The 223,541-nt window shown below is 63.1% G+C and carries 235 protein-coding genes and 1 tRNA gene (1 of these 236 only partly in view); 118 read left to right on the top strand and 118 right to left on the bottom strand.

Features of this window, described 5'->3' with window-relative positions:
• Positions 1-515 carry the 3' portion of an o-succinylbenzoate--CoA ligase gene (gene menE / locus BM083_RS13740; RefSeq protein ID WP_089870023.1) on the top strand. Its footprint begins 1,108 nt before the window's first position, so 515 of the gene's 1,623 nt are visible here — the last part of the coding sequence; its start codon lies off the left edge, out of view; the stop codon is at positions 513-515.
• 34 nt (positions 516-549) lie between these two features.
• Entirely contained in the window at positions 550-2,232 is a 1,683-nt protein-coding gene (locus tag BM083_RS13735; RefSeq protein WP_089870022.1) for a long-chain fatty acid--CoA ligase, read from the top strand.
• Between the two features lie 103 nt (positions 2,233-2,335).
• Here the strand turns inward: BM083_RS13735 and BM083_RS13730 are convergent, their stop codons facing one another.
• Complete coding sequence (locus BM083_RS13730) at positions 2,336-3,829, bottom strand: TrkH family potassium uptake protein (protein WP_089870021.1); 1,494 nt, start codon at positions 3,827-3,829, stop codon at positions 2,336-2,338.
• A 182-nt stretch (positions 3,830-4,011) separates the two neighbouring features.
• On the opposite strand from BM083_RS13730, the gene BM083_RS13725 reads away from it, so the two are divergent.
• Positions 4,012-5,160 carry an acyl-CoA dehydrogenase family protein gene (locus BM083_RS13725; protein WP_089870020.1) on the top strand — a complete coding sequence of 383 codons (1,149 nt, stop codon included), beginning with the start codon at positions 4,012-4,014 and terminating at the stop codon, positions 5,158-5,160.
• A gap of 162 nt (positions 5,161-5,322) precedes the next feature.
• The gene (locus BM083_RS13720) at positions 5,323-6,138 is read left to right on the top strand and encodes an SDR family NAD(P)-dependent oxidoreductase (protein WP_089870019.1); all 816 of its coding nucleotides are present in this window, start codon (positions 5,323-5,325) and stop codon (positions 6,136-6,138) included.
• 80 nt (positions 6,139-6,218) lie between these two features.
• On the opposite strand, the gene BM083_RS13715 is transcribed toward BM083_RS13720, so the two are convergent.
• Complete coding sequence (locus tag BM083_RS13715) at positions 6,219-6,584, bottom strand: DUF7964 domain-containing protein (protein ID WP_218148963.1); 366 nt, start codon at positions 6,582-6,584, stop codon at positions 6,219-6,221.
• Positions 6,585-6,796: 212 nt separating this feature from the next.
• Between BM083_RS13715 and BM083_RS13710 the strand changes: the two genes are divergently transcribed.
• The 3 genes from BM083_RS13710 (at position 6,797) to BM083_RS24145 (ending at position 9,153) form a co-directional block, all read left to right on the top strand.
• Positions 6,797-7,027 (top strand): UPF0058 family protein, encoded by a 231-nt coding sequence (locus tag BM083_RS13710; RefSeq protein ID WP_177197635.1) that lies wholly within the window; start codon positions 6,797-6,799, stop codon positions 7,025-7,027.
• A gap of 75 nt (positions 7,028-7,102) precedes the next feature.
• On the top strand, positions 7,103-8,845 hold the full coding sequence (locus BM083_RS13705; RefSeq protein ID WP_089870016.1) for a DNA mismatch repair protein: 1,743 nt from the start codon (positions 7,103-7,105) through the stop codon (positions 8,843-8,845).
• A gap of 113 nt (positions 8,846-8,958) precedes the next feature.
• Positions 8,959-9,153 (top strand): DUF1059 domain-containing protein, encoded by a 195-nt coding sequence (locus BM083_RS24145; protein ID WP_089870015.1) that lies wholly within the window; start codon positions 8,959-8,961, stop codon positions 9,151-9,153.
• Here BM083_RS24145 and BM083_RS22830 read toward each other — a convergent pair.
• The gene (locus BM083_RS22830; protein WP_143085731.1) at positions 9,107-9,319 is read right to left on the bottom strand and encodes a DUF7511 domain-containing protein; all 213 of its coding nucleotides are present in this window, start codon (positions 9,317-9,319) and stop codon (positions 9,107-9,109) included. The two genes, BM083_RS24145 and BM083_RS22830, sit on opposite strands and share 47 nt — an antisense overlap.
• A 150-nt stretch (positions 9,320-9,469) precedes the next feature.
• On the opposite strand from BM083_RS22830, the gene BM083_RS13695 reads away from it, so the two are divergent.
• Together BM083_RS13695 and BM083_RS13690 are read left to right on the top strand one after the other, a co-directional pair.
• Positions 9,470-9,658, top strand: coding sequence for a DUF7576 family protein (locus BM083_RS13695; RefSeq protein ID WP_089870014.1), 189 nt, complete (start codon positions 9,470-9,472; stop codon positions 9,656-9,658).
• 204 nt (positions 9,659-9,862) lie between these two features.
• Positions 9,863-10,870: a calcium/sodium antiporter gene (locus BM083_RS13690; RefSeq protein ID WP_245756894.1), complete on the top strand. Its 1,008-nt coding sequence runs from the start codon at positions 9,863-9,865 to the stop codon at positions 10,868-10,870.
• 23 nt (positions 10,871-10,893) lie between these two features.
• On the opposite strand, the gene BM083_RS13685 is transcribed toward BM083_RS13690, so the two are convergent.
• The 6 genes from BM083_RS13685 to BM083_RS13660 all read right to left on the bottom strand — a co-directional run bounded on the left by BM083_RS13685 (position 10,894) and on the right by BM083_RS13660 (position 18,201).
• Positions 10,894-11,766 (bottom strand): sulfurtransferase, encoded by an 873-nt coding sequence (locus tag BM083_RS13685; RefSeq protein ID WP_089870013.1) that lies wholly within the window; start codon positions 11,764-11,766, stop codon positions 10,894-10,896.
• Positions 11,767-11,833: 67 nt separating this feature from the next.
• Positions 11,834-14,155, bottom strand: coding sequence for an ATP-dependent DNA helicase (locus tag BM083_RS13680; RefSeq protein ID WP_089870012.1), 2,322 nt, complete (start codon positions 14,153-14,155; stop codon positions 11,834-11,836).
• Positions 14,156-14,250: 95 nt separating this feature from the next.
• On the bottom strand, positions 14,251-14,664 hold the full coding sequence (locus tag BM083_RS13675; RefSeq protein ID WP_089870011.1) for a hypothetical protein: 414 nt from the start codon (positions 14,662-14,664) through the stop codon (positions 14,251-14,253).
• Between the two features lie 92 nt (positions 14,665-14,756).
• Positions 14,757-16,271: a S8 family serine peptidase gene (locus BM083_RS13670; RefSeq protein WP_089870010.1), complete on the bottom strand. Its 1,515-nt coding sequence runs from the start codon at positions 16,269-16,271 to the stop codon at positions 14,757-14,759.
• A gap of 36 nt (positions 16,272-16,307) precedes the next feature.
• Positions 16,308-16,910 (bottom strand): ArsR/SmtB family transcription factor, encoded by a 603-nt coding sequence (locus BM083_RS13665; protein ID WP_089870009.1) that lies wholly within the window; start codon positions 16,908-16,910, stop codon positions 16,308-16,310.
• Between the two features lie 106 nt (positions 16,911-17,016).
• A complete protein-coding gene (locus tag BM083_RS13660) occupies positions 17,017-18,201 on the bottom strand; it encodes an MFS transporter (RefSeq protein WP_009365718.1) in 1,185 nt (394 codons plus the stop codon).
• A 96-nt stretch (positions 18,202-18,297) separates the two neighbouring features.
• Between BM083_RS13660 and BM083_RS13655 the strand changes: the two genes are divergently transcribed.
• The 3 genes from BM083_RS13655 to moaC are packed head-to-tail and all read left to right on the top strand — an operon-like array spanning position 18,298 to position 20,746.
• Entirely contained in the window at positions 18,298-18,747 is a 450-nt protein-coding gene (locus BM083_RS13655) for a DUF5518 domain-containing protein (RefSeq protein ID WP_089870008.1), read from the top strand.
• Between the two features lie 51 nt (positions 18,748-18,798).
• Positions 18,799-20,238 carry an NAD(P)H-hydrate dehydratase gene (locus BM083_RS13650; RefSeq protein ID WP_089870007.1) on the top strand — a complete coding sequence of 480 codons (1,440 nt, stop codon included), beginning with the start codon at positions 18,799-18,801 and terminating at the stop codon, positions 20,236-20,238.
• Positions 20,231-20,746, top strand: coding sequence for a cyclic pyranopterin monophosphate synthase MoaC (gene moaC / locus BM083_RS13645; RefSeq protein WP_089870098.1), 516 nt, complete (start codon positions 20,231-20,233; stop codon positions 20,744-20,746). Before BM083_RS13650 ends, moaC begins: the two co-directional genes overlap by 8 nt.
• A gap of 10 nt (positions 20,747-20,756) precedes the next feature.
• Here moaC and hflX (BM083_RS13640) read toward each other — a convergent pair whose 3' ends face one another.
• Positions 20,757-22,058, bottom strand: a complete 1,302-nt coding sequence (gene hflX / locus BM083_RS13640) for a GTPase HflX (RefSeq protein ID WP_009365722.1) — start codon at positions 22,056-22,058, stop codon at positions 20,757-20,759.
• 4 nt (positions 22,059-22,062) lie between these two features.
• The gene (locus BM083_RS13635) at positions 22,063-22,413 is read right to left on the bottom strand and encodes a DUF2209 family protein (RefSeq protein ID WP_089870006.1); all 351 of its coding nucleotides are present in this window, start codon (positions 22,411-22,413) and stop codon (positions 22,063-22,065) included.
• A gap of 243 nt (positions 22,414-22,656) precedes the next feature.
• On the opposite strand from BM083_RS13635, the gene BM083_RS13630 reads away from it, so the two are divergent.
• Together BM083_RS13630 and eif1A are read left to right on the top strand one after the other, a co-directional pair.
• On the top strand, positions 22,657-22,992 hold the full coding sequence (locus tag BM083_RS13630) for an FUN14 domain-containing protein (RefSeq protein ID WP_009365724.1): 336 nt from the start codon (positions 22,657-22,659) through the stop codon (positions 22,990-22,992).
• 147 nt (positions 22,993-23,139) lie between these two features.
• On the top strand, positions 23,140-23,424 hold the full coding sequence (gene eif1A, locus BM083_RS13625) for a translation initiation factor eIF-1A (protein WP_083850995.1): 285 nt from the start codon (positions 23,140-23,142) through the stop codon (positions 23,422-23,424).
• 222 nt (positions 23,425-23,646) lie between these two features.
• Here the strand turns inward: eif1A and BM083_RS13620 are convergent, their stop codons facing one another.
• Positions 23,647-24,372, bottom strand: a complete 726-nt coding sequence (locus tag BM083_RS13620; RefSeq protein ID WP_009365727.1) for a ribosome assembly factor SBDS — start codon at positions 24,370-24,372, stop codon at positions 23,647-23,649.
• Between the two features lie 96 nt (positions 24,373-24,468).
• Positions 24,469-25,623, bottom strand: coding sequence for an acyl-CoA dehydrogenase family protein (locus BM083_RS13615; protein WP_089870005.1), 1,155 nt, complete (start codon positions 25,621-25,623; stop codon positions 24,469-24,471).
• Positions 25,624-25,745: 122 nt separating this feature from the next.
• Between BM083_RS13615 and BM083_RS13610 the strand changes: the two genes are divergently transcribed.
• Together BM083_RS13610 and BM083_RS23370 are read left to right on the top strand one after the other, a co-directional pair.
• Positions 25,746-26,057 carry a NifU family protein gene (locus tag BM083_RS13610; protein ID WP_009365729.1) on the top strand — a complete coding sequence of 104 codons (312 nt, stop codon included), beginning with the start codon at positions 25,746-25,748 and terminating at the stop codon, positions 26,055-26,057.
• 241 nt (positions 26,058-26,298) lie between these two features.
• Positions 26,299-26,445 (top strand): hypothetical protein, encoded by a 147-nt coding sequence (locus BM083_RS23370; protein ID WP_177197634.1) that lies wholly within the window; start codon positions 26,299-26,301, stop codon positions 26,443-26,445.
• A 126-nt stretch (positions 26,446-26,571) separates the two neighbouring features.
• Here BM083_RS23370 and trxA read toward each other — a convergent pair whose 3' ends face one another.
• The 3 genes from trxA to BM083_RS13595 form a co-directional block, all read right to left on the bottom strand.
• Positions 26,572-26,907: a thioredoxin gene (gene trxA / locus BM083_RS13605; RefSeq protein WP_089870004.1), complete on the bottom strand. Its 336-nt coding sequence runs from the start codon at positions 26,905-26,907 to the stop codon at positions 26,572-26,574.
• A gap of 96 nt (positions 26,908-27,003) precedes the next feature.
• The gene (locus BM083_RS13600; RefSeq protein ID WP_089870003.1) at positions 27,004-27,669 is read right to left on the bottom strand and encodes a 2,5-diamino-6-(ribosylamino)-4(3H)-pyrimidinone 5'-phosphate reductase; all 666 of its coding nucleotides are present in this window, start codon (positions 27,667-27,669) and stop codon (positions 27,004-27,006) included.
• A 95-nt stretch (positions 27,670-27,764) separates the two neighbouring features.
• Positions 27,765-28,856, bottom strand: a complete 1,092-nt coding sequence (locus BM083_RS13595) for a CNNM domain-containing protein (protein WP_089870002.1) — start codon at positions 28,854-28,856, stop codon at positions 27,765-27,767.
• A 287-nt stretch (positions 28,857-29,143) separates the two neighbouring features.
• Here BM083_RS13595 and BM083_RS13590 point away from each other — a divergent pair, with 287 nt between their 5' ends.
• Complete coding sequence (locus tag BM083_RS13590; protein WP_089870097.1) at positions 29,144-30,193, top strand: glycosyltransferase family 4 protein; 1,050 nt, start codon at positions 29,144-29,146, stop codon at positions 30,191-30,193.
• 24 nt (positions 30,194-30,217) lie between these two features.
• Here the strand turns inward: BM083_RS13590 and BM083_RS13585 are convergent, their stop codons facing one another.
• Positions 30,218-30,577, bottom strand: a complete 360-nt coding sequence (locus BM083_RS13585) for a DUF7510 family protein (protein WP_009365736.1) — start codon at positions 30,575-30,577, stop codon at positions 30,218-30,220.
• A gap of 103 nt (positions 30,578-30,680) precedes the next feature.
• Between BM083_RS13585 and BM083_RS13580 the strand changes: the two genes are divergently transcribed.
• The 3 genes from BM083_RS13580 to BM083_RS13570 are packed head-to-tail and all read left to right on the top strand — an operon-like array spanning position 30,681 to position 34,453.
• Positions 30,681-31,967, top strand: a complete 1,287-nt coding sequence (locus tag BM083_RS13580; protein ID WP_089870001.1) for a Single-stranded DNA binding protein — start codon at positions 30,681-30,683, stop codon at positions 31,965-31,967.
• Positions 31,964-33,673 carry a hypothetical protein gene (locus tag BM083_RS13575; protein ID WP_089870000.1) on the top strand — a complete coding sequence of 570 codons (1,710 nt, stop codon included), beginning with the start codon at positions 31,964-31,966 and terminating at the stop codon, positions 33,671-33,673. The genes BM083_RS13580 and BM083_RS13575 overlap by 4 nt, the downstream gene beginning before the upstream one ends.
• Positions 33,674-33,688: 15 nt before the next feature.
• Positions 33,689-34,453: a metallophosphoesterase gene (locus BM083_RS13570; protein ID WP_089869999.1), complete on the top strand. Its 765-nt coding sequence runs from the start codon at positions 33,689-33,691 to the stop codon at positions 34,451-34,453.
• Positions 34,454-34,467: 14 nt separating this feature from the next.
• Here the strand turns inward: BM083_RS13570 and BM083_RS13565 are convergent, their stop codons facing one another.
• Both BM083_RS13565 and BM083_RS13560 read right to left on the bottom strand, forming a co-directional pair.
• Entirely contained in the window at positions 34,468-34,740 is a 273-nt protein-coding gene (locus BM083_RS13565; protein ID WP_143085730.1) for a hypothetical protein, read from the bottom strand.
• A 36-nt stretch (positions 34,741-34,776) separates the two neighbouring features.
• Positions 34,777-35,088, bottom strand: a complete 312-nt coding sequence (locus BM083_RS13560; RefSeq protein ID WP_089869997.1) for a hypothetical protein — start codon at positions 35,086-35,088, stop codon at positions 34,777-34,779.
• A 127-nt stretch (positions 35,089-35,215) separates the two neighbouring features.
• Between BM083_RS13560 and BM083_RS23995 the strand changes: the two genes are divergently transcribed.
• The 3 genes from BM083_RS23995 (at position 35,216) to BM083_RS13545 (ending at position 38,908) form a co-directional block, all read left to right on the top strand.
• The gene (locus BM083_RS23995) at positions 35,216-35,350 is read left to right on the top strand and encodes a hypothetical protein (protein ID WP_281244190.1); all 135 of its coding nucleotides are present in this window, start codon (positions 35,216-35,218) and stop codon (positions 35,348-35,350) included.
• Positions 35,351-35,470: 120 nt separating this feature from the next.
• Positions 35,471-38,311 (top strand): DEAD/DEAH box helicase, encoded by a 2,841-nt coding sequence (locus BM083_RS13550; RefSeq protein WP_089869995.1) that lies wholly within the window; start codon positions 35,471-35,473, stop codon positions 38,309-38,311.
• 48 nt (positions 38,312-38,359) lie between these two features.
• Positions 38,360-38,908, top strand: coding sequence for a DUF8108 domain-containing protein (locus BM083_RS13545; RefSeq protein WP_089869994.1), 549 nt, complete (start codon positions 38,360-38,362; stop codon positions 38,906-38,908).
• A gap of 29 nt (positions 38,909-38,937) precedes the next feature.
• Here BM083_RS13545 and BM083_RS13540 read toward each other — a convergent pair whose 3' ends face one another.
• Both BM083_RS13540 and BM083_RS13535 read right to left on the bottom strand, forming a co-directional pair.
• Complete coding sequence (locus BM083_RS13540) at positions 38,938-39,945, bottom strand: PAS domain-containing protein (RefSeq protein WP_089869993.1); 1,008 nt, start codon at positions 39,943-39,945, stop codon at positions 38,938-38,940.
• 82 nt (positions 39,946-40,027) lie between these two features.
• Positions 40,028-40,420: a DUF7522 family protein gene (locus tag BM083_RS13535; protein WP_089869992.1), complete on the bottom strand. Its 393-nt coding sequence runs from the start codon at positions 40,418-40,420 to the stop codon at positions 40,028-40,030.
• Positions 40,421-40,545: 125 nt separating this feature from the next.
• Here BM083_RS13535 and BM083_RS13530 point away from each other — a divergent pair, with 125 nt between their 5' ends.
• On the top strand, positions 40,546-41,280 hold the full coding sequence (locus tag BM083_RS13530; RefSeq protein WP_089869991.1) for a class I SAM-dependent methyltransferase: 735 nt from the start codon (positions 40,546-40,548) through the stop codon (positions 41,278-41,280).
• Here the strand turns inward: BM083_RS13530 and BM083_RS13525 are convergent.
• The 3 genes from BM083_RS13525 to BM083_RS13515 all read right to left on the bottom strand — a co-directional run bounded on the left by BM083_RS13525 (position 41,277) and on the right by BM083_RS13515 (position 44,239).
• Positions 41,277-43,460, bottom strand: a complete 2,184-nt coding sequence (locus tag BM083_RS13525; protein ID WP_089869990.1) for a CDC48 family AAA ATPase — start codon at positions 43,458-43,460, stop codon at positions 41,277-41,279. The genes BM083_RS13530 and BM083_RS13525 overlap by 4 nt on opposite strands.
• A 108-nt stretch (positions 43,461-43,568) precedes the next feature.
• Positions 43,569-43,802 carry a DUF7508 domain-containing protein gene (locus BM083_RS13520; protein WP_089869989.1) on the bottom strand — a complete coding sequence of 78 codons (234 nt, stop codon included), beginning with the start codon at positions 43,800-43,802 and terminating at the stop codon, positions 43,569-43,571.
• A 2-nt stretch (positions 43,803-43,804) separates the two neighbouring features.
• On the bottom strand, positions 43,805-44,239 hold the full coding sequence (locus BM083_RS13515; RefSeq protein ID WP_089869988.1) for a DUF5796 family protein: 435 nt from the start codon (positions 44,237-44,239) through the stop codon (positions 43,805-43,807).
• A gap of 124 nt (positions 44,240-44,363) precedes the next feature.
• Here BM083_RS13515 and BM083_RS13510 point away from each other — a divergent pair, with 124 nt between their 5' ends.
• The 4 genes from BM083_RS13510 (at position 44,364) to BM083_RS23670 (ending at position 47,451) form a co-directional block, all read left to right on the top strand.
• Entirely contained in the window at positions 44,364-45,215 is an 852-nt protein-coding gene (locus BM083_RS13510; RefSeq protein WP_009365751.1) for a shikimate kinase, read from the top strand.
• Complete coding sequence (locus BM083_RS13505; RefSeq protein ID WP_009365752.1) at positions 45,212-45,526, top strand: chorismate mutase; 315 nt, start codon at positions 45,212-45,214, stop codon at positions 45,524-45,526. The genes BM083_RS13510 and BM083_RS13505 overlap by 4 nt, the downstream gene beginning before the upstream one ends.
• A gap of 373 nt (positions 45,527-45,899) precedes the next feature.
• Complete coding sequence (locus BM083_RS13500) at positions 45,900-46,685, top strand: alpha/beta fold hydrolase (protein ID WP_009365753.1); 786 nt, start codon at positions 45,900-45,902, stop codon at positions 46,683-46,685.
• Positions 46,686-46,908: 223 nt separating this feature from the next.
• Positions 46,909-47,451, top strand: a complete 543-nt coding sequence (locus BM083_RS23670; protein WP_089869987.1) for a hypothetical protein — start codon at positions 46,909-46,911, stop codon at positions 47,449-47,451.
• A 236-nt stretch (positions 47,452-47,687) separates the two neighbouring features.
• Here BM083_RS23670 and BM083_RS13490 read toward each other — a convergent pair whose 3' ends face one another.
• The 3 genes from BM083_RS13490 to BM083_RS13480 all read right to left on the bottom strand — a co-directional run bounded on the left by BM083_RS13490 (position 47,688) and on the right by BM083_RS13480 (position 51,476).
• On the bottom strand, positions 47,688-48,689 hold the full coding sequence (locus BM083_RS13490) for an arsenic resistance protein (protein WP_089869986.1): 1,002 nt from the start codon (positions 48,687-48,689) through the stop codon (positions 47,688-47,690).
• A gap of 311 nt (positions 48,690-49,000) precedes the next feature.
• Positions 49,001-49,984, bottom strand: coding sequence for a calcium/sodium antiporter (locus tag BM083_RS13485; protein ID WP_089869985.1), 984 nt, complete (start codon positions 49,982-49,984; stop codon positions 49,001-49,003).
• Between the two features lie 727 nt (positions 49,985-50,711).
• A complete protein-coding gene (locus tag BM083_RS13480; protein ID WP_089869984.1) occupies positions 50,712-51,476 on the bottom strand; it encodes an IclR family transcriptional regulator in 765 nt (254 codons plus the stop codon).
• A gap of 351 nt (positions 51,477-51,827) precedes the next feature.
• On the opposite strand from BM083_RS13480, the gene BM083_RS13475 reads away from it, so the two are divergent.
• On the top strand, positions 51,828-53,240 hold the full coding sequence (locus BM083_RS13475; protein ID WP_089869983.1) for an amidohydrolase: 1,413 nt from the start codon (positions 51,828-51,830) through the stop codon (positions 53,238-53,240).
• Positions 53,241-53,347: 107 nt separating this feature from the next.
• Here the strand turns inward: BM083_RS13475 and BM083_RS13470 are convergent, their stop codons facing one another.
• On the bottom strand, positions 53,348-54,052 hold the full coding sequence (locus BM083_RS13470) for a creatininase family protein (protein WP_089870096.1): 705 nt from the start codon (positions 54,050-54,052) through the stop codon (positions 53,348-53,350).
• A 213-nt stretch (positions 54,053-54,265) separates the two neighbouring features.
• On the opposite strand from BM083_RS13470, the gene BM083_RS13465 reads away from it, so the two are divergent.
• The 4 genes from BM083_RS13465 (at position 54,266) to BM083_RS13450 (ending at position 60,555) form a co-directional block, all read left to right on the top strand.
• Positions 54,266-55,861 carry an ABC transporter substrate-binding protein gene (locus tag BM083_RS13465; RefSeq protein ID WP_245756892.1) on the top strand — a complete coding sequence of 532 codons (1,596 nt, stop codon included), beginning with the start codon at positions 54,266-54,268 and terminating at the stop codon, positions 55,859-55,861.
• Positions 55,862-55,928: 67 nt separating this feature from the next.
• Positions 55,929-56,933 (top strand): ABC transporter permease, encoded by a 1,005-nt coding sequence (locus tag BM083_RS13460; RefSeq protein ID WP_089869981.1) that lies wholly within the window; start codon positions 55,929-55,931, stop codon positions 56,931-56,933.
• Positions 56,926-57,900: an ABC transporter permease gene (locus BM083_RS13455; RefSeq protein WP_089869980.1), complete on the top strand. Its 975-nt coding sequence runs from the start codon at positions 56,926-56,928 to the stop codon at positions 57,898-57,900. Before BM083_RS13460 ends, BM083_RS13455 begins: the two co-directional genes overlap by 8 nt.
• A 234-nt stretch (positions 57,901-58,134) precedes the next feature.
• Positions 58,135-60,555: a dipeptide ABC transporter ATP-binding protein gene (locus tag BM083_RS13450; protein ID WP_089869979.1), complete on the top strand. Its 2,421-nt coding sequence runs from the start codon at positions 58,135-58,137 to the stop codon at positions 60,553-60,555.
• 98 nt (positions 60,556-60,653) lie between these two features.
• On the opposite strand, the gene BM083_RS13445 is transcribed toward BM083_RS13450, so the two are convergent.
• Both BM083_RS13445 and BM083_RS13440 read right to left on the bottom strand, forming a co-directional pair.
• Entirely contained in the window at positions 60,654-61,472 is an 819-nt protein-coding gene (locus BM083_RS13445; RefSeq protein WP_089869978.1) for a polysaccharide deacetylase family protein, read from the bottom strand.
• Between the two features lie 93 nt (positions 61,473-61,565).
• Positions 61,566-62,519: an LLM class flavin-dependent oxidoreductase gene (locus tag BM083_RS13440; RefSeq protein ID WP_089869977.1), complete on the bottom strand. Its 954-nt coding sequence runs from the start codon at positions 62,517-62,519 to the stop codon at positions 61,566-61,568.
• A 111-nt stretch (positions 62,520-62,630) separates the two neighbouring features.
• Here BM083_RS13440 and BM083_RS13435 point away from each other — a divergent pair, with 111 nt between their 5' ends.
• On the top strand, positions 62,631-63,359 hold the full coding sequence (locus tag BM083_RS13435) for an SDR family NAD(P)-dependent oxidoreductase (RefSeq protein WP_089869976.1): 729 nt from the start codon (positions 62,631-62,633) through the stop codon (positions 63,357-63,359).
• A 387-nt stretch (positions 63,360-63,746) separates the two neighbouring features.
• Here the strand turns inward: BM083_RS13435 and BM083_RS13430 are convergent, their stop codons facing one another.
• Positions 63,747-64,427 carry a carbonic anhydrase gene (locus BM083_RS13430; protein WP_089869975.1) on the bottom strand — a complete coding sequence of 227 codons (681 nt, stop codon included), beginning with the start codon at positions 64,425-64,427 and terminating at the stop codon, positions 63,747-63,749.
• A 131-nt stretch (positions 64,428-64,558) separates the two neighbouring features.
• On the opposite strand from BM083_RS13430, the gene BM083_RS13425 reads away from it, so the two are divergent.
• The gene (locus BM083_RS13425) at positions 64,559-65,662 is read left to right on the top strand and encodes a CNNM domain-containing protein (protein WP_089869974.1); all 1,104 of its coding nucleotides are present in this window, start codon (positions 64,559-64,561) and stop codon (positions 65,660-65,662) included.
• 126 nt (positions 65,663-65,788) lie between these two features.
• On the opposite strand, the gene BM083_RS13420 is transcribed toward BM083_RS13425, so the two are convergent.
• The 3 genes from BM083_RS13420 to BM083_RS13410 are packed head-to-tail and all read right to left on the bottom strand — an operon-like array spanning position 65,789 to position 67,553.
• Positions 65,789-66,262, bottom strand: a complete 474-nt coding sequence (locus BM083_RS13420; RefSeq protein WP_089869973.1) for a VOC family protein — start codon at positions 66,260-66,262, stop codon at positions 65,789-65,791.
• Between the two features lie 44 nt (positions 66,263-66,306).
• Positions 66,307-67,092 carry a 5'/3'-nucleotidase SurE gene (surE, locus tag BM083_RS13415; RefSeq protein ID WP_089869972.1) on the bottom strand — a complete coding sequence of 262 codons (786 nt, stop codon included), beginning with the start codon at positions 67,090-67,092 and terminating at the stop codon, positions 66,307-66,309.
• Between the two features lie 56 nt (positions 67,093-67,148).
• Entirely contained in the window at positions 67,149-67,553 is a 405-nt protein-coding gene (locus BM083_RS13410; RefSeq protein ID WP_218148962.1) for a DUF7522 family protein, read from the bottom strand.
• A 329-nt stretch (positions 67,554-67,882) separates the two neighbouring features.
• Here BM083_RS13410 and BM083_RS13405 point away from each other — a divergent pair, with 329 nt between their 5' ends.
• The gene (locus tag BM083_RS13405) at positions 67,883-68,269 is read left to right on the top strand and encodes a DUF5798 family protein (protein ID WP_089869970.1); all 387 of its coding nucleotides are present in this window, start codon (positions 67,883-67,885) and stop codon (positions 68,267-68,269) included.
• Between the two features lie 53 nt (positions 68,270-68,322).
• Complete coding sequence (locus tag BM083_RS13400) at positions 68,323-69,303, top strand: PLP-dependent cysteine synthase family protein (RefSeq protein ID WP_089869969.1); 981 nt, start codon at positions 68,323-68,325, stop codon at positions 69,301-69,303.
• Between the two features lie 27 nt (positions 69,304-69,330).
• On the opposite strand, the gene BM083_RS13395 is transcribed toward BM083_RS13400, so the two are convergent.
• The 4 genes from BM083_RS13395 to BM083_RS13380 all read right to left on the bottom strand — a co-directional run bounded on the left by BM083_RS13395 (position 69,331) and on the right by BM083_RS13380 (position 73,212).
• Entirely contained in the window at positions 69,331-70,731 is a 1,401-nt protein-coding gene (locus BM083_RS13395; protein ID WP_089869968.1) for a bifunctional metallophosphatase/5'-nucleotidase, read from the bottom strand.
• Between the two features lie 39 nt (positions 70,732-70,770).
• Positions 70,771-71,190, bottom strand: a complete 420-nt coding sequence (locus BM083_RS13390) for a CoA-binding protein (RefSeq protein WP_089869967.1) — start codon at positions 71,188-71,190, stop codon at positions 70,771-70,773.
• Between the two features lie 51 nt (positions 71,191-71,241).
• Positions 71,242-71,853 carry an RAD55 family ATPase gene (locus BM083_RS13385; RefSeq protein ID WP_089869966.1) on the bottom strand — a complete coding sequence of 204 codons (612 nt, stop codon included), beginning with the start codon at positions 71,851-71,853 and terminating at the stop codon, positions 71,242-71,244.
• A 234-nt stretch (positions 71,854-72,087) separates the two neighbouring features.
• Positions 72,088-73,212 (bottom strand): hypothetical protein, encoded by a 1,125-nt coding sequence (locus tag BM083_RS13380; RefSeq protein ID WP_089869965.1) that lies wholly within the window; start codon positions 73,210-73,212, stop codon positions 72,088-72,090.
• Between the two features lie 124 nt (positions 73,213-73,336).
• Between BM083_RS13380 and BM083_RS13375 the strand changes: the two genes are divergently transcribed.
• From BM083_RS13375 to BM083_RS13355, 5 genes are all read left to right on the top strand, one after another.
• Positions 73,337-74,623 (top strand): geranylgeranylglyceryl/heptaprenylglyceryl phosphate synthase, encoded by a 1,287-nt coding sequence (locus BM083_RS13375; protein ID WP_245756891.1) that lies wholly within the window; start codon positions 73,337-73,339, stop codon positions 74,621-74,623.
• Positions 74,624-74,702: 79 nt separating this feature from the next.
• Positions 74,703-74,777 (top strand) — tRNA-Arg (locus BM083_RS13370).
• A gap of 651 nt (positions 74,778-75,428) precedes the next feature.
• Positions 75,429-77,609: a heavy metal translocating P-type ATPase gene (locus tag BM083_RS13365; protein WP_089869964.1), complete on the top strand. Its 2,181-nt coding sequence runs from the start codon at positions 75,429-75,431 to the stop codon at positions 77,607-77,609.
• Positions 77,610-77,803: 194 nt separating this feature from the next.
• A complete protein-coding gene (locus BM083_RS13360; protein ID WP_089869963.1) occupies positions 77,804-78,001 on the top strand; it encodes a DUF4177 domain-containing protein in 198 nt (65 codons plus the stop codon).
• Complete coding sequence (locus tag BM083_RS13355) at positions 77,994-79,007, top strand: DUF7972 family membrane protein (protein WP_089869962.1); 1,014 nt, start codon at positions 77,994-77,996, stop codon at positions 79,005-79,007. Before BM083_RS13360 ends, BM083_RS13355 begins: the two co-directional genes overlap by 8 nt.
• Positions 79,008-79,094: 87 nt before the next feature.
• On the opposite strand, the gene BM083_RS13350 is transcribed toward BM083_RS13355, so the two are convergent.
• Complete coding sequence (locus tag BM083_RS13350) at positions 79,095-79,490, bottom strand: hypothetical protein (protein WP_089869961.1); 396 nt, start codon at positions 79,488-79,490, stop codon at positions 79,095-79,097.
• Between the two features lie 275 nt (positions 79,491-79,765).
• On the opposite strand from BM083_RS13350, the gene BM083_RS13345 reads away from it, so the two are divergent.
• Complete coding sequence (locus BM083_RS13345; RefSeq protein WP_089870094.1) at positions 79,766-80,839, top strand: DUF7972 family membrane protein; 1,074 nt, start codon at positions 79,766-79,768, stop codon at positions 80,837-80,839.
• A 39-nt stretch (positions 80,840-80,878) separates the two neighbouring features.
• Here BM083_RS13345 and BM083_RS13340 read toward each other — a convergent pair whose 3' ends face one another.
• Positions 80,879-81,682: an aldo/keto reductase gene (locus BM083_RS13340; protein ID WP_089870093.1), complete on the bottom strand. Its 804-nt coding sequence runs from the start codon at positions 81,680-81,682 to the stop codon at positions 80,879-80,881.
• A 327-nt stretch (positions 81,683-82,009) separates the two neighbouring features.
• The gene (locus BM083_RS13335; RefSeq protein WP_089869960.1) at positions 82,010-82,249 is read right to left on the bottom strand and encodes a hypothetical protein; all 240 of its coding nucleotides are present in this window, start codon (positions 82,247-82,249) and stop codon (positions 82,010-82,012) included.
• 141 nt (positions 82,250-82,390) lie between these two features.
• Between BM083_RS13335 and BM083_RS13330 the strand changes: the two genes are divergently transcribed.
• From BM083_RS13330 to BM083_RS13315, 4 genes are all read left to right on the top strand, one after another.
• Entirely contained in the window at positions 82,391-83,869 is a 1,479-nt protein-coding gene (locus BM083_RS13330) for a lamin tail domain-containing protein (protein WP_089869959.1), read from the top strand.
• Complete coding sequence (locus tag BM083_RS13325; RefSeq protein WP_089869958.1) at positions 83,869-84,213, top strand: DUF3006 family protein; 345 nt, start codon at positions 83,869-83,871, stop codon at positions 84,211-84,213. The genes BM083_RS13330 and BM083_RS13325 overlap by 1 nt, the downstream gene beginning before the upstream one ends.
• 170 nt (positions 84,214-84,383) lie before the next feature.
• Positions 84,384-85,190 carry a succinylglutamate desuccinylase/aspartoacylase family protein gene (locus BM083_RS13320; RefSeq protein ID WP_089869957.1) on the top strand — a complete coding sequence of 269 codons (807 nt, stop codon included), beginning with the start codon at positions 84,384-84,386 and terminating at the stop codon, positions 85,188-85,190.
• Positions 85,187-85,465: a hypothetical protein gene (locus tag BM083_RS13315; RefSeq protein ID WP_089869956.1), complete on the top strand. Its 279-nt coding sequence runs from the start codon at positions 85,187-85,189 to the stop codon at positions 85,463-85,465. The genes BM083_RS13320 and BM083_RS13315 overlap by 4 nt, the downstream gene beginning before the upstream one ends.
• Before the next feature lie 190 nt (positions 85,466-85,655).
• On the opposite strand, the gene kynU is transcribed toward BM083_RS13315, so the two are convergent.
• Both kynU and BM083_RS13305 read right to left on the bottom strand, forming a co-directional pair.
• Positions 85,656-86,942, bottom strand: a complete 1,287-nt coding sequence (kynU, locus tag BM083_RS13310) for a kynureninase (RefSeq protein WP_089869955.1) — start codon at positions 86,940-86,942, stop codon at positions 85,656-85,658.
• A 47-nt stretch (positions 86,943-86,989) separates the two neighbouring features.
• Entirely contained in the window at positions 86,990-88,252 is a 1,263-nt protein-coding gene (locus BM083_RS13305) for an MFS transporter (protein ID WP_177197632.1), read from the bottom strand.
• A gap of 137 nt (positions 88,253-88,389) precedes the next feature.
• Here BM083_RS13305 and BM083_RS13300 point away from each other — a divergent pair, with 137 nt between their 5' ends.
• Positions 88,390-89,367, top strand: a complete 978-nt coding sequence (locus BM083_RS13300) for an alpha/beta hydrolase (RefSeq protein ID WP_089869953.1) — start codon at positions 88,390-88,392, stop codon at positions 89,365-89,367.
• Positions 89,368-89,378: 11 nt separating this feature from the next.
• On the opposite strand, the gene BM083_RS13295 is transcribed toward BM083_RS13300, so the two are convergent.
• The gene (locus tag BM083_RS13295) at positions 89,379-90,413 is read right to left on the bottom strand and encodes an AIR synthase family protein (protein WP_089869952.1); all 1,035 of its coding nucleotides are present in this window, start codon (positions 90,411-90,413) and stop codon (positions 89,379-89,381) included.
• Between the two features lie 90 nt (positions 90,414-90,503).
• On the opposite strand from BM083_RS13295, the gene BM083_RS13290 reads away from it, so the two are divergent.
• The 3 genes from BM083_RS13290 to BM083_RS13280 all read left to right on the top strand — a co-directional run bounded on the left by BM083_RS13290 (position 90,504) and on the right by BM083_RS13280 (position 92,267).
• Positions 90,504-90,947 (top strand): GNAT family N-acetyltransferase, encoded by a 444-nt coding sequence (locus BM083_RS13290; RefSeq protein ID WP_089870092.1) that lies wholly within the window; start codon positions 90,504-90,506, stop codon positions 90,945-90,947.
• Between the two features lie 54 nt (positions 90,948-91,001).
• On the top strand, positions 91,002-91,394 hold the full coding sequence (locus tag BM083_RS13285) for a VOC family protein (protein ID WP_089869951.1): 393 nt from the start codon (positions 91,002-91,004) through the stop codon (positions 91,392-91,394).
• A gap of 66 nt (positions 91,395-91,460) precedes the next feature.
• Positions 91,461-92,267 (top strand): BtpA family protein, encoded by an 807-nt coding sequence (locus tag BM083_RS13280; RefSeq protein WP_089869950.1) that lies wholly within the window; start codon positions 91,461-91,463, stop codon positions 92,265-92,267.
• Positions 92,268-92,275: 8 nt separating this feature from the next.
• On the opposite strand, the gene BM083_RS13275 is transcribed toward BM083_RS13280, so the two are convergent.
• From BM083_RS13275 to mvaD, 3 genes are all read right to left on the bottom strand, one after another.
• A complete protein-coding gene (locus BM083_RS13275) occupies positions 92,276-93,424 on the bottom strand; it encodes an NAD(P)/FAD-dependent oxidoreductase (RefSeq protein ID WP_089869949.1) in 1,149 nt (382 codons plus the stop codon).
• Positions 93,425-93,491: 67 nt separating this feature from the next.
• The gene (locus BM083_RS13270; protein ID WP_089869948.1) at positions 93,492-94,994 is read right to left on the bottom strand and encodes a hypothetical protein; all 1,503 of its coding nucleotides are present in this window, start codon (positions 94,992-94,994) and stop codon (positions 93,492-93,494) included.
• A gap of 192 nt (positions 94,995-95,186) precedes the next feature.
• Positions 95,187-96,164, bottom strand: coding sequence for a phosphomevalonate decarboxylase MvaD (gene mvaD, locus BM083_RS13265; RefSeq protein ID WP_089869947.1), 978 nt, complete (start codon positions 96,162-96,164; stop codon positions 95,187-95,189).
• A 150-nt stretch (positions 96,165-96,314) separates the two neighbouring features.
• Here mvaD and BM083_RS13260 point away from each other — a divergent pair, with 150 nt between their 5' ends.
• Positions 96,315-97,112 (top strand): hypothetical protein, encoded by a 798-nt coding sequence (locus tag BM083_RS13260; RefSeq protein ID WP_089869946.1) that lies wholly within the window; start codon positions 96,315-96,317, stop codon positions 97,110-97,112.
• A gap of 133 nt (positions 97,113-97,245) precedes the next feature.
• Here the strand turns inward: BM083_RS13260 and BM083_RS13255 are convergent, their stop codons facing one another.
• Positions 97,246-98,103, bottom strand: coding sequence for a 3-hydroxyacyl-CoA dehydrogenase family protein (locus BM083_RS13255; RefSeq protein ID WP_089869945.1), 858 nt, complete (start codon positions 98,101-98,103; stop codon positions 97,246-97,248).
• Positions 98,104-98,327: 224 nt separating this feature from the next.
• Here BM083_RS13255 and BM083_RS13250 point away from each other — a divergent pair, with 224 nt between their 5' ends.
• The 4 genes from BM083_RS13250 (at position 98,328) to BM083_RS13235 (ending at position 102,423) form a co-directional block, all read left to right on the top strand.
• A complete protein-coding gene (locus BM083_RS13250; protein WP_009374454.1) occupies positions 98,328-99,140 on the top strand; it encodes a class I fructose-bisphosphate aldolase in 813 nt (270 codons plus the stop codon).
• Positions 99,140-100,021 carry a class 1 fructose-bisphosphatase gene (locus tag BM083_RS13245; protein WP_089869944.1) on the top strand — a complete coding sequence of 294 codons (882 nt, stop codon included), beginning with the start codon at positions 99,140-99,142 and terminating at the stop codon, positions 100,019-100,021. The genes BM083_RS13250 and BM083_RS13245 overlap by 1 nt, the downstream gene beginning before the upstream one ends.
• Before the next feature lie 120 nt (positions 100,022-100,141).
• Positions 100,142-101,899 (top strand): acyl-CoA carboxylase subunit beta, encoded by a 1,758-nt coding sequence (locus tag BM083_RS13240; RefSeq protein ID WP_089869943.1) that lies wholly within the window; start codon positions 100,142-100,144, stop codon positions 101,897-101,899.
• A 134-nt stretch (positions 101,900-102,033) separates the two neighbouring features.
• A complete protein-coding gene (locus BM083_RS13235) occupies positions 102,034-102,423 on the top strand; it encodes a DUF5658 family protein (protein ID WP_143085728.1) in 390 nt (129 codons plus the stop codon).
• Here BM083_RS13235 and BM083_RS13230 read toward each other — a convergent pair.
• Entirely contained in the window at positions 102,420-102,929 is a 510-nt protein-coding gene (locus tag BM083_RS13230) for a MaoC family dehydratase (protein WP_342707944.1), read from the bottom strand. The genes BM083_RS13235 and BM083_RS13230 overlap by 4 nt on opposite strands.
• Positions 102,930-103,086: 157 nt before the next feature.
• Between BM083_RS13230 and gdhB (BM083_RS13225) the strand changes: the two genes are divergently transcribed.
• From gdhB (BM083_RS13225) to BM083_RS13205, 5 genes are all read left to right on the top strand, one after another.
• Positions 103,087-104,370, top strand: a complete 1,284-nt coding sequence (gdhB, locus tag BM083_RS13225; protein ID WP_009374459.1) for a glutamate dehydrogenase GdhB — start codon at positions 103,087-103,089, stop codon at positions 104,368-104,370.
• Between the two features lie 234 nt (positions 104,371-104,604).
• Positions 104,605-105,909: a glutamate dehydrogenase GdhB gene (gene gdhB, locus BM083_RS13220; RefSeq protein ID WP_089869940.1), complete on the top strand. Its 1,305-nt coding sequence runs from the start codon at positions 104,605-104,607 to the stop codon at positions 105,907-105,909.
• Between the two features lie 384 nt (positions 105,910-106,293).
• Positions 106,294-107,142 (top strand): HpcH/HpaI aldolase/citrate lyase family protein, encoded by an 849-nt coding sequence (locus tag BM083_RS13215; protein ID WP_089869939.1) that lies wholly within the window; start codon positions 106,294-106,296, stop codon positions 107,140-107,142.
• Between the two features lie 140 nt (positions 107,143-107,282).
• Complete coding sequence (locus tag BM083_RS13210) at positions 107,283-108,539, top strand: Glu/Leu/Phe/Val family dehydrogenase (protein WP_089869938.1); 1,257 nt, start codon at positions 107,283-107,285, stop codon at positions 108,537-108,539.
• A gap of 95 nt (positions 108,540-108,634) precedes the next feature.
• The gene (locus tag BM083_RS13205; protein WP_089869937.1) at positions 108,635-109,588 is read left to right on the top strand and encodes a dienelactone hydrolase family protein; all 954 of its coding nucleotides are present in this window, start codon (positions 108,635-108,637) and stop codon (positions 109,586-109,588) included.
• 21 nt (positions 109,589-109,609) lie between these two features.
• On the opposite strand, the gene BM083_RS13200 is transcribed toward BM083_RS13205, so the two are convergent.
• Positions 109,610-110,065 (bottom strand): hypothetical protein, encoded by a 456-nt coding sequence (locus BM083_RS13200; protein ID WP_089869936.1) that lies wholly within the window; start codon positions 110,063-110,065, stop codon positions 109,610-109,612.
• Between the two features lie 128 nt (positions 110,066-110,193).
• Between BM083_RS13200 and pyrB the strand changes: the two genes are divergently transcribed.
• The 5 genes from pyrB (at position 110,194) to BM083_RS13180 (ending at position 114,217) form a co-directional block, all read left to right on the top strand.
• Positions 110,194-111,105 (top strand): aspartate carbamoyltransferase, encoded by a 912-nt coding sequence (gene pyrB, locus BM083_RS13195; protein ID WP_009374467.1) that lies wholly within the window; start codon positions 110,194-110,196, stop codon positions 111,103-111,105.
• Positions 111,098-111,559: an aspartate carbamoyltransferase regulatory subunit gene (gene pyrI / locus BM083_RS13190; RefSeq protein ID WP_089869935.1), complete on the top strand. Its 462-nt coding sequence runs from the start codon at positions 111,098-111,100 to the stop codon at positions 111,557-111,559. Before pyrB ends, pyrI begins: the two co-directional genes overlap by 8 nt.
• 312 nt (positions 111,560-111,871) lie before the next feature.
• Complete coding sequence (locus BM083_RS13185; RefSeq protein WP_089869934.1) at positions 111,872-112,732, top strand: alpha-amylase family protein; 861 nt, start codon at positions 111,872-111,874, stop codon at positions 112,730-112,732.
• Positions 112,733-112,977: 245 nt separating this feature from the next.
• Positions 112,978-113,139: a hypothetical protein gene (locus tag BM083_RS23360; protein ID WP_169315610.1), complete on the top strand. Its 162-nt coding sequence runs from the start codon at positions 112,978-112,980 to the stop codon at positions 113,137-113,139.
• A gap of 115 nt (positions 113,140-113,254) precedes the next feature.
• On the top strand, positions 113,255-114,217 hold the full coding sequence (locus BM083_RS13180) for a nucleoside hydrolase (protein ID WP_089869933.1): 963 nt from the start codon (positions 113,255-113,257) through the stop codon (positions 114,215-114,217).
• A gap of 7 nt (positions 114,218-114,224) precedes the next feature.
• Here BM083_RS13180 and BM083_RS13175 read toward each other — a convergent pair whose 3' ends face one another.
• A complete protein-coding gene (locus BM083_RS13175; RefSeq protein ID WP_089869932.1) occupies positions 114,225-114,941 on the bottom strand; it encodes a ThuA domain-containing protein in 717 nt (238 codons plus the stop codon).
• 207 nt (positions 114,942-115,148) lie between these two features.
• Here BM083_RS13175 and BM083_RS13170 point away from each other — a divergent pair, with 207 nt between their 5' ends.
• Together BM083_RS13170 and BM083_RS13165 are read left to right on the top strand one after the other, a co-directional pair.
• Complete coding sequence (locus tag BM083_RS13170) at positions 115,149-115,394, top strand: hypothetical protein (protein WP_089869931.1); 246 nt, start codon at positions 115,149-115,151, stop codon at positions 115,392-115,394.
• Positions 115,395-115,402: 8 nt separating this feature from the next.
• Positions 115,403-115,612: a DUF1328 domain-containing protein gene (locus tag BM083_RS13165; RefSeq protein WP_089869930.1), complete on the top strand. Its 210-nt coding sequence runs from the start codon at positions 115,403-115,405 to the stop codon at positions 115,610-115,612.
• Between the two features lie 127 nt (positions 115,613-115,739).
• Here the strand turns inward: BM083_RS13165 and BM083_RS13160 are convergent, their stop codons facing one another.
• Together BM083_RS13160 and BM083_RS13155 are read right to left on the bottom strand one after the other, a co-directional pair.
• Positions 115,740-116,246, bottom strand: coding sequence for a universal stress protein (locus BM083_RS13160; protein ID WP_089869929.1), 507 nt, complete (start codon positions 116,244-116,246; stop codon positions 115,740-115,742).
• Positions 116,247-116,311: 65 nt separating this feature from the next.
• Entirely contained in the window at positions 116,312-116,587 is a 276-nt protein-coding gene (locus BM083_RS13155; RefSeq protein WP_089869928.1) for a DUF7964 domain-containing protein, read from the bottom strand.
• Between the two features lie 124 nt (positions 116,588-116,711).
• Here BM083_RS13155 and BM083_RS13150 point away from each other — a divergent pair, with 124 nt between their 5' ends.
• Entirely contained in the window at positions 116,712-118,346 is a 1,635-nt protein-coding gene (locus BM083_RS13150) for a flippase activity-associated protein Agl23 (RefSeq protein WP_089869927.1), read from the top strand.
• 60 nt (positions 118,347-118,406) lie between these two features.
• Here BM083_RS13150 and BM083_RS13145 read toward each other — a convergent pair whose 3' ends face one another.
• Positions 118,407-119,360: a transcription initiation factor IIB gene (locus tag BM083_RS13145; protein ID WP_009374481.1), complete on the bottom strand. Its 954-nt coding sequence runs from the start codon at positions 119,358-119,360 to the stop codon at positions 118,407-118,409.
• 159 nt (positions 119,361-119,519) lie between these two features.
• Here BM083_RS13145 and BM083_RS13140 point away from each other — a divergent pair, with 159 nt between their 5' ends.
• From BM083_RS13140 to BM083_RS13130, 3 genes are all read left to right on the top strand, one after another.
• Positions 119,520-120,536, top strand: coding sequence for a lamin tail domain-containing protein (locus tag BM083_RS13140; protein ID WP_089869926.1), 1,017 nt, complete (start codon positions 119,520-119,522; stop codon positions 120,534-120,536).
• A gap of 230 nt (positions 120,537-120,766) precedes the next feature.
• Positions 120,767-121,177, top strand: coding sequence for a DUF7961 family protein (locus BM083_RS13135; RefSeq protein WP_089869925.1), 411 nt, complete (start codon positions 120,767-120,769; stop codon positions 121,175-121,177).
• Positions 121,177-121,803 (top strand): METTL5 family protein, encoded by a 627-nt coding sequence (locus BM083_RS13130; RefSeq protein ID WP_089869924.1) that lies wholly within the window; start codon positions 121,177-121,179, stop codon positions 121,801-121,803. Before BM083_RS13135 ends, BM083_RS13130 begins: the two co-directional genes overlap by 1 nt.
• On the opposite strand, the gene BM083_RS13125 is transcribed toward BM083_RS13130, so the two are convergent.
• From BM083_RS13125 to BM083_RS13115, 3 genes are all read right to left on the bottom strand, one after another.
• Positions 121,800-123,488: a rhomboid family intramembrane serine protease gene (locus tag BM083_RS13125; protein WP_089869923.1), complete on the bottom strand. Its 1,689-nt coding sequence runs from the start codon at positions 123,486-123,488 to the stop codon at positions 121,800-121,802. The genes BM083_RS13130 and BM083_RS13125 overlap by 4 nt on opposite strands.
• Before the next feature lie 110 nt (positions 123,489-123,598).
• Positions 123,599-123,877 carry a UPF0058 family protein gene (locus tag BM083_RS13120; RefSeq protein WP_009374486.1) on the bottom strand — a complete coding sequence of 93 codons (279 nt, stop codon included), beginning with the start codon at positions 123,875-123,877 and terminating at the stop codon, positions 123,599-123,601.
• Between the two features lie 87 nt (positions 123,878-123,964).
• Entirely contained in the window at positions 123,965-124,177 is a 213-nt protein-coding gene (locus tag BM083_RS13115) for a DUF7120 family protein (RefSeq protein ID WP_009374487.1), read from the bottom strand.
• A gap of 190 nt (positions 124,178-124,367) precedes the next feature.
• On the opposite strand from BM083_RS13115, the gene BM083_RS13110 reads away from it, so the two are divergent.
• From BM083_RS13110 to BM083_RS13100, 3 genes are all read left to right on the top strand, one after another.
• On the top strand, positions 124,368-124,961 hold the full coding sequence (locus BM083_RS13110; RefSeq protein WP_009374488.1) for a sulfite oxidase-like oxidoreductase: 594 nt from the start codon (positions 124,368-124,370) through the stop codon (positions 124,959-124,961).
• Between the two features lie 32 nt (positions 124,962-124,993).
• Positions 124,994-126,334 (top strand): isochorismate synthase, encoded by a 1,341-nt coding sequence (locus tag BM083_RS13105; protein WP_089869922.1) that lies wholly within the window; start codon positions 124,994-124,996, stop codon positions 126,332-126,334.
• A gap of 71 nt (positions 126,335-126,405) precedes the next feature.
• Positions 126,406-127,431, top strand: a complete 1,026-nt coding sequence (locus BM083_RS13100) for a DUF8127 domain-containing protein (protein ID WP_089869921.1) — start codon at positions 126,406-126,408, stop codon at positions 127,429-127,431.
• Positions 127,432-127,450: 19 nt separating this feature from the next.
• Here the strand turns inward: BM083_RS13100 and BM083_RS13095 are convergent, their stop codons facing one another.
• Positions 127,451-129,127, bottom strand: coding sequence for an acyl-CoA mutase large subunit family protein (locus tag BM083_RS13095; RefSeq protein WP_089869920.1), 1,677 nt, complete (start codon positions 129,125-129,127; stop codon positions 127,451-127,453).
• A gap of 126 nt (positions 129,128-129,253) precedes the next feature.
• Between BM083_RS13095 and BM083_RS13090 the strand changes: the two genes are divergently transcribed.
• The 4 genes from BM083_RS13090 (at position 129,254) to BM083_RS13075 (ending at position 132,759) form a co-directional block, all read left to right on the top strand.
• Positions 129,254-129,784 carry a DsrE family protein gene (locus tag BM083_RS13090; protein ID WP_089869919.1) on the top strand — a complete coding sequence of 177 codons (531 nt, stop codon included), beginning with the start codon at positions 129,254-129,256 and terminating at the stop codon, positions 129,782-129,784.
• Between the two features lie 61 nt (positions 129,785-129,845).
• Positions 129,846-130,508: an O-methyltransferase gene (locus BM083_RS13085; protein WP_089869918.1), complete on the top strand. Its 663-nt coding sequence runs from the start codon at positions 129,846-129,848 to the stop codon at positions 130,506-130,508.
• Between the two features lie 164 nt (positions 130,509-130,672).
• Complete coding sequence (locus BM083_RS13080) at positions 130,673-131,953, top strand: Nramp family divalent metal transporter (protein WP_089869917.1); 1,281 nt, start codon at positions 130,673-130,675, stop codon at positions 131,951-131,953.
• 32 nt (positions 131,954-131,985) lie between these two features.
• Positions 131,986-132,759, top strand: a complete 774-nt coding sequence (locus tag BM083_RS13075) for a sulfite exporter TauE/SafE family protein (RefSeq protein ID WP_089869916.1) — start codon at positions 131,986-131,988, stop codon at positions 132,757-132,759.
• Positions 132,760-132,768: 9 nt separating this feature from the next.
• Here the strand turns inward: BM083_RS13075 and BM083_RS13070 are convergent, their stop codons facing one another.
• From BM083_RS13070 to BM083_RS13050, 5 genes are all read right to left on the bottom strand, one after another.
• A complete protein-coding gene (locus BM083_RS13070; RefSeq protein ID WP_089869915.1) occupies positions 132,769-133,023 on the bottom strand; it encodes a hypothetical protein in 255 nt (84 codons plus the stop codon).
• Positions 133,024-133,078: 55 nt separating this feature from the next.
• The gene (locus BM083_RS13065) at positions 133,079-133,324 is read right to left on the bottom strand and encodes a hypothetical protein (RefSeq protein WP_089869914.1); all 246 of its coding nucleotides are present in this window, start codon (positions 133,322-133,324) and stop codon (positions 133,079-133,081) included.
• A 78-nt stretch (positions 133,325-133,402) separates the two neighbouring features.
• Positions 133,403-134,494: an aminopeptidase gene (locus BM083_RS13060; RefSeq protein WP_089869913.1), complete on the bottom strand. Its 1,092-nt coding sequence runs from the start codon at positions 134,492-134,494 to the stop codon at positions 133,403-133,405.
• Positions 134,495-134,595: 101 nt separating this feature from the next.
• Positions 134,596-135,423: a DUF4397 domain-containing protein gene (locus tag BM083_RS13055; RefSeq protein WP_177197631.1), complete on the bottom strand. Its 828-nt coding sequence runs from the start codon at positions 135,421-135,423 to the stop codon at positions 134,596-134,598.
• Positions 135,424-135,536: 113 nt separating this feature from the next.
• On the bottom strand, positions 135,537-136,334 hold the full coding sequence (locus BM083_RS13050; protein ID WP_089869912.1) for a creatininase family protein: 798 nt from the start codon (positions 136,332-136,334) through the stop codon (positions 135,537-135,539).
• Between the two features lie 210 nt (positions 136,335-136,544).
• Between BM083_RS13050 and BM083_RS13045 the strand changes: the two genes are divergently transcribed.
• Together BM083_RS13045 and BM083_RS13040 are read left to right on the top strand one after the other, a co-directional pair.
• Positions 136,545-136,952: a nascent polypeptide-associated complex protein gene (locus tag BM083_RS13045; RefSeq protein ID WP_089869911.1), complete on the top strand. Its 408-nt coding sequence runs from the start codon at positions 136,545-136,547 to the stop codon at positions 136,950-136,952.
• Positions 136,949-137,668 carry a tRNA (adenine-N1)-methyltransferase gene (locus BM083_RS13040; RefSeq protein WP_089869910.1) on the top strand — a complete coding sequence of 240 codons (720 nt, stop codon included), beginning with the start codon at positions 136,949-136,951 and terminating at the stop codon, positions 137,666-137,668. The genes BM083_RS13045 and BM083_RS13040 overlap by 4 nt, the downstream gene beginning before the upstream one ends.
• 48 nt (positions 137,669-137,716) lie before the next feature.
• On the opposite strand, the gene BM083_RS13035 is transcribed toward BM083_RS13040, so the two are convergent.
• Together BM083_RS13035 and BM083_RS23355 are read right to left on the bottom strand one after the other, a co-directional pair.
• A complete protein-coding gene (locus BM083_RS13035) occupies positions 137,717-138,301 on the bottom strand; it encodes a Rieske (2Fe-2S) protein (RefSeq protein ID WP_089869909.1) in 585 nt (194 codons plus the stop codon).
• An 80-nt stretch (positions 138,302-138,381) separates the two neighbouring features.
• On the bottom strand, positions 138,382-138,540 hold the full coding sequence (locus BM083_RS23355) for a hypothetical protein (RefSeq protein ID WP_177197630.1): 159 nt from the start codon (positions 138,538-138,540) through the stop codon (positions 138,382-138,384).
• A gap of 244 nt (positions 138,541-138,784) precedes the next feature.
• On the opposite strand from BM083_RS23355, the gene dpsA reads away from it, so the two are divergent.
• Positions 138,785-139,333 (top strand): DNA starvation/stationary phase protection protein DpsA, encoded by a 549-nt coding sequence (dpsA, locus tag BM083_RS13030; protein WP_049893452.1) that lies wholly within the window; start codon positions 138,785-138,787, stop codon positions 139,331-139,333.
• Positions 139,334-139,342: 9 nt separating this feature from the next.
• Here dpsA and BM083_RS13025 read toward each other — a convergent pair whose 3' ends face one another.
• From BM083_RS13025 to BM083_RS13000, 8 genes are all read right to left on the bottom strand, one after another.
• Positions 139,343-139,696 (bottom strand): metal-dependent transcriptional regulator, encoded by a 354-nt coding sequence (locus BM083_RS13025; RefSeq protein ID WP_089869908.1) that lies wholly within the window; start codon positions 139,694-139,696, stop codon positions 139,343-139,345.
• A gap of 36 nt (positions 139,697-139,732) precedes the next feature.
• The gene (locus BM083_RS23350; RefSeq protein WP_009374509.1) at positions 139,733-139,900 is read right to left on the bottom strand and encodes a hypothetical protein; all 168 of its coding nucleotides are present in this window, start codon (positions 139,898-139,900) and stop codon (positions 139,733-139,735) included.
• A gap of 95 nt (positions 139,901-139,995) precedes the next feature.
• Positions 139,996-140,583: a DUF6517 family protein gene (locus BM083_RS13020; RefSeq protein ID WP_089869907.1), complete on the bottom strand. Its 588-nt coding sequence runs from the start codon at positions 140,581-140,583 to the stop codon at positions 139,996-139,998.
• Positions 140,584-140,904, bottom strand: coding sequence for a transcription factor S (locus tag BM083_RS13015; protein ID WP_089869906.1), 321 nt, complete (start codon positions 140,902-140,904; stop codon positions 140,584-140,586).
• Between the two features lie 80 nt (positions 140,905-140,984).
• Complete coding sequence (locus BM083_RS13010) at positions 140,985-141,239, bottom strand: DUF5789 family protein (protein ID WP_009374512.1); 255 nt, start codon at positions 141,237-141,239, stop codon at positions 140,985-140,987.
• 81 nt (positions 141,240-141,320) lie between these two features.
• Entirely contained in the window at positions 141,321-141,500 is a 180-nt protein-coding gene (locus BM083_RS22815; protein WP_143085727.1) for a hydrogenase maturation nickel metallochaperone HypA, read from the bottom strand.
• A gap of 100 nt (positions 141,501-141,600) precedes the next feature.
• Entirely contained in the window at positions 141,601-142,377 is a 777-nt protein-coding gene (locus BM083_RS13005; protein WP_089870090.1) for an enoyl-CoA hydratase/isomerase family protein, read from the bottom strand.
• Positions 142,378-142,426: 49 nt separating this feature from the next.
• A complete protein-coding gene (locus BM083_RS13000; RefSeq protein ID WP_143085726.1) occupies positions 142,427-143,281 on the bottom strand; it encodes a hypothetical protein in 855 nt (284 codons plus the stop codon).
• Between the two features lie 71 nt (positions 143,282-143,352).
• On the opposite strand from BM083_RS13000, the gene BM083_RS12995 reads away from it, so the two are divergent.
• Positions 143,353-143,859, top strand: coding sequence for a DUF5797 family protein (locus BM083_RS12995; protein WP_089869904.1), 507 nt, complete (start codon positions 143,353-143,355; stop codon positions 143,857-143,859).
• 1 nt (position 143,860) lies between these two features.
• Here the strand turns inward: BM083_RS12995 and BM083_RS12990 are convergent, their stop codons facing one another.
• Both BM083_RS12990 and BM083_RS12985 read right to left on the bottom strand, forming a co-directional pair.
• Entirely contained in the window at positions 143,861-144,856 is a 996-nt protein-coding gene (locus BM083_RS12990) for a DUF5787 family protein (protein ID WP_089869903.1), read from the bottom strand.
• Positions 144,857-144,937: 81 nt separating this feature from the next.
• Positions 144,938-145,399 (bottom strand): bis(5'-nucleosyl)-tetraphosphatase, encoded by a 462-nt coding sequence (locus BM083_RS12985; protein WP_009374519.1) that lies wholly within the window; start codon positions 145,397-145,399, stop codon positions 144,938-144,940.
• 248 nt (positions 145,400-145,647) lie between these two features.
• On the opposite strand from BM083_RS12985, the gene BM083_RS12980 reads away from it, so the two are divergent.
• The 3 genes from BM083_RS12980 (at position 145,648) to BM083_RS12970 (ending at position 148,329) form a co-directional block, all read left to right on the top strand.
• Positions 145,648-145,980, top strand: coding sequence for an uS10/mL48 family ribosomal protein (locus tag BM083_RS12980; RefSeq protein ID WP_009374520.1), 333 nt, complete (start codon positions 145,648-145,650; stop codon positions 145,978-145,980).
• A gap of 255 nt (positions 145,981-146,235) precedes the next feature.
• Positions 146,236-147,639, top strand: coding sequence for a S8 family peptidase (locus BM083_RS12975; protein ID WP_089869902.1), 1,404 nt, complete (start codon positions 146,236-146,238; stop codon positions 147,637-147,639).
• Between the two features lie 189 nt (positions 147,640-147,828).
• The gene (locus tag BM083_RS12970) at positions 147,829-148,329 is read left to right on the top strand and encodes a VOC family protein (RefSeq protein WP_089869901.1); all 501 of its coding nucleotides are present in this window, start codon (positions 147,829-147,831) and stop codon (positions 148,327-148,329) included.
• A 45-nt stretch (positions 148,330-148,374) separates the two neighbouring features.
• Here BM083_RS12970 and BM083_RS12965 read toward each other — a convergent pair whose 3' ends face one another.
• A complete protein-coding gene (locus BM083_RS12965; RefSeq protein ID WP_089869900.1) occupies positions 148,375-148,647 on the bottom strand; it encodes a DUF7513 family protein in 273 nt (90 codons plus the stop codon).
• On the bottom strand, positions 148,644-150,182 hold the full coding sequence (locus BM083_RS12960; RefSeq protein WP_009374527.1) for a Na+/H+ antiporter NhaC family protein: 1,539 nt from the start codon (positions 150,180-150,182) through the stop codon (positions 148,644-148,646). The genes BM083_RS12965 and BM083_RS12960 overlap by 4 nt, the downstream gene beginning before the upstream one ends.
• A gap of 180 nt (positions 150,183-150,362) precedes the next feature.
• On the opposite strand from BM083_RS12960, the gene BM083_RS12955 reads away from it, so the two are divergent.
• Positions 150,363-151,637, top strand: coding sequence for an amidohydrolase (locus tag BM083_RS12955; protein WP_089869899.1), 1,275 nt, complete (start codon positions 150,363-150,365; stop codon positions 151,635-151,637).
• Between the two features lie 81 nt (positions 151,638-151,718).
• Here the strand turns inward: BM083_RS12955 and BM083_RS12950 are convergent, their stop codons facing one another.
• The 8 genes from BM083_RS12950 to BM083_RS12915 form a co-directional block, all read right to left on the bottom strand.
• Positions 151,719-152,588 (bottom strand): DUF7282 domain-containing protein, encoded by an 870-nt coding sequence (locus BM083_RS12950; protein WP_143085725.1) that lies wholly within the window; start codon positions 152,586-152,588, stop codon positions 151,719-151,721.
• 279 nt (positions 152,589-152,867) lie between these two features.
• Positions 152,868-154,238 (bottom strand): geranylgeranyl reductase family protein, encoded by a 1,371-nt coding sequence (locus BM083_RS12945; protein ID WP_089869897.1) that lies wholly within the window; start codon positions 154,236-154,238, stop codon positions 152,868-152,870.
• Positions 154,239-154,321: 83 nt separating this feature from the next.
• Positions 154,322-155,005 (bottom strand): SDR family NAD(P)-dependent oxidoreductase, encoded by a 684-nt coding sequence (locus BM083_RS12940; RefSeq protein ID WP_177197629.1) that lies wholly within the window; start codon positions 155,003-155,005, stop codon positions 154,322-154,324.
• Positions 155,006-155,204: 199 nt separating this feature from the next.
• Positions 155,205-156,311 (bottom strand): ABC transporter permease, encoded by a 1,107-nt coding sequence (locus BM083_RS12935; RefSeq protein ID WP_089870089.1) that lies wholly within the window; start codon positions 156,309-156,311, stop codon positions 155,205-155,207.
• Positions 156,304-157,614, bottom strand: a complete 1,311-nt coding sequence (locus BM083_RS12930; RefSeq protein ID WP_089869895.1) for an ABC transporter permease — start codon at positions 157,612-157,614, stop codon at positions 156,304-156,306. The genes BM083_RS12935 and BM083_RS12930 overlap by 8 nt, the downstream gene beginning before the upstream one ends.
• The gene (locus BM083_RS12925) at positions 157,611-159,170 is read right to left on the bottom strand and encodes an ABC transporter ATP-binding protein (protein WP_089869894.1); all 1,560 of its coding nucleotides are present in this window, start codon (positions 159,168-159,170) and stop codon (positions 157,611-157,613) included. The genes BM083_RS12930 and BM083_RS12925 overlap by 4 nt, the downstream gene beginning before the upstream one ends.
• A 162-nt stretch (positions 159,171-159,332) precedes the next feature.
• Complete coding sequence (locus BM083_RS12920) at positions 159,333-160,478, bottom strand: BMP family lipoprotein (protein ID WP_089869893.1); 1,146 nt, start codon at positions 160,476-160,478, stop codon at positions 159,333-159,335.
• A gap of 231 nt (positions 160,479-160,709) precedes the next feature.
• Positions 160,710-162,056, bottom strand: a complete 1,347-nt coding sequence (locus tag BM083_RS12915) for a phosphopentomutase/phosphoglucosamine mutase (RefSeq protein WP_089869892.1) — start codon at positions 162,054-162,056, stop codon at positions 160,710-160,712.
• A 272-nt stretch (positions 162,057-162,328) separates the two neighbouring features.
• On the opposite strand from BM083_RS12915, the gene BM083_RS12910 reads away from it, so the two are divergent.
• Together BM083_RS12910 and BM083_RS12905 are read left to right on the top strand one after the other, a co-directional pair.
• Entirely contained in the window at positions 162,329-162,607 is a 279-nt protein-coding gene (locus BM083_RS12910) for an acylphosphatase (RefSeq protein ID WP_089869891.1), read from the top strand.
• A gap of 133 nt (positions 162,608-162,740) precedes the next feature.
• Positions 162,741-163,220 carry a peroxiredoxin family protein gene (locus tag BM083_RS12905; RefSeq protein WP_089869890.1) on the top strand — a complete coding sequence of 160 codons (480 nt, stop codon included), beginning with the start codon at positions 162,741-162,743 and terminating at the stop codon, positions 163,218-163,220.
• Between the two features lie 24 nt (positions 163,221-163,244).
• Here the strand turns inward: BM083_RS12905 and BM083_RS12900 are convergent, their stop codons facing one another.
• The 10 genes from BM083_RS12900 to BM083_RS12860 all read right to left on the bottom strand — a co-directional run bounded on the left by BM083_RS12900 (position 163,245) and on the right by BM083_RS12860 (position 174,353).
• Positions 163,245-163,967: an ABC transporter ATP-binding protein gene (locus tag BM083_RS12900; protein WP_089869889.1), complete on the bottom strand. Its 723-nt coding sequence runs from the start codon at positions 163,965-163,967 to the stop codon at positions 163,245-163,247.
• Entirely contained in the window at positions 163,964-164,803 is an 840-nt protein-coding gene (locus BM083_RS12895; protein ID WP_089869888.1) for an ABC transporter ATP-binding protein, read from the bottom strand. Before BM083_RS12895 ends, BM083_RS12900 begins: the two co-directional genes overlap by 4 nt.
• Positions 164,800-165,897 (bottom strand): branched-chain amino acid ABC transporter permease, encoded by a 1,098-nt coding sequence (locus tag BM083_RS12890; protein ID WP_089869887.1) that lies wholly within the window; start codon positions 165,895-165,897, stop codon positions 164,800-164,802. Before BM083_RS12890 ends, BM083_RS12895 begins: the two co-directional genes overlap by 4 nt.
• Before the next feature lies 1 nt (position 165,898).
• Positions 165,899-166,855, bottom strand: a complete 957-nt coding sequence (locus BM083_RS12885; protein WP_089869886.1) for a branched-chain amino acid ABC transporter permease — start codon at positions 166,853-166,855, stop codon at positions 165,899-165,901.
• 51 nt (positions 166,856-166,906) lie between these two features.
• Positions 166,907-168,223, bottom strand: coding sequence for an ABC transporter substrate-binding protein (locus BM083_RS12880; RefSeq protein WP_177197643.1), 1,317 nt, complete (start codon positions 168,221-168,223; stop codon positions 166,907-166,909).
• Between the two features lie 181 nt (positions 168,224-168,404).
• Positions 168,405-169,127, bottom strand: a complete 723-nt coding sequence (locus BM083_RS12875) for a helix-turn-helix domain-containing protein (RefSeq protein WP_089869884.1) — start codon at positions 169,125-169,127, stop codon at positions 168,405-168,407.
• Between the two features lie 92 nt (positions 169,128-169,219).
• A complete protein-coding gene (locus BM083_RS23990; protein ID WP_281244186.1) occupies positions 169,220-169,354 on the bottom strand; it encodes a hypothetical protein in 135 nt (44 codons plus the stop codon).
• 74 nt (positions 169,355-169,428) lie between these two features.
• Positions 169,429-170,211 carry a TrmB family transcriptional regulator gene (locus tag BM083_RS12870; RefSeq protein WP_089869883.1) on the bottom strand — a complete coding sequence of 261 codons (783 nt, stop codon included), beginning with the start codon at positions 170,209-170,211 and terminating at the stop codon, positions 169,429-169,431.
• Entirely contained in the window at positions 170,208-172,748 is a 2,541-nt protein-coding gene (locus BM083_RS12865) for an efflux RND transporter permease subunit (protein ID WP_089869882.1), read from the bottom strand. The genes BM083_RS12870 and BM083_RS12865 overlap by 4 nt, the downstream gene beginning before the upstream one ends.
• Positions 172,749-174,353 carry a COG1361 S-layer family protein gene (locus tag BM083_RS12860; protein ID WP_089869881.1) on the bottom strand — a complete coding sequence of 535 codons (1,605 nt, stop codon included), beginning with the start codon at positions 174,351-174,353 and terminating at the stop codon, positions 172,749-172,751. It abuts the gene before it with no gap.
• Positions 174,354-175,050: 697 nt separating this feature from the next.
• Here BM083_RS12860 and BM083_RS12855 point away from each other — a divergent pair.
• Positions 175,051-175,539 carry a VOC family protein gene (locus tag BM083_RS12855; protein ID WP_089869880.1) on the top strand — a complete coding sequence of 163 codons (489 nt, stop codon included), beginning with the start codon at positions 175,051-175,053 and terminating at the stop codon, positions 175,537-175,539.
• The gene (locus tag BM083_RS12850; protein WP_009374571.1) at positions 175,540-176,121 is read left to right on the top strand and encodes a flavin reductase family protein; all 582 of its coding nucleotides are present in this window, start codon (positions 175,540-175,542) and stop codon (positions 176,119-176,121) included.
• Positions 176,122-176,128: 7 nt separating this feature from the next.
• Here BM083_RS12850 and BM083_RS12845 read toward each other — a convergent pair whose 3' ends face one another.
• Entirely contained in the window at positions 176,129-176,545 is a 417-nt protein-coding gene (locus BM083_RS12845; RefSeq protein ID WP_089869879.1) for an SRPBCC family protein, read from the bottom strand.
• 36 nt (positions 176,546-176,581) lie between these two features.
• Positions 176,582-177,916: a response regulator gene (locus BM083_RS23345; protein ID WP_177197628.1), complete on the bottom strand. Its 1,335-nt coding sequence runs from the start codon at positions 177,914-177,916 to the stop codon at positions 176,582-176,584.
• 295 nt (positions 177,917-178,211) lie between these two features.
• Here BM083_RS23345 and BM083_RS23340 point away from each other — a divergent pair, with 295 nt between their 5' ends.
• From BM083_RS23340 to BM083_RS12820, 5 genes are all read left to right on the top strand, one after another.
• Complete coding sequence (locus BM083_RS23340) at positions 178,212-178,355, top strand: DUF7989 family protein (protein ID WP_009374579.1); 144 nt, start codon at positions 178,212-178,214, stop codon at positions 178,353-178,355.
• A gap of 143 nt (positions 178,356-178,498) precedes the next feature.
• A complete protein-coding gene (locus BM083_RS12835) occupies positions 178,499-179,539 on the top strand; it encodes an ABC transporter ATP-binding protein (protein ID WP_089869878.1) in 1,041 nt (346 codons plus the stop codon).
• Entirely contained in the window at positions 179,536-181,422 is a 1,887-nt protein-coding gene (locus tag BM083_RS12830) for an ABC transporter permease family protein (RefSeq protein WP_089869877.1), read from the top strand. The genes BM083_RS12835 and BM083_RS12830 overlap by 4 nt, the downstream gene beginning before the upstream one ends.
• Positions 181,415-182,464: an ABC transporter permease gene (locus BM083_RS12825; RefSeq protein ID WP_089869876.1), complete on the top strand. Its 1,050-nt coding sequence runs from the start codon at positions 181,415-181,417 to the stop codon at positions 182,462-182,464. The genes BM083_RS12830 and BM083_RS12825 overlap by 8 nt, the downstream gene beginning before the upstream one ends.
• A gap of 49 nt (positions 182,465-182,513) precedes the next feature.
• Positions 182,514-183,203, top strand: a complete 690-nt coding sequence (locus BM083_RS12820; protein WP_089869875.1) for a DUF8127 domain-containing protein — start codon at positions 182,514-182,516, stop codon at positions 183,201-183,203.
• On the opposite strand, the gene BM083_RS12815 is transcribed toward BM083_RS12820, so the two are convergent.
• Both BM083_RS12815 and BM083_RS12810 read right to left on the bottom strand, forming a co-directional pair.
• A complete protein-coding gene (locus BM083_RS12815) occupies positions 183,200-184,627 on the bottom strand; it encodes a small ribosomal subunit Rsm22 family protein (protein WP_089869874.1) in 1,428 nt (475 codons plus the stop codon). The genes BM083_RS12820 and BM083_RS12815 overlap by 4 nt on opposite strands.
• Complete coding sequence (locus tag BM083_RS12810; RefSeq protein ID WP_089869873.1) at positions 184,624-185,382, bottom strand: prephenate dehydrogenase/arogenate dehydrogenase family protein; 759 nt, start codon at positions 185,380-185,382, stop codon at positions 184,624-184,626. Before BM083_RS12810 ends, BM083_RS12815 begins: the two co-directional genes overlap by 4 nt.
• 141 nt (positions 185,383-185,523) lie before the next feature.
• On the opposite strand from BM083_RS12810, the gene BM083_RS12805 reads away from it, so the two are divergent.
• The gene (locus BM083_RS12805) at positions 185,524-186,333 is read left to right on the top strand and encodes a DUF7847 domain-containing protein (protein ID WP_089869872.1); all 810 of its coding nucleotides are present in this window, start codon (positions 185,524-185,526) and stop codon (positions 186,331-186,333) included.
• Between the two features lie 65 nt (positions 186,334-186,398).
• The gene (locus tag BM083_RS12800; RefSeq protein WP_009374591.1) at positions 186,399-187,253 is read left to right on the top strand and encodes an SDR family oxidoreductase; all 855 of its coding nucleotides are present in this window, start codon (positions 186,399-186,401) and stop codon (positions 187,251-187,253) included.
• Positions 187,254-187,354: 101 nt separating this feature from the next.
• Here the strand turns inward: BM083_RS12800 and BM083_RS12795 are convergent, their stop codons facing one another.
• On the bottom strand, positions 187,355-187,726 hold the full coding sequence (locus tag BM083_RS12795) for a hypothetical protein (protein ID WP_245756890.1): 372 nt from the start codon (positions 187,724-187,726) through the stop codon (positions 187,355-187,357).
• Between the two features lie 323 nt (positions 187,727-188,049).
• Between BM083_RS12795 and BM083_RS12790 the strand changes: the two genes are divergently transcribed.
• Positions 188,050-188,277: a hypothetical protein gene (locus BM083_RS12790; RefSeq protein WP_089869870.1), complete on the top strand. Its 228-nt coding sequence runs from the start codon at positions 188,050-188,052 to the stop codon at positions 188,275-188,277.
• A 188-nt stretch (positions 188,278-188,465) separates the two neighbouring features.
• On the opposite strand, the gene BM083_RS12785 is transcribed toward BM083_RS12790, so the two are convergent.
• Positions 188,466-189,641, bottom strand: a complete 1,176-nt coding sequence (locus tag BM083_RS12785; protein ID WP_089869869.1) for a M24 family metallopeptidase — start codon at positions 189,639-189,641, stop codon at positions 188,466-188,468.
• Positions 189,642-189,751: 110 nt separating this feature from the next.
• Here BM083_RS12785 and aroA point away from each other — a divergent pair, with 110 nt between their 5' ends.
• Together aroA and aroC are read left to right on the top strand one after the other, a co-directional pair.
• Positions 189,752-191,053: a 3-phosphoshikimate 1-carboxyvinyltransferase gene (gene aroA, locus BM083_RS12780; RefSeq protein ID WP_089869868.1), complete on the top strand. Its 1,302-nt coding sequence runs from the start codon at positions 189,752-189,754 to the stop codon at positions 191,051-191,053.
• A gap of 84 nt (positions 191,054-191,137) precedes the next feature.
• Positions 191,138-192,295, top strand: a complete 1,158-nt coding sequence (gene aroC / locus BM083_RS12775; RefSeq protein ID WP_089869867.1) for a chorismate synthase — start codon at positions 191,138-191,140, stop codon at positions 192,293-192,295.
• 9 nt (positions 192,296-192,304) lie between these two features.
• On the opposite strand, the gene BM083_RS22810 is transcribed toward aroC, so the two are convergent.
• Positions 192,305-193,318, bottom strand: a complete 1,014-nt coding sequence (locus tag BM083_RS22810) for a hypothetical protein (RefSeq protein WP_143085724.1) — start codon at positions 193,316-193,318, stop codon at positions 192,305-192,307.
• A 254-nt stretch (positions 193,319-193,572) separates the two neighbouring features.
• Here BM083_RS22810 and BM083_RS12765 point away from each other — a divergent pair, with 254 nt between their 5' ends.
• The 6 genes from BM083_RS12765 to BM083_RS12740 all read left to right on the top strand — a co-directional run bounded on the left by BM083_RS12765 (position 193,573) and on the right by BM083_RS12740 (position 200,910).
• Positions 193,573-195,477, top strand: coding sequence for a 2-oxoacid:acceptor oxidoreductase subunit alpha (locus tag BM083_RS12765; RefSeq protein WP_089869865.1), 1,905 nt, complete (start codon positions 193,573-193,575; stop codon positions 195,475-195,477).
• A 2-nt stretch (positions 195,478-195,479) separates the two neighbouring features.
• Positions 195,480-196,418 carry a thiamine pyrophosphate-dependent enzyme gene (locus BM083_RS12760; protein ID WP_009374606.1) on the top strand — a complete coding sequence of 313 codons (939 nt, stop codon included), beginning with the start codon at positions 195,480-195,482 and terminating at the stop codon, positions 196,416-196,418.
• 154 nt (positions 196,419-196,572) lie between these two features.
• A complete protein-coding gene (gene lrpA1 / locus BM083_RS12755) occupies positions 196,573-197,001 on the top strand; it encodes an HTH-type transcriptional regulator LrpA1 (protein ID WP_089869864.1) in 429 nt (142 codons plus the stop codon).
• Between the two features lie 70 nt (positions 197,002-197,071).
• On the top strand, positions 197,072-198,415 hold the full coding sequence (gene dinB, locus BM083_RS12750) for a DNA polymerase IV (RefSeq protein ID WP_089869863.1): 1,344 nt from the start codon (positions 197,072-197,074) through the stop codon (positions 198,413-198,415).
• A gap of 38 nt (positions 198,416-198,453) precedes the next feature.
• A complete protein-coding gene (locus BM083_RS12745) occupies positions 198,454-199,005 on the top strand; it encodes a hypothetical protein (protein WP_089869862.1) in 552 nt (183 codons plus the stop codon).
• A gap of 48 nt (positions 199,006-199,053) precedes the next feature.
• Complete coding sequence (locus tag BM083_RS12740) at positions 199,054-200,910, top strand: helicase HerA domain-containing protein (protein WP_089869861.1); 1,857 nt, start codon at positions 199,054-199,056, stop codon at positions 200,908-200,910.
• 97 nt (positions 200,911-201,007) lie between these two features.
• Here the strand turns inward: BM083_RS12740 and tpiA are convergent, their stop codons facing one another.
• From tpiA to hflX (BM083_RS12690), 10 genes are all read right to left on the bottom strand, one after another.
• Entirely contained in the window at positions 201,008-201,652 is a 645-nt protein-coding gene (gene tpiA / locus BM083_RS12735) for a triose-phosphate isomerase (protein ID WP_009374611.1), read from the bottom strand.
• Between the two features lie 248 nt (positions 201,653-201,900).
• Positions 201,901-202,344 carry a hypothetical protein gene (locus tag BM083_RS23805; protein ID WP_177197627.1) on the bottom strand — a complete coding sequence of 148 codons (444 nt, stop codon included), beginning with the start codon at positions 202,342-202,344 and terminating at the stop codon, positions 201,901-201,903.
• A gap of 132 nt (positions 202,345-202,476) precedes the next feature.
• Positions 202,477-203,190 carry a winged helix-turn-helix transcriptional regulator gene (locus BM083_RS12725; RefSeq protein WP_089869860.1) on the bottom strand — a complete coding sequence of 238 codons (714 nt, stop codon included), beginning with the start codon at positions 203,188-203,190 and terminating at the stop codon, positions 202,477-202,479.
• A gap of 253 nt (positions 203,191-203,443) precedes the next feature.
• Complete coding sequence (locus BM083_RS12720; RefSeq protein ID WP_089869859.1) at positions 203,444-203,971, bottom strand: multiprotein bridging factor aMBF1; 528 nt, start codon at positions 203,969-203,971, stop codon at positions 203,444-203,446.
• Between the two features lie 200 nt (positions 203,972-204,171).
• A complete protein-coding gene (locus tag BM083_RS12715) occupies positions 204,172-204,774 on the bottom strand; it encodes a CDP-alcohol phosphatidyltransferase family protein (RefSeq protein ID WP_089869858.1) in 603 nt (200 codons plus the stop codon).
• On the bottom strand, positions 204,771-205,319 hold the full coding sequence (locus BM083_RS12710; RefSeq protein ID WP_089869857.1) for an adenylate kinase family protein: 549 nt from the start codon (positions 205,317-205,319) through the stop codon (positions 204,771-204,773). Before BM083_RS12710 ends, BM083_RS12715 begins: the two co-directional genes overlap by 4 nt.
• On the bottom strand, positions 205,316-206,401 hold the full coding sequence (hisC, locus tag BM083_RS12705; RefSeq protein WP_049893460.1) for a histidinol-phosphate transaminase: 1,086 nt from the start codon (positions 206,399-206,401) through the stop codon (positions 205,316-205,318). Before hisC ends, BM083_RS12710 begins: the two co-directional genes overlap by 4 nt.
• A gap of 52 nt (positions 206,402-206,453) precedes the next feature.
• A complete protein-coding gene (locus BM083_RS12700) occupies positions 206,454-206,813 on the bottom strand; it encodes a VOC family protein (RefSeq protein ID WP_089869856.1) in 360 nt (119 codons plus the stop codon).
• Positions 206,814-206,871: 58 nt separating this feature from the next.
• The gene (locus BM083_RS12695) at positions 206,872-207,735 is read right to left on the bottom strand and encodes an alpha/beta fold hydrolase (protein ID WP_089869855.1); all 864 of its coding nucleotides are present in this window, start codon (positions 207,733-207,735) and stop codon (positions 206,872-206,874) included.
• 62 nt (positions 207,736-207,797) lie between these two features.
• Positions 207,798-209,108 carry a GTPase HflX gene (hflX, locus tag BM083_RS12690; protein WP_089869854.1) on the bottom strand — a complete coding sequence of 437 codons (1,311 nt, stop codon included), beginning with the start codon at positions 209,106-209,108 and terminating at the stop codon, positions 207,798-207,800.
• A gap of 291 nt (positions 209,109-209,399) precedes the next feature.
• Here hflX (BM083_RS12690) and BM083_RS23335 point away from each other — a divergent pair, with 291 nt between their 5' ends.
• Complete coding sequence (locus tag BM083_RS23335; RefSeq protein ID WP_177197626.1) at positions 209,400-209,537, top strand: hypothetical protein; 138 nt, start codon at positions 209,400-209,402, stop codon at positions 209,535-209,537.
• A 164-nt stretch (positions 209,538-209,701) separates the two neighbouring features.
• Positions 209,702-210,811, top strand: a complete 1,110-nt coding sequence (locus BM083_RS12685; RefSeq protein ID WP_177197625.1) for a glutamate-cysteine ligase family protein — start codon at positions 209,702-209,704, stop codon at positions 210,809-210,811.
• A gap of 45 nt (positions 210,812-210,856) precedes the next feature.
• On the opposite strand, the gene BM083_RS12680 is transcribed toward BM083_RS12685, so the two are convergent.
• Together BM083_RS12680 and BM083_RS12675 are read right to left on the bottom strand one after the other, a co-directional pair.
• Entirely contained in the window at positions 210,857-211,588 is a 732-nt protein-coding gene (locus BM083_RS12680; protein WP_089869853.1) for a fumarylacetoacetate hydrolase family protein, read from the bottom strand.
• A 74-nt stretch (positions 211,589-211,662) separates the two neighbouring features.
• Positions 211,663-212,787 (bottom strand): winged helix DNA-binding domain-containing protein, encoded by a 1,125-nt coding sequence (locus tag BM083_RS12675; RefSeq protein ID WP_089869852.1) that lies wholly within the window; start codon positions 212,785-212,787, stop codon positions 211,663-211,665.
• Between the two features lie 114 nt (positions 212,788-212,901).
• Here BM083_RS12675 and BM083_RS12670 point away from each other — a divergent pair, with 114 nt between their 5' ends.
• The 3 genes from BM083_RS12670 (at position 212,902) to BM083_RS12660 (ending at position 214,538) form a co-directional block, all read left to right on the top strand.
• Positions 212,902-213,225: a hypothetical protein gene (locus BM083_RS12670; RefSeq protein ID WP_089869851.1), complete on the top strand. Its 324-nt coding sequence runs from the start codon at positions 212,902-212,904 to the stop codon at positions 213,223-213,225.
• Positions 213,226-213,300: 75 nt separating this feature from the next.
• Positions 213,301-214,026 carry a metal-dependent hydrolase gene (locus BM083_RS12665; protein ID WP_049893463.1) on the top strand — a complete coding sequence of 242 codons (726 nt, stop codon included), beginning with the start codon at positions 213,301-213,303 and terminating at the stop codon, positions 214,024-214,026.
• A 113-nt stretch (positions 214,027-214,139) separates the two neighbouring features.
• Positions 214,140-214,538 carry an OsmC family protein gene (locus BM083_RS12660; protein WP_049893464.1) on the top strand — a complete coding sequence of 133 codons (399 nt, stop codon included), beginning with the start codon at positions 214,140-214,142 and terminating at the stop codon, positions 214,536-214,538.
• A gap of 62 nt (positions 214,539-214,600) precedes the next feature.
• Here BM083_RS12660 and BM083_RS23985 read toward each other — a convergent pair whose 3' ends face one another.
• Positions 214,601-214,729 carry a hypothetical protein gene (locus tag BM083_RS23985; RefSeq protein ID WP_009374629.1) on the bottom strand — a complete coding sequence of 43 codons (129 nt, stop codon included), beginning with the start codon at positions 214,727-214,729 and terminating at the stop codon, positions 214,601-214,603.
• 245 nt (positions 214,730-214,974) lie between these two features.
• Here BM083_RS23985 and BM083_RS12655 point away from each other — a divergent pair, with 245 nt between their 5' ends.
• The gene (locus BM083_RS12655) at positions 214,975-216,105 is read left to right on the top strand and encodes a baeRF10 domain-containing protein (RefSeq protein ID WP_089869850.1); all 1,131 of its coding nucleotides are present in this window, start codon (positions 214,975-214,977) and stop codon (positions 216,103-216,105) included.
• A gap of 29 nt (positions 216,106-216,134) precedes the next feature.
• Here the strand turns inward: BM083_RS12655 and BM083_RS12650 are convergent, their stop codons facing one another.
• Both BM083_RS12650 and BM083_RS12645 read right to left on the bottom strand, forming a co-directional pair.
• The gene (locus BM083_RS12650) at positions 216,135-216,728 is read right to left on the bottom strand and encodes a DJ-1/PfpI family protein (RefSeq protein WP_009374631.1); all 594 of its coding nucleotides are present in this window, start codon (positions 216,726-216,728) and stop codon (positions 216,135-216,137) included.
• Between the two features lie 39 nt (positions 216,729-216,767).
• Entirely contained in the window at positions 216,768-217,553 is a 786-nt protein-coding gene (locus tag BM083_RS12645) for an HAD-IIA family hydrolase (RefSeq protein ID WP_089869849.1), read from the bottom strand.
• 85 nt (positions 217,554-217,638) lie between these two features.
• On the opposite strand from BM083_RS12645, the gene BM083_RS12640 reads away from it, so the two are divergent.
• The 5 genes from BM083_RS12640 (at position 217,639) to BM083_RS12620 (ending at position 222,865) form a co-directional block, all read left to right on the top strand.
• Complete coding sequence (locus BM083_RS12640; RefSeq protein WP_009374633.1) at positions 217,639-218,424, top strand: GTP cyclohydrolase IIa; 786 nt, start codon at positions 217,639-217,641, stop codon at positions 218,422-218,424.
• A gap of 2 nt (positions 218,425-218,426) precedes the next feature.
• Positions 218,427-219,473, top strand: coding sequence for a zinc-dependent alcohol dehydrogenase (locus tag BM083_RS12635; protein WP_089869848.1), 1,047 nt, complete (start codon positions 218,427-218,429; stop codon positions 219,471-219,473).
• Positions 219,474-219,480: 7 nt separating this feature from the next.
• Entirely contained in the window at positions 219,481-219,858 is a 378-nt protein-coding gene (locus BM083_RS12630) for a 6-pyruvoyl trahydropterin synthase family protein (protein ID WP_089869847.1), read from the top strand.
• Positions 219,859-219,875: 17 nt separating this feature from the next.
• A complete protein-coding gene (locus BM083_RS12625) occupies positions 219,876-220,982 on the top strand; it encodes a glycosyltransferase family 4 protein (protein WP_089869846.1) in 1,107 nt (368 codons plus the stop codon).
• Positions 220,983-221,062: 80 nt separating this feature from the next.
• On the top strand, positions 221,063-222,865 hold the full coding sequence (locus tag BM083_RS12620) for a PAS domain-containing sensor histidine kinase (RefSeq protein ID WP_089869845.1): 1,803 nt from the start codon (positions 221,063-221,065) through the stop codon (positions 222,863-222,865).
• Between the two features lie 63 nt (positions 222,866-222,928).
• Here BM083_RS12620 and BM083_RS12615 read toward each other — a convergent pair whose 3' ends face one another.
• Positions 222,929-223,357: an arsenate-mycothiol transferase ArsC gene (locus BM083_RS12615; protein WP_089869844.1), complete on the bottom strand. Its 429-nt coding sequence runs from the start codon at positions 223,355-223,357 to the stop codon at positions 222,929-222,931.
• Between the last annotated feature and the right edge of the window lie 184 nt (positions 223,358-223,541).

Here is a 223,541-nt window from a genome sequence, read left to right as displayed (position 1 = left end):
CGGCGTTCGGTGAGCGTGGACTCCACACCGGCGACATGGGGTTCCGTGACGACGGCGGTCGGTTGTACGTCCTCAACCGAAAGGACGACCGAATCATCACCGGCGGCGAGAACGTCGACCCCGGCGAAGTCGTCGACGCCCTCCGCGAACATCCCGGTGTCGACGACGCCGCAGTCGTCGGATTACCGGACGAGGAGTGGGGCGAACGAGTCGCCGCACTCGTCGTCGCGACGGACACGAACCTGACCGCAGAGGACGTCGAGGCGTTCTGCCGAGAGCGACTGGCTGGGTACAAACTCCCTCGTCTCGTCCGCTTCGCCGACGAACTGCCACGGACGGCGTCGGGAACCGTCGAACGGATTGCCGTCCGGGAGGCGCTCACCGCGCCGGAGCAAGTCGCCGTCGCCGACGCCGAGGCGGAAGCGGAAGCAGAAGCAGAAGCGCGAGCGAATGTTTCCGACGAGATGCGTCCCAGTTCTGACGACGAAATCGACACCGGTACCGAGTCTCGGTAGGAAAAATCATTAGGGTTGCGTCACTTGGGAGCGTATGGCAGGCACGACTGACCAGACTTTACAGCCGTTTCTCTGGCGTGCGAGTCGACTCTTTCCGGAGCAAGAAGTCGTCTCGCGGACACACGAAGGCGTACAGCGCTACACCTACAGCGAGTACGAAGCGCGCGTCGGACGACTCGCGAACGCCCTCGCCGACGCCGGTATCGAGGAGGGCGACCGCGTCGCCACCTTCTCGTGGAACCACCACTGGCACTTCGAGACGTACTTCGCAGTACCGAACATGGGAGCGCAACTCCACACCATCAACCCGTTGCTTCCCGACCACCACATCCAGTACATCGTCGAGAACGCGAGCGACGCTGTAATCTTCGTCGACCCCTCGCTCTTGGAGAAATTGGAGGGTGCGCTCGCCGCCGACGGTGGTGAAGAAGCGTTCGCGTCCGTCGACCAGTTCGTCGTCGTCGGCAGTTCCGTCCCCGACACGTCGCTCTCGCCGGTGACGGACTACGAGTCGTTCGTAGAGGGCCACGACGCCGAGTACGACTGGCCCGAAGTGTCCGAGGAACAACCCGCGGGGATGTGCTACACGTCGGGGACGACGGGGGAACCGAAAGGTGTCGAGTACACCCAACAGATGCTCTGGGCGCACACGATGGCGTCGCTCCCGCAGTCGGGACTCGACATCGGCCCGGACGACGTGGTGATGCCCGTCGTGCCGATGTTCCACGTCAACGCGTGGGGGATGCCGTTCTCGACGACGGCCGCGGGTGCGAAACACGTCTACCCCGGGCCGGCACCGACGCCGGAGGACCTCGCGAAACTCATCGAAGAAGAGGGGGTGACGCTGACGGCGGGCGTGCCGACCGTCTGGCTCGGACTGCTCGACTACCTCGACGAACACGACGCGGACCTCTCGTCGCTCGAACGCATCGTCATTGGCGGCAGTGCGGCACCCGAGTCCGTCATCCGCCGGTTCGACGAGGAGTACGACGTCGACGTCCTCCACGCGTGGGGAATGAGCGAGATGTCGCCCATCGGCACCGTCTCGCACCTCAAACCCGAGATGCACGACTGGCCCAAGGAAGACCAGTACGCGAAGCGAGCCAAGCAGGGGCTGTTCGTCCCCGGTCTGGAGTACCGCGTCGTCGACGACGACGGGAACGAAGTGCCGCAGAACGGCGAGGACTTCGGCGAACTGTGGGTCCGCGGCCCGTGGGTCGTCACGGAGTACTTCAAGCGTCCCGACGCGAACGAAGAGGACTTCGAGGACGCGCCCGGCGGCAAGTGGCTGAAGACCGGTGACGTGGTGACCATCGACTCCGACGGGTACATGGAACTCGTCGACCGAGCGAAAGACGTCATCAAGAGCGGTGGCGAGTGGATCTCCTCCGTCGAACTGGAGAACGCGCTCATGTCGCACGACGACGTCGCGGAGGCGACAGTCATCGGCGTCCCGCACGAACGCTGGCAAGAGCGACCGGTCGCCTGCGTCGTCCCGAAAGAGGGCGTCGACCAAGAGGCACTGAAAGCCGACCTACAGAAACTCGTCGGCGACAAGTTCCCGAAGTGGTGGGCACCCGACGAAGTCGTCTTCATCGAGTCGGTGCCGAAGACGGCGACCGGCAAGTTCGACAAGAAGGTGCTGCGTGACCAGTACGACGACGAATCGCTGGTCGAGGGGAAGACGCCCGAAGACGCCGCGCCCGGACAGGACTGAACTTCCCGCTCTGATTTTTGGGTCGCTGCCAACAAGCGCACAGGACGGCAACAGACCGAGCGAGAGTGAGTAAACGAGGCGATGAACCTGTGTTCAGTTCCGTTCACGACCGCCAGTACGACGGCGTGAGAATCACGAGGACGGGGATAATCTCGATTCGACCGACCCACATGAGAAACGTCATGACGAGCGTCGTCGACCGCGAGAACGGTTCGTAACTCGCGAACGGCCCCGCGATACCGAACGCCGGGCCGACGTTGAAGAACGTCGACGCCGCCGCGCCCATGGCTTCGAACTCTGTCACCGGGACGCGACTCCGCGAGGCGTTGACGGCGACGAACACCGTCGCGACGATGAAGATGAGGAGACTCACCAGCGTGTACGCGTAGATGTCCCGAATCGTGTCCTCGGTGACGACCTTTCCGCTCAGACGAACCGGCCGGACCACGTTCGGGTTCGAGGCGACGAACAGGTCCCGACGGAAGGCTTTCAAGACGACCAGCCAGCGGAGCGTCTTGATAGAACACGTCGTGCTACCGGTCATGCCGCCGACGAACATACAGACGAAGAGCAGGTGTTTCGCTCCCGACGACCACAGGTTGAAGTCGACGCTCGCGTAGCCAGTCGTCGTCACGATGGAGACGACCTGAAACAGCGAGTGACGGGCGATAGCTTCGGGACTGGTGTACGTGTTCTCGACGGCGAGAATTCCACCGATTCCCACCGTGAACAGTCCGAGGAGCGTGAGATAGAACCGGAACTCGTCGCTGTTTCGGAGTCGCTCGATGTCTCCCCTGAGCACGGCGTAGATGAGGACGAAGTTGGTGGCGCCGACGACCATGAACGGGACGACGGCCCACTGGACGGCCGGAGAGAAGGCGGCGATGCTCTCCGCTCGTGGGGAGAACCCGCTTGTCGAAACCGTCGTGAAGGCGTGGGTGACGGCGTCGTACAGCGTCATCTCGGGGGCGTAGCCGGCGAAGTGCAGTCCCATCAACACTGCGACCTGCAGACCCGTCAACCCGAGGTACAACTGCCAGAGCAGGCTCGCCGTCTCCGAGATACGCGGGGTGAGTTTGTTGACGTCCCGCGTCTGTGACTCAGTCTCCATCAACTGCGCACCCCCGACGCCGAGTTGCGAGAGGACGGCCGTCGCCAGTACGAGGATGCCGAGTCCGCCGAGCCACTGGAGTACCGCTCGCCACATGAACACCGCCCGCGAGTGTGCATCGAAGTCCACGATGACCGTCGCACCCGTCGTCGTGATACCGCTCATGCTCTCGAAGAGCGCGTTCGTCGGCTGTGCGATGGTCCCGCCCCCGGCGAGAACGAAGGGGGCGGCCCCGACGAACGCGACGCTCAGCCACGTCAACGCAACCATCAAGAAGGCCTCTCGCTCGTACATCGTGGTCTCGTCGGTCAGTTGTTCCAGACCGACTCCGAGTCCGACGGTTCCGAGTATCGTCCCGAGAAACGGGAGGGTAGTCGTCCCGTCGTAGAGTGCGATACCGAGCGGGAGCAGTAGCGGCACCCACAGCCATTTGAGGACGGTTCCGACCAATCGAACACTCACTCGCCACTGTACTCGTGTCCTCATGTAACGGCTCTCACACCCAACGTTCGCTCACGTCGGTAAAAATACGTGGTACCTGTGGTTCGTCTAACCGCTCCAAAGACGGTGGATCGAGCCGGATGGGTCGCATTGCGAAAACAATAAACTCGTTTTCCTGGACACAGAATTTCACTTGGTATTAAATCGTGTGGAACCCATCCACAGATATGGACCTCATCGACGAGAGCATCGTCCCGGAGCACGCCCGAGACGTCAAACAGCAGGCCCGAGAGTTCGCCGAAGAGTACATCGAACCGAACGCCGAGGAGTACTACCGAACTGGCGAGTACCCGTGGGAGATTCTCGAAGCGGGGATGGACGCCGGACTCGTCGCCCAGGACATCGGCGAGGAGTACGGCGGGAAAGGCTACGACCTCCAGCAGATTCTCGCCATGGCCGAGGAGTTCTACAAGGCCGACGCCGGTATCGCGCTGACCCTCCAACTCGCCAGTTTCGGCTGTGAGATCGTCGAGCAGTACGGCAGCGAAGAGCAGAAAGAGGAGTATCTCCGTCCCGTCGCCGAGAACGACCAGATCTCGGGGCTCGCCGTCTCCGAACCCGAGACGGGGTCGGACCTCGCCGGGATGACGACGACCGCGGAGAAGACCGACGACGGGTGGGTACTCAACGGCGAGAAGTACTGGATCGGTAACGGCGTCGAGGCCGACTGGGTGACCGTCTACGCGAAGACCGGCGACAAGGAGGACCGCTACTCCAACTACTCGATGTTCATCGTCGAGACGGACACCGAGGGGTACGAGGCCGAACACATCCCCGAGAAGATGGGGATGCGCGCCTCCAAGCAGGCCCACATCGTCTTCGACGACTGCACGGTTCCGGAGGAGAACCTCATCGGGTCCGCCGGCGGCGGCTTCTACATGCTCGCGGACTTCTTCAACCACGGCCGCGTCGTCGTCGGCGGTCACGGCCTCGGGATGGCCGCCGCCGCCATCGAAGAGGCGTGGGCGTTCGTCCACGACCGCAGCGCCTTCGGCCGCGACATCTCGGAGTTCCAGGCCGTCCAACACGACCTCGCGGACATGCTCATCGAGTTCGAGTCCGCCCGCGCGCTCAACTGGCGAGCGGCGGAGAAAGTTGCGAACCACGACAACGCGGGCTACTGGGCGGCGCTCTGTAAGACCAAGTCGACGGAGACCTCTGTCTTCTGTGCAGAGCGCGGGATGCAACTCCACGGCGGCCGCTCGAACCTGACGGACCGACGCATCGCTCGCGTCTACCGCGACGTGCGCATCCCGGTCATCTACGAGGGTGCCAACGCCGTCCAGCGCAACCTCATCTACCGTCAGCGCCAGTAAGCGAGTCGCCCGACTTCGCAGGCGACCCCGCGTTCTCTCTTCCTTACTTTCTCTCTCCCTCTCACGTCGAGTGTACACTCGTCCTGACACAACCATCACGAAACACCACGATTAATCAGACAAATATGCTATGCCGTTTGTGAACATACCACTGTTCGGACTATGGTAGCCGAACGTTCACTCGACGGAGCAGTATCGATTGTCACTGGCGCGGGCGGCCAAATCGGTGAGGGAATCGCAGTCGAACTCGCCGCCGCAGGGAGCGACGTCGTCGTCGCCGACGTCGACGTTCTCGACAGCGAGTACAACCAACAGTCTTCACGTGAGGTCGGTGGGGCAACACGAGCACAGGAGGTCGCCAACAAGGTCGAAGGCGAAGGGCGACGCGCCCACATCGTCGAGTGCGACGTGACGAAAGCCGACCAGGTGCAGGCGCTCGTCGACGAGACGGTCGACGAGTTCGGGAAACTTGACGTCCTCGTCAACAACGCGGGTGTCATCACGGTCGACTCGGTCGAAGAGATGAAAGAAGCGGAGTGGGACGCCGTGATGGACGTCAACGTCAAAGGCGTGTTCCTCCTCTCGCGGGCCGCGATTCCGCACCTCCGCGAGTCCGGCGGAACCATCATCAACACTGCCTCCATCGCTGGCAGCATCGGCGCGGCCGGACTCGGCCACTACTGTGCCTCGAAGCACGCGGTACTCGGTCTCACGAAGTCGCTGTCGCTCGAACTCGCTCCCGACGACGTGACGGTCAACGCCATCTGTCCCGGCATCGTCGACACACCGATGTGGAACAAGGTGCTCACGCCGACGCTCGACGAGGACTACGCCGACACTATCGAGCGCGTCATTCCACTCGGACGCGACCAGACACCCGAGGATATGGGTCGACTCGCCGTCTTCTACGCGCAGAACCGCAACGTCACCGGACAGGCGCTCGCCGTCGACGGCGGCATCCTCCAGAACGTCATCTGAGGGTCTGAATTTCTTTTTGCTACCGATTCAACCTCCACAACCGTCTCATCTGCAAGAGGCTTCCGTCGGTCTGTCAGTCGTTACCGAACCGGGTCGCCGACGAGCACGTGATAGCTCTCCAGCGTGTCGAGCATCATCTCCGCACCGTCGGTTCCCTTTTCGGTCTCCCCGTAGTCCATCCACGCCGTCCCGTTGACGCCGTGGGTGTAACTGTACATTCGGAACGACGTCGGCGTCTCCAGAATCAACTCGATGACGGCGTCGTCCGGGTCGTTCTCGGAGAGAACCGTCGCGCGGGTGTCCTCGTCGTGGTCCATTACCCACACTGCGACGACGTCCTCGTCGTCGAGCAGGTCGCGGGCTTCGTCCGTGGTCAAGGGGGCGTCGGGCCATCCCTCGGCCGGGCGCGGTTCGTCCATGCTCGGCGCGGATTCGTCCGTGCTCATACCTCCATCGAGGCCCGGACGGGGTTTTTGTGTTTGGGCCAACGGGTCTACTGCCCCCGACACTAGCGGTCGGTGACGACTCGATGCACCCGACTCCGTCGAGCAAACTCCCCCTACAGGATTCATCTTCTTACATTCTCTCGGTTCGTAAACTCACTCTCGGTGCCGTGTACCGTACCGTTTAGGCCTGTTGAGCACATATGTGTATCACCGTGAAGAAGAACGAACTGGTTCACCTCCACACACTCCTCGCGCAAATCGCCGAAGAGTACATTACCAGTGGAGTCGCAACGCCGACAGACTTCGACCCGTACGCCGAACTCGGAATCAGTCCGATGGCGCTTCGTGAGTCGCGGGACCGCCACGAGGAGGCCGTTCGTCTCCTCGCTCGGATTCTCGCCGACTGCTCGAAACGAGCCACCGAGACGGTTCCCGTTCGGTAGGCGGTCTTTCTACGAGAGACGCTCCCTCGACGAGCGACAGGCAACCACTAAGCCGCGTGCGCTGTCACACACGGTATGAGACTGGAGGACTACTGGGGAGTCGGACCGAAGACGAGCGAACGCCTCCGCGAGACGCTCGGCACCGAGGCGGCCATCGGAGCCATCGAGTCCGCCGACATTCGCGCACTGGTGGACGCCGGTGTCTCCCGCGGACGAGCGACCCGCATCCTCCGTCGAGCGAACGGAGACGCCGGAATGGCGATGCTCGGCACGTCCGACGCCCGCGACGTCTACGACGAACTGCTGTCGCTGGCCGGTGAGTACGCCGTCACCGAACACGCTGCCGACCGTATCCGCGTGTTGACGCCGCTGACCGACCGCGAGGCCATCGAGTCCAGACTCGACGAGGTGCTCGACGCCACAGACGCCTGGAGAGAACTGGACGACACCGACCGCGAGGCCGTCCTCGATGCGTTCGCCCAGTACGACGAACGCGGGGGAACCGAGCGCGCCGCCGTCGAGGCCGCACTCGCACTCCGCGAGGCCGGACTCCGCGGCGGGGCGTTCGCCGCACTCGACGACGTCGACCCCGACGCACTCCGCGAAGCGGCGGGCGCACTCGGCTACGTCGAGGACGGCCGCGTCGTCGAGGGTGCCGACGACGAACTCGACCGCCTGCGGGCGAAACACGAGGAAGCGAGCGCGCTCAGCAACAGCGCCTTCGACGTGCTCGACACCGTCCGCGACTCGGGCGTCCGGAGCCTCGAAGACTTCGAGAGTGCGGTCGTCGAGTACGTCGCCCGCGAGACAGACCTCACGCGGGGCGAAGTCCAGAGCGCCGCTGCCGACGACCCGGTCGACGCCGCCGACTTCGTGAGTACGACGCTCCGAGCGCTCGCCACCGACCTCGAAACGCAGGTCGAGCGACGAGAGGAGACGGTCCGCGCCGAACTCGACGAAGCCGTGGAGACGGCCCGCACGGACGTCGATGCCGCCGTCGCCGCCGTCGACGACATCGCGTTCTTCCTCTCGCTTGCACGTTTCGCCGTCGCACACGACCTGCGACGGCCGACACTCACCGACGACGGACTCGCCGTCACGGAGGCGAGAAATCTCCTCTTGGACGGCGAGGTGCAACCGGTCACGTACGGCGTCGGAACCCATGGAGTGGCTGGCGGGACAGTCACGCCGCCATCTGGCGACCGAGTGACCGTCCTCACCGGAGCCAACTCCGGCGGGAAGACGACGCTCTTAGAGACGCTCTCGCAGGTGACGCTCCTCACTGCGATGGGGCTACCCGTCCCCGCAGCGTCGGCCGAAGTCGGGCAGTTCGACACGGTCGTCTTCCACCGACGTCACGCCAGTTTCAACGCCGGGGTGTTGGAGTCGACGTTGAAGTCCATCGTCCCGCCGCTCACCAACGACGGCCGCACGCTGATGCTCGTCGACGAGTTCGAAGCGATTACCGAACCGGGACGGGCGGCGGACCTCCTCAACGGACTGGTCCAACTGACCGTCGACCGCGGTGGTCTCGGCGTCTACGTCACCCATCTCGCCGACGAACTCAGTCCGCTCCCTCCGGAAGCCCGCATCGACGGTATCTTCGCCGAAGGGCTGACGCAGGACCTCGCGCTCAGAGTCGACTACCAACCCCGGTTCGGGACGGTGGGCAAGTCGACGCCGGAGTTCATCGTCTCTCGTCTCGTCGCCAACGCCACCGACCGGTCGGTTCGACAGGGGTTCGAAGCCCTCGCGGCCGCCGTCGGCGAGGAAGCCGTTCAACAGACGTTGTCCGACGTACAACTGTCGAGTGAGTAACTGACGAACGTCTGTAAAATACCCCGTCTTCAGCGACGGTTGTCCACCAATTTGTACGAAAGAGTTAGTAGAGGCCACTGAGCTAGTCGATGTATGCACAGTGAGGCCCCTCCGTGAGGTTGCCCTGCCGGCCCGACTGTTCGTTCGTCGTTGAGTCCGACGACGACGAGCAACTGGTCGCGGTGATGCTCGAACATATGTGGGACGCACATCGAATTGCCATCGACCCGGAAGACCTCCGTGAGATGATTTCGGGCGTACCTACCGGGCGTCGGCGAGGTCGACGAAACTCGCGGCGGGTGCCGTAAGCCACACGGACGTTCGGTCGTGATGACTGCGCTCTCGGGGGTAAATCGTGCACTCGTCAGGAGCGTCTTCGTAGCTCACGAGGACGCTATGGAGTTCGAAGTCCCGACCCGTTCGTGTCTCTATCTGGTGGTTCTCCCCCTCGAACTCCGTGTCGACTCCTGACATGGGACGTCTCGATATAGAGATTCGCTAGCGGTTACATAATCTCTGCTAAGAGGGCTCCATAGCCGAACGTAGCAGTGTGGATTCCCGCACTCGGCCGAAACTGCCGTCGAAGTCGGATTCAAGTACGCCCAGGTCCCAGTATTCCGAAGTATGGTTGACCCCACGTCAGACCTCGGTGAGGACGTCGACGAGAGCACCGCCCCAGAGTGTACTATCTGCGGGGAGAAAATCGTCCAATCACCGACGCATCGCATCGTAACCACCATCGAAGACGGTCTCGTGGCATATCGCCACTTCTGCTCCGACGAGTGCCGAGACGAGTGGCACGACGACGACTGATAACCCGTCTCCCTCACCGCTCGCGTCGATTTCGCCTTCTCGACACTCGGTTCGACTCCCGGTTTCCCTCGTTCGACGACGACGAGTTGTTTCGCCGTCTGTGGTGTGTTTTCGATTATCGTACCTGATAGCCGACTCGTCGGTTTTATCATGGCTTGTCGACTACCGCTGGTAATGTTCCGTTACGGTGACCTATTGGGCCATATGCTACCGCTGGGCACAGTTCCAGTGTTGCAAGCCGGTACGGGCGCTTCGCTGTCCGAGGTGTTGCTCTCGACGAACTCGCTCTACTTGCTCGCTGGAATTCTCCTGCTCTATCTCGGCGCCGAGTTCCTCGTCGACGGCGCCGCACGACTCGCACTCGGATTCGGTCTCAAGGCCGCCATCGTCGGCGTCACTATCGTCGCGTTCGCGACGACGACACCCGAACTGTTCGTCGCTATCCTCTCGGGTCTCGACCACTCGTCGAGTCTCGGACTCGGCGCTATCGTCGGGTCGAACATCGCCAACATCGGACTCGTCCTCGGTATCGCCGCGCTCATTCGACCGCTTTCGGTCGACGAGTCCGTCTTCAGAGAGCACGTCCCCTTCATGGTCGCCGCTGCCGTGGTGCTCGTCGGACTCGGCCTCGACGGGCGCCTCGGTCGGTTCGACGGCGGCGTCTTTCTGCTCCTCTTAGCGGCGTTCACCGCCTACCTCTTTCACCGGATGCGCCAATCAGACGACCCCGTCGAGTCCGACGAAGTCGACCTCGACGAAGACGTCGACCCCGAACTCGCGGACGTGCTGAAACTCGCGGGGGGTCTCGTGCTCTTGCTACTCGGGTCGCGGTGGCTCATCCAAGGTGGACAGGGCGCACTCGTCGAACTCGGGTTCGGTCCGCGCTTCGTCGGTCTAACCGTGCTCGCCTTCGGTACTTCGCTTCCGGAACTCGCGGCCTCCGTCGTCAGTGCGATGCGCGGCGAGTCGGAGTTCAGCATCGGTAACGTCGTCGGGTCGAACATCTACAACATCCTCGCCGTGTTGGGTGTGCTCGCACTGATGGTCCCGCTTGAGGTGCCGGTCGAGACGATTACCTTCGACTTCCCGGTGCTCATCGGCTTCACCTTCGGTGCTATCGCACTCATGTTCCGCAACAAAGACGTCTCTCGGTTCGACGGCGGCGTCCTCGTCAGTAGCTATCTCGTCTTCTTCTACTTCCTGCTCCCGTAACGGAATCTGCGACGGCGCGACGGTCAGTCGTCGTCTGCGTCGCTCTCGCCCGTCGCAATCGGCGACCGAATCAGGTTCCCCCACTCCGTCCACGACCCGTCGTAGTTGCGCACGTCGTCGAATCCCAGCAACTCGTGGAGTGCGACCCACGTGAGTGACGACCGTTCACCGATGCGACAGTAGGTGATGACTTCGCTCGTCCCGTCGATGCCGTACTCGTCGTACAACTCTCGCAACTCGTCGGCCGATTTGAACGTCCCGTCGTCGTCGTAGTTCTCCTTCCACGTGACGTTCGTCGCACCGGGGATGTGACCCGCCCGCTGTGCCGTCTCGTCGCTTCCCTCGGGAGCGATTATCTCACCGCGGAACTCCTCGCCGGAGCGAACGTCGACCATCGGCACTCGCTCGCGAGAGTCTTCGACTTCGCGTCGGTAGATTCGGATGTTGTCGTAGGGGCCTTCTGGCGTGTACTCACGCTCCGTGAACTGCGGTTCGTCCGTCGTCGTCGGGTAATCGTGCTCCAACCAGTAGGGTCGGCCACCGTCCATGAGGTAGACGTCGTCGTGACCGTAGTACTTGAACTGCCAGTAGGTGTACGCCGCCCACTGGTTCGATTCGTCGCCGTAGAGGACGACGGTCGTGCCCTCGGTAATGCCGTGTTCGCCCATCACGGCGGCGAACTCGTCTCGCTTCAGCAGGTCACGCTGTGTCTCGTCCTGTAGGTCTTCGTCCCACCGGAGGCCGACGGCGTTCGGGGCGTGCGACTCCGCGTAGGCGTCGTCGTACTCCTTGTCGGCTTCGACGAGTCGTAGGTCCGGGTCGTCGGTGCCGAACTCGTCGAGTCGTTCGTCGACCCACTCGGCCGTGACGAGGACGTCGTTCGCGTACTCGTTCATGTCTCCGCAGTCGACCGGCCGCCCGTAAGTCTCTCTGGCCGAATATACAAGCCTGCAGTCGCTCGGGTTATCTGCCGTCCCAGAACTGGTCGAGCGCGAACGAGAGCATGTCCGGACTCACCGGTCTGAACTCCTCACGTTCCGTCTCGGGGAAGTACTCGCGGACACTGTTCCAGGAGTCTCGTGCGTAGCGGGCGTCGACGAACACGCGGACGCCCACCTCGTCGGCCCCGCGAATCACGCGACCGATTGCCTGGCGCGCCTTCCGGACGGCGGGGACGGTCAGCGCCGTCTCGAACCCGGATGCAAATTCGCGGTCGTAGGCCGTCACGAGCGCCTTCGTCCGCGGACTCGACGTGTTGATGATGGGGACGCCGCAGACGACGGCCGCCGAGAGTCGGTCGCCGCGGTAGTCGACGCCCTCCGTGAGCGTTCCGCGGAGACTGGTGACGAGCACCTTGCCGTCGCCGCCGAAGAACTCCGCCTTCAGCGACTCGGTGGCGACGTCGTCGCTCGACTCGTCGACCAAGACGGGTTTGTCGAGTCGCTCGCGGAGCACCTCCGCAATCCACTCCGCCTCGCCGTAACTCGGCATCCCGACGAGGACGTTCCCCGGCCGACGCGCGACTTCGCAGACGGCGTCGGCGTACACCTGTCGCGTCTCGTTTGCCTCTCCCGGCGCACCGCGGTTACCGTAGGTGAACTTCGGTGCGTCGACGGCGAAACTCGCGCGGTTCTCCGCCGGGAAGCCGAGTCCGAACGTCCGCTCGACGACCGGTCTCCCCTCCTCTTCCAGATAGTCGAGTCCGGAGACTCGCCGAAAGACGTCGAGCGGTTCGAGCGTCGCGCTCATCAGCACGCCGCCGCCGAACTCGGCGAGACGGGTCCCGATGGCGTCGCTGGGCACGCAGTTGTGGAGCGCGAGACGGGCGTTGTAGGCCCGCCGCCACGAGTCGGGTGGGTGAGTCTCGTCCCACGTCCGCTCTAACTCTATCTCGCGGAAGTAGCGTTCGTGGTCCTGCCGGTACCACTCACCGAGGACGCGGCCGACGCCGGGCGTAGCGCGGTTCTTGTCCTCCTCCTCGGCGGAGTTGAGGATACGGGCGACGACAGAGCCGACAATTTCGGCACGCGCCCAGACACCGCCGTCGTAGCCTTCCTCCTGTGCCCACTCGGTTATCTCGTCGGGAGCGGGTTCTTCGGGGTCACGGAGGGGGAGTTCGTGGTCTTCCAGTCGCGTCAAGTCTGCGCGCCAATCCGGTTGCACGTGGTCGAGATGCGCCTTCACCCGGCGGTCCAACTCCTCGCGGAGGTCACGGACGAACTGTCGGAGTTCCTTCAACTCGGAGAGTGTGACGTCCGAATCTTCCAGTTCCGCTCGCACCAAGTCGGCGTCGGCCGTCGACTTCGCGCTCTCGTCGTCGAACTCGACGGGCTGGATGACGCGCGTCAACTCGGATTCGGCGTCGCGGAGGCTCACGTCGCCGACGGCGTCGCTGACGAGGTCACGGACTCGTGGTTCCAACATGTGCGCCTCGTCGCAGACGAGAAACGTCGAGTCGTCGAGGAGCGCGCCCGTGAACGTCGACGCCGTCGTCGGGTCGAACGCGTGGTAGTAGTTGCCGACGACGACTTCGACGTGTGGGAGAATCGCCCCCATCATCGAGTGTGGGCAGGTGCCGAACCCCGCCGACAACGACACGAGGTCGTCCGGTTCGATGAGACCCTGACTGTCGAACTCGAACGGCACCGCTTCGATAGGGTCACCATCCTCCGGTAAGTCGTCGAGGAACTGCGCGTAGAACGGACAGAACTCGGTGTCACCGTACTCCGGCATCTGCGGAAGATACGGCGTCGGGTCGCCCGCGGTTTCGAGGTAGTCGGGACCACCGCCCGCCCCCGAGTCGGCGAGGCCGGTCTGGGCTTGGCGTGCTTGCGAGACGAGCGCTCCGGCGGTGGTATCGCCGCCGTCGCCGACGAGGTTGCGCGTCCGCTCGCGGAGGCCCTCACAGCGGTCGTAGACGTTCTTTTCGTCGACGCCGGCGACGCGTTCGCGACTGTACGGACAGACGTCCGCCTTGCCGACGAGCGTCAGTCCGGAGACGGGTCGCCAGTCGTCGGGGAGGTTTCGATTTATCGTTCGCAGGTCGTCTTCGAACTGTCGCAGTTGCTGTTTGACGCTCGTGAGGACGACCACTCGTTCGTAGTCGGAGTCGGGGTCGCGCACGCGGTCGATGCCCGCGGTCAGCGCGAGCATGGTCTTGCCAGTCCCGCAGGCACCTTCGAGGACGGTGAATCCGCCGTCTGCTGCCGTCTGGATGGCAGTTTCGATACCCTCTGCCTGCTCTGGATACGGCGCTTCGTGGCCGAACACCGACTCCCAAGTCACGTGGGTTCCTCACTGACGGGCATGGTTAGCTGTGTCGGAGGGTGGTCACGGACTCGTACAAAAGGCTTCGTTCCGGGTTCTCGCCCGCCCCCAAATCAGACGAGACTCGCGCCGTACACGATGACAGAGAGGTTGTTCGCGAAGACGAACAGACCCACCGCGAGCAACGCGCCGAGCCAGAGTTCGATACCGAACGCGAAGTAGCGAGCGTAGGGGTCTGGCGTCCGTTGGAACATCCGCATCAGTCCCGCAAAGCAGACGACGACGGCCACCACTGCGAGGACGTTGACACCGACCAGTATCGCGAGATGTTGGCCCAGAAGCCACGCCACGAACGGGTTCCCCTCTGCTTCGACGCCGACGACGGCGGCCGCGTACAACGAGGTCAGAAGGTCGACCGTCACGAGTAAGAACAGCGAGACGGCGATCCAACTCCAGTACTCTTCGATGCGCCGGTTCCGACGCTGTTGTGCCGACGGTTGCCCGTCCGGTGAGTGTCGGTGGTTCACGTCACTACCGCTCCTGGCTTCTCCGGCCGTTTGCGTTCATCTACGGCTATCGACAGGCGCGAGGAGTATGAACGTCGCGGTGACTCGTCTCGTCAGGGTTCTTGTTCGACTCGTGCGGTGACGTTCGCGCCGGACGCGGCTTCGACGGCGGCGTAGGCGTCGATGTACCGACCGCTTCCCGTGTAGTGTGACGTCTCTTGGAGCAACTGCTCGACCTGTGCGGGCGAGAGCTCCCCCTGTCGGGACTTGATGAGTGCCGCAGAGCCCGCGACGTAGGGTGCGGCCGCCGACGTTCCGTAGAACGTGCCAGCCGCCGTCGTCGACACGCCGTCCGGTGCGCCGACGTCCGCGCGCGCTCCCGCGTAGCCGAGAGAGCTGTACTCGCGGATGAGACCGCTCTTGGCGTCGATGGCACCAACAGTGATGACTCGCTCGCTCGTCGCGGGCGCGACCATGCTTCCCGCGGCAGTCGTGTGAGTGAGCGTCTGGTGTGGTGAGAACAGTTGGAGGCCCGTCTCGCTCGTACTCCCTGTACGATTCGTCTCGTTGGTACTGTTAGTGCTACTTGTGCTGTTGGTGCTGGTACCGTTGGTGCTGTTCGTCTCGCTTCTGTTCGCTGTGTCCTCGTGTGCGTAGATGCTGACGTAGTACACGCCTCGCGGAACGACGACGTCTATCGTCTCGGCGGGCGATGCGTTCTCGCTCGTCTGTCGTACCGTCGACTTCGCGACGACGGGGTCCCGTCCGGTCGTCTTCCGGTACAGATAGAGGTCGTAGTCGGCCGACGTGTTCCAGTAGAGCTTCAGCGAGACGCGTCCCTCGGTGGCGTTGCCACCCTCGAGTGCGTTCGCTTCCGTGTCCGGGGCGAACTCGACCCACTGGTCACCGTCTGCAACGCCGGCCCAGTGGCGGTTCGCGTAGTTTCCGGCCGACGTGACGAAGACGACACCTTCCTCTGAGGCGTGGTCGGCGACAGCCGTAATCTGATCCATGTCACCGCTCATCGGTGCGAAGTAGCTCCCCGAGTCGACGATGACGTCGACGTCGTTCGCCAGTAACCACTCGACGGCGTCGGCGTACGACTCCGGCGTCGGCGTCGTTCCGACACTGGCGAGATAGAGGTCCGCATCCGGCGTCGTTCGAGTGACCACCTCGGCGACGGCGGTGTCGTGGGCCGTCTCCGTACGCTGTTGGTCGTGGCTGGCGTGGTGTCCGGCGACTTGCTCGGCGATAGCGGCGTTGTCGGTGTCGAAGGAGCTGCCGATGACGCCGACGCTGACTCCTTCGCCGGTGATGCCACGTTCGTGGAGTTCGTCGGCCCGGATGGCTTGTACGCCGTCGGTGGTCCGACTCCCTTCTCTGTGGAGTGACGCGACGTCACTGTCCGGTGTCGGTCCGCCCTCGACGTCTTCGACTGCGTTCGTCGATTCGAGAGACGCTTGCATCTCACCACGTTGCATGATGAGGTCGTTGTCGTACTGTGACGGGCCAGTGAGCGACGCACCGTACGGAACAGACGAGTCAGTGAGCGCAGGAGCAGCGAACGACGAGACGAACAAGAGTGCGAGAACGAAGTGGACGGCGAGTCGGCGGGGCTGTCGACTCACCGTCGCTCACTCCGGTACTCCTGCGTCGTCATCTCGTTACCTCCGTCGGTACTCCCACACGGCGACCACGGCGAGGACGAGCAGTCCCCCCGCGAGGAACGCCGCTCCCGGGGGGATGAGTCCGAGCAGTGGCCCCGCCGTCCCACCGAGGCTGTCTCCGACGCGTGGTGCGGTTCCCGGCCCACCGAGGTCCGTGACGGTCGAACCGAACGCGAACTGGACGAGAAGGCTGAAGACGCCGAGCACTGCGACCGTTCCGACCAGTCGCTTCAGCGAGTCCATGAACGTCGAGCGGTCGTCTTCGCGGCCGACACAGACGACGAGAGAGTCGTCCGTCGGTGCGTAGACGTTCATCTCGCGGCCTTTCACCGAGTATCGTGTGTCTGCGACCTGTACCAATCCGGCGTCCTGTAAGTTCGTCAGGTGGTGCCGGGCGTTCTGGAGGGACGTCTCGACCGTCTCCGAGAGTTCCGAAGCTGTCGCCGGTGCTTCGTGGAGCGCTGTGAGGAGAGACCGGGCTGTCTCCGACGAGAGCGAGTTGATGAGTTGTTCTGACTCTTCGTCGTCGAGCCAGAGCACGCGAAGGTCGCCATCTCGCGTCTGCGTCGGTTTCGTGTCAGACGGTAGCAGCCCTGACATATTCACTAATTATGCGGGGACGAAGTAAACTCTTCGGAATTAGTTAACACACCGGATACGTTCACAGAGAGACGACTGTCTGTCGAACGAGTGGACGGTCCTCGACTCACTGTGGGACTCCAGCGTCGTCGACGGCCGTGGGAAACGCACCGACGACGTAGAGACCAGTGAGGACGACGAGCACAGTAGTCAGCCCCCCAGCGAAGGTGAGAAAGACGGCGTCGAACTCGAAGCCGACCTCTATCAGATAGCCGAGAACACCGCTTCCGCCCGCTTCCAAGAGGAGCGCCGCTCCGCTGAAGACGGCGTAGGCGGCCGCACGGTTGTCGGCCGGGAGGACCCCGAGCACGTAGGTGTCGAGTGCGGGAAAGACGCTGTGGACGACGTACCCCATGACCGCCGTGACGACGAACAGCGCCGGCCGCGAGGAGACGACAGTCAGCGTCACGAGACAGACGACGAACGACAGATGAATCGCGAGGATGTACGGCACCTTGGGGAGTCGGTCGACGAGTCGCCCGCTGAACAGGAACGCCGGGACACCCGCCGCGAAGACGACGGTGAGCATCGTCCCGGCCGTCGCCGGCGAGAGGCCCTTCACCGTCGTCATGTACGGGACGTAGAAGTTGAACAACCCCTGCCAGACGAACCCCAGTGCGGCGACCATCACCACGCCGAGCACGATGGGTCGCCAGTGTGCGAGCGCGGCCAGAAAATCCCGGTCGGCGTCCGCACTCGCCGGAACCGTCGTCTCGTCGGCGACGAGTGCGAGGACGACGGTCACGAGGAGTGCCGCACCGGCGAGGAGCCAGAACACCGCCCGCCACGACGACTGTGCGAGAACCACCACGGCGAGCGTCGGCACGACGACGGCGGCGAGTTGACTCGACATACCGTGGATGCCGACGACGCGGCCGACCGCTTCGGGATATAGTTCGCCAAGCAATGGCACCGCCGAGACGAAGTAGGCGCCCGACGCGAGACCGACGCCGAATGCGCCCACTTGGAGCATGGGGAGCGACGTCGCCGACGCGGTGAACGCCGCGGCGACGGTGAGGAGCACGCCCGTTCCGAGGACGACTCGATGGCGAGGCACGCGCGTCAGGAGGATGCCGACGGGGATACGGGGGAGCGCCGACCCCCACCAGACGAGCGAGACGACGAGACCGATGGCGGCGGACCCGACGCCGAACGCGGCCTGTAGCGGTTCGACGAGTGGCGCGAACGCGACCCGACCGAAGTTGACGAGGAAGACGAACCCACAGAGCGTTCCGAAGAGTCGGGTTGTCACTGACTTCGCTTCGGAGAGGAATGGGTCAAACGTTGTGACTTCGTCGGCACCGACTCTGGCGGCACAATTATGTTGCTCAGTTGTGAACTATCGGACATGTCCCTCCATCCGATTCGTGCAGTTCGTAACTTCCTCGCCGACGACGTCTGGCGGTTCGCACTCGTTGCCGGAGGATTCTCCGCGTGGGTCGTTCTCTCCGAAGCGTTGCAGACTGGGTCGACGACGCTGGAAATCGAACCGGTCGTCGCCGCCGGGTTCCTCGGCGGCGTTCTGTTCGCCACTCGGTCGACCAAAGCGACGACTGTCGGCTTTCGAGTCGGTATCGTCGGAATGTCTGTCCCGGTACTCTGGCAGTCAATCGAACTCTTTCGCTACATCTTCGGGCTGTCTCAGCCAACGTGGTTCGGACTCCTGCAGGTCGTCTTCGCCGTCACCGCGATTGGAATCTTCGTCGGCGTCGGCGCGCTTGTGAGTGCGTTCGCTGCGTCCGTCGGTAACTGGGTCGCCGGCAAATTCGGTCGCAGACCCCACCCCGCCGGCCACTGAGACGCACCGACCCCCGTGTCGCTTAACACCCATCCGAGCGAACGCCGACGCATGATAACCGCCGAACGCATGGCCGCCGTCGACCGCAACGCGGCGGCGCTGGGCGTCTCGCAGAAGCAACTGATGGAGTCGAGCGGCAACGCCGTCGCCGCCGCCGTCCGCGACGCCGCCGACGCCGGGTCGCGAGTCGCTATCGTCGCGGGCCGCGGCAACAACGGCGGCGACGCCTTCGTCGCCGCGCGCTTCCTGAAAGACTACGACGTGACCGTCCACCTCCTCGGTCGTCCCGAGACCATCACGACGGACATCGCCCGCGAGAACTGGGACGCACTCGTGGAGGCCGACTGCGACACTCGCGTCGTCCGCGACTCACGTGACCTCGAACTCGACGACCCGGACGTCGTCGTCGACGCGATGCTCGGGACGGGCATCACCGGGTCGCTCCGAGAACCGGAGGCGTCGGCCGCACGACTCGTCAACGAGACGAACGCGACGGTCGTCGCCGTCGACGTGCCGTCCGGTGTCGACGCGAACACCGGCGACGCCGCCGATGGCGCAGTCGAAGCAGACCGAGTCGTCACGTTTCACGACGCGAAACCCGGATTAGAGGAGTTAGACACGCCCGTCACCGTTGCCGACATCGGCATCCCCGAGGCCGCAGAACTGTTCGTCGGGCCCGGCGACCGACGTATCGTGGACCGCGCCAGAGGCGCGCACAAAGGCGAGAACGGTCGCGTGTTCGTCATCGGCGGTGGACCGTACACCGGTGCACCGGCGATGAGTGCGCAGGCCGCACTTCGCGCGGGTGCGGACCTCTCGTTCGTCGCCTGTCCGGACCGCATCTTCGACGTCCTCGCGAGTTACACCGAGGACCTCATCGTCCAACCGTACGACGGCGACCATCTGACGCCCGATCAGGTCGACGAGTTGGTCGACACCGCCGAGAGTCACGACGACGTGGTCGTCCTCGGCCCCGGACTCGGCACGCACGACGAGACGCTGGAGGCCGTCGAGCAGTTTCTCTCGTCGTTCGCGGGGAAGGCCGTCGTCGACGCCGACGCGCTCTCGGTCGTCCCCGACGTCGACACCGACGCGACGCTCGTCTGCACGCCGAACAGCCACGAACTCGCCGAGATGGGCGGACCGGACGTGGACAGTCTGCGCGAACACACGGACGAAATCGAGTCGTTCGCCGCGGACCTCGGCCACGTCGTCCTCGCGAAGGGGAAAGACGACGTTATCAGCGACGGCGAGACGACGCGCGTCTGTCGAGCTGGAACACCAGGCATGACCGTCGGCGGAACGGGTGACACCCTCGCAGGCATCACGGCGGCGCTCCTCGCCACACAGGACGCCTTCGACGCGGCTTGCGTCGCTCCCTTCGTCAACGGGAGGGCCGCCGAACTGCTCGACGACCGGCACAACGGACTCCTCGCCTCCGACCTCTTGGACGCGCTTCCGCGAGCGCTGTGGGGTGACGACGATGAGTGACCCGAGCGACGACCCGAGTCCAGAGAACCCGACTGACGACTTGACGCACACCGACTCGGCCGGGAACGTCCAGATGGTCGACGTGGGCGCGAAACCCGACTCCGCCCGCCGGGCGGTCGCTCGCGGGACGATTCACCTCCAACCGTCGACTATCGAGGCGATTCGGGCCGACGAAATCGGGAAGGGTGACGTGCTCGCAACCGCCCGTATCGGCGCGATTCAGGCCGTCAAACACACGTGGGAGACGATTCCGATGTGTCACCAGATACCGATTACGAACGTCGAGACGACCTTCGACGTCCACGAGGACCACGTCGTCCTCGACGTCGCAGTAGAGACCACCGGGAAGACCGGTGTCGAGATGGAAGCCTTAGAGGGCGTGACGACGGGACTCAACGTCGTTTGGGACATGGTAAAAGCCGCCGAGAAGGATTCAGAGGGGCAGTATCCCGGAACGCGAATCTCGGATATCGAAGTGCTGTCGAAGGAGAAGCGGGCGGTGGAGTAGTCGAACCGGGTTAACTCGTCGCCACCGACAGGTCCGCCGCTTTCGCCCGCGCTTTCTCGATGATTTCGGGGCGGGCTTTGAACGCCAAGAGCACGTTGTCGTCGGTGTACTCCTCGTCGTCGACGTGGCCGTGGTCGTGAATCCACGAGACGACGCTCATCGTCTCGTCGGTCATCGGGAGCATCAGTCGCTCCTCGTGCCACTCCGGCAGCTCGGTCTCGATGCGCTCACAGAGTTCGTCGACGTTCTCACCAGTGAGGCCAGAGACGACGACGGGGTTCGGTGCGAGGGCGGTGAGCGCCTCTCGCTTCTCGGCCAACGCCGTCTCGTCGACTTTGTCGGCTTTGTTCAGCACTGTCACGATGGGCGCTTCGTTGCGCTCGTAGAGCGTGTCGTGACAGGTGACGAGTTTCTCGCGTATCTCTTGGACCGACTCGCTGGCGTCGACGACGAGGAGAACCAAATCGGCGCGGTAGACCGAGTCGAGCGTCGACTGGAACGACTCGACCAGCCAGTGCGGCAGGTCCGAGATGAACCCGACCGTGTCGGTGAGGAGGACGTTCCGCATCCCTGTGTCGGCCCGACGAGTGGTCGTCCCGAGCGTCGTAAAGAGCATATCTTGGGACTCGGCGGTCGTGTCGAGGTCCGGATGTAACTCTTCGTTCTCGTCGACGTCGAGGTCGGCGGCGAGTCGGCGCATGAGCGTGGACTTGCCCGCGTTGGTGTAGCCGGCGAGGGCCACGAGGTCGAAGCCGGACTCGCGGCGCTCCGCGCGGCGGGTCTCTTCTTTCTCGGCGATGGCGTCGAGTTCCCGCTTGATGTTCGCGATCTGTGACTTGATGTCGCGTTCGCGACTCTCGTCGTACTCACCGAGACCCATGAACCCGGGGCGTTCGTCGCGCTTGGCGAGGCTAGCCTTGGCGGCAGCGCGCGGGAGTTCGTAGCGCAGTTCGGCGAGTTCGACCTGCAACTGGGCTTTCCGGGTCTGTGCGCGCTGCCCGAAGATGTCGAGGATGAGTGTGAAGCGGTCGATGACCTCGACGTCGTCGGGTACCTTCTGTCCGATGTTGTACGTCTGGTAGGGGCCGAGGCGGTTGTCGACGATGACGGCGGCCGCGTCCGTCTCGACGACGAGTGCGGCCAGTTCGTCGACTTTCCCCTTCCCGAAGCCGTAGGCGGCGTCCTCCTCGCGGGTCTGCGTGAGCGACCCGACGACGTCGTAGCCCGCGGCGCGGGCGAGGTCAGAGATCTCTTCGAGGTCGGCGGTTCCGGCGTCGACGCGTTTCGCGACGACTGCTTTCGTCCCTGTCATAGTATCATAGTTGCAACTCTCGGGCGGCGTACGCGGCGTAGTGTGCGGCTTGCACTGTTTCTCGTTCGGCTATGCTCTCGATGTACTTGAACGCTGGCCGAAACTCTAACCCGACGCGTTCGCTCGGCTCTTCGTAGAACTCGCCGTGTTCAGCGACGATGGGGCCGTCCGGCACCGTCGGGAGTTCCGCGACGGCGTCGGCGACGACGGCCAACGTCGCGTCCAGCGTCGGCTGAGCGCGACTCGTGGCGAAGCCCATCCCTTCGATACTGCGAAGGCGCGTCGAGTCCACGACGGCGTGGACGGCGGCGGCGACCATCAGGTACTCGCCCGCCTCTTCGTGGCGACCGCTGATGTCGACGCCGACGACCTCAGGGGTGGGGGCTCTCCACCTCGCGTTCGGAACTGTGGTGCATAGTCGCGCGTAGGTCGTCGTCGGTCTTGAAGCTTCCCGGCGATGTAGTACGTCGAGATACCGACCGCTTCTGCAGACGGTCTCTCTCGGCTCACGTTCTCTCTTAAGGACCTGTCTCTCTGAAAGACGTGTGTCAGACGGAGCAGCACAAAGGTCTTAACAGAGAGTGACAGATAGGTGACTATGCTCCAAGCGGACCTCCCCCTGGTAATCGACTTCCGACAACTCGGCATCGAGGCCGGGTCCGGGGCGATTATCGGTGGTATCATCGGCTTCGCCGCGAAGAAGGTGGCAAAAGTCATCGCCGTCCTCGTCGGCCTCGAACTAGCGCTTTTCAAGTTCCTCGAATCACGCGAGATTCTGATCGTCGACTGGGACAAACTGACCGCCGGGTTCATCAAGACCAGTCAGGACGCCGCCAACGGTGCGCCGCCGGACTGGGTGATGACCATCCTCTCGACGCTCTCTATCTCCGGTGGATTCGCCGCTGGATTCTTCCTCGGCTTCAAGAAGGGATAGTCGCACTCGACTGTCGTCGTTCGATTTCTTCGGCTCTGTCCGGTTCCGCTCTCACTCGTTCTACCAGTCGCTGATACGCTCTCGGACTGTGAGACTCGGTACCTCTCGTCTCCAATGATTTAACCGTCTCCGTCTCCCAGTAAATGTGTGAGTGAAGAATCTGGGCGCCGAAACCTTCGGATGCCCAACAGTGACGAGATGTTCGCCGTCGTGACCGAGATGCTCGGTGGAAACCACGTCCGCCTCCGCTGTCAAGACGGGAAGGAACGACTGGGCCGAATCCCCGGTCGGATGAAGTACCGAACCTGGATCAACGAGGACGACGTGGTCCTCATCGAGCCGTGGGACTGGCAAGACGAGAAGGCCAACATCGAGTGGCGCTACACGGGGCAGGACGCAGACCAGCTCCGCCGCGAAGGCCACATCCAGTAACACCGCGTCTCGACCGGCACACTCAACGTCACTGCTGGCTGACGATAGCTGTCGTACTCTCTTACCGGCGTATCTCGCTCTCGATACGGCGAGCGCTGGGGCACAGTCACGACTGCTGTCGTAGTTCGCTCGAATCGACACAGAACCGTTTTCGTGACGCCGCATCCCTACGAGCGACGTCGTTACGCTGTCCCCGTTCTCGTACGTCGATTACGGTCCCCGTTAGCGCGTGTTGAGTTCGTCTTTGTCTTTGACGATTCGTGTCTCGGCTTCGCCGCTCGTCAGGTCGTTGACGAGGTCGTAGAATTCGTTTTGCATCCCTGCAGGGAAGGTCATCACACCGACCCAGCCGCCGTCGTTCGTCCACTCCTCGCGTTCGAGTTCGCCGAACGTCCGGACGCGGGCCTGTGCGCTCCCGGCGTACTGGGCGGGGAGGTTGACCGCGATGGTGACTTCGGCGAAGCGGATGGGGATGACAGGGCGGAGCGCGTCGAGTGCGTCGTCGACTTGCGAATCGACAGTCTCCATCGGGTCGATCTTGAACCCGGCTTGCTCCAGTGCGCGCTCGATGCGGTCCGGCGGGTGGGGCGCGTCGTCCATCTGCGGGTTGACCGCGTTTCGGGCGATCTTGTTGATGAGCTGTTTGCGCTTCTGTTCTTGCATCTCGCGGCGCTGCTCGGCTGTGATCTGAATCTCCCCGCGTTTGACGACTTCGGGGATAATCTCCATCGGGTCGGTCGTCCCGAACACTTTCTCCAGGTCGCTCTCGGCGGGGCGGTCACCACGAGAGGCGTCCTCGAAGACGTCTTCGGCGGCGATGACGTCCTCTAGTTCGCCGTCGAACTCGTCGCGCTTCATCGCCAACGCCGCGTCGGGGTCGATAAGGACCTCGAACCGTGCACCGTGTGATTCGAGTCGTGCCGTCACGGCCTCGTCGAGTGAAATCATACGACGGGATACTCCCTCCGACGTTAAAAGCTCTCCCCGATACTGACACGTATCCGCTACCGCGGCATTCCCTCTCGGCGGAGTCTCTGTCGCCCTTCAGTACCCTTTTCCGAGCAACTCGCGGGCGACGATGTTCTTCTGAATCTCCGAGGTCCCTTCGTAAATCTGCGTAATCTTCGAGTCGCGGTAGAGACGCTCGACGTCGTAGTCGTTGACGTAGCCCGACCCGCCGAAGATTTGGACCGCTTCGTCGGCGGCGTCGGTGGCGACGCGCGAGGCGAACTCCTTGGCCATCGACGCGAGTGCGGTCAACTGCCCCTCGTCGTTGTCGACGCTCCACGCCGACTTGTAGGTCAACTGCCGGGCCGCCTCCGTCCGGATGTGAATGTCGGCCAACTTGTGTTGAATCGCCTGGAACTGGCCGATGGAGCGCCCGAACTGCTCGCGTTCCTGTGCGTAGTCGAGGGCACGCTCGGAGGCACCCTTGGCGATACCGACGCCCTGTGCGGCGACGGCGGTTCGCGTCTCGTCGAAGAACTGCATCAGTTGGAGAAAGCCCATCCCCTCCGTCCCGACGAGGTTCTCCTCGGGGACGCGTACCCCATCGAATCGCAACTCCGCGGTGTCGCTGGCGCGGATGCCCAGCTTTCCGGTTATCTTGTCGGCCTCGAAGCCGTCGCGGTCCGATTCGACGATAATCTGCGAGAACCCGTCGTACCGGTCCTCGGCGTCGGGGTTCGTCTGGCACAGCACGACGAAGTAGTCGCCGACGGAACCGTTGGTAATCCACATCTTGTTGCCGTCGAGGACCCACTCGTCGCCGTCTTTCTCTGCCCGCGTTTGAACGGACGTGACGTCGGACCCGGCCTGCGGTTCGCTGATGGCCGCACCCATCACGGACTCGCCCGTGGTAATCGGTGGGAGATACTCCTCTTTCTGCTCGTCGGTGCCGAACTCGATGATGGCCTCGGCACCGAACCCCGCGCTGGTGACACACAGTCCGACGCCCGGGTCGACGGCGAACAGTTCCTCGGTGACGAGAGCGTTCTCCAGGGAGGAGTAGCCGACGCCGCCGTACTCGACCGGGAAGTGTGCGCCGGTCAGCCCCATTTCGGCGGCCTTCTCGACCACTTGATACGGATACTCCTCTGCTTGGTCGTACTCGCTCGCGACGGGGGCGATTTCGTTCTCGGCGAACCGCCGAACCTCCTCTTGGATGGCGCGATGTTCCTCGGAGAGTGCGTAGTCCATGTTTGTCACTAACAGACAATCGTGATATAGGTGTTTTGACACTCGAAACAACGCACGGCGCGTGGTCTCGGCCAGTTTGCTCGACGCGAAGTGCTATATCTCCCTCTCTCCTCTCTCGGGCTATGAGCACGACGTCACCGGAGACACCCGAGAAGAGCCTCGAAGAACGCATCGAACTCTTCATGATGCGAAACTTCCCGCAGATTCAGATGCACGGTGGCGACGCCGGTATCGACGCCCTCGACGAGGAGACGGGTGAGGTGTGGATTTCACTCACGGGTGCGTGTTCGGGGTGTGGCATCTCGCCGATGACGATTCAGGCACTCAAGAGTCGGATGGTGATGGAGTTCGACGAACTCACCGCCGTCCACGCGGGCACGGGGATGTGGGAACACGAGGGCGGCGACGACGAGTTCTCGGACGTGCCGTTCTGAGGGCTAGACACGCTTCGGCGGCGCGTTGCTTTTCGTACCGATTGCTGTGACTGTTTACCACTCTGACCGCACGGCGGTATGCGGTCGGACCGGCAACGACTCACAGCAATCGTCAGTAGCCGTTCGACGAAGCGCCTAGTCGATATTGACCCAAATCGTCGGTATGGTGTGCCTACGGCGCGATTCAGGTTCGAACAGGCAGTTCGTACTTAGGGCCCATCCGCTCGTAGCCTGTGTTGTCATGGTTGTCACAGAGTACGTCTTCTACGTTGTCTGCCGCGACTGCAACGTCGAGTCACTTGTCGAGACCGAAACCGCTGCGGCGGAACTCGCCGACGCCCACGCCGCGGAGTCGAACCACACCGTCGAGTTCGCTCGCGTCAGCTAAGCCACGCAGAACCGGATACGAATTCACTCGACACTTTTACCACACGCTGGTCCTCGTCTCGCTTCGGCGGACGACGACTCGGCGTACTCTGTTACAGAAAACCCGAAGACCGAACGGTCGCTGAGATTACGCGAGTTGCTCGATAGCGTCGACGAGGTCGGCTTTGTCCTGCACGCCGACGACGGTCTTTGCCTCTTCGCCGTGGGCGAAGAACTTCAGCGTCGGCACCGAACGAACGCCCTGCGCTTGGGCGAACTCCTGTAACTCCTCGATGTCGACTTTGGCGACGACGGCGTCCGTCTCTTCGGCAATCTCTTCGAGCGTCGGTTCGAGCATCTTACACGGTCCACACCAGTCGGCGTAGAAGTCGACGAGGACGACGTCGTTCTCGGCGACGAGTTCGTCGAGGTGACTCTCGCTTTCGACGTGTACCGGTGTCGCAGTCGTCTCAGTTTGGCTCATGGTCGCTTCTACTGGTGCGAGCGGCTTAACTATTGAGCAGGTATGTCGGTGTCGTGCACGACCGCTATCGGGCGAGTCGGAGCGAGTTAGACCGACTCAGACCGAATACCGCAGGACGATGCCGTCGTCGATGCGCTTGGCGTCCATCAGGTCGAGACGTGGGAACGCCTCGCTGTCGACGAAGCCGTCGCCGTCGGCGAGGGTAGGAGCGTCTCTCCCACCGATAATCATCGATCCGACGTAGAGCGAGAGTTCGTCCACCAACCCCGCAGCGAACAGCGAGAAGATGAGTTCGCCGCCGCCTTCGACCATCACGCGGTCGATGTCTCGCTCGCCGAGTGTTTCGAACCCCGCCGCGAGGTCCACGCGCTCTTCACCCGCCCGGAGGACGACCGCCCCGGCGTCTTCGAGCGCCGAGACGCGGTCGTCGGGGGCGACGTCGGCGACGAGCAGGTACGTCGTCGCCTCGTCGTCGAGAACTCTGGCGTCGGTCGGTGTTCGAGCGCGCGAGTCGGCGACGACGCGGGCCGGGTTGCCGGGGCGGCCGTTTCGGAGGCGTTGGACGCGCCGGTCTTCCACGTCGAGGGTGAGATGCGGGTCGTCGGCGAGCACGGTGCCGACGCCGACGACGATTGCGTCGGCGGCGGCGCGAATCCGGTCCATCCGGTCGAAGTCGTCCGGTCCGCTGATCTTGATCTGTTCGCGCCGTCGCGAGGAGAGCTTTCCGTCGGCGCTCATCGCGGCGTTGACGACGACGTGCATGGCTACGTGATTGCGTGGGGAGTGAAAACGGTTTTCGGTGTGTTGGGTTGGGTGCCGGGAAAAGCCGGAAACGTCCGAGGCGTCGGTACCGTCTCTCAGTCGGCACCCGACGCCGACGCAGTACCGGACCCGGACTCGCTGTCGAGCGGGTCTTCGACTTCGCCCATCACCGCTTCGAGTGCGTCGGTGGCGGTGAGGAGTCCGACTACCGTCCCTTCGGAGAGGACCAGCGCGAGCTCTTGACTCTCCGCTTGAAATCGGTCGATAGCGTCGCTGACTGACGTCTCGTCCGACATCGTCATCGGTGGTGCGGCAATCTCTGCGAAGGTCGTCTCGCCAGCTTTCAGTTCCTCGATTCGGTCGATGACGCTGGGGACGTAGACGGTTCCTTCGACGTCTTCGAGCGTCTCGCCGACGAGCGGATACCGCGTGTGTGGCGTCTCCGAGACGCGTTCGAGGTTCGTTTCGGCACTGTCCGTCGTCGACAGTGCGACGATGTGCTCCGCATCGACCATCACGTTCCGAACTTCGATGGTGCCGGCGTCGAGTGCCTGCAACACTTCGTCGTGACGCTCGCCGTCGATCTCTCCCTGTTCTAAGAGCGAACTCACCCGGGTACGGAGTTGCGCGCGAGTCTCGATAGCGTCTTCCTCGGTTTCGAGCCACGCACCGGTCATCTCGATGCCGAACAGTCGAAGTGTCCACTTCGCTACCCAATCACCGAGCGTGATGAGCGGCGAGATGACTCGGTAGAACCAGTAGAGCGGCGTAGCCCCGTATCGACAGACCATCCGTGAGCGTTCGACACCGAGGTAGGTCGGCGCCTGTTCACCGTGCGTGAGGTGGATGAGGTTGATGATGACGTACGAGATGATGGCACCCGCGCCGATCGTCGCGAGTGTCGTTCCGGCGAACAGCGGCTCGAACAGGGCCGCGAGCGCTGGTTCGGCGACGATACCGACGGCGATACTCGACGCCGTAATCCCGACCTGACAGGTCGTCAGATACAGTTCGAGACTCTGGGTCATCTCCCAGGCGCGTTCGAGTCGCTGTTTGCCGTCGACGAACTCCTCTTTCGTGAACTGCCGAGCACGCGTCAACGCGAACTCGATAGCGACGAAGAACCCGTTGGCGAGAATGAGTAGTACACCGGCGACGAGACGAATGCCGATTTCGGCTGGATTCATTGGGTGTCGGTGTCTCGAAGTTCACCTTCGAGCGGTTTCAAAGCGTCGGCCCGTCCGATACTTTATAAACATTTTTGCAAAATCGACAACTCTCTGCTGTCTCACGCTCGGACCGACAGTTGAGAGCGTAGGCTCCTTTGTGAGACAGGAACCGAGTAGTTGACTCGACACCGACCCGACGCCGACCCGACGACGACTCGATGCTTCGGCGACGGCGAATGCCACACCGAGCCGGGTCTTTAAATAACCCCGCAGGCAACGTAGGCATCATGGTTCCGCGAGTGTTGATGCTCGGGTGGGGGTACCCACCGAACGTGACAGGTGGTTTAGACACACACGTCGGTGAAGTGTTCGACCGTATGGAAGCACGTGACGACGTCGAAGCACAACTCGTGCTCCCGTCGGAGTACGCACCAGAGGGACGGGAGAACATCGAGGGCGTCGCCACGGGCGACGGCGACATCATCACTCGTATCGGTCGTCTCAGTAAGCGCTTCGCCGAGAAGGCCGCAGAGGAGGACTTCGACCTCGTCCACACACACGACTGGTTCGGATACGGCCCCGGGTCACGTGCCCAACAGAGCAACGCCGACATCGAGTGGATCACCTCGTTCCACTCGCTCTCGTCGGACCGGAACGTCGACCCGCCGCAGCGCGAAGTCGAGACCGAACAACGCGTCACCAACCGCTCGGACTACCTCATCTCGGTCAGTCACCTGCTCGCGGATAAACTGAACCGCGAGTACGGCGGCGAGTCCCACGTCGTCCACAACGGGTTCACCGAACCGGAGTTCGGCGGCCGCGACATGAAAGCGGAGTTGGGCATCGACGGCCAGATGCTCTTCTTCGTCGGCCGCCACACAGACCAGAAGGGTATCTCGCATCTGCTCTACGCGATGAAGCATCTCAGAGACCCCGACGTGACGCTCGTCGTGGGCGGGAAGGGCCACCTGACCGACCAGTTGAAGAAGTTCGTCGAACTGCTCGGCATCGAAGACCAGATAGAGTTCGTCGGCTACATCCCCGAAGAGGAACTCGGCGACTACTACGCTTCGGCGGACGTGTTCGTCTCGCCGTCGCTATCGGAACCGTTCGGCATCACCATCACGGAGGCGTTGGCAGCGGGGACGCACGTCGTCTCGACGCCCGCTGGTGTCATCGAGTGTCTCCCCGAAGGTTGCGTCGTCGAAGTCGAAATCGACTCCGTCTCTATCGCGGCCGGCATCGAAGAGGCACTCACGCGCGACGGCCCGCCCGAGTACGAACCACGGACGTGGGACGAGGTGGTCGACGAGACTATCGCCGTCTACGAACGAGTCGCTTCGGGCGACTACTGAGCCGAAGAACAGTCGCTTGGGTACTTACCGGTAGACGCTGTACTCGGTCACCGCTTCGCCGTGGACGATGCGGAAGCCGTTCTCTATCTTCGTGACGCCTGGACCGCGGCGAATCGACTGATACGGACTGTCGTCACGCGCTGACTGGTAGGGGCTATCGCTGTCGACGGACTGGTAGGGACTGTCGCTCCGTGCCGCTTGGTACGGACTGTCGAGGTCGGCGTCGGCGTCGAACCCTTCCGGTGGGAGATAGACTCGCTCGCCGCTCTCGGAGCGGACGACGACGGCAGCCTCCTGTGTGCCGGTGATCGTTATCTCCGTCTTGTCGTTGGCCACACGCATCGAACAGTCGAACGTCTCCGGCGACTCGCTGGCTTCGCTCATACAGGTCGATGGACGCGCGATTCACTTAGCAGTTCGTACCGATTGGTTCTCTCACCACCGGGTGTGCAACGGTTTTTATCGCAGGGGGACCAACCCTCGCTCGATGCAGTTAGACGACCATGCCGAGGAGCTTGCCTCCGCTCTCGGCGTTGACAAAGAGGAGGTCAAGCGCGATTTAGAGAACCTCGTCCAGTACAGCGTTCCACTGGACGAAGCAAAGCAGAGCATCCGCCGCAAACACGGCGGCGGTGGCGGGGGCGGCGGTGCTCCCTCGACGAAAGATGTCGCCGACATCACGCCCGACGACAGCAGTGTCAACGTGACGGCGACGGTGCTCACCGTCGGCACCCGAACGATTCGATATCAGGGTGACGACATCACCATCCGCGAGGGCGAACTCGCCGACGCGACGGGGAAAGTTTCGTACACCTCGTGGCAGGACTTCGGCTTCGAAGCCGGCGACTCGGTGACGATTGGAAACGCCAACATCCGCGAGTGGGACGGCAAACCCGAACTGAACCTCAACGACAGTTCGACCGTCGCGATGGCGTCCGAGGAGATCGCAGTCGACTACCCCGTCGGCGGCGACGCCGACCTGCTCGAACTCGAACCCGGTGACCGAGGCCGGAACGTCGAGGTCCGTGTGCTCGAAGTCGAAGAACGAACAATCGACGGCCGCGACGGCCAGACGGACATCCTCTCGGGCGTCCTCGGCGACGAGAGCGCGCGACTCCCCTTCACCGATTGGAACCCGCACGCGGAAATCGAGGAAGGGGCGAGTCTGCGTATCGAGGACGTCTACATCCGCGAGTTCCGCGGCGTTCCCTCGGTGAACCTCTCTGAGTTCACGACGGTCACCGAACTCGCGAGTCCGGTCGACGTGAACGACTCGGCACCCCGACTGGGCGTCCGCGACGCCGTCGACAGCGGCGGCATGTTCGACGTCGAAGTCGTCGGCAGTCTGCTCGCCGTTCGCGACGGGTCCGGCCTCATCGAACGCTGCCCCGAGTGCGCTCGCGTCATTCAGAACGGTCAGTGCCGGAGCCACGGGGCCGTCGAGGGCGAGGACGACCTACGCGTGAAAGGCATCCTCGACGACGGCAGCGACACCGTCACCGTCGTCCTCGACGCCGACCTCACCGAGGCGGTCTACGGCGGAGACGTGACCGACGCGAAGGAGGCGGCGCGCGACGCGATGGACAAGGAAGTCGTCGCCGACGCGATTCGAGAAGAGATAGTCGGCCGTGAGTTCCGCGTCCGCGGGAGCCTCTCGGTCGACGAGTACGGCGCGAACCTCGACGCCGACACCTTCGACGAGTCCGACGACGACCCGGCCGACCGTGCCCGTGAACTGCTTGCCGTCGTCTCGACGCAGGAGGTAGAGGCATGAGTTCGACAGATTCGAACTCCTCTGACAACGGTCCGGGGCGACGCGAAGTCGCTCACCGACTGTTCGCCGCCGAGTTCGACGACGCCTCGCTCTCGTACTCCGAGAGCGACGAGGAGCGTGCGCCGAACTACGTCGTCACCCCGACCGGCGCGCGCGTCAATCGCCTCTTCGCAGTTGGCGTGCTGACCGAGAAGGAGGACGTCAACGAGGACGTGCTCCGAGGACGTATCGCCGACCCGACGGGTGCGTTCGTCACCTACGCCGGACAGTACCAACCCGACGAGATGGCGTACCTCGACCGGACGAACCCGCCGGCGTTCCTCGCGCTGACGGGGAAGGCTCGGACGTTCGAACCGGAGGACTCCGACCGCGTGTTCACCTCCGTACGCCCGGAGAGCCTCAACGACGTCGACGGCGACACCCGTGACCGCTGGGTCGTCACGACGGCGGAAGCGACGCTGGAACGCATCGCCGTCTTCGACGAGGCACTCGACTCGGACGCCCGCGGCGAGGCACTCGCCCGCGAACTCGAAGCCCGTGGCGTCGCTCCGTCGCTGGCGTCCGGGATTCCGCTGGCGATAGAGCACTACGGGACGACCCGCGCCTACCTCGAAGCTGTCCGGCAACTCGCCGTCGACGCGCTCGAAGTCGTCACGGGCGACCGCGAAGAGGTTCGGTCGCTCGACGTCGCTCCCGGCGAAGGCGGCGACGTGACGCTCGGCCCGCTCCCAGAACTGGACCTCGCAGACGCACCCGAACTGGAGACGCCTGCGGAGGTTGCAGACTCCGAAGAAGCCGAAGCGACAGAAGCGACCGAGGAGACCGAGACGCCGACGGCGACGACCGGTGACGCTGCGGCGTCGACGGAGACGCTCGTCGACGACTCGGCTACCGAAGCCGAAACTGGCGAACCCGACGAAGCGGACGGAACTCCCGAGTCGAGCGACGTAGCGGCCGAACCGGCAGAGGCCGTGACGACCGATACCAGTCCATCGATGGACGACGCCGACGAGACCGACACGGCCGTCGCCGACGAGTCGTCGTCGGAGTCGACACCGACAGATTCGACCGACGCCGTCGCCGAGACGGGTGACGCTGCCGCCTCGACGGAGAGCGTCGTCGACACGAGTGACGACGGTGCCGCCGAACCGGCAGAAGCCGTCTCCCCGTCCGACGACGGGTTAGGTGACTTCGACGACGAGTCCGAGTCCGGACTCGACGACTTCGACGACGGCGACGCTGTGGACTCCGAAGAGTCGAGCGACGGGATGTACGAACTCCCCGAAGACGAACGACAGGAGGTCGAAGACGAGTTCGGAACCGAGTTCTCGACCGGCAGTGAAGTCGACGACCCCGGCGAGGCCGACATCGACGTGCCGGACGCCGACGACCTACAGGCCGAACTCGACGAAGAGGCCGAGGAGGCCGAAGACACGCATGTCGAGACGGAGACGGACGTGGCCGAGAAATCCGACGGCGCCGACGCCGCGGAGGCCCCATCGGCCGCAGACGTCGACCTCGAAGCCGCGGCCGTCGAGGCGATGGACGAACTCGACGACGGCGACGGCGCGGCCCACGACGCCGTCGTGGCGGCAGTCGTCGACGAGTACGGTGTCGACCCCGACGCCGTCGAAGCAGCCATCCAAGACGCGCTGATGGGTGGGCAGTGCTACGAACCCGACGAAGGGCAGTTGAAGGCCATCTGAGTGTGACTCGCTGAGATGCCTGCAGTCGAACCGCTGCCGGGCGAACCCGCCGCCATCGCCGACGTCGGAAGCGAACGTGCGCTCGTCGTCGCCGACGTCCACTGCGGTATCGAGCGTGCGCTCCGCTACGAGCGAGGCGTCGAACTCGAGAGCAACGCCGACGTGCGCCGCGAGCGTCTGTTGTCGCTGCTCGACCGCACGGGCGCAGAGCGACTCGTCGTCCTCGGTGACCTCGGCCACCGTATCGGCGACCCGAAGGGTGACGAGTTCGACGAACTGGAGACGCTCGTCGACGCCGTCACCGACCGGGTTCCGTTCACGCTCGCGAAGGGGAACCACGACGGCGGCATCGCCGAGATGTTCGGTGACCGAATCGAAGTGACACCCGCAGACGGCGCACGGTTCGGCGACGTCGGGGTCCTCCACGGCCACACGTGGCCGAGCGAAGATGTGCTCGCAGCGGACGTCGTCTGTATCGGTCACGAACACCCCGCAGTGAAACTCACCGACTCGGTCGGCGGAAGCCGCGTCGAACGGGCGTGGCTTCGCGGCCGACTGGACAGAGATACGTTCGCCGAGAGACTCGACGTCGACGCCGCCGAACTCGACTGGCACGACCCCGAACTCGTCGTCTTCCCGGCGTTCAACGGGCGGTCCGGCGGCACGTGGATAAACGTCGAGGGACAGGGCTTTCTCTCGCCGTTCCTTCCGGCGGGACTCGTCGATGGCGAAGCGTACCTGCTCGACGGCACGCGACTCGGCGACTATCGGCGGGTGTAGTCCGTCTCGGCGGCTTAGAGCACCGAAATCATTGGGGCGAATACACTCGCGGCCACGAGAATCGACCCGACGACGACGAGGTAGAACTGCAGGTTTCGTTCTGTCGGGTAACCGTGTCGCTCTGGGTCGCGAGCGACGAGCGTGAGCGCGGCGATTCCGCTTCCGACGAGAGCCACCCCGGCGTCGAGGACGGTGAATCCGTCGACTCGAATCGCATCGAGTGCGTTGAGCGCGAAGCTGAGACCGAAGAGGGTGATTGCGGCGCGGTAGAGGCGAGGAACGTTCACGTACACATATTCAGTCACGATGACAAAAACACACCGTCAGACGGACGCTGAACTATCCGGCCGCACGGAGACGCTCACTACGTTCCCCAGCGACTCCCACTTGAGAGCATCTGCATCTGCCTCGGTATCACATCGGCGAACGCGAACCGGACTCCAGCGAGACTCGCCGTGTTCGGCCGAGAGTTCGTAGCGGACACCGGAGTTACGCGGTCGGAGTTCGAGTCGAAGACGCTCTTCCGGGACGTAATCGATGGCCGTCGCTCGACCTTCGAGTTCCGTGTCGTCGCCGAGGAGGACCTGAACGTGGTCGAAGACGCCGAGTGAACCGAGTTTCGTGACCTTACTCATACGTAGAGGATGGCGCGCAACCAGCATGAACACGTGTTCTGCCCGCGTAGAGAGTCTGTTCGGAGCTGACTGGATACCCGGCTTCCGGCGGCCACAACCCATTCCCGTCGCGCGGGTGAATCGACCGATGATGAAGGCATCTACCATCGTCATGGCAATCGGCGCAGCGCTCACCATCTTCGGTCTCCCCATTCCGGGACTCTCCGTGATCGGCATCATCATCTTCGTCATCGGTGCAGTGGCTCGATTCCTCAACTTCTGAGCGGTTCGACGTCGGCGGAGTCGCCGACGCTGGTTCCGAAACCGAGGTGCCGACTTTTCCGTAGACTGCTCGTTGGCCGCGAACGGTGTGCTTAATCACACTCGTCCACTAGTCCAGCCAATGTCGGAACCGACAGTCAGCGACGGTGCTGACGCGTTCACACATCTCGGTTCGGCCGTTCGGTCGGCGCTCTCCGAACGGGGTTTCTCGACACCGACGGAGCCACAGCGGCGAGCGATTCCGCCGCTCGCAGCAGGGAAGAACGCGCTCGTCATCGCACCCACGGGGACGGGAAAGACGGAGACGGCGATGTTGCCGGTCTTCGACGCGATTGCCGAGTCCGAGGACCGATTCGGTATCTCGGCGCTCTACATCACGCCCCTCCGGGCGCTCAACCGTGACATGCGCGAGCGTCTCGACTGGTGGGGCGACTATCTCGACCTCGATATCGACGTCCGCCACGGCGACACCACGCAGTACCAGCGAGGGAAGCAGGCGAACGACCCGCCGGACGTGTTGGTGACGACACCCGAGACGGTGCAGGCGATGCTGACGGGCAAGAAGTTGCGAAAGGCGCTCTCGGACCTCCAGCACGTCGTCGTCGACGAGGTGCACGAACTCGCCTCCTCGAAGCGCGGCGCGCAGTTGACCATCGCCTTCGAGCGACTGTGCCAACTCGCGGGCGACTACCAGCGCATCGGTCTCTCGGCGACTGTTGGTTCTCCTGAAGAGGTCGGCAAGTTCCTCACCGGCGACCGACCCTTCGACATCGTCGAAGTCGACGTCGACAACCGCGTCGACTTCACGGTCACGCATCCGCGGATTACCGAAGAGGACGAACGACTCGCCGGGAAACTGGCGACCGACGCCGAAATCGCCAGTCACGTGCGAGCGATTCGCGACATCGTCGAGGGCCACACCTCGACGCTCGTGTTCGTCAACACCCGCCAGACTGCGGAGGCACTCGGGTCGCGGTTCAAGAATCTCGACACGCCAATCGGCGTCCACCACGGTTCCTTGTCGAAGGAGGCCCGTATCGAAGTCGAAGACGCGTTCAAGTCGGGAGAACTCGACGGACTCATCTGTACCTCGTCGATGGAACTCGGTATCGACGTGGGCCGCGTCGACCACGTCGTCCAATACGGCAGTCCCAGAGAGGTCGCTCGCCTGCTCCAGCGTGTCGGCCGCGCGGGTCACCGGATGGGCATTGTGAGTGAAGGGACGGTCATCACCAGCGACGCCGACGACACGTTCGAGGCGCTGGCAATCGCTCGCCGCGCGGAGGCTGGAGAAGTCGAACCCGCCCACATCCACCACGGGAGTCTCGACGTCGTCGCCAACCAAATCGTCGGCTGTGTGATGGACCACGGCGAGGTGAGCGCCCGCGAGACGTACGAACTGCTCACCGACGCCTACCCGTTTCGCGACTTGCGCGAAGCGCAGTTCCAGTCGGTCGTCCGCGAACTCCACGGGAATCGGTTGCTCTGGCTGAACGAGGAGAAGGATTTACTGGAGAAGTCCGGCGGGACGTGGCAGTACTTCTACGCGAACCTCTCGATGATTCCCGACGAGGAGACGTACGAGGTCCACGACATCTCCTCGCGCAAACAGATTGGGACCTTAGACGAGAAGTTCGTCGTCAACTTCGCGGAACCGGGCGAGGTGTTCATCCAGCGCGGTGAGATGTGGCGCATCAACGACATCGACGAGGATGAAGGGCGCGTCAACGTCGCGCCCATCGAGGACCCCGCAGGCGAGGTTCCCTCGTGGGTCGGGTCGGAGATTCCCGTCCCGAAAGCCGTCGCCCAAGAGGTGGGCGAGATGCGGGCCGTCGCCGGACCGCAGTTCGAACGCGGCGCACCGCGACAGTCCGTCGCCACGGAGTTCGTACGGCGGTATCCGACCGACGAGTACACCGTCAGCGAGGCGTTGGCGGTGCTCGAACGACAGGCCAACGCTGACAACCCCATGCCGACGCACGACCGGGTCGTCGTCGAGGGACAGGGCCGAACCGTCGTCGTCAACGCCTGCTTCGGCCACAAGGTCAACAAAACCTTTGGGAGACTGCTCTCGGCGCTCATCGCCCAGCGAACCGGGTCGTCGGTCGGGATGGACGTCGACCCCTACCGCATCGAGTTCGAGGTGCCGCCGAAAGTCGGGCCGAACGTCTTCGTCGAGGTTCTCGAATCGACCGACCCGAGACACGTCGAGGGACTGCTCGAACTCGCACTGAAGAACGCCGACTCGCTGAAGTTCACGCTCGCACAGGTCGCCGCGAAGTTCGGATCGCTGAAGCGGTATCAGGGTCGAAAGCGGTTCGGTGGCGACCGACTGCTCGCGGCGTTGAAAGACACACCCGTCTACGACGAGGCAGTCAGAGAAGTGTTCCACACGGACCTCGCCGTCGAGGAGACGGTCGAGGTACTCGAACGGATGCGGTCGGGCGACGTCGAACTCGTCGTCGCCCGCGAACGCACCCCGGTCGGGAGCGCCGGGTCGTCGAGCGGTCGGGATTTCCTTGTCCCCGAGAACGCCGACGCGAGCGTCATCGAGACGGTTCGCGAGCGCATTCAGAACGACCGCGTCATCCTCGTCTGTCTGCACTGTCGAGACTGGTCGCGCAAGACGAAGGTCCGTCGCGTTCGCGAGCAACCCGAGTGTCCCGAATGCGGGTCGACCCGAATCGCGGCGTTGAACCCCTGGGACGACGAGACGGTTCAAGCCGTCCAGTCGCAGGACCGAGACGACGAGCAGGAAGAACTGGCGCAGCGAGCCTACCGGTCGGCGAACCTCGTCCAGAGCCACGGTAAACAGGCCGTCGTCGCCCTCGCCGCTCGCGGCGTCGGCCCTCACAACGCGGCGCGCATCATCGCCAAGTTGCGAGAGAACGAGGACGACTTCTACCGCGACATTCTCTCGCAAGAACGACAGTTCGCGCGGACGAAATCGTTCTGGGACTGAGACTCTCTCCCTCGGTGTGCTTTTGTTCGCTCGCGTGAACGTCCGAGTATGTCCGACGAACCCTCCATCGTCGCACTCGCCGACTCGGTTTCGGAGTTGATGAACGGTGTCGCTGGCTGGATACTGATCGCGTCCGGGTCGGTCGGTCTCCTCGCCGCTGGCGGGTCGGTCGTCCAACTCTTCGACGCGACGGCTCCCTCTCCGAACCTCGCCGTCGTCGCACTGTTGACCCTGTTCTCACTGCTGTTAGTCACCTTCGGCGTGTTCGTCAACCCCCGATTCCGCCGCCGTCTGGACCGTCGGCACGCCGTGAGCCAGTTCGGTTCCGTCCGAAGCGTCGACGAGCGCGTCGTTCGCGCGGCGGAGCACTGTCGCGAACGCTGTGTCGTCTGTGAGTCCCGCGTCGACGAGGGACTCGACCGCCGGTTCCGCTCGGAGTACGTTGTCGCGGGTATCCCGGTCTACACGGTCTCCGAGGAGCACAACCACTACTGTCTGGCCTGCGCGACAGCGGAACTGTCCGGTATCGACTCCGAGAGAGCCGAGGATGTCGACGGACGCGAGGAGGCGGCGCCGTCGACGGCGTTCGAACGCTGAGTCGTCACACGGTCGTCCAGTGTCGAGACTCACGCCCGCCACTCGATACCGCTCACCTCGTATCTGACTCTGCCGTCGGTCTCCCTGGTCAGCGACCAACCGTGAACTTCCGCAATCCGTGCGGCGACGGCGACGTTGGACCCACTTCGGTTGGATTCGTTCTCTCCGTCGACCGTCTTCGAGACAGCCAGTTGTCTGTCGAACTCGACGTAGAGGCCGTCGTCGTTGAGTCCGACGGTGACCTCGACGTCCGTTCCGCCGAGGACGAGCGCACACTCGAACAGATGTTGAAACAGGCGGCCGAGCAGTCCGACGTCGGCGGCGAGCACTCCCGACCCGTCCACCGAGAGCGTCGCGTCGAGCGTATCGACCTTCCGCCACGCCGCTCTCGCACTCGCTTCGAGGTCGACCATCGACCTGTCGACGTCGTCGCCTCTGAGCAGGGTGAGCGCGTCGGTGACGAGTGCGTTCACGCGGTGGAGCGACGCTTCGAGTTCGAGACACGGGGCCGTGCCGACGTCTCGGGTGAGGAGGACCGCCCGCCCGAGCGCCGTCGTGAGTTCGTCGTGGAGATCCTCCGAGAGGAGCGTCGCGATACCCTCTAACTGTTCTGTCCGTGTCTGTACGGTGAGTTCGGCCTGCTTGCGCTCGGTGACGTTCTGGTGTGCGACGAGGAGATATCGCTCCTCGCCGACGTCGAACGGAGCCACCTGCATGACGAACCACCGCTGCTCGTCGGGGCTGTGACACGGATACTCGTAACTGAATCTGTCGCGCTCGCCGGCCGAGACAGCGCGGATCCCTGCTGCGGCTATCGTCGCACCCTCGTCGCTGGCGGCGTCGCAGACGGCGAGATAGTTCTCGCCGACCATCTCGATGTCGCCGCGGTAGCCGTTGGCTTCGCCGAACATTCGCCACGCGAGGTTCGTCAGAACGACGTTTCCGTCGATGTCGAGGATGGCTACTTCTTCTGGGAAGTGGTGGAGGGCAGCTTCGGCGAGCCGGCACTCGTCGTCGCCCGGGTGAACTGCGCTCATAGTACGCTATAGGTGCGCTACGTACTTGGAACAGACGCAAAAGGTTCCAGAACGTGGCGATGATTCGTCGACGACTCGGCGATTACTCGGCGACTGCCCACTCGTCGAGCACGCCCTCGACTGCCTGCGAGAGTGCCTCGAAATCCTGCATCGTGATGCCGTCCGTCGTGATGAACACGCCGGAGTCCTCGATGGTGATACGGACGAGATAGCCGTTCTCGAAGACGCGAATCGTGTACCGGTAGTCACCCAACTCCGACCCTCGGTAGGCGTCTTGGGTCATCTTGAAGTCGTGCCACTCGTTGCCGATGAAGGAGTTGAGGTCGGCGTCGCGTTCGAGGTCGTCGCGGAGATACACCTGCTCGTAGTCGAAGCGGTTGATGTACGTCAGCGACCGGAGGCTGTCGCCGACGGCGGTTCGGCAGGTTCGGGTGAGACGATCTTTCGCTTTCTCGGGGAGTAACTGATTCTCCATTGGCTGCCACACCGTGACGCACCCACATATATCCGGCGGCGTGCGACCGGGTCGACCCGACGCCGTGGTGTGCTATCGACTATCGTCGTGACAGATTTATGTAATGTGGCAGAGTACCCCACATCATGTCCGTAGATGCACTCGGACTGGCGATGTTCGACTACCAACGCGACGGTCTGCGAGGCGACTGCCGGTACGTCGACGGCGCGGAGACGGCCGACGCGCACATCCACGAGAACTACTTCGGCGACCCCACACAGTGGAACGCATCGACGAAGCGCCTCCTCGACTCGCTCGACGGACCAATCGTCGACGTCGGCTGTGGTGCTGGCAACCACGCGCTGTATCTGCAAGAGCGAGTCGACGACTGCGTCGCCTTCGACGTGAGTCCGGGGGCCGTCGCCGCCGCCCGCGCCCGCGGCGTCGACGACGCACTCGTCGCCGACATGTTCGAGTTGTCGTTCCCGCGTGACCGCTTTCGCTCGGTGTGGATGTGCGGGACGCAACTCGGTCTGGCCGGGTCGTTGGCGGGTGTCTCGGCACTCCTCTCTGACCTCGCGTTCGTCACCGACGCCGAGGCGACGGCCGTCGTCGACAACTACGACCCATGCGACCCCGACGCGACGAAGCTACTCGGCTACCGGTCGGACCCGCGGGAAAGCGTCGCTCGTCGTGCCTTTCACTTCGAGTACGACAGAGACGACGAGCGACTCGTCGAGCGGACGCTCTCGTTCGTCCTCTTCGGTCCCGAGCGACTCCGCGACGCGGCGGTGGGGACGCCGTGGTCGGTGAGCGAAGTTCACCAGAACCCAAGCGGTGGGCACTATCGGGCCGTACTGGAGAAGTCGTCTCGACGTTAAACCGCGCCGAGCGACGGCCGAACCGACTCGACGGCGGCGTCGAAGTGCTCCCGCCGAATCAGTATCTCCTTGTGGTGTTCGTTGGCCTCGTCGGGACTCTCGTACTGGTCGGCCACCTCGCGGATGGCGGACATCGCGGCGTCTCGGCAGACGGCCGTCAGGTCGGCCCCGGAGTAGCCCTCCAACTGCCCGGCGAGCGCGTCGAGGTCGACGTCGTCGTCGACGGGTTTGTCGCGGGTGTGAACGGCGAGGATGGCCCGGCGAGCGTCGTGGTCCGGTGCGGGGACTTCGACGTGAGACTCCAGTCGACCGGGTCGGAGGAGCGCCGGGTCGAGGGCGTCACGGCGATTCGTGGCCGCAAGAACGACGAGATTCGGGTTGTCCGTCAGGCGGTCGAGTTCGGTCAACAGTTGCGAGACGACGCGTTCACCGACACCCGAGTCGCTACCCATGCTGTCTCTGTTGGTCGCGACGGCGTCTATCTCGTCGAAGAAGACGATTGCCGGCGACGCCTGTCGAGCGCGCTCGAACACCTCTCGCACCGCTTTCTCGGACTCGCCGACGTATCGGTCGAGGAGTTCCGGTCCGGCGACGTGGATGAAGTTGACGCCGCTCTCGCCGGCGATGGCGCGGGCGAGGAGCGTCTTCCCGGTTCCGGGTGGGCCGTAGAGGAGGACACCAGACGGTGGTGACGTGTTGGCCGCCTCGAACAGCGGGCCGTAGGTCAGCGGCCACGTGACGGCGCGTTCGAGCGTGTCCTTCGCATCTTGGAGGCCGCCGACGTTCTCGAACGTCGTCGCCGGTGTCTCGGCGACGTACTCGCGCATCGCGCTCGGTTCGACGGAGGCCATCGCCGCCTCGAAATCAGAGCGTACGACTTCCAGTTCGTCGAGTGGGACACGCTCGCCGTCGCGACGCACCCGACGGAGTGCCGTCATCGCGGCTTCCTTCGCCAACGATTCGAGGTCGGCACCGACGAAGCCGTGCGTCCGACTGGCGATGCGGTCCACGTCGACGTCCTCGGCCAGCGGCATCCGGCGGGTGTGGACGTCCAGAATCTCGCGACGGCCTGCCTCGCCGGGGACGCCAATCTCTATCTCGCGGTCGAATCGACCGCCGCGACGGAGTGCGGGGTCGAGTGAATCGACTCGGTTCGTCGCGCCGATGACGATGACGTCGCCGCGGGCGTCGAGTCCGTCCATGAGCGTGAGCAACTGGCCGACGACGCGGTTCTCCACGTCGCCGCCGTCGTCACGTTTGCCCGCGATGGAGTCTATCTCGTCGAAGAAGACGATGGCCGGTGCGTTGGCTTCGGCCTCCTCGAACTTCTCGCGCAACTTCTCCTCGGACTCCCCCTTGTACTTCGACATTATCTCGGGCCCCGAGACGGTGATGAACGTCGCGTTCACTTCGTTGGCGACGGCCTTCGCGATGAGGGTCTTTCCCGTCCCCGGTGGGCCGTGGAGGAGTACGCCTTTCGGCGGTTCGATGCCGAGACGAGCGAACACCTCGGGTTCCGAGAGCGGGAGTTCGATCATCTCGCGGACGAGGTCGAGTTCCTCGTCCAACCCACCGATGTCTTCGTAGGTGACACCAGTTCGGTCGTCGGCTTTCGGCGTCGATGTCGACCCGTCGCCGGTGACGCTGTCGACGGTCTTGCTGACGCTCTCGCGCACGCTCGATTTCCGGGTAATCGTCACACTCGTGTCTTCGGTGACGCGGACGGTGCCGTCGGGAACCGTCTTCGTGACGACGAACGCGCTCCCGCCGAGACGTTCGATACGAACGCGTTCGCCTTGGTGGAGGGGTCGGTCGAGTAGGTCCCGTTTGGCGCTCTGCCGGACGAGGTCGCTGTCGTCGAACCCGAGGTCGTCGGGGGCGGCGAGGGTGACGGCGACGGCCTCTTCGACGGCCTGTCGTCGGACGCGAACCGACTCGCCGATCTTGACGCCGGCGTTCGTGCGGGTGTCGGCGTCGACTTGAATACTCTGACCGGTCGCACCGCCACGGGCGGGCCACACCTTCGCGACCGTCTCGCGTTCTCCCTCGATGACGACGGTGTCGCCACTGAGGACACCGAGTCGCTGGCGTGCGTCTTCGGGTAGTCGGGCGATTCCCCTGCCCGCATCACGCTTCTCGGCACCGCGAACGGTGAGTTCGAGTGCCGTCTCGTCGCTCATGTCCCCGGCTTGGCGTGGCCGGACCTTTACCCTTCCCCAGCGGTTCGCGAGTGACTCGCCGTCGTACTGTTGGTAGTCGGTAGAAGGTGACTCGACGCGGCCCCGGCGTTACCGGTGTTCCTCGGCCAGTCGCTCGGCGTGCTCTCGGGACGTCGCCTCTGTCCACCGCACCTTGCTGGCACTGCCGTAGGAGAGGGCGTCTTTCAGCGCGTCCCGAAGGACGCCGACGCTGCTATCGACGACGGCTCCGTCCGCGTCGCCGAGTTCGTAGTAACCGAAGCGGTCGGGAGCCTTCCCGACAGTCGCTCTGTCCAACGTGCGCCACTGTTTGCGGAGCGCCACGGTTAGGACGCGTCGGCGACGAACTCGTAGCTCTGTTCGCCCCAGTCGTCCTCGACGAAGACGAACACGCGGCCACGGGCCACGTCGGGGTCGGCAGCGACTTCGGTGCGCATTCCTCCCATTCGGTGGACGGTGACGCCGGGGAACAGCTCCTCTTCCTCGTCGGCGTTCAGGATGACGCGGCCGACACCGCTCTGTTCGAGGATGTCGTCGTGCGTCTTGAGGTCGTTGACGTACATCAACACGCCCTCTGTCTCCGTCGGGTCGGTGACGAGGATGTGCGTCTCCTTGCCGGGGCCCGTCGTCAGCGTGTCACTGACTGTCCGGGGGACACCTCGGTAGAGGGTCGTTCGGCCGTCGAGATACTCGACGACGACACCCTCCTCGCGGAGTTCGACGCCGAGCGTGCTCGGGGCGACGTCGTTGCGTGCGCTCATGTACGACGCTACCGGGGGCGTGGGGAAAAGCGTCGCGTCTCGGGAGCGTCGCGGCGGTCCGACTCGGAGACGCGAATACGGCAGGGACCGCCACACCTATTGCGATGGTTGGCAGTCTCAGTGTATGAACGGCCGAGCGGCCGCCCTCGGGGCGGGAACCGTACTGAACGCTCTCGCTACCGGTGTCGGGTCGGCGTTCGCCATCGACGCCGAGACGCGAGCGAGCGTCGAACTCGACAGCAGCGACGAAGTCACTGGCGAAATCGACGACTCGCCGGACGCCGACACGCGTCTCGTTGAGCGCTGTGTCGAACTCGTCGTCGACGAGTTCGGCGACGGGCAGGGCGGACACGTGCGAACCGAGAGCGACCTCCCGATGGCTTCGGGACTCAAGAGTTCCAGCGCGGCCGCGAACGCGACGGTGCTGGCGACGCTCTCGGCGCTGGACGCCACAGACGACATCGACCGCGAAGACGCCTGTCGCATCGGCGTGCAGGCGGCCCGCGACGTCGGCGTCACCGTCACCGGCGCGTTCGACGACGCCACGGCGAGTATGCTCGGCGGCGTCACCGTCACCGACAACGAGACGGACGACTTGCTCTCACGCGAACAGGTCGAGTGGGACGTCCTCGTCTGGACACCGCCCGAACAGGCGTTCTCGGCCGACGCCGACGTCGACCGCTGCAAACAGGTCGCGCCGATGGCCCACCTCGTCGCCGACCTCGCACTCGACGGCCGGTACGGCGAGGCGATGACGGTCAACGGTCTCGCCTTCTCGGCGGCCCTCGGATTTCCGACGGACCCCGCCGTCGAGGCGATGCCGAGCGTCGACGGTGTCTCGCTTTCGGGTACCGGACCGAGCGTCGTCGCCGTCGGCGAACGAGCGCGACTGGAAGACGTGCAGAAACGCTGGGACGAACGCGATGGAACAACGTGGCAGACGACGACACGAAACGACGGAGCACGAACCCTATGACACAGAACGAGACGAACGAGATGACCGAGATACGACCGGAGGACATGAGCCTGGACGAACTGCGCGAAGAGATAGAGGACATCGACCGTGAAATCGTCGAACTCATCGCCCGGCGAACCTACGTCGCCGACACCGTCGCACAGGTCAAAGCCGAACAAGACCTGCCGACGACGGACGAATCGCAGGAGGATAAAGTGATGGAGCGTGCTGGCCTGAACGCCGAACGGTTCGAAGTCGACGCGAATCTGGTGAAAGCGATTTTCCGGTTACTCATCGAGTTGAACAAGGTAGAGCAGCGGGAAAGCAGGTAGTAGGGACCCGGACGTCCCGTTTACGTACCTGTATCTACGGAGCTAACGAGTACAACATCGGCCTCGAGTCACTGGACGGGACCCTCCTGCTGGGCCCCGACGCAACCGTCGGTCGGTCGACTGCCTGACTCATCGACTGGCGGGGCTCGACTGGCGACTCACGAGTCAGGGACGCCAGCGGTATCGAGTCCCTGCCGAGGGGCCTCGACAAGACGGTCGGATTGCGACCGTATTCCGTTCAATCAGATGTCGTTCAGTGGCCAACATCCCCTGACGCAGAATCGCTGTTCGTGGACAACCGCGAGCGGCACGCGACGACGAGTTTCGATTTCGTACACGAACTGATACAACCCTGGAGTCCCCCTAGTAGTGTATGGAGATGAATCACGTCTGTCGCGGGTCCGGTGAACCGTTACTCTTGATCCACGGACTGGGCGGGAGTTGGCGGACGTGGACCCCCATCCTCGACGGGTTGGCCGCCGAACGGGAAGTCGTCGCAGTGGACCTCCCGGGTCACGGGGAGACGCCGGCGCTCTCCGGTGAAGTATCCATCGACACCCTTGCCGATGCCGTCACTTCGTTTCTCGATGCGAACGACCTCGCCGGCGTCGACGTGGTCGGCAACTCGATGGGAGCGCGACTCGTCCTCGAACTCGCGCGCCGCGGGGAGGTCGGCACAACCGTTGCACTCGATCCCGGTGGGTTCTGGAAGGGGTGGGAGCGGTACTTCTTCTACGCGACGCTCGCCCCCTCGATACGTCTCGTTCGCCTCCTCCAACCCGTGATGGACCGGCTGATGGGGAGTGCCGTCGGTCGGACCATGCTCCTGATTCAGCTCTCGGCACGGCCCTGGGACCTCTCCGCCGAGGTCACACGGGAGGAGATGCGGACCTTCGCCGACTCGCCGTCGTTTGACGAACTACTTCGTCGGTTGGCGTTCGGCCCGAGCCAACCGGGGACGGACTCCACACCGGGATCGGTCGTAATCGGATGGGGGCGCAAGGATCGAGTTACCCTGCCCAGGCAGGCAAAACGCGCGCTGGACAGGTTCCCCAACGCTCAGTTGTACTGGTTCGAGGACAGTGGGCATTACCCTCATTGGGACGCTCCCGACGAGGCGACCGAACTAATCCTTACGAGCACTGCGAACGACGAGTGAACACAACTGTTCGGACGCGAGAGAGATGAACGATCACCAACTACCACAGAAGGGATACTTGGATACCGGAAAAGTACACGCGACCGTGTTACGTGAGTTATTGAACTGAACAAGGTTCATAAGCGCGAGAAGCGGTAGCATATAACATTCGAGAGAGAATATTGAACACTACTGTCTAATTAGCTAATAAGATTTATCTCTCGTTCTAGTAACTGCTTCTAAAATGAACAACAGGCCTCTGCTCAGAACAATTCGATTCGAGACAGAGAAACTAGATTACGTCGAAGCAGGAGTGGATTTTCGAGAGGGCACACGACTGTATGGTTCTGCAGTAATTGGCCGAGTCCATCTCTATCTGAACGGGGATGAACTGTGTGTAGAGCGGAGAATTCCGGATGAGTTCGACGTATCGGATACCGTGAAATCGATGTTTGAGATGAGTAGTGAATTCGAGAGGACTGGCTCCGCAAGCGCAAACCCATTTTGTTGTGTTTGCGGGGATAGAGGATGTGCGTATCTTGATTGGCGGCTCGAAACGGTAGATTCGGAGACCAGACTGATTATGGAGGACTTAGTCGGAAATCCAATCGGAGCCCACCAGTACCGTCTTCAGCCGAAGACGCTATACAACGCAGTCGCAGAGTTAGCCGAGACCGTCGTCGCAACGATGAAAGATGCGGGCATTAGACGCACGACGGCGGGAACGATTCAGGAGTTCGTTGATTGGCATCAACAGTTGGTTCAGTGGAAAGAGAACGAACTCTAAACTTACGCACTACTTGGTGAAGAAGCGACCATCGTCGGGGCCGATGTCGAGAAAGCGGCAAAGTAGACGAAATCTGTAACATCAGTCCGAGACCCGAACAAGGTTCATCAGCGCGAGAAGCGGTAGCTGATTTTGGGATTCTGAGACCTGTATCGCAGTTTTGTTAGTTGACTCTTCTTTGGGCAGTTGCTCTCTCGTCTCTCGGTCGTTGCACGAGGACACGGTTCCCATAGACCTCACTTACGACTCGTCAGTCTGGAAAGTGAGAGTCGCTTCGGCGAGTCCGGTACGAGCCACGCCGGGACGACTCGCGTCAGAGTAACCATCCCGACCAGTTCGACGAGCGTTTGTGTCACGACGACCGCAGGTGCCAGTCGATAACCTGCCGGAAGCGCAAGTGCGAGTGGGAGGACGACCAGCGAGTTACGGGTGACCGACGTGAACACGAGCGCCCTACCCTCCCCGGCATCCATCTGCAAGACTCCCGCTGCGAGTCGTCCGAGTATTGGCATAACGACGAGGAAGGCGACGTACACCGGAACGACGACTGCAATCTGTGCAATCGAACTCTGTACCCGGGGAAGTTGTGACGCGATGACGACGAACAACGTCGCGCCCATCATCGGAACCGGTAACCACCCCATCGTCTCCTGCCACGCGTTACCCCTCGACGACCGTTCCGCCCACACTTCGGTAAGCCACGCGAGCGTCAGTGGGAGCGCGATGATTATCAAGAACGCCTCGACGAACGGCCCCGGCTCGATGACTTCCGCGACTTCCGAACCCATGAACAGCCACAGATACGCCGGGAGCAACAACAGTTGGACGAGCATCAGGGCTGGGGTCGTCGCGGTAATCTGTTCGGAGTCGCCGTCGGCGAGTTCGGTGAAGGTAATCACGTAGTCGATACACGGTGTCAGAAGCACCATCAACGCACCCACGAGAATGGCTGGTCGTTGGGGGAGGAACCGAGTGAGTCCCCAGACGACGATAGGGACGACGAGGAAGTTCATACCCAGTGCTGCCGCAACAAATCGCCCGTTCGCGAATGCGCGACGGAGTCGGACGAACGGGATTTCGAGGAACGTGACGTAGAGCAGAGAGGCCAGTATCGGGTCGATGAGTCGCTCGAAAAGCGTCGCCGAGTTCGAGCGACCGATTCCGACGCCAACGGCGAGGAGAACGAAGACTGCATAGACGCCGACTTGATGACGTTGAAGCCACCGCTTCGAGTTCATCTAACGGCCGATTCGTGGGTCATCGGTAAACCGTCGTCGTTCCTCTATGTCAGACAGAGAGCGACAACGTAGTCGGAATCTGTAACGTCAGCTTGACACCTGGACAAAGTGGAACAGAGGAGCAGTCGGTGGTCGAAATCGACCATCTCAAATCCTGTATTGCTGCTCAGGTGGTTGATTCTTCTTCCAGTAGCTGCTATCTCGTTTCTCAATTTCGACTGACGACACGGTACCTCGTCCGTCCGGGTTTCATGAGTCAGACTCCGGGCGAGAACCGTCACTCGGTCGGTGCACCCCGGGTTCGAGATAGGTTATCCGACCAATCCAAGCAAACCGAGAATCCAGCGAGCAATTTCAGAGGTGGCAAGTAAGGCACCTTCCAACCGAGAGAGGATTCGTCCCGTCCAGAGGGCGGCAACCATCAGAAGAGAGATTCCAGCCAACCATGCTAACGTCTCCAGTGCCAGGCTACTCACTACGAGAGGATTAACGACCGCTGCGACACCCAAGATTCCCGTGACATTGTAGATGTTGCTGCCGACGACGTTTCCGACCGAGACGCCAAGGCTCCCTCGCTGGAGTGCCATCAGCGATACGGCGAACTCCGGTGTCGACGTACCCGCTGCGACGATCGTCCCGCCGATTACCCACTCGGAGATACCGACGCTGCGGGCCAGCTCCGAAGCGGCTGCCACCATGTAGTCGCCGCTCACCAGTACCAGCGCTAGTCCACCCAGGAGAAGTCCGAAGTCACGCCCGCGAAAGTTCACACGCTCGGTCACTGGGCTGGTCACCCCCCCTTCGGGTGACTGACTGGTGGTTACCGTCGAGTCCGACTGGTTGGCGCGGAGTAGATAGACCGTATAGGCGACGAACACTCCCGCTAAGAGCGTTCCCTCGAACCTCGTAATCTGGAGGTCGAAAATTGCGATTCCACCGACGAGGGTGCTTGCCAGTAGAGCGAAGCCATCACGATGAATAAGCGATTTTTCGACTGGAATCACCTTCAGCAGCGATATCACGCCCAGAATAAACGCCAGATTGTAGATGTTCGAGCCGAGGACGTTTGCAACCGCGATATTACCTGCACCCTTGAGCGCAGCATCGACCGAAACCGCGAGCTCTGGTGTCGATGTTCCCATCGCAACGATAGTCAGCCCGATCGTGAGATCCGAGAGCCCGAACCGTCGAGCCAACCGTACGACGGCATCGACTAAGAACCGCGCACCAATCCACAGACCCAGTATCGAGAGAAGAATCACGCCGATTTGGACAATCGGGCCGCCTTGAACCATTGTACGGATTTACTGCGGGTCGGTCAATGAATGTTTGGCACCGCTGGTACACGGTAGCTCATACGCGGCTCCGTGATGCGCTGTAGACCACAATCAACCGTATCCCGTCGACGACGAAGTCGTTGTGATTCATCTTTGTATCATCTCGGTGTATGTCTCAATTCACCCTCCCCTTTACGTTTTGAGTTAGCAAGGAACATGGAACGCACCCCACCTCTGCAGACCACCCTGATCGCCCGCGAATCTATCTAAGCTAATTTGTGTATGATGTCGGTCAAAGATCATACCTACGACTATCAGCTAGATATTCTACTTTGATGAGTATTCTGTCTAGCAAATTCCAGTTATAGTGTATAGGTTTTCATTCTTATATTATTTAATGCATTAATCGACTACAGAGCGAATATAGGCAGTAACTCACGTTATCAACGCTGGCGAAGAAACCGGCAGATGGAAATCTTATAGGCCGATGGGCTCTTCGCGCTCAGAACCCTGTGGAGTTGCCATCGAAATTCGATATAAATCATTAGATATCTGTTCGGGGAAGTCACTCTGTTTGTGGACTCATCGGAGTGACGGATTCGCTTCGTCTCTTCCGAATCGTCGTCGACGTCACTGACACCCGTACCGTTCGGTGAGGTCGGTGGTTCAGTGAACGAGTTGGAGTGATATTACAACCTTACATCTGTAATGGTTGGAATGGATTCAGAGAAATTCTCTGCTCGACTCACGAGAGAGCGATACTCAGTTCGAGTTCGTTCGCGATACCCAGAAGGATTTCGGTCAGTTCGTCGAATCGAGCCCCTTTCATCCGATTCGACGGTCCTGCGACGCTGAGCGCGCCGAATACGCTTCCGTCGGGTTGCAAGACGGGCGCTCCAATCGCCCGGACGCCTTCGATTTGCTCTTCGACGTTCGTCGCGTATCCTCGCTCTCTGACCGTTTCGAGTTCGGCGAACAGGTCTGCTTGGTCGTCTATCGTCTGTTCTGTCTCCCGCGGAAGTCCTACCTGCTCGACGATCTCCTCGACTCGCTCTCGGGGCATGTGTGCGAGGATAGCTTTGCCGCTCGCCGTAGAGTGGAGATAGACTCGTTTTCCGACCGTCGACTGCGTCCAGACGCCGTGTTTTCCGGGCGCTGTGTGGATGTACACGCCGCGCCCGTGCTCTTCTGCGGTGAATATCGAGCGACACTCGGACTCCTCCGAGAGCACCGTCGTGTAGTGTTCGGCTTTCCCAAATCCTTGTTTCCGCGTCCGAACGAAGTTTCCCAGACCGATGAATCGAAGACCGAGATGGTACGTATCTCCCTCTTTGACGACGTACTGCTGTGCTTCTAACGTACTCAAGTGGTTGTGTGCAGTACTCGGTGCGATGTCGAGTTCGTGAGCGACTTCGGTCACACCTGCTCCATCTCGTGCCTTGAGCAATTCGACGACCCTGAAGGTCATAATTGTCGTCTTCAGGGTCCGGTCCGTCGTGTTGGTAACCATCGACTGTCTATTGGTAACTCCACACATAGTACTTTCGTCTCTCCCGAATCTGCGGTTCCCTCTAGCGAACTACGCGCGCGACGGTGACAATCACCCACGAGACAACTGCTGAAGACCAATGGCTCAGTTTCGTGCCAACCACTCCATCGCTCGCATGGATGTCGTCCACGGACACTCAGAGAGGTTCGACGCCGCGAAGAGCGGCTGTACTACGCGCTTCGTCGACGGTTCCGAAACCGTCGAGCCGATTCGTCTCTCCCGTATCTGTAGTTATCACCGTGAAAGACCACCATACGTCACCCGCTACCAAACACTTATTGTACAGACTCCAGATTTGCTCCGTGAGATTCAATGAACCACGACAGCGTGTTCGAGCGTGTCGAGTCGCTAAAACCGAGGATTACCTCGCTTACCGAAGTACTGTGGGAGAACCCCGAACTCGGCCTGCACGAGACGGAGTCTGCGAAGTTGCTCTCGACCGAACTGGCCGAGGCGGGCTTCGACGTCACAGAGGGCCTCGGTGGGATGCCGACGGCGTTCAGTGCGACCTACGGAGACGGCGACCCGCACATCGGTATCCTCGGTGAGTACGACGCACTCCCCGGTCTGTCACAGACGGTGTCGTCGACGCGAGAACCGGTCGAAGCCGGTGCCCCCGGTCACGGCTGTGGGCACAACCTCTTCGGGGCGGCCGGTGTCGGCGCTGCACTCGCCGTCAAGGAGGCTATCGACGACGAGCATCTCGACGGGACGGTGACGTTCTTCGGCTGTCCCGCGGAGGAGATACTCGTCGGAAAGGTCTTCATGGCGCGTGCCGGTGCGTTCGACGAGTTAGACGCCGCACTGACGTGGCATCCGAGTCACCTGAGCGCGCCGTTCATGGCCCAGACACTCGCGATGAACTCCGTGGAGTACAACTTCACTGGCGAGTCGGCTCACGCCGCCGACAGCCCCGAGTCGGGACGAAGCGCGCTCGACGCCGTCGAACTCCTCAACACCGGCGCGGAGTTCATGCGCGAGCATCTCTCCGACGACGCCCGACTCCACTACACGATTCCGGACGGCGGCGGCGCACCGAACGTCGTTCCCGCCGAAGCGACGGCGTGGTACTACGTCCGAGCGCCGACTCGAGCGGAAGTCGACCGCATCACCGACTGGCTCGACGACGTCGCCGAGGGGGCCGCCCTCATGACGCAGACGGACGTCGAACGACAGTTCCACACTGGCTGTTACGACTACGTCGCGAACCACGTGCTCTCCGACAGAGTGCTGGAGAACATGCGACGTGCCGGTCCGATTCCGTACACCGAGGAGGACCGTGCGTTCGCAGCAGAGCTCCAAGAGACGCTGTCACCCGAGACAGTCGACGCCCGAACAGCACAACTCCCCGAAGGCCCACGAGCGGAGGCTCGGTCGTCTGTGCTGTATCCCGAGGCCCAACCCTCCTACGACGTCGACACCGTGCTCAAAGGGTCGACGGACGTCGGCGACGTGAGTTGGATAACGCCGACTGCGCAGTTCTGGGCGGCGTCGTGGCCCGTCGGAACGCCCTCACACACGTGGCAAGCCGTCGCGTCTAACGGGAGCTTCGGGCCGAAGGCGGCGGTGTACGCGGCGAAAGTGCTCGCGGCGACGACGCTCGACTTACTGACCGACGACGAGTTGCTGGCCGCGGCCCACGAAGAGTTCGAGACGTCGGTTCCCGGTGAGTACGAGACACCACTGCCCGCAGAAACAGAGCCACCCTTCCACCTCACGTTGTAGTCTCCCTCTCGCTTCTCATCTCAGTCTCTCGTTTCGACGACACAGCGAGCGGAGAGTGGTGAGTGGTTGTCAGTCCGTTCGTCGGCCGGTCGTTGGTCGTCGGGTCGTTACTCGCGTTCCGAGCGGAGATGGCCCAAGATGTCGTCGGTCGTCTCCTCTATGACCTCGGCCAAGAACACCGGGTCGGACTGCGTCGGGTCACCGAGTCCTCCTTCGACGGTCAAGTCGTCGAAGTGACTGTACTGGCGGACCTCGTACCGATTCTTCTTCGTCTGTGGCGTCTTACGCTCGGCGTGGACGAGTTCGGGGCGATAGTGTTCGATGACGCTCGTCTCGTATTCGCCGGCGTGTCCCCACTCGCTTCCGAACCGCTCTTCTAACCGCTCACGGGCGAAGTCGGTCCAGTGGACGTAGTACGAGTCGAGGTCGTGGTCTCGTTGGAGTCTGTCGAGTGCGAGTTTGTGTGGCTCGATATTCCCGGCGTGGAAGTTCGTGACGAGAAACCGCGTCGCCCCGTGTCGCTGCACCGACCTGCCGATATCGATGATTATCTCCTGGTACGTGTCGGCACCGACCGAGACCGTTCCCGAGTAGTTGAGGTGATGTTCCGAGTAGCCGTACGGAAGCACCGGGAGGACGAGCAAATCGAGGTCGTACTCCGACGCCGCGTCGGCGAGTTCCGCGGTCAGATGCTTCGCGCGGATGGTGTCGACCGACGTCGGGAGATGCGTCGAGTGCTGTTCTGTCGCACCACACGGTAACACGACGAAATCCGCCTCGTCGAACGCGAGTTCGGCTTCCTGCCACGTCATCTCCGCTAGGAGCGACTGTGACTCCGTTGAGTCCATAGCCAGATACGCACAGTTCTGGTATATAGTCGTTCGCCCTCCAGACACTGATTCGTCACGTTGACGTGTGTATTGCCGCAAAAAGAGGATTTAACATCGGTGTACCGAAATGCTCCGACACCCATAATGAGAGATAATGTCTCACGGAGAAGCCTACTGAAAGCGACCGGTGTGTCGATGCCCGTACTCCTCGCCGGGTGTACCTCGAACTCGGGAGATGGAGGCGACGGAAACGCCAGTGGTGACGGCGGCAGTGGCAGTACCGGCACCGACGCACAGGGGTCCGGCGGCAGTTCGAGTGCGACCATAAACATCGGCCAGTCGCTGAACCCGGTTCGGTTCGACCCCATCACCCAACTGTCGAACCCGGACGCACTCGTCGCGAACCGCGTGTTCAGTCAACTCTACACCTACGGTGAAGGGACGGACGTCGTGCCGAATCTGGCGACGGACATGCCGACTATCGAGCGAGACAACACGCGGTACATCGTCGACATCGTCGAGGACGCGACGTTCCACAACGGCGACCCCGTGACCGCCGAAGACGTCGCGTACTCGTTTCTCGCACCCATCGAAGAGGAGACGCCGCTGTTGGGCATCTTCAGCGTCATCGACTCGGCCGAGGCCATCGACGACACGACGGTCCAGTTCGACCTCGCGAACCCCTACGCGATGTTCCAACACGTCCTCACCCACCAAGTCGTCCCCAAGGCAGTGCGCGAGGAGGACAAAGAGGCGTTCAGCACGACACAGCCTATCGGGTCCGGGCCGTTCAAGTTCGTCGAGTGGGAGGAGAGCAACTACGTCACGCTCGAACGCTGGGACGACTACTGGGGCGAGGAGACGCCGAACGTCGCCGGTGTCGAGTTCACTCCTATCGGGGAGTCGACGACCCGTGTCACCAACCTGAAGACCGGAGAGGTGGACGTCATCGAGACGATTCCGCCGAAACTGTGGGACTCGGTCGAGAGCGCCCAAGACACGAGTATCTCTGCGGTCGAGAGTGTCGGCTACTTCTACGTCGCGTTCAACTGCAACGAGGGGCCGACCGCCGACAAGCGGGTCCGTGAGGCCATCGACTACAGTTTCTCGATGGACGACGCCGTCGAGCGGTACATCGCACCCGCTGGCCTTCGCCAGTACGGGCCGCTTCCGGGTCCGATGGTCGAAGAGTGGGACATGCCGCTGGACCAGTGGAAGCAGTACCCCAACGACAAAGACGTTGAACAGGCGACGTCGTTGTTCGAGGAGGCGGGCGTCCCCGCCGACTGGGACGCGAAGATCATCGTTCCGCCGGACGACAACCGCGAGAACATCGGTCTCTCCATCGCAAACGGAATCAAGGAGGCCGGCTACGAAGCGCACGTCGAACGCCTCGACTGGGGCGCCATGCTCAGTCAGGCCTACACCGGCAACGCCTCCGATTACAACATCTACGTCCTCGGGTGGGTCCGCTACCCCGACCCCGACGACTTCATGTTCAACCTGTTCCACGAGGAGTCGGAGGGCGTGAACCAGGGCGTCTACTACAAGAACGACGAGGTGATGGAGCAGATAAAGGGTGCCAGAGAGTCGACCGACCGGGCCGAGCGCCAACAGCTCTACCAGTCTGCGATCGGGACGCTCTTGGAGGACAAAGTGCACCTCCCGGCGTTCAACTACAAGAACTCCTACGGCGTGAAGTCGTCCGTCAAGGACTTTCAGGTGCACCCGGTGTCGCCACAGAACCCGCGACTCGTCACCAGCTACAACAACGTCTCGGTCGACAAGTAGCGTGAGTCACGTGAGCACACCCCGACACTAACAAACGCTAAATGCGCACTCCCCATCCACACTACCTATGACGACAGCCGGTTACATCGGTCGACGGTTGCTCCAAATCGTCCCCGTGCTGTGGTTCGTCGTCACGGTCACGTTCGTCCTCATCAACTCCATCCCCGGCGACCCGGTGCGCATCCTCGTCGGGCCGAGTGCCGACGCCGCGGCTATCGAAGCCGCGCGTGTCCAGTACGGACTCGACCAACCGCTGTACGTCCGGTACGTGAAGTATCTCGCCGCAATCGCGACCGGTGACTTCGGAACGAGCATCCACTACGGCGGCGTGCCGGTCACGGCGAAGATTCTGGAGCGGCTTCCCGTGACGCTGCTGTTGCTCGTGTCGAGTTTCACGCTCGCAATCGGAACGGCCATCCCACTCGGCGTCTTCGCTGCGAAGAATCGCAACAACCGCTACGACCATCTGGCACGTATCACGTCGCTCGTCGGCGTCAGTACGCCGAGTTTCTGGGTCGGGTTGCTGCTCATCATCGTGTTCGCCTACTACACGAACCTGTTGCCGCCGAGCGGACTCGTCATGCCGTGGGCACCGCCCGGGTCTGTCGAAGGGGCCACCTCTCGGCTGGACGTCCTCGCGACGTCGGCGTCGCACCTCATCCTGCCGTCGATAACGCTGGGGACGCTCCAGATGGCGGCTATCACGCGCATCGAGCGTTCGTCGATGCTCGAAGTGCTCAACAAAGACTACGTCCAACTCGCCCGCGCCTACGGTATCTCCGAGCGGACGATTCTCCGCAAGCAGGCGTTCAAGAACGCACAACTGCCGGTGCTCACCGTAATCGGGATTCAGATCACCACCGCCCTCGGTGGCGCGGTGCTCACTGAAACCGTCTTCAACATCAACGGAATGGGCAACCTCATCATCACGGCCGTCCGGGCACAAGACTACCAACTGATCATGGGCACGACGATTTTCTTCGCCATCATGTTCGTCCTCGGTGTACTGGTCGTCGACGTACTGTACGCGGTCATCGACCCGCGTATCTCCTACGGTGGTGCCGATGAGTGACTCGACGGTTCCGGCCGGCGAGTCCACCCGAGTCGGGTCGTCGACGGAAGAACGGACGGCCGTCTCGCGCTCGGCGCAGGCGTTTCGCCAACTGAAGCGAAACTCCGCTTCGCGCGCCGGACTCTACGTCATCGGTATCGTGACGCTCGTCGCACTGTTGACGACCATCGACGCGGACATCTTCGACTACCAGTTCGCGGCGACGTTCTGGTACCACCCCGAGAACGACCCTTCCGGGGGCGAAATTCTGCTCCCACCGATCGGTATCGAAAACGAGTTCGGCGCGGGTAACTGGGCACACCCGCTCGGCACCGACCACCGGGGCCGCGACATCTTGGTCAGACTCGTCTACGGGACCCGAATCGCGGTGCAGGTCGGCCTGCTCGCGACGGGCATCGGGATGACCCTCGGCACGGTCATCGGTGCAGTCTCGGGCTACTACGGTGGCTGGGTCGACGACGTGCTCCAGCGGTTCGTCGAGTCGCTGTACGCGATTCCGTTCCTCATCCTCGTCATCGCCATCATGTCCGCGTTCGGCCGCGAACTGGGCATCGCCATCGTCGGCGTGTCGATTACGACGATTCCGGTGTTCACGCGACTGATTCGGTCGCAGGTGCTGAGCGTTCGCGAGATGGAGTACGTCGAGGCGGCGAAGGCCGCCGGCGTGCGTGACCGACACATCATCTTCCGGCACATCATCCCGAACAGTTTAGCGCCAGTGCTCGTCCAGTCGACGCTCCAAGTCGGCGTGAACATCCTCATCGTCGCCTCGCTGTCCTTCCTTGGGTTCGGTGTTCAGCCTCCGACGCCCTCGTGGGGACAGATGCTCGCGCAATCGCGACAGTACATGATCGTCAACCCGTGGTTCAGCATCTGGCCGGGCATCGCCATCCTCGTGACCGTCATCGGGTTCAACATGCTCGGCGACGGGCTACGCGACGCAATCGACCCACGGTCGAACGACTGACCATGTATCGAGAGACCACACACTCGGCGAGACGCGGCCCGTGTCAGGGCACTCAGAGCAGTCAGGGCACACGGGCCGGTCCGTCTAGTTCGCCGAGTCCGTCGCGCACGCTCGACAGGGCCGTCGACACCGACACCGAGTCAGTCGACGCGAGCGAGCGCCCCGAACTCGAAAACGAAGTCACTACAGAGGCACCTCACTCACGAACCGCCCTATCCCCGACTCACCCAACTCATGTCTGATACGTTACTCACCGTCCGCGACCTGCAAACGCACTTCGTCACCGAAGAGGGAACGATTCGGGCCGTCGACGGTATCTCGTTCGAAGTACAGCGCGGCGAAGTACTCGGTCTCGTCGGCGAGAGCGGCGCGGGCAAGAGCGTCGCCGCGCGGAGCATCATGCGGCTGATAGACGCGCCGGGACGGATCGTCAACGGCGAGATTCGGTTCAAAGACGACCTGCTCCTCGATGTCGAGACGAGTGACGACCCCGGCGCGGAACCACACCGCGCACCGGAGATGCTCTCCAGTCGCGAGATTCGAGAGCGCATTCGGGGCAGAGAGATTGCGATGATCTTCCAAGACCCCACGGAGAGTCTCAACCCCGTCTTCACCATCGGCGAGCAGTTGAGCGAGATCATCCAACTCAACCGGAACGTCTCACGGGACGAGGCGGCGCAGATTGCCGTCGACCGCCTCCGTGAGGTCGGCATTCCGGAGGCAGAACGACGGATGGACGACTATCCGCACGAGTTCTCCGGCGGGATGCGCCAGCGCGTCCTCATCGCGATGGCCTTCGCCTGCGAACCGAGTCTCATCGTCGCCGACGAACCGACGACGGCACTCGACGTCACCGTCGAGGCGCAGATTCTCGACCTCGTCAAAGAGCTCACGACCCGATACGAGACATCGTTCATCTGGGTCACGCACGACATGGGCGTCGTCGCCGAAATCTGTGACCGCGTCAGCGTGATGTATCTCGGCGAAATCGTCGAACAGGCGTCGGTCGACGAACTGTTCCACGAGACGCGACATCCGTACACCGAGGCACTCCTCGGTTCGATTCCCCGACCCGACCGCGACGTCGACGGCCTGTCGCCCATCACGGGCATCATGCCCGAAGCCATCAACCCGCCCAGTGGCTGCCGGTTCCACGACCGGTGCCCCGACGCGCGCGAAGCCTGCGTCCGGACACACCCCGACACCCGTCTCGTGGAGTCGGGCGACGACTCGTCGCCGCACCGAGCGGCGTGTCTGAAGAACGACGCGTTCGCCGACGACGGCTACTGGGAGAGCGAACCGCTCGACAACGGTGCGAACCAGACTGAGCACGATGGCAGTCGAGAGACGCCCACGGAACAGTCGGTACTCGACGACGGCGGTGTCGAGACGGACACGGACCGACAGCGAACCGATGCGGAGCCACTCCTCGAAGTCCGCGGACTGAAGAAGTACTTCGACGCGACGGACGGATTTCTCAGCCGTCTCCGAATCGACCGGCACGGTGGACTGCTCCCGATTACGGTCGACCGGGAGTACGTCCGCGCCGTCGACGGCGTCGACTTCGACATTCGACGCGGGGAGACCATCGGGCTGGTCGGTGAGTCTGGCTGTGGCAAGTCGACGCTCGCTCGGACGCTCCTCCGACTCGTCGAACCGACCGAGGGCGACATCGTCTTCGACGGGAAGAACCTCGCAGAGATGTCGGGAGAAGAGCTTCGGCAGTCGCGAAAGCGGATGCAGTTCGTCTTTCAGGACCCACAGGCGTCGCTCGACCCGCGGATGACCGTCGGCGAAATCGTCGAGGAACCGATGAAGGCGCACGGTCTCTACCCCGGCGAACAGGAGCGACGGGCACGGGAACTGCTGGAGACGGTCGGTCTCGACGCCGACCACTACAACCGGTATCCACACCAGTTCTCCGGCGGCCAGCGTCAACGTGTCAACCTCGCGCGTGCGCTCTCGGTAGACCCCGAGTTCATCGTCTGCGACGAACCGACGTCGGCGCTCGACGCGTCGGTACAGGCGCAGGTGCTCAACACGATGAAGGACCTGCAAGACGAGTTCGGACTCACCTACCTCTTCATCAGTCACGACCTCAGCGTCATCCGCCACGTCTGTGACCGCGTCGCCGTGATGTACCTCGGCGAACTCGTCGAACTCGCCGACAAAGACGACCTGTTCCGGTCGCCGAAACATCCCTACACACAGGCGCTGCTGTCGGCGATTCCGGTTCCGGACCCGCGCGCCGAACGAGAGACGGTACCCCTCTCGGGCGACGTTCCCTCACCGATTACGCCGCCGAGTGGCTGTCGGTTCCACACGCGTTGTCCGAAACTCATCGCACCGAGCGAACTGGCGCTCTCCGAGGAGGCGTGGGAGGACGTGCGACGGTTCCTCAGAGCGGTGCAACGCGAGTCACGCGACGCCGGGACGGCCGACGCACGGGAGACGTACTTCCCCGACGGCGTTCCGAGCGGCGAATCGGGCACCGTAGTCGAGGAAGCACTCTCGCTTACGTCCGAGGGTGCGTGGCGCGAGGCGGCGACGCTGCTGACGGACACGTTCGTCGACCCGAGTATCTGCACTACCGAAGACCCGGCACTCGACTCGCCGGACGGTCTGGACCGTATCGTCGCCTGCCACCGGTACTGACGGGCTGCGAGAAGACGCCGCGGTCGTATTTTTTGCTGTTCGATGCGCAGGTCACGAGTCGCATCGGTCGAACCAGTCGAATCAGTCGAAGAGCCGAGTCAGTCGAAACGGTCCACAACCGTCTCGACTGTCTCGAAGGCGACGTTCGGTGTGTCGGCGACGTGTTCGACGAACGATTCCAGTCGGGCGAGTCGGTGCGACTGGCCGATGACCTGCGGATGCATCGTGAGGACGAAGACGCCGCCGTCGACGTTGTCGACCATCCAGTCGAACTGCTCGCGCCACTGCCGGAAGATTGCTCGTTCGTCCGCGTAGCCACGCTCGCGGCTGAAGGCGAACGCCGGGAAGTCGTCGCGTTGCCACGAGACGGGGACTTCGACCACGTCCGTTTCGACACCGCGCTCGAAGGGAGCGTCGGCGGGCGCGGCCCATCCGTCGCGGACGTAGTACGGCGTAAAATCGTTCGCCATCTGACTCGAATCCCACTCGAATCCGAGGTCCTGTAGGATGTCGAGTGTGTGCGTCGAGAAGTCCCACGAGGGCGAGCGATAGCCCGTCGGGCGACGGCCAGTGAGGTCGACGATGCTCTCGACGCCCCGTTCGATGTCTGCACGCTCGGCGGCCTCCGACTCGTACTGCCGAGGGCGGGTGTGCGACCAGCCGTGATGCTGGATGTCGTGACCGCGACTCCACACCTCCGCCGCTCGCTCGGGGAAGCTATCGATGGTGTGACCGGGCGTGAACCACGTGCTCTCGACGTCGTACTCGTCGAGGAGATCGAGAACGCGGGGCGCGCCGACGTCGACGCCGAAGAGACCGCGAGAGAGTTCCGTCGGACTGTCCGGCGAGTCGAACGAGTGAATCCACGAGGAGACACCGTCGAAGTCGAACGTGAGGCAGACGCTGTGGTGTGTCACGTGTACACGTACGAAAATCGGTTGGATAGCTGTTTCCCTCCGCGCAGGTTCGTACGGTCGCCGTGCGGACGACTCCGACTCCCACCGGTGTCGCTACTGAAACGCCGGCGCGACGTGCTCGGCGAACAGTTCGGCGCTCGTCGTCTCGGGGAAGTCGACGAACTCGACGACGACCTCTTCGAACCCCATGTCGACGAACGTTTGGATGTCGTCTCGAAGCGCAGACGGCGTGCCGACGAGCGGGAACTCGCTCTCGTCTCGGTTCTCGGGTTTGAAGCGCGGAAAGTGCTCGTCGAGGAGGGCGTCGAGTTCCGCCTCGTCTTCTCGGATGAGACAGCGCGCGAACCACGAGCGCTCGATGTCGTCGAACGGACGGCCGTAGCCGTCGCAGTGACGTTCGAGCACGTCGAGTTTGTGCTGCATCACTTCCGGCGGACCCCAGAAGTTCCACGAGTCGGCGTACTGAGCGGTGATACGGAGCGTGAACGACTCGCCACCGCCGCCGACCATGATCGGTGGACGTGGCTCTTGGACGGGATGCGGGCGGCACATCGCGCCGTCGAGCGTGTAGTAGTCGCCGTCGAAGTCGACGGTGTCTTCGGTCCACAGGCGCTGAATCAACCGAATCGACTCCTCCAGCATCCGCAGTCGAGTGGGCGCGCCGGGCCAGTCGTAGCCGTAGGCGCGCGCTTCGCTCTCTTTCCACCCCGCACCCATCCCGAGTTTCAGGCGGCCGTCGCTCACGGCGTCGAGTGTGGCGGCTTGCTTCGCCAGCAACGCGGGGTTCCGGAGGTGGTTGTTGACCGTCTTCGGATAGAGATACACGTCGTCTGTCTCGCGAGCGATTGCCGCCAGCGTGACGAAGCACTCCGTCGTCGGTCCGCTCCCAGTCATCACGTGGTCGGGAACCGCGATGCCGTCGAAACCGAGCGTCTCCATCGACGTGGCGAACGCGAGTTGGTCCGCCCACGAGATACTGTCACAGAACGCCAGTTGCGAGTAGACGGAATCGCCGGCGCTCGTCGGAACGTTGACTGCGAACTCCATACCACTCGCTCACAGTCCGGTGGCAAAACAGTTCGTACTCGTGCGATTCGCGTCGGCGTCTCGATTCGCCACGACCCCAAACGGTAGTACGGTCCACGTCGTGTCTGCGGTATGGCGGACCAACAGCGTGCGGCAGTGGTCACTGGCGCAGCGAGCGGTATCGGCCGAGCGGTCGTCGAACGACTCCGTGACAAGTACGACTACCTCGCGTGTCTCGACGTAGCCGACCTCGACGACGAGTGGCAGGACGCCGACGACGTCCACGGGTTCGCCGTCGACGTTCGTGACCCTGACGCCGTCAGCGAGACTATCGAGGCTATCGAGTCCGTGGCCGCCGTCGAGGCGGTAGTGAACAACGCCGGCATCTCGCAGGCCGTCGCCCTCTCGGACCTCGGGCCGGACGAGTGGGACCGCGTCCTCGACGTGAACCTCAAAGGGCAGTATCTCGTCGCTCGCGCGGCGGCCCCAGGGATGCTCGAACGGGGCCGTGGTGCCATCGTCAACGTGTCGAGCGTCGCGGGACTCCGCGGGAGCGCTACCGGCGGCGTTCACTACTCGTCGTCGAAAGCGGGCGTCTTCGGCCTGACGAAGGGTCTCGCGAAACAACTCGGTCCCGCGATACGTGTCAACGCTGTCGCACCGGGACTGATCGAGACGCCCCTACTCACCGACTCCGACCTCTGGACAGAAGCGGGACTCGCCGACTACGCGGCCCAACTGCCACTCGAACGCATCGGCACTCCCGACGAGGTAGCAGACGCCGTCGCGTTCCTGTGTACTGATGCATCGTACGTGACCGGGACGGTGCTCACCGTCGACGGTGGGTCGATGCTTCGGTGAGTGTCGAACAGCCACGATGGTGTAAGTAAATATGTCTACACATCTCTTCTGAATAACGTGGCTAAAAACACGGACACTGTCTTTAGAGTGTTCATTTAAAGAATAAATGGCTCTATAAACCTACAAAAAAGTACTAAAATGCCCATATCGTGTGGCGGTGGGAACTAATAAACACCTCGACTGCTCTCGAATGGGACTGACAAACACATCGAGAGCGAACTCACGGAATGGGGTCCGAGAGGTACAGAGAACGCCGCTAGATTCGTTCGACTACCATTTCTCTAGAGCGACCAGACAGCGTTGTCTCACGAGTATAGACTCCTTCGCTCTCGCTTTTGAATAAGTAGTTGGACAAGATATCCGAGAACGACGTCGGGGAGACCGAGTTCAGTACTCCCAGAGTCGGTCGACTCGGGACGCGATGTCCGGGTACTCCTCGCGGAGCGTCTCGACACTGGTCTCGCCGTCGACGTTGACCACGTGGACCTCGCCTCGGCGTCCCCCGTAGACGTCTTGGAAGTCGTAGACGACGCCGACGACGTCGACGTCGTCGGCAATCTCGTCGCTGTCGAGGAGGAACTCGACCTGTCGGTCCACGTTGTACTCGACGAGGTGGTTGATGGCTCCGGTTCGGTCGAGGTCAGACGGAAGTTCGTGGACTCCGGGTTCGAGGTACGGCTTCAGCACGTCGAGACAGTGTTCGATTCCCGGGGCGTCCGAGAGACCGTCCGTGAGCGCGTCGTACGTCGCCGTCACGGCACCACACCCGCTGTGGCCGACGACGACGATAGTCTCCGTGCCGGTGTGTGCGACCGGGTAGAGCACGTCGCCGGAGACGACGTCGCCGCCCTCGGTCCGCTGGACGACACGGTTGCCGATGTTGCCACACGTGAAGATGTCTCCCGGTTCGTCGTTCCCCCAGATGTGGTCCTGTAAGACTCGGGAGTCCGAACAGCAGACGGTGACTACGTCGGGGTGTTGGGCGTCCTGGACGTCGTCGAATTTCGACTGGAACGTCTCTGCGTGCTCTGCGTTACGTTGCAAGAGGTCGACGAGTGCTCGGCGCATGGTCGTGACTCATGGGACCCATCGAGATATATGTAGGTACTCCTGCAATCGTTCCCGCGAGAGTTGCGGCAGAATCGACACACGGGGAGTGACTTTAACACCTCCCCGCGGGTCTCTCGACAGACGAAACGATGGTAACAACGGCAACTTTCCTCAGACTTCTCGCCGGGATTGTACTCTTACTCGGCAACGGCTTTTTCGTCACGACCGAGTTCGCGATGACTCGTGTCAGGCAGTTCTCCGAAGCGGAGTTCCAAGGGTCGCGTGGCCTCGAACGCGCGTGGGAGATGACGGAACGACTCGAAATCTACCTCTCTGGCTGTCAGCTTGGAATCACGATCTGTAGTGTCGGCCTCGGCGTCGCGGCCGAACCCGCGCTCTCGGCGCTGCTCGACCCGCTGGTCCAGATGGTCGGACTCGGCGGCGGTGGCTCCGGCGGTGAGGGCGGCCACACGGCACTCGCCGCGTTCGGTTCGCTCGCCATCATCAACCTCCTACATCTCACCATCGGCGAGCAAGCACCCACCTACCTCGGAATCGAGCGCACCAAGACCATCGCGAAGTACGGTGGGCCGGTTCTCTACTGGTGGACGCGCATCCTCTCACCCATCATCCGTCTCGCCGACTGGACGGCGAAGGCACTCCTCTCGCTGTTCGGCGTCGAAATCACGCGTTCGTGGGCCGAAGAAGAACTCGAAGAGGGTGCCGAAGAAGCGACCACACGTGGCGAACTCGTCAGTCAGATGGGGAACGTGCTGTCGAACTTGGACCTGCCGACGGAGCGCCGCCGCGAAGTCATCAACGCGCTCGCTATCGACCGTATCAGTGCAGCCGACATCATGATTCCTCGGGAAGATATCGTCGCCGTCTCTACCTCGAAGTCGACGGCGGAGAACTTCGAGACGATACGGAATACGCCACACACCCGGTTTCCCCTCGTCGGAGCGAGTCTCGACGACCCTCTCGGCGTCATCTACGTCCCGGCACTCTTACAGCACCAATCCGAACTCGAAGCGGGCGAGATGGAGTTCGCCGACATCGCCGTCGACCCGATGAAGATTGCGCCCGACCTCCCGGTCAGCGAACTCATCGACGCCTTCCAAGAGGCACACCAAGAACTGGCACTCGTCGTCGACGACGGCGAGACGAAGGGGATGGTCACCGCGACGGACGGCTTCGAGGTCATCACTGGCGAGTTGGAAGACCCGTTCGACGAGGATACGGACGAGTCGTAGTCTCGGAGGCTCTCACACGCACTCTTTCTTCGTTCCGGTCTCTCGTCTTCGTTCCTTCTCGTCTCTCGTCTTTCCTCTCGGCACACCGGTGTCTCCGCTGAAACTGGAGGCAGAGAGCGACGGACCTTACTGTTCGCCGGACCCGACCACGTCCTCGAACGACCGGTCGGCGTCGACGACTGCCGAGAAGACGAACTCGTAGCCGTCGGGGTCTGCGACGGTCAGTTCGCGGGTGTTCCACGAAGTCTCGTGCGGGTCGGCGACGACCGTCGCACCGGCTGTCTCGGCTCGTTTCGCCACGTCGTCGACGGACTCGCCTTCGAGCGTCAGATACACGGCGACACCCCGTCCACGAGAGACGTCCTCGCCCGACTGCGAGTCGGAACTGGCGGAACTGGTAGGGACGCTGTCGGTGACGAGCAGCACGTCGGCGTACTTCCGATAGCGCAGGTGTGCCATCGTCGGCATCTCGTAGACCGCGTCGAAGCCGAGGTCACGGTACCACGCGACGGACGTTGGGAGGTCCGAGACGGTGAGTTGGACGAAGAGCGGCATCGGGTAGAACTCGTGGTCGGACGACTCGAACGCCTCTGAAGACATGCGAGTCGTACGATGGCAGGGAGGATAAGCGTGTGTCGCGCCGCTCAGTTCGACCGGTAGGTCTCTGCCAGCGCGTCCAACGACTCGTGGTGGTGTGTGGTGTGCGGTGCGGTCAGCGGCGAGACGCTGATCTTGCCGTCGACGATGGCTCGGCGGTCGGTCCCTTCCGGGTCCGGAATGTCGCCGTCGCGCATCCGCTCCCAGACACGGTCGACGAGGTGGACGGTCGAGTTCTCGTGTTGGGCGGTCATGTCGTACAGCGTCGACGGCGCGGTGACGACCATCTCTGCGGGGTCGTCTGCGGGCATCGGCGCGTTCACGTTCAGGTAGTCAGCCTGCTCGAAGACGCCCGCGTCGAGTGCGTGCTCCGCGAGATAGCTCGCCGCGTTCGTCGCCTCACGGTAATCTTCGGGGTCCGTGGCCTTGTCGCGCCAGTCGCCCGTTCCGCCGGGAACGTAGAGAGAGAAGGCCATCGCGGGAACGTCGAAGAACGCCGCCTCGACGGCGGCGCTGACCGTCCCCGACCGACCGAGGACGTACGCGCCGAGGTTCGCCCCTTTGTTGCAGCCAGCGACGACCATGTCGACGCTCGGACAGAGCGCTTCGAGTCCCGCGACCGTACAGTCTGCGGGCGTTCCGTGGATGGCGTACCCAAGTTCGTGTTCGACGACGTCGACTTCGTGCGACATCGCTCGTCCGACGGCACTTTTGTCTTCGGCGGGGGCCACGGCGGTCACGTCGGCGAACTCGTCGAGTGCGTCGTAGAGTGCCCGGAAGCCGACGCTCTCGATACCGTCGTCGTTGGTCAGCAGGATGCGGGGTGTGCCCATGGCTGAACGTGCGGTGGCGAGCGCAAAAGCGCACCGATGGACCCGCTCTCGTCGTGTCAACGGTCGTCTTCTGACTCTTCGCTCGTCCGGTCCGCTCCAGCGAGCGCTCGCAACTGTTCGAGGACGATTGGGACGTTCTTCGCGTCGCCGTCGAGGCCGATGTAGACGGTCGGAACGTCCTCGACACCCCACGCCATCACGTTGATACCGTCGTCGAAGTACCGGACGGTGAATCGGAGTGAGCCGATTGGCTCGAAGAGCGCCTCCTGTCGCGCCCTCCCGACCTGTTCGAGTGCGATGTCGTCGACGATTTGCTCCGTCTGCTCGGCCGTATACTGGTCGAGTGTCTCCTCGTGAGCGTAGGCGATAGTGTACTCGCGCGTCTTGAAGTCGCCGTAGAACACCCCCCGCAGGCTGTCCCCAATCTCCGCTCGAAGCGCGTCTGCCAGCTGGGTCATCATCTCCGACATGCGGTACCCGAACACTCGAACCAAGACACAATCAATATTTCCGATGACTTTACCCGATATCTGGGTAGAAATGGCTCCGAACTGACGCTTCTGCACCTCTGCGGAGAAACAGCACGGAGTTCAGCCGATCGCTAAGCGATTGCGACGGTGACGCCGATGCTCCCCGTCGTCGCTCTGCCGTACTTCTTCTTAGAGTGCGGCGGTGACTACGAGGGTGTGACGGGCCGGCGCGCCCGCGTCGATGAGACGAGAGTAGACAGGAGAGGAGAGTCGAGAGTAAAAGCCGGAACGCACACAAAGGAGCGCACGTATCTTCGACTATGGGACTCGGAAGCACGGCGAAGAAGATTCAGCGAATCGCGGATATGGCAGAGGAACTCTACAAGAAACTCAACGAGGTCCGCGACCAAGTCAAGGAGATGCAGGTGACGGTCAAAGACACGAAGGGTCGCGTGGAGGCGCTCGAAGCCGAGAACGCCGAGCAACGGGCCATCCTCGAAGCCATCGCGAGAGAGCAGGGCGTCGACCTCGACGCGGTGACGGCGAAGGCACACATCGCACAGGCCGAAGACGACTCACTCGCGAGCGACGCCGTTGACGCCGCCGCCGGTGAGACGAACGTGGCCGCCGAGACGGGCGAGTCGGGCGAAACGACGGAGACGCCACCTGCTTCGGACGGTGGCCACGACACGAACGACTCTCGCTAGAGAGACGACCCGGATGGCAACGTTAAGGGGCCGGGGCAACATTTGCCAGCGTAATGACGACCCATCCGTCCCCGCTTGCGTCCGTCTTGGACACGGTCGGTGAGACGCCGCTCGTCTCAGTCCACGCCGCCCCCGACGACGTGCCCGTCTACGCGAAACTGGAATCGTTCAACCCCGGTGCCAGCATCAAAGACCGTATCGGGAAGTACATGCTCGAACAGATGCTCGCCGAGGGGACGCTCTCGCCCGGCGGGACGGTCATCGAACCGACCGCGGGCAACACCGGCATCGGCATCGCCGTCGCCGCCGGTCAACTCGACGTGAACGCCGTCTTCGTCGTCCCCGAGCGGTTCAGCGTCGAGAAACAGCAACTCATGCGCGCGCTCGGTGCCAAGGTCATCAACACACCTACCGAAGACGGGATGGGCGGGGCAATCGACCGCGCCCACGAACTCGCCGCCGAACTCGACGACGCCGTCGTCCCCCAGCAGTTCCAGAACCCGCTCAACGCGGAGGCGCACTACGAGACGACCACCCCCGAGATATACGAGGCGCTGAACGGTGAGGTGGGTGCGCTCGTCGCCGGATGCGGCACCGCGGGGACGCTGATGGGGATGGCTCGGTACGGCCGCGAGGCAGACGAAGATACCTACGTCGTCGCCGTCGAACCCGAGGGGTCGCTCTACTCGACACTGCAGGGGAGCGACGCCGAGGAAGCCGAGTACAAGACGGAGGGCATCGGTACCCACGACCCGTCGACGAACGAACTGTTCGACGTCGAACTCGTCGACGACATCGTCCAAGTCCCCGACCGAGACACCCACGCCGAGATGCAGCGACTCGCTCGCGAGGAGGGCCACCTCGTCGCGTCGAGTTCGGCGGCCAACAGCCTCGTCGCCCAGCAGGTCGCCCGCGACATCCGCGACGGCGACATCGACGTACCGTTCGACTCCGTCGTCACCGTCTTCCCCGACTCCAGCGAGCGCTATCTCTCGAAGGGTGTCTACAAATCCTACGAGGAGTGGGACGGATAGTCGTCACTCAGCTATTCTCGACGCGGGTCACTCGGTCTGTCGTCGCGGCCGAGTGCCACGTGTGTCGAACGTTGGCCTCTCGATTCGACCCTCTATCTCGGGAGCGAGTCCGACCACCCGAGCGTAGGCGACGAACGGATGCTCGCCGTGATAGGTCGTGACGACGTCCGAGGTGTCGACGGCCGTGAGTCGCCGTCTTGTCTGGAGGAAGTACGCAACCGTCGCGAGCGTGTATCGGTCGTCGTCGACGACGGGGTCACCGTCGACAGTGAGTTCACGAAGTGACTCGCCTTCGTCGTCCCACACGACGCGCATCCCGCTTACGTGTCCGAAACACGTTTCGGCGAGGTCCGGTTCGAGGTCGACGAGTGAGAGGTCTCGCACCGTCGCCCGGAGGTCGGCCCCCGTACATTCGACCACTTGGAAGACGTCGTCGTAGGGGGCGACGCGGCGGAGGTCCAGCGCGGTCACGTCTCCGGACAGGGGTGGCCCGGCACAGAACCCACCAGCCGGGATGACGGCGGTGTCGGCCTCCGTCGCCCAGCGTATCGCGTCCGTGACGACGTTTCCGATGCGACTCTCCCCACAGTTCACCGCCTCGTCGTCGCGGTCGATAGGGTCGTCGAGATGAGAGACGACTTCGTCGAGTCCCGCCGCTGTGATGCGGGTCGAGAGTGCTTGGAGGAGCGTCTCGTCCGGAACGACCGCCGCGTCGTCGACGACGTGCGTGTGAACCTCCGGCGTCTCGTCCGCTTCGAGTCGAACTTCGGTCACCTGCGTCCCGCCGTCACCCGTTCGGACGTAGGTCGTCCCGCCGTGTGTCGAGACGACCGGGTCGTGACAGTGCCCGTCGAGGACGACGTCTGCGTCGACGGCCGCTGCGAGGCGTGCGTCGCCGACGTGTGCGAGGACGACGACGAACGTCGCTCCCGCGGCACGGAGTTCGGCGATGGCGTCGACGGCAGCGTCGACGGGGTCGGTGACGGTCAGCGACGCGGCGCGTGGACTGGTGGTCGTCGTCTCTGTCGTCGAGACGCCGACGAGTCCGACGCGCGTGCCGTCGACGTCGGTGACGACCCACGGTTCGGTGAGTGGGTCACCGAAGCGTTCGCCCCCGTCGTCGAAGATGTTGGCTGTGAGCCACTCGTTGGGTGCATCGCGGACCAGTGCTCGGGTCGCGTCGAGTCCGTAGTCGAAGTCGTGGTTCCCGAACGTCTCGAAGTCCGTCCCGACGGCGTTGAAGAAGTCGAGTGCCTGTCGACCGTCGCTCTCGACGCCGAGAACGCTCGGTGCGGTGTTGTCGCCCGTTCCGAGGACCATCGTCTGTGAGTCGCGTCGCTCGTCGACGACAGCAGCGACGCGTGCTGCGTGGCGAGGGTCGTCGAACGCACGTTCGAGGTCCGAGTAGTGGAGTAGTCGGACGACCACACTTCGACTTCTGCGCCCCCAACGAAAAAACGCTGACGTTCAGCCGCGGAGTCGTTGGTGTTCGACTTTCAGACATTTGTCTTGGACGACACGAAGACCCGCCTCCTCGGCGCGGGCCGTCGCCTCGTGCGTAATGCCGAGTTGAAGCCAGAGTGCTTCGACGTCACCGCGGGCTTCGTGCCGCGCGAGCACCTCGTCGACGATGCTCGGCACCTCCTCACTCGGGCGGAAGACGTCTACCAAGTCGATTTCTTGGTCGACGTCGGCCAGCGAGTCGTACGCTCGGACGCCGAGAATCTCCTCGGCGAAGGGGTTGATCGGAACGATTTCGTACCCTTGGCGCTGGAGGTACGCCGGTATCTCGTGGGCGGCTTTTCCAGGTGTCGTCGAACAGCCGACGACGGCAATCGTCTCGACGTCGAGCAGTGACCGAATGTCGTCGTCGCTCGTGAGCGGCATAGCTGCCGAGAGGGCGACGGCGAGTAAAAACGTTCGTGCGATTCGCCGGGGTCAGTCGCTGGCGAGTCGAATCGACGACTCCTCGTCCTCGTACGTCGTGATGATACCGTCGAACAGCTGTTTGAGGGTGTTCATTGTCCGGTCGTCGTGTGCGGTCGAGTCGATACAGAACAGACCCAGTCCGCCGACGCTCTGGATGCGGCCGGTGAAGACGTGGAGGAACCGAAACACGGTCTGGAGGTCCGAGTACATCAGGAGTGTCGACAGCGAGTGGACCATGATCCGGTTTCGCTCGATACCCTGTTCTTGGTAGAACGCTTGGAGGAACTCCGAGAGCTTGATTCCGATGCCGGTCATGTCGACCGGCGACGAGGTGTACTTGACTCGGTCGTCGTCTCGGAGGTCGTTGACCCCCTGTTGGCGAGTGACACAGTCGACGACGGCGACCGGACGGCCCTCGTACGCCGTCCGCGTCGCGTAGTCGTTGAGGATGCGTTTTCCGCTGTCTTTCGTCGTGACGATGATCGAACTGTCACCCTTGCGTGTTCCCTCGGCGAGGACGTCGAGCGCGAGTGCACGTTTCCCTGTCAGGGGAGCGCCAGTGACGAGGATGTTCGTTCCTGGGGCGACTTCGTAGTCGAACGCTGGGTCGAGGTTATACATCGACAATCACTCCCGAGCCAAGGGCTGTTCGTGGTCTTACAGCATGACGCTCCGCCTCACCGGGAGTCATCAACTGATAACAAGATACGGTGAACCGGTAATATTCTTTTTGATTAGGAAGATAGCGCACGGTGTACCCCATCTGTGACTTCTGGAACGGCTTCGTCGTCTCGACAGACGGACGCCGCTGCCGAGGAGGGAGACACGGCAGTGTCTCCGAACCGAGTCTCGTGTTCACTGGTCGCTCGTCGGCAGCGCCGCGAGTCTGTCGAGTGACTGCTGGCGGATGAACTCGATTGCCATACTCGTCAGGTGGTCCGGCGAGCACGCTTCGGCCCGGTCGAGATAGTCGACGACCACTTCACGGAGGTTCTCGACACCCGTCTCCCGGTCGTCGGCGAGGTTCAACTCGGCAGTCACCGGCGTCAACTGCGTCCGACGGTCTTCGGGGTAGTCGTCCGTGTCGTCGAGTCCCACCTGTGCGGCGATGACCATGAGGACGATGGCGCGTTTGAAGTCGTCACCGAGGTCGATATCCAAGTCGGCTTCGTACATGTTCAGCATATCTTCGTAGAGGATTCCGACTCGGAGGTACTGCGTCAGGAAGTACGGCAACGAGCTATCGGCGTCGAACAGACCGAGTGGTTCGTCGTGCTCCGCGAACTTGTACGACTCCCGTATCTCCTCGGCAACGTCGGCCCGGTCGGTTCCCTCGGTCGCGTGATAGCGGTCGAGTAAGTCACGGAACGCCTCGTCGTCGTCTTGGTGGCCCTCAGAGAGACCGACGGCGTGTTCGTAGTGTTCACGCACGGCCGCGGGCGTCTCTGCCTTCCCGAACCACCGTTGGACGTTCTCGGCCAATCGGGCCTGTGCACGCTCGGCGACGCGGGACTTCGGGCGCGCGTTCGTCACGAAGTCTTCGTACTCCTCGTCGTTGATGGCGTCGCGCATGTCGCCGTCGACGAGCGCCTGGACGATGTTGTACGTCGTCGTGCGACTCTCGCGAGCCAGTTCCTCGTCGACGTCGCGGACGTGCCTGACGACCGGGACGTCGTTGGCGAGGACACAGAGTCGACCGAGCGTCAAGAGTGCGGGGAGGACGAGTCGCGTGTCGTAGTCGAACCGGACTGCGTCTCCGACGTCGACCGTCTCTACTTCGCCCGCAGCGAGCGCCGAGTCGAGTTCGAGTTCCACCTCGCGAAACATACGCCCCGTCATCGCGTCGATGTCGTCGTCGACTTCGGAGCGAAGCACGAGGACGGGAATCACGCTGGGGTGGGGAGACCGACTGACGTAGCGGAGGAACGCCCGGGCGATGGGTGGGATTCGTGACCACGGCGTGACGGCTACATCCTGCATTGCTTGTGTGGTACACGACCAGCTACTAATAGGGGTTGTGAACGCGGCGGTCGGTTCGGGGAGTCGCCGCCGACTCGGAGTCGTTTCGCGAGCTATTTACTCACTGCTCGTCGCAGTTCGAGTGATGGTTGCCTTCGACGCGCTCCCACGCAGACTCGGCAGGCTGGTGGACGGACTCGGTATCGTCGCTCGGACGGTCGGTCCGTTCGACACCAACCCGGTCCCCGCCGACTGGAGTCACGTCACCAAACTCGACCCGGAAGACGCGAAGAAACTCCCCCTCCTCTACCCGCTGTTTCTCCGACACACGAGCGCCGTCTCCGTCGGCGGGTCGAGCGACGTCACCGCCGCGAACACCGAAGAGACGTTCTCACTCCTCGAACCACTCTCCGTCCCCGCGTTCCACGAACCGAGCGAGGCGAAACACGTCACCGAACGCACTCGCGAATCCGCTGCGTTCATCGCAATCCCCGAAGTGCTCAACGGCGACTCCGAGTCACTCGTCGGGACGCTCGGCGTCGGCACGGAGTACATCCGCGAGGAACTCACCCCCGGAATGCTCTCGGAGAAACTCCCGTGGTGGACGCCGAATCGGGTACTCGACGCCTGTTCGAACGTCGCCACCTCACTCCTCCTCTCGGAGGCAGTGTTCGAAGCCTACATCATCCAGAACCCCGACAGCGCCGCCGCTCGCGAGGCCAACGTCGATGAAGACGACCTGCTCTCGGCGCGCGCGGCGAAACAACACTCGATGGCCGCCGAACGCCACCTGGAGAGCGAACTCGTCTACCTCGAATACTCCGGCACCTACGGCGGCGACGAGGCGGCGGACATCCTCGCGGCCGTCTCCGAGAGTCTCGATTGGTCGCGACTCTGGTACGGCGGCGGACTCGACTCGCGCGAACACGCACAGGCCATGCTCGACGCCGGTGCCGACACCGTCGTCGTCGGCGACGTGTTCCACGACGTCGCCGCCGAGGAGGCAAAAATCTGCGCCGACGCACGGACCGACCTCTCGCCCGACGCAGACGTGCGGACGGTCCGCGAGTGGGTGACAGACACCGTCGGCGTAGAGGAATCCGCCGCCAGACGCTACCTCTCGACGGTTCCCTCCGTCGACGACCCGACGGCGACAGCCGAGCGATACCTCGTCGCCACGGTCCGAACCGTTCTCGAACTAGAACGACTCGAAGCGGTTGTTGCGGAGGCGGGGCCGGAGACGCGCGACGACGTTTGCTCACTCGTCGACGAACAGACCGACACCCTCCCCGGTGAACGGTACCTCCAGTCGACGGCGGGTGAGGCGAGTCGAACGCTCGCCCGGACGATTGCTGTCGACGTGCTGACTCGGCGCTTGGACCTCGGTGACGACACAGAGTTGCCAGTGTCGCATCTGAGCACGAACCAGTGAATCGATGTTGGGACGGGACCCCACACCCGACGACGAACCGCGGGACTTAAGCGGGGCTGTCGTGTACCCGATAGTGTAAGGGCGCTTAGCTCAGTCTGGACAGAGTGCTTGGCTTCGGACCAAGTTGCCGTGGGTTCAAATCCTGCAGCGCCCATTCGTTTTCCGAACGAACTAAATCCGCAAGACGGCAGTACATCGTTTATAAACGAGTGTTGCGTCACGTGATTGATTTCGGTTAAGAGTCGAACGACACGTGGTTTCCACCGGGGTTCGCCTATATCCAAACCGGTTGTCTCCGAGAAAACCAATCGCCGGTCGATGGCCTACCAATCTCTTGTCAGTCATCTGTGTGACGGTGAGACCAATCCGAACCCCTCTCGAAAACCATCGACCGAACCAGTTAGAAGTTGTGCGAATGTTCGATAGACCCGCTATCTACGGGACAGTAGGTTCATTTCGATTCGACACGAACATTTTCTCATGCCTGTCAACGTTCTCGTCGACTTCGACAGGTCCTTACTTTCCGAACGCACTCACATACGCTATCGAAACCTGCCCGGACGGGCCCGTCACCTCGGTTACGGTAGCGCTGACTCGGCTATCGACGTGGAGGCTGGCGGCCTACCAGTCGCCGAGACAGTCACCCGCCGAACACGGATACCGATGACGACGTCAACTGAATCGTCCGGACAAGAAGGACAGAAGACAGATCCACAGTTCGAGGACCCGCTTCGTATGCAGTCAGATGGGAACACAATGACAGACCGACAGTATCGAATCACAATGCAGTATCTGGGGAGATCGCATGACAGTGACTGAATCACCCCCGCTATCGACGTGTGCCGTCCAGATCGAACGACGAGGCGGTCGCGGCGAATCGGGAGCGCGAGCCCTCGAACGACAGCTCCGGGACGTACCCGGCGTCCACGACGTCGACGTCTCGTTCCGAACGGGGAGCGTTCGAATCACCTACGACGAGAGCGTCACCTCAGAGGAACAACTTCGAGGAGCGGTCCGCAACCGTGACGTCTCGATCCAAGACGAGACCGACACGGCAACCGACGAGATGACCACCCGCTCGGACCTCAGGCGGGAGGCATCGTTCGTCAGTCTGACGCTGGCCGGCATGGTGACCGGCTTGGCGACGGGGTGGCTCGATGGACCGACACTCATCATGTGGGCGGGCTACGGCGTTGCTTACGTCTTCGGTGGGTGGTACGGGCTCAAGGGAGCGATCGAGACGCTTCGTCACGGCGCTGTCGACATCGACCTGTTGATGATCGTTGCTGCGCTCGGGGCGCTCTCGATCGGCGCGCCGTTCGAGGGCGCGATGCTCCTCTTCCTGTTCTCGCTGTCGAACACGCTCCAACACTACGCGATCGGCCGCTCCCGCCGGGCGATCAAGTCACTCGTCGAGATGCGACCGGACGAAGCGCAGATCCTCCGTGATGGTGAGGAGGTGACGGTTCCTATCGAGGAGGTCGCCGTCGGTGACGTGTTCGTCGTCCGCCCCGGCGACAGAATTCCGCTTGACGGTGTCGTCGTGTCCGGCGAGGGGACGGTCGATCAAGCCTCGCTCACCGGCGAATCAGTGCCCGTGCCCAAGGAACCCGATGATGAGGTGTTCGGCGGCACGATCAACGAGAGCGGGAGCCTCGAGATCGAAGTCACACGACAAGCCCACGAATCGGCGATCAGCCGCCTCATCAACATGGTGGAACGCGCCCAGAGCGAGAAGGCGCCGACACAGCGACTCATCGACCGACTCGAACAGCCGTATGTCCTCGGGGTGTTCGCACTTACCGTCGTAGCTATCGCAGTTCCGCTCGCGTTCGGGAGCGAGTTCACGGAGACGTTCTACCGCGCGATGACACTCATGGTCGCCGCGTCCCCGTGTGCAGTAATCATCTCGACGCCTGCAGCAGTCCTCTCCGCAATCGCCTCCGGGGGAAGACAGGGAGTGCTGTTCAAGGGCGGCGAACACGTCGAGACCGCAGCACGTATCGACGCGGTCGCGTTCGACAAGACCGGTACCCTCACAGAGGGCAACACACAGTTGACCGACGTATTCGTCCGTGACGGGATGGCGGACGAGACACTGTCGGAGGACGAGCTACTTTCTATCGCTGCCGCAGTGCAGGCCCGCTCGGAACACCACCTCGCTCGTGCGACCGTGAGGGCGGCAGAAGCGCAATCACTCGACGTCGCCGACGCAGAGCGGTTTCAGTCGGTCGCCGGGAAGGGGGTCAAAGCAGAGGTCGGTGGCCAAACGACCCACATTGGAAATCGCAGTTACTTCCAGACCGTCCTCGGAGACGTGGCAATCGATGGGCTCGAACCTGGCCTCGAACGCCTCGAGGCGTTAGAGGAGGAGGGAAAGACCAGCGTTCTCGTTGCCCGAGAGAGTCACGGCGACGTCAGCGTACTCGGATGGTTCGCGTTCACCGACACGGTCCGCCCTGACGCTGCCAAGATGATCGACGACCTCCGCTCGCTGGGCGTAGAGCACATCGTCATGCTGACGGGCGACAACGAGCGTGTCGCACAGCGCATCGCCGACGAGGTCGGCATCGACGAAGTCCAAGCGGAACTACTGCCCGAAGAGAAAGTAGCGACGATCGAAGACCTGGTCGAGCGACACGAGAACGTGGCGATGGTCGGCGACGGTGTCAACGACGCACCGGCGCTCGCCACAGCGACCCTCGGCATAGCGATGGGCGGCGCAGGGACCGACGTCGCACTCGACACTGCCGACGTGGTACTCATGGGCGACGATCTCAGCAAGATTCCCTACGTGCTCGGTCTCGGACGCAAGACCCGCCGAACGCTCACGATCAATCTCGCAATCGCCTTCGGCGCGATTGCACTCATGGTCGGCACGATCCTCTTGCGAGGCATCCCGCTCCCGCTCGCAGTGGTCGGTCACGAGGGTTCGACGGTTCTCGTCTCGCTGAACGGCCTTCGGCTACTCGGCTTTCGTGGGTGAGGAGTTCGTTAACTAGGAAACGCGTCACGCTTCGAACCGTTGGGTGAAGAACTCACTGTCCAGATATCGACGTTCGCAAGACCGTTCTCTCTTCTATGCAAACGACCGCTGTAGCCGAGAATGGAGACAGCGACGCCCTCGAAACCCCTCCAGCGGCGACATCGCTTAAGGGCTGACGGGGAGACGTACTGGGTATGTGTACTGCTAGTCGACCGACGTGGGAGTACAAAGCACTGGAGCCACCGAAGGGACTCACGAAACGGGAAGTCGTCGACCCGACGGCCGAACTCAACGAACTGGGTGCCGAGGGGTGGGAACTCGTTGGACCCATCGACTACGACAAAGGGGGGACGAAGTTCTTGCTCCTCAAGCGGCAGGTACTCGATGAGTGACATCGAGACCGAACGAGAACTGTCGACGCCGAACAAGCTTCGGAAACGGACCGACGTGAACGAGTACCTCTTTTGGGTGCTGCTCTCCGTCAACCGCTGGGTACTCGTGGGAGTCCTCGCACTCTGCGTCTTCATCTCGTTCGTGGTGTTCGGCGCGTTCAAGCCGGTATCGCTCGTGTCGATGATGAAGACGAGCGACATGGTCGAGACGGTGTTCTCGGGACTCGTCGGTGCCATCATCACGAGTACGACGCTCGTCGTCTCCATCAATCAACTCGTTCTCTCGCAAGAGATCGGGTCGCTCGGGACGCAGCGGACGCGGATGGACACGACGATGGACTTCTATCAGAACACCGACGAACTGTTCGGCACGACCACGCCCTCCGAACCGGCGACGTTCCTCAGAAAGCTCCTTCGCGTGAGTCAAGACCGGGCGACTACGCTGCGAGAGTCGGTCGGCGACAACGACGACGAGCGACTCCGGGCCGAGATAGACCGGTACGTCAGCGACCTCCACGGCAACGCAGAGACGGCACACGAGGAGTTGGAAGACGCCGACTTCGGGACGTTCACCGTCGTCTCGCCGGCACTCGACTTCAACTACGCCCAGAAGATACACGACATCCGACGACTCGGCGAGGTGTACGAAGACGCACTCAGTACAGACGAGCGGACGGCGTTCAGAGAGATGTTGGAAGCCGTGGCGATGTTCGGACCCGTCCGCGAGTACGTCAAGGTTCTGTACATCCAGTGGGCGCTGGTCAAACTCTCGCGAGCGATTCTCTACGCGTCGGTTCCGGCACTCATCGTCGCCGGCGGGATGGTCGTCTTCGTCGACCCGACGACGTTCCCCGGGACGCTGTTCGGTCTGGAGACGATGCTTTGGGTCGTCAGCGCCGCGTTCGCCATCTCGGTCACGCCGTTCTTGGTGTTCACGTCGTACGTGCTTCGACTGGCGACGCTCGCGAAACAGACGCTGACCGTCGGACCGCTCATCCTCACGTAGGACGAGCGCAGTCACTCGACGGTGTGTTTCGGTTCGAACGCAACGACGACGAACAGCGGTGGCGACAGTGTCAGCAGCAACAGTCTCTTACGGATACCTTGTCCCAGTGACGGTCACGTTCTGCATCCCGACGACAGTTCCGTTGACGGTGTTCACGGCGACGAGTGTGGACGCTTGGCCAGTCGGGACCGGCAGTGAGACGTTCGTCTGGCCGCTGTCGACTGTCGTCGTGTAGAACGACTTTCCGTCTCTCGTTATCACGTTTATCTGCGTCACCCCTTGGCTCGTCGTCGCCGACGAGGTGAGCGTCACCGACGCCTGGACGGACGACGTGCCCCACTCGCTGTTCGTGGTCACCGATTCGAACACGCTCGAGTCGTCTTCCTGTACGACGACATCCGGTTGGACGGTTACACAGCCACTGCAGGCGACGAGGAGAAGTCCGACGAGAGTGACACGCCACAGTCGAGATGTGTGTTCCATTGGCTACTCTGCTCGTGGAAGCCTTATCACTGCACTGGCGGCTGCTCGGTCACTCGGCTGTGAGCGATGGGACCGACGAAGGAATCGAGCTAAGGAGAGGGGGGATTGGAGAGATAAGCAGAGCTGAGGAGAGATGAGCAGAGGGGAAGTGAGAAAGGGCGGTGAGTGAGAGCGGTGTTCTGAAGTGCTCGACGTACGTTGGTCGTCTCCTGAATGAACGACAGACACGCGGGCTGGAGGTCGACGACTCTCTCTTTCGAGAGTGGTGTGTGCCGATGAGTGAAGACTCCGCAGAGAGCATCGAGACGCGAGCGGAGAATCCGAACGTCGACGCGTCGGACGTCGACGAAGTCAGTACCGCGAACACGATGCGCAAGCGCGCCGGCGAGACGCGCGTCAAGACGTGGGTCGTCCTCGACGGAAACCGTCTGTTCGTGGCCGGGTTGATGTCGCTTCTCATCTTCGGCGTGTTCGTCTTCGGTGGGACGTTCTTCTATCAGTACTACCTGACCGATGCACAGACCGCCGACACGGTCGAAACCGTCTTCTCGACGATGATTGCAGCCATCATCACCGGGGTCACACTCGTGTTGACCATCTCGCAGATAGTCATCTCACAGGAGAACGGCCCGCTCGGTGACCAGCACGAACGGATGAGCAGCACGATGGACTTTCGCGAGTACACGAAAGAGATTACCGGGACACCGGTTCCGGCAGACCCCTCGGAATTCCTCCGTGCGCTCATCTTGGAGAGCAAAGACTACGCGACGGCTCTCCGCGACTCGGTCGCCGACGCCGACAACGAGACGCTCCGGAGCGAAGTCGCCGAATTCACCGACAGTCTCATCGACAACGCCGACACCGCAGCGGACCGACTCGAAGGGCGGAAGTTCGGGTCCTACACCGTCCTCGCCGCGGCACTCGACTACAACTACGGGTGGAAAATCTTCCAAGTCGAGCGACTCGTCGACGAGTACGACGACGACATCTCCGACGAGACGCTCACCATCTTCGACGACCTGAAGCGCGCGCTCTCGATGTTCGGCCCCGCTCGCGAGCACATCAAGACGTTGTACTTCGAGTGGGAACTCATCAGCCTGTCACAGAACATCCTCTATCTCTCGTTGCCGGCGCTCATCGTCGCCGGGTTCATCACGACGTATCTCGGCGGGAGTGCGATAACCGGCGAATCGCTCGGCGTCCCGAACCTCATCTGGATGACCGCGAGTGGGTTCGCCGTGACGTCTCTTCCCTTCTTACTACTCATCTCGTACATCGCACGTATCGCGACCATCGCGAAGCGGACACTCGCTATCGGGCCGTTCATCCTCCGCGACTCACAGCGTTGAGCGGAGAGTAGCCGACCACAGACACTCACGTCAGTCGCGTCAGTCGCGGTTCCACGGCCCCATCTCGGGGTCGATTACGCGCCGCCGTTCTTCGATATCGTCGATACTGCCGAGGTCCTCTTCGTCCAGTTCCAGCGTCGTCGCGTCGAGGTTGTCGGCGATGTGGTCGCCCGTCGATTTCGGAATCGGGACGACGTCGTGTTCGACGGCCCACGCCAGACACACCTGCGCCGTCGAGACGTCGTGTTTCTCCGCGACGTCGACGAGAACCGGGTGGTCGATAATCTTCCCGCGGCCCAGCGGCGAGTAGGCGACGAGCGTGTGGTCGTGCTGCTTCGCGTACTCGCGGAGTTCCTCTTGTGGGAGGAGCGGATGGCACTCGACTTGGTGGGCGGCGATGGGTGCATCGAGCACGTCGCGCGCTTCGTCGAGGAGTTCTGGAGTGAAGTTGCTCAGACAGACGTGGTCGGTCAGTCCGTCACCACGGAGTTCGTCGAACGCTGGAAGCGTCGCTTCGGCGTCGTACGCTTTCGCCGGCCAGTGGACGTAGAGCATGTCGACCGATTCGACGCCGAGACGGTCGAGACTCTCTCTCGCTGTGCGCTGTACGTCGTCGGGTGCGAGATTCTCGGGATGTACTTTCGTCGCCAACACGACGTCCTCGCGGTCCACGTCGCTCCGTTCGATTCCCGCGCCGACTGCCGCTTCGTTCTCGTACATCTGTGCGGTGTCGACGTGGCGGTAGCCGGCGTGCAACGCCGCCGCGACGCTGTCGGTCCACACGTCGCCGTCTTCGTCGCCGGACGTCCCGTAGCCGATGGCCGGTAGGTCGAGATTCGTCACAGCAGTAGCGACGGCGAGAACGATAAAAGGCGTGTGGCAGACGGAAAACGACGTGGCTCGGTTCGAGTCGGTTCGGTCGTCGGGTTTGTCTCGGTCGCTCTCCGACACGTCTATCCACTGTCTCGCGACGAGAAACGTGGCGAAGCGGGTGAACAACACGACGAGGAAGACGAGCGTGTACGACTGGCGAGCAATCGTGCGGCGGGGCTGGCTCCGCCGACAGCGCGAGACGCGATGCTCACGTTCGTCGAGAGCGAGAACGCTGGGTGCGTCGATTCGAAGAGATGGGGTGCAGCAGGAACTGGAACTGGACTGGAGGCTGTCGGACTACCGCTGCTCGCGGAGTCGAATCTCGTCGTCGTTCGAGTCGACGTGTTCGCTGCGAATCTCGTCCGAGTCGTCGTCGCCCCAGCCGAGGAAGTCTTTCACCTTGTCCGTGAGGTCCGCGTCATCGTCGCGGTCGACGGTCGCACGGTCGTCGTGGACGTCGCGGATGGTTCCGATTCGGTCGCCGGTCGCGGTGTAGACGGGTTTGTTTCGGTCGTCGTCGGTGAAGTTTCGAGCCATTGCATCTCCAGTAACGCGTGAAGAACAGTGATGATTGATGGCTGTATTTACCGGCTTTCTCCTCCCGAGTGGGCGCAGTCACGCACTCACCCTCCATCGATGGGCAGAAGGGTTGTCTCCTCTCGCTTCCTCCTCTCGGTGATGGTATCTCGCCGGGTTCTCACGCTTGCGCTCGTGTTCCTCGTCGTCCTCGCAGTCGTCGGTGGAGTGGTGATTCTCGTCGGGTGCTGTCTCGTCGCGCCGACGGACGACTCGTCGTCGGAGTCGGTGTTCACGCCACTCGACGCCTCGGCGACGCCTGCCGAAAGCAGGGGAGACGGTGGCAGTGCACCGAACGGCACGCTCGCGGTTCACTTCGTCAATGTCGGCCAGTCAGCGAGCGTCCTCCTGGTAGGACCGACTGGCGAGACGATGCTCGTCGACACGGGCGACTTCACCGACGACGGCGACGAGGTGCTCGCGTATCTCCAACGCGCCAACGTGACCCGTCTCGACCATTTGGTGACGACCCACGCCGACGCCGACCACATCGGCGGGCACGCCGCCGTCATCACGTACTACGAGACGGAGGCCGACGGCGTCGGTGCCGTCTACGACCCCGGTCTCGTCTCGACGACGGCGACCTACGGTCGCTACCTCGACGCTGTCGAGACGTACGACGTCCCGCTCTACGAGGTCCGGACAGGTGACGAACTCCCGTTCGCGGGAGCGACAGTGCGCGTCCTCGCACCACCAGACCCGTACCTCGCCGGGGAGCGCCGAAACGAGAACAGCGTCGTCCTCCACGTCACCTTCGGAGAGACGAGTGTGCTCCTGACTGGCGACGCCGAAGAGACGGGGGAAGCGTATCTCGTCGAGCGATACGGCTCCGAGCTACGGACGACAGTCCTGCAAGCGGGCCACCACGGGAGTCGAACCAGTACCAGCGATGCGCTCTTGAACGCTTCTGAGCCACTCCTCGTCGTCGTCTCCAGTGATTACGACTCTCAGTTCGGCCACCCCCACGAGGAGACACTCGACCGATTCGCGGCCCGGTCGCTGCCGACCTACTGGACGGGCACTCACGGCGACGTCGTCGTCGTAAGCAACGGCGAGACGCTCACCGTGTCGACACAGCGGGCCGCACCGACGGACCCACTCGAACTCCGCGACGCACCCGCCGTCGAATCGGGAACGGCCGACCCCGTTCGCGAAAGACTTCGACTCCGTGTGTCGACCGGCGAGCAGACGACGCCCGTCCTCGTCACCGACGGTGGTGACGACGCCCGACCCGACGGAGACGACGAGGATGGGCGACTCGTACTCGTGAGCGTCCACGCCGACGCCGCAGGCGACGACCGGACGAACCTCGGCGACGAGTACGTCGTCTTCGAGAACACTGGTGACGTGACGCTCGACCTCTCGGGATGGACCGTCCGCGACGAGCGTGGAGCGACGTACACGTTCCCCGTGGGAGCGACGCTCGTTCCCGGCGAACGACTGACGCTCTCTACCGGTGCCGGAACCGACACCACGACGCGGTACTACTGGAACGCGTCGTCGCCCGTCTGGAACAACGACGGCGACGTCGTCACCGTGATGACCGCGGCGGGTGAACCGGTCCTACAGGAGGCGTACTGATGGACGACGTAGAGACAGCAGACGGCTGGTACACCGCCGTCGTCGACCGAATCGAAGCGGGTGAAGAGAGAGGAGCGGAACTCGCGGTGCTCGTCCTCGAACGTGAGGGCGACGCCGTCGGCGAACTCGTCGCTCCACTCGCTGAACTCCCGTCTCTCGGCCGGATGGCCGATTCAGTCCTCTGTGTTCGACTCGAAGCCGGTGAACTCGCGGCGGCGACGTTGGACACACAGGAGACGGCGTCGCGCCGGGAACGCGCACGCAGTCGGTTCGAACGCCTCTCGCGACGACTTCCGGAGCGAGCGGGGCGAGAGAGCGACGACGACTCGAACGCCGACGAGTGACGACCAGTGCGTCCGAATCGTGTTCGTCAGAACCGTGTGTCTGTGTCCGTGTCTGTGTTGTCCCTCTGCCCCCGTGTCTATGGGTGACCGTGGCACGGACGGCACCGATTGCCGCCTCTCTCACGTTTAGTCCCCCGATAATATTCTCCTCGTCTCTCTAAGAGCGCACAATGAGACGACGGACCTTCATCGAACGCGCGACGGCGGCGCTCGGATGTTCGGGCGTCGGCGTCGCCGCGGCGGGGACTGCGACAGCGATGCAGGGCGAGCGAGTCTCCGAGCGGACGACGTCGACGTTGCTCGCCGGAACGAAGTACGAGACGGACATCGTCACCATCGACGCGCCGGCAGACGGCCCGACGGCCGTCGTCGTCGGCGGGATGCACGGCGACGAACCGAGCGGCTACCGAGCGGCCACCGAAGTCGCGTCGTGGGACATCGACGCCGGCCGTATCGTCGCCGTCCCGGAGGCGAACCGCGTCGCCATCGACCGTGGAACGCGAAAGAACGACCAAGGCGACTTCAACCGGAAGTTCCCGCCGGGCGAGCAACCGACGACGAAACTGGCGCGCGCGCTGTGGGGTGTCGTCACCGACGCCGACCCCGACGTGGTCCTCGACCTCCACTCCTCGAAGGGAATCTATCGAACCCACGAGAGCTTCGTCGGACAGGTCATCTTCCCGAGTCGCGTCGAACCTGCACCACAGTACGCCGAGCAGACAATCGCCGAGGTGAACGAAACAGTCGTCCCGTGGTACATGCCGTACCACCGGTACAAACGCGGCAACCTCGTCGACGGCGACCACCCGCTCCTGATGCACAAAGTCGCCGGTGACCTCGGGCAACCGGGCTACCTCGTCGAGTCGACGAAGTTCATCTTGGACCCGCGGACGGCCGCCCAGTGGACGGCGAGTATCGCCGAGACACTCCTGGCGAAACACGGTATCGAGCGCCACACCGGAGGTGACGCGTCGTGAGCACCGACAACGAGAGCAGTCTCAGACGGTTGGTCGCTGGACCGTCGGTGCTCGTGACGTTCGCACTCCTCGTCGTCCCGCTCACCGCCGGCAGTCTCGACGGTCGGTTGATGACGCCGTTGGCCTATCCCGGCTACCTCATCATGATGGTCGGCAGTTCGTTCGGGAGCTACCTCTTTCCGAACTTCGCGCTGTGGGTGTTCTGGTTCCCGTTCGTCGTCGGCTGTTACGGCATCTCCGTCGTCGTCGGCGTCCTGTTCCGCGCCGTCCGATAGCACACTCGACCGGTCGTTTCCATCTGTTCTGCGTTCGTACACTCCCTCGAAACACAAATCCACTCCGAGTGATGTTACCCGCCAGAATGTCGGCTGTACCGGACCCGTTCGGCGTACTCGTCGGCGACTTCCTCTCGCTGGCCAGGCAGGGACGGACGGTGAACGACCCGGCGACGTTGCAACTCGAAACCTACGTCACGCCCGCACCGCGCGGGTCGTACTCGGCGTACGTCTCCTCGTCGAGAATCTCGCGGAGAATCTCCACTACGTCCCACACGTCGGCGTGACTCGTGTAGAGCGGCGCGGGACAGACGCGAACGACGTTCGGTTGGCGGAAGTCGACGACGACGCCGCGGTCTTTCAGGGCGAGACTCACTCGGTACGCCTCGGGATGTTCGATGGCGACGTGTCCGCCGCGGCGGGCCGCATCGCGCGGCGTGCCGACCTCACACTCCGGTAACCGCTCGTCGACGAGTGCCGCGAGGGCGTCGGTGAGGGCGACGGACTTCTCGCGAACCGCCTCGATGCCGGCTTCGTCGAAGATGTCGAGTGACCCTTCCAAGGGTGCCGCCGAGAGCATGTGTACCGTTCCAATCTGCCACGCGCCGGCGCTCTGGGCGGGGTCGTAGGTCAGGTCCATATCGAACTGGGTCTCCTTGTCGTTGCCCCACCATCCCGCGAGTGCGGGTGTCGTCCCGAAGTGTCGCTCGTTGACGTAGAGGCCGCCGACCGAACCGGGGCCGGCGTTCAGGTACTTGTAGGTGCACCAGACGGCGAAGTCGACGCCGTGTGCCGAGAGGTCGTGGTCGACCGCACCGACCGAGTGTGCGAGGTCAAACCCGGCGTATGCTCCAGCATCGTGGGCCGCTTCGGTGATGCGTTCGATATCGAGCAGTTGGCCGCTCCGGTAGAGGACGGAGGGCATGAACACGATGCCAATCTCCTCTTCCTCCAGCGCGGCGACGACGTCTGCTTCTTCTATGGTCTGGCCGTCACGACTCTCGACGAGGTGGAGGTGGTCGTCCGGGTCCAGTCCTCGCTGGCGAAGTTGGGCGCGGATGGCGTAGTGGTCCGTCGGGAAGTCGAGGTCGTTGGCGAGCACGGTCAGCGGGCCGCCCTCCTCTCTGAGTTTGTCGAGGAACGTCCCGACCAGCGTGTGGATGTTGACCGTCGTCGAGTTGGTGACGACGACTTCGTCGCCTTCGGCCCCGAGCATCGGCGCGAGTCGCTCGCCGAGATGTTCGCCGTAGTTGAACCAGTCGGGGTCGGTGTCGGTCCAGCCTCTGATACCGAGTTCGCGCCACTCGTCGACGACGCGCGAGAGGGTGTCTTCGGCGTCGGTAGAGAGCGGGCCGAGCGAGTTACCGTCCATGTAGAACTCGTCGTCGGGGAGCGAGAAGCGGTCGCGGAGTGTCGAGAGCGGGTCGTCGCGGTCCCGTGCGACGGCGGCCTCGCGACTCGGGTCGAAGTCGTCCATGCACCTCCCTCGGCGGGAGGTGTGTTGTCAGTTCCGGATATGCGAGTTCAGTCGGCCGCCGTCACCGTCGTCGCACGCGTCGGGACGTCGTACCGGTCGACGACGACGACGCTGGCGACGCCGACGAGGACGCCCGCGGCGACGACGCCGAGGATGCCCCAGCGAATCGCCGCGGCTTCCCCGAGTGCCGGGGTCGCGAAGGCGATGACTGCACCGGTGAGCACCGGTGCGACGGTACTGCCGAGTCGGCCCGAAGACTCGCCGAGGCTGACGAGACCACCGCGCAGGTCCACCGGTGCGCTGCCGGTCAGCGCGCTCCGGTAGAGCGTGAGACCGACGCCGAATCCAGCACCGGCGACGACGACACCGAGGCCCGCGACGAGCGTGGAGGGAGCGAACGCGAGGGCGACGACGCCGCCGCCGACGGCCAGCGTCGACACGAGCATCGGAACGACCCGCGTGTCGAACGCGGTGGTGATGCGTCCGGACTGTGTCGAACTAACCGAGGAGGCGACGCTAGCGGCGGCGACGAGCAGACCCGCCACGCCGGGGTTCGCACCCAAGAGACGGACCACGACCACCGAGTTGTACGTCAGGAAGACGAACCAGAGGAACGACGGAATCGCTCGCCCGACGAGCGTCGCCGCCACTCGCGGATGGGAGGCGAGCGAGAGGAGTGCCCCGATGGAGTCGTCGCCCTCGCTCTCGTCGCCGACGGCCGTCGGTTCTTCGAAGAGCAGGAAGACGACGAGCGCCGTCGGGACGGCGAGTCCGTAGAGGAAGAACGGGTACTGCCACGCGAGGACGACGAGCGCGCCCGAGAGGACGGGAAAGAGAGTCAGCGAGAGGCCGACGGCCGTGAACCGGAGTCCCTGTGCGGCGGCCTCGGCGTCGTCGTCAGCGGCGAAGATGTCGCCGACGCTGGTGATGAGAACGGGCGCGATACCGGTGTAGCCGACGCCCTGCAGGAACCGAAGTCCGAGGACGACGCGGAACTCCGTCGTCAGCGAGATAGCGAGTCCGGCGAGGCCGAAGAGCAAGAGACCGGCGGTGAGGACGGGTTTTCGACCCACCCTGTCCGAGACGACGCCGACGACGGGGATGAGGAAGATGGCAGGCGCGGTGAAGACGGCCATGAGGAGACCGATTTGGGTGCTCGACGTGCCGAGCGGTCCGGTCAGCCCCTCCAGAATCGGCGAGACGACGGACGCACCGAGCGGCGAACTGAGACTCGCGAGGAGCAGTAGCTGAAAGTTCCGCTCGTAGAGGACCCGAGCGTCGTCACCGAAGAGCGTCTGCAAGATACCCACAGTGAGTGAAGACGGTAGAGACGTTTGAATCGCCGGTTATCGCCGGAGATTGCCGGTATGAATCGTGTGTACGGACGGCACACTCCGGGGCCGCCGAGGACGGTGAGCTATAACTGACCGCCGCCGAAGGGTCGAATATGCCCGACCACGAGACGACAGAGTTAGACCCGCAACTCGCGGCAGTCGTCGCCGACATCGAAGCCGAGGGGGTTCCGGAGTGGCACGCGATGAGCGTCGACTGCGGCCGCCGCGTCGAAGACGAGGTGTTCACGAGCGACGAGCGAGCGGACGTCGAGTTCGTCCGTGACTACGCCTTCGACGGCCCGCACGGCGACGTCCCCGTACGCGTCTACCGACCCAGTGACGAGACTATCGCCACGCCCGCGCCGACGCTCGTCTTCTATCACGGCGGGGGGTGGACGCTCGGAACGCTCGACTCGGCGGACGACATCTGTCGAAATCTCGCCCGTCGCGTCGGTGGTGTCGTCGTCTCCGTCGACTACCGTCTCGCACCCGAACATCCGTTCCCGGCCGGTCTCGACGACGCCTACGCGGCGCTGAAGTGGGCGGCCGAGAACGCCGAGACGTTCGGCGGAGACGGGTCGAGACTCGTCGTCGCCGGCACCTCCGCCGGTGGCAACCTCGCGGCCGCCGTCGCACTCAGGGCACGCGAGTTCGACGGCCCCGACGTCGCGCATCAAGCGCTCTTCTACCCCATCACCGACTACGCGTTCGACACCGACTCCTACGCCGAGAACGCTGACGGACCCCTGCTCACGCGAGCGGACATGGAGTGGTTCTGGGCGCAGTACCTCCGAAGTCCCGTCGACGGCGCGAACCCGTATGCGTCCGTCCTCCACACGTCCGAGTCCGTCCTCTCGGAACTCCCACCGGCCACCGTCGTCACCGCCGGATTCGACCCGCTCCGTGACGAGGGCATCGCCTACGCCGAGCGACTCGCCGCCGCAGGCGTCGACGTCGACCACCAGCATCACTCGACGATGACCCACGGTTTTCTGAGTTTGACTGACTCCGTCGACGTGGCCGACGAGGCGTTCGACGCGGTGGCCGAGCGACTCCGTGCGAGCGTGGGGGTGGGCGGGGGCGACGAGTGAGGACGAAGCAGTTACTCGCCGTCGTCCGCGGCGTCGGCCGCGTTGGCTGCCAACTGCTCGTAGGCCGCCCACGACGGGTCGACGCCGGGGTGTTCCAGTAACTCGCCGTCGACGTAGACGCCCGTACCCTCGCTGACCTCGCCGACGACGGCGGCCGGTGTCCCTCGCGCGTCGAGTTCTGCGAGCACGTCGTCGACGCCGTCGGCACCGACGGTCATCACGAGCGTGCCGGAACTGGTCGAGAGCCACGGGTCGATGCCGAGCGAGTCACAGACCGCGAAGACACCGGGTTGAACGGGAATCTCGTCGGTGTCGACGTCGAGGCGGACGCCTGCGCCTTCGGCGACTTCGTCGAGTGCGCCGAACAGACCGCCCTCGGTGGCGTCGTGCATCGCCGTCACCGGGCCTGCGGCGGCCGCGGTGGTGGCGTCGCGGACGGTTCGCGTCTCGTCGAGTCGCGACTGCGCTTCCTGTAGAACCTCCTCGGAGAGGTCGAACTGGTCGGGAAAGAGCGTCGTCAGGAGACCCGTCGCCTCCACGGCGGGTCCTTTCGTCACGAGCACTTTGTCGCCGGGACGTGCGCCGTCGGGGCGAACCACGTCGTCGGGGTCGCCGACGGCCATCGCCGTCGCACCGCCGACCCACGAGTAGTCGACGCCGCCGTAGCGTGCGGTGTGGCCGGTGACGATGCTGATGCCCAACTCGCGACACTCCTCGTCGATGGCGGCCCAGAGTTCGGCGAACTGCTCGTCGGTGATTTCGGGCGGGAGCGTGAAGGAGACGGCGAGATGCGTCGGGAGTAGGCCTGAAACAGCGACGTCCGAGAGGACGATGTGGAGGGCGAACCGTCCGGCGCGGTCGAAACCGAGTTGCGGGAGGACAGAGAGCGGGTCGGTAGCCATGACGACGGCCGTCCCGTCGAGGTTCAGCATGCCGAAGTCGACGCCGTGCTTCGGGCCGATGGCGACGTCGTCGCGGTCTGCACCCAAGTTCGGGTAGATGTGTTCGTCGAAGAACGAGCGGTCGACTTTCCCGAGGTCGGTCATAGTCGGAGTCGCGGTGCCAGTGAGATAGGTTTGCCGAAGCCGAGAGTCGAACCCAAAAACGCGAAAGCCACCCCGCGCGAAGAGGGGACCATGACACGAGACGGCGTCTTCGTCGCCGACGGTGCGGCGATGCGCGACGACGCGTTCGAGGTTCGACGAGCGGTGTTCGTCGACGAACAGGGCGTTCCCGAATCGCTGGAGTGGGACGAGTACGAGGAGACGGCGACGCACTTCGTCGCATACGACGAGGGGAGACCGGTCGGTGCGGCCCGCTTCCGCGAGTACGAACTCGACGGTAATCGCGTCTGCAAAGTCGAACGCGTCGCCGTCCTGGAGTCGGCGCGAGGAGAGGACTGGGGACGAAAGCTGATGGAGTCGCTCGAAAGCGTCGCCGACGAGGAGCGGTTCGACCGCTTCTACCTCCACGCACAGACGAGCGCCCGAGACTTCTACGAGAAACTCGGCTACGAACAGGTCGGCGAGGAGTTCCTCGAAGCCAACATCCCGCACGTGAAGATGGCCAAGTCGTTGTAGGTCCGAGCGAGTTCGGGCCGTCGTCTCTTTCGGTTCTCGGAACCAAGCGAGGGTATGGACGCCGAGGCAATCGACCACGTCAACCTGCGTATTCCCGCGGACGGAGTTGACCGCGCTCGCGAGTTCTACGTCGACGCACTGGACTTCTCACTCGAAGGACTCGACACGTATCCCGACGAGAAGCCGTTCTTCAGCGTTCGACTCGCCGACGGCTGCGTGCTCCATCTCTGGCCCGACGAGGAGTTCGTCGAACCGACCCGGCGCGAGAATTACGACCACGTCGCCATCCGCGTGCGTGAGTCTCTCGACGAGGTCAAAGCGCGTCTCGACGCGCACGACGTCGAAATCGCAGGCGAACTCGAACCGCTCGGTGCGACGGGCGTCGCCCCCGCCGTCTACGTCCACGACCCGTTCGGGTACCGCGTCGAACTCAAGACGAGTGGTTGACTCGCTCCGAAAACCACCGGACGGCGCACCCACGACGCTTTTGTCCGTCGCCACGAACGAGCGCGTATGAACACTGACGTGTTCGGCGTCGACACTCCCGTCGTCGGCATGGTCCACTTAGCGCCGCTTCCCGGGTCGCCGCGGTTCGCCGGCGACCGGCAGACGATTCACGACCGCGCCGTCGCCGACGCGGAGACGCTCGAAGCGGGCGGCGTCGACGGCCTCGTCGTCGAGAACTTCGGCGACGCACCGTTCTACCCCGACGACGTGCCGAAACACGTCGTCGCGGAGATGACGACGGCCGTCTCTAGCGTCGTCGACGCCGTCGACCTCCCGGTCGGCGTGAACGTCCTCCGAAACGACGCCGACGCCGCGCTCTCTGTCGCGGCGGCGACTGGGGCAGCGTTCGTCCGCGTCAACGTCCACACCGGCGCGCGAGTGACGGACCAAGGCGTCGTCGAGGGACAGGCACACGAGACGATTCGACTCCGTGAACGACTCGGTTCGGACGTGCGGGTGCTCGCCGACGTCGACGTCAAGCACTCCGCACCACTCGGCGGCGACGGGTTCGACCCCGAAATCGTCGCCGAGACGGTCGAACGCGGCCTCGCGGACGGCGTCATCGTCTCCGGCGCGGGGACCGGCCACGCCGTCGACACCGACCGACTGGCCGCCGTCGTCACGCGGAGCGCCGAGTTAGACGTGGGCGCACCCGTGTTCGTCGGCAGTGGAGTAACGAAAGAGACGGTCGGTGAACTACTCACCGTCGCCGACGGCGCAATCGTCGGAACGGCACTCAAACGCGGCGGACGAACGACGAACGCCGTCGACGAACAGCGCGTCAAGGAACTCGTCGCGGCGGCGGGTCGATAACCAGAATCTCAGTCGTCGTCGCCGTGGCCGAGTTCTTCTCGCACCAACTCCGTCGCCTGCGTGACCGCTTTCACCGACCCGAGATAGCCCGCGCCGATGCTCGTCTTCATGGCTTTCGCCGCCGCACCGCGGACGACAGTCGGGCCGACCTGTGCCACCGCGCCGTCACCGATGGAGACGACCCACCCGGGCACCTCGAAGCGGTACGGCTCCATCCGTGGTGCGAAGTCGTCGTCGTCGAACAGGTCGTGCTCGACGAGTTTCTCGATGTTGCCGGCGACGGTTCCAGCCTCGCGGATGGCCGCGGATGCGCTGGCGGGGACGGCCTGGCCGTCGCTGTCGACGATTCGAGCGGCGTCGCCGACGACGAACGTCGAGTCGTTCAGTCGGAGGTCGTTTCGAACCATGGGTCGGTCGCCGTGCATCGCGTCGGACCCGCTGATACCGCCCGTCCAGACGAACTGGTCACAGGCGATGGTCCCCGATTCGAGTTCGAGTTCGTCGGCCGTCGCGCGAGTGACCGTCGCGCCGGTTCGAATCTCCACACCGCGGGCGAGCAACTCGTCGTGGACGGCCTCCTGAAAGTCCTCGCGGAAGTTCGGCGCGACGCTGTCCATCTGTTCGAGCAGCATCACGTCGACAGCGTCGGCGACGTCCTGTTCCGCGGCGAGCGCGGCGAGTTCGCCTGCGACTTGCACGCCCGAGAGGCCCGCGCCACCGACGACGACGGTGCCACCGAAGTCACACACGTCGAGGAAGTCCGCTCGAATCTGCTCGGCGTCGGCGACGCGTTTCAACGGTGTGCTGTGCTCTTCGACGCCGGGGAGGCCGTAGTAGGCCGTCTCGGCCCCGAGACAGACTGCGGCGTAGTCGTAGTGGATGGTCTCGCCGTAGTCCAGTTCGACGGTCTGGGCGTCGGCGTCGACGTTCTCGACGCGAGCCGTGACGACTTCTGCACGGTCGAGAACGTCGGTCAGCGGGACGGTGATGGCCTCGACGATAGAGGGGCGGCGGACGACGCGATGGACCTCGTGTTGGACGAGGTGGGTCGGCGACTCGTCGACGACGACGATGTCGACGTCGCTGGGCAGTCGGTCTTCGAGTCGGCGGGCGAGGGTCAGTCCCGCGTAGCCTGCGCCGAGGACGGCTATCTGCATGGTCATGGCGTAGGACCGCAAGACAAAGAGCGTGTGGGCGGGGGAGAACGCGACAGCACGGCCGACCCTACTCGTCCGACTGCTGCGCTTCGGAGGTGTCCTCTGGCAGTGCGTCGACTGTAGGGATGTCTACTGCATCGTCCGCGTCCACATCAGACGTCTCGCGGTCGAAGAGCGAGCCGACATCGCCGTCGAAGTCCGTGTAGCCGTGCGCGAGTCCGCCGAGCGCACCGAGCAGCGACGCCTCGCGTGGGCCGCCGAGAGCAGGGTTCTGTTCGGCGCGTCGCTGGGCCACTTCCGCTGCGTCGACGACCGAGTCGATGTCGGCCTCGACGAGCCACTGTGCGTACGCCGAATCGTACTCCAGTCCCCCGAGGTACTCGGCGACGCCGAGCGTTCGGCCGACGTTGGCGGAGCCGGCAATCGGACTGTTGTGGACGTGGCGGCCACGCTGGTTCATCGTCGTCACGAGCATCATCGGGTCGACTTGGCCGACGACCGACTCTGGGTTGGCACTCGCGTAGAGGCCGGTCGCCGTCCCGCCGGCCGCGAGCGCAGCCAATCCGGCCGTCGTCGAGAACGGCGCAGAGATGGCGTAGGCTCCCAGCCCCAGTGTCGCGGCCATGGTGTACTTCCCTACTTCCCGCGGGTCGGCGTCCTTGAGTGTCCCGGTGACTCGTGTTCGAATCGACCCCGGCGTCGGGCGCTTGGGGAGCGTGAGTCGCCCTCTGTCGGCGTCGCGGTCCGTCACCGGGAGCGTCGAACTGTCGTCGGTGTCGTCACCGCGTTCGTCGTCGCCACCGCGTCTGGCGTCGCCGATTGCGTCGAGTAACTCGTCGACCGAGTCAGCGTCGGCGACGGCGTGGTCGACGTAGGACACCTCGTCTCGCGCCGCGAACAGGTCTGCGACGTTCCGGAGCACCGTCTCTGCGTCGTCAGCCGCCTCGACCTCGTCGTCGACGGCTTGCACGAACTTCGCCGCCCGCGACTCCGTAGAGTCGTGGCGTGCTTCCACCCGCCGGACGGCGTCGGCCAACTCGGTCAGCAGTGTGTCGTCGGCGTCGACGTCGTACGTCACGGTGAACCCGCTCGCCAGCGAGACGACGAGCGACGCACCGAGCAGTTTCGAATCGGTCTCCACGCCGACGACGTCCGTCATCCCGACTTCGAAGACCTGTGGCTCGCCCGACCCGGGCAACACCGTCACCAGTCGCTCGCTGGTCACGACGAGGTGGCCGCTCTTCAGGAAACCAGTGTCGAGTTCGAAGTCGTACGACCCGTCGTCGGCGACGTGCGCCGACGAGAGTTCGCAGACAATCTCCGGCTGCTCGCCCTCGACGAGGTAGCCGCCGAGCGGACGCTCGTAGCTGTCGTGTCTCGACCGAAGTGCCTCGAACGAGACGCTGTCGTGGTCCGCGTCGAGTGCGGCGTCGCTCATCCGGGCCGTGAAGTCGCGTCTGTAGTCGTCGAACGGCGGGACGACGTCCGTCTGCAGCGGTTCCCGACACGCTTCGCAGTGACGCGCTGTGGGAACGACTTCGCCACACGCGTCACAGAGTGTTGTTGTCATTGTCTTCGCTCCGTTCGAAAATACTCGACCGTGAGCCACGTCGTGCGCGCCGCGTCGTCTGCGACGAACGAGTGCACGACGGAGACTCTCGGTCGGTTCTCTTCGTAGCGTCTTCTCGCTCCGCTCGGGAAAGTCGTTCGGCCGTCCGTCGCACTCGTCGACAGTAGCGGAGAAGAGACGAGAGACGCTCGTTCAGAACAGTGACTCGGATTCGTCCAGCACTTCGGCCGGACCACCGACTTCCCAGACCATCGTCTCGACGTCGCAGTCGGCAATCGCCTGTTCGACTTCGTCGACGTACTCTTTCGTCGTGTTCACGTACACCGACGCGCCGGTGTCCGTCGAGAAGTAGACCGGAACGCCCTCGTCACGAAGCTCACGAACTGCGTTGAAGATAGCGATGGTCTCGGGTTGCCAGTAGACCCATCCCGAGGGGCCGGTCATCGTCGTCGCCGTCAGCGAGAGCGAGTCGTGTTCGGCCGTCTCGAAGACGCGGTGGAAGTCGCCCTCGTGGAGGGCGTCGCGCATCTCCGCAATCTGGCCGTGGATGTGGGCCATTCGCGCCTCGAACATGTGGCTCTCGGCGGCCTCCTTGTGCGCCTGTTCGGTCTCTTTGTACGCGGGGACGAGACCGGCGACGATGCGAATGTTCTCTTCTAAGTCGCCGCCAGTCTCGATGCGCTTCGAGCGGCAGTCGTCGTCGTTCAAGCCGGTGTAGAGATGTGAGTAGGCACCCGTGACGGCACGAGCGGCCGAGGAAGACCCGCGGCGAGCGACGGTGGAGATGTCCGGGCGCGTCATGTCGAGGCCGGCGGATTCGACGGCTGCCATCGCCAAGGCCGCGAACCCGGACGAGGACGACCCGAACCCGACGTTCGACGGGAACGAGTTCTCGCTCTCCATGCGGACGCCGTGGTCGAACTCCGCGAGTTCGCGGACGTAGTCGAGCACCATCGCGATGCGTTCTGCGCCGCGTCCGTCGACTTCCTCGCCGTCGATGACGTAGGTGTCTTCGTCGGACTCCGGCAACCACTCGACCGTCGTCGTCGTGTTCGACGGCGCGGTACAGACACTGATACTGTCGTGGTACGGGAGTCGAAGCTCCTCGTCTCGCATCCCGTGGTACTTCACGAGGCCCTGGATGGGGTGGGCACGTGCGGTCGCTTTCATACTGTCGTTGCTGTGTGGTGTCGGGTTAAGCGTGCTGGATGCGAGTAGCCGTCCGTCCTGTCGTCCAAGCTGACTCTAGTGGAACGTTTCGTGACAGTAGGGTGATATTAATCGGTTTGTAATAATGGTGCTTCACTGGCTGTGTCCCCTATGGAGTCTACGCTGAGCGCCGGGCACACACGACGGCGACGACCGGAGCCGCGGTCGTTGCTCTCCGGCGGCTCACAACAGTATCTGCAGCTTGCACTCACCGTCGCCGGGGCGCTGTTCTTCGTCGCGGCAATCGTCATCGCTGTCGGTCCCATCGACCCTATCTCACCACAGCCAGCAGTCGATGCAGACGACAGCGACCAACAGTCTGCCGGTAGTGAGGCCGCGGCCGACCCGGCCACCGATCAACCTGCCGCCGACTCGACGGCGACGGCGGCCGCCACGGACGATGCGGCCGCGACCGAAACGTCGAGTGACGAGACAGATGGTGGCGGCGACGACGCGGCCGAAAGCGAGGAAGATAGCGACGACCAGTCCGACGACGGGGTCGGCGCTGCTGCCAACGCATCGGTCGACAACTCGTCGGCTGGCAACGTGTCGGTCGGCAACTCGTCGGTCGGCAACGCGTCGAACGCATCGAACGCCTCCAACGGTTCGGACCTCGACGACGTCGGCGAGGAACGAGCGTTCGAGCGACTTCAAGAGGAGCGGCAGTCGCTCAGCGAAGCACACGAGCGACTCGTCGCCGAGCACGACCGTCTCGAACAGAACAACGCCGACGACGAGGCGTGGGAGCGACACCAAGAGAAGTACAGCGAGCACCGCGAGGCGTTCCAAGAGCACCGTGAAGCGTTCGACGAGTACGTCGACGAGTTCGGAAAGAACAGTGAGACGCTCGACCACCGTCAGTGGTTACAGAACCGCAGCGCGAAACACACGATTCACAGCATCCAGTAACGCGACGCACAGTCCTCGACGGTCGACCCGGTCGAACCGTGCGACCGTTTCGACCGTTTGACTTTCTGACTTTTCTACTTTCTCGAAAACGTCCCGCCTTCACGAGGGACCGTCGCGCTTCGCCGACTCAGAGTTAGTACTCGTAGAAGCCTTTCCCAGTCTTCTTGCCGAGGTCGCCGGCGTCGACTTTGCGCTTCAGGAGGTAGGCCGGTTTGTACCGGTCGCCGAGTTCTTCGAAGAGCGTCTCGGAGGCGTCGAGACAGATGTCGAGACCGATGTGGTCGGCGAGGGTGAGCGGCCCCATCGGGACGTTGGTGCCGAGGGTCATCCCGCGGTCGATGTCGTCCTTCGAGGCGACGCCCTCGTCGTAGGCGCGGATGCCCTCGTTGATCCACGGCATGAGGATGCGGTTCGTGACGAACCCCGGTTTGTCGTCGGACTCCCACGTCTCCTTGCCCATCTCTTCTGCGAGGTCGTGAGCGAGTTGCGTCACTTCGGGGTCGGTCTTCTCGCCGACGACGAGTTCGACGCCCTTCATGATGGGGACGGGGTTCATGAAGTGCAGGCCGACGATCTGCTCGGGTCGCTCCGTGACGCTCGCGATGGTCGTGATGGAGAGTGTCGAGGTGTTCGTCGCGAGGACGACGTCTTCGGGCATCAGTTCGTCGAGGTCGGCGAAGATGTCCTGTTTGATGTCCATGTTCTCGACGGCCGCCTCGACGACGAAGTCGCAGTCGGTGAGGTCGTCGAGTTCGGTCGTCCCCGAAATTCGCCCCTGCACTGCGTCGGCTTCGTCTTCCCCCATCTTGTCTTTCGAGACGAACCGAGAGAGACTGTCTTCGATGCTGGAGAGGCCACGGTCGACGAACTCCTGTTCGATGTCGCGCATCACGACGTCGTATCCGGCCGTCGCCGCGACTTGGGCGATACCGTTGCCCATCGTTCCCGCGCCGATGACACCGATTCGCTGAATGTCGTCCATACCACGCATGGCTGGCTCTGCACTGGGTAGGAACGTAAGGCTAGCGGCATCGTTCACGAACGTTCTCTACATCCACTCGGCTTGGAGAATTTACTATTTGAGTAGTAACTCTGTGTGCCCGCAACGATGGTACGAGATGGACGTATAAGCGCTCTGGCCGTCGTTTGTGGCATACTGTCAGTCTCGGTTACGGACAAATGATTTTTATACTCTGTTACCGGATTTTGTACCAGATGATCCCGCTTGCCGACGACGCAATCACGCGTGACGAGAAGGCATTGATTCTCGCCTACGACCACGGCCTAGAACACGGTCCCGTCGACTTCGCGGACGTCCCCGCGTCGGCGGACCCCGAGACGGTGTTCGACGTCGCGACGCACGACGCCGTCACGGCCTTCGCCGTCCAGAAGGGTCTCGCAGAGGCGTACTACCCGTCGTACGAGGACGACGTCACCCTCCTCGCCAAACTCAACGGCACGTCCAACCTCTGGATGGGCGAACCCGACTCGGCGGTCAACTGGTCCGTCGAGAACGCCGCCGACCTCGGCGCAGACGCAATCGGCTTCACGCTCTACGGTGGCGCGAACAACGAAGTCGAGATGGCCGAAGAGTTCCGCGACGCACAGGAGGCCGCTCGCGACCACGATATGGGCGTCGTGATGTGGTCCTACCCGCGCGGACAGGGACTCAAGAACGACACCAGTGGGAGCACCATCGCCTACGCCGCCCGACTCGGCCTCGAACTCGGCGCCGACATCACGAAGATCAAGTATCCGGGCTCCGCCGACGCGATGAAGTGGGCCTGTGACGTCTCCGGGAAGACAAAAGTCGTCATGTCTGGCGGGTCGAAGACGAGCGACCGAGAGTTCCTCGAAACCGTCGAGACGGCGATGGACGCCGGTGCCTCCGGACTCGCCGTCGGCCGCAACGTCTTCCAGCGCGAGGACCCGACGGCGCTGCTCGACGCGCTCGAACAGGTCATCTTCCAAGAGAAGACCACCGACGAGGCGCTCGCCGCGACGTCGGCGGAGACGACTTCCAACTGATGGCGACGCAGGCCGACCCTCACGCCGACGCTATCGAGGAGATATTCACCACGGTCGCCGCCCTCGCACCCGACATCCGCGACGCGCTGCCGGGCCGACGAGTACAGAACGACGAGACCAACCCGAGCGGCGAGACGCAACTCGCGGCCGACGCCTACGCCGACGAGTTGTTCCTCGACCACCTCGGCGCACTCGACAGCGTCGTCGAGTACGCCAGCGAGGAGCGGACGAAGATCGTCCCGACGGACGGCGAGGAGGAAACCGGACTCTCCGTCGCTATCGACCCGCTCGACGGGTCGTCGAACCTCAAATCCAACAACACGATGGGAACCATCGTCGCCGTCTACGACGCCCCCCTTCCGGCCGCCGGGTCGGACCTCGTCGCCGCGGCGTACGTGCTGTTCGGCCCCATCACGACGATGATTACCGCCGACGGCGACGGCGTCACGGAGTACCTCGTCGACGACGGCGTTCGAGAGGTCATCACCGAGGACGTGCAACTCCCCGACGACCCGTCGGTCTACGGGTTCGGCGGGCGCGTCCCCGACTGGCCGGACGACTTCACCGCGTACACCGAAGATATCGAGTCCGACGACAGCATGAAACTCCGCTACGGCGGGGCGATGATCGGCGACATCAACCAGGTGCTCATCTACGGCGGCGTCTTCGCGTACCCGGCGCTCGAATCCGCCCCCAACGGGAAACTCCGTCTCCAGTTCGAAGGCAACCCAATCGGCTTCATCATCGAGTCGGCGGGTGGACGCTCCTCGGACGGCACTCAGTCACTGCTCGACGTCGAACCGAACGACGTCCACCAGCGCGTGCCCGTCTACGTGGGCAACGACGAACTCATCGAGCAGTTGGAAGCGGCGCTCGACTGAGTCTCCGACGCGCCACACACGGAACGCTTTTTCTCGACTTCTCGACGTCGCTGTCGCGGTCGACCACTCCCACAATCTCACATGGAAAACAATTTTGAATAGCCTCTCGCACACCGAGATATGAAAGTCCACGTCGGCCAAGGTGCGACCGAGGACGAAGCCAGTGCCATCGCGAGCGCACTGGCCGAACATCTCGGCGTCGATATCGAGGTCCACGTCGGTGACGACGCCGACCCGGCCGCCACGGCCGAACCGCCCGAGATAGACTACCCGCTCGACGACGACCTCGGTCCGACCGACCGCGAGGCCGCCCTCCGCGACGAAATCGACGACATCCTCTCGGGTGGCCCCGAGAAGTACAAACAGCGACTGCCCGAGCAGGGGAAACTGTTCGTCCGCGACCGACTCGACCTGTGGTTCGGCGACGGCGAGGACGACGGCCTGCTCTTCGAGGACGGGAAGTTCGCGCACTTCGACGGCTGGCATCCGGAGTCGCCCGACGTCGACGAAGACGACTCGGGTAACCGACTCCCCGCAGACGGTCTCATCACCGGCGCGGCCGAGTTCGAAGGCCGAGAGCTTCACTTCATGGCCAACGACTTCACCGTCAAGGCGGGGAGTATGGCCGGACGCGGCGTCGAGAAGTTCCTCCGGATGCAGCAGCGCGCGCTGAAGAACGGTAAGCCGGTACTCTACCTGATGGACTCGTCCGGCGGCAGAATCGACGAACAGAGCGGGTTCTTCGCCAACCGCGAAGGGATTGGTAAATACTACTACAACCACTCGATGCTCTCGGGTCGCGTCCCGCAGATTTGCGTGCTCTACGGGCCGTGTATCGCCGGTGCGGCCTACACGCCCGTCTTCGCAGACTTCACCATCATGGTCGAAGGGATGAGCGCGATGGCCATCGCCTCGCCACGGATGGTCAAGATGGTCACCGGCGAAGACATCGACATGCAGGACCTCGGCGGGCCGTCGGTCCACGCCAAGTACTCTGGCAGTGCGGACCTCGTCGCCCGTGACGAGGCCCACGCTCGCGAACTCGTCGAACAACTCGTCACCTACCTCCCCGACAAGGCAGGCGAGAAACCGCCGAAGTCGGAGCCCAAACCCCCGAAATACTCTCCAGACGGTATCGACGAACTCATCCCCGAAGCACCGAACCGCCCCTACGACGTCTTCGACTTGCTGGACCGCATCGCCGACGCCGAGTCGGTCTTCGAGTTGAAACCCGAGTACGGCCCGGAGATCGTCACCGCCTTCTGCCGTATCGACGGCCGACCGGTCGGCGTCGTCGCCAACCAACCGACGCAGCGGTCGGGAGCCATCTTCCCCGATGCCGCCGAGAAGGCTGCCGAGTTCATCTGGACCTGTGACGCCTACGAGATTCCGCTGCTCTACCTCTGTGACACGCCGGGGTTCATGGCCGGGTCGCAAGTCGAGAAAGACGCTATCTTGGAGAAGGGCAAGAAGTTCATCTACGCCACGTCGTCGGCGACGGTGCCGAAGCAGACCGTCGTCGTCCGCAAGGCGTACGGTGCAGGCATCTATGCGATGGGCGGTCCCGCCTACGACCCCGAGAGTGTCATCGGTCTCCCCTCGGGCGAGATCGGCATCATGGGTCCGGAAGCCGCCATCAACGCCGTCTACGCGAACAAGCTGAACGCTATCGACGACCCCGAGGAGCGAGCGAAGCGAGAACAGGAACTCCGCGAAGAGTACCGTCGCGACATCGACATCCACCGCATGGCGAGCGAAGTCGTCATCGACGAAATCGTCCCACCGAGTTCGCTCCGGCAGGAACTGGCCAACCGCTTCGCGTTCTACGAGACGGTCGAGAAGTCGCTGCCGGACAAGAAACACGGAACGATTCTCTGAGGGCGTACGCCTCTTTTTCACCTCGTTAACTGCTGAGTAGGGACTGCTGGCGGGTATTAGGTGGACTCTACTAACAACGGTCCCGTCCGAATGTAGAACCACGTGGGCGTCTCTCGCCCCCGGAGGTATCTAACGTGGCAACCCCATCTCGACCCGGAGCCAGCCCCCCATCGACCGGAGCGATGCTACACGCACGCATCGTTCGCGGTGCAGAGCGAGCGACGTCGTACGAAGTGACACTTTGGGCACTCGCCCTCGTCACGCTCGCCCTCGACGTCGTCACGACGACGTACGGTCTCGAAGTCGGACTGGCCGAAATGAACCCCTTTGTGAACTATCTTCTCCCGACGCTCGGACTCGCCGGCACGTTCGTCGTTCTCAAGAGTTTTGCACTCCTCGTCGGCGTTGCAGCGTGGTGGACGATGCCGTCGAAGGTCCGTGGCGTCGTCCCGCTCGGACTCGCACTCCCGTGGGGTATCGCCGCGGTGAGCAACACGGTGTTACTCGCCGGCATCCACCTCTAACGCTCTTCTCGCGTCGTCTCACTCTCTCGCTTCAACGAGAGCACCGTCCGCTCGAACTCACAGACGAGCGTGTCGTTTTGGTTGAACACCTCGACGCGCATCGTGACGACGCCTCGCTCTCCGTCCGAGGTCTCACGTTTCTCCGTCACCGTCGACTGGGCTCGAAGCGTGTCGCCGTGAAACACCGGGTTCGGGTGTGAGACGTCGTCGTAGGAGAGGTTGGCGACGATGGTACCGTCCGTGGTCTCGGGAATCGAGATGCCGACGGCGAGTGCGAGCGTGTAGATCCCGTTGACGAGTCGCTCGCCGAACTGTGTGTCGGCGGCGAACTCGGCGTCGAGGTGGAGCGGTTGCTGGTTCATCGTCATATCACAGAACCGCTGGTTGTCGCTCTCGCTGACGGTACGGCGCTTCTCGTGTTCGATGGTCTCGCCGACTTCGAACTCCTCGTAGTACAGTCCAGACATGACTGCTCGTGCACGCGTATCACGGAAAACCGTGACGATTGGCAAGATGTGGCACCATCCAAACTGATTAAGAACTATTATCAACTGTGCGCGGGAATCGTCCGCAAATGCCTACGAGTGACCGGATGCAGCCCACTCGCCGGGTACTTCTCACAGTGCACTGTGTACCTGTGAAGCGTGGCTCACACACCCACCTATGACGCAAGAAACGAGTTCAGCCGAACCAGAGGCAGACGCACAGGAGACCGCTGTCGAAACCGCCCGTCGACAGCTCGAACGCGCTGCGGCACATCTCGACGTCGACCCGGGTATCGTCGAGCGTCTCAAGCACCCCGACAAGGTTCATCAGGTGTCGGTTCCGCTGAAGCGCGACAGCGGCGAGACGGAGATTTACACTGGCTTCCGCGCGCAACACGACAGCGTTCGCGGACCGTTCAAAGGTGGACTCCGATACCACCCGGAGGTCAGCGCCGACGAATGTATCGGCCTCTCGATGTGGATGTCGTGGAAGTGTGCCGTCATGGACCTCCCGTTCGGCGGCGGGAAAGGTGGCATCGTCGTCAACCCGAAAGACCTCAGCAACGAGGAGAAAGAGCGACTCACCCGACGGTTCGCAGAGGAGATGCGTGACTTCGTCGGTCCGATGAAGGATATCCCTGCTCCCGACATGGGGACGGACCCCCAGACGATGGCGTGGTTCATGGACGCTTACTCGATGCAGGAAGGCGAGACGCAACCCGGTGTCGTCACCGGAAAGCCGCCGGTCATCGGCGGATCCTACGGCCGCGAAGAGTCACCTGGCCACTCCGTCGCAATCATCACCCGCGAAGCAATCGACTACTACGGCTGGGACATCGAGGACACCACCGTCGCCGTCCAAGGGTTCGGGAGTGTCGGTGCCAACGCCGCCCGTTCGCTCGACGACTGGGGTGCGACAGTCGTCGCCGTCTCCGACGTCAACGGGGCTATCTACGACCCCGATGGTCTCGACACGAAAGACGTGCAGGGTCACGACGAGCGTCCCGGCATGGTCTCGGGCTACGACGCCCCGAAGAAACTCGGCAACAGCGAACTGCTCGAACTCGACGTCGACATCCTCATCCCTGCAGCTATCGGGAACGTCCTCACGGCCGACAACGCCAACGACGTGCAGGCGCGGATGATCGTCGAAGGGGCGAACGGTCCGACAACGACGGCGGCCGGCGTCATCTTCGAGGGGAACGACATCCCGGTTATCCCAGACATCCTCGCCAACGCCGGCGGTGTCACCGTCTCGTACTTCGAGTGGCTCCAAGACATCAACCGCCGACAGTGGTCGCTCGAACGCGTCAACGACGAGTTAGAGACGGAGATGCTGAAAGCGTGGAGTGCGGTTCGCCGCGAGTTCGAGTCGCGCGACGTGACGTGGCGTGAGGCTGCGTACATCGTCGCACTCTCTCGGGTCGCAGAGGCACACGAGGCACGTGGGCTGTGGCCCTGACCAGTTCGTAGCCCATACGACCGATTCACAACCCACACGCCGCTTCGAACAGTTGTAGTTGACAATATGTGCGTAATGTCTCTACTTTAAGCACAGCTGGCCATATATTCCGCGTGTTAGGACGATAATAACACACGAAGAGCGGAGTTGTTAGCTGCTTCGAAACTATCTACTCTCGTAGTGAACGACGAATCGTCGTCGCGTTTCGGACAACCGCGACGAAGTACTCACCCCATGTCATCGCACATTTCGTCGAATACGGACTCCGCGAGCGCTCTCGATTTACACCACGACAACTCCCCCGCCCCTGCAGAGGATGTCGACGACTATCTCGGACGGGCGGCGGCGCTCCTCGAACTGGACGCGTCGGTCGTCGACAGACTGAGACGACCCAAACGAGTGCATCGAGTCTCGGTACCGCTGGTCCGCGACGATGGTGAGGTGGACCTCTTCACTGGCTATCGGTCACAGCACGACGACGCCCGCGGCCCGTTCAAAGGTGGTATCCGCTATCACCCAGGCGTCACCGAAGCCGAATGCATCTCGCTCTCGATGCTGATGACGTGGAAGTGTGCCCTCCTCGATCTGCCGTTCGGCGGCGGCAAGGGCGGTATCGTCGTCGACCCTGCGACGCTGAGCGACGCCGAGTTGGAACGTCTCACTCGTCGCTTCGCGATGGAACTCTCGGACGTCGTCGGGCCGGCACAAGACATCGTCGCACCCGACATCGGTACTGACGAACGAACGATGACGTGGTTCGTCGACGCCTACAGTGCACAGTACGGCGAACCGACACCGGCCGCCGTGACGGGAAAGCCGATCTCTGCAGGCGGTTGCTACGGCCGGGCGGCAGCACCGGGACGGAGTGTCGCCGTGACGGCACGCGAAGCCTGCGCACACGAAGGTATCGAACTCGACGGTGCGACCGTCGCCGTCCAGGGATTCGGCAACGTCGGTGGGAACGCTGCCCGACTGCTCGACGAGTGGGGCGCGACAGTCGTCGCCGTCTCCGACGTCGACGGTGCAATCTACGACGCTGACGGACTCGACGTCGCTGCGGTCACGGCGTCCGGCCCACATCCCTCGGTCGTGGCGGACTACGACGAGGCGGCGATACTGACGAACGCAGAACTGTTGGCACTGGACGTAGACATTCTCGTCCCGGCCGCCGTCGGCGACGTGTTAACCGCCGACACCGCTCTAGACGTTCGGGCCGAACTCGTCGTCGAAGGGGCGAACGGTCCGACCACGCCTGCGGCCGACACGCTGTTCGAAGAGCGAGGCATACCCGTCATCCCCGACATCCTCGCCAACGCCGGTGGCGTCACCGTCTCGTACTTCGAGTGGCTACAGAACCGAACCGACGAACGATGGTCCGAGTCACGGGTTCTCGAAGCGCTCGATGGCCGCGTCGTCGACGCGTGGAACGCTGTCAGTACCGAACGCGAGCGGCGTGACTGCTCGTGGCGCGAAGCAGCCTACGTCGTTGCGCTCTCGCGCGTCGTCGATGCACACGAGATGGTAGAGACGTCTCTCTGAAAGAGAAACGCGTTCCACAGTGGGCAAACAGGTGTCACAATCTCGAACCCACAGCGCGACGTGACACACACCCGCGACCCGCGCTGTGGGTACGCTCAGGTCACGAGGACTCTGGCTGCGTTCTCCGTGTTTAAGCTTCGGTCGAGCCACGAGAGACCAGAGACGAGCATCGACCGCCGTCGTCTCCGGACGCACACACTCGACGACGGAGATGGACGATACGAAGCGTTCCGGATTTGGTCTCGTCGGGGTACTCGGTTTGGTGTCACGCTGGTGGTGTTCCCCGAGTATACACGGTGGCGGCGAACTCGCAGACGAAAAGGTCTGACTCTCGACCGCACTGGCACCTGCGGTTTCAAATCGGTTGCGGACGTTGGACGTGGTATGTCTCGACGTAGTGTGATGTTCTCGCCGGGCGACCGCCCGGACCTGATGCGAAAAGCCCCGAGTACCGGTGCAGACACCGTCGTCTTCGACCTCGAAGACGCCGTCGCACCCGCACGAAAAGAGGAGGCTCGCGACGCGGTCCACGAGGTGCTCTCTGACCCCGAGTTCGACCCCGACGCCGAGGTGTGCGTTCGAGTGAATATGGGTCAGGCCGCCGCCGCCGACTTCGACGTGATTCTCGACGACAATCTTCGACTCGACGCCGTGATGGTGCCGAAAGTGAGTGGACTCGACGACGTCGTCCGCGTCGAAGAGCGGACGACGCAAGCGGGGTTCGACCTGCCGGTGCTTGCACTCGTCGAGAGTGCCGCCGGCGTACTGAACGCCAGTTCGATTGCGACGGCGAGTGCGACAGACGCGCTCGTCTTCGGAGCGGAAGACCTCGCGGCGGACATCGGTGCGACGCGAACCGACGAGGGGACCGAGGTACTCTACGCTCGCGAACACGTCGTCCTCGCAGCCAGCGCGGCCGGGGTCGACGCCATCGATACGGTCTACACCGACTTCGAAGACAGCGACGGGCTACGCGACGAGACGGAGTTCGCACTCACGCTTGGCTACGACGGAAAGATGGCGATTCATCCGACACAGGTCGACGTTATCAACGAAGCGTTCACACCCGACGCCGAGCGCATCGAGTGGGCACGAGCGGTGCTCGACGCACGCGACGAAGCCGAGTCTGCGGGCCGCGGCGTGTTCCGCGTCGAGGGAGAGATGATAGACGCCCCACTCATCACACAGGCCGAGCGCGTCCGCGAACGTGCTCGTGCCGCCGACGAGTGGTGACCGTCCAACCGTCGGCGTCGCGTCTGACGCAGATATGTCTCGGAGAGAGCCGTGTGAACAGAACACATACAATGATTCTTAATTATTCACTATGATATTGTTTCGGCACACTTAACCAATCTCCGCGTGGTATCTCGATTATGTCGGACGATGCTAATCCGTTCGAGTCCCTGCAGGAGCAGATCGACGACGCTGCGGCGTATCTCGACGTCGCGCCGGACGTCATCAACCGTCTGAAATATCCACAGCGTATCTTGGAGACGAACCTCTCGGTCGAGATGGACGACGGGACCGTCGACGTGTTTCAAGCGTTCCGTTCGCAGTTCAACGGCGACCGTGGACCCTACAAAGGTGGTATTCGCTATCACCCCAACGTCTCCCGTGACGAAGTGAAGGCACTCTCGGGGTGGATGGTGTACAAGTGCGCCGTCGTCGACATCCCGTACGGCGGCGGGAAAGGTGGCATCGTCATCGACCCCTCCGAGCACAGCGAATCCGAACTCGAACGCATCACCCGCGCGTTTGCGACAGAACTCCGTCCGTTCATCGGCGAGGACCGCGACATCCCGGCCCCCGACGTCAACACGGGCCAGCGTGAGATGAACTGGATCAAAGACACCTACGAGACGCTGGAAGGAACCACGGCACCGGGTGTCATCACGGGGAAGGCCCCCGACTCCGGCGGGAGTGCGGGCCGTGTCGAGGCGACGGGTCGCTCGACGGCAATCACCGCCCGCGAGGCGTTCGACTATCTCGACAAGGACATCGACGGCGCGACAGTCGCCGTCCAAGGCTACGGGAACGCTGGCTGGATTGCGGCGAACCTCATCGACGAACTCGGCGCGAACGTCGTCGCCGTCTCCGACTCCAGCGGCGGCATCTACAAGGAAGGCGGCTTCGACCCCAAGGCCGTCAAAGAGGCGAAAAACGAGTCCGGCAGCGTTACGAGTTACGACGACTACGACGAGGAACTCTCGAACGAAGAGCTACTGACGCTCGACGTCGACCTCCTCGTTCCTGCGGCCCTCGAAAACGCCATCGACGGTGACCTCGCACAAGACGTACAGGCCGACGTCGTCGTCGAAGCCGCGAACGGCCCGCTGACCCCCGACGCCGACGACGTGCTGACCGAACGTGAGGTCACCGTCTTTCCGGACATACTCGCGAACGCCGGTGGCGTCACCGTCTCGTACTTCGAGTGGGTCCAGAACCGCCAGCGCTTCTACTGGACCGAGGAACGCGTCAACGACGAACTGGAACGAATCATCGTCGACGCCTTCGAGAACATCGTCGACGCCTACGAGTCGAAGGACCTCCCGAACTTCCGAACCGCGGCGTACGTCGTCGCCATCGAGCGCGTCGCGAAGGCTTACCAACAGAGCGGCAACTGGCCGTAACGCGTCGACGCTCCTCGATTCCCTTCTCTTCTCTTCGTTTCGGTCGGTGTCGAATCTGACACAACTGTTTTCTCGTCTGAGAGCGCCCTGGCGGCATGAACTTTCGTCGACTTGTCCCACTCGTGGTTGCCGTGAGCGTGCTTCTCAGCGGGTGTGCGTCCTTCGAAGGACCGAACTCCGCGACGTCGACGAGCGAGTCTGACGGGTCGACGGCGACGACCACTGCGTCGGATGCAACGTCGACACCGGAGACGACTGACGAACAGGCCGCCCATATGGGCTGTCAACCCGGTGAAGTCGAGAAAGACGGGACCTGCGAGGTGGCCGTCTCGGGACAGAACGCCGAAATCTTCAGCGCCGAGAATCTCACCCCCATCACGGCCGAGCGGACGACCATCGACGGAACGCCCGGCTACCTCGTCCGTCCAGCAGACGACGGCACCTACCCGACCGTAGTCCTCATTCACGAGTGGTGGGGCCTCAACGAGAACATCGAGCATATGGCCGAGATTCTCGCGGGCCACGGCTACGTCGTCTTCGCCGTCGACCTCTACGACGGGGAGGTGGCGACGAACTCCTCGCGCGCCGGTGAACTCGCCGGGTCGGTCCGGAGCAACCCCGACGAAGCAGTCGCCAAGATGAGTCGCGCCGTCGACGCACTCCGCGCAGAGTCGTACACGACGGACCAAGTCGCCAGCCTCGGGTGGTGTTTCGGCGGCGGTCAGAGCCTCCAGTTGAGTCTCAGTGACGCCGACCTGGACGCGACAGTCATCTACTACGGGTCGCTCACGACTGACGAGCAAGAGTTACAGCACATCGACGCGCCCGTACTGGGCATCTTCGGGGCCGAGGACAGTTCGATTCCCGTCGAGACGGTCGAGGCGTTCAATCAGACGCTCGACGACCTCGGTGTCGAACACGAAATCTACGTCTACGAGGGCGCACCGCACGCTTTCGCCAACCCGAGCGGCGAGCGGTTCCATCCCGAGGCGACGGAAGACGCGTGGGAGAAGACGTTGCGGTTCTTGGACGAGAATCTGAAAGGGTAACTCGACGACGCTGCTGTCCTTTCAGTCCCACACACTCTCCAGACGCCGAATTACGCCCACCCCGACCGTACCAAGAGTGAGCACGAATCCGGACAGTCCGGCCTCCGTTCGGTAGTCGAACCACCACGGGTCTGTCTCGTGGTCGAGTCTGTACTGGTACACCCGTTCGTCGTCGACGATAGAGAATCGCGTGTCTTCGTCGCCGTCGAGGTAATCCGGTGATTCCGAGAACGTCACCGACCCCGTACGCCGCGCTTGGGTCAATGCGGTCTGTTCGTCGTCGTCGAGAGTGTTCCAGAAGTAGGCGGTGTCCTGTACTGCGCCCGCCTCGTAGTCGGTGCCGACGGAGGTGAGCGTGTACGTCCGCTCCGCCGGGACGACCATCGGCGCGACGAGCGACCCGAGGGTCACCGCGAGCGCGACGACGAAAAGCACGCGTCGCCATCGCTCCGAGAGCCAGCGGTGTGTGGAGGGCATTCGTACACGTGGCCAAGAGTCCGTCTCGCATAGCTGTTTTCGTCGGTGACGATACGCACAGGTACGCATACCTGGGGGTACACCGAGACCCGATTGATTCAAGCCCCTGCACGATGCCACACCAAACGATGCGCCACGACCACCTCATCTCCGCGAACCAACTCACGCGGGAGGACATCGAGGCGGTGCTCGACCGGGCGGCCGACATCGCCGAGAATCCCGCCGCGTTCCGGGAACAGCAGGCCGGGTCGGTGCTCGCACTCTGTTTCTTCGAGCCGAGTACCCGAACTAAGATGAGTTTCGACACGGCCATGAAACGTCTCGGTGGCGACACCACCGACATGGGTTCGGTCGAATCCTCCTCCGTGAAGAAAGGCGAGAGCCTCGCCGACACCGTCCGCGTCATCCAGGGCTACGCCGACGCCATCGTCCTCCGACATCCGAGCGAAGGTGCCGCGAAGATGGCCTCGGAGTTCGCCGACGTCCCCATCGTCAACGCCGGCGACGGGGCGGGCCAGCATCCGTCGCAGACGCTCTTGGACCTCTTCACCATCCGTGAGAACGCCGGCCTCGACGACCTCACCATCGGCATCATGGGCGACCTGAAGTACGGGCGGACGGTCCACTCGCTGGCCAGTGCGCTCACGAACTTCGACGCGCGCCAGCACTTCATCAGCCCCGAGAGTCTGCGACTGCCTCGAAGCGTCCGATTCGACCTCCACGAGGAGGGTGCCCAAGTTCGCGAACACACCGACCTCGACGAGGTGCTCTCGGAACTCGACGTCCTCTACGTCACTCGCATTCAGCGCGAGCGGTTCCCCGACGAGAACGAGTACCACAAGGTCGCCGGCGAGTACCAGATAGACCTCGACACACTCGACGCCGCGAGCGACGACTTGACCGTGATGCACCCGCTACCGCGCGTCGACGAAATCGCGCCCGAGATAGACGAGACGGCGTACGCGACGTACTTCGAACAGGCACACAACGGCGTCCCGGTCCGGATGGCGCTGCTCGACTCCCTTCTGACCCATGAGTGAACACGAACTCCGCGTCTCGAAGATTCGCAACGGCACCGTCATCGACCACGTCAGCGGCGGGCAGGCGCTCAACGTCCTCGCCATCCTCGGTATCGACGGGGAGGCAGGCGAGTCGGTGAGTCTCGGGATAAACGTCCCCTCGGACCGCCTCGGCAAGAAGGACATCGTGAAGGTCGAAGACCGCGAGTTGAGTCAGTCCGAAGTCGACGTGCTCTCGCTCATCGCGCCCGAGGCGACCATCAACATCGTCCGGGACTACGAAGTCGCCGACAAACTCCGCGTCGAACGCCCGGACTTCGTCACGGGCGTCCTCTCGTGTCCGAACCGTAACTGCATCACGCAGGCGAACGAACCCGTCGTCTCGAAGTTCGACGTCGTCGACGACGGCGTCCGTTGTACCTACTGTAGCACTATCGTCCGCGAGGACATCGCCGACCACCTCGACGTCGACTGAGCGCTCCCGGTTCGGGTCTCTCCGGTGTCTCTTCGGAGTCGACGAACCGACACTGACGGTCGTCTAACGCCCTCCAGAAACGCTTTTGAGCGTGTCTTCCTTTCACCAGCACATGTCCAAAAAAGCGAAGTTCGTATTCGTGCTGATACTCGTCGCGATGATGTACGTGTTCACCTCGGCCAATGCCGAACCGGTCGAAGTCGAAGTCGAGGCGTAAGTCGACGCTCGGTCGCTGCTTCTCGCGTGCGCTCCGACTGACGAACGCACCGTCGGAACGAACGACTTAGGCACGGGGCGCCCAAACCCCGAAACATGTACGGGGTCGTCACGCGAAACGCACCGGAGGTCGACTGGCCCGAGTTCGACCGTGGGTTCTACGAGGTCAAAGACGTCACCGGCCGCGCGGCCGCGCCACTCTCGAACGCCGTCAACATGATCTCGTGTTTCGGCGACAACGCCGCCGCCAACGAGAATCCCGAACTCGTCCCCGTCAACGACGACGGCGAACTGGCCACCCGCGACCGGACCTTCTTCGACTGGGCGTACATCTGCCCGACCAACGAGAAGTATCGTGCCGGTCTGCTCGAAATCGTCGAGGACTGCGCCGCCGAGAACGGCGACGTGCGCCTCGACGACGTCGGCTTCCCTCGCGAGGAGTACTGTTACTGTGAGCGGTGTACTCGACGCTTCGAGGAGAGCGGGTACGAGGACCGCTTTGCGTGGCGCGCCTCGGTCATCACCGAGTTCGTCGCCGAGGCGGCCGAGCGAATCCCCGGTCGGACCTACCTCACGCTCTACCCCGACCCCTATCCGGGCCATCTCTACCGGCGTGCCGGACTCGACATCGAGGCACTCTCCGAGCACGTCGACGAGTTTGTCGTGCCGCTCTACGACATCAACTACGGGACGACCTACTGGCTCGAAACCATCGCGAAAGGGTTCAACAGCCTCCTGAACTGGTCTCCGGACGACCCGGATGCCGAGGGAACGCCATTCTCCATCGAACTCTACGCCGTCGACGTCGACATCGACGACCTGATTCACGCGACAGAGGTCGCCGACGCCTACGCGAAGGACGTCTTCTTCGGTTACGACGCGAGCAACGCGGCGGCGACGCTCCGACGGATGAAAGCCGACGAGCAAGAGGGGAAGACGTTCGGCGGCGAGTCGTAAATTCGGGACTCGTTGCTACGCGCCGCCCGAGAGAAACCAGATGACGACGATGCCGAGTATCGTCATGAAGATGGCGATGGCGAACAGGCCGTACAGCAGTCGGCGCTGGCCGGTTGTCGGTTGGGCCATGTCCGTTCCAAGGACGCGACGCGCTTAGTTCGTGCGGTGGCGGCCATCGCTTCTGTCGCCGTGACGCCTCTCCGCTCGACGAAACGACTATGAAGAATCGTGTCGATTGTTCTCACATGGCAACCGAGGCTACTGCTCCGAACCTGTCGCGATGCCTGAACTGTCGGTTCACCGCTCCTGCTGGCGGCAGCGAGTGGGACCATGTCGACTCGCCACCGCTCGGCCGGATGACGCGCTGTCCGGACTGCGGGTCGACGAACGTTCTCAGCGGAAGGTGAGGTGACACAGAGGACGGAGAACACGAGAAACACGCGTGCGAACGCGACGACGGGACGAGCGCCGAGTCGGCCGCGGGGCGTAACCCACTTCTTTCACCGCTGTGACCCCACCTACATGAGTGACGAGTCACGTCGCGTCGTGGTCGACACCGACACCGCCGGCGACGACACCCAAGCGCTCCTGATGGCCGTCGCCTCCGACCGCGTCTCGGTCGAGGCAGTGACCATCGTGGGTGGCAACGTCGAGTTCGAGTACGAAGTCGAGAACGCCAAGTATACGCTGCAACTCGCCGACGCCGAGGACGTCCCGGTCTACGAAGGCGCACGAAACCCGCTCGTGAAAGACCACGAGTTCGCCGACTACGTCCACGGCGAAGGTGGACTCGGTGGCGACCTCTTTCCCGACACGGGCATCGAGTCGGCCGACGGCTACGGGCCGGACGCCATCGTCCAGATGGCCAGGGACAATCCCGGTGAACTCACCCTGCTCTGTATCGGCCCGCTGACGAACGTCGCACTCGCCTGTCGGCAGGAACCCGAACTGGGCGAGTTGCTCGACGAGGTGTGGGTGATGGGCGGCGCGGTCAACACCCTCGGTAACGACACGCCGAGCGCCGAGTACAACTTCTGGGTCGACCCAGATGCGGCGAAAGTCGTCGTCGACGAACTCGACGTCACGCTCGTCGACTGGGGCGTCTGCATGGAGTACGGCGCGTTCGGCCCGGAGATTCTCGACCGTATCGACGACATCGACACCCCGTTCGCCGAGTTCTACCGCACCATCACCAGTCACGTCCGCGAGTTCACCCGCGAACAGCAGGGTATCGACGCCGTCACGCAACCGGACTCGCTGGCGGCGGCGCTCATGATTGCACCCGAACTCCGCGGCGAGGTAGGCCACTACTACGTCGACGTCGACGAACGCGAGGGGATGACTCGCGGCCACAGCCTCGTCGACGAGAACGGCGTGCTCGACGAGGAGCCGAACACGCACGTCGTCGAGTCGCTCGATGCAGACCGCTTCGCCGAGATGTCGCTGGCGATGTTGCGAGGCGAGACGCCCGAGTCGGTGCTGTAGGGGAGTTTTAACGCAGGTCTTCGAGTGGGTCAGCGTTGTCGAACGACGGCGTCGGTCCGTCGACGGGTGCGGCCCACTCGGCGGCGTTGGCGAGCACCTGTTTGATCTCGTCTTGGTAGTAGATGGGGTACGTCTCGTGGCCCGGTCGGAAGTAGAAGATACGTCCCGACCCGCGCGTGTAACAGCATCCGGAGCGGAACACTTCGCCGCCCTCGAACCACGAGTTGAACACGAGCGTCTCCGGTGCGGGCACGTCGAACCGTTCGCCGTACATCTCCGCCTTCGGAACCTCGAAGGACTCCTCCAGACCGGCGGTGATGGGGTGACTCGGTTCGACCGTCCAGAGTCGTTCTTTCTCGCCCGCCTCGCGCCACTTCAGCGAACAGGAGGTGCCCATCAGCTTCTTGAAAATCTTCGAGTAGTGACCCGAGTGGAGGACGAGCAGGCCCATCCCGTCGAGGACGCGTTCGTGGACACGTTCGACGATGTGGTCTGCGACTTCGTCGTGGGCGCGGTGGCCCCACCACGTCAGCACGTCGGTGTCGTCGAGGACGCCTTGCGTCAGACCGTGTTCGGGGTCGTCGAGCGTCGCCGTGTGCGTCTCGAAGCCGTGTTCTTCCAGTCCGTTGGCGATGGCCGTGTGGATACCATCGGGGTAGATGTCGGCGACGTCGTCGTTGTGCTTCTCGTGTCGGAACTCGTTCCAGACGGTGACACGCGTCATTGGTCTCACCTCTCGGGGGGAGCACAAGTGGGTTGTGGAGCCATCGCCACCGACCGTGTCGCGTCACAACAAGAGTGATACTACGCCGAATACCCCATATCTATTCAATAGCTCAGCCCCCGACTGTAGGGTGTTGAGAAGCGACTCAGTCCTCCGGGCAACTGAACCAGGAGCACGTCGCTCTCCAACAGGAATGCGTGAAACACTATGGCACAAACGTTCAACATAACTGACGACGAAGTCGGGAAGAAAGTCATCGCCGCGGACGGTGACGAAATCGGACTGGTGACAGAGGTACGACACGGAACCGCCTACGTCGACGCCGACCCAAGCCTGACAGACAAACTGATGTCGAAACTGGGCTGGGAACACACCGACGACGACGCGTATCCGCTCCAGAAGTCTGAGATCGAGACCATCACGGACGACGAGATACGTCTCCGCCGGATGTAGGTGAGTCGATGACTTACCTCACCGTCACAGACCTCGTGACGTTCCTGACTCCGCTACAGTTCAGTGGCGACTTCATCCAGTACGCGCTAATCTTCTTCGTGCTGGCGATTATCGCGGCCGTGGTCGGCATGCGAGGGGTCGCCGGTATCTCGATGGAGATTGCCCGGGTCTTCGTGGTGCTCTTCATCATCTTCGCGATCGTCTCGATCATCCTCTAACTCGACCCGGTCCGACTTTTTCCCGACACGAACGAACACGGCGTAGCCACCGCTTCGGTAGTTCGTACGTTCGATTCGGCGGCGGTGCCTCGGGGGTTTCTCGACGACCGTATCCCTGCCGATTGCCTCATTCCACCATCTCGTACGTCGACGTTTCCGACACCGTCGATGACTCAGACGCTTCGGGTGCTTCTGGTGCTTCGGACGCCTCTGGCCGTCGCACGACCAACACCGGCACGTCCGCGTTTCGAACGACGCGCTCGGTCACACTGCCCAACAGATACCGGTCGAGGCCCGTTCGGCCGTTCGTCCCCATCACGAGGAGGTCGATGTCGTGGCCGGTGGCGTAGTCCAGAATCGTGCGAGCGGGGTGGCCGGTCAACACGTCGGTGACGACGTCGACACCTCGCTCGGCCGCTCGCCGTTCGATTGCATCGACTGCTTCTGTGCCTTCACCTTCGAGCGCGACGGCGACCAGTTCCGATTCACTGACGATACTGTCGACTGCCGACTGGTCGACGACGTAGAGCACGTGGAGCCGAGACCCGTAGGTCGCAGCCAAGTCCAGTGCGTGGTCGAGCGCACCCGTCGCCGCCGGACTGCCGTCACTCGGGAGGAGTATCTCGTCGTACATCGAGAGAGATACGTTCGCAGCGGATATAGCCGTGCGCCGGTCTCGGTTGGGTTCTCCCCCTCTCCCTATTCGTCGGTACGAGCGTCCCGCACCGTCTCCTCACAGACGCGCAGCGCCTCGTAGCGCTCGACGTCGTCGAGCGAGACGGTCTCGACGACTTCCCAGCCGTCGTCGGTGAGGAGAAGCGCCTTCACCCACGAGGCGGTGGCGAGTAGTACCGCGTCGGTGGGCGTGTCGTCGTCGTCGACGGCGATTGCGAGTTCGACGGCGTCCGAGCGATTCAGTGCGGCCACTTCACCGTCGTCGAGCGGTCTGGTCGGGAGCGAATCTACGAGCGTCATAGTCGACAGAGTGGCGGCGAGCGTGTTGACGCTTGCGAACTCTTGTGAACTCCGACAATCAGACAGACGGAGCCTCGCCCGCGAAGTCGAAAGCTTTCTGCCGTGAGGCAGTGGATGACCGCACATGTCGCACGCTGACGACTCGGCCGACCACGACGGGCGAGTCATCCTCCCCGTCGTCGCCCTCACGCTCCTCGCGGTGGTCGTCCGCCTCGTCGGCCTCGGAACCCGGTCGTTTCACTGGGACGAAGGCCGCGTCGGATACTGGACGCTCCGCTTTCTGAAGACCGGTGCGTTCGAGTATCGACCCGTCGCCGGCGGTCCGTTCCTCTATCTGGTCGACCAACCCGTCTTCGCACTCCTCGGTCCCTCGGACTTCTCCGCTCGCCTCGTCGTGGCACTCGTCGGCGGCTTGCTCCCTCTCGTCGCACTCCTCTTCCGCCGTCGACTCGCCGCCGACGAGACAGTCGTCTTCGCCGCCATCCTCGCGCTCAGTCCGACGCTCGTCTACTACTCCCGATTCCTCCGAGGTGACCTCCCGCTCGCCGCCTTCTCGCTCGTCGCACTCGGTTGTCTGGTCAGCCTCGTCGACACTGGTCGCCGCCGGTATCTCTACGGGGCGGCACTCGCCGGGGCGCTCGCGTTCACCACGTCGGGGTTCATCGTCGGCTACGTCGCCTGTTGGCTCGTCGCGGGCGCACTCGTCTTCGACCACGTTCGGGTCTACGGCGACGCCCGACAGACAGCACTCGACCGTGTCTCGGGTTACGGGCGAACCCTTCACGACTGGGTGACGCCGCTCGCACGGGCGTTTCTCCTCTTCGTCGCCGTCTTCATCTTCTTCTACGCACCGCGGAGTGCCGACGGAAGTGGTCCTGACCTCTGGAACCCACTGACGTTCCCGGCCGTGCTAGAAGAGGCGCTCTACGGGTCGCTCCGGAAGTACGTCGGTGTCTGGGTAGAGTACCGAGACGGACACGAGTTCCTCGCGTACATCGCTGCGCACGTCGAACTGCTCGTCGTCCTCGCCGCGCCGCTCTTCCTCCTCGGCCTGTTCGGCTTCGCGGCCGAACGCTACGCCGGACGGAACCGGTCTGTCGTCGCCTTCGCGAGCTACTGGGCCGGGGCCTCACTGTTGTTCTTCCCGGTCATCACCGAACTGACCGCTCCGTGGGTTATCGTCCACACGCTCGCGCCGACGAGTCTCCTCGCGGCAGTCGGCGGCGCGAAACTCGTTCGCTTCGCCCGACAGGGCGTCTCCGACCGAAACGCTGCCAGAACGGGCATCGCCGCACTGTTGATACTCGCCGTCGTCGCACAGGCCGGCGCGCTCGCCGCCTCGAACGTCTACGGCCCGAGCGACTGGGACAACCGGATGGCACAGTACGGCCAACCCGCCGGCGACCTGGACGCGATGGCGACCAACGCCTCAACGGCGATGGCCGGAAACGAGGGCATCGACGTCGTCTACGTCGGTGACCGATACTACCTCGCCGACGACAGCGACGAAGACTACCCACCTGTCCCCGAATCGTGGGGCAACCGCCTCCCGCTTCCGTGGTACTTCGAGCGGATGGACGCCGAGACGACGAGCGTCTCGAACGCGACGCGACTCGACACGCTCGACGAGACGCCGCCCGTCGTCGTCGCCCAACCGCAGTACAGGGCGGCGCTGGACGAGCGACTCACGGGCTACCGAGTCGACGAGTACGAACTGGCGCTGTGGAACCGCAACGTCGTGGTCTACACTCGTCAGTAAGTCGAAACCCGTAACAAGCGGAGAAAGGCTGTGTCGTGTAGGAGTCGGACGCGCCTCGTCTCAGCGGAAGCCCATCGCTTCGATCTGTTCTTGGTATCGGTTTCGGATGGTGACTTCGGTGACTTGCGCGACGTCGGCGACTTCACGCTGCGTCTTCTTCTCGTTGCAGAGCAGCGACGCGGCGTAGATGGCGGCGGCGGCGAACCCTGTCGGCGACTTCCCCGACAGTAGCCCCTGTTCGGCGGAGACGTCGATAATCTCGACCGCTTTCGCCTGCACCTCTTCGCTCAGTTCGAGCGCAGAGGCGAACCGTGGGACGAACTGCTTGGGGTCGACGGGTTTGAGTTCGAGACCGAGTTCCTGAGAGATGTAGCGATACGTCCGGCCGATTTCCTTCTGTGGTACGCGCGAGACTTCCGCGACTTCGTCGAGGCTCCGCGGGATGCCTTCCTGTCGGCACGCGGCGTAGAGCGCGCTCGTAGCGACACCCTCGATGGAGCGGCCGCGGATGAGGTCCTCGTTGAGTGCGCGCCGATAGATGACAGACGCGACTTCTCGAACGGAGCGTGGAACACCCAATGCGGAAGCCATGCGGTCGATTTCACTGAGTGCGAACTGGAGGTTGCGCTCGCCCGCGTCTTTCGTGCGGATGCGCTCCTGCCACTTGCGGAGTCGGTGCATCTGGGAGCGTTTCTCGGAGGAGAGTGAGCGTCCGTAGGCGTCTTTGTCCTTCCAGTCGATGGTCGTCGTCAGCCCGCGGTCGTGCATCGTCTCGGTGATGGGTGCGCCGACGCGCGACTTCGACTGGCGTTCGGAGTGGTTGAACGCGCGCCACTCGGGACCGCGGTCGATAGAGCGTTCGTCGATGACGAGACCACAGTCGTTGCAGACGAGTTCTCCCTGGTCGGCGTCCGTGATGATGTCGGTCGAATCACACTCCGGACATTGTACTGTCTCGTCCGCTTCCTGTTCGACCTCTTGCGCTTGCTGACGCTGTCGGGTTGGACGCTCCATTATAAGGTTTGTGGACGAGGACGAATTTAAAGCTTTGTGCCAGTAGAAGCGATTCCCCCGGATAATAGGAAGTTGTTGCCGCAAACTCGCTCAGAGAATAGAAATCTATCGGTATTCAACTGTAGATTTATATACCCATACAGTCAATCAATCCGAACGATGGTTCGCGCGCGTCGTTTCGACGTTCTTGTCTTTCTTTCTATCTTACTCGTTCTGAGTGGATGTGTCGCACCGGTGACTCCCGAGCAGTCGACCCCGATGGATGCCTCGGACGGGACGAGCGGGGCGTCGGCACAGACACCGAACTCGGTCGGGACACCCGTGGCGTCGACGGCCCCCGTCGTCACGGTGACCGTCGTCGACGTCGTCGACGGTGACACGGTGAAAGTTCGCTACGAGAACGGGACACGAGACACGGTTCGTCTCCTCGGTGTCGACACGCCCGAGACGTACGGCGAGAACACCCCAGACGAGTTCGAGGGTGTTCCGGAGACCGACGCCGGACGACAGTGTCTCCGTCGGTACGGAGAGCAGGCCAGCGAGTTCGCGACCGACACGCTTGACGGTCGGACGGTTCGTCTCGGATTCGACGAGAACGAGGGTCGACGCGGCTACTACGACCGCCTCCTCGCCTACGTCTATCTCGACGGTGAGCAGTTCAACTATCGCCTCGTCGCCGAGGGCCACGCTCGGATGTACGACAGTCAGTTCGTCGAACGAACGCGGTACGCCGCCGCCGAGCGCGCAGCGCAGGAGGCCAATCGTGGTGTGTGGAACTGCGCGACGGCCGCTGCCGACGGTGGGTCGGCAGCGACTGAGACTGAGACTGAATCTGAGAGCGAAGACGGACCCCTCCGTCTCTCGCTCCACGCCGACGCGGCGGGAGCGGACGGCGACAACCTGAACGACGAGTACGTCACGCTCACCAACACGGGGTCGGAGTCGCTGGCACTCGGCGGATGGACCGTCGCCGACGCCGCCGACCACGTCTACACCGTTCGGACCGGGACCACACTCGAGTCGGGCGAATCGTTGGTGATTCACACCGGGAGTGGCCGCGACAGCGACACCGACTACTACTGGGGTCGAAACTCGCCGGTGTGGAACAACGACGGCGATACGGTGACCGTCCGCGACGAGACGGGGACGACTGTCGCTGTCCACCGAAGCGGATAGCGACAGTACGACGAACAGTGGGCCGAATGAGCGAGACTGACGAGCGAGTCGAGTCTCGTGCGTAAGGGGGAGGGAGCGTGTGCTCCCCACACGTACTATGTGACGAGGTCACATGAGTCACTAGCTCGACTGCTACAGACGGTATCTGACAACGGGACATTTCGCCACGAAGAATAACTACCACGCATTCACAAAGATTTTTGTATAACCTCGAAATATGTATGAGTAACATGAGCACGACCCACTCTCCGAACGTTCAACGAGCGGTCTCGACGTGCCGTCCGGCAGACGTCACCTCGGTCGAACTGGACGCTGCGGCCCTCGATTCGACCGCGTCGTCGTATCTTCGGGAAGTCAAGGCGGAACTCGCCGACGAAGGGTATCAGGCTGCGACTCTCGCCGTCACCGCCCGCTTCGACGAGAACTGCTCGCTCGCCACGCAGACAGAGATAGACTCCCTCCGCGAGTACGTCGAGGCGGCGTCGTTCCTCGGTGCGAGTCGACTCACGGTCACCGTCGACACTGTCGCCGCACCCGAGAAGGTCCGTCCTGCGCTCGCCGCACTCGCAGAACGGGCCGACCGAGAGGGCGTCCAACTCACACTCGCGGGCGACGCCGAACTGACGCTTCCCGTCAACTGATGGCGACGAAGCGCGCGCTCGAAGGAAAACTCGCCGTCGTCGCTGGCTTCGAGAATCCACAGGCGTCGCTCGAACAGTATCCGACGCCACCGGGACTGGCCGCGCACGTCGTCCACATCGCCGACCTCCAAGGCGACATCCAGGGCCGAACGGTGGTCGACCTCGGCACCGGGACGGGGATGCTCGCGCTCGGTGCGGCGCTCCGCGGTCCGGCCCGCGTCGTCGGTCTCGAACTCGACCGCGCGGCGCTCGACACGGCCCGTGCGAACCAGAAGCGCGTCGGGACGACGACGCCGATTCACTGGCTCCACGGCGACGCGACGCGCGCGCCACTCTGTATCGAAGAACCCGTAACCGTCGTGATGAACCCCCCGTTCGGGGCACAGGACGGCCACGAGGGTGCAGACCGGGCGTTTCTCGTGACTGCTGCCGACATCGCCGACGTCTCGTACTCCGTCCACAACGCCGGGAGCCAGGAGTTCGTCGAGGCGTTCGCCGCCGACAACGCTGGCGAGGTCACACACGCGTTTCAGGCGACGTTCGACCTGGACCGGCAGTTCGACTTCCACGAGAAGGTGAAGCGAGAGATAGAGACCGAAGTCTACCGTATCGAGTGGCGTAACTAACTGTACGTCTCTCTCGTCGCCACCCGGACGACCGTCCCGTCGTCCGTCCGCGCGACGAGTTTTCTGCCCTCGTTGGTGAACTCGATTCCGCCGAGTGCCACCGACTCGTTCTTGACCGGAAGTGGCGCACGAGCGCGCTGCGTCCCGTTTCCGACGACGAGTGCGTACCCGTCTCGGTCGGCCGCGAGCGAGACGTTCTGCCCGGCGAGTACTGGCTCTGCGCGGACGGGGTCCGACGCGAAGACGGGGGTTCGTTCGTCGCCGACGCGGAGTGTCACGCGATAGACCGACCTGTTGCCCTCGACTTCCCACCCGTCGCGAGTGGCGACGACTGTCTCGCGCCATCCGACGTCGCCGAGGCGGACGGGGACGCTGCCGTCGAACGCGAGTTGTGACTTCGAGACGGCCGTAATCCAGAGATTTCGCTCGGAACTCTGGACGATGACGCCCGACGTCTGCACCGTCGTCGTCTCGCCGAACGCCTCCACGTTGGCGACGGCGACCATCTGGTTCTGGACGTTCTCGGCGTACGTCACCTCGTAGTCACGGACCGAGACGGTGGGACCATCGAGTTCGTCGTCGGCCGCGGTGAGGAGGTTGACACCGGCTCCTGGCCCCGCCAGCAACGCCGTGACGAGCAAGAGGGTGAGAAACGCCACTTGGGGGCGCGAGAGTCTCGTGAGTGACCCACGGAGCGTCTCTGCTCGTCCAGCACCCGCTGCATCCCAGTGGGCGGACATTCGGCTGTCGTCGGTACGGACGGCGGCGGTCACGAGCGTCGCCAAGAGTGTGACGAGAGCGAGTCCGCCAGCCCGATACAGGATGAACTGACCGTTGCCGCGGAACCAGTAGACGGCCCACAGCGACTGAGCGACCGAGAACAACAGCACACCGGTCCACAACCGAAGTGCGGACGGATGGTCGTCGCGACGACGCTCGGAGACCCACAGGCCGAGGAGGACACCGAGGAGGAACCCGAGGGCGTGTCCCTGCAGCGCGATGTCGGCGAACCACGGCGTCGAGAAGACCTCTCGACTCGACACGCGGGAGATGGGCGTCAAGAACGCACCGTACACGAGCCGAATCACCTGTCCAGCGACGAGCGCCAAGACGGTGCCGAGTGGGTAGTAGACGAGTGCGAAACCAGCGAACGCGAAGACGACGCCGGAGAAGCCGATGACGGGACCGAGGCCGAAGAAGGACGTCGCGAATCCGACGACGACGACGGCGACGGGAAAGAGGACGAACGCGCGCACGTAGGGGTTCGTCCGCCACGACGAGAACGAGGTCGACCCGCGGTTACGTGGGTAGTGTCCCCACGCGTACTCGACGAGTGGGGCGTAGGTGAGCGTGCCGACGAGGTTGCCGACGAGATGGTTCGGGCCGGAGTGAGAGAACGCCGCAGTCACCATCCCGAGCGGATAGGTGTACGACCACGCGGTGAACGGGATGACGATGGGCGTGAACCAGTGGGCGAGTCCACCCTGGACGAACAGATAGACGGCGAGGACGAAACAGATGGAGACGACTGTCCCCCACGGGACGCCAGCGACGAACCGGCGACGGAGCTGTTGGCCCCACCGTCCCGCCGGTCGGTCGACCCACCAGACGAGGCCCACGGCCAGCAGCGCGGCCAGCACGACGGCAGCCCGCTGGACGGGGAGGGTTTCGAACGTCGGGACCATAGCTGACACTACGTGCCGCCGTGCTTGAATGTCGCGGTAGAGAAAACGACACATCTGCCGATAGCCGCGTCACAGTGCTGTCAGCGATCACAGAGCGCAAAGAGTACAGACTAGAGTTTCGACTCGGCGTCTTCGGCGAGTTCTTCCATGCGCTTGCCGACGCGGCCGGCGCTGGAGAACTCGTCTTCGCTCATCGCACTGGCGAGCGCGTTGCCGAGGACGAAGACGGCGTGTTTGTGTTCACTCTTCGATTTGTGGACGTGCGAAGGGTCGACGCTGAGTTCCTCGTACGGGTCGAACAGCGAACTGTCGACGTGTTCTTGCGCCCTGAAATACTCCATAATCGTTACCATCTGCTCGTGCAGTTCAAGCAGGTCGTCTTTATGCATGTGTTGTGATACGCACGTCGCTGTTTTAAGAATTATTGCGTCCCCCTGCCATGCTACGGGGAGTGTCGTGGACGTCGACGTGACCAGTCAGAAGACGTACTCGTCTTCGTGACCCATCATGCCGTCGTCTTCGAAGCCCGGTTCGTTGTCGTCCATCGGGCCACTCGTCTTGTACGCCTTCATCCCGGTCGACAGGAGGTCCTCGATGGCCTCTTCACGGTTCAAGAACTCGCCCTGTTCGACCATCTGGGCGATCTGCATTTCGAGATGTTCGGGGATGTTTAACTCTACTTTCGGCATCTGAACGTCCGACGCTTTGGATAGGGAGCATTTAAACCTGACGGGGCATCGGCCATATGAGTGCCTCTAGCGAAAAGGAATCTTTCGCTCGTTCGAACGAATATTCTCGTTTTACAGTGATTTACACACCGAATGGGAAAACTTCGGACGAAGTCGGTAACCATAGGTAAATCGAGGAGAACAGTCGACTATGGCCGAGGACGTCACCGACATCTATCAATCATTTGGCGAGGACCGACTCCCACCGGGACAGCGGAAGACCGACCGATTCCCCGTCCTCTCGAAGAGCGGCACCCCTTCGTGGGACCGCGAGACGTGGCGCTTCGAGGTGTGGGGTGCCGTCGACGACGACCTGACGCTCACCTTCGAGGAGTTCACCGACCTCCCGAGCGAGACGCAGATTCAGGACTTCCACTGCGTCACCGGGTGGAGCAAGTTCGACTGCGAGTTCACCGGCGTCTCTTTCCCGACACTGGCGGAGGCCGCAGGCGTCACCGACGACGCGGTGCACGTCATGTTCCACTCGCTCGACGGCTACACGACCGACTTGACGCTCGAAGAGTGCATGCGCGACGACGTGCTGTTCGTCTACGAGTACGACGGCGAACCGCTCCCCGCCGACCACGGTGGTCCGCTCCGCGTCGTCACGCCGCACAAGTACGCCTACAAGGGTGCGAAGTGGGTCTCGGGCGTCGAGTTCCTCACCGAGCACGAACTGGGCTACTGGGAGAAACGCGGCTACTCCGACACGGCGAACCCGTGGAACGAGGAGCGGTATAGTTAGGGTAAAGGGCACGCGGCCCTGACAGCTTTTTAATGGGAGCGCCGCAACGCGACCCGGTGGCCGTCGGAGAGGGACTGGTCAGTCGGGCCGTGCAGATTCCGACGCCGCCGTTTCGCGCAGTTCTCGCCGATGCAACGACGCCTCGAACCGTCTGGAGCGCACCCGGAGAGGCGACTGTCGTCGGCAGCGACGCAGCGGCGACACTGACGGCGAACGGCCCCGACCGGTTTCGACGAATCCGCGACAGAGCGGAGGCACTGTTCGAAACTGGCGACGTCCACGCCGGTACCGAGGCTGCCTGCCCGCGACTCTTCGGCGGGTTCGCCTTCCACGACGACGGGGCCGAGCGCCCGCCGTGGACCGACTTCCCCGGTGCACGCTTCGTCTTTCCTCGCGTGCAGGTGACCTACGCCGACAACGGGACGTGGCTGACGGTCAACGCCGTCGGCCCCGACGCGACGCCGGAGGCAGTCGAGACGCGACTCGAAGAGGAACGCGAACGCCTCGCGAACCTGCCCGACCCCGGCCCCGTCGGTGACCCGCCGGGCGTCACCGACCGAACCCGGACGACCGACCTCGACGACTGGTGTACCGGCGTGAACGCCGCCGTCGACCGAATCCGCTCCGGCGAGTTACAGAAGGTCGTCCTCGCGCAGGCGCTGGAGTGCTCGCTCGAAGAGCGACTGTCGATTCCGGACATCCTCGCTCGCCTCGCCGAGAAGTACCCCGACTGCCATCGCTTCCTCGTCGAACCCGCGTCCGGCGACGCGAGTTTCTTCGGCGCGACCCCCGAGCGACTCGTCACCCGCCACGGGCGAACCGTCGAGACGGGCGCACTCGCTGGGACGACCGGTCGCGGCGAGACGCCCGCCGAAGACGAGTGGCTGGCCGAGGAACTGATGGACTCGGAGAAGAACGTCCACGAGCACGAACTCGTCGCCGACGCCATCCGCGACCAACTCGCCCCCTTCGCGGCGTCGATGTCGACGGGCGAGCGAACCGTCCGCCGACTGGCGACGGTCCAACATCTCTGGACGCCCATCACGGCCGAACTCGCCCGCGACGAACACGTCTTGGACCTCGTGGAGGCACTCCACCCGACACCCGCCGTCGGCGGCCTCCCGCCCGAGAAGGCGCTCGACACGATTCGCGACACCGAACCGTTCGACCGTGGCTGGTACGCCGCTCCCGTCGGCTGGATAGACGCCGCCGGAAACGGCTCCTTTGCCGTTGCGCTCCGCTCTGCGGTGTCGACGGGCGACGTGGCGACGCTCTTCGCGGGCGTCGGCGTCGTCGCCGACAGCGACCCGGACAGAGAGTGGGACGAAGTGCAGTTGAAGTACCGGCCGATTCTGGACGAGTTGGAGAACTGACTCGGCGAGTCGACCGACACTCGTTTCTGCAGAGTGACAAGACCTATACTGACCCCACCAGCAGACAGCGTATGCACTCCGGGTTGGTCCCCCGCCGACGGTTTCTGTCGAGCCTCGCAGCGACGAGTCTCGTCGGACTGGCTGGTTGCATCGACGACTACGACGGTCTACAGTATCGACTCTCCACTACACCTACTGCTGAATCGCTCACAGACTTGACCGACGATTTCGTACTGGTTGACCCAACGACCATTCGCGCCCAAGCAGCTATCGACTACTCTGATGCATACAAACAATCAGTCGTCGACACGCTCTTCGAGACGGGAACTGCCGAATCTGTCCAGTGGCAACTCGCGTACAATCGCTCGTTCGGGACGACGACTCGGCCGAGGCCAGTGTTCGTCGAGCGAGATGGAACCTACTACTCCATCACCGAGACAGCTCAAACCGAGTTCACCGAAGAGCGCTGGGTGTTCTACCTCGATTTGGTCGACAAAGAGCCACACAGTTCTGACACCGTCGTCTCAGAACCACCATCGTCGCTCTCTGAGACAGACCAACTCGTCGTCAAGCGGGCAATAGAGACGGTACGGGGGCACAGTGTGTTCGACGTTGACGACCGAGCACTGCAGGGTCGTGGCCCAAACTTTCACCACGAGATGGACCCCGAGGCGAGCGAACTCGTCCCGTCGCCGCCGTTCGACTATCTGAAACTGGGCGACGAGTATCCGGAATATCTCGTTCCGCGAGCAGAGAAGGGACCGGTCAACCTGACGCGCTACACGTTCACCATCGAAGAAGTCGCGTCGTCGAGAGAGAAGCTAGAGCGACACGTCGAATCGAACGTCGTCGACGCGGAGTTCGACACGAGCGACGACGCTGCCGTCGTCAATGTCGTTCGTGCCGCGACTGACCGTCCGGACGGACGACTGTACACCGAACACGGGGAGATGTCTGAGGGCTTGGCGCAAGTCGCCGACCGACTCGGAATGACTCCGCATATCCCTGAAGAAGTCGACGACCGTACCACGCTGAACGGCGCGCTCTTCTCGTTCCAGGGAAAGTGGTATGGGGCGTCGCTCTGGATTCGTCGGTAGGAGTGACCGGGGAAGAGTCTCAGTACCCCTGTTTGTACTCGCCGAACTCGTCGCGCATGACGTTACAGATTTCGCCGACCGTCGCGTACGCTTTCACCGCGTCGACGATGTGCGGCAGGAGGTTCGCACTGCCCTGCGCAGCGTCTCGGAGTGAGGCGAGTGCTTCCTCGACCGCTTCCTCGTCGCGTCGTTCACGGACGGCCTCGACGGACTCGACTTGCTTCTGTTCCTCCTCTTCGGCGACTTCCTCGACGTCCATCTGTTCTTCCTCGTCGACCTGGTACTTGTTGACGCCGACGATGACGCGTTCTTCGTCCTCGATTTCGCGCTGGCGGTCGAAGGCGACGTCCTGAATCTGCTTCTGTACCCACTGGTTCTCGATGGCGTCGAGCATCCCGCCGCGTTCGTCGACTTCGTCCAGTAGTTCGAACGCCTCCGCCTCCACCTCGTCGGTCAGCGACTCGACGTAGTAACTGCCTGCGAGGGGGTCGATGGTGTCGGCCGCGCCCGACTCGTGGGCGAGAATCTGTTGGGTTCGGAGCGCCGTCCGGACGGACTGCTCCGTCGGCAGCGACAGCGCCTCGTCCTTCCCGTTGGTGTGCAGCGACTGCGTCCCGCCGAGCACCGCCGCGAGCGCCTGATAGCCGACGCGGACGACGTTGTTCTCGACCTGCTGGGCGGTCAGCGTCGACCCGCCGGTCTGCGTGTGGAACTTGAGTTGTTTGGACTTCGGGTTCTCCGCGCCGAATCGCTCCTCCATAATCTTCGCCCACATCCGGCGGGCGGCGCGGAACTTGGCGACCTCTTCGAGGATGTTGTTGTGCGCGTTGAAGAAGAAGGACAACTGGGGCGCGAACTCGTCGACGTCGAGTCCGGCGTCGATGGCCGCCTCGACGTACTGGATGCCGTTACCGAGTGTGAACGCGATCTCTTGGGCCGCCGTCGACCCGGCCTCGCGGATGTGATAGCCCGAGATGGAGATGGTGTTGAACTTCGGCGTCTCCTCGGCGCAGTACTCGAAGATGTCGGTGATGATGCGCATCGACTCCTCGGGCGGGTAGATGTAGGTGTTGCGCGCGACGTACTCTTTCAGCACGTCGTTCTGAATCGTGCCGCGGAGTTGCTCGCGGTCGACGCCTTGCTTGTCGCCGACGGCGATGTACATCGCGAGCAGGACCGACGCGGGCGCGTTGATGGTCATACTCGTCGACACCTCGTCGAGCGGGATGCCCTCGAACACGCGTTCCATGTCCTCCAGCGTGTCGATGGCGACGCCGGACTTCCCGACTTCGCCGGCCGACATCGCCGCGTCGGAGTCGTACCCCATCTGCGTCGGGAGGTCGAACGCCATCGAGAGGCCGGACGACCCGTTGTCGATGAGATAGCGGAACCGCTCGTTGGTCTCCGCGGCGGTACCCATCCCGGCGTACTGACGCATGGTCCAGAGGCGACCACGGTGCATCGTCGGATAGACACCGCGTGTGTACGGCTTCTCGCCCGGGAAGCCTACGTCGTCGAGGTAGTCGAGGTCGGCTACGTCGTCGGGCGTGTAGAGTCGGTCGACTTCCTGCCCGCCAGTGTCGGTGGTGAACTCGTCTTCGCGCTCCCCGAACCGTTCTAGGGTGGGTTCGAGTGTCTCTTCCTCCCACTCGTCTTTCGCGGAGCGAATCCGCTCCAAATCGTCGGGGTCGAACATTGTCGAAGATGAGGGTTGGCCACGACTTAAGTGTTGAACGACAGTGCAGGAGTTGCCTCCGAACTGGGGACGTGACGAACCTTATGACCCACGTAGTAATATCTCTCTCACCCGACTGTTCAGTCGATGAGTCGTTCTCGCCGACGGTTCCTCGAACTCGCCGGCGTCGGGACGGGCCTCGTCGTCGCTGGCTGTACGGGCTCCTCGGAGAGCTCGACGGACACGCCGACGCCTCCCGACGAGTCGGGGACGGAGACACCGCCGCCAACATCCGCAGAGACAGAGACCGAAACGAGCACACCAGAGCCAACCATGAGCACCGTATTCCACTTCGCACAGGGTATCGACGAACAGAACCACGCCGTCGCCAACGTGGCGAACCTCTTGGCCGACGACTCGACGGACGTCGAGAACGTCGTCCTCGTCGCCAACGGCGCGGGAATCAAACTCTTGGTCGAAGAAGAGTCCGACCAGGCCGACAGAGTCCGAGAACTCCTCGACGAGGGTGTCTCCTTTCGCGCCTGCGAGAACTCGATGGACGCACTCGACGTGAGCGAGGCGGACCTCATCGAGGGCGTCGAAACCGTCCCGGCCGGTGTCGGCGAACTCACGAAACTCCAAGTCCGCGACGACTACGCGTACATCGAGACACCGTAGGCCGGACGCGGAAGTGAAAGCCGCCACGACATTCAAGCGTGTGTCGTGCGAACGCATTGCCATGACTGTGCTCCCCGCAAACGTCGCACGGTTCGTCCGTGCGAGTGGTCCCGAACACGACGAGATTCAGACGGCGATGGCCGAACACGCCGAGGAACGGGGGTTTCCCATCATCGGCCCCGACGCAGGCGGATTCCTTCGACTCCTCGCACGCTTGACCGACGCCCGTCGGATTTTCGAGTTCGGGTCCGGATTCGGCTACTCGGCGTACTGGTTCCTGCAGGGGATGTCCGAAGATGGGTCTATCGTCCTGACCGAGTTCGACGCCGACGAACTGGCGATGGCCCGCGAGTTCTTCGAGCAGGCGGGCCTCTCCGAGCGAGCGACGTTCGAGGAGGGCGACGCCATCGATATCGTCGACGACTACGACGGCCCGTTCGACGTCGTTCTCGTCGACAACGAGAAACACCGCTACGTCGAGGCGTTCGAATCCGTACGCGACAACGTCCCCGTCGGTGGCGTCGTCGTCGCCGACAACGTGATGGCCGGCCCCGTCGACTTCGACGCTCTGCTGATCCACGTCGAAGGCGGTGAGATGGGCGACGCCGACGAGTCGACACGCGGCATCGCGGCGTACCTCGACCACGTCCAGCGCGACGACGCCTTCGAGACGGTGGTGTTGCCCCTCGGGCAGGGCCTCGCCGTGAGTACGCGAGTCGAGTGACCCGAAGACGGCTTCGGCCCAGCTTGTAAATACAGCGATTAGTTATACCAGTGAGGCGTGAGTCGACCTATTCGTCTCAATTCGACAGGGCCCCGCGGGTTTCGACTGTCGGACGATTTTGACCATTCGACCACTGCCGGTAGTCGGCAGCGTCGTCGCTTACTATGAGCAACAGCACACGCAATAGCGTCGTCTCTGCGGTACAGAATCTTTCGATCACCGAGTTCTTCCGGCGGTACGGTCTCGCCTTCGTGATGGTCGCGAGCTACTTCGGCTCGGGCTCCGTCTTCATCGCGAGTTCCGCTGGCGTTCGGTACGGCTACGGGCTGCTGTGGGCCGTCGTCGGTGCCGTCTTACTCGGCTTCATGGCACAGGACATGAGCGCCCGTCTCGGTATCTTCGGCGAACCGTTGATGGTCTTCGCGAGACGGAAACTCGGTAAACCACTCGCTACCGCCGTCGCCATCCTCCTCTCGGTCGGTTGTGTGGCGTGGTGTCTCGAACTGACCGCCGCCGTCGGGAAAGGCGTCTCCGTCCTGCTAGGTGGTGCCGTCGGTTGGCAACCACTCGCGCTCGTCACCGGCGGACTCGCTATCGTCGTCGGTATCCTCGGCTACGGCTGGGTCGAGCGGGTGATGACCGGGATGATGCTCGGTCTGCTCGTCGCCTACGTCGCCGTCGCCGGTGCGGCAGGACCGTCGCTCACGGATATGGCCGCCGGGTTCGTCCCCACGATTCCCGCTGCCGGTGCCGTGACGCTCGCCGCGGGTATCCTTGGAACGACGGCTCTCTGGCCGAACTTCTTCCTCGAATCGAACCTCGTCCAACAGAAGGGCTGGACCGACGAGTCGGCCGTCTCCTCGATGCGAACCGACCTCTCTATCGGCTACGCCGTCGGTGGGCTGACCACCATCGCCATCGTCGTCGTCGCCGCCGCCGTGCTCCGTCCGGCGGGCGTGACGGAACTCGCGACGTTCCTCACCCCCGGCGAAGCGCTCGCAACCATCCTCGGCGACTGGGCGATGGCCGCGTTCATCGTCGGCGCCGTCGCCGCCGCGTTCAACAGTATCGTCCCCATCATGTGGGCACCGGCCTACATGATTCCGCACGCCTACGGGATGGACGTCACCGCCGACGACCGGGTGTTCAAACTGCTCTACGCGGGCCTCGTCGCCCTCGGCAGTCTCTCACCGCTCGTCCACATCGCGTTCGGGCTGAGCGTCGTGGACATGATCATCCTCTTCCCGGCGTACAACGGCGTGGTCGGCCTGCCTATCACGGCCGTCTTGCTGCTCTGGGCAGTCAACGACAGTAAGACGATGGACGGACACGCGAACGGCTGGAAGCTCAACGTCGTCAACAGCCTTCTCGTCCTCTTGTCCATCTACCTCGCAATCTCCTCGGCGGAGGGCGTCTTCTCGGCGATCTTCTCGGGAAGCTTCTAACGCCCCGGCTTCACTCTTCTCTCTATCTCACGATGATTCTTGGATTCGACGTCGGTCTCGCCGCCGTCCTCGTCTTCGTCGCCTTCTTCGCGGGTATCGGCATCACGGCAGTCGGCCCCGGTGGTATCTTCCTCACCGTCGCGCTGTTCGCGCTCACACCGGTCGCACCGGCGACAGTCGTCGGTACCGCCAGCGCGACGTTCGTCGCGACGGGACTCCTCGGAACGGCGACGTACGTCCGTTCCGGCGAACTCTCGGACGCGACGGGGTGGCGACTGGCGGCCGTCCTCTCGGCGACGGGTATCGTCGGGGCACTCCTCGGTGTTCGGTTGAACGACATCCTCCCGACCGACCTGTTCGGTATCCTCTTGGGAGTGTTCGTCTCGGCGACGGGACTGCTCATCTGGTGGCGAACACGAACGAGCACCGACGTCACACTCGACCCGACGACGCGCCGCGGCACGCTCGTCACGGCGGGTCTCGGCCTGTTCGTCGGGGTTGCTGGCGGCCTCCTCGGTGTCGGTGGTCCCGTCCTCGCTGTGCCGCTCCTCGTCGCGAGCGGCGTTCCACTCCTCGCCGCGGTCGGTGCGGCGCAGGTGCAGTCCGTCTTCATCGCGGCGTTCGCCACCGCTGGTTATCTGGTTCGCGACGCCGTGTCCGTCGAACTCGCGGTGTTGGTCGGCGTCCCGGAACTCGCCGGCGTCGTCGTCGGCTGGTGGGTCGCCCACCACGTCGACGAGACGCGACTGAAGCAGGTGCTCGCAGCCGTGTTGGTCGTCGTCGGGCCGTACATCGCCTTCTCGTGACAACGCGTCTCAGCGCGGTCCCTGCGTCTTCCCCATGCCACCCGCGCCGTACCCGGTGAACGGACCGCCGTGTCGAGCCAGTAACTTTCCGACGCCCACACAGAGCGCCGTCGCTCCGAGCAGTGCGCCCGCCGTCAGGAGGTTCGACTGCGTCGGTGACTGCGACGACGTCCAGAGAAACAGCAGTGCGTATAGTCCCGCGACTGCGGCCACGAGATACAGACTCAGTGCCAATAGCGTGGCGGCGACACGTGTCAACCCCATCGGGGTCGAGTCGACGCGCCGATACCAAAGGTCTCTCGGTGCGATTTTGGGCCCCTCACTGGTCCAGTTGTTCGCGGGCCCCGCTACCGTAGCCGAGCAGTCCCTTCCCACGTTGTGAGAGGGCGCGGCCGATAAGGAGGAACAACCCCGCCATACAGAGGGCGGCGACCAGTTCGAGGACGCTCGAACCACCCGATTGAACCACCGACCAGCCGAGCGTAAGCGCGTACAGTCCGGTCGCTAGCCCGGCGAGATAAAATGCGAGACCGAAGAATCTGAACACGGTGCGGATGACACCCATCGTGTTGAGTCTCCTGTGGAGTCGGGAAACACTTGTGGCCGTAACACCTAAGAGCAGAAGAACGTTGGTCCCGTCGACCTACTCCTCGAACCCGTCCTCGAACGAGAACGTACCGTTTCGCTGGACGACGTCGCCGTCGAGTTCGATGTAGGAATTCTCACTCATGTCGAGAATCATGTCGGTGTGGATGGCGCTGTCGTTGCCCTCCTTGCCCTCGGGGACGTTCTCGTCGATGGCGCGCCCGATGGCCATGTGGACGGTGTCGCCCATCTTCTCGTCGAACAGCATGTTCTTCGTGAACCGGTCGATGCCGCGGTTCATCCCGATACCGAGTTCGCCGAGGCGACGCGCACCGTCGTCGGTGTCGAGCATCGAGGTGAGCAGTTCCTCGTTTCGGTCGGCGCTGTGTTCGACGACTTTCCCGTCCTCGAAGACGAGTCGGACGTTCTCGACTTCTCGACCTCGGGTCACGAGTGGCATGTCGAACAGCACCTCGCCCTCGACGCTCTCGGGGTTCGGCGCGGTGAACACCTCGCCTGCGGGCATGTTGTTCTTCCCGTGGTCGTTGACCGCACGCATTCCCTCGACGTTCATCCGGATGTCCGTCGTGTCGCCGCTGACGATGCGGACTTCGGACGCCTCGTCGAGCATCTCCGTGAACTCTTCTTGGTGGTCGTACTGTTCTTGCCAGTCGCGGTTGATGGCGTTCCAGACGAAGTCTGCGTAGGCGTCCGTCGACATCTCGGCCTTCTGTGCGTCGCCTTCGGTGGGATACTGTGTCAGTACCCACCGCTTCTCGTGTGCGATGGAACTCGTCTCTTTGTTGACTCGCTGGTTCTCGGCCATCTTCTCGGGGTCGACGTCACCCAGTTCGTGGCTGTTACGGTTCGCCCGAACGTAGATGTGGGCGTCCATCGCTTCGGCCGTCGCGCGGAACACGGCGTTCTCTTCGATGTCGTCCTCGTCCAGGGCGTTCATGTACGCGCGTGTGGCGCGGGAAGACGCAAGCTTGTGCGTGATGTTCGCGCCGCGCTCGCCGAGTTTCTCGGCAACGGCCACGACGAGGTCTTCCGCCTCTGGCGGTGCGGTGACGACGACTTCGTCACCGGCCTCCGCTTCGATACTGTAGTCGACCAAAATCTCCGCCTGTCGTTCGATTCGAGGGTCCATGCGAAGATGCTCTGGCGGGTGGCAGTTTAGTGTTTTCAGAAGCAGATTTCTGTCATCGAACGAAAAGTTCGCGTGAGGGTCGAAGCGAACGCGAGTCGCTCTCAGTTGTTCTGGACGAGTTCCAGTCCGAACGATTCGTCGGCCGGTTCGTCGTCGGGCGAGAGGTAACCGAGAGCGAACACGCTGTAGACCGCGCCGCCGTCGAGTGTCACGTCGACAGTCGTGACGACCTCTCCGTCGTTCGAGTCGGTGTCACCGCGGATTTCGAGGGTGTAGTCGCCAGCAGGGACTTCTGCCGTTTCTGTCTCGCCGAAGGCGACGCCGTCGAAGACGACCGTCTCGCCGTCGCCTGCAGTCACGTCGACAGCGGGTGCGTCGGGGGATGCGTGGACCAGCGTCACCCGGGCCATATCGGACCCGGGGTCGCTCAGGTCGTCTTCGACGACGAGGGGTTGGAACTCCGTGTCCTCGCTCGTGAGTTCGCCGATGGCGGCGACCGTGTAGGCTCCCGCGCCGACGTCGACGTCGCCCTCGAATGCGACCGTCTCTTCGTCACCTGCGGCGGTAATCTTGACCGTGTGCGTTCCGGTCGGAACATCGAGGTAGTCGCTCACCGTCCTGAACGGGACGTCTTCGAGTACCACGGAGTCGTCGACGTAGACGTCCACGTTCGGCGCGTCCGGCGAGGCGTGTGCGACCCGAACCATCCCCATCTCGGAGTCGTCCGTCGTCGTCGCCGTCTCCGTCTCCATCGGTGTCTCGGTCGACGTGGCCGTCTCCGTCCCCATCGACGTCTCTGTTTCCATCGTCTCTGTGGTCGTGGTGTCTGTGCCCGTCGACCCGTCGTCACTGCCGGTACAGCCAGCGAGACCGCCGATTACCAACAGCCCCCCTGTCGCTCTCAACACGTCACGTCTTCCTGTGTTCATAATGTCACACCGATTATAGCGACGACGTGAATCTGAATGTTTTCCCAAATTCGACCCCTAACTCACCAATATGTACGCTATTTCAGAATATAATACAGAAATATTTGGAAAGTTCAGCGTCGACTACCGGGTTGTGGGTCGACGTGTGGCTTCGGCAGGAGGTCTGCGAACGCCTGCCCGTCCAGCCACTCTAAGAGGAAGACGAGTTGTTCTGTCGCCGCCTCGAACAACTGCTCGCCTTTCTCGGCGGATGCGTCCCTCTGGTCGCCGAGGACGCCGTTGTCGGTGTTGTCGGCGGCGTCGTAGAACGTCCGTGCGCCGTGCCGAACCGTGTCGACGTCCTCGGGGAAATTTCGACAGCCATCTGCGGCGGCGTCGTCGATACGGTCCTCGCGGACGTTCTCGCGGTCGAGATAGAGCATCATCGACGTCTCCTTCGGCCCGCCGTGCGGTCCGGGCGTCTCGAACAGCTCCTCGACTAGCGGCGTGATCGACTCGTCCCACATCCACTCGATGCAGTAGGCGTCGCCAGCGTCACGGAGACGACGCCCGACTTCGCGGAGGTGCTGGATGTTGCCGCCGTGAGCGTTGACGTAGACGACGCGGTCGATGCCGTGGTACGTGAGGTTGCGCGTCAGCGACTCGACGTAGTCACGGAACTGCGGCGGGTCGACCCACATCGTCCCGTGGAACTGCCGGTGGTGGGGACTGACGCCGACGTTGACCGTCGGGGTACAGAGGAACCCGGTTCTGTCGGCCGCTTCCCGCGCCAGCGACTCCGCAATCGTGTGGTCCGTCGAGAGTGGGAGATGCGGGCCGTGTTGTTCGGTCGAACCGAGCGGGACGAGTGCGACTGACTCCTCGGCGACGTAGTCTCCGAGTTCGGGCCACGTCTGGTCGGCGAGGTACATGCACGCACATCACGGGGTGGGGAGAAGAAACTGCGTCAGTCAGACTCGTTCGCCGGGTTCGGCGGTGTCGTCCCCTGTGTCGACGATTGCGACGGCGTTCGGGCCTCGACGTGCACGGCCGAGCGCTCGACGAACAGGTGAGGCTGACGTCGCACGGGACAGAGCCACTGGTTCGTCACCCTTTTTGTACCGGCACCCGACTCTCCGAGTATGTTTGGAGGCGGCGGTATGAACCCACGGAAGATGAAGCAGATGATGAAACAGATGGGCATCGACGTCACGGAGCTCGAAGCCGAGGAGGTCATCATCCGAACGGCCGACGAGGAACTCGTGTTCACCGGTGCGCAGGTCACACGCATGGACGCGCAGGGCCAGGAGACTTACCAGATCGTCGGTGACCCCGAGTCGCGTCCGCGTGGCGAGGGTGGCAGTGCGAGCGCCGTCGAGTCCGGTGACGACGCGGTAGTGGACGTCGAGGGCGAGGCCGCAGGCGCGGAGATTCCCGACTCGGACATCCAGATCGTCGCCCAGCGCGCGGGCGTCGGCAAGGACGAAGCACGAGAGGCACTCGAAGCCGAGAACGGCGACCTCGCGGCCGCCATCGCACGGCTGGAGTGATCCTCCTCGTCCACGACGACCGAGAGTATCTCCGAGCGCCGGGTGGCGAACTCCACACCGACCTCGGTATCGTCGACATCCCCGACGACGTCGAACCCGGACAGGTGTTAGAGTCACATCTGGGCGACGAGTTCGTCGTCCGCGAACCGCGCGGACCGGACCTGTTCAACCACTTCGAGCGCACCGGCGCGCCGATGATGCCCCGTGACGTGGGTCTCGTCGTCGGCCACACCGGCGCGGCGATGGGTGACCGCGTCCTCGACGCGGGAACCGGAACCGGCGTCCTCTCGGCGTATCTCGGTCGCCTCGGTGCCGAAGTGACCACCTACGAGCGGAAGGCCGACTTCGCCGACGTCGCTCGCGAGAACATGGAACTCGCCGGCGTCGACGACCTCGTCGACGTGCGGACGGGCGACATCACGGAGCACCTCGACGACCTCTCGGGATTCGACCTACTGACGCTCGACACGGAGAACGCACCCGACGTCGTCGAACACGCACCCGACCTACTCGTCTCCGGCGGGTTCGTCGCCGTCTACTCGCCGTTCGTCGAGAACTCGCGGGCGTCGGTGCAGGCGGCCCGCGAGGCCGGACTCACGGATATCGAGACGTTCGAGACCATCCAGCGACATATGGACTTCGGCGAACGTGGCTCTCGTCCCTCGACGGCGGGCGTCGGCCACACGGCCTACCTAACGTTCGCGCGCTACGAGTAGCGCCGGAAAACTCCGGTCGGTCGTTTTCGTCTCCGTTTCTCCCCGCGACTAGCCATCGAGAGCGTAGCCTGCCTCGAATCGCTCGTCGTCGAGGTACACCTCGTCGTCGCGCACCTCCACGCCGATTGCGTCCAGCACCGACCCGCGACACGGCCCACGCGTGCAGAACCCGTCGTCGCAGTTGAACCGCGCGCCGTGTTTGTGACAGACGAGTTGGCCGCCGTTGACGAGCGCACCGAACCCCTTGTCCAGTTTGACGTCCGGTTCGTGCGGACAGGCGTTCTCCCACGCGAGTACGCCCTCGTCGGTTCGCTGGAGAATACCCTCGACACCGTATCGGCCCGTCCGTGCCTCGAACCGGAGCGTCCCGCGTTCCGGGATGTCGTCGACCGCTGCGAGGTAGTGTGGGTCGGCTGTTGCGTCTTCGTCGTCCCCAGCATCGACACTCTCACCGTTGGCGTCAGTCTCGTCTGGCGTCTCGTGCGTCTCGTCGTCTGCGCTTCGCGTACGAACACCAGTCACGTCGAACCGAAACGTCGCGTCGCCGACGCTGAGTTCACCCTCGTCGTCGTGGATACGGACAGTTCGCTCTTCGTCGTTGGATTCGACCGTCACTCGAACGGGGTCGTCCATGGCTGCTACTCTTAGGTGGGCCTAAAAATAAGTTGTTGTCGGTTCGTGCGAGCACTCGGCCGAGCGGCCGAGGGGCCGCCTCACTCGTCGACCGTAATCTCCACTTCGACTTCGATGGTGAGACCGTCGACGACCAGTTCGGCTTCGGCTTCGTGTTTTCCGCTCGTCTCGAATTCGAGCTCTTCGGAGTCGACTTCGACCTCTACTTCCAGGTCGACCGTCACGTTCGGTTCGGCCATGTCTGGTCACTCACTCAACCAGTATTAGCTGTATCTGCGTCGGAGCTGACACGGCGAGAGAGACCGAACGCGTCGACGACTGGCCCTGCCTCAGATGTGACAGAAATCACACCGCTCGCGTGAACGAACCTATCGACTCGTCCTCACGAGTATCGTACGCAGCAAATCATGAGGTTTAGGTCGCACGAAAAATTGTTTGTAGATTGCAAAGTTCTAAGAGGGAGGGACTCATTATATACAAGTGATGAGTAAACAGGAAATCGTTCGTCAGCAGGCAGGCACCGTCGAAGCGAGTCCCGCACTCCGTATCGAGCAGGGGAAAGCAGAGCAGATCGTCGAAGCACTGAACATCGACCTCGCGGCGACGTACGTCCTCTACCACCAGTTGAAGAAGCATCACTGGAACGTCGAGGGAGCGGAGTTCCTCGAACTCCACAAGTTCCTCGGAGAGGCCGCCCACGAGGCCGAAGAGGCAGCGGACGAACTCGCAGAGCGCGCGCAGGCGCTCGGTGGCGTCCCGCTCTCAGGGATGAAGACGCTCGAAGAGACGGCACCCGTCACCCCCGAGGACAACGACGTCTACGACGTCCGCACGTCGCTGGCCAACGACATGGAGATGTACGGAGACATCATCGAAACCGTCCGTGAGCACATCGAACTGACGACGAATCTCGGTGACCACGCCAGCGCCGAGATGCTTCGTCACCACCTCCTCGAACTCGAAGAGTACGCACACCACATCGAACACTACCTCGAAGACGACACGCTCGTCCTCGAAGAAGCGACGCACTAAGCGGCGACGCTACTCCAACAACGTCGCTTCGAGTCGATCGGCGACGACCGGACTGACGCTTCCGGTCAAACGCATCGCCTCTGCCTCGTAGTCCTCCAACTGAAGAATATCGCGACAAAATGTACACAGCGTCTCGAAAGTGTGCGTGAGTTCCGCGGCTTTTCGTTCTCCCTCCGGCGTCAACGAGACGCCGGCGTAGCGTTCGTACACCACGAGTCCTTCGTTCTCCAACCGCTGAATCATCTCTGTCGTCGTCGACGGCGAGCGTCCGAGTTCGGTTGCGACGCTGCCGGTAGGGACGGGACTGCCGTGACATCGTTCGAGTTCGCTAATCGCGACGAGATATCGCGGAATTTGCCCCATCGTCAGTCGAGCGTCGAGTGCGGCACTCTCACCCAGTTATTCCCAGGGTTCGACGACGAAATCCGTCGCAATCCATCCGTCAGAGTTGCCAGCTTCCGTGAACACTGACGTTCCGGGTGTGCTCTCGCAGACAGAGATATCGGGAGCGTCCTCAGATTCCTCGTCGAACGTTTCTGTCGCGTCGGGCCGCGGAGTCACTGCCATTACTGAGTTTAGGTATGCCTAAAACCAAAAAGGATTCGGTCGGGGTCCACGGCGAATCTACGCCCGTAGATGCCAGTAAAGCTTCTGACGACGTCTCAGGGTCGTTCGACGGCGCGAACGAGCGAGAACAGGTCGTCGCGGAACTCACTCGGATGGAGGAGCGCTTGGACGGCTTCGGCCGTCTCCTCGCTCGCCGCGTCGCGGACGGACGTCGGATATGCGCCGCCGGCGAGCAAGAAGTCGCCGCCGACTTGCCAGACTGCGAGCCACCCCTGTACGTCGAGCGTGATGGTGCCGAACGCGTACGTCGACTCGTAGGAGACGAGTCGAGCGTCGGCCCCGGATACCGAAAAGGCTCGCCGCCCCGTCTCCTCGACGCGCGTGAATCCCCGGTCACGAAGTTGGTGTGCGAAGTCACGAGCGACCCGGTCGGTCACTAGGCGGCGAAGCGCTTCGGACGTCGGCGGTTGTGGCTTGAGGACGACGTGACTGGTGAGGAAGAACCGCCCCGGTCCTTCGATACCGGTCGAGTCCTGGATAGCCGCGCTCAACTCGGCGTCCTCGTAGACGTTCGTGTGCGCCGTGACCGTGATCAGTTTGATGTCGAAGGGGGTATCGACACGCTCGTCGACCAGCCGCCACCCGGCTAGCTGCTCGGTGGGGACGGCCGGTGCGGAGGTCATCTAGTGGTCGTCCTCGCGCCACTTGTGTTCGCACTCGGTACAGACGAAAAAGCGCGTCTCGGACTCGTCGGCCGAGCGAATCTGCTGCATGTACCAGTAGGCGCGGTCGTTGCCACACTTCGGACAGTGAACTTTCGTCGTCGGCAGTCCCTTGTCCTCGGCGTCGCTCACGTCGACGATTTCGCTCTGCTCTTGGCCCTGCGTCGTAACCATCTGCGCTTCCTTACTACTGTCACGGAGCTTCTCGAATCCACAGCTCCCGCAGACCCATTTGTCGTCGTTCGTCTTCATCATCGAACCGCACTCGTCGCAGAATTCCATATTTGGCAAATCACTCTCCTCTCGCACTTAAACCTCGGGTTTCGGTCGTCAGGGTGTCGTCCGAGTGGAGAGTCTCAGGCTCAGGCGTCGCCGTCGGACTGCCCTGGCTCACCCACCGCTTCGATGGGGAGGGTGTTGTTCAACTCGGCGTACAGTTCGTCCGAACTGTGAAAGGAGTCCGCACGAGCGTCCGAGACGAGGTCACCGAGGTTCGCTTCGCCGTCGGCGAGTTGAACCCGGGTATCCGAGAAAGTCTCTGCCGCTTCGGTACGCGAGACGGGGAACTGGAGGGTCTCGAAGAGCGATTCGACTCGGCTGAGCTTCACTGTATCCATAACGAACTATCATTTGGGTTGTGACTACTTAGCTTCGCCGGTACTATCCGCGTAGTAAGAGGATTCGACTCCCCGTCAGAATCAGCTATCAGGTTGGCGACGCTCTTCGGCCCACATCTGTGTCTCGGCTTCGACAGAAAAGCTCTCACAGGTCGGACACACGTGGTACTGAATCCGATACCGGGTGGCACAGTTTCGACACTCGTACGCTGTCCCCGCGTCACGCCCGAGTCGTCGTGTGAGAAACGTGATGGGATTCATACCGATGCGTTGGAGCGTTTAGACTTTGTTATGGACGTGATAAGTCGGCTTCTCGGACCTAACTAATAGTCGATATGTCCGGGACCGGCCGCTCGTCGGCTTACTCGAACTCGGGGTCGCGCTTGTCGAGAAATGCAGACATCCCTTCTCGCTGGTCGTGCGTCCCGAACAGGCTGCTCCACGCCCGCCGTTCGAAGGCCAGGCCTGCGTTCTGTGGTTCCTCGTGGACCATGTTCAGCGACTCTTTAGCGACTTGCATCGCGTGTTTCGGTTTCTCGGCGAGTTCTTTCGCCATCTCGGCGACGTGGTCTTCGAGTTGGTCGTGAGCGACGACTTCGCCGACGAGTCCGTACTCGTAGGCGTCGCTGGCGTCGATACGGTCGCCGAAGAAGACGAGTCGACGCGCTCGCTCGTCGCCGATGAGACGCGAGAGTCGCTGCGTCCCGCCCCACCCGGGGACGATACCGAGGTCGATTTCGGGTTGTCCGATGACCGCGCGTTCGCTGGCGACGCGAAGGTCACACGCGAGAGCGACTTCGCAGCCACCGCCGAAGGCGTAGCCGTTGACGGCGGCGATGACCGGTGCCGGGAACGACTCGATGGCGTCGCAGACGCGGTGGCCGAGTTCGGCGTACTCCTGTGCCTCCGGCGTCGAGAGCTCCTGCATGTGTCCGATGTCCGCGCCAGCGATGAACCCCTTGTCACCCGCACCGGTGACGACGAGCACGCGCACGTCCTGCGCTTCGGCCTCGTCGAGCGCCTCCAGCATCGCTTCGAGCGTCTCCGCGTTCAGCGCGTTCAACTTGTCGGGACGGTTCACGGTCAGTGTAGCGACGCCGTCGTCGTCGACGTCGAGCGTTAGGGTATCCCAAGACACGTTCGAGCGGTCGTTGGGAACCGTGATAATCGTTGGGCAGGCGGCGATGTCACTCGACACGGAAGGCGTAGTCGAGTTTCTCCCGTACTGTGTGGAGTGCGTCGACGGCGGCGTCCAACTCCGCCCGTGTCTCGAAGCGGAGTCGCGTCGGCGGGTCGGCGGTGAAGCGACTGACGAGGCGTCGCACGAGTCGTCTCGGCAGCGACGACGAGTTGCTACGTCGCCACTGACTGGCTAGTTCGAGACGCGTCGGTTCGGCACAGACGTAGTTGAGCGACCGGAGTCGAAAGGCACTCGTCGACGCCTCGGTCGTGAGTCGAAGCACCTCCGGCGTAAGTTCGTACCCGATACCCGCCGCACGCCACGAACACAGCGGTTCGTCGGTCGGAAAGACGGCGACCCCGGGGAACTCGTCGAGTGCGCGCTTCACGTCGGCGAGATATCGACTCGGCGTCGACTCGTCGTCGCAGTACAGTTCTCGACACCACGTCTCGTGCGGTATCGAATGATATCGCCACCGCTCACCGTCGAGGACGGCGAACTCGTCGAGGCCGAACAGGCGGGCCGCCCAGACGTCGCCGTCGCTTCCCGCGCCGGCGAAGTCGAGAATCGTCGCGAGTTCGTCGGCGTGTTCGGGGAGTCGCACACGACGTTCGCCGTCGTGCCGAAACAGGCGTTCGTCGTCGGCGACGGGGGAGAGTCGACGAAACGCGTCCAGACCTGCTGGGTGATTCTTCTCAAACGTCCGCTCGTCGAGCGCGAGGTGAACCGTCGTCGCATACGCGAAGGTGGCGCGGACGACGGCGTTCTCGGCGGCGATGGTCGGGTCGCCGTGGTCACACTGGAGTGCGTCGGAGTTCCACACGAGTCGGTGGGTCGGGGAGGGAGTCGATGGGGAGGTCATCGGGTGCAGTGCCGTCGGCCACATTGACTGTTCCAGAACGTAAATATGTCCGCGCCGCAGACACGGAGATAATGGCACTCACCGAGGAGGAGGAAGAACGGCTCGCCGACATCGTCCGGCTACAGCCGACGAAGAACAAGGAACTCCAGAAGCGGTGGGAGTTAGAGAGTGGCAGCGAGGTGCACCAGTACCTCGAAAACCACCTCAAAGACTACTACTACCGCGACGACAACAGCCTGATTCGGGCGACAGGGGAGGCGGCGGAACTACTCGGCATCGACCCCGGCGTCGAAGGCGAAGAAGACGGCGAAGACGGCGGCGTCCCGAGCGTCATCCGCGTCCCCGAACTCGAAGCGCAGGTCTTCCAGGTCGTCGCCGGTCCCAAGGACCGCTCCGAGAGCGTCGTCAGCGTCCTGAACAAACTCCGCGAGGAGTTCGACGTCGACCCGGAAGCCGAGGACGTACGAAGCGCACTCCAGAGCCTTCGCCGGAAGGGCGTCGTCGAAGTCGTCTACCGAACCGTCCCGACGTTCAAACTTGCCGTCGAACGCGACGCTGTGGACGTCGAAGTCGTCTGAACTACTGCCTCTCTCGCACCCACTCGCGTCGCCCGTCCAACAACCGCTTGATTCCCTTGCCGGGTCCACCCTCGATGGGCCACCCGCCCGTTCGCCACTGCGGTGGTTCGGGTGAGAACTCTGGACAGGACCCCGAACACTCGGCGGCCGTCTGCGCACGTTCTTTCGCCGCACACCACGGAACCAGTGCGCGTCCTTCGCGTCGAAGTTCGAAGTGACGGCAGTCCGGTCGCATCGTGTCGTGGAAGGAGCGCCAGCCCTTGCCGTACGCTCGCTCGGCGATGGCGAGTCGTTTCTCGGCTTTCTCCACGGCGGTGAATCGCTCACCGTCTGCTGTCGGGTCCATTGTACTCGGATACCACGCGACGTCGCCCGCGTCGGCGTGCACACCGTCGGAAAAGTCGAGCGTGAGGATACCCACCTGGACGGGCATCGACTCCATGAGCGCCGGTTCGACGGCCGACTCCGTCGCCGCCGTCGCTACCCACACCTCGTCGGCGAGCGCCGTCTCGACGTCGTGGTCGAGTTGACTGCGAAGCGCACGGGCGGCGCTGGCGTCGAGGTCCGGTTTGTTCTCGACGGCGACGATTCGGTTCACCCAGTCGGGGTAGGGTGCGATGCGACGAATCTCGATTCTGTTTCCGTTTCGCCGTTTCTCGACGACGCCGCGGGCCGCCGCCTCGTGAATCGCCTCGCGGACGTACCGCCACGGGTAGCCCGGATGCGGAAGCGCGTCGCGGTACCACGTCCAGTCAGCGGGCGCGTTGCGGACGACGTGCAGCAGGTCCGAGTCGAGTGCGTCCGTCCCGAATTTCCGGCGGGCGGCGAGCGCCTCCGGGTCGGCTTCGACGACGATGGTGTCCCAACGCCGCTTCTGCGTCCCTAGCTGTCTGGAGACGACGACGGACGAGTCGCGTGGCTCCTCGGGCGGCCACGCCAACTCGGCCCACCGGCAGGTGAGCAGTTCGAAGCCGAACTCGGCGTCGCCGTAGGTCATCGTCGCCTCCGTGGGGTGTGCGAACGACTAACGCAGGTGCTCACGGCGACGGGCGTTCGAGAGCGGAGACGCGTCGGCCGGTCAGCCGAGGTACGTCTTGCTCCCGTCCTCTTCGTCCTCTTCGACGAGTTCGTCGAGATACTTGTGAGCCTGCTTCAGGATGTCGCGCGGACCGTCCTGTGTGATGGTGTTGATGGCCTGTTCGTAGTCGCGCCACTGCAGGTCGCGATGCTCCTTCGAGAGCTCTGCGCTGGCCTCGAACGAGCGGGCGATGAACAGATGGACCGTCTTGTGGATGGTCTTCCCGTTCGCCTCGAACACGTAGTCGTACTCTTTCCGGAAGCCGTCGATGAGGCGGAAATCGCCGATTCCGGCCTCCTCTTTGACCTCTCTGATTGCCGTCTGCTGAAGCTCCTCGTCCCCCTCGACCCCGCCTTTCGGGAACTCCCAGTCCCCCGGGCGGCTCTTCAGGAGCAGGTACTCCCGTCGGCCACGGGTATCGCGGAAGAGGATGGCTCCAGCGCTGACCGCTTCTACCGTCATTACCGGGTGTAACCCACGGGACGTTAAGAGAATATCGGACTATAGACCCGAGATAGAGGTCGAATCCAGTGAGCGTGTCCCACAGACGCCCCAGTAATGTCAGGATTTTCCATGTTCCGCTGTCTCTGTGAGTCGACACGCACACGCTCGCACGGTGGTGTACGGTCGGGTAATATGACAGATACCGCTGCGACGATGGATGCGTTTTTGGTGCTGCGTACCCGCAGTTCGTGGTAGCCACCCATCTCATGACCTTCGTCACCAAACTCAGCTTCCAGAGCGGTGACCGCGCCGTCCTCGACGACGTAGTCACCGACCTGAAAGCGATGATAGAGCGCAAAGGCGCAGAGTGCAAAGGACCGCACTCCGAACCACCCGAACGAATTCGCGTCCCACAGTATCGCAATCTCTCTATCGGCGACGAGTTCTCGTCGTGGGATTACACGGTCTACGCGCGCAAACTGGAGATTCACGGCGCAGACCACATCGCTCGAGAAGTCGGTCACATGGAGTTCCCCGCGAGCGTCCACGTCGAAATCGAAGTCGAACAGAAGAAACCGCTCGGCCACCGACAGAACTAGTTCTCGACTCTCTCTGCAGTTCTCTCCCGACGAGCCTCGCTCGGCGGTTGTGACCGTTCCGCTCCAGATAGCTCCACGTCCAGCGTCGCGAGTAGCGACTGTCGCGTGCGACGACTCTCACTATCGAGTGGCGTACCCGATTCCGTCGATCCACCATTTAGTCTTCTCAATTTGTAAAATATTTAGTCTTCTCTGAAATTCAAGTATTCATAGCGAAACAAGATTTATACATGCCACAACCTCAGTGAGACTACTGTGTCGAAATACAATCGACGAACGTTCCTTCAGCTAACTGGTGCGGCGGTCGGTGCGGCGACACTGGGCGCTGGAAACGCGACAGCACGAGAATCCGAGTCACGATTCTTCATCAACCTCCGCGACGTCGAGCGCTCGGCGATTCCCGACGACGTCGAAATCATCCACGACCTCTCGCAGGCGGACGTCTTGGTCGCTCGGGGCGACCAAGACAGCGTGAACGGGACGACGGTCAGCGACCTGACTATCGACCTGAGCGACGACACCACGGGTGCGGTCGAATCCCGCGACGGCCCCAGCACGGACGGGAACGGTTCGAGTCACAACCACGACGGCGCTCCCACGAACTCGGAGTATCAGTGGGACAAACGCGTCCAGGACCTGAACAACGACCTGACCGACAAACCGGGCGGCGGCAAGTCGGTCCACGACGTCACGACCGGAGCGGGCACTCGCATCGCCGTCGTCGACAGCGGTGTCGACGACAGCCATCCGGACCTCGCGGGCGTCGTGAACGACGACCTGTCGGAGAACGTCTCCGAAGACGAGTTCGACTTCCGACCGAACGGCGCGGGAAGTCACGGGACGCACGTCGCGGGCACCATCGCGGCGACGAACAGCAACGACGCCCCAGGTGGCGGTGTACTCGGAACCGCACCCGACACCGAAATCGTCTCCTACCGGATGTTCTCCGGCGTCGAGGGGAAACAGGGCGACGGCTACGCGGGGTGGGTCAAGGCCGCCGAGGCTGGCTGTGACGCCATCAACTACAGCGTCGGCTTCCCTGCACCGTTCGTCTATCCCGACCAGTATCCGAGTCTGCTCGAAGAACTGCGAATCGCAGAACAGGTCGCCGAGTACGTCCGCTCGCAGGGGACGGTCATCGTCAACTCCGCCGGAAACGACGGCCTCGATATGTCACCCGAGAGCACGCTCAGTCTGCCGACGGAAGCGGAAGGTGTCTTCGGTGTGAGTGCGACCGGTCCGATTGGCTGTGGATGGGGAGGTAAGCACAGCGACAACGAGGCGAAGTGGCTCACCGGCAACCGACTCGAAGAACCGACGACGCAACCGGCGTTCTACACGAACTACGGGAGCGCCGTCGACATCAGCGCCGCCGGTGGCAACGCTGACCTCGAAGCGCTCGACGCCGAAGTCGAAGGCGCCCAGATTGACCTCGTCTACTCGACGATTCCGGGTGGCTACGGCTGGAAAGCCGGAACGTCGATGGCCGCCCCGCAGGTCTCGGGTGCCGTCGCGCTAGTCCGCTCGCTCCGACCCGACGCGAGCGTCGAAGAAGTCGAGTCGCTCATCGAAGAAACCGCCAGTACGCCAGAGGAAGGCGAGGTGTACCACGGTGCGGGTCACCTCGACTTGACGGCGCTGGTCGACGCCGCTCGGTAGCGACGAACGCTCTCACGGCGTAGCAGCGTTTCTGACGGGAGCTTTCTGCTCGTCTCATCGGTGCGGCGCCGAGGTCACTGCTCGCACCCGCGGTAACGTCGACCGTGAGAACCCGACGACGAGTCGATTTTGCGGACTGTCGTCGCGTTCGTCAGTCCCGTATATTGCGTTCGGAATCGTGTACAATACATGGCAGCAGTACCCGACCTCGGCATCGAGATTCCGGAGATCACCCAGATCGCGTTCGTCGTCGAGGACATCGAAGACGGGATGAATCGGTTCGATGGTCTCCTCGGCATCGGCCCGTGGGACGTCTTCGAGTTCGAACCGCCGACGCTCCACGACACGACGTTCCGCGGTGAGTCGCACGACTACAGCATGACCCTGGCACTCAGCTATCTCGGCGAGACGATGATCGAACTCATCGAACCGAAGGCGGGTGAGAGCCTCTACACCGAACATCTCGACGAACACGGCGAGGGCCTTCATCACGTCGCCTGCTTCGCGTTCGAGGACACAGAGGGAGTCGTCGAGACGTTCGAGGAGAACGGCATCCCCGTCATCCAGAGCGGTGTCTTCGGCGAGACGCCGTACTGGTACTTCGATACGGCCGAACAGCTGAACGGCGTCATCTTCGAGACGGCGACGAATCTCGAAGCGATTCCCGAACCCGACAGACAGTATCCGTAGTGTCGTCGAAAAGAGAACGACCGGTGTGACGGCGTTCCGCCGCCGCTACTCCTCTTCTTCGAAGACGCTCAGCAGTTCGCCCGTCCCTTCGTGGTTCTGCGAGTCGAACTCCGTGACGCGGAAGCGGACGCGTCTGTCGACGAGACGGCCGTGTCCCTCCGTCCCGGTGAGGGTGATAATCGTGTCACCGATGCGGACGACGGGCGTCGACCCGCTAGTGCCGGTGACGAACGCAGTCAGTTCCTCGCCAGCCTCGTAGACTGGCTTACTCGTTCGGAACGTCCATCCCGCGAGGAACTTGTCTAGGTTCAGGTTCATACGCGACTCACCTCCTCGCTCTGGCGGTCAGAGACGTACTCGCGACCGAATCCGGTCCACGCGGCGACGATGAAGACGGCGACGAGGAACCAGCCGTGGAAGACGTACGGGAAGACGGAGGCGGGGTTCACCAGCATCTCTTGGGTGAACCACGGCGTCGCCTGCGAGTTCACGAGGTTTTGCATCGCGCCGTATCCGGCGAGGAGTCCACCACCCCACGGGAAGATGTATCCGAGTGCGGAGGTGTTGGCGTCGAGGATGTTGGCCCGACGGTAGCTGTTGATGTTGAACTTCTCACCGAGCGTGCGGATGTACGGTGCGATGGCGATTTCGGCGGCGGTGTTGATGGTGACCGTTGCGTTGACGAGTGCAGTTCCGAGCACCATCGTCATCTCGGCGCGCTTGACCGTCGTGGCGACGCTCGACAGCAGGAACTCCTGTAGGGCGTCGAAGCCACCACCGGCGCGCATGATTTCGGCGCTGGCGACGAGCAGGACTGTAAGAACGATGAGCGGGAAGAACCCCGCCGCACCCGTGTAGAGACTACCGCCGACGCCAGCCTCGCCCGCCGGGACGAGTTGGATGAACGCACCGATGAGCGGGACCGCGTTCAGCTCTGCCGCCAACGCGGCGTTTTCGGGTGCGTTGAACGCAATCATATCGCTCGGGGACGCCAGCCCCAACACGAGGTTGAGAACCGCGGAGACGACGAGTCCCCACGAGACGGCTTCGATGATGTGCCGTCCGGCGACGGCCGTCGCGATGACGACACCGATGGAGACGAGGTGGACGAGTCCGAGCGGCCCGACGCCCGCGGCGACGTCGCCGCCGACGTTCATCGGCTGTTGTGCCATCTGTGCGCCGGCGACGAGGTAGGCGACGAAGGCGAGTGCTGCAGCGACGATTGCGTACTTGATACGCGAGGCGACGACGCCGCCGATGTCGGCGTTCTGCGTCACGGCACTCACGATGGTCGTGTCACTCACGGGCGCGAGGTTGTCACCGAAGACGGCCCCCGAGAGGATGGCTCCGAAGAGGAGCACCGGGTTGGCCCCGATGAGGACACCGGCCGGGAAGACGAGACCGGTGAAGGCGATGGCCGTCCCGTACCCCGTCCCGATGCCCGTCGCGAGCAGTGCGGCGAAGAGGAACGTCAGCGCCGGGAACAGCGCGGCACCGACGTTCAGCGCCGTCGTGGCCCACACGAGGCCGTCGACGAAGCCGCCGACTTGGATGGTCTGGGCGAACATCCCTGCCCAGAGCCACGCGACGATGGCCGTCGCCGCCACTCGACGCGTCATGCCGTCGAAGATGACGTCTGCGTAGCTTTTCCACGGTCCCTTCACGAAGAATAGCCCGACGATGAGGCCGACGAGCATCCCTGCGACAAGCCCTGTCGTATCTCCGATTCCCAACAGCCCGGACTGGACGATAGCCCAGGCGATGAAGAAGGTAATCGGGAGGGCGCTGACGAGTCGGCCCCCACGGAACGTGAGCTTCGTTTCGGTCGATGAATCGGTTTCGACGTCGCTCATCTATTCGTGGCAATACCAAGCATCCTATAAAATGGGTCGGAATCAGTCTCTCACTATCCAATAGAACACCTAAGACACCTAAGACACTCGTCACACGGGGCATCTTCGGGGCACACCGGCGGTTACTCACCGCTGTACGGGAAGTCATCACTTATCACCGAGGGATTCATCCCCTCTCGTATGAGCGAGATTGCCGAGGAACTCGTCGAGTTCCGCCGCGACTTACACCGACATCCCGAACCCGCGTGGCGTGAGTTCTACACGACCGCGCGCATCGTCGACAAACTGGAGACGCGCCCGCTGGACGAACTCTACGTCGGCGCGGAGGTGCTCGGTGAGGACCGACTGTCGGTACCCGACGACGACGAACTCGACCGGTGGTTCGCCCAAGCCCGCGAGGCAGGCGCTCGCGAGGACATCCTCGCCCAACTCGAAGGCGGCTACACCGGCGCCGTCGCTGTCTTGCGGAAGGGTGATGGTCCGACCGTCGGGCTTCGCGTCGACATCGACGCGCTCCCCATCCGTGAGTCCGACGAGTCGACTCATGCACCCTCGGCCGGTGGCTTCCGTTCGGAACACGAGGGCTACATGCACGCCTGCGGCCACGACGGTCACGCGACGCTCGGTCTCGGCGTCATCGACGCCGTCGCCGACAGCGACTTCGACGGGACGCTGAAGGTGTTCTTCCAACCGAGCGAGGAACTCATCTCCGGCGGCAAGCCGATGGCCGAGAGCGGCCATCTCGACGACGTGGACTACCTCCTCGCCGTGCACCTCGGTCTCGACCACCCGACGGGCGAAGTCGTCGCGGGCATCGACGGCTTCCTCGCTGTCCACCACTTCCGCGCGGAGTTCGACGGTCATCCGGCCCACGCCGGTGCCAAACCCGAAGAGGGCGACAACGCCGTCCTCGCGATGGCGACGGCGATTCAGAACCTCTACGGCATCTCACGACACTCCGACGGCGCGACCCGAATCAACGCCGGACTCGTCGGCGGCGGGACGGCGACGAACATCATCCCCGAGGAGTCGTTCATCGAGGGCGAAGTACGCGGCGAGACGACCGAACTGATGGAGTACATGCGTGAGAAGGCAGAGCGCACCCTTCGAGCGGCCGCCGACATGCACGGCTGTGAGGTCGACCTCTCCACCGAGGGGATGGCTCCGAGTGCCCGCAGCGACGACGAGATTCGGAACGTCGTCGCCGCCGTCGCCAGCGACACCGACGGCGTGACCTCCGTCCTCCCGAGCGATGCTCTCGGCGGCAGCGAGGACGCGACGTTCCTCATGCAACGTGTCCAAGACAACGGCGGGAAGGCCGCCTACGTCGGCGTCGGCACGAACCACCCCGGCGGCCACCACACGAGTACGTTCGACGTCGACGAAGCGTCGCTCGGTATCGGTATCGACGTGCTCTCGGGGGCGATTCTGCGGGTGGCCGAAGAGCGGCCCTGAGTCCGCTCGAGCCTCTTGGTTATCTCGGCTGTATTCGCGTCTGCGGTTCGGTCGTCCTCAGACTCCACGTGGTAGAGGACGTTACTCCGATTGACAGTCTGCCTTCGTCAGGGTTGCTGACACATCACCCGGGGGGATGAACGGATAGTCGGGAGTGCCGGGGAAGTGGTAGCTAAACTCGTAATCTCGGTTGTCGTCCCTGTCGCGAATGAGCAGAGCGTTGACCTCGGCCGAACACTCGCCGGACTCGGTGGGGAAGCCGCTGCCGAACGTGATGTCTTCGTAGTGACCCGGTTCGAAGTAGTCCGACACACCGATTTCGACGTAGTCGTCGATATCTGGGTCGCCGACTTGGGGGGCGAACAGCGCAATAAACCCGCCTTCCGGGAACGTTGCGGACTCGACGACGATAGCCTCGTCGACCACTTGGTCTCTGAAGACGAGCTCCGCGTCCTGAGACTGAGGGAGTGAGACGGTTGCCGTGTCGGAGACGACGGCGCTCTCCTCGTCGCGCTGGCTACACGAGAGTTTCACCGTCGTCGCGTCGAACGTTCGGTTTCCGTTCGTGTCGGTCTGGATAGTCGCAGTGAGGGTCCCGGACTCGAAAAGCGGCCTGTCGAGGTCTATCGTTACATCCTCGAAGCGGCCAGCAGAGAGGTACGTCGAGACGCCGACGATTTCGTCGTCGTGGACGATGACGACGAACCCACCCTCGGCGAGCGTGGCACTGGCGACGGTGACGCTTCCGCCAGTGGATTTCTGGTCGCGAAAGTCGAGTGCGGGGGTCGACGGAGGTGAGAGGTCGTTCTCTTCTACAGCGTCTGTGTCTCCGTCTCCGGGTTCGGATTCGACCGCGCGTGCGACCTGTCCCTCGGCTACGCGGGACGGGACGCCCCCGAGCAGACCCACTGATGCGAGGAGTCCAAGAACTGACCGCCTGCTCTGTGTCATGTGACGAACACCACCCCGGTGAGACATAAAGAGCAATGAAAGTGTGTAAAAATAAACATTCAAACCTGTCGAGTAGGACTCATTTGATCGGCGTTCTGTTTCGTGGGACGGTCTGCCGACTACTGGACTTTCGATACTGGTTCCGGGCCGTACTACGAGACTCGGTTCGCCTCCTGGGTCTCCACCAAATACGTTCGGAGAAAAAGCGACGGACCGCAGTTTTCGGCGAGGGGCGAAGCCGACGAAGTGGCCGAGATGTCCGTGAAGAGAGTTCGTGGCTCAGTACTTCGCTTCCGCGCCCGTCGTCTCGTAAATCTGGTCCATCAAGTCGTCACGGTAGTTCTGCCAGCCAGCGAGCGCACTCGGTCGACCGGGGTAGCGGTCGTAGTGGTCGATGAGTTTGTCGGCGAGCTTTCGCGTCTTGTAGAAGTCGTAGATGACGTCCCAGTAGTCGCGACTCTGGATGGCCGTCTGAAGCTTGACCTTCCAGCCGAGACTGGTCTTTCCGGAGTAGAGCCCCTCTGCCAGTTTCTCACCCGGCAGCACTGCAAGAAGACTCTCCAAGTCGTCGACTTCGCCGGCGGTGACGAGGATGTTGTAGACGTCGAGTCCGGCGTAGCGGCCGCCGAAGTGGTCCATGACGCGCTGGTTGTAGCGCCACAGCATCTCCTCGCTGACGTCGCCCGCGGCGATGGCCTCGATGGCCTGCTCGGCGGCGTACTTCCCTGCGTAGGCGGCACCGGCGATACCGCCGCCGGTGGTCGGGTTGACGTGGCCTGCAGCGTCACCTGCGGCGATGAATCCCGGCGCGACGGCCGAGTCGTAGGGGCGGCGCGTCGGCAGTGCCGCGCCGAGTTTGTCGGTCACTTTCGCGCCCTTGAACTCGGGGCGGTTCCGGAGGTCCTGTTTCAGGTCCTCGACGAGTTTCATCGGCTGTTCGTTCATCTGGAAGCCGAGACCAGCGTTGATTTCGGTGGGCGTACGCGGGAAGTACCAGATGTAGCCCGCCGCGCGCTTCGTCGGCTTGAAGACGAGTGCGTCGTCGTAGTCGACGGGTTCGTCGACGTGCAGTACCTCGCGGTAGGCCGAACAGAACTGTGAGTACGAGACGTTGGTGTCGAACGTCGCCTGCGAGAGGTCGGCTTTGTCCTGCAGGAGCGACAGCGCACCGGCGGAGTCGATGGTTATCTCGGCTTCGTACTCGACGACGTCGCCTTTGTGTTTGCCGCGGACGCCCGTGACTCGGCCGTCGGCTTCCTGTTCGACGTCTTGGACGACGGTGTCGTAGTGGAACTCCGCGCCCGCCTCTTTCGCGCCTTCGATGATGAGTCGGCCGTACTCCCAGCGGTCGAGGACGGCGAGTTCGCCCGGGATGGGAATCTCCAGTGACGTATCGTGGCTCGGAATCTCGAAGCGGCCGTGCGTGACGTTCGTGTTCGTAAAGGCCGGCTGAATCTTCGACTTCGGAATCGCCTCGGGGAACGCGTCGGCCCCCTTCAGCGCGTCACCGCAGGCGATGTGACCCGCCTCTTCCTCGTCTTTGCGCTCGATGACGACGACGTCGAGTCCCTCGCGGGCGAGGGTCGCCGACGCGTAACAACCGGCGGTCCCTGCGCCGACGATTGCGACGTCGTACTCGTGAGTAGTCATGCGTCTCACTCCTTATCGCGGAATCAAAACTCTTTATCACCGAATGCGTCGTTCGGCCTCCGACGAATCCGTAAGTTCGAGCGTCAGTTCCCGACCGCGCGGCAGTCAGACCAGTCGACACCACCGTCTGACCCCGGTCGGAGTCGAGCGAGCGTCCCGACCGTCTCGGCGCTCGACTCCGTCGGGTCGCCTCGACCGCAGTGACCGCCGTCGGCACGCGCGCGTCCCGGCGTCGCGTTGTTGGCGATGAGTCGAGGGGCGAACGTCGCGTCGAGATAGCTGGCGAACGCGTCGAAGGCGGCCGTCGAGACTTGTACTGCGGCGTCGGCCGGGTGTGCACTCGTCGTGTCGTCGGCTGACACCGTCACCACGCGCCCGCCGTCGTGTTCGAGCAGGTAGGGGAGCGCCGCCCGGACGAGGAGCAGCGGTCCGCGGAAGGTCCGGGCGATACCCGCATCGACGGTGTCGATGGACGCTTCGAGTAAGCTCCAGTCGCGTCGGTCGCTGACCGCAGGGAGGAGGACGAGTACGTCCAGTCGGCCTCGGTCGCCGACGACGCGGCCGACCGCCGCGCCGATACTCTCGGAGTCGGTCAGGTCTAGGGCGAGTGGAATACCTCCAGAGAACACCGTCCCGTCGGCAGACCCGACGTAGAGCGTCGCTCCGCGTCGGAGGAGTTCGTCTGCGACGGCCGCACCCACACCGCCGTCGGCACCCGCGAGAAGAACGACCTGCCCGTCCAGAGAGTCGTACAGTTCAGAAATCACAGTACGACTACGTTCCCAAACGTTTATTACTTTTCGTTGAATGATTCACTACGATTTTCAAGAAGAGTGCGGTTTCCTCTCGAAGATGTACAGTTCTGTTCGAAAGAGAGTCTGTTCGGGAGGGTGTTCTGAAGTCGGCTCTCAGTCGTCACCCGACTCGTAGTGCTCGCCTGCCGCTCTTCCAAAACGAGCCGAGAGTTCAGTCGTCGCCCGACTCGTAGTGCTCGCCTGCCGCTTTGGGAATCTTCGTCTTTCCGACGAGCGCCAACACGACGATGACCGTCACGTAAGGCACCGTCTGGATGAGCGTGTCCGGAATCGCGTAGCCCGGCACCTGCTGGAGACGCAGTTGGACGGCTTCGAGTCCGGCGAAGAGGAACGACGCGCCGAACGCGCCGATGGGGTTGTAGTTGCCGAACAGGAACGCGACGATGGCGATGAACCCCTTTCCGTTGACCATCGTCTGACCGTTCCCGATGAACTGCCCGAGACTGAGCGAGAGCGCCGCGCCGCCGACGCCCGAGAGGACGCCCGAGAGGAGGACACCCGCGTAGCGTACGCGGTTGACGTTGACACCGACGGTGTCGAGCGCCTTCGGGTTCTCACCACTCGCCTGAATCCACTTCCCGAACGAAGTGTGGTTCAACACGAACCACGTGAGCGGGACAGCGAGGAGCATCAGGTAGACGACCGGTGTCGCGTCGAACACTGCGCCGAGCACCGGGATATCCGAGAGCACCGGAATCGTCCACTGGTCGAACGTGCCCGCGCTGCCGAGGTTGTCCGAGTTCGGACTGCCGTACTTGACGTTCGCCGCGAACGGCGCGAGACCGAGTGCGATGAGCCAGACGGCAAGTCCGGCGATAATCTGGTCGGCACGGAACTCGATGCAGACGATAGCAAAGAGCAGCGAGAACAACGTGCTGGCGAGGATGCCGGCGAGGAAGCCGACCCAGACGGCCGGGACGAAGAACACCGAACTCGACGCGCCGACGAGGTCGGTGACGAGCACGCCCGTGAACGCCGAGATGATGAGCAGTCCCTCCAGTCCGATGTTGATGACGCCGCTCTTCTCGGCGAAGATACCGCCCAGCGCCGCGAAGACGATGGGGACGGACAGCCGAAGCGCCGAACTCAGCGTACTTCGGGACGTGATGATTCGGAACAGGTCGTTGGCGATGCTCCCGGGGAATATGACGCCGAGAAGCCCGACGAGCACGAAGACGCCCACCGTACCGACGGCGAGTCCCTGTCGATAGCTGAGGTTTCGAAGCGTCGACTGTGCGTCGGCGTTCGCGTTACTCATCGTCGTCACCTCCAGTGTCGTCGACGGACCCACCGTCCGTCGTCACCGTCTTTTCGTTGGTGTCGAAGTCGACCACGCGCGACCCGAGGAGTCGGAAGAACTCCGGCATCGCGACGAACAGGATGATGAGACCCCGAAGGACGCCCACCAGTTGTTTCGGGACGCCCGTCTGGAACTGCACCGCGAGCGACCCACTCTTGAGCGTGCCGAACAGCAACGCCGCCGGAATCACGCCCAGCGGATTGTTGCCGGCGAGAATGGAGACGGTGATGCCGTCGAAGCCGAAGGCGGGTACGCCCGTCTGCCAGCGGCCGACGACCATCAGCACCCACACCGCACCGCCGATACCGCCGATGGCACCCGACAGCGCCATCGACGTGACCGTCGTTCGTTTGGCGTCGACGCCGCCGTACTCGGCAGCGTCGGGCTGTAAGCCACTCGTCCGGAGGTCGTATCCGAACGAGGTACGCTCGATGAGGTAGTAGAGCGCGCCGACGAACACGAGACCGAACAGCAGTGCGATGAGCGAGAAGTCCCCGCCCTGCGGGAAGCCGAAGGGGAGGACAGAAGAGACGGGCAAGAGGAGTCCGAAGTCCGGAATCGGCGTCGTCTCGACGACCTGACTGTCGGGGTTCTTGAAGAACTCCGAGACGAGGACGAACGCCACCCGCGCCGCGATGAAGTTGAGCATGATGGTGGTGATGACCTCGTTGGCGTCGGCGTACGCTTTCAGCGCACCCGGAATCGCCCCGTAGAGGCCCCCACCGACGGCACCGACCGTGACACCGAGCGTGATGAGCAAGACGCCACCGACGACGCTCGCCGGAACGAGTGCCGAGGCGTAGAACACCGTCACGCCCGTCGCGAGCGCGCCGATGATGAGTTGTCCCTGCGTCCCGATGTTGAACAGCCCAGCGCGGAACGCGACGGCGACAGAGAGTCCCGTGAAGATGAGCAGTGTCGTCTCCTTCAGCGTCAGTGCCAGCCCGAAGTTGAACAGGTTCCAGTTCGGGTTGAACAGCGCGGGGTCGTTCAGCGCGAACAACCCGCCGAGCGCCCCGTTAAAGAGGACGAGATACACCTGAATCGGGTCGTAACAGAAGCCGACGCCGAAGTACGTCGCCGCCGCCGTCTGGCAGGTGGCGACTCGCCCGGAGACGAGGATGAGCACTCCACCGACGAGGACGGCGAGGACGAGTGCGGCGAGACTGATGAGCAGTCGTTCGACGGCGGAGAGACCGACGAGACGTTCGAGTGCGTCACGGGCACTTCGCCCACCACCCGATTCCGACTCGCCGCTCATCGGTCACCTCCGTCGGGAGCGATGGTCGCTCGCTCGGCGTCGTCAATGTGTTCGCCCGCCATGAGCAGGCCAATCTGCTCTTCGGTGACGGTCGAGGGGTCGACGACGTCCATGATTTCGCCGTCGTGCATGACGGCGAGGCGGTCGGAGAGACCCTGTACCTCCGTCAGGTTCGACGAGACGAGGACGACGGCTTTCCCCGACGCACGCAGGTCGAGCAGTCGGTCGTGGATGAAGTTCGTCGCACCGATGTCGACACCCCGCGTCGGGTGGGTGGCGACGACGAGGTCCGGATTCCGTTGGAACTCACGGCCGACGATGAACTTCTGTTGGTTCCCACCGGAGAAGGATTCGGCGTCGGCGTCCTTGTTCGGCGGCCGAACGTCGTACTCCGTGATGATGTCTTGGGCGTGCGTCTCGACACGGTTCCAGTCGATACGACCGCCCTTCGCGAACGGTTCGCTGTGTTGGCTGCCGAGGATACCGTTCTGCGTCAGGTCGAACTCCATCACCAGCCCGCGCTCGTGGCGGTCCTCGGGGATGTACGCCATCCCGTCGTCGATACGCTGTTTCCGGGGTGCGTTCGTGATGTCGCGACCCTTGTACGAGATGTGGCCAGTCGTCGGCGTCTTCAGACCGGTGATACACTCGATGAGTTCGGACTGGCCGTTGCCGTCGATGCCGGCGATACCGAATATCTCACCCTCACGAACGGCGAAGTTCGCGTCGGTGACGGCTTCGACGCCACGGCTGTCTTCGGCCCGGAGCGCTTGTACGCCGAGAACCGTGTCACCCGGTTCTTGATAGTCGCTCTCGGGTTCCATCAGTACTTCGCGGCCGACCATCAACTCCGCGAGTTGTTCGCGGGTCGTGTCGGCGGTGTCGACGGTGCCGACGTTCTTCCCGTCGCGGAGCACGGTCACTTCGTCGGCCGCCTCCATCACTTCGCCCAACTTGTGGGAGATGAAGATGATGGTCTTGCCCTGTTCGGTGAGTTCCTCGAACACGTCGAACAGTTCCTCGACCTCCTGTGGCGTGAGGACGGCCGTCGGTTCGTCGAGAATCAGGACGTCTGCGCCACGGTAGAGGGCTTTGAGAATTTCGACTCGCTGTTGGACGCCGACGGAGACGTCTTCTATCTTCGCGTCGGGGTCGACGTCGAAACCGTAGCGGTTGGACAGTTCGCGGACTTCGGTTCGTGCCTGCGCCGAATCGACGGCGAGGCCGAGCCACTTCCGGGGTTCGTTGCCGAGGACGATGTTCTCGGTGATGGTCATCGGGTCGACCAGCATGAAGTGCTGGTGAATCATCCCGACGCCGGCGTCGATAGCGTCACGGGGCGAGTGAAAGTCACGGGCAGTGCCGTCGATGTGAATCGTCCCCTCGGTCGGCTGATACAGACCGTAGAGAATGTTCATCAACGTGGTTTTGCCCGCACCGTTCTCACCTAACAGCGCGTGTACCGTGCCGCGTTCGACGGAGAGGTCGACGTCGTCGTTGGCGACGACTCCCGGGAAGCGTTTGGTGATACCGTCGAGGTGAACCGCGGTACTCATCTGCTCGCAGATTTTGCATGGTTCCGTATAAAGACGCGGATTCGTATTCTACAGAACTGCGGTTTCGAGGGGTATTGCACCCGAAACTATCCGAAACTATTCGCTGTCGGTTGTTGTTTTGACGGAAGAATCGCGAGGAAACAGCAGTGACGACGCGAGTCGTTACTGCGTCGACGTCGGCACGCTGATGTCGCCGCCGATGATGGCCTCCGCGGAGGCGTCGACTTCGGACTTCACGCCGCTGGGGATGTCCGAACCGATTTCGGCCCCGTAGACGCAGGCGACACCTTCCTGTTCGAGACCGAGCGTGACCGTCGAGCCACCCTCGAACTCGTCGTTGGCGACGTTCTGAATCGACTCGAAGACCGCCGTGTCGACGCGCTTGACCATGCTCGCGAGGATGATGTCTGCGTAGTCGGGTTCTGCCTTCGACTGGTCGGAGTCGACACCGATGGCGAAGCCACCTTTCTCCTGTGCGGCCTGGAAGACGCCGACACCGGACGCTCCGGCGGCGTGGTAGACGATGTCTGCACCCTGGTCGTACATCGACAGGGCGGCCTCCTTACCCGCTTGCGGGTCGCTGAACGAACCGGTGTAGGCGGTGAGCACTTCGACCTCTTCGTCGGCGTGGGCCGCGCCCGCCTCGTAGCCAGCCTGGAACTTCCGGATGAGCGGCGCGTCGACGCCGCCGACGAAGCCGATGGTCTTCTGGTCGGGGCTCGTCTCGCCGCCGCCTGCGGCGAACTCTTGGCTCGTGAGCAGACCGGCGAGGTGGCCGACCTGGAACGAACCCTGCTCTTCTTTGAACAGGTAGTTCGCGACGTTGTCCTGCTCGACGGTGCTGTCGACCAGCATGAACTTCTGGTCCGGGAAGTTCGGTGCGGTGTTCTTCAGGGCACTCTGCTGGGCGAAGCCGATACAGCAGACGAGGTCGTACTCGTCGCCCTGTGCGAACTGTCGCTGGAACTGCGGGAACTCCTCCGCGGAGGATGGCTGTGCCTCGTTGTAGGTGATGCCGAGTTCCTCTTCCGCTTGCTTGACACCCGTCTGTGCGGCGTCGTTGAACGACTTGTCGCCGAGGCCACCGAGCGCGTAGACCACTCCTACGTTGATGTCGGCGGAGGCCGAGCCCTCACCGCTCGACTCCGTCGTCGACTCGTTCATCGACTCGTCGCCGCCCGACATGGTCGTCTCTTCGCTCCCACCGTCGCCGCCGTCACCGCTTCCGTCTTGCGGTCCGCCCGTACAGCCAGCGAGTCCAGTGATTCCGACGATACCCGTCCCCTTGATGAATGTTCGTCTATCCATGACTATGGAAACCTTAGCTGACACATCGCGGAGTTATCGGCATAAACCCGTCGTTCTGTGACTGAAACAGTGACACACAGTGACACTCGACCACCTCTGCCCCGAGAACTGTGACAACCGCCGCACGTCGTCGTGTTTCTACATACATTCCCACGAAAATAAGAGAGAAGGGGAGAATACGGCGGAGACGGGTGCTAAGGAGAATCGAAGCGAAATCGGACAGAGTACGCGCTACGATGCGTCGGCGACTGCCTCGTCGACGACGGCGCGCACGTCGGCGACGAGCGTGTCGACGTCGTCGCTCTCGGCGTAGATTCGGACGTACGGTTCGGTTCCGCTCGGTCGGACGAGCGCCCACGACGCGTCGGGAAACTCCAGTCGGACGCCGTATTCCGTGTCCACCTCGGCGTCGGGGAACGCCGCCGGTAGCGTCGTCTCCAGTGTCGTCATCGCCGGTACCTTCGAGGTGTCGGGACAGTCGACACTGACCTTCCGGTATGGACGCTCGGTGACGGGTTCGCGAAGCGCGTCCAGACCGACGTCGGCGACGAGGCGACTGATGACCGCAGCGCTCGTAACGCCGTCTATCCACCCGCCGAAGGGGACGTGGATGTGTTTCCACGGTTCGGCTGCGAAGACGACGTCGCCGCCGTCGGCGCGGGCCGACGCGATACCCTCGTGAAGTGCACCGAGTCGGACACGCTCGACACGGCCACCGGCCGCACGGACGCGTTCGTCGATACGCGCCGAGGCGTTCGGCGTCGTCACCACGACAGGGTCGACGACGTCCTCCGAGCGGACGTAGTGTTCGGCGAGGATGGCGAGAATCGTGTCCTCGTGAACCACCTCTCCGTCGCTGTCGACGATGACGATACGGTCGGCGTCGCCGTCGTGACCCAGTCCGAACGCGAAGTCGCCGTCGGCGACGAACTCGCGGAGGTCCGAGAGTGACTCTGGTGTCGGCTTCGACTCCCGGCCGGGGAAGTGGCCGTCGACGTTCGCGTTCAGCGTCACGACCTGTGCACCGAGTTCGCGGAGCACCTGCGGCGTGGCGACGGCACCGACACCGTTCCCACAGTCGACGGCGACTCGGAGGCCGTCGAGGTCCGCGCCACGCGTCGAAGCGAACGCCGTGACTGCACGGCGGTACTCTACGAGCGGTTCGATGGTCTCGCCTTCGCCCCACTCGTCCCACGCGGCCGGTTTCGTGCCGCTCTCGACACGGGACTCGATGCCGCGTTCTGACTCGCGGTCGTACTCGACGCCGTCGTCGAAGACCTTGATACCGTTGTCCGTCGGTGGGTTGTGCGAGGCCGTGAGCATGACGCCGCGGCGGCCCTGTGAGGCGAACGCGAGCGCCGGTGTCGGGAGTATCCCTGCACGGTAGACGGTCGCTCCGGCCGATTCGAGCCCTGCTTCCATCGCGGCGGCGAGCGCCGGTCCCGTGACTCGACCGTCGCGGCCGACGACGAACTCGTTACCGTCCGCGCCAGCGGCTCGACCGACAGCGAGTGCCAGTTCCGGGGTCACCTTCTCGGTGGCGCTCCCTCGGATTCCGGCGGTTCCGAAGAGTTCCATAGCTGTCTGTTTCTCGTGGGACACTTAGAGTATCGCGATTCGAGACGAGTCACAGCAGTGACGAGTCGTCGACGGCGAACGTTCAAGACCAATGCCGAGACCACCGACTCGTGTGACGTAGCTCCCGGCGTGAAGCGGTCAGCAGTTGCACGACACGTCGCTTCACGAGTTCGTTCCAGCCTGTGTCGTCTGTTCATCTCGAACCATCGCTACTTACTGGTCTGTCGATGTCGGCGGTCGGATTTTAGTCGCTCCCGTGTGTCGGTCGAGTCATGACAGACCGAACGCGAGCACACGTGTACGTGTCGGGGCGAGTCCAGGGCGTCTTCTACCGTGCCAGCACCCGCGACGCCGCCGAGGAACACGGCGTCGACGGGTGGGTTCGGAACCTCGACGACGGGAGAGTAGAGGCTGTGTTCGAAGGCTCTGAGTCGTCAGTCGAGTCGATGGTGGAGTGGTGCCACACCGGAAGTACCGCCGCAGACGTCGACTCGGTCGACGCCGAGTACGAGGAACCGCAGGGCGAGAACGGGTTCCGGATTCGTCGATAGTCGCTTCCTTCTCTACTGGACTCGGCTGTTCGACGCTCCCGATTCTTTCGACGGAAGAGAGCGACTCGGCGTCTGTGCATCTCGGACGCCACAGTGCGGACCACCTTACTCACTCGCCACTCAAGCCCTGTGTGTGACACTCGAAGGTTCCGACGCACCGAATTTTACGTTGCAGAGTACCACAGGTGACGACGTCTCCCTCTCGGAGACCTTAGAGAGCGGTCCAACGGTCGTACTCGTCAACCGAGGCGCGTGGTGTAGCTTCTGTGCCGAGCATCTCCAGACGTTCAGCGAAGTGTCGTACGACCTCTGGTTCAACGACGGCGTCGACATCTTGCCAGTCGTAACCGACGAGGTTGGCGCGCTCACCGAGATGCGTGACCGCTTCGATTTAGATATCCAACTGTTGGCCGACTCTGATGGAGAGGTCGCAGACCAGTACAGCGGGACAGAAGAGACGAGCCACGGCGTGACCGGTATCGCCGCGACGTACGTCGTCGACGAGGACGGCGTCGTCCAGTACGAACAGACGGCAGACCACCCGGCCGACCGGACGTACGGTAACTGGGTTCGTTACTTCATCCGCAACGACTACGAGGACATCTTCGCGTAGGGCGAAGACATCTCCGAACGTTCCTCATTCGTAGTCGGCACCGCCGAGGTAGAGCTGTGACACCTCGGGGTTGTCGAGCAAGCTTCTCGCCCGACCCTCGTAGGCGACGGTTCCTTGGTCAAGTACGTAGCCGCGGTCGGAGATGGCGAGTCCCTCGCGGGCGTTCTGTTCGACCATGAGGATGGAGGTTCCGAGTTCGTTGACCGTCTGGACGTTCCGGAACACGTCTTCGACGATAGACGGTGCCAACCCGGCCGACGGCTCGTCGATGAGCAACACGTCCGGTTCCATCACGAGCGCCCGCGAGAAAGCGAGCACCTGTCGCTGGCCGCCGGAGAGCGTCCGCGCCTTCGCGCCTCGCTTCTCGTCGAGAATCGGGAACCGCTCGTAGAGTCGCCCGATGACGTCGTCGAGACCCGACTCGCGGGCGACGCCGCCCATCCGGAGGTTCTCGTCGATAGAGAGCGAGCCGAACACGTTGTCCACCTGCGGGACGTAGCCGACGCCCATGCGGACGAGGTCCGCCGGGTCGACGCCGCCTATCTCCTCACCGCGGAGTGTAACCGACCCGGTCCACGGCGAAAGCAGTCCGAAGACGGTTTTCAGTACCGTCGACTTCCCCGCGCCGTTCGGACCGATGAGACAGACGATCTCCTCGTCGTCGAGGTGAAGATTCAGGTCGTCGAGCACCTGTACCTCTCCGTAGCCGCTATCGACATTACTAGCTTCGAGGACGTGTCTGCTCATTCGTCGCCTCCAGAACCCGGTCGGCCGCCCTCTGCGCCGCCCAGGTAGGCGTCGATGACACGCTGGTCGGTTCTGACCTCCTCGGGTGTGCCCTCCATCAAGACGCGTCCTTGGTCGAGGACGATGATGGGTTCGGCGAGGTCCATGATGAACGGCATGTCGTGCTCGATGATGAGGAAGGTCTGACCCTCCTCGTTGAGTTCGCGGATGAACCGCTTGATGTCGTTCGCGAGCGTCGGATTGACACCGGCGACGGGTTCGTCGAGGAGCAAGATGTCCGGGTCGGTCGTGATACCTCGCGCGAGTTCGACCAATTTCAACTGGCCGCCGGAGAGGTCTGTCGACGGTTCGTCGATGAGGTGGGCGATCTCGAAGCGTTCGAGCAACTGCTCGGCTCGGTCGAGGTTCGCCCGTTCCTCACTCGTGACTGTGCTGGGTGAGAGAAAGAGGGGAAGAATCGACTCGCCGGTCTGCGGCGTCGCACCGACCATCATCGCCTCGCGGACGGTCATCCCCTCCAACTTTCGCGGTGTCTGGAACGTTCGGATGAGTCCCTCGCGGGCGACGTCGTGCGGTGGTTTGCCCGTCACGTCAGTGTCGTTGACGGAGACCGACCCCCCGTCCGGTGTGTAGAACCCCGAGACGAGGTTGAACAGCGTCGACTTCCCGGCACCGTTCGGGCCGACCATGCCGGTGATGCTCCCCCGCTCGACGGCGAACGAGGCGTCGTCGGTGGCGACGAGACCACCGAAACTCTTGCGCAGGTCCTTGGCGCGCAAGACCACGTCGGCCTTGGCCATGTTCGCCCCTTCGTAGACCATCTCGCGCTCGCTCATCGGTCGTCCTCCCTAGCGGCAGGCCAGATGAGTTCGCGTCGTGGTGGAAGCAATCCTTCCGAGCGGTAGCGCACGACGACGATGATGAGCAGGCCGACGAGCAAGAGGCGGAGCGCCGCGAAGTCGAGACCGAGGCCGAGGCCGCCGAGGAACCGCGTCCCCTCGCGGATGAGGATGATGGTGAACGCGCCGACGACGGCACCGCGGTTGCTCCCCGTTCCGCCGAGGATGACCGCGACCCACACGTAGAACGTGTTGATAGGTTCGAGGTCGCCGGGTGCGACGTAGCGGAACTGGTAGGCGTAGAAGACGCCGGCCAGCGCCATCAGGATGCTCCCGACGACGAACGCCTGCATCTTGTACTGGTAGGTGTTCTTCCCGAGCGCCTCCGCGAGGTCCTCGTCGGACCGAATCGTCCGCATGAGTCGACCCCACGGCGAGCGGTGGACGCGACGCAAGAACAGGTAGACGAGTGCGACGGCGATGCTGACGAGGAGCAGGTCGACGAGTCCGCGGTACGGGAACGCGGGCGCATCCGGCGCGAACAAGGCGTCGAGGAACGTCACGAGGCCCGGGAACAGCGCGTCGACGCTGATTCCTTGACTCCCCGCCGTGATATTGCGTTCGTTCAAGATGACGAGGCGGACGACTTCCGCGAGGCCGAGGCTGGCAATGGCGAGATAGTCCGTCCGGAGACGGAGCGTCGGAATCCCGATGAGGAGCGCCAGCACCGTCGACGCGACGACGGCGACCACGACGGCGACGAAGAACCCTTGGTTGATGCCGAGTGGCGACCCCGCCGTGGTGAACAGCGCTACCGAGTACATCCCCACGCCCCAGAAGGCGGCGACGGAGAAGTTGATGAGTCCGGCGTACCCCCACTGGACGTTCAACCCGAGGGCGAGCAGTGCCCACATCCCGACGAGTGCGACGGTCGGGAGGAGGTACGCCAGCGTGATTCGGCCGGTGGCGAGCAAGACGAGGAGGACGAGAGCGACCACGCCGAACACCGCGAAGATCCATCTTTCACCCGTGTCGCCGGTGTCGTCGGTGCCGTCGGTGCCGTCGGTGGCCTCGTCAGCTACCTCAGCCATCTCAGGTCACCTCTCCCATGATGCCCTTCGGACGGACGAGCAGGATGACGACCATCAAGATGAACGCCACCGCCGAGGAGTACTCGACGCTGACGAATGGAATCGCGGGCGTCAACTCGTGGGCCATCCCGATGACGAGACCGCCGAGCATCGCGCCGTAGACGGACCCGATGCCGCCGAGGATGACGGCGGCGAAGACGACGAGCAGAATGTCGAACCCCATCCGCGGTCGGACGAGCGTGTCGAGGCCGAGGAACACACCGCCCGCTGCGGCGAGTGCACCGCCGATGACCCACATCGCGAGGATGACTTCGCCGGTCCTGATACCCGAGACGCGCGCGAGGTCGGCGTTGTCGGCCGTCGCGCGCATCTTCCGTCCCAGCGTCGTGTACTGGAGGAGGGTGTGCAAGCCGATGACCAGCACTGCGGTCAGTCCGAGGATGATGACGTCTCGCGGCGTCACCGCGATGCCAAGGAGGTCTTGGAGCCACTCGATTCGGCCCGTTCGCTCGATTTCGTAGGTGCGCTGGCCGGACCCGAACCCGAGTTGCACGATGGCACGGTAACCGAGCGCGACACCGATGCTCGTGATGAGCAGTTCGATAGACCCGGCGTCGAGCGGTTCGTAGATGAACCGCTGGGTGACGACGGCGACGAGCGCCGCGAACGCCATCCCGACGAGGATGCCGACGTAGAGCGCCAACGGTAGCTCGAAGAGGACGATGTCTGCGCCCGGAATCGGCAGCGACGGGAGCGTTACGCCGAACAGCGTCGGTGGGTCGCCGCCGAGGACGCCCGCGGCGACCAGCGCGCCGAACGCGCCCGCAGTCATCAGGTCGCCGTGCGCGAAGTTCGCGAAGTCGGCGATACTGTAGACGAGCGAGAGACCGATGGCCCCGAGGATGATGATACTCGAAAAGACCAACCCGTTGACGAGGAGTTGGGCGAGTTGGACCATTACCGGCCCTCCGAGTGTTCCGAAACGGTCGACAGACGGTCTGTGACCATCTTACCCGGTGATGAAGTCGCCGTACTCGTAGCTGTGGTCGGCGACCCGGTATATCTGGTAGTAACCCGGCGGGTCGCCGTTCTCGTCGAGGTCGACCGGACCGGAGACGCCCTCGTAGTTGACGTCGCTGGCGCTGCCGCCGTCGGCGAGAATCTGTTTCGCCTCCTCGAACGTGTAGACCTGCTCTCCCTCGGGACGAGTGACGTCGCGGACGACTTCCTGTAGCGCCGCACCGGTGAACTCGCTCGCCGCTTCGGTGGCGATGGCCGCGATGGTGACGGCGTCGTAAGCGTACGCCGACCAGACGGTCGGTGAGGCGTCGAACTGGTCCTCGAACGCCGACTGGAACTGCTGGTAGCTCTCTTGGTCGACCGGTGCGCTCTCGGTGATACCGGTCATCCCGTCCATGCTCCCGGGTTCGGTGTTCTCGATGATGGAGTCCGCGACGGTGGACTCCGCACCGTAGTAGTCCACCTCCTCGTTGAACCCCTGGTCGTACGCCTCGTTGACCATGATGGTGTACTCGTTGGCGTACGTGATGAAGACCCACGCGGTGGCGTCCGTTCCCGCCATCTCCGAGAGGATGCCGCGGTACGACGACTGGTCTTGGTCGTGGGGCGTGTTGTAGGCGACGTCACCCTCGAAGGAGCCGGCGAACACCTCCGACAGTCCCGTCCCGTAGTCGTTGTTGATCCACGTCACGGCGACGGTGTCGTGTTCCTCGGCGACGAGGCTCGCCAGCGCCTTCCCCTTCGCGGAACCCGACGGACTCGTCCGGAGCAGGTCGGGTTTGTTGGTCAGTTCGGGGCTGGTACTGTTCTGCGAGATTTGGACCACGTCCGTCCCGGAGACGACGCTGTCGAAGATGGCGATGGAGACGCCGGACCCGACGGCACCGATGAGCAGCGGTACCTCGTCCTGCGTGACGAGTTTTCGCGCGCCGTTGACGCCGGCTTGGTTTACACTCTCGCTGTCCTCCTCGATGACCGAAAACTCGCCGTCGTTCGACCCGACACCGACTTCGTTGATGGCCGCGAGCGCCAGTTCGGTCCCGCGCTGGTTACGCTCGCCGTACGGCGCGAGCGACCCAGTGAGCGCGTTGACCATCCCGATACTGTAGCTGTCCTGTCCGCTGCCGCCACCGCCGGAACTGTCCGTCCCTTCGGCCCCACCGCCGGTGCTCTCGTTTCCGCCGCCGGAGCCACCGTCTTCTGCACCGCCGTCGCCGCCGTCCGAGGACTCCAGACAACCGGCAGTCGTGCCGACGAGAACGATGCCGCCTGCACCCGTCGTCTTCAGTAGGTCTCTGCGAGTCACTCCCGTCTTGTCATTTGGTACCATGACTGATGGCCAGTACTAACCACAGATTGTTGATATACCTTCCCCCGACCATGGTCGGATTCGGGCGGTACATCGAGAGACGGCACTCGGTCGGTATTCAGTGTGTGAGTCGCTACTCAGCGTTCGTGGGTCACCGCTCAGTGGTCGGCGTCGCCGCTCAGTGGTCAGGGTCGAGAAGTTTCGCCTCGGCTTTTCGGAGATGTTCGAGCATCGTCGTCTTCGAGATGTCCAACTCGGCGGCCAACTCGCGTGTCGAGACGCCGCGAGGCCACTGGTAGTAGCCACGCGCTCTGGCTAACTCGAACACCTCCCGCTGTGTCGTCGTCAGCGTGTGTGTTCGCTCATCGTGTTCGCATTCGGCAGTCTCCGAGGCCGTGATACGCGAGACGGACACCTCCGCGTCAGCGTCTTCGCGGACACCGTCGAGGCTGGCCTCGATGTCACGTCGGTTTCCGGCGAAACAGACGTCCCAGTACTCTCGTCCGCCCTCGATGCGAACGGGAGCACTGTGGACGAACCCGTGTTCGAGCAAGACGGGACAGATCATGTCGCGCGGGTCGTATTCGAGGAAGAACTCGCGGACGACGCTACCGGGTGGACTCCCTTGCGTCGCCCGCCCGAACCGCTCTTGCAGTTCCAGTACCGACCCGGCGTGTGGCGACTGGCGAACCGTCTCGATGAGTGACTCGACGGCCGCTTCGCTGTCACCGTAGGCGGTGAAGAGTCCGTTGACCGACTGGCTCGTCGTCTTCGGTGTGTTGTATATCGCGTATGCGAGGATGCCGCCCTCCGCCTCCGCCGTCGACTCTATCGCCCAACAGTTCGGATGCCACAACTCCAACGTGAGTCTGGTGCCGACGACGTTCGCCTGCTCGCTCATCGTGAAGCGTTAGCGAGGGGCACGTATGTATGTGTCTTTCGGTCGAGATATGTCTGTGGGTCACACGATACTCAAGTAGCAACGGGGCGGGTTCAGGACCGCTTGTCGAGACGCGCACCACACTTCTCGCACCGATAGCCGATGGGACGCCAGCCACCGCCCGTCGCGTATCGCGTGGTCAACGAGTCGCGGGCGCCGCACTCCGGACACTGCTCGGGACGGCTCATACGTCTCTTGTGAGGGTTGCGGTGAAAAAAGTGCTCGTCGACGAAATCGGCGTGGTGTCGGTGTGACGTGGACGCTACTCGTCGAGCGCGTCCATATCGACGACGGACATGATACCGCCGCGGACGACTTGGACGAGGACGGCCGCCATCGCCGAATCGGCGCTCCAGATGGCCGTCTCGTCGGTCACACCGGGGAGGTTCGCGTCAGCGAGGACCGAGAGGAGAATCGTGTTGTCGTCGCTCAGGAGGACTCGCCCCATCACCTCTGCCGGGGGTTCTCTGACCGGCTGGACGGCGGGGAAGGGCGCGTCGTCGAACTTGGCGAGGACGTCGGGGTTCTCGCTCACGACGACGATAGCGACACCCTCGTCTGCTCGGTCGTTGAGGACTCCGACCAGTTCGTCCGGCACCGACGAGGGAGTGGCCGCCGCGAAGAGGACCCAGTCCGTCGCACCGCTGGCCAAGTCGACGGTCCGGTCGTCGACGGACTCGCGGCCACGGATGGTCCAGACGTCGTCGCGCGTCTCCTCGCCTCGTTGCTCGCGCTGGACCGTCTCCAGATAGTCGAACGCCCGCTCTTGTTCCTGTTCGAGGCGTCTCGTGAGGTGGCTGCGAGCGGCATCGAGACTGACGGGACGGTAGCGCTTCGGCGTCGACTGCTGAATCTCGACGAGGCCTCGCGCTTCGAGTTCGTCTGCCGCACCGTACACCTGCGAGCGCGGGATGTCGGCGACGCGGTGAACCTCACGGGCGGTGCCGGTGCCGAGTTTCTGCAGGGCGACGAACACTCGTGCCTCGTAGTTCGAGAGGCCGAGATGTTCGAGTGACTCGATGGCGTCGTGTTCGCTCTCGCTCACTCTCGACCACCGTCCGTGACGACCGTCTGTCCGCTCGGTGCGCCGTCGTCTCTCGGTGTCGACTCGTTCGGATGTCCCATCGGGACGTCCGGGTCGTCGTTGACGAAGCGGTCCCAGACGACGAGCGCCGACGGGAGGACGAGCAACGACGCGAAGAAGGAGTAGACGATACTCAGCGCCGTCAACACGCCGAACTGGCCGAGCACACTCAAGAGAGCGAGGACGAGCACGCCGATACCGAACGCTGTCGTCAGCATACTGCCGGCGAGTGCGCCACCCGTCCCTCGGACTGTCCGGTCGAGGGCGGTGAACAGGTCGTACTCTCTGCGCTCGTCGATGAAGCGGTGGACGATGTGGACCGAGTAGTCGATACCGAGTCCGATGGTAAGCGACAGAATCGTCGCCGTGAACGCGTTGAACGGGATGTTGAGGAACCGCATCGTCCCGGCGACGAACGCGACGGCGACGGCGATGGGCACCGTGTTGACGATACCGAGCGACGGCAACCCTTCGAGCACCCAGTAGATGAAGATGAGGAAGATGACCGTCGCACCGAGAGCGATGCCCAGGCTGATGAGCGCGGACTCGAAGATGAGGTCCGAGATAGCCTTGAAGACGATGGTACTCCCGGTGGCGACGGCACCGCCGCGGAACCGGTCTGCGACCATCCGGCCGTCTTGGGTTATCTCTTCCTGCGAGGCGTCGGCGCTCACCGAGTAGTCTACGCGCGTACTCCGTCTGTCGTCGGAGAGATAGCTCTCCGCTTGGTCTTCTGCGGGTGAGTCCAGCAGGTAGTCGTAAATCTTTCCGAGGTTCTGGTCAGGAACGCCGTTGCCGTTCAGGTCGTTTCGCTGGACGAGACGCCGGAACTCCGGGTCACGCTCGGCCTGTGACTGGATGACAGTCACGATACTCTGTGAGTCCGCACGGCGGTTCTCGCTGACGAACGACTCTGGTGGGTCTTCGCCAGCGCGGTATATCTCCTCTAACGCCGTGTCACGTTCCATCGGCGTCTCGTAGTATATCGTCACCGACCCCCCCTGCGTGGTCTGGAACTTCTCTTCGAGGAAGTTCAGCGTCGCCACGACGGAGTAGTCGTCGGGGGCGAACGGTTCGGGGAGGTTCTGGAGGTACCCCGGAACCTCCTCCGGCGGGAGGAAGTCCTCTTGGGTGAACGACGTGTCGACGTCCTTGGCGTACCAGCCAGCACCCGCGCTGGCGACGAGGGCGACGACGAGGAACGCCAGTGGAGCGTACTTCGCGACGACGACGCCACCGCGGAGTACCTCACCGAGACGGGAGCCTTCTGCACCGAGCGGCGACTGACTGAACACCGGAATCGGGTACTTCTCGGCTCTCCGGTCCAACCACACCTTCGCCGCGGGGAGGAACACCCCGAAGATGAGGAAGGTGAAGATGATACCGACGGCGGCGACGATACCGAAGTCTTTGATCGGAGCGAGGTCACTCGCGAGATTCGAGAGGAACCCGATGACCGTCGTCCCGGTGACGATGAAGAACGCGACCAGCAACTGGTCGGTCGCCTCCCGCATCGACTCGTCGATGCCGAGACCGGTCTGGCGGTCCTCACGGTATCGGTTGATGGCGTGTATCCCGAAGTCGATACCCACCGCCAGCAAGAGCGGTGGCACCGCAATCATCATCTGACTGAACGGGATACCGGCGAGACCGAGGAAGCCGAAGGTCCAGATAATCGCCATCAGCAACGCGAACGACCCGAGTAGGAGGTCCAGGAGGTCGCGGTAGGCGACGACGAGGAAGAACACGATGAACAGCACGGCGGCGGGCGTGACGATGAGCAGCGAGTCGGTGATGACGCTCCCGAACTCGTCTGCGACGATGCCGCTCCCGAAGACCGTGATGTCACCGCCGACGGTGTCGACGATGCGCTGCGAGTTCAACTGGATGTCGGTGAGCGGACTCGACCCACTCTGTCCGGCACCGCCGCCCCCACCCGCGCCGGGCACCTGGTGCGTGACGACGCCAATGGTCGCCGACGCCGAGGCTGACTTCCGGTTGAAGTCGTTGCTTAGCGTCCCCGTGAACGCGGGGTTGTCGGCGTTCTGTCGAACGGCCTGCCGGACCTGCGTGGGAGTCGCGCTTTCGACGGCGTCTATCTGTTCTTCGACAGTCGTCGCCGACGGGTCGAGCGTCTGCGCGACGACGCTCGCGGCGCTAGACGTCCCACTAACGCGGAGGTCCTCTTTGTCCTGGAGGCGCTCCTGTGCACGGAGCATGTGCAACAGTTCCTCTCTCGTGAGGACGTTGTCACCTCGTTGGACGAGTTGGGTCGTCCCCGTATCCTCGGAGAACGACGACCCGAACTCGTCGTTGATGGCTTCGAGCGCGTTGTTCGCCGGGATGTCCGAGGCGAACTGCTCCGTGCCGGCTTCCGTCGAGACGTTACCGAGACCGACCGCGAACACGCTCGTCACGAGCAGGAAGGCGATGATGACCTTCCCGGAACTGTGGACGATGTGGTCGTCGGTCCAGTCTATGAGGCGCTGGTAGTCCATCTACGACGCTCGACTGTAGAGGTACCCGGCGACCCCGAGGAGACCGAAGATGACGAGTCCACCGACGAGGGCAATCGGGAACCCACCGTTACCTTCGGTTTCGGTCACCATCACTGGTACCTGATACGTCTCGGAGATGAGCGTGTCACCGTCCGGCGTGTCGTAGCGGAAGTCGACCTTCACCGGGTACGTCTTGGCGATGGCGTCGCCGCCGACACTCGTTCCGAAGACGATTGTCTCGCTCTGTCCGGGTTCGAGACGCGAGATGAACGCCTCGTCGTCGCTGGCAGAGATGGGTGCGTCGACGAACAGTTTCGCGGAGATGTCTGTCATCGCCTCGTCGCGGTTGTTCGTCACGGTCATCGTCATCTCGCCCGTGTCGCCAGCGGCGAACGTCGTGTTGACGCCCTCGACGGCGAACTCCTTCTGTTTCTCACCGACGCTAGCTTGCACGTCGAGTGGGTCGCTCGTGCGACTCTCGCCGTCGGCGTTACGGTACTCGACTGCCAGCGTGAACTGACGGGGACCGGCCTCGGCGGACTCCGAAATCTCCGTCGCGAAACTGAAGTTCGCTCGCTCGCCTGCCCCGACGGTCCCGAGTGCGTACTCGGTCTCGATGGGGTTGACGTTGGGGTTCTCCGTCTCGAAGACGACGACGGCGTTGCGTGCACCCGTCTCGCCGTTGTTGACGATTTCGCCACTGAGTCGTCCCTCTTGGCCGACACGGAGGGTACTCTGCGTGTTCTCGACAGCGAACGACTGCTCGTCACGCGGTGTCACACCGAAAGAGAGCGCGTCCGAAGACTGGGCGGTACCCCCGTCGTCTTCGTAGTTCACCGTCGCGGTGAGCGCGTAGTTCCGGGGTGTCGCGCCGGGGGCGACCGCTGCGTCGTACGTGAGCGTGCGTGTCTCACCGGGTTCCCACGACCCGACGTAGTTCGACGCCGAGTTCGCTTCCGAGAAGGTGAGTTCGCCGTTCTGCGAGGCGACCTGCACGCTGGCGTCCGAGGCGACTTCCGTGCCCGTGTTCGTAATGTCTACCGAGATGGGCCCGCTGTCGCCGACGGCGAGGTCGGAACTGGCGCTCTCGATTTCGAAGTTCGCACTGTCGACGACGTTGAGGTTCACGTTGAACGTTCGCTGCTCGCCCTCATCGTCGTAGTCACCAGTCTGCGGGTCGATGGACTCGGTGTACGCGTAAGTCACGCGAACGGGAACTTTGTAGTTCCCCGGTTGGGCGTCCTCGTCGACGCTGATAGAGAACGTGACCGGTACGGCCTGTCCGTCGGGGATACTGCCGACCGCCTGCTTCCCCGTGTCGACGGAGATTGGCGGGTCGTCGTTACCGAATCCGGCGTCCGTACGAAGTTCTGCGGTGACTGCCTTCGCCGTCGTCACCTGACTGTTCAACGAGGGCTGGGAACTCTCGCTGATCTCGCCTTCGTTCTGGAGGAGGACGGTGAACTCGACCTCCTCGCCGGTGGCGACTTGGTTGTTCGGTGCGGTTGCACTCAGGTTGGGTTCTCCTTCGACAACGGCGAGCGCCGTCGTCGGGACCAATACGAGACCGACGATGAGGATGGTGAATAGCTGTGTCTTCTTCATGTTCGCTCCGCCCGGAGACTCAGATGTCTTCCTCTACCGGGCTGGTTGGTTGGCCATCGAGCGACACTCGTGGCCATTATCCAGCCCTACACAGTCCTCCCATATAACGTGTTGTAAATTTCTACAAACAGGTGTGGTGTTGCTGTCGAACAACAGAACTGTCACCGGACACTGTCGGTCAAGAGCGTCGTCACTCTCGGAGCGGGACGAACTCAGTAGAACGAGGCGAGGCTGTCGAGAGATCGGTACACAGTGGTTGGCAGTGATGGGGGCTGGCACACCCATCGCTGCAGTTAGCGAGACAGTCTCTCGCGGGCGCGGCCGCGGCGTAGTGGTGGCTCACACATGACAGGTTGGTCCGCGAAGCGGGTCGCGCCAACAGCTTCTACTCGACATTGTGTTAAAAATCGTCTCATAAGTGCGTTATAAGACACTATATTCCGTAATATTTCGAACAAACGTCGAGTCACTCACCACAGATAGCGAATGTGTTTCAGAGTAGGGGTTCGAACGCGGGGCGAACTTCTCTCCTCTCCGGTTGTCGCCACCGTCGATCGATTTCTACTGACATCGCCGTTACCTGGTAACGCTCGTGTCCAGTAATGGATATGCTCGTGGCGGGTCTACGAACGGACCGAGAGATGACCGCAACCAACACGTCTCTAAGTCGACACCCCCAACACTCGACTATCTCCCCATGACTGACGCACCACCGACGACGGGCCTGCATCACGTGACAAACATCTGTACCGACATGGACGAGACACGGGCGTTCTACGAGGACGTCCTCGGGTGGCACACCGTCAAGCGGACGCAGAACTACGACGACCCGGGGACGAAACATTACTACTTCTCGCCCACGCCCGCGGGCGAACCCGGGACCAACGTCACCTACTTCGAGTATCCAAACTCCCGGGGGCAACCCGGCCCGGGTGCGAGTCACCACTTCGCCATCGGTGTTGAGGACGAAGACACCCTTCGGGAGTGGCGCGAGCATCTGCTGGACCACGACGTACGCGTCTCGAACATCAAAGACCGCACCTACTTCAAGAGTATCTACTTCAATGACCCCGACGGACTCGTTTTCGAGATTGCGACGAGAGGGCCAGGGTTCACCGCCGACGAGGACGACCCTGGAGCGACCGAAATCGACCCGTTCGAGGAAGGCTACGAGGAGGACGCCTAGATGGAGGGCACACCCGACGAGTTCGGTGCGTACCGACTGCTCGCTGGGGGCGTCGTTCCGCGGCCAATCGCGTGGGTGAGCAGTCGGAGCGGCGACGGCGTGGACAACCTCGCACCGTACAGTTTCTTCAACGTCGTCGCCTACGACCCACCCGTCGTGATGTTTGCGCCCGTGGGAACGGGTGAGAATCTGAAAGATACGCCGCAGAACGTCGTCGACACCGGGTCGTTCGTCGTCAACGTCGTCACGGAGGACCTCGTCGAGGCGATGAACGCGACGAGTGCGACACTCCCGAAGGGCGAAAGCGAGTTCGAACACGTCGGTATCGACGCCGTCGAAGCGACGGAAGTCGACGCCGCCCGTGTCGCCGACGCCAAAGTCGCCTTCGAGTGCGAACTGTACGACACCATCGAAGTCGGCGGGTCGACGATGGTACTCGGCGAAGTCGTGTACGCCCACGTCGCCGACGAGGTGCTGACGGGCGAGAAACTCGACGTGACAAAACTCGACGCCGTCGGCCGCCTCTCCGGTGGCTTCTACGCGAAGACTCGCGACCGATTCGAGTTGGAGCGGCCGGAGTAATCAGTAATCAGGTCGTCGCCAACCGCTCGATACGTCGCAGTGCGCGCTCACAGACGACGGCGTACCCCACGGCGAGCGGTGGAATCTCGAACACGGCGCGGCATCGATTCTCACCGACCGGGTCGACACGGTGGCCGGTCGCCGGTACCTTCGCGACACGCCACGTCCAGCGGTAGACCTCGTCGTCGAAAGTGTCGATTTCGAAAGGAATCCACACCCCGACAACACGGACGCGGCCCGTCGTCCCTCGTCGAATCCGGTCATCCTCGCAGTCGACGGCGGCGACGCTCGGCCCCCACTCGGGCCACCGTTCGGGGTCGGTAAAGAGCGTCCAGACGGTCTCGGCGGATGCGTCGACGATTCGAGAGACTTCGAGGCGTCGGCCGTCGGGAGTCCGGCGGAGGGAGACGTCGGTACGATTCACGTCGGCGGTTCGAGCGCAAGCCCGATAAGTGGGCCGTCAGTCTCCGCCGAGGCGCGTCTTCAGAGTCGCGTCGTCGTCGTCACTCCGCGTCAGTTCGTGTTCAACTTCGTAGCTCACCCACTTGCTGACGAGTTTGACGAACGTCTTTTGGGCGTCGGTGAACGGTCTATCACGCGGTGTCTGGGACGCGAAGCAGAGCGTTCCGTACAGTTCGTCGTCGACGAGAAGTTTCCCGCCGATGTACGACCCGAAGCCGAACCGCTCGTCGGCAGAAGTTCTCTCCCAGTCAGTAGCACGGACGTCGTGTACCGTCAAGAGGTCGTCCTGTTCGATAGTCTCGCGGCAGTACGCTTTCGAGAGTGAACACGACTGCCCGGGGTGGATACGTTCGTGCGACCCGTGAGACACGACGACCGTCTGCGTGCCGTGGTTGGAGTCAGGCTGTTCACCGTCGAACTCGATGGCCGTGACGATGCCGTACGGTGAGTCGAGTTTCTCACAACCCTGTGCGAGCAGTTGGTCGATTTTCTCCCGGACGGTCAGTGTCGGATCCGTCGTCACGTCAGAGAGGTTTCGCAAGAACTCGACCGTCGCTCTGCGTTCTTCTTCTCGCTCTTTTCGGTCGGTAACGTCGCGAGTGAATCCGGTGACGCGAACGACCGTTCCATCGTCGTCGGTGATCGGGTGACCACGCGCCCAGACCCACCGACTGTACTGTTCGCGTTCGTTGACCCGATACTCCACCTCGATCGAGTCTCCCTTAGCGAGATCGTCCATGGCCGCCTTCACTCGGGGCCGGTCTTCGGGGTGAATACCGTCGAAGAAGGTCTCTGGTCGGCGGTGGAGGCTGGTAGTCGTCTGTCCCCACACGCGTTCGTACGCAGAGTTGACGAAGAGTAGTTCTTCCCAGTCGCTCGTGAACATCCAGAGTACGTCGTCGGACTTCTCGCCGAGTTCGTGCATCCACTGCTCTGCTTTCTCGGCACGGTGTCGACTGACTGCGTTGCTGATTCGGTTCGCCAAGAGTGAGTAGTGGTCCGTCCCACTCCCCTTTTGGAGGTAGTCTGTCACACCCGCAGAGATTGCGTCGCTCGCGATCTCCTCGCTCCCCTTTCCCGTAAACAGGATGAACGGGAAGTCGGGATATGCCTCGTGGACTGCTTCGAGGAAGTCGATACCTGTCTTCTCGGGCATGTCGTAGTCCGAGACGAGACAGTCGAAGCGTTCGGTAGTGAAGCGGGCCAGCCCCTCGTCGGCGCTACTCACCGTCTCGACGGTAAACCGTGCGTCCACGCGCTCGAGGAGAATCGCGGTCAACTCCCCGAAATCGGGGTCGTCGTCGACGTGGAGAACACGAATACCGTCACTCATTAGCGGCAGAAATTCCTTTTAGATTGATAAACGTTTCTAACAAGTGAGTAGTACTCTACGAGATAGTTGTACACGTACGAGCGGACGTCGAGTCAGCCTCTCGCCCGGCAATCACGACAGACACGCCCAAATCCGACTACGAGCGGACGAACCAGCTACTGAAACGTCGTGTCTGAAACAGCAACGGGACGAACAGAACGAGCCACGCCGTCCTTAAGGAAATAAGTGTGATAATAATCCTCTATATTTCCTTCGAGAAAGAGTTAATATGGCGTCTGTGTTAACGAGTTGCACGATGACACGAGAGAGCGAAGCACGAACGATGAAAGACGTTAACCATACACCACCGGCCGGCGTCTCGGTGACGAACGTGTGGCAGCGAGGACAGACACCCGAGACGGCAGAGACACCCCAGACGAAGACACCCGCAGACGACTGACGGCCCGATTCGGCCCACGAAGACGACCCTTCTCGGCGAGGATACTGCTTTCTGAGCGGTAGTACCGCTCGTAGTCGTGTACAGAGAACGGACAGTCTGCCCGGTGCCTCGGATTTAACTCCCCCGGTACTAACGCACTCAACATGATTGACGTGCAGAAACTCCGGAAAACCTATGAAGATTTCGTCGCCGTCCGGGGAAGCGACTTCACCGTCGACCGCGGCGAAATCTTCGGCGTCGTCGGTCCCAACGGTGCCGGAAAGACGACGACACTGAAGATGCTGGCCGGCCTCATCGAACCGACTAGCGGCGAGGCCACTCTCGCTGGATACGACGCCGGCGACCCGGAGATGCGCTCGACGCTCGGCTTTCTGCCCGAGGAGTCACCGCTGTACGAGGATATGACGCCGCTGTCGTATCTCCACTTCTTCGCGGACCTCTACAGCGTCCCCGACGACGTCGCCGGCGAACGCATCGGCGACGCACTGGACCGCCTCGAACTCGAACATCGCGAGCGCCGACTCGGCGACATGTCGAAGGGGATGAAGCGGAAAGTCGCCATCGCCCGGTCGCTCGTCAACGACCCCGACATCCTCATCTACGACGAACCCGCCTCCGGACTCGACCCGCTGACGACGAACTACGTCTTGGAGTTCACTCGCGAACTGAGCGAAGCGGGTAAGACCGTCATCTTCAGCGCACACAACCTCTATCACGTCGAGAGCATCTGCGACCGCGTCATCATCATGAACCGTGGCGAAATCGTCGCCCGCGGGTCGGTGCCGGAGATTCGCGACGAACACGGCTACACCGAGTACCACGTGACGACGACAGCACCCGTCGAAGGGGCTGAAGTCGTCAGTGTTGGCGGTGGTGGCGGTGGTGGCGGTGGTGGCGGTGGTGGCGGTGACGGCGTGAACGATACGGGCGAATCGGGTGACACCGGTGAGTCTGGCGACACCTACCGCGTCGTCGTCGACAGCATGGACGAGGTCCGGCGGATTCGCGAATCGGCCGAATCTGCCGGCGGCGACGTAGCCGACATCCGGACCAAAGAACCGAGTCTGGAGGAGATTTTCCTCGACTTGGCGAAACAGCCAGCCACCTACGACCGGACCGTCTCGGGCGAAGGCCGGTCGACTGGAGAGACGCCGCAGGCGACCCCTCCGGAGGGTGGCCGGTGAGCGGTCGACCGAACGGTAGACAGCGTCGCTGGAGACAGATCCTCCGCATCGCTCGCTGGGAAGTCACCAGAAGTGCTGGAACTATCGACCGCCGGACGGCCATCATCGGACTCGTTGCACTCCTTCTCTCCGGAGCGGTATTCGGCGCGACGGCCGCCGCCGGCGTCTCGGGAATCGCACTCGACCGTGACATCTACCGCGTCGGCGTCGCACCCGACAGCCCCTACTACGAACCGGTCGTCCAGAGTGCGGCGCTTTCGGTCCGCCCGCCGAGTGAGGGCCTCACTCCCGGCGGCAGTCTCGACATCCTCGTTCGCGACGGGCAGTTCGCCGTCGCCGACACACAGAAAGGAGAGGCGGCACTCGCGGAGTTCCGCGGTGCAGTTGAGTCCTACAACGACCGACGACTGTCGAGAGAGAAGAACCAGTCGGCCGCGTTCCCGGTGTTCGTCGACCTCCAGTACGTCGCTCGCGACGAGGGGTTCGGTGGGAGCGGTGGCGCGGTCAGCGTCGACGACGGAACTTCGTCGGGAACGACCGGCGGCACAGGTTCGTCGGGTGCCGACGCTGGTTCGAGCGGTGGTTCCGGCCCGGGTGAGACGACGGGTGGCGACAGAGGACCGTCTGCCACTGGTGGCGACGCAAACTCGGACCTCCCCGTCCCCGACGTCGCAACCGGCGGTGGAGGCCTGTTCGGCGGGCAGACCAGTGGGTCGCCCGCGGCCATCAGCCCACCGTTCCCGTTCGGGTCGCTCCTCCTCGCGTTCGTCTTTCTCGTCCCGATGAACTTCGTGATTCAGGCCTACGGAAGTACGATTCTGAACGAGCGAATCAACCGACGCGGCGAACTGCTGCTCGTCGCCCCGGTCGGTCCCGGTGACATCGTCGCCGGGAAGACGCTTCCGTACGTGGCTGCGATGGTACTCGTCACGACTGCCATCACCGTCGCGGTGAGCGTCTTCGGCGGCGGAACCGCCGGAGTCGTCACCGTGTTGAGCGTCTTCCCCGTCGCACTGCTCTTCTTGGCGGCAACCTTCGTCGGCGCGATGTTCGCCCGGTCGTTCAAGGAACTCACGTTCGTCACCGTCGCCGTCTCGGTGTTTCTCACCTCCTACGTCTTCGTCCCGGCCATCTTCACGAACATCACGCCCATCGCGCTCATCTCGCCGCTGACGCTCGTCGTCCGCGACTTGCAGAGTTCGGGTGTCTCACTCCTCCAGTACGGCTTTTCTACTGGACCGTTCTATCTCGGCGCGAGCGTGCTGTTCCTCCTCGGACTCGGCGTCTACCGCGAGGAGGACATGTTCACGCAGCGGCCCGTCCCGCTGAAGTTCCTCGACGCACTCGACAGTCAGATTCGGAGCAAGTGGTCGATGGCGACACTCTCCGCGCTCTTCATTCCGTTCGTCTTCATCGCTGAACTGCTCGCCGTCGCGATTCTCTTCGCGCTCCCCATCGCAGTGTCGACGCCACTCCTCCTCGTCACCATCGCGGGCGTCGAGGAGGTGGCGAAGAGCCTCCACGTCTACGCTGGATTCAAACACGCGCGGTTCCCCCGAACACTCCGGTCGGCGCTCGTCCTCGGGACGCTCTCTGGGTTCGGCTTCTTCGTCGGCGAGAAACTGCTCGCCGTGGTCCAACTCATCGGCTTCGGTGACTTGGAACTCGGTCAGCAGTTGCTGGCCTCCGCTGGCGTCGGTACCGACGTGGACCCCCTCGTCGCGCTCGGACTCTTACTCGCACCGCTCGCACTCCACACGGTCACGACGAGCATCTCGGCGGTGGGTGCCACCAGAGACCGGTGGTCCTACGCCGCGACGGTCGGCGTGGCGACGTTACTTCACGCCGCCTACAATCTCACGGTGGTGACCAGCCTTGTCTGACCCGCGGCTCACTATCGCGAAACGCGAACTGAGCGTCCTCCGCAAGGAGAAGACCATCGTCCTTGCACTACTTATCCAACTGTTCATCGCGGCGTTCTCCTCGTTCTTGGTCGTCGGTCTCGTCTCGCTGTACGACCCGACGAGCGTCGACGGCTACACCGTCGACGTGGCGGTGACCGGCGACGCGCAGGACGACCTTCTCGCCGTGACGAACGACCAGCGCAGCATCCGCGGCCTCGCGTATCCCTCGACAGACGCCGCGATGGACGCCTTCGAGCAACGCCGCGTCGACGCCGTCCTCGATACGGCGGTGGTCGACGACAGGGTTCGAGTGGCGGCCGTCGCGCCGGACTCGAACATCCGGACGACGCTCGTCGTCGTCCAACTCCGCGACGCCCTCCGAGCCTTCGAGCGCGCGGAACGCGCAGACCGGGCAGCCTCGCTCGACACGACGCCGCTCGAACTCCCGCCCGAGGCGACGACAAGTCCCTACTTCGGCTTCACCTACACCGTCTTGATTCCGCTCTTGCTCTTCCTGCCGGTGTTCATCAGTGGCTCTATCGCCGTCGACTCCATCACCGAGGAGTTCGACCGCGGGACGCTCGAACTCCTTCGGGTCGCACCCGTCTCGCTCGTCGACATCGTCGACGGCAAACTCGCCGCGGCCGCCGTTCTCGCCCCGGCGCAGGCGGCGCTGTGGATACTGCTCCTCCGGTTCAACGGGACGCAGGTGCACAACGTCGCGCTCCTGCTCTTGCTCGTCGCGTCGTTCTCGCTGCTCGTCGTCAGCGTCGCCATCGGTATCGCGCTCGCGACGCCGGACCGGCGCTCGGCGCAGTTGATGTACTCGCTGGCCGTGTTGCTGCTCTTCGGCGGGACGGCGCTTCTCCCGTGGAACCCCGCGAACGCCATCGCCCGACTCGCCATCGACAGCGTCGGCACGGACGTACTCGGTGTCGTCGTGGTCTACACCGTCGTGGCTGTCGTCGGGTACGTGGGCGTTCGAAAGTTGACGCACCACGTCGACGAGACGAGCCTCTGAGTTCACCTCGTTTCAGCAGAAACAAATAGTTCGCATCTGGCTCACAGGTATGGCCCTCCCCCCGCGCCGTCGCGGTACGCTGACCGTCCTCCTCGGCTTCGTTCTCTTGCTCAATCCGTTCGTCGTCGGCTACTTCGACATCGGCGACCCGGACCGGTACGAGTACCAAGCGTACGAGGTGTCGTTCACGGAACAAGGCACGGCCGAGATTCCGCGAGAGGTAGACACCGTCGACCCGCAGATTGCCTGCCTCGACGGACTCCGCCCGAGTCGCGCGTGCGTACTCGAACAAGCAGTCCACGAAGACGGTGGCGTCTGGTACGATGGACCGCCGGCTACGTTCATCTACCGTCAGTACGACTACGTCTTCGTCTGGGAGAAAGGCTTCTTCACACCAGTTGCCGAGGAGTACGCTGACCGACCGGTCCGGTACGATATGAAGCCAGTCGCCACCAGCGAGGCACTCGACCGGGTTTCGACGGAGTACGAAGACGCCGACAGGGCCATCCAGTACACCATCCGAGCCGGTAACTACACCGCGCGGGACCCAATCGACGGGGCGAACGAACTCGTCGAACGCGACGGTCAGTACTACGTCGTCGACGGATTCAACGGATGGGAAGACGACGGCGACGGCGGCCGCTCGGACCTCGTCGTCCTCGCCCAGTGGCTCCTCGGCATCGCTGGCGCTCGACTGATTCTCGAAGGCCAGCGAACGAGAGTCGAAGCTGAGGCCTAGGCCGCGACGATGTCGACGACCGTCTCGGCGTCGACGACGAGGTTGTACGCCTCCTCGTCGTCGTTCCAGAGACAGAGGACGTTCTGGATGCCCAACACCGCGCCGTAGGGGGCGTGCTCCAGTTCCTCGTTCAGCACCGACTCCCGCGTGAGCACCGCGTAGTGTTCGACCTGTTCGCTGCCGTCGCCGACTTTGAACACCTTGTTCTTCCCCTCCGAGAGGTTGTGGCTCAGTTTGACGGCGAGGAGGTCGATACGCTCCGTGACGTGCTTCTCCATGTCGGCCATCCGGGCGTGCTTCGTCCCACTGGCGCGAATCTCGAATCGCCGCTTTCCGTCCTTGCGGAGAATCGAGTGCGAGAACTGCACGTCGACGTTGACGAACGTCCCCGGTCCCTCGTCTTCGTCCCAGTCGGTCGCTTCGTCGAGACGACGTTGGAAGCCTGGCGTCTGGAGGTCGTCGCGGACGTCGAACGACCAGCCGTGGTCGGCGGGTTGGTAGCCGTCCCAGAGCCGAAGCGTCGGCGAGTAGACGGTGACGCCCGACCCCGGTTCGGTGACGGCGCGTTCGACTTTTCGCAAGCCCATCGAGGTGTTCAGGTCGGCGGGTTCGACGGCGACGAGCGACCCATCGTCGGCGACCACGTCGAGGTAGTTTCGAACCACCGTCTTCGGGTCCTCCAGTTCCGAGAGGACGTTGCCGAAGAGCACGAGGTCGAACTCGCCCGACTCGCTCAACTCGCTTGGGTCGACGTCTTCGGCCGTCTCCTCGTGAATCGTCGTGTGGAAGTTCCGGCCCGTCTCCTCCAAGAGATGAGAGAGGACATCAGCGTTGGCGCTCGGTTCGAGCGCGTGGTAGTCGACGAGTGCGTCCTCGCCCACGTAGTCGTGGAGGCCGAGCGCCGGACCGCCCGCGCCCGCCCCGACGTCGAGGACGCGGAGTTTCCGGGGAAGCAGGCCCTTCTTCGCGAGGTCTTCGAGGACGTAGCCAGCGACGGCGTAGTTGTCCGGCAGGTGGTAGATGGCGTAGCCGAGTGCGGCGACGTCGTCGTACTCGACGGGGTTCTGGTAGAAGTAGTCCGTCTTGAGGTGGCGAATCGACTCCCGGAGCGCGTCGCCCGACTCGTCCATGTGCCAGTTCGCGCCGTACTCTCTGACGAGCAGGTCTTCGAGGGCGAAGCTGTACTCGTCTGGGAAGGACTCTGGATGCCATCGCTGAACGGCGACCGGGTCCTCGTCGACGGGGACGAACGTCCCGTCTTCCTGTTCGAGCAGGCCGAGGTCGAACGCTTCCTCGCGCAGCGTCTGCTTCACGACGGCGGGGTGTGGACTCCCTTCGACGTACTCGGCAATCTCTTCGGGGTCGATTGGTCGGACCTGCCGGAGGTACTTCGCGTTGTCGCGGACGGCGTCACGGTCTATCATCGGTCGGCCTCCTCTCTCGTCGTCTCGAATCGACTCGACACGTCGTGATACAGCGACTCGAACTCGTCGTCGTCGGCCGCCGCGATTTGGGCGGCGGCGGCGGCGACGTCGTCCGCACCTTCGAAGACGGACTGAATCTCGCTGTAGACTTGCGGCGACCCGTCGCTCACCGTCTCGACGAGGTCACGAAGTCCGGCGGAGACCGGCGTGGCGAACTCGTCGCGGACGTCGCCCGCGGCGAGTGCGTAGGCCAACACGGCGGTGTGTGCGCCCGCCTGTACCGTCTCCATCGCCTCGTCGTGTTCCTCGACGGTGGTCTCGAAGACGTGGTTGTCTGCGGCGGTCATGTCGTCGCGGATGGCGTCGGTCACGGGACCGGACTCGTCGGTGACGACAGCGACGTTGCCGGGAGCGTTTCGCGGTGCGAAGAGGGGGTGAAAGCTGACGCGCTCGCAGTCGGGCGCGTGCTCTCGCATCGCGGCGACCGGAGCGGCCATCACGCCAGTGATGTCGAAGACGGCACGCTCGGCCAGCGGCGCGTAGACTTCGATGGTGTCGATGACGGCGGACATGGGGACCGCGAGGCAGAGCGCGTCGAAGCGTTCCTCGGTGTCGACGGGGACGACCCGTCCGTCGACTGCCTCGGCCGCCGTCTCCGCAGCGTCGGCGTCGCGGTCCAGAAAGGCGACGTCGGCGTCGACGGTGTCGGCGACCCAGCGGCCCATCGCACCCGCACCGACGATGAGCAGGTTCATTGCGCGAAGGTAGCCCGTCGCGTTTCAAAAGGGGTTCGGTGCGGGCGGGCCAGTCACGCGTGCGCGCCTCCGCTTCGTGTGACAGTCACGCCCACAGCTGTCGACGGAAAGACACATATGTGACCCGAGAGGAGCGCCTGTATGGTCGCCCTCCACTCGCTCTCCACCGCCTTCCAGACCATCGCTCACCGACCGACACTCGTCCTCCCCGCCGCGATACTGGGGTTGATTTCGGTTCTGAGTGTCGTCGCGCAAGGTTCGGTCTGGGCACTCCCCGTCTCGCTCGCGCAACTCGTCGCGATACCGTTCGTCGTCGCCGGATTCGTCGCACTCGTCGAAGATGCGCGACCCGGCGGCCGAGAGACTCGCGACTTCGTCGCCGCCGGAAAGCGTTACTTCCTCACTGTACTCGGTGGGAACGTGCTCCTCGGGATCGTCATGGTGATTATCGCGGGTATCCTTCTCGTCACGGCTGTCCTCGCCCTCGGTGGCTTCGACGCCGTGTTCCACGGCGAGTTCGTCATCACGCCTGTGAGTGTCGGCATCGTCGGCGTCGTCGGCATTCTGGGCTGGCTCGTCTCGCTCCTCTTTCGGTTCTTCATCCCGGCCGTCGTCGTCGAGGACCGCCGCGTCGGCGACGCACTCGGCCGGAGTGTCGAGTTCGTCACTGGCAACTTCCTCAGCGTCGTCGGCTTTGCGCTGGTCGCCGAGACGATTTCGCTCGTCCTCGGTCTTCTTCCGATGTGGTACTTCCTGTATGGAGCACCGACGAGCGTCGACGAGTTCGTGGCGGCTGCTGGCCCCAGTTTCGCGGGAACACCGACGCCGCTCGGCCTCGCCATCCTGTTTCTGACCGGTGTCGTCGCGTCGCTCGTCGGTCAGACGTACCTCGTCTGCTTCTTCGGTGAGTGCACTGACGCCCAATCAGACCGACCGTCGACGACCTACTAAACAACTCTTCGCGCGTCGTCGCGCGTGCACGAACGGTCAAGTGACCCCCCGCCGAACGCGTGGGCATGGCTGACACATCACCCGAAGCACTCGACGGACGAGTCGCGTTCATCACCGGGACGAGTCGCGGCATCGGGAAAGCACTCGCTCTGCGTCTCGCCGACGCGGGCGTGAAAGTCGTCTCGACGGGCAAGAGCGTCGAACCGCACGACAAGCTTCCCGGCACCATCGTCGAGACGACAGAAGAGATTCGCGAACAGGGCGGCGAGTCCATCTACCTCGAACTGGACGTCCGCGACGAGGACAGCGTTCAGCGAGCCATCGACGAGACGGTCGACGAGTGGGGGCAGTTGGACATCGTCATCAACAACGCGGGCGCGATTCACCTCGCACCGTTCGAGGAGACGCCGCCGAAGCGGTTCGACCTGCTCATGGACGTGAACGCCCGGGGCGCGTACACGACGACACAGGCCGCGTTACCGCATCTGAAGGAGAGCGACCACAGTCACGTCCTGATGATGTCGCCGCCGCTCGGGATGGAGGCCGCCCCTGGCAAGGCCGCCTACGCGCTCTCGAAACTCGGGATGACGTTCTTCGCCAACTCGCTGTCCGAGGAACTCTCGGGCGACGACGTCGGCGTCAACAGCCTCTGGCCCGTCGCGGCCATCGAGACGGAGGCGACGCGGCACTTCGACCTCGGCCGACCGGAAGATTGGCGCACGCCCGAGGTGGTGTGCGACGCGACGATGGAGATTCTAACCCGCGACCCGACCGAGTGTACGGGTAACCAGTTCTACGACGAGGACTTGCTCACGGAGGCTGGCGTCGACGACTTCTCGCAGTACGCCGTCGTCGAGGGAACCGACCCCGGCCCGACGTCGGCGTGGCTGTTCGACCCGGAGTACGAGCGCCCGGAGTAGGCGAGTCTGCCGGTACTCTCACGTTTTGATAGAGATAGTCTGCTGAATAGCGAGAGTGTATGTCGCACGAGTCGGAACGCTCGCGAAGCCAAGAGAGTTTGTCACAGCGTGGTAGTCCCTTTGGGCACCGATGTCCAGCACCGGTTCCGAGGATTTTCTGACGAGACGAACGGCGTCTCCGAGCAGATCGGTCTGTACGCGAGGCGGTAGACGAAATCGTCGTGGCCGACGAAGAATCCGGATGGAACCGACATCTCGTGCTCCGTGCGGTCGTAGTACGGTAGCCTCTCGAGGGCATCTGCGACAGTCTCGTACTCTCTCCAACTCAATCGGAAGTCCATCACCCCACGAGGGTCTTCTTGCTTCACGCGGTCAAGCGCTCGCTGTATCAACGGCTCTTCGCTGAGCCTATCGTCGGAAGCGGAGACAACGTCTGGGACTTCGGACGACGACAGATGCATGACTGTGAGCACGCCCCCATCGATACCCTCGAGGTTGAGACAGCCACTCAACCCAGCAACAGTACCGAGAGTCAGTGTCGCAAGTAGTGACCGTCTCTTCACTCCCATGACTTGTCTCTATGGTTAAATTGTTGTTTTGGGATTCAGATTACTACGCCCGATTCGCGTCCTGTATTCAGCATACCCACTGAAACCTCGCCAAGGCGGCGATGGCGTGAGCGGTGGCAGTGCAGTCAGTGGAGTAGTGCCGGTGGAAACACCGAAGTACGTAGAGGAGCGAGAGCAAGGCAACCAATGAGTCGTGGGTTGTTCGACAGAGCGCGCGAGTTCCGGCAGTGGGTGAGCGCGTTGTCAGCGGTCAGACGACTCGCCCTTCTCTTCGGGTCAGTGGGGTCTTCTACATCACGCAGGGAATCGCGACGGCCGAAGAACAGGAGGCTGTCGTCGTCCTCGCCGCCGGTGGTCTTTCTGCCGTCTCCGCTCTCGTCGCGCTCTACTCCGTCTACGTCGTGCTTCGGCCATTCATCAGCGCTGGGTCATCGGACGACGCCGAAGTGGAGTAGTCCAAATCAACGAACCAGCGACTCAGAAGCGCCTAGCGTGGCGCTCGAGATATTCTGCTCTGTCGAACGCGTAGAGATCACGGGGATTCGAGATCTCTAGTTAGCACACCCCCAGAAACCAGTCAACGGTTGTGGAATTCGAACGGGGCAGAGTAGCCACGAAAACCGGTGCAGTCCGCAGAACTAGCTTACTCGACGACCAGTTCGATTTCGTAGTCGGTGAGGTTCTCGTAGCCGTCGTCGGTGACGACGACGATGTCCTCGATTCGGACGCCGCCGACGTCTGGGTCGTAGAGACCGGGTTCGATGGTGATGATGTGGCCGGCTTCCAGTTCCTCACCGTTCGTGCTCACGTGTGGGAGTTCGTGGACGTCGAGGCCGACGCCGTGACCGGTGCTGTGGATGAATCCCGTCTCAGTCGTCGGGTCGTCACGTAGCGTCGGCAGACCCGCTTCCTGATAGATGTCGCAGACGGCGTCGTGTACGTCCTCGCCCGTCGCGCCCGGTTCGACCGCGTCGAGTGCGGCGTCGAGTGCCTCGTGGGTGAGGTCGTACCACTCGCGAACCGTCTCGCTCGGTTCCCCTTTGCAGAAGGTTCGAGTCATGTCGGCGTGGTACTTCGTCGACTTGTTCTTCGGGAAGATATCGATGATGATGGGTTCGTCCGCTTCCAGCGGGCCACTCCCGCGGTCGTGCGGGTCGGCGGCGTTTGCGCCGCAGGCGACGATAGTCTCGTCGAGCGCACAGCCCTCCCGGAGGAGCGTGACTTCGATTTCCTCTTTGACGCGTTCGCTCGTCAGCGGTTCGCCCTCGTAGTGGAGAACGCCGTCTTCGACGTTGGCGGCGGCGATGAGGTCCTCGGCGGCGTGCATCGACTGCTCGTTGGCCTTCTGTGCCTCGCGGACGTGTTCGACTTCCTCGTCTTCCTTCACGGCGCGAATCTCGGTGACGACGTCGCGTTCTTCGACGGTGACGTCGACGTCGAGGGCGCGCAGGTCGTCGGCCGACCCGAGCGGGAAGCGTCGGGGTGTCACGACCGACTCGACTTCGTACTCGTCGAGGAACTCCGCGCGAGCGCGTGCTGAGGCCTCGTAGCGACCGTACTCCTGCATCTTTCCACGCATGTCGAAGTCCGACCCGCGTCGGACCTCGTCGGCGCGGGCCTCTTTCTTGGCGCGACCGTATTCGAGACCCGAGACGAGGAGGTACGTCCCCTCTGGCGTGTAGAGCGTCGTGAACGGGTCGGGTGCGTCGAACCCAGAGAGGTAGCGTTGCGTGGAGTCGTCGCTGGCGGCGTCGACGAGGTAGCCATCGGCGTCGACGGCGTCGAGGTAGTCGTCGAGTGCGGAGAAGTCCGGTTCCATGGTTCGAGATGCCACACCGAGTGCGTAAATCGATTGCTGTCTCCCCATTCACTGACCGGCATACTCACCGCCTCCGGTAGCCTGATACGGGCACACACAGACACGCCGGTATGGACATCGAACTCTCGCAGTCACGCGTGCACGGTCGAGCACGCGCCCCGCCCTCGAAGAGTTACACACACCGCGCGATTCTCGCCGCCGGCTACAGCGCCGGTGCGCTCGTCTACAACCCGCTGAACAGCGCCGACACACAGGCGACGATGCGAGCGGTCGAAGCGTTTGGCGGCGACGTCGACCGCGACACCGACGAAGACGTCCTAGACGTCACCGGGTTCGACGGCCGCCCGGGCGTCCCTGCGAACGTCATCGACTGCGCCAACAGCGGGACGACGATGCGTCTCGTCACCGCCTGTGCCGGCCTCGCCGACGGCATCTCGATTCTGACCGGCGACTCGTCGCTCCGCTCGCGTCCGCAGGGGCCGCTCCTCGACGCCCTCGACGCCCTCGGCGGTCGTGCCGAGAGCACGAGAGGCAACGGTCAAGCCCCACTCGCAATCAAAGGTCCCATCTCGGGCGGGTCGGTGTCGATTCCGGGCGACGTCTCCTCGCAGTACATCACGGCACTGCTCATGGCCGGCGCAGTCACCGAGGAGGGTATCGACGTGAACCTCGAAACGGAACTCAAATCGGCCCCGTACGTCGACATCACGCTCGAAGTCTTGGACGCCTTCGGCGTCGAGGCAGAGCAGACCGACGACGGGTTCTCCGTTCCCGGTGGCCAGTCGTACGAACCGACAGACGGCGAGTACCACGTTCCCGGAGACTTCTCGTCGATGTCGTACCTCCTCGCTGCCGGGGCAGTCGCCGCCGACGAAGGGAAAGAACTCGTCGTCGCCGGCGCCCAACCGAGTGCACAGGGTGACAGCGCCATCGTCGACGTGCTCGAACGGATGGGTGCAGACATCGACTGGAACCGAGAGGACGGCTACATTACGGTCCAGAAGTCTGACCTCTCCGGCGTCGAAGTCGACGTCGGCGATACACCAGATCTGCTGCCGACCATCGCCACACTGGGTGCTGTCGCCAGCAGCGACACTCGCATCGTCAACTGCGAACACGTCCGGTACAAAGAGACAGACCGCGTGAGCGCGATGGCACAAGAACTCACGGAGATGGGCGCGACAGTCACCGAAGAACAGGACGTGTTGACAGTTCACGGTGACGAGTCCAGCCTCGAAGGAGCCGCCGTCGACGGTCGCGGCGATCACCGTATCGTCATGTCTCTCGCCGTGGCCGGACTCGTCGCCGACGGGACGACGACCATCGCGGGCGGGGAACACGTCGACGTCTCGTTCCCCGACTTCTTCGACGTCCTCTACGACCTCGGTGCAGACGTGCGACACGTACAGTAGAGAGAATCCGTCTCTCCCCTCGGCTTCGCAAACTGCTTGCGTCTTCTGCAAACGCTAAATGCCCGGAAGCCACACCCACAGGTAATGAACGGAAACCGCTTCGGCCGACTCTTCCAGGTCACCACCTACGGAGAGAGTCACGGCGAGGCCATGGGCGTGACAGTCAGTGGCTGTCCCGCCGGTCTCGAACTCAGTGAAGAAGACATCCAAGGCGACCTCGACCGACGAAAGCCCGGCCAGTCGATGATTACGACGAGTCGCGGCGAACCAGACGAGGTCACCATCAACTCAGGCGTCCAAGATGGCTACACCACGGGGACGCCAATCGGGATGGTCATCCAGAACAAAGACGCTCGCTCCGGGAAGTACGAACCCTACATCACCGCACCGCGGCCGAGTCACGGCGACTTCACCTACTCCGCGAAGTTCGGCACGCGCAACTGGGGCGGCGGCGGGCGTTCGTCGGCGCGCGAGACAGTCAACTGGGTCGCCGCCGGCGCGATTGCCAAGAAGATTCTCGCGACGCAGGGTGTCGAAGTCAAAGCACACGTCAACCAGATTGGTGACATCGAAGCGCCAGAAGTCTCGTGGGAGGAAATACTCGAACACAGCGAGGAGAACGACGTCCGCTGTGCGCACCCTGAGACAGCCGAGAAGATGCTTGACCGAATCGACGAGTACCAGAAGGAGGGAGACTCTATCGGTGGCAGTATCTACTTCGAGGCTCGCGGCGTCCCACGCGCACTCGGCGCGCCGCGCTTCGACTCCTTCTCGGCACGCCTCGGACAGGCGTTGATGTCGGTTCCGGCGGCATCGGCGTTCGAGTTCGGCCTCGGCAAAGAGGCCCGCGAGTGGACCGGCAAAGACCGAAACGAGGATTGGGAGTTCGACGACGACGGTGACCCGATTCCCGTCGGCAACACTCACGGCGGGATTCAAGGCGGTATCACGACCGGCCAACCCGTCTACGGCGAACTGACGCTTCACGCACCGACGTCGATTCCGAAGCAACAGACCACCGTCGACTGGGAGACAGGTGAGGAAAAGGAGATTCAGGTCGTCGGCCGACACGACCCGGTGCTGCCACCGCGCGGCGTGCCCGTCGTCGAGGCGATGGTGCAGTTGACAGTACTCGACTTCATGCTCCTCGGTGGGCACATCAACCCGGACCGACTGGACGGGAAGGTTGGAGAGTATCGGACGGACTACCACCCACGGAGTCCGGAGAATATGGGGGAGTAGAGAGTTAAATCAATTTTCGTAGTCCAAATATTTTGTCAGGTCTTCACCTAACGTTTTTTCGAATAACACCGAGAGCAAGCTCGGCTTTTCAGCGTCCACGAATTCAAACGTGTCGACAATTCTGTCAACTAATTCATCAAGCGTGATTTCTCTATTATCATACTCTTGAACCCACGATTGAGAGATATTGAATATCAACTCTTCGTTTTTATCAATGCGAACTCTCGCTTCTAAGTTCGCACACGGGAAACTCCCGCCTGCGAACGTACCTGAATACCCTACAAGAATTATCTCTATCATCTCCTCGATATCCACGCCATCAGGCACTCCAAACTGCAAATTAACTGAACCACCATCTTTAGTATTGTAACTTAAATTTGGTTCGTCAATTATATCCGTCAGATGGGTGAAACGTATTAGCTCTGAACCCATTTGTTCTATTTCCGTCTCTTCAATTGCACCTGCCACATGAGAACGCGGCCACCACGAATTAGTGACTAGTTGTAAGAAAATTGCCACTGTTACGAACAGCAACAGCCCTGTAACAAGGGGACGAGCGGGAAAGAGCACGTACAGTTCGTAAACTGTGAAAGGATATGATAGGAACACAATTAGCGCAGAAAAGATGACCAAGATGCCTAATAGCAGTCTCTTTTTTGGAATTCCTTCATGTCTATTTAGTTTAATCAAATACTGTGGATATTGATGTACTTCTCCTCTATTCAGAAGAGTGTGAACAACACGCTGTGTCTCTTCCTTTTCAGAGATAGTGGATGACGCTCCTTGAGGGCCTGCGACAGACCGCCAAGCACCATGAAACAAGACTGCACAAGAGAGTAGTACGATTGTAGAAACAAAGTAAAACCCAGTAGATTCGATTATTGGAGTCGCTTTTAATAACGGCGATGATGACACTGATTCCACAAAAATATATCCGAAAGATAATGCGGGAAGGTACACAATGCGGTATCCTAGTTCGCTAGCCCGGTCTAGTGCAGACAGAACCATGTTGATTGATTCCATGATATCCGACATACATAACTATATTTGTATTTTCTGAGTGGACGAAAGTGATAGGTGAGCTAAATATAACGTGGTAGATTATTATTAAAATGGACAATTTCTCTCAGGTATTGCTTTGACAGAACTGTTCTATATTGCCTCAAAGCCCTGTATTCTTCATTATCGTTCCTTGCTAATCCATAGCAAACTCTTTAGCCCGACCCTTGTTACACACAACTACTCTGGTCCGACGCGGCGGACCGTGACATCAAATTATGACTGAAGACGAACTCATCTGGCGAATCGCAGGAGGTTCCGGTGACGGGATCGCCTCGACGAGCCAGAACTTCGCGAAGGCCCTGATGCGAGCGGGGCTCCACGTGTTCACCCATCGACACTACCCCTCGCGCATCCGCGGTGGTCACACGTACACCGAGGTACGTGTCTCCGCCGACGAGGTAAAGTCACGCGGCGACGGCTACAACTTCCTCCTTGCTCTCGGCGACTCGTTCGCCCGTAACCCGCAGGAGAACGCCTACTACGGCAACGAGGAGATCAAGCCGCTGTCGGAGAACCTCGACGAACTCCACGAAGGTGGAGTCATCATCTACGACTCGGGTCTCCTCGACCCGAGCGAAATCGAGAACTTCGACGAGCGCGTCGAAGAGAACAACTGGCACGTCTACGACATCGACCTCCGCAGCATGGCTCGCGAGCACGGCCGCGAAGTCATGCGGAACACGGCCGGTGTCGGTGTGACGTGTGCGCTCACCGGCATCGAACTCGAGTGGATCGAGGAGCTGATGGAGAGCGCCATGCCGGAGAAGATTCTCGAACCCAACATCGAGATTCTCAACGAGGCGTACGACATGATCCACGAGGAGTACGACGTGGACGCGCCCGACGTCAAAGTTCCGTCGGGCGAGCACGACGAGGAGCAGGTGCTCCTGTCGGGCTCCGACGCCATCGCCTACGGCGCACTCGACGAAGGCTGCCGCTTCATCGCGGGTTACCCGATGACCCCGTGGACGGAAGTCTTCACCATCATGTCGCAGAACCTCCCCGAGGTCGGCGGCATCTCTGAACAGGTCGAAGACGAAATCGCCGCAGCGGCGCTCGCAATCGGTGCGAGCCACGCCGGTGCGAAGGCCATGTCCGGTTCGTCCGGCGGTGGCTTCGCGCTGATGGGCGAACCGCTCGGTCTCGCCGAGATGACGGAGACCCCCGTCGTCCTCGTCGAAGCCATGCGTGCGGGTCCGTCGACCGGGATGCCGACGAAGCCCGAGCAGTCCGACCTCGAACACGTCCTGTACACCTCGCAGGGTGACTCCCAGCGCATCGTCTTCGCGCCCGGGACCGCCGCAGAGGCGTACAAACAGACGCGAAAGGCGTTCGAAATCGCCTACGAGTACCAGATTCCGTCCATCGTCCTCTACGACCAGAAGCTCGGCGGCGAACTCGCAAACGTCCCCGCCAGCGTCTTCGACGAGGAGCCGAACCCGTCGCTGGGTTCGACGCTGACGGAAGCGGAACTCGAAGACGCACCGCACAGTGACACTGGGAAGTACAAGCGCTTCCAGCACGACGTCGAAGACGGCGTCAGCCCGCGTTCCATCCCCGGTCAGAAGGGTGGACGCTTCCTCGCGACTGGTAACGAGCACACGCCCGAGGGACACATCTCGGAGTCGCCCGAGAACCGTGTTGCGCAGCTCAACCGTCGCGTCCAGAAGACGGAGGCAATTCGCGCCGAACTCGACACGTCGAGCAAGGACGACAGCCACCAGACCTACTACGGTCCCGAGGACGCCGACTACGGTCTCATCACCTTCGGTAGCCAGCAAGGTACCGTCGAAGAGGCCGTCGACGTGCTCAACGAGAACGGTCACTCGGTCAAGTCGCTCGGTGTCTCCGACATGATGCCCTTCGCAGAGGAGGAAGTCGCGGAGTTCATCGAGAGCGTCGACGAAGCGCTCGTCGTCGAGATGACCGCGTCGGCTCAGTTCCGCGGCCTGATGCAGAAAGAACTCGGACTGTACGGCGAGAAGCTGTCCAGTCTCCTGAAGTACAACGGCAACCCCTTCGAGCCTGCAGAGGTCGTCGAAGGGTTCGAAGTCAACATCATCGAAGACGACGAACTCGACCACAACCGGATGAAGTTCGTCCCCTCCGCAGGTGACTAACTATGAGTGCATTCAGCGCAATCGGTGAAGAACGTGAGATAGACCGCGAGGAGTTCACGCCGGGACTCGAACCACAGCCGACGTGGTGTCCCGGATGTGGTGACTTCGGTGTCCTGAAGGCACTGAAGCAAGCGCTCCCCGAAGTCGGGCGAACGCCCGACGAGACGATGCTCGTCACGGGTATCGGCTGCTCGGGGAAGCTCAACAGCTACCTCGACAGCTACGGTTTCCACACCATCCACGGCCGCTCGTTGCCCGTCGCTCGGGCAGCGAAGCTCGCCAACCCCGGCCTTGAAGTCATCGCGGCCGGTGGTGACGGCGACGGCTACGGTATCGGTGGAAACCACTTCATGCACACGGCTCGTGAGAACCACGACATGACCTACATCGTGTTCAACAACGAGATCTTCGGCCTCACGAAGGGCCAGACCTCGCCGACGAGCCCGAAAGGTCACAAGTCGAAGACCCAGCCGCACGGCAGCGCCAAGGAGCCGCTCCGCCCGCTGTCGCTGTCGCTGACCTCCGGAGCCTCCTACGTCGCCCGAACGGCGGCGGTCAACCCGAACCAGGCCAAGGAGATTCTCATCGAAGCGATGAACCACGACGGGTTCGCCCACGTGGACTTCCTGACCCAGTGTCCGACCTGGAACAAGGACGCTCGCCAGTACGTCCCGTACATCGACGTGCAGGACTCTGACGACTACGACTTCGACCCGACCGACCGCCGCGAGGCGGCCGAGATGATGCACGAGACCGAGGACGCCCTCCACGAGGGCAAAGTTCTCACCGGTCGCTTCTACGTCGACGAGGAGCGTCCGTCCTACCAACAGGAGAAGCAGAACATCGGCGAGATGCCCGAAGAGCCGCTTGCAGCGCGGTACTTCGACGAGGACTACGAGTGGGAGCGCTCCTACGACATGTTCCTCGACAAGCACAAGTAACGCCGACCAGCAGTCACGGCGGCTGTTTTCTTTCTCTTTCGCGTGTAACGCTTCCAGTCTTGACTCTCGACGTGGCTCGTGCGTCGATTTCACAAGGCCGACAACTCGTTTTCGGTTCGCAAGGTATTTTTTCTGGCAACTGAAATTGCCACACATGAGTTCCACCTCCACGGAGGACCGCATCCTCGCCGCGCTCGAATCGGATGCGCAGGCCTCCTACGCGGACATCGCCCAGAGTGCGGGGGTGTCCAAGCCGACGGTCAGAAAGTACATCAAACAACTCGAAGACGACGGCGTCATCGTCGGCTACTCTGCCGACATCGACCCGAAGAAGCTCTCCGGACAGACCATCGCGCTCGTCGGTATCGACGTCGAGAGCGAACGCTACGTTGAGGCGACGCGGGCGCTGAAAGCACTTGACGCCGTCGAGACGCTCTACACCTCGTCCGGTGACCACATGCTCATGGCCGAAGTCCGCGCCACCGACGGCGACGCTCTCGGCGACGTCATCAGCGACGAGATTCTGAGTATCGACGGCGTCAGCGCGGCCCATCCTTCGTTCCTGCAGGAACGACTGAAGTAACGTTCTCGTCGCGTTTACTTTCACTCTGGACCCCGAACGTTCAGCATCCCTGCGCACCCACAGAGAGACGATGAACGGAGAGACGCTGCCCGGCACGACCGACGCCGGTGAGCGGCGCGTCGTCCTCCACGTCGACATGGACTGTTTCTACGCCTCTTGTGAGCGACTGCGCGAACCCGGCCTCGTCGGGAGACCACTCGTCGTCGGAATGGGGTACGACGCGGGTGAGACACACGGGGCCGTCGCCACCGCGAGTTACGAAGCCCGTGAGTACGGCGTCGAGAGCGCACAACCCATCTCACAGGCGCTCGACAACCTCCCGCGCATTGAGGACGAGGACAGTGCGGACGGAGTCGAGGGCGGCTACTACCGGCCCGTCGACTTAGACTTCTACAAGGAGGTCAGCACGCAGGTCAAAGAGGTGCTCCACGACTGTGCCGACGTCGTCCGCGAAGTGAGTATCGACGAGGCGTATCTCGACGTCACCGACCGAACGTCGTGGCAAGCCGTCGCCGACGGGGAACGGACGCTCGCAGAGGGCTACGCCAGACACGTCAGAGAGCGAATCGACCGCGAAGTCGGTGTCACGGCGAGCGTCGGCGTCGCCCCCAACATGAGCACCGCAAAAGTCGCCAGCGACCACGACAAACCCGACGGACTGGTCGTCGTCGAACCCGGAGCAGTCCAGGAGTTCCTCGCCCCGCTCCCGGTCGAGGCGGTCCACGGCGTCGGTCCCGTGACCGCCCGTGAACTCGGAGAGTTGGGTATCGAGACCGCAGGTGACCTCGCCACCGCCGACCCGACGGTGCTCCAGAACCGATTCGGCGGGCGCGGCAGAGAGATGTACGACCGCGCTCGTGGCCACGACGACCGGGAGGTGACACCGACGGGCCGTCCGAAGAGCCTCTCGCGTGAGTCGGCGTTCACGGAGGCGACGGACGAGGCCGAGGCGAAACGCGAGAAGGTTCGGGCACTCGCCGTCGACGTCGCTGACCGAGCACGACAGCGCGGGGCGATGTACCGAACAATCGGCATCAAAGTCGTCACACCGCCGTTCGACGTCAACACGCGTGCGCGGTCACTCCCCGGCCCCGTCGACGACTCCGACCTCGTGGAGTCGGTCGCACTCGACTTGCTCACCGAGTTCGCCGACAGCGAGGTGCGGAAACTCGGCGTTCGAGTCTCGAATCTGAGCTTCGCGGCCGAAGAACAGGCGCGCCTCGACGGGTGGGAAGGGTCGGCCGAGGCGGCCCGACCGGACGAGAGCGGCCAACGACCGACAGACGAGACCGAAACGAACGACCTTCGGCGGTGGCTCGATGCAGACGATGACGAACGCGACGACTCGGTGTCAGGTGAGTCGCCGCCCGGACGACACCGGAGCGGTCAGGCATCACTGGGTGATTTCGGATGAGTGATGGGATTTTTTATCGCTGGCTTCAAGGTGCAGTTATGGATAGACGGTCCCTGCTCTCCCTCGTTGCCGGTGTGGCTATCGGATGGACTGGTGCGACACTCGTCGACGACGACTCCTCGAACGACGACAGCGATGATGCCGGCGGTTCCGGTGGTGCTGGCGACGGTACCGGCTCGCCGTCGCCGACAGAGGTGCCCCCAGAGACAGGGACGCCGACGCCGACACCGGAACCGGCGGAGACGCAGACAGCCACCGCCGAACCGACGGCGACGCCGGAACCCACGCCGACCGAAACAGCGACGCCCGAATCGAATCCGGAGCTCCAGCGGAATCTAGACATCAACTCGCGGGGCTTCGGAGACGACGAGACGTACCAAGTACTGTACAGCATTCGCAACGAGAACGACGTCGCCGTCTCCGTGACGTTCGTGGCGACGGTCCAGCTTCAGAACGGGACGGAACTTCGAGAAGAACGGACGGCGACTATCGCTCCAGGACAGGCCGCCACCGACGAGTTGGTCTTCAACGAGTACGAGTCGTCGCCGTCGGGGTACGGATTCCGTCCCACTCGCACTGTCGAAGCGTAACACGACAGTAGGAGTTAAGATGGCACAGTCGGTGTTGCCACCAACTGAATGACAGACGAAGAAATCATCACCGTCGCAGAGGTGAGCGACGGACCGGGCGGCGACAGCGGCGAGGAACCTGGAACGCCCGTCTCGCTTCCGGTAGTCGAGATTCTCACCGGTCGCGGTTTCGTGACCGGCAAATCGGGGTCGGGAAAGTCGAACACGGCCAGCGTCGTCATCGAGAAACTGTTGGACTCGCAGTTTCCGGTGCTCATCGTCGACACCGACGGCGAGTACTACGGGCTGAAAGAACAGTACGAAATCCTCCACGCGGGCGCGGACGACGAGTGCGACATCCAGGTCAGCCCCGAACACGCCGAGAAGATTGCGAACCTCGCGCTCGAACAGAACGTTCCCATCATCCTCGACGTCTCGGGCTACCTCGACGAGGCCGACGCCGAGGAGATGCTGCTGAAGGTCTCACGGCAACTCTTCGCCAAGGAGAAGAAACTGAAGAAGCCCTTCTTGATGCTCGTCGAAGAGTGCCACGAGTACATCCCCGAGAAGGGTGGGATGGGCGAGGCCGGCAAGATGCTCATCAAAATCGCCAAACGCGGCCGGAAACACGGCCTCGGTATCGTCGGCATCAGCCAGCGCCCCGCCGACGTCAAGAAAGACTACATCACACAGTGCGATTGGCTCGTCTGGCACCGCCTGACGTGGCGAAACGACACGAAAGTCGTCGGGCGGATTCTCGGCAGCGAGTACGCCAACGCCATCGAAGACATGGGCAACGGCGAGGGGTTCTTGATGACCGACTGGAGCGAGTCGCTGCGTCGCGTGCAGTTCCACCGTAAGAAGACGTTCGACGCCGGGGCGACGCCCGGCCTCGACGACTTCGAGCGCCCAGAGTTGAAGTCCGTGAGCGGTGACCTCGTCTCAGAACTCCGCGACATCTCCGACGAGAAAGCACACCGTGAGAGCGAAATCGCCGACCTGCGACAGGAACTCGACAAGAAGGACGCGACCATCCGTCAACTCAGACGTGACCTCGAAGAGGCACAGGACATGAGCCGAATGGCCGACAAGTTCGCACAGGCGATGCTCCAACGCGCGGAAGCGCCGTATCGCGGCGGCGAGGGGCGAAACCTCAACCGACCCGAACACCAGCGTGGCCTCGACGGCTACGAACGAGAAGGCGACACGAGTGCGTCGCTCGAAGACGACGAACACGAGGACCACGAGGAACCGGAGGGCCGAGGCTACCCCGGATTCTCCGAGGACGAGTCTGTCGACGGTGACAGTGAGTCGACGCGAGAGGAGAGAGAGGGACGAGAGCACGCAGACACCGCAAGTGCCACTGGTGGATGGCCCGACCCGACGACTGTCGCTGCGAGCGAGTCGGACAGCGAACGTCGTGCCAGCCAGTCAGAGAAACCGAGCGAGTCGCAGGAATCGACCGAATCGAACGAACCGAGTCAGTCGCCCGAGCCGGAACCGGTACGCGACCAGCGTGGTGTCGTCCGCACGCTCACCGCGCAAATCGAGTCGCTCGACCCCGTGTCGCGTCGGATGCTCCGGCACTATCGCGACCAGTTGGTCAGCGACCCTGTCGACGCCCACGTCGCCGCCGGCGGGACGGGTGAGAACCAGCGTGCCTACAGTCGGAACCGACCACTCCGACAGCAGGGCTTCGTCACTCACGCCGGCCGCGGGCAGTACGCCTACGCACTGCCGGACCTCGTCCGCGAGGAGTATGCAGACCGACTCACCACCGACGAGTTCGCCGAGACGGTCGAAGCCATCGAAGCGGCGTTCGTCGACGAGTCCAAGTCGAGTGCTTCGACTCCTGCCGACCACGTCCACTCGCACGACGACGGAGACGACGGAGACGACGACCTGACGCCGTGGCCGGAACGCTGAGAGCGCTGCGATACCGCTCTCACTCGTTTCGAGCCTCGAAAGAAGAATCGACGCGAAGAGACGCTTCGTACCGGACGAAACGGAGGATGTAGCCGCGTTAGAGTCCCGAGACGAGGTCTTCGAGCGCAGCCTTCGGGTCGTCGGCCTTGGCGACACCACTGGCGAGCAGGATGCCCGTCGCGCCCAGTTCTTCGGCAGCGACGACGTCGTCGCCGTTCGAGACGCCGGCACCACAGAACACGTCGACGTTCTCGTCGACGGCAGCGGCGGCGTCGACGGCGTCCTCGACGATGTCGGGGTCGGCCGTCGAGACGGAGACGTCGCCACCGATGAGTTCCGGGGGTTCGACGGCCACGGCGTCGGGTGCGAGTGCGGCCGCAGCACCGACCTGCGTCGGGTTGTTGGCGCAGACGATGGTTTCGAGGTCGGTCCGGTCGGCCGCGTCGAGCGAGGCGTCGATGTCGGCGAGTTTCATCCGGTTCTCGGAGTGGTTGAGGAGCGTCCCCGTCGCACCAGCGTCGGCGACGGCTTCGGCGAGCGTACTCCCTGTGTGGCTCCCGTGCTCGTTGGGTGAGACGTGCTGTGCCCACGTCTCGACGCCCGTCTCGGCTACTTGCGAGAGATGTGCGGCTTGCGGAGCGACGGCGATACGGACACCGGACTCGTCGGCAACGTCGCGTGCGGCGGTTGCGACTTCGACTGGGTCACACGGATACGCCTTCAGATTGACCAGGATGAACATACACCGAACGATTCGCCTGCGGCGGTAAATAGCTTGATTTTCCGCAGCCAACTCGATAGTCGAGCGGCAGTCGGCGTCGTCGGTGTCGTCGACTGTTACGACACGACTCGACCCGGCGAAGTCGCTACTAGACAGCGTGAACTGAACCGACGTCGGTCGAAAAGACAGGCAGCGAAAGTCAGTCGTAGTGGACGAAAGCGAGTCGTCGCCTGTCGTGAGATGATGACACGAACTCCGTTCGGTCGCTGTTACGTGCTCTCTTCGGTCGTGGTCTCGTCGGTCGTGGTCTCGTCGTCCGTACTCTCGTCGGTCGTGGTCTCGTCATCTGTGCCTTCTTCGGTCGTGGTCTCGTCGTCTGTGCCTTCTTCGGTCGTGGTCTCGTCGTCTGTGCCTTCTTCGGTCGTCGTCTCGTCCGTCCCCTCGGCGGTCGTCGTCTCGGTCTCCATTTCGGTCGTCTCCGCGCTCTCTGTCGTCTCGGTTTCCCCCGCGGCTTCCGTCGTCTCCTCGCCACCCATGCTCGGCTCCGTCGTCTCTTCAGCATCGGTCCCCTCTCCACCTCCCTCGGTCGTCCCTTCGGTCTCGCCATCTCCCCCGGCACAGCCAGCGAGCCCGGTCATCGACGCAACTGTGGCCGCACCGATCCCTTTCATCGCAGTCCGACGGTCGAGCGTGAACGTTGTGTCGTCTTTCATATATGGGGTCCGGACCGTGTCGGTCCACGTCGTGAAAGGTGATTGAAGTAAAAAGGTGTTCTAACCGAACCGTCGAAACCCCTGTATACGGACGTTAGAAAGTGTTTCTAGGAAGAGTGTATGTTCGACTTGTCAGTCTTCGTCAGACAATCTGACGTGGGACAACTCGAGGAGCGTCGCGTGGAGTCGGTGTGAAATCTCGGGAGAGATTCGAGTGAGAACGGCACCACCATCGCGCTCACGTTCGACCAGTTCGTCCTCTTCGAGTCGCGACAGGTGATGTGAGACCGTACTCGGTGCACGGTCGAGTTCGGCCGCGAGTTCGCTGGTAGTGGCTGGTTCGGTCTGGGCGACTGCGGACATCACAGTCGCGACGGTGTCGTCTGCGAGCGCCGCCGTGAGCGTCGGGTGGTCGTCGTCACTGGGGAAGTGTCGCTGTTTCCCGCGAATCTTCTCGCTGAACACGAGACCCTCTCGTTCGAGGACACGAACGTGGTAGCGGACGGTCGACCGTGGGATGTCTGTCTCGTCGGCGACGGCCGCGACGTACGCTCCCGGCGAGTCGGTAATCGCGCGAAACACCTCGTTGCGCACCTCGTTGTCGAGCGGACTGAAGTCGTGACGAGCGTACCCTGCGACCACGAGCAACGGCGTCGGATCGACCGCGCTGGCAGACGAAGCAGTCGCGCTAGCCACCTCTGCGAGTACCTCGTCGCCAGTCACCGTCGCCATCTCGGTCGTAATCGGCTGGTAGACGGGAGAGTGCGTCGCTGCGGCCACCATCGGGATGGCACTCGCGAACACGAACACACCCACGAGAAGCGTGAGTGCCGGCGAGTTACGCATTGGAACACGGAGTGTGACCACTGAGCGAGTAGCGGTATCTAGCTGCGTGGTTGGAACGACCGTGGAGGGAGGTCCGATGTCTCATCGGTGAGCATTCGGAAGCATCCTACAAATCCCCATTGGCCGTTTCAGCACGTAATACTGAAGAATTCAGGACATTGGCGAATTTCTCAGATGTGAAACATTCCGAAGAGTCGACCTCCGAACGAATCTGCATCGAACGAAACCCGACGTCACGGGTCTACCGTTTCGCTCAGTCTTTGCGCTTGACGACGTCGCCGAGCGTCGTCGTCGTCGACGATCCGCTGGACCAGTCGGTCTCGTCGTCGCTAGAGCCTTCCGTCAGCGAGATGTCGAGTTTCTTCTCCAGTTTCTTCTGGACACCGTCGCTGGGGAGGATGTCACCGCGTTCGAGTTTGCGGATGAGACTCGCCTTCTCGTTCAGTTGGCCGGCGAGTTCCTCTTGGCTCATTCCTTGCTGTTCACGGGCTGCTCGGATACGGTCGTCGTAGTCCGCCGCGAGCTCTTCCATGTCGTCGAACATGTCGCGGCGGCGCGTACTGCCGCCGGACGACGAGGAGGACGAACTGCTCGACGAACCCGAGGACTGGTTGGTCTTCGAGGAAGACGTCGAGTACTTCGTCGACGTCGAACTCGTAGATTCAGTGCGGACCTCGGTCCCGAAGTCCTTGCAGCTGTCGCAGAGCTGCAGTTCGGCACCTTCGACTTTCGTAGTGGTGAGTGACGGTTTGTCCGCACCGCACATCTCGCACTGGGGCATGGTCTGTGGTAGTGTTGCCCGGGGTATAAAACGCACGCCACGTCCCCGCTCTCAGTTTCGGCTCAGCGGACGCTGAGTCGGTAGCCAGTCGCCGGTCTACGTCCCCACTGAGTCGGCAAGCCTACGCCGGTTTGAGGTCCCACTGAGTCGGCAGCCTACGCCGGTTTGAGGTCCCACTGAGTCGGCAGCCAGTCGCCGACTCAGAGGTCCGACCACGCACCCCAGAACCGCTGGAGTGCAGTGAGATGGCCGACGATGGTAAAGAGCACCAACAGTAGGCCAACGAGCGTCAGTCCCGCGACGAGTTCGCCGGGGAGAAACGCCGCGACGAAGCCGGTGAGTCCGACGAGTGCGAGTCGGTCCGCACGGCCGAGTAAACCACCGTACTCACGGCCCAGGCCGACCGCCTGAATCTGCGTCCCGAGGTACGAGGTCATGAGGACGCCCGTGACTGCGGCGAGTCCGAGCGCGTAGTTGTCGATTCCCGCCGCCAGCCCAGCGAGGATGACGATGTCGGCGTAGCGGTCCAACACGTGGTCGAGCAAGTCGCCGCCGTCGGAGGCGACGTTCTGCCGCCGGGCGAGCGCGCCGTCGACCAAGTCGAGCCACCCGTTCAAGAAGACGAAGAGCGCACCGAGCGCGTACCACAGTGGCGTGGCGACGTAGAACGCCACACCCGCGGCGACGGCGAATCCGAAGGCGAGGACGCTCACCCCGTTCGGTGAGAGGCCGACGCTGTCGGCGGCGGAGACGAACGGACGCAACAGTTTGTCTGCGACAGAGCGGTACTGGTCGAGCGTCATAGATAGTCGATGAAGTTCACCGCGCCCGCACTCGGTTCGCGCTCACCGTCGAGGACGGCCCGAATGTCGGCGGCAACCTCGTCGGGCGACCGGTCGGTGGTATCTATCTCGTACACGTGTTCCTCTCCGTGGAAGTCGACGGCCTCCGAGAGAATCACGTCGAGCGCCTCGCTCTCGGCGTTCTCTTTGGCTTTCTTCGGCGGTTCGCCGCGCTCCAGCAGGCGGTCTTCGAGCACGTCGGGACGACAGCGGAGGACGATTACCCTGTCGGCCTCGAGGTGGTGGGCGAGATGCGACTCGACGAGTTGATGGCGCGGAGCGCCGTCGCCAGCTGAGCTTTGCTCAGCGCTGCCGTCCCACTCACCTAACCACTCACGAACCCCGTCGAGGTCGGTGACGAGCGTGTCTCGGTCGGCGTCGCGTTCGGTCCAGAGCTCGTGTTCGCGGATAGCGTCGTTGAGGTGGACTATCCGGGATTGGGTGGAGAGGGCTTTCACTGCCGTCGTCTTCCCCGTTCCCGGGGTGCCGGTGACGACGACTCTCACGCTTCGACCACCTCGGCGAGGATTCGGTTCAGCACGTCGACGGCCTTCTTCGTCCCGTCTTCGGTCCCACACGAGATGCGGATACAGGTCGGGAGGCCGAAACTCGAACAGTCGCGGACGATGACGCCCTCGCGTTGACTCGCCTCGGCGACGGCGCTCGCGTCACCGACGTCGGCGAGGACGAAGTTGCCCGCGCTGTCGTAGGTCGGTGCGTCGAGATGTTCCGCGAGATACTCACGGGCCCACCTCGCCGTCTCGACGGTCTTCTCGACGTGTTCCTCGTCGTCGAGGGCGGCAAGTGCGGCGCGACAGGCCACCTCGTTGGCTGCGAACGGCGTGTTCACTCGGGCGTAGGTGTCGGCCCACTCCTCTGGCACTGCCGCCCAACCGATTCGGAGACCGGCGATGCCGTAGGCCTTCGAGAAGGTACGCGTGACCGCGAGGTTGTCGTACTCGTCCAAGAGGCCGATGCTGCTCGGCCGCTCGGAGTACTCGCCGTACGCCTCGTCGACGACGACGAGCGTGTCTTCGTCGACAGATTCGGCGATTTCACGAATGGCGTCGCGGGAGAACTCCGACCCGGTCGGGTTGTGCGGCGTCGTCAGGTAGACGATACGCTCGTCGTCGTAGTAGTCGAGCACCGCCTCCGGCGTCTGGGCGAAGTCGGACTCGGCGGTAAGTTCGTACTCCGCCACCTCGCCGTGGTGATAGCGTGCGCTCATCCCGTAGTAGGAGAAGCCGGGTGTCGGCGTGAGCACACGGTCACTCGGGTCGAGCATCGCCCGAGAGAGGTAGTCGAGTGCGCCGTCCGCGCCGGCGCTGACCCACACCTGTTCGGGTTCGAGGTCCCACTTCGCGGCGAGTTTCTCGGTGAGGTCCGCGTGCGAGGTGGTCGGATAGACGTCGATGTTCGGTGCCGCCTCCCGAGCGGCCTCGACGGCCTTCGGACTCGGCCCGAACGGGTTCTCGTTCGACGACAGTTTCGTCAGATCCTCGGGGTCGAGTCCGAGTTCGCGGGCGACCTCCTCCGTCCCGCGACCGGGAACGTACGGAGCGTGGTCTGAGAGGTCCCGTGGTTGCATAGTCGTGGGATGCAGGCGACGACTCTTAAGAGTGCTCACACCGCTCTCGGCCTCAGCCCTGTGGCTGGATAATCTCGACAACGTAGCCGTCGGGGTCGGTGACGAACGCGACGTACAGACCAAACTCGTCGACGGCGAACGGGCCGCGTTCGACCCGGTCCTCGCCCAGTTCGTCGACGAGTGCGTCCACGTCGTCGACGTCGACGGCGAGGTGGTTTAGCCCCGACGGGTCGACGTCAGACTCGTCGGCCGGGACGAACTGAATCTCCATCTCGTCGCCGTGGCCGTAGAAGACGTTGGTGACGCCCCCAGCCTCCAACTCGGCGACCGGTTCGAACCCCAGAACGTCGCCGTAGAACTCGGTCGTCGCATCCATATCCGTCACGTCGATTGCTGCGTGAAGCAGGCCCATACACCGTCTCAATCGGCGTGCGATAAAGGTCTACCCGCTCGGGCAACAGTTCGGAGACTCACGCCCCGGAATCCGTCTCTTCGTCGAGAGGCGGCGATTTCTCGATTGGCCGGGCCCGAGTGAGAGCGGTCCGAACTGCGGCGGTGAACTCGTCAGGACGGTCGAGATTCGAGGCGTGGCCAGCCTCCGGAATCTCACGAACAGCGACGTCTGGGACGTGGGCCGCAATCTCTGCTGCGTGACGCTTCACGAACGGGAGTTCGTTCTCGCCGTAGAGTACGAGCGTCGGCACCGAGATGCGCGTGAGGTCGACCGTCAGTTCGTGGAACCGAGTCATCGACCGGACGATTTTGACGAACTCGTCGGTGTCGATGCTCGGACCGTCCTCGCGCAGTCGTTCGATACGCTCGTAGTCGCCGCCGACGCCGCTGAAGAACCGCTCTGTCACCCACACGTTCGCCTTCTCGATGCGCTCGAAGCCGACGAGGCGGACGGGGAGTGTCAACGCGTTCAGGACGATTCGGCGCAGAAACCACTCGCCGCGAGTGAGGATGGGAGGCGTGAACGTGTCGGCCAGAACCACTCCCGCGATTCGGTCGGGGTAGCTAGCAGCGTAGGTCTGTGCGATCAGTCCCCCGAGCGAGAGGCCACAGAGCACCGGATGGTCGAGTTGCAACGCCACGATGAGTTCGTGGAGGTCCGCCGCGTACAGGTCGACCGAGTACTCGTCGAGAGCCGACCCACCGGTTCGGCCGTGTCCCCGGACGTCGTAGACGACCGTCCGATAGTCGTCTTCGAGCGCGGCAACCTGTTCGTCCCACATCGAGTGGTCGAGCAGAGCAGCGTGGACGAAGACGACTGTCTGTCCCGCTCCGTGTTCCTCGTAGTACGTCTCGATACCGTTCGTCTGAACTGTCGGCACAACTACGTATAGACGCGCTCCGACGGCATGAACACGCCGGCACTGAGACTCGTCGTTCAGCGTCACCCGGACGATTCCGAGGCTCTCGCCCGCATCTGCTCGACGACTGCGGGGCGACCGACGAAGGTAAAACGCACCGACTCACCTTCGTAGTGAATCTCTTTGACTGTCCCGTGGTCGTACGCCCACGACAGTAGTGTCTGCGTCGTGCCGGTGTTCGGGACTTCGAACATCGCTGTCGCCGTCGGGACCACCGACCGAATCCGCGCGAGCAACTCGTCGATTCCCTGCCCCTCGGTCGCACTGATGGCGACTGGGTCGACGTCGAACGTCCCGACGATGTCACGAACGTCGGCGACGTGCGCGGCCGAACGCCGGTCGACTTTGTTCACGACGGGCAGGACCGGCCCACTGGCCCGCCCGTGGAGCACGTCTCGGCACGTTTCGACTTTCGCTCGCACCGCCGAGAGCGGGTCACTGCCGTCGACGACGAGGAGGACCACGTCGGCGTGGTACGCTGCCGAGAGCGTCGACTCGAAGGCGTCGACCAGCCACGGCGGGAGGTCACGGACGAACCCGACCGTGTCGGTGACGAGTAACTGCCGACCCTCGGTCGAGACACGCCTGGTCGTCGTGCCGAGCGTCTCGAACAGGCGGTCGGCCGTCGCGGCCGTCGTGGATTCGTCCGGGTGTGCAGGGTCGCCGTCTGAGACGTCGAGTTCGTCTGCGAGTCGGCGCAGGAGCGTCGACTTCCCGGCGTTGGTGTAGCCGGCGAGGGCGACGAGGCTACGACCGGCCTCGCGGTGTCGTGCGCGCCGGTCGGCCCCGACGCTGTCTAGCGAGTCGAGTTTCTGTTCGACGCGCTGGATACGCTCGCGGATGTCGAGCACGCGACGGTGTTCCTTCTCGTTCATCCCCGCGACCGTCCGGCGTTCGTTTGCGGATTCTCGTTCGAGCCGAATCTCCTGTTTGATTCGAGGTAGTTCGTAGCGTAACTCCGCCAGTTCGACCTGTAGCTTCGCTTCTTTCGTCCCTGCTCGTTCGGCGAAGATATCGAGGACGAGTCGGTGTCTATCGACGAACCGGACACCGTCGGGGGCGAGCGTCCGAAGGTTGTGCGCCTGCTGTGGCGACAACGGGTTGTCGACGAGGACGGTGTCTACCCCCGTCTCGGTGACTCTGCGGGCCAGTTCTTCTGCCTTCCCGCGGCCGAACTGGTACGCCGAGTCTTCGGGCCGCGTCTGTGTGAGTTCGTCGACGACGGTGTACCCCGCCGTTTCGGCGAGGGCGGTGAGTTCGGCAGTCGATTTCGGTTCTCTGGGGTCGAATCGTGCGGCGACGAGTGCATCTCGTCGTGACTGTTGCTGTTGCATGCGTGTCGAATGGGGTGCCGACCGCCGTGGCGCGAGGACGTGACGGAGCGTCCGAACTACCCGCCGGTCGGCCGCCGTCACTCGTCGGAGAGACGGCGAGGCTCGGAGACCGGTACGTGGCCATCGGTGTGATGGCCGAGAACAGGGGGTCGAGTCGCCGTCCAGTCGAGTGACTGTATCCGTCGAGGCGACCGACCGGAGAACAGCTTACACGAGGGTCATCGGAGTCAACTGAACCGTTGTTCCATCAACACAAAAACGCTGTGGAGGTGTGTCACTACGTCTCAATCGGTGAGTGTAGTTCGGCCGAGCGAGTGGTCGGCCGAGCCACCGATGGCGACGGCGACGCCGGAGTCGACGACCACGATAGCCGCCGTCGAACGAATTGAGCGCAACCGAACGCGTCACGACGTGAAAGACCATCTATAACGGTGTGTATGGCCGTGTTACGGTCTGTCGTTCGGGTTTCAGGGCCGACGTTCGGATGGGTGTCTACTTAAATAGGTTGTAATTACAGCCCTATCGTTTAGCTAGGGGACCGGCGAACTGAGAATCCCGGGGCACGGACCAAGCGCCGTGACTCGGACAAGACAATGACACTAGGACTCGAGGTGGAGTACTGGGTCGTCGACGAGACCGGTCGACTCTGTGATGGTCGTGACCTCGTCGATGTCCACGAACACGTAATGCCCGAGTTCGTCGGGCCGCTGCTCGAAATCAAGACTTCACCGCACGAGGACGTAACTGCGCTCAAGCGGGAACTACAAGAGACGCTCCGGACGGTGCTCGACGCGGCCGAAGCGACCGGACGGTACCTCGTCCCGCTGGGGACGCCGCTCACGGAACACGACTCGCCGGCGACCAGTAGCCGGGGGGAGTTGTACGAGCAAATCTACGGCGAGTTCGTCGCCAGCCCGAAGAACTGTGCCGGGACGCACATCCACTTCGAGAAGACGAACGTGAAGCGGCAACTCGACCTCCTGACCGCGCTCGACCCGACGGTTGCGCTGGTCAGTTCCTCGCCGTACTACTGCGGGTCGCGGACGGTTCACTGTGCTCGTGCACAGGCGTACCGGAGAGCGTGCGGCGAGCGATTCCGCCCGTTCTGTGACCTGTGGTCGTACCCCGACAGTGTCGACGCGTGGACCGAGACGGTCCACGAGAACTTCGAGGAGTTCGTCCGAATCGCCGCAGACCGCGGCGTCGACGAGGCGACGGTCAGAGCCTCGTTCTGCCCCGAGGACACGGTGCTCGCACCGGTCAGACTCCGACACGAACTCCCCACTGTCGAGTGGCGCGCGCCCGACGCTGCACTCCCGAGCCAGCTCCTGCAGTTGGCCGAGGATGTCGACCGGCTGATGACGCTCACCGACTCGACACCCGTCGTCACCGGCGACCCTGGGGTGTCGGACGACGAGATTCGAATCCCGCCGTTCGAGGAACTGCAGTCGCTCAGCGACGAGGCGATTCGCTGGGGACTCGACTCGACTCGCGTGTGCGAGTACCTCAAGACGATGGGCTTCGACACCGCACAGTACGACCCGCTGTCGGCGCAACTCTCGGGTCCGGGTACGCTCCAACCCGACGAGGCCCGTCAGCTTCGACTCGACTGTGCGGCGCGGCTCCGGGCCGACGTCGAGGCACTAGACGGTGGCAACTTCCTGCGTCCCGTTCAGCCTCGTATCCAGTACTCTGCGCCGTAAGGGGCAAACGGCCGCTCGGGGCGTTCTGTGACCTGCTCGCTCGGGTTACGGAATCCGGACCCCGTGTTTTAACGTCCCGACACCTTCTATCTCGACTTCGACGTGGTCGCCGTCTTCGAGCGGGCCGACGCCCGCAGGCGTGCCAGTCGAGATAACGTCACCTGGTTCGAGCGTCAGGTAGGTCGTAATCTCCTCGATGAGCGTCGGTACGTCGAAGAACAGTTGGTCTCTGCTTCCCTCCTGTCGGAGTTCGCCGTTGACGCGGAGACGGACTGCAGCGTCGTCGGGGACGTGTTCGGGGTCGGCGACGACCGGACCGATGGGGGCGGACCCGTCGAACGCCTTCCCGCGGACCCAGTTCTGTTCCTCGTTCTGGTCGTCGCGGTTCGAGACGTCGTTGAGACAGGTGAATCCTCGCACCACGTCCATCGCGTCCTCGGCGGCGACGTGGCGACACTGCTCGTCGATGACGACGGCTAGTTCGGCCTCGTGGTCGATTCGGTCCTTCCCGGCCGGAAGCGTCACCGTGTCGCCGTGACCGGCCAGCGTGTTCGGCGGCTTGAGAAAGAGCAGCGGTCGGTCGGGGACGTCGTTGTCGAACTCGGCGGCGTGTTCGGCGTAGTTGCGGCCGATACAGACGATTTTCGAGGGCTCGACGGGCGGAAGTACGTCGACCTCGTCGTGGTCGTAGCGCTCGCCACCGAAGGTAATCGCGTCGTCGTGCCACTCGCCCTGTCGAATCGCTCCTGCGGGGTCACGGAATCGAACGTGGTGCATAGCGTGGGTGTGTCTCTCACATCGCTTAATCCTTGGTACTGTGGCGACTCGGACGGTGTCACCGGAGTCACGTTTTAATCCGCTTCGACGATGAGTTTCGGTTCCACGTCGAGACCGAGAAACCGACCGAGGTCGGCCGCTTCGGTCTCCAGTCCGACGACTATCGCGTCGTCGAGCGGTTCGAACGGCCGAACGCCGACCACTGGTGAGGCACTCTTGTCCAACGTCCACGTCGCGACGACGGCACCGTCGACGACGACTGTCGGGCGAATGATGCCCGCACCCGGCCAGACTTGCGTGTGAAACGCCGTCGGGACCGGACGGTTCTCCGGTCGGTAGCCGAGTAGATAGGTGTCGTAGCCGGGGAGAAACCGAACGGTCGTCTTTGATTGGGTCGGGTCGGTATCCGGAACGTCGGCGGTGCGCATCGACAGCGTTCGTTCGCCGAACGTGACGTCGCTCCGCTCGTCGGCAATCGACTCCCACCCGGCTCGGACGTCCCGTTTGGGGAGGCCCGACCAGTACGCAAAGTCGTCCAGCGTCGTCGGTTGATACGCCGACAGATACCGTCGTGCGAGCGTAGCTAGCGCGACGTCTCTGTCCGGTGGCGCCGGCGACGAGACCCACTCCGCTACGACGTCGTAGGCGATATCGCCTGCCTTGGGTGCGACTTCACAGAGGACCCCGCGGAGGGCTGCCTGCCGAATCAGGAAGTTCGGCGTGCGACTCGTCGGGTCGACGTCGACACCCGACTCACGGAGTCGAGCGGCGAGTTCGTCCCGGGTGAGCGGCCCCTCGTCGTCGAGAACCCGCCGAATCGCGTCCATCGTCCGCTCCAGTTCCGCCTCGTCGAACCCCACCTCCGCGAGTTGTTTCGGCTCCGGGCCTCGCGGGGCGAAGTGCGGTCCGAACAGCGAGAGAAGCCACGACAGGTCGTCGCGGGCGACGAGGTGGAGCGTCCCTCGCATACTCCACGTCCGAACTATCGTCCGCTCCTCGTGGAGCGACGCTTCGACGTCGCTGGCGACGAGGCCAGCGGTCCGAGCACGAACCGAGAGCATCGCCGACCGCGTCTCCTGTGCTTGCACGCCGCAGAGCGCTTCGGCGGCGTCGGAGACGGCTGTCACCGTGGTCGCCGGGTGGAGACGTTGTGACCGCATCCGCAATGGACCCACCGCGTCGTCGGTGAACGAGTACATCGTGGAGACCGTTCGCGGTGAGCGAACGTAGCTGTATTGTTGGTTCAGCGGAGATTCGACTCGAAGCGTAACGTGGCCAGAACCCTCATTCGACCGGACAACTATTCAACAAGTATGCTGGTCTATCTGCATCAGTACCGCGAAAACGACGCCGACGAGACGGTCGGAGAGGACGGCCCGTCCGTCGACGTCTCGGCTGGAGAGTACTTCGACACCGAAGAACTCGCCGTCGACGAGTGGGAGCGTATCGACTACGGCGACCGGACCGTCTTTCGGAAGCCGACGACGTACGAGGGCGTCACGCGCGTGTCCGTCCCGGCGGACGTCGAGGAACCGGACGACCTGCCGGGCGAGACGATTCAACTCCGTGTCGACGGCGAGACGACGTACGTCGAGAACGTCGAACTCATCGAAATCACCGACGAGAACCCCTCGTAGGAAGATTCGACTCCCGGCAGTACTGTGCCGCTGGCCATCTTTTATGTGGATTCCGTGATTACTGGCGAACGAACCATGGAACTCACCTGGTACGGTCACTCTACGTGGTACGTCACCGTCGGCGAGACGTCGCTCCTCATCGACCCGTTCTTCGACAACCCGCAGACGTCGAAGGAACCGAGCGACGTCGACGACCCGGACTACGTGCTTCTCACACACGGTCATCAGGACCACGTCGCGCACGCCGCGGAGTTCTCCGACGCGACGCTCGTGGCGACGCCCGAACTCGTGAACTACGCGCAGGAGAACTGGGGCTTCGAGGACGCCGTCGGCGGCATGGGGATGAATCTCGGCGGCACCGTCGAGTGCGGCGACGCCTACGTCACCATGCACCGCGCGGACCACTCCAACGGCATCATGAACGACCCAGACGTGAGCGCCGGGATGCCTGCTGGCTTCATTATCAGTGATACCAAGCCGACGCAGGTGTCCGACGAGGAGTCGAACACGTTCTACCACGCCGGCGACACCGGCCTCATGCCCGAGATGCGCGACGTCATCGGCCCGTACCTCGAACCCGACGCCGCCGCACTGCCGGTCGGTGACCACTTCACGATGGGTCCGTGGCAGGCCGCCATCGCCGCCGATTGGCTCGACCTGGACCACGTCTTCCCGATGCACTACGACACGTTCCCGCCCATCGAAATCGAGATGGACGACTTCGAACGCGAACTGGACGCCGCAGGTGCTGGCGGCGAACTCCACGTGCTGGACGGCGACGAGACGTTCACGCTGGAGTAACTGAGGATAGCTGACGGCGAACGCGTCGCTCGATTTTTCTCGACTGTCGAGGCGTACTGATGGACCACGTTTGGGTTACCTTTAGTACCGTCGCAGACAACGTTCCGGTTGCAATGAGCGACATCGAGACCACCACTGTCAGCGAAGAAGGGTACGGATGTTCCAGCCAAGTCGGCGACTTCGACATGTCGATCGACGCGACAGGCGAGACCGGGCCGGACCCGAACTCCGCGCTCGTCGCGACCTACGCGTCCTGTTTCCTGCCTGCGTTCCGCGTCGGCGGCCAACAGCGCGGTGAAGAGGACCTCGGCAAGATTCAGATCGACTCCAGCGCGGACCTCGACGAGGACGACGACCTCACGGCGATTCGCTTCGACATTCACGTCGAGGCCGACCTCTCGGACGACGAACTCGACGAGATCGTCGAGCGCGCAGAGGACATCTGTCACGTCCACAGCGCACTCCGCGAGGGCCTCCACGCGGACATCACGGTCCACGGCGGCGCGTTCTAAGTCGAACTCGGAGCAACTTTTTTGGCTGTCGCTCGCACCCGGAGCGACGCCCAAAAACAACGCTATCGTCGGTAACTTCGGTATGTCATGGCCTCTCCGTCGACGATGACGACTTCGCGTTCTTCGCGGTCGTAGGTCGGTGGCTGTGCCACCTCGTCGCGGAAGGTGTACGGCGTGTCACGTTCTTCCATACCACGCCATTAGAGGGGGAGTATAAATATCCTCGTCAGACACGTGATTGGTATCTGGGGAGAACACTCGGGTTTTCCTATGTGTTCGAGAGAGGAGTCGAATGTGCCGTGTGAGCACCACACAGTGCCGCTCTCGGGTGTCTCGTACCCCTTCGGCGATAAGACATTTTTATCGCCCGCGAGTAGCCGGGACCGTCCCCCCGCGTTCCGTCCAGCGGCGGGAGACCAACTGGTGATTTCGTCTTATGTCTACCCAACAGAGCCTATCCGAGGACATCGAGACGGTAGCGAACGCGGAAGCGAACGACGACCAACTCGTCACGGTCGCGATTGCACCGGACGAGTCACTAGAGGCGGTGCGTGGCCGCGTCGAGGAGGACCACGCAGAGGCCGAGTATCTGAACGAGCGAGAGGAGGTCCAGAAACCGCTCAAGCAAGCGATGGAGGAGACACGGCGAATCCTCCACGACTACGAGGAGACCCCCGAGAACGGTCTCGTCGCGTACGCTGGCGTCGTCGACGGTGACCTCGTCACGAAGGTCTTCGACGACCTGCCGGACCCGGTCACCGAGACGACCTACGGGTACGCAAACGAGTTCGACACCGCGCCGCTCGAAGCCAGTACGAGCGGGACGGACACGTACGGACTCGTCGTCGTCGCCCGCGAGAACGCGGTGGTCGGCCGCTACGACGGCGAGACCATCGAGCGAATCGAGACTATCGAGAGCGACGTCCCGAGCAAACAGGCGGCCGAAGGTGGAAAGGAAGACCGCTTCGAGGGCCGGAGCCAAGAGCGGAAAGCCGAGTTCTTCGACAGCGTCGGCGAGAGTCTCGAACGAGCGTTCCTGAACCCGACGACCGGAGAGTCCGACCCCGACACCGACACCGACGCACCCGCACACGGCGACGTCTCGGTCGCGGGCCTACTGGTCGGTGGGAGCGAGGTCACGGTCGAGCAGTTCGAGAACGGTGGTCATCTCCCCGAGCGCCTCGCGGACGCGACCCTCGGCACCTTCAACGTAGAGTACAGTTCCGAGACCGGACTCCGACAACTCGTCGACGCGGCCGAAGACGCGGGCGCACTCGACGGCAGTGACGCACGCGAGACGCTCGACCGGTTCTTCCAGGCACTCGCCGACGACGACGAGTCGGCGGTCGGCGGCCGCGAGGACGTCGACGAGGCGCTGGAGTACGGGGCCGTCGAGACGCTGCTGCTCGCCGACTCACTACCCGCCGAGGACGTCCAGACGCTCCGAGCGCGGGTCGAAGAAGAGGGCGGGACGTGCGTCGTCGTCCCCGAGTCGCTCGACCGCTCGGAGCGCCTCCAAGAGGCGTTCGACGGCGTCGGTGCACTGCTTCGGTTCGACGTCGAATAGCGGTCGAGAGACGTGCGAGCGGGCGACGTTCAGTCGTCCGCCGGTGCGGCCTGTCCGTGCTGAATCTCGGTGCCGAGCAGGTCGAGGAACTGCGCCAGCCACTCGGGGTGGTCAGGCCACGCCTGTCCCGTCACGAGGTTCTTGTCCGTCGTGACTTCGTCGACCCACGAACAGCCAGCGGCTTCGACTTCGGCCTGCACGGCCGGATAGGCGGTCATCTCGTAGCCGTCGAGGACGCCCGCAGCGGCGAGAATCTGTGGTCCGTGACAGATGGACGCGACCGGCTTCCCTTCGTCGAAGAAGTGCCGGACAGCGTCGAGAACGGCGTCGTACGTACGGAGGTACTCCGGGGCGCGGCCACCGGGGACGACCAGCGCGTCGTAGTCAGCGGGGTCTACGTCGTCGAACGTCGCCGTGAGTTCGAAGTTGTGGCCGCGTGTTTCGAGATAGGTCTGGTCGCCGCGGAAGTCGTGGATAGCCGTCTTCACCACGTCACCCTCCTCGCGCTCGGGACAGACGGCGTGAACCTCGTGGCCGACCATCTGGAGCGCTTGGAACGGCACCATAATCTCGTAGTCTTCACCGAAGTCGCCGACGATCATGAGAATCTTCTTTCCGGGCATAGCAGCTACTACGTCTCGCTCAGAGACTATAACGGTTCGTCAGGAGTCGTTCAACACTCGACCGATGTCGGCGATGGAGTCCAGCACGTAGTCGGGTTCGACGTCCGAGTCGTTCAGCGTGTCTTGGTCGGTGACGCCCGTTCGGACGAGGACCGTCGTCATCCCCGCACGAGCGCCGAGTGCGATATCCGTGTTCAAGCGGTCACCGACGACGAGACAGTCCTCGGCGGGGACGCCGAGATAGTCGAGTGCGAGTTGTTGGGCGTACTCGTCTGGCTTACCGAGAATTCGGTTCGGGTCGCGTTCGGCGACGCCCGCGACGGCGCGGATGATGGCCCCCGACCCGGGGACCAACCCCTCGTCGGTTGGGATGGTCACGTCTGGGTCGGTGCCGACGAAGGGCACGTCGCCGTCGAGTGCGTGGAGCGCTTGCGTCAGACGGTCGTAGGTGAACTCCCGGTCGATGGAGACGACGACTGTCTCGGCGTCGTTCGGGTCGTCGACGACGGTCAGCCCTTCCTCGTCGAGTTGAGTGCAGAATCCCGACTCGCCGACGACGAACAGGTCGTCAGTGGCGTGGTGTTCGGCGAGGTACGACACCGTGACCGTCCCGGATGTCATCACCTCGTCGGCGTCGACGGCGAACCCCGCCCGCTCGAACCGGTCGACGTAGGCCCGGGGCGCTTTCGTCGGGTTGTTCGAGAGGAAGAGCCGCCTGATACCGGCGTCGTCGAGCGCGTCGAGAGCGTCTCGCGCGCCGGGAATCGGCGTGTCACCGCGGACGACTGTGCCGTCGACATCCAACACTGCACCACGGTAGGTCATTGCCGGGGGTAGGGAGCGCGGTGAGTTGAAACGCTCGGTCCGACGAACCAAAGAACGAATATCCCACGACCCTGAGGGGGTTGTAGTGACGAACACGCAGCTGACGCACATCCAAATCGACAACTACGGCCCGTGGACGGTCACGCCGGAGCCACGGAGAGAGATGGACCTCCAGACGCTCCAGTCGCGACTCTTCGCGGACCTCGCGCAGTTCGTCGGCGGCCGCGGCGGGTACGTCTTCTTCACCCGCTTCGACAACATGGTCGCCGTCACGAACGGCCTCGACCAGACGGACCACGAACTCCTGCAGGAGTCGGTCGGCAACCGGTACCCGGTCACGCTGAGTCTCGGCGTCGGCGTCGACGACGTCCCCGTCGAGGCACTCGAAACCGCGACGGCCTACGTCCAAGCCGCGGGAAGCGCACAGGACAGCGAACGCCGCGAGGTGCTCGCGGGCGACTTCCACGCCGGGCGCGCAGACGACGACTTGCATATCGCACACTTCGACGTCGACGACGCCACCGGCAAGTACACCGACCGCCTCAACGAGTTCGACACGTTCATCCAAATCGAACAGGGCTACGCGGCACTGATGCGTTACATGCGCGAAGAACACGGCGCGCTCTCTTTCTTCGTCGGCGGCGACAACATCATCGCCGTCTGTCCGGACCTCTCGAAGGTGCAATACGCCGCGGCCATCGACGCCGTCGAGGAACGCGTCGGCGTCGAACTGAAAGTCGGCGTCGGCACCGCTGCGACACCCCACGAGGCCGGGTTCGCCGCGAAGCACGCCCTCGAAGACTGTCGTCACCGCGGGACGCCCGTCGAGTTCGCGGGGACGACAGACCACCCGATTCCAGACACCGACTGACGATGCCCGCTCGGTCGCTCTACTTCGTCGGCCCGCGAGCGGTGAGCGTCCGTGAGCGACCGGTCCCCGACCCCGACGGCGACGAGGTACTCGTCGAAACCAGCGTCTCGGCGGTCAGCCCGGGGACCGAACGACTCATCTACCGCGGCGAGGCACCCCGTGACCTCTCGGCAGACCCCTCTATCCCGGCGCTCGCCGGGACGCTCGACTACCCGTTGCAGTACGGCTACGCCGCTGTCGGCACGGTGGCTGCCGTCGGCGACGATGTCGGCGACGAGTGGCTCGACCGGCGGGTGTTCGCGTTCAACCCCCACGAGAGTCACTTTCTCGCCGACCCTGCAGACCTCCACGTCGTCCCCGACGACTGCTCGTCGGAGACAGCCACACTCCTGCCGAACGTCGAGACGGCACTGAACTTCGTCATGGACGGTCGTCCCGTCGTCGGCGAACGCGTCGCCGTCTTCGGACAGGGCGTCGTCGGCCTGCTCACGACGGCGCTGTTGGCTCGGTTCCCGCTGGAGCGACTGGTCACCGTCGACACCGTCTCCCGGCGTCGCGACCTCTCGCGCTCGCTCGGGGCCGACGAGAGTTTGACGCCGGCCGATGCACGTGCCGAACTGAATCCGGTGTCGGGGCGAGCGCAGAGCGCAGACGACACCGACGTGCCGACGGGCATCGACCTCAGCTACGAACTCTCGGGGAACCCCGACGCACTGGACGCCGCTATCGGCGTCACCGGCTACGACGGCCGCGTCGTCATCGGGTCGTGGTACGGCGAGAAACGGTCCGACCTCGCACTCGGCGGGCGATTTCACCGGAGCCGAATCGACCTCCAGAGCAGTCAGGTCAGCACCATCGACCCGACTCTCCGCGGCCGGTGGACGCCCGAGCGACGGTTCGCCCGCGCGTGGGACTGGCTCGCACGGGTCGACACCGACCCGCTCGTCACCCACCGCGTGCCGCTCGAACAGGCACCCGACGCGTACCACCGTCTCGACACCGACCGCGAGGAGACCGTGCAAATCCTCTTTACCTACGGGGAGAGATGAGCGGCTTATGTTCCGTGTGACCGTCCAGCGGTCGTTCGTCGCACAGCACTTCCTGACGGTCCCGAATCCCGGTCCGGAAGGCGAGGTCCACTCCCACCAGTTCACGGCTGAAGTCGGCTTCGAGGGACCTGACCTCGACGAGTACGGCTACTTGGTCGACATCGACGCGGTAAAAGCGGCGATGGCGACGGTCGTCGACCGCTACCGCGACACGACGCTCAACGACCACGACGCCTTCGCGGGAGAGAATCCGAGTGTCGAACGGTTCGCACGGGTCTTCTGTGAGGAGGTTATTGCCGCCGTCGACTCCGACGTCCCCGAGCGAGCACGAGTGACGCTCTGGGAGGACGACGAGGCGTGGGCGAGTTACGAGACGGCCCTGTGAACGCTGTGAGCGACCCCATGCGTATCGGTCTGGTCGTCTACGGTGACCTCGATACGCGCTCCGGCGGATACGTCTACGACTCCGAACTCGTCGACCACCTTCGACAGACGGGCGACGAGGTCGAACTGTTCTCACTCCCCGAGGTTGGGTACGGTCGCTCGCTTGCACACAACGCCGGCCGGTCGCTTCGCCGCCGACTCCGTGCGGCCGACCTCGACGTCCTCCTCCAAGACGAACTGTGTCATCCTTCGCTCGTGTGGACGAACCGCCGACTGAACCTCGACGTTCCGGTGGTCGCACTCGTTCATCACCTCCGGTCGGTCGAACGTCGACGCGCGTGGCAGAACGACTTCTATCGCGGACTCGAACAGCAGTACCTCCGAAGCGTCGACGGCTACGTCTTCAACAGCGAGACGACACGCGAGACGGTCGCCGCGCTCACCGACCCCGACCCCGGCGTCGTCGCCTACCCCGCAGGCGACCGGTTCGGCCGGACGCTCACCCCGGACGAGATTCGTGACCGCGCTCGGGAGCGACCGCTCCGCATCGTCGCCCTCGGCAATGTCACGCCGCGAAAAGGGCTTCATACGCTCATCGAAGGGTTAGAGCGCATCCGAGCAGACTGGCAACTCAGCGTCGTCGGCGACGACGAGACGAACCCCGCGTACACGCGGTTCCTCCGGCAACGAATCGAGACGCTCGGCGTCGCGGGGTCGGTCACACTCACTGGGCGACTGCCCGACGACGAACTCGCCGACGTGCTCGCTCGAAGCCACCTACTCGCGATGCCGTCGACGTACGAGGGGTTCGGCATCGCCTACCTCGAAGGGATGGCGTTCGGCCTCCCAGCGGTTGCGACGACGAGCGGTGGCGCGGCAGAACTGGTCTCCGACCGGGTGAACGGACTACTCGTCGACCCCGACGACGCCAGCGCACTCACCGACGCCGTCGCACCCCTGTGTCGGAACCGCGAGCGACTCGTCGCGATGAGTCTGGCGGCGCTGGAACGCTATCACGCCCATCCGACGTGGGCGGAGACGACGGAAGTGGTTCGGGGGTTCCTCCGGACGCTCTCTCCGAACGACCGTGGTCGAAGTACCGATAGCCGAGACTTCGAAGGTTAGATTCCACCCCGAAAATTCTGTCTTAAATCTATTTCTTGTTCGCCGATAGATTATTACTTCTGGATGATAACCGGTGTACTATGAAGCGGACGGGCCCGGAACTAGTGGAGGAGGCAAGCTTCCGGAACCTCGTCGACCAGATTACGGACTACGCTATCTTCCTTCTCGACGTCGAGGGCCGAGTCATCACGTGGAACCAGGGTGCAGAGCGAATCAAGGGGTACACCGAAGAAGAGATACAGGGGGAACACTTCTCGCGATTCTATCCCGAGAGTGCCAGAGAGAGAGGCATACCAGAGCGACAGTTGGCGACGGCAATCGACGAAGGACGAAGCGAAGACTACGGGTGGCGCGTCCGAAAAGACGGGTCGAGATTCTGGGCTCACGTAGTCATCACATCAGTGTGGGACGACGACGACGAACTTCTCGGGTTCGCGAAGGTGACACACGATCTGAGAGAACACGGACGGACAAACGAGATTCTCGACCGAGTCTCCGACTCGTTCGCCGCACTAGACGAGCAACTGCGGTACACCTACGTGAACGAACAGGCCGCGGAGTTGCTCGGACGGCCCAAAGACGAACTGCTCGGTCGGTCGATGACGAGCGTGTTCCCCGAGACGAAACACTCGCGGTCGTACACCGAACTCCACCGCGCTCTAGAGACGCAACGGCAGACTACGTTCGAGTTCTACTCGCAGGTCACAGAAGGGTGGCTGGAAGTACGGGTGTATCCGGACGAGGCTGGCCTCTCGGTGTTCTTCAAAGACATCACCGAACAGCGACGACAGACGAAGCGCCTCTCCGAAGAGAAAGAACTCGTCGAGCAGATCCTCGAGACGAGTCCGGTCGCCATCACAGTTCTCGACGACACCGGGACGGTCGTTCAGCACAACACACGGGCCGAGGAACTGTTCGAAGAGGACGGACGGCCGCTCATGGGTCGGAACCTGGAGAGTACGGAGGGGATGCTGTACGACGAAGAACACGCTCCACTGCCACTCGACGAGTATCCCGTCGGTGAGGTGTTGGCCGACGGCAAGACGATACTCGGGTTCAGACACGGCATCGAACTGGCGGACGGGACGTTCCGCTGGCTCTCGTCGAGTTTTGCGCCAATCGTCGACGACGAGGGAGACGTCGTGCGGATGGTCGTCACCTCCGAGGACATCACCGAACTCAAGTTGAGCGAGTTCCAGTTACAAAAACAGCAGAAAGAACTCGAACGGTCGAACGACGAACTCGAACAGTTCGCCTACATCGCCTCGCACGACCTTCGTGAACCGCTTCGAATGGTGTCGAGCTACCTCGACCTCCTCGACAGGCGGTACGGAGAGACACTCGACGAAGAGGGAGTCGAGTTCCTCCAGTTCGCCCGCGACGGGTCGCGTCGCCTCCAACAGATGGTACACGCCCTTCTCGCGTACTCGCGGGTCGCACGACAACTCGAGGACGTCGGGGCTGTCGACTTCGCGGACGTCGTCGAACGGGCACAGCAGAATCTCGCGCTCGCTATCGAACAGACGGACGCCGAAATCACGACCGAGTCGCTCCCAGTCGTGGACGGTAGCGAGACGGTCCTCGTCCAACTGATGCAGAATCTCCTCGGGAACGCTATTCGGTACTCCGAAGGAACGCCTCGAATCCACGTCTCCGCAGAACAAGTCGACGACCACTGGCTGTTTGCCGTCCGTGACGAGGGGGTCGGTATCGCAGTCGAAGAGCTATCTCGCGTGTTCGGACTGTTCTACGGAAACAGCACCGAGGGGAGCGGAATCGGACTGGCAGTCTGTCAGAAAATCGTCGAACTCCACGGCGGTCACATCTGGGTGGAGTCGGCGCCGGGTGAGGGGTCGACGTTCTACTTCACGCTACCCAAGTGACGCGCCGTCCCGCTTTCGTCTCCGGGTGGTGAATCCTCGTGGCTTACTCGTTCGTCTCGTGACTTACTCGTTCGCTCTCGTCTCCGCACCGACTTCGTCGAATAGCGCGACTACCCGTTCTTCGATTTCGTCGCGAATCGCCCGGACGGCGTCGAGTCCTTCGCCGTCGGGATCGTCCAGTCCCCAGTCGCGATTCTCTCCGGAGAACGTCGCGGGGCAGACGTCACTGGCCGAACAGCCCATCGTGATGACGTAGTCGGCATCGTCGAGTTCAGCAGGTGTGACTTCGCGCGGTGTCCGCGACGACAGGTCGATGCCCACTTCTCGCATCACGTCGACGACTTCTTCGTGGACGTGGTCTGCGGGTTGGGTTCCGCCCGTGACGATGTCGACTTCGTCGTCGACACTGCGGGCCGACCGTTCTCGCTCGGCGAATGCCGTCGCCATCTGACTACGACCGGCATTCTGCACACACACGAATGCGAACTTCATGCCTGGCGATGAGTGTGTCCACGTCAAAGCGGTTCTGGTCAGAGTTTACCGTGGTCAACATAGTCACGCCGAGAGCTGACACATTACGAGATGTTCTCCTGCTCGTTCAGAGTGCCGCCGTCGTCTGCGCTGACGGTGTTCGCCGTCGCGTCGAATTCGGCCCACGCGCTGGTGTGGGATAGAA

The organism is Halogranum rubrum (assembly GCF_900114455.1).
In the GTDB taxonomy this organism is placed as follows: domain Archaea; phylum Halobacteriota; class Halobacteria; order Halobacteriales; family Haloferacaceae; genus Halogranum; species Halogranum rubrum.
Note: the sequence above shows the minus strand (reverse complement) of the source record. Positions and strands in the feature narration are given on the sequence as shown.

What these genes read in the sequence shown, in the direction of transcription:
- BM083_RS13735 (WP_089870022.1), top strand. Translation starts at nt 550, where the DNA reads ATGGCAGGCACGACTGACCAGACTTTACAGCCGTTTCTCTGGCGTGCG.
- BM083_RS13730 (WP_089870021.1), bottom strand. Translation starts at nt 3,829, where the DNA reads ATGAGGACACGAGTACAGTGGCGAGTGAGTGTTCGATTGGTCGGAACC.
- BM083_RS13725 (WP_089870020.1), top strand. Translation starts at nt 4,012, where the DNA reads ATGGACCTCATCGACGAGAGCATCGTCCCGGAGCACGCCCGAGACGTC.
- BM083_RS13720 (WP_089870019.1), top strand. Translation starts at nt 5,323, where the DNA reads ATGGTAGCCGAACGTTCACTCGACGGAGCAGTATCGATTGTCACTGGC.
- BM083_RS13715 (WP_218148963.1), bottom strand. Translation starts at nt 6,584, where the DNA reads ATGAGCACGGACGAATCCGCGCCGAGCATGGACGAACCGCGCCCGGCC.
- BM083_RS13705 (WP_089870016.1), top strand. Translation starts at nt 7,103, where the DNA reads ATGAGACTGGAGGACTACTGGGGAGTCGGACCGAAGACGAGCGAACGC.
- BM083_RS22830 (WP_143085731.1), bottom strand. Translation starts at nt 9,319, where the DNA reads ATGTCAGGAGTCGACACGGAGTTCGAGGGGGAGAACCACCAGATAGAG.
- BM083_RS13695 (WP_089870014.1), top strand. Translation starts at nt 9,470, where the DNA reads ATGGTTGACCCCACGTCAGACCTCGGTGAGGACGTCGACGAGAGCACC.
- BM083_RS13690 (WP_245756894.1), top strand. Translation starts at nt 9,863, where the DNA reads ATGCTACCGCTGGGCACAGTTCCAGTGTTGCAAGCCGGTACGGGCGCT.
- BM083_RS13685 (WP_089870013.1), bottom strand. Translation starts at nt 11,766, where the DNA reads ATGAACGAGTACGCGAACGACGTCCTCGTCACGGCCGAGTGGGTCGAC.
- BM083_RS13665 (WP_089870009.1), bottom strand. Translation starts at nt 16,910, where the DNA reads ATGTCAGGGCTGCTACCGTCTGACACGAAACCGACGCAGACGCGAGAT.
- BM083_RS13655 (WP_089870008.1), top strand. Translation starts at nt 18,298, where the DNA reads ATGTCCCTCCATCCGATTCGTGCAGTTCGTAACTTCCTCGCCGACGAC.
- BM083_RS13650 (WP_089870007.1), top strand. Translation starts at nt 18,799, where the DNA reads ATGATAACCGCCGAACGCATGGCCGCCGTCGACCGCAACGCGGCGGCG.
- moaC (WP_089870098.1), top strand. Translation starts at nt 20,231, where the DNA reads ATGAGTGACCCGAGCGACGACCCGAGTCCAGAGAACCCGACTGACGAC.
- hflX (WP_009365722.1), bottom strand. Translation starts at nt 22,058, where the DNA reads ATGACAGGGACGAAAGCAGTCGTCGCGAAACGCGTCGACGCCGGAACC.
- BM083_RS13630 (WP_009365724.1), top strand. Translation starts at nt 22,657, where the DNA reads ATGCTCCAAGCGGACCTCCCCCTGGTAATCGACTTCCGACAACTCGGC.
- BM083_RS13620 (WP_009365727.1), bottom strand. Translation starts at nt 24,372, where the DNA reads ATGATTTCACTCGACGAGGCCGTGACGGCACGACTCGAATCACACGGT.
- BM083_RS13615 (WP_089870005.1), bottom strand. Translation starts at nt 25,623, where the DNA reads ATGGACTACGCACTCTCCGAGGAACATCGCGCCATCCAAGAGGAGGTT.
- BM083_RS13610 (WP_009365729.1), top strand. Translation starts at nt 25,746, where the DNA reads ATGAGCACGACGTCACCGGAGACACCCGAGAAGAGCCTCGAAGAACGC.
- BM083_RS23370 (WP_177197634.1), top strand. Translation starts at nt 26,299, where the DNA reads ATGGTTGTCACAGAGTACGTCTTCTACGTTGTCTGCCGCGACTGCAAC.
- trxA (WP_089870004.1), bottom strand. Translation starts at nt 26,907, where the DNA reads ATGAGCCAAACTGAGACGACTGCGACACCGGTACACGTCGAAAGCGAG.
- BM083_RS13600 (WP_089870003.1), bottom strand. Translation starts at nt 27,669, where the DNA reads ATGCACGTCGTCGTCAACGCCGCGATGAGCGCCGACGGAAAGCTCTCC.
- BM083_RS13595 (WP_089870002.1), bottom strand. Translation starts at nt 28,856, where the DNA reads ATGAATCCAGCCGAAATCGGCATTCGTCTCGTCGCCGGTGTACTACTC.
- BM083_RS13590 (WP_089870097.1), top strand. Translation starts at nt 29,144, where the DNA reads ATGCTCGGGTGGGGGTACCCACCGAACGTGACAGGTGGTTTAGACACA.
- BM083_RS13585 (WP_009365736.1), bottom strand. Translation starts at nt 30,577, where the DNA reads ATGAGCGAAGCCAGCGAGTCGCCGGAGACGTTCGACTGTTCGATGCGT.
- BM083_RS13580 (WP_089870001.1), top strand. Translation starts at nt 30,681, where the DNA reads ATGCAGTTAGACGACCATGCCGAGGAGCTTGCCTCCGCTCTCGGCGTT.
- BM083_RS13575 (WP_089870000.1), top strand. Translation starts at nt 31,964, where the DNA reads ATGAGTTCGACAGATTCGAACTCCTCTGACAACGGTCCGGGGCGACGC.
- BM083_RS13570 (WP_089869999.1), top strand. Translation starts at nt 33,689, where the DNA reads ATGCCTGCAGTCGAACCGCTGCCGGGCGAACCCGCCGCCATCGCCGAC.
- BM083_RS13560 (WP_089869997.1), bottom strand. Translation starts at nt 35,088, where the DNA reads ATGAGTAAGGTCACGAAACTCGGTTCACTCGGCGTCTTCGACCACGTT.
- BM083_RS23995 (WP_281244190.1), top strand. Translation starts at nt 35,216, where the DNA reads ATGATGAAGGCATCTACCATCGTCATGGCAATCGGCGCAGCGCTCACC.
- BM083_RS13550 (WP_089869995.1), top strand. Translation starts at nt 35,471, where the DNA reads ATGTCGGAACCGACAGTCAGCGACGGTGCTGACGCGTTCACACATCTC.
- BM083_RS13545 (WP_089869994.1), top strand. Translation starts at nt 38,360, where the DNA reads ATGTCCGACGAACCCTCCATCGTCGCACTCGCCGACTCGGTTTCGGAG.
- BM083_RS13540 (WP_089869993.1), bottom strand. Translation starts at nt 39,945, where the DNA reads ATGAGCGCAGTTCACCCGGGCGACGACGAGTGCCGGCTCGCCGAAGCT.
- BM083_RS13535 (WP_089869992.1), bottom strand. Translation starts at nt 40,420, where the DNA reads ATGGAGAATCAGTTACTCCCCGAGAAAGCGAAAGATCGTCTCACCCGA.
- BM083_RS13530 (WP_089869991.1), top strand. Translation starts at nt 40,546, where the DNA reads ATGTCCGTAGATGCACTCGGACTGGCGATGTTCGACTACCAACGCGAC.
- BM083_RS13525 (WP_089869990.1), bottom strand. Translation starts at nt 43,460, where the DNA reads ATGAGCGACGAGACGGCACTCGAACTCACCGTTCGCGGTGCCGAGAAG.
- BM083_RS13515 (WP_089869988.1), bottom strand. Translation starts at nt 44,239, where the DNA reads ATGAGCGCACGCAACGACGTCGCCCCGAGCACGCTCGGCGTCGAACTC.
- BM083_RS13510 (WP_009365751.1), top strand. Translation starts at nt 44,364, where the DNA reads ATGAACGGCCGAGCGGCCGCCCTCGGGGCGGGAACCGTACTGAACGCT.
- BM083_RS13505 (WP_009365752.1), top strand. Translation starts at nt 45,212, where the DNA reads ATGACACAGAACGAGACGAACGAGATGACCGAGATACGACCGGAGGAC.
- BM083_RS13500 (WP_009365753.1), top strand. Translation starts at nt 45,900, where the DNA reads ATGGAGATGAATCACGTCTGTCGCGGGTCCGGTGAACCGTTACTCTTG.
- BM083_RS23670 (WP_089869987.1), top strand. Translation starts at nt 46,909, where the DNA reads ATGAACAACAGGCCTCTGCTCAGAACAATTCGATTCGAGACAGAGAAA.
- BM083_RS13490 (WP_089869986.1), bottom strand. Translation starts at nt 48,689, where the DNA reads ATGAACTCGAAGCGGTGGCTTCAACGTCATCAAGTCGGCGTCTATGCA.
- BM083_RS13485 (WP_089869985.1), bottom strand. Translation starts at nt 49,984, where the DNA reads ATGGTTCAAGGCGGCCCGATTGTCCAAATCGGCGTGATTCTTCTCTCG.
- BM083_RS13480 (WP_089869984.1), bottom strand. Translation starts at nt 51,476, where the DNA reads ATGGTTACCAACACGACGGACCGGACCCTGAAGACGACAATTATGACC.
- BM083_RS13475 (WP_089869983.1), top strand. Translation starts at nt 51,828, where the DNA reads ATGAACCACGACAGCGTGTTCGAGCGTGTCGAGTCGCTAAAACCGAGG.
- BM083_RS13470 (WP_089870096.1), bottom strand. Translation starts at nt 54,052, where the DNA reads ATGACGTGGCAGGAAGCCGAACTCGCGTTCGACGAGGCGGATTTCGTC.
- BM083_RS13465 (WP_245756892.1), top strand. Translation starts at nt 54,266, where the DNA reads ATGCCCGTACTCCTCGCCGGGTGTACCTCGAACTCGGGAGATGGAGGC.
- BM083_RS13460 (WP_089869981.1), top strand. Translation starts at nt 55,929, where the DNA reads ATGACGACAGCCGGTTACATCGGTCGACGGTTGCTCCAAATCGTCCCC.
- BM083_RS13455 (WP_089869980.1), top strand. Translation starts at nt 56,926, where the DNA reads ATGAGTGACTCGACGGTTCCGGCCGGCGAGTCCACCCGAGTCGGGTCG.
- BM083_RS13450 (WP_089869979.1), top strand. Translation starts at nt 58,135, where the DNA reads ATGTCTGATACGTTACTCACCGTCCGCGACCTGCAAACGCACTTCGTC.
- BM083_RS13440 (WP_089869977.1), bottom strand. Translation starts at nt 62,519, where the DNA reads ATGGAGTTCGCAGTCAACGTTCCGACGAGCGCCGGCGATTCCGTCTAC.
- BM083_RS13435 (WP_089869976.1), top strand. Translation starts at nt 62,631, where the DNA reads ATGGCGGACCAACAGCGTGCGGCAGTGGTCACTGGCGCAGCGAGCGGT.
- BM083_RS13430 (WP_089869975.1), bottom strand. Translation starts at nt 64,427, where the DNA reads ATGCGCCGAGCACTCGTCGACCTCTTGCAACGTAACGCAGAGCACGCA.
- BM083_RS13425 (WP_089869974.1), top strand. Translation starts at nt 64,559, where the DNA reads ATGGTAACAACGGCAACTTTCCTCAGACTTCTCGCCGGGATTGTACTC.
- BM083_RS13420 (WP_089869973.1), bottom strand. Translation starts at nt 66,262, where the DNA reads ATGTCTTCAGAGGCGTTCGAGTCGTCCGACCACGAGTTCTACCCGATG.
- surE (WP_089869972.1), bottom strand. Translation starts at nt 67,092, where the DNA reads ATGGGCACACCCCGCATCCTGCTGACCAACGACGACGGTATCGAGAGC.
- BM083_RS13410 (WP_218148962.1), bottom strand. Translation starts at nt 67,553, where the DNA reads ATGATGACCCAGCTGGCAGACGCGCTTCGAGCGGAGATTGGGGACAGC.
- BM083_RS13405 (WP_089869970.1), top strand. Translation starts at nt 67,883, where the DNA reads ATGGGACTCGGAAGCACGGCGAAGAAGATTCAGCGAATCGCGGATATG.
- BM083_RS13400 (WP_089869969.1), top strand. Translation starts at nt 68,323, where the DNA reads ATGACGACCCATCCGTCCCCGCTTGCGTCCGTCTTGGACACGGTCGGT.
- BM083_RS13390 (WP_089869967.1), bottom strand. Translation starts at nt 71,190, where the DNA reads ATGCCGCTCACGAGCGACGACGACATTCGGTCACTGCTCGACGTCGAG.
- BM083_RS13385 (WP_089869966.1), bottom strand. Translation starts at nt 71,853, where the DNA reads ATGTATAACCTCGACCCAGCGTTCGACTACGAAGTCGCCCCAGGAACG.
- BM083_RS13380 (WP_089869965.1), bottom strand. Translation starts at nt 73,212, where the DNA reads ATGCAGGATGTAGCCGTCACGCCGTGGTCACGAATCCCACCCATCGCC.
- BM083_RS13375 (WP_245756891.1), top strand. Translation starts at nt 73,337, where the DNA reads ATGGTTGCCTTCGACGCGCTCCCACGCAGACTCGGCAGGCTGGTGGAC.
- BM083_RS13365 (WP_089869964.1), top strand. Translation starts at nt 75,429, where the DNA reads ATGACAGTGACTGAATCACCCCCGCTATCGACGTGTGCCGTCCAGATC.
- BM083_RS13360 (WP_089869963.1), top strand. Translation starts at nt 77,804, where the DNA reads ATGTGTACTGCTAGTCGACCGACGTGGGAGTACAAAGCACTGGAGCCA.
- BM083_RS13355 (WP_089869962.1), top strand. Translation starts at nt 77,994, where the DNA reads ATGAGTGACATCGAGACCGAACGAGAACTGTCGACGCCGAACAAGCTT.
- BM083_RS13350 (WP_089869961.1), bottom strand. Translation starts at nt 79,490, where the DNA reads ATGGAACACACATCTCGACTGTGGCGTGTCACTCTCGTCGGACTTCTC.
- BM083_RS13345 (WP_089870094.1), top strand. Translation starts at nt 79,766, where the DNA reads ATGAGTGAAGACTCCGCAGAGAGCATCGAGACGCGAGCGGAGAATCCG.
- BM083_RS13335 (WP_089869960.1), bottom strand. Translation starts at nt 82,249, where the DNA reads ATGGCTCGAAACTTCACCGACGACGACCGAAACAAACCCGTCTACACC.
- BM083_RS13330 (WP_089869959.1), top strand. Translation starts at nt 82,391, where the DNA reads ATGGTATCTCGCCGGGTTCTCACGCTTGCGCTCGTGTTCCTCGTCGTC.
- BM083_RS13325 (WP_089869958.1), top strand. Translation starts at nt 83,869, where the DNA reads ATGGACGACGTAGAGACAGCAGACGGCTGGTACACCGCCGTCGTCGAC.
- BM083_RS13320 (WP_089869957.1), top strand. Translation starts at nt 84,384, where the DNA reads ATGAGACGACGGACCTTCATCGAACGCGCGACGGCGGCGCTCGGATGT.
- kynU (WP_089869955.1), bottom strand. Translation starts at nt 86,942, where the DNA reads ATGGACGACTTCGACCCGAGTCGCGAGGCCGCCGTCGCACGGGACCGC.
- BM083_RS13300 (WP_089869953.1), top strand. Translation starts at nt 88,390, where the DNA reads ATGCCCGACCACGAGACGACAGAGTTAGACCCGCAACTCGCGGCAGTC.
- BM083_RS13295 (WP_089869952.1), bottom strand. Translation starts at nt 90,413, where the DNA reads ATGACCGACCTCGGGAAAGTCGACCGCTCGTTCTTCGACGAACACATC.
- BM083_RS13290 (WP_089870092.1), top strand. Translation starts at nt 90,504, where the DNA reads ATGACACGAGACGGCGTCTTCGTCGCCGACGGTGCGGCGATGCGCGAC.
- BM083_RS13285 (WP_089869951.1), top strand. Translation starts at nt 91,002, where the DNA reads ATGGACGCCGAGGCAATCGACCACGTCAACCTGCGTATTCCCGCGGAC.
- BM083_RS13280 (WP_089869950.1), top strand. Translation starts at nt 91,461, where the DNA reads ATGAACACTGACGTGTTCGGCGTCGACACTCCCGTCGTCGGCATGGTC.
- BM083_RS13275 (WP_089869949.1), bottom strand. Translation starts at nt 93,424, where the DNA reads ATGCAGATAGCCGTCCTCGGCGCAGGCTACGCGGGACTGACCCTCGCC.
- BM083_RS13270 (WP_089869948.1), bottom strand. Translation starts at nt 94,994, where the DNA reads ATGACAACAACACTCTGTGACGCGTGTGGCGAAGTCGTTCCCACAGCG.
- mvaD (WP_089869947.1), bottom strand. Translation starts at nt 96,164, where the DNA reads ATGAAAGCGACCGCACGTGCCCACCCCATCCAGGGCCTCGTGAAGTAC.
- BM083_RS13260 (WP_089869946.1), top strand. Translation starts at nt 96,315, where the DNA reads ATGGAGTCTACGCTGAGCGCCGGGCACACACGACGGCGACGACCGGAG.
- BM083_RS13255 (WP_089869945.1), bottom strand. Translation starts at nt 98,103, where the DNA reads ATGCGTGGTATGGACGACATTCAGCGAATCGGTGTCATCGGCGCGGGA.
- BM083_RS13250 (WP_009374454.1), top strand. Translation starts at nt 98,328, where the DNA reads ATGATCCCGCTTGCCGACGACGCAATCACGCGTGACGAGAAGGCATTG.
- BM083_RS13245 (WP_089869944.1), top strand. Translation starts at nt 99,140, where the DNA reads ATGGCGACGCAGGCCGACCCTCACGCCGACGCTATCGAGGAGATATTC.
- BM083_RS13240 (WP_089869943.1), top strand. Translation starts at nt 100,142, where the DNA reads ATGAAAGTCCACGTCGGCCAAGGTGCGACCGAGGACGAAGCCAGTGCC.
- gdhB (WP_009374459.1), top strand. Translation starts at nt 103,087, where the DNA reads ATGACGCAAGAAACGAGTTCAGCCGAACCAGAGGCAGACGCACAGGAG.
- gdhB (WP_089869940.1), top strand. Translation starts at nt 104,605, where the DNA reads ATGTCATCGCACATTTCGTCGAATACGGACTCCGCGAGCGCTCTCGAT.
- BM083_RS13215 (WP_089869939.1), top strand. Translation starts at nt 106,294, where the DNA reads ATGTCTCGACGTAGTGTGATGTTCTCGCCGGGCGACCGCCCGGACCTG.
- BM083_RS13210 (WP_089869938.1), top strand. Translation starts at nt 107,283, where the DNA reads ATGTCGGACGATGCTAATCCGTTCGAGTCCCTGCAGGAGCAGATCGAC.
- BM083_RS13205 (WP_089869937.1), top strand. Translation starts at nt 108,635, where the DNA reads ATGAACTTTCGTCGACTTGTCCCACTCGTGGTTGCCGTGAGCGTGCTT.
- BM083_RS13200 (WP_089869936.1), bottom strand. Translation starts at nt 110,065, where the DNA reads ATGCCCTCCACACACCGCTGGCTCTCGGAGCGATGGCGACGCGTGCTT.
- pyrB (WP_009374467.1), top strand. Translation starts at nt 110,194, where the DNA reads ATGCGCCACGACCACCTCATCTCCGCGAACCAACTCACGCGGGAGGAC.
- pyrI (WP_089869935.1), top strand. Translation starts at nt 111,098, where the DNA reads ATGAGTGAACACGAACTCCGCGTCTCGAAGATTCGCAACGGCACCGTC.
- BM083_RS13185 (WP_089869934.1), top strand. Translation starts at nt 111,872, where the DNA reads ATGTACGGGGTCGTCACGCGAAACGCACCGGAGGTCGACTGGCCCGAG.
- BM083_RS23360 (WP_169315610.1), top strand. Translation starts at nt 112,978, where the DNA reads ATGGCAACCGAGGCTACTGCTCCGAACCTGTCGCGATGCCTGAACTGT.
- BM083_RS13180 (WP_089869933.1), top strand. Translation starts at nt 113,255, where the DNA reads ATGAGTGACGAGTCACGTCGCGTCGTGGTCGACACCGACACCGCCGGC.
- BM083_RS13175 (WP_089869932.1), bottom strand. Translation starts at nt 114,941, where the DNA reads ATGACGCGTGTCACCGTCTGGAACGAGTTCCGACACGAGAAGCACAAC.
- BM083_RS13170 (WP_089869931.1), top strand. Translation starts at nt 115,149, where the DNA reads ATGGCACAAACGTTCAACATAACTGACGACGAAGTCGGGAAGAAAGTC.
- BM083_RS13165 (WP_089869930.1), top strand. Translation starts at nt 115,403, where the DNA reads ATGACTTACCTCACCGTCACAGACCTCGTGACGTTCCTGACTCCGCTA.
- BM083_RS13160 (WP_089869929.1), bottom strand. Translation starts at nt 116,246, where the DNA reads ATGTACGACGAGATACTCCTCCCGAGTGACGGCAGTCCGGCGGCGACG.
- BM083_RS13155 (WP_089869928.1), bottom strand. Translation starts at nt 116,587, where the DNA reads ATGACGCTCGTAGATTCGCTCCCGACCAGACCGCTCGACGACGGTGAA.
- BM083_RS13150 (WP_089869927.1), top strand. Translation starts at nt 116,712, where the DNA reads ATGTCGCACGCTGACGACTCGGCCGACCACGACGGGCGAGTCATCCTC.
- BM083_RS13145 (WP_009374481.1), bottom strand. Translation starts at nt 119,360, where the DNA reads ATGGAGCGTCCAACCCGACAGCGTCAGCAAGCGCAAGAGGTCGAACAG.
- BM083_RS13140 (WP_089869926.1), top strand. Translation starts at nt 119,520, where the DNA reads ATGGTTCGCGCGCGTCGTTTCGACGTTCTTGTCTTTCTTTCTATCTTA.
- BM083_RS13135 (WP_089869925.1), top strand. Translation starts at nt 120,767, where the DNA reads ATGAGCACGACCCACTCTCCGAACGTTCAACGAGCGGTCTCGACGTGC.
- BM083_RS13130 (WP_089869924.1), top strand. Translation starts at nt 121,177, where the DNA reads ATGGCGACGAAGCGCGCGCTCGAAGGAAAACTCGCCGTCGTCGCTGGC.
- BM083_RS13125 (WP_089869923.1), bottom strand. Translation starts at nt 123,488, where the DNA reads ATGGTCCCGACGTTCGAAACCCTCCCCGTCCAGCGGGCTGCCGTCGTG.
- BM083_RS13120 (WP_009374486.1), bottom strand. Translation starts at nt 123,877, where the DNA reads ATGCATAAAGACGACCTGCTTGAACTGCACGAGCAGATGGTAACGATT.
- BM083_RS13115 (WP_009374487.1), bottom strand. Translation starts at nt 124,177, where the DNA reads ATGCCGAAAGTAGAGTTAAACATCCCCGAACATCTCGAAATGCAGATC.
- BM083_RS13110 (WP_009374488.1), top strand. Translation starts at nt 124,368, where the DNA reads ATGGCCGAGGACGTCACCGACATCTATCAATCATTTGGCGAGGACCGA.
- BM083_RS13105 (WP_089869922.1), top strand. Translation starts at nt 124,994, where the DNA reads ATGGGAGCGCCGCAACGCGACCCGGTGGCCGTCGGAGAGGGACTGGTC.
- BM083_RS13100 (WP_089869921.1), top strand. Translation starts at nt 126,406, where the DNA reads ATGCACTCCGGGTTGGTCCCCCGCCGACGGTTTCTGTCGAGCCTCGCA.
- BM083_RS13095 (WP_089869920.1), bottom strand. Translation starts at nt 129,127, where the DNA reads ATGTTCGACCCCGACGATTTGGAGCGGATTCGCTCCGCGAAAGACGAG.
- BM083_RS13090 (WP_089869919.1), top strand. Translation starts at nt 129,254, where the DNA reads ATGAGTCGTTCTCGCCGACGGTTCCTCGAACTCGCCGGCGTCGGGACG.
- BM083_RS13085 (WP_089869918.1), top strand. Translation starts at nt 129,846, where the DNA reads ATGACTGTGCTCCCCGCAAACGTCGCACGGTTCGTCCGTGCGAGTGGT.
- BM083_RS13080 (WP_089869917.1), top strand. Translation starts at nt 130,673, where the DNA reads ATGAGCAACAGCACACGCAATAGCGTCGTCTCTGCGGTACAGAATCTT.
- BM083_RS13075 (WP_089869916.1), top strand. Translation starts at nt 131,986, where the DNA reads ATGATTCTTGGATTCGACGTCGGTCTCGCCGCCGTCCTCGTCTTCGTC.
- BM083_RS13070 (WP_089869915.1), bottom strand. Translation starts at nt 133,023, where the DNA reads ATGGGGTTGACACGTGTCGCCGCCACGCTATTGGCACTGAGTCTGTAT.
- BM083_RS13065 (WP_089869914.1), bottom strand. Translation starts at nt 133,324, where the DNA reads ATGGGTGTCATCCGCACCGTGTTCAGATTCTTCGGTCTCGCATTTTAT.
- BM083_RS13060 (WP_089869913.1), bottom strand. Translation starts at nt 134,494, where the DNA reads ATGGACCCTCGAATCGAACGACAGGCGGAGATTTTGGTCGACTACAGT.
- BM083_RS13055 (WP_177197631.1), bottom strand. Translation starts at nt 135,423, where the DNA reads ATGAACACAGGAAGACGTGACGTGTTGAGAGCGACAGGGGGGCTGTTG.
- BM083_RS13050 (WP_089869912.1), bottom strand. Translation starts at nt 136,334, where the DNA reads ATGTACCTCGCCGACCAGACGTGGCCCGAACTCGGAGACTACGTCGCC.
- BM083_RS13045 (WP_089869911.1), top strand. Translation starts at nt 136,545, where the DNA reads ATGTTTGGAGGCGGCGGTATGAACCCACGGAAGATGAAGCAGATGATG.
- BM083_RS13035 (WP_089869909.1), bottom strand. Translation starts at nt 138,301, where the DNA reads ATGGACGACCCCGTTCGAGTGACGGTCGAATCCAACGACGAAGAGCGA.
- BM083_RS23355 (WP_177197630.1), bottom strand. Translation starts at nt 138,540, where the DNA reads ATGGCCGAACCGAACGTGACGGTCGACCTGGAAGTAGAGGTCGAAGTC.
- dpsA (WP_049893452.1), top strand. Translation starts at nt 138,785, where the DNA reads ATGAGTAAACAGGAAATCGTTCGTCAGCAGGCAGGCACCGTCGAAGCG.
- BM083_RS13025 (WP_089869908.1), bottom strand. Translation starts at nt 139,696, where the DNA reads ATGGGGCAAATTCCGCGATATCTCGTCGCGATTAGCGAACTCGAACGA.
- BM083_RS23350 (WP_009374509.1), bottom strand. Translation starts at nt 139,900, where the DNA reads ATGGCAGTGACTCCGCGGCCCGACGCGACAGAAACGTTCGACGAGGAA.
- BM083_RS13020 (WP_089869907.1), bottom strand. Translation starts at nt 140,583, where the DNA reads ATGACCTCCGCACCGGCCGTCCCCACCGAGCAGCTAGCCGGGTGGCGG.
- BM083_RS13015 (WP_089869906.1), bottom strand. Translation starts at nt 140,904, where the DNA reads ATGGAATTCTGCGACGAGTGCGGTTCGATGATGAAGACGAACGACGAC.
- BM083_RS13010 (WP_009374512.1), bottom strand. Translation starts at nt 141,239, where the DNA reads ATGGATACAGTGAAGCTCAGCCGAGTCGAATCGCTCTTCGAGACCCTC.
- BM083_RS22815 (WP_143085727.1), bottom strand. Translation starts at nt 141,500, where the DNA reads ATGAATCCCATCACGTTTCTCACACGACGACTCGGGCGTGACGCGGGG.
- BM083_RS13000 (WP_143085726.1), bottom strand. Translation starts at nt 143,281, where the DNA reads ATGACCTCCCCATCGACTCCCTCCCCGACCCACCGACTCGTGTGGAAC.
- BM083_RS12995 (WP_089869904.1), top strand. Translation starts at nt 143,353, where the DNA reads ATGGCACTCACCGAGGAGGAGGAAGAACGGCTCGCCGACATCGTCCGG.
- BM083_RS12990 (WP_089869903.1), bottom strand. Translation starts at nt 144,856, where the DNA reads ATGACCTACGGCGACGCCGAGTTCGGCTTCGAACTGCTCACCTGCCGG.
- BM083_RS12985 (WP_009374519.1), bottom strand. Translation starts at nt 145,399, where the DNA reads ATGACGGTAGAAGCGGTCAGCGCTGGAGCCATCCTCTTCCGCGATACC.
- BM083_RS12980 (WP_009374520.1), top strand. Translation starts at nt 145,648, where the DNA reads ATGACCTTCGTCACCAAACTCAGCTTCCAGAGCGGTGACCGCGCCGTC.
- BM083_RS12970 (WP_089869901.1), top strand. Translation starts at nt 147,829, where the DNA reads ATGGCAGCAGTACCCGACCTCGGCATCGAGATTCCGGAGATCACCCAG.
- BM083_RS12965 (WP_089869900.1), bottom strand. Translation starts at nt 148,647, where the DNA reads ATGAACCTGAACCTAGACAAGTTCCTCGCGGGATGGACGTTCCGAACG.
- BM083_RS12960 (WP_009374527.1), bottom strand. Translation starts at nt 150,182, where the DNA reads ATGAGCGACGTCGAAACCGATTCATCGACCGAAACGAAGCTCACGTTC.
- BM083_RS12955 (WP_089869899.1), top strand. Translation starts at nt 150,363, where the DNA reads ATGAGCGAGATTGCCGAGGAACTCGTCGAGTTCCGCCGCGACTTACAC.
- BM083_RS12950 (WP_143085725.1), bottom strand. Translation starts at nt 152,588, where the DNA reads ATGACACAGAGCAGGCGGTCAGTTCTTGGACTCCTCGCATCAGTGGGT.
- BM083_RS12945 (WP_089869897.1), bottom strand. Translation starts at nt 154,238, where the DNA reads ATGACTACTCACGAGTACGACGTCGCAATCGTCGGCGCAGGGACCGCC.
- BM083_RS12935 (WP_089870089.1), bottom strand. Translation starts at nt 156,311, where the DNA reads ATGAGTAACGCGAACGCCGACGCACAGTCGACGCTTCGAAACCTCAGC.
- BM083_RS12930 (WP_089869895.1), bottom strand. Translation starts at nt 157,614, where the DNA reads ATGAGCGGCGAGTCGGAATCGGGTGGTGGGCGAAGTGCCCGTGACGCA.
- BM083_RS12925 (WP_089869894.1), bottom strand. Translation starts at nt 159,170, where the DNA reads ATGAGTACCGCGGTTCACCTCGACGGTATCACCAAACGCTTCCCGGGA.
- BM083_RS12920 (WP_089869893.1), bottom strand. Translation starts at nt 160,478, where the DNA reads ATGGATAGACGAACATTCATCAAGGGGACGGGTATCGTCGGAATCACT.
- BM083_RS12915 (WP_089869892.1), bottom strand. Translation starts at nt 162,056, where the DNA reads ATGGAACTCTTCGGAACCGCCGGAATCCGAGGGAGCGCCACCGAGAAG.
- BM083_RS12910 (WP_089869891.1), top strand. Translation starts at nt 162,329, where the DNA reads ATGACAGACCGAACGCGAGCACACGTGTACGTGTCGGGGCGAGTCCAG.
- BM083_RS12900 (WP_089869889.1), bottom strand. Translation starts at nt 163,967, where the DNA reads ATGAGCAGACACGTCCTCGAAGCTAGTAATGTCGATAGCGGCTACGGA.
- BM083_RS12895 (WP_089869888.1), bottom strand. Translation starts at nt 164,803, where the DNA reads ATGAGCGAGCGCGAGATGGTCTACGAAGGGGCGAACATGGCCAAGGCC.
- BM083_RS12890 (WP_089869887.1), bottom strand. Translation starts at nt 165,897, where the DNA reads ATGGCTGAGGTAGCTGACGAGGCCACCGACGGCACCGACGGCACCGAC.
- BM083_RS12885 (WP_089869886.1), bottom strand. Translation starts at nt 166,855, where the DNA reads ATGGTCCAACTCGCCCAACTCCTCGTCAACGGGTTGGTCTTTTCGAGT.
- BM083_RS12875 (WP_089869884.1), bottom strand. Translation starts at nt 169,127, where the DNA reads ATGAGCGAGCAGGCGAACGTCGTCGGCACCAGACTCACGTTGGAGTTG.
- BM083_RS23990 (WP_281244186.1), bottom strand. Translation starts at nt 169,354, where the DNA reads ATGAGCCGTCCCGAGCAGTGTCCGGAGTGCGGCGCCCGCGACTCGTTG.
- BM083_RS12865 (WP_089869882.1), bottom strand. Translation starts at nt 172,748, where the DNA reads ATGGACTACCAGCGCCTCATAGACTGGACCGACGACCACATCGTCCAC.
- BM083_RS12860 (WP_089869881.1), bottom strand. Translation starts at nt 174,353, where the DNA reads ATGAAGAAGACACAGCTATTCACCATCCTCATCGTCGGTCTCGTATTG.
- BM083_RS12855 (WP_089869880.1), top strand. Translation starts at nt 175,051, where the DNA reads ATGACTGACGCACCACCGACGACGGGCCTGCATCACGTGACAAACATC.
- BM083_RS12850 (WP_009374571.1), top strand. Translation starts at nt 175,540, where the DNA reads ATGGAGGGCACACCCGACGAGTTCGGTGCGTACCGACTGCTCGCTGGG.
- BM083_RS23345 (WP_177197628.1), bottom strand. Translation starts at nt 177,916, where the DNA reads ATGAGTGACGGTATTCGTGTTCTCCACGTCGACGACGACCCCGATTTC.
- BM083_RS23340 (WP_009374579.1), top strand. Translation starts at nt 178,212, where the DNA reads ATGACACGAGAGAGCGAAGCACGAACGATGAAAGACGTTAACCATACA.
- BM083_RS12835 (WP_089869878.1), top strand. Translation starts at nt 178,499, where the DNA reads ATGATTGACGTGCAGAAACTCCGGAAAACCTATGAAGATTTCGTCGCC.
- BM083_RS12820 (WP_089869875.1), top strand. Translation starts at nt 182,514, where the DNA reads ATGGCCCTCCCCCCGCGCCGTCGCGGTACGCTGACCGTCCTCCTCGGC.
- BM083_RS12815 (WP_089869874.1), bottom strand. Translation starts at nt 184,627, where the DNA reads ATGATAGACCGTGACGCCGTCCGCGACAACGCGAAGTACCTCCGGCAG.
- BM083_RS12810 (WP_089869873.1), bottom strand. Translation starts at nt 185,382, where the DNA reads ATGAACCTGCTCATCGTCGGTGCGGGTGCGATGGGCCGCTGGGTCGCC.
- BM083_RS12805 (WP_089869872.1), top strand. Translation starts at nt 185,524, where the DNA reads ATGGTCGCCCTCCACTCGCTCTCCACCGCCTTCCAGACCATCGCTCAC.
- BM083_RS12800 (WP_009374591.1), top strand. Translation starts at nt 186,399, where the DNA reads ATGGCTGACACATCACCCGAAGCACTCGACGGACGAGTCGCGTTCATC.
- BM083_RS12785 (WP_089869869.1), bottom strand. Translation starts at nt 189,641, where the DNA reads ATGGAACCGGACTTCTCCGCACTCGACGACTACCTCGACGCCGTCGAC.
- aroA (WP_089869868.1), top strand. Translation starts at nt 189,752, where the DNA reads ATGGACATCGAACTCTCGCAGTCACGCGTGCACGGTCGAGCACGCGCC.
- aroC (WP_089869867.1), top strand. Translation starts at nt 191,138, where the DNA reads ATGAACGGAAACCGCTTCGGCCGACTCTTCCAGGTCACCACCTACGGA.
- BM083_RS22810 (WP_143085724.1), bottom strand. Translation starts at nt 193,318, where the DNA reads ATGGAATCAATCAACATGGTTCTGTCTGCACTAGACCGGGCTAGCGAA.
- BM083_RS12765 (WP_089869865.1), top strand. Translation starts at nt 193,573, where the DNA reads ATGACTGAAGACGAACTCATCTGGCGAATCGCAGGAGGTTCCGGTGAC.
- BM083_RS12760 (WP_009374606.1), top strand. Translation starts at nt 195,480, where the DNA reads ATGAGTGCATTCAGCGCAATCGGTGAAGAACGTGAGATAGACCGCGAG.
- lrpA1 (WP_089869864.1), top strand. Translation starts at nt 196,573, where the DNA reads ATGAGTTCCACCTCCACGGAGGACCGCATCCTCGCCGCGCTCGAATCG.
- dinB (WP_089869863.1), top strand. Translation starts at nt 197,072, where the DNA reads ATGAACGGAGAGACGCTGCCCGGCACGACCGACGCCGGTGAGCGGCGC.
- BM083_RS12745 (WP_089869862.1), top strand. Translation starts at nt 198,454, where the DNA reads ATGGATAGACGGTCCCTGCTCTCCCTCGTTGCCGGTGTGGCTATCGGA.
- BM083_RS12740 (WP_089869861.1), top strand. Translation starts at nt 199,054, where the DNA reads ATGACAGACGAAGAAATCATCACCGTCGCAGAGGTGAGCGACGGACCG.
- tpiA (WP_009374611.1), bottom strand. Translation starts at nt 201,652, where the DNA reads ATGTTCATCCTGGTCAATCTGAAGGCGTATCCGTGTGACCCAGTCGAA.
- BM083_RS23805 (WP_177197627.1), bottom strand. Translation starts at nt 202,344, where the DNA reads ATGAAAGACGACACAACGTTCACGCTCGACCGTCGGACTGCGATGAAA.
- BM083_RS12725 (WP_089869860.1), bottom strand. Translation starts at nt 203,190, where the DNA reads ATGCGTAACTCGCCGGCACTCACGCTTCTCGTGGGTGTGTTCGTGTTC.
- BM083_RS12720 (WP_089869859.1), bottom strand. Translation starts at nt 203,971, where the DNA reads ATGCCCCAGTGCGAGATGTGCGGTGCGGACAAACCGTCACTCACCACT.
- BM083_RS12715 (WP_089869858.1), bottom strand. Translation starts at nt 204,774, where the DNA reads ATGACGCTCGACCAGTACCGCTCTGTCGCAGACAAACTGTTGCGTCCG.
- hisC (WP_049893460.1), bottom strand. Translation starts at nt 206,401, where the DNA reads ATGCAACCACGGGACCTCTCAGACCACGCTCCGTACGTTCCCGGTCGC.
- BM083_RS12700 (WP_089869856.1), bottom strand. Translation starts at nt 206,813, where the DNA reads ATGGGCCTGCTTCACGCAGCAATCGACGTGACGGATATGGATGCGACG.
- hflX (WP_089869854.1), bottom strand. Translation starts at nt 209,108, where the DNA reads ATGCAACAGCAACAGTCACGACGAGATGCACTCGTCGCCGCACGATTC.
- BM083_RS12685 (WP_177197625.1), top strand. Translation starts at nt 209,702, where the DNA reads ATGACACTAGGACTCGAGGTGGAGTACTGGGTCGTCGACGAGACCGGT.
- BM083_RS12680 (WP_089869853.1), bottom strand. Translation starts at nt 211,588, where the DNA reads ATGCACCACGTTCGATTCCGTGACCCCGCAGGAGCGATTCGACAGGGC.
- BM083_RS12675 (WP_089869852.1), bottom strand. Translation starts at nt 212,787, where the DNA reads ATGTACTCGTTCACCGACGACGCGGTGGGTCCATTGCGGATGCGGTCA.
- BM083_RS12670 (WP_089869851.1), top strand. Translation starts at nt 212,902, where the DNA reads ATGCTGGTCTATCTGCATCAGTACCGCGAAAACGACGCCGACGAGACG.
- BM083_RS12665 (WP_049893463.1), top strand. Translation starts at nt 213,301, where the DNA reads ATGGAACTCACCTGGTACGGTCACTCTACGTGGTACGTCACCGTCGGC.
- BM083_RS12660 (WP_049893464.1), top strand. Translation starts at nt 214,140, where the DNA reads ATGAGCGACATCGAGACCACCACTGTCAGCGAAGAAGGGTACGGATGT.
- BM083_RS23985 (WP_009374629.1), bottom strand. Translation starts at nt 214,729, where the DNA reads ATGGAAGAACGTGACACGCCGTACACCTTCCGCGACGAGGTGGCACAG.
- BM083_RS12655 (WP_089869850.1), top strand. Translation starts at nt 214,975, where the DNA reads ATGTCTACCCAACAGAGCCTATCCGAGGACATCGAGACGGTAGCGAAC.
- BM083_RS12650 (WP_009374631.1), bottom strand. Translation starts at nt 216,728, where the DNA reads ATGCCCGGAAAGAAGATTCTCATGATCGTCGGCGACTTCGGTGAAGAC.
- BM083_RS12645 (WP_089869849.1), bottom strand. Translation starts at nt 217,553, where the DNA reads ATGACCTACCGTGGTGCAGTGTTGGATGTCGACGGCACAGTCGTCCGC.
- BM083_RS12635 (WP_089869848.1), top strand. Translation starts at nt 218,427, where the DNA reads ATGCCCGCTCGGTCGCTCTACTTCGTCGGCCCGCGAGCGGTGAGCGTC.
- BM083_RS12630 (WP_089869847.1), top strand. Translation starts at nt 219,481, where the DNA reads ATGTTCCGTGTGACCGTCCAGCGGTCGTTCGTCGCACAGCACTTCCTG.
- BM083_RS12625 (WP_089869846.1), top strand. Translation starts at nt 219,876, where the DNA reads ATGCGTATCGGTCTGGTCGTCTACGGTGACCTCGATACGCGCTCCGGC.
- BM083_RS12620 (WP_089869845.1), top strand. Translation starts at nt 221,063, where the DNA reads ATGAAGCGGACGGGCCCGGAACTAGTGGAGGAGGCAAGCTTCCGGAAC.
- BM083_RS12615 (WP_089869844.1), bottom strand. Translation starts at nt 223,357, where the DNA reads ATGAAGTTCGCATTCGTGTGTGTGCAGAATGCCGGTCGTAGTCAGATG.